The 230,686-nt window shown below is 41.0% G+C and carries 209 protein-coding genes, 1 tRNA gene and 2 pseudogenes (1 of these 212 cut by a window edge); 139 read left to right on the top strand and 73 right to left on the bottom strand.

The window, feature by feature from the left end:
* On the top strand, positions 1 to 755 hold the 3' portion of the coding sequence (locus J4E76_RS12000) for a Gfo/Idh/MocA family protein (protein ID WP_208504486.1). Its footprint begins 343 nt before the window's first position; 755 of the gene's 1,098 nt are visible here — the last part of the coding sequence; its start codon lies beyond the left edge, outside the window; its stop codon occupies positions 753 to 755.
* A gap of 47 nt (positions 756 to 802) precedes the next feature.
* Here the strand turns inward: J4E76_RS12000 and J4E76_RS11995 are convergent, their stop codons facing one another.
* The 6 genes from J4E76_RS11995 to J4E76_RS11970 all read right to left on the bottom strand — a co-directional run bounded on the left by J4E76_RS11995 (position 803) and on the right by J4E76_RS11970 (position 5,354).
* Entirely contained in the window at positions 803 to 1,969 is a 1,167-nt protein-coding gene (locus J4E76_RS11995) for a lactonase family protein (RefSeq protein ID WP_208504484.1), read from the bottom strand.
* A gap of 1 nt (position 1,970) precedes the next feature.
* Positions 1,971 to 2,984: a GntG family PLP-dependent aldolase gene (locus J4E76_RS11990; RefSeq protein ID WP_208504483.1), complete on the bottom strand. Its 1,014-nt coding sequence runs from the start codon at positions 2,982 to 2,984 to the stop codon at positions 1,971 to 1,973.
* Complete coding sequence (locus J4E76_RS11985) at positions 2,981 to 3,925, bottom strand: glycerophosphodiester phosphodiesterase family protein (protein WP_208504482.1); 945 nt, start codon at positions 3,923 to 3,925, stop codon at positions 2,981 to 2,983. Before J4E76_RS11985 ends, J4E76_RS11990 begins: the two co-directional genes overlap by 4 nt.
* 188 nt (positions 3,926 to 4,113) lie before the next feature.
* The gene (locus tag J4E76_RS11980; RefSeq protein WP_208504480.1) at positions 4,114 to 4,572 is read right to left on the bottom strand and encodes a MarR family winged helix-turn-helix transcriptional regulator; all 459 of its coding nucleotides are present in this window, start codon (positions 4,570 to 4,572) and stop codon (positions 4,114 to 4,116) included.
* 162 nt (positions 4,573 to 4,734) lie between these two features.
* A complete protein-coding gene (locus J4E76_RS11975) occupies positions 4,735 to 5,145 on the bottom strand; it encodes a DUF2721 domain-containing protein (RefSeq protein ID WP_208504478.1) in 411 nt (136 codons plus the stop codon).
* 5 nt (positions 5,146 to 5,150) lie between these two features.
* Positions 5,151 to 5,354 (bottom strand): hypothetical protein, encoded by a 204-nt coding sequence (locus tag J4E76_RS11970; protein WP_208504476.1) that lies wholly within the window; start codon positions 5,352 to 5,354, stop codon positions 5,151 to 5,153.
* An 88-nt stretch (positions 5,355 to 5,442) separates the two neighbouring features.
* Here J4E76_RS11970 and J4E76_RS11965 point away from each other — a divergent pair, with 88 nt between their 5' ends.
* The 7 genes from J4E76_RS11965 (at position 5,443) to J4E76_RS11935 (ending at position 13,849) form a co-directional block, all read left to right on the top strand.
* Positions 5,443 to 6,000 carry a fasciclin domain-containing protein gene (locus J4E76_RS11965; protein WP_208504474.1) on the top strand — a complete coding sequence of 186 codons (558 nt, stop codon included), beginning with the start codon at positions 5,443 to 5,445 and terminating at the stop codon, positions 5,998 to 6,000.
* A gap of 94 nt (positions 6,001 to 6,094) precedes the next feature.
* Positions 6,095 to 6,748, top strand: coding sequence for a DUF4331 family protein (locus tag J4E76_RS11960; RefSeq protein WP_208504472.1), 654 nt, complete (start codon positions 6,095 to 6,097; stop codon positions 6,746 to 6,748).
* Positions 6,749 to 6,771: 23 nt separating this feature from the next.
* Entirely contained in the window at positions 6,772 to 7,314 is a 543-nt protein-coding gene (locus tag J4E76_RS11955; RefSeq protein ID WP_208504470.1) for a DUF4331 family protein, read from the top strand.
* Positions 7,315 to 7,391: 77 nt separating this feature from the next.
* Positions 7,392 to 8,678 (top strand): lipopolysaccharide assembly protein LapB, encoded by a 1,287-nt coding sequence (locus J4E76_RS11950; RefSeq protein WP_208504468.1) that lies wholly within the window; start codon positions 7,392 to 7,394, stop codon positions 8,676 to 8,678.
* A 5-nt stretch (positions 8,679 to 8,683) separates the two neighbouring features.
* Complete coding sequence (locus tag J4E76_RS11945; protein WP_208504466.1) at positions 8,684 to 10,933, top strand: TonB-dependent receptor; 2,250 nt, start codon at positions 8,684 to 8,686, stop codon at positions 10,931 to 10,933.
* Positions 10,934 to 11,095: 162 nt separating this feature from the next.
* Complete coding sequence (locus tag J4E76_RS11940) at positions 11,096 to 13,378, top strand: TonB-dependent receptor domain-containing protein (RefSeq protein WP_208504463.1); 2,283 nt, start codon at positions 11,096 to 11,098, stop codon at positions 13,376 to 13,378.
* Between the two features lie 36 nt (positions 13,379 to 13,414).
* Complete coding sequence (locus J4E76_RS11935) at positions 13,415 to 13,849, top strand: thioredoxin fold domain-containing protein (RefSeq protein ID WP_208504461.1); 435 nt, start codon at positions 13,415 to 13,417, stop codon at positions 13,847 to 13,849.
* 274 nt (positions 13,850 to 14,123) lie between these two features.
* On the opposite strand, the gene J4E76_RS11930 is transcribed toward J4E76_RS11935, so the two are convergent.
* The gene (locus tag J4E76_RS11930) at positions 14,124 to 14,285 is read right to left on the bottom strand and encodes a hypothetical protein (RefSeq protein WP_208504460.1); all 162 of its coding nucleotides are present in this window, start codon (positions 14,283 to 14,285) and stop codon (positions 14,124 to 14,126) included.
* Between the two features lie 734 nt (positions 14,286 to 15,019).
* Here J4E76_RS11930 and J4E76_RS11925 point away from each other — a divergent pair.
* Positions 15,020 to 15,310: a hypothetical protein gene (locus J4E76_RS11925; protein WP_208504458.1), complete on the top strand. Its 291-nt coding sequence runs from the start codon at positions 15,020 to 15,022 to the stop codon at positions 15,308 to 15,310.
* Positions 15,303 to 15,947 (top strand): hypothetical protein, encoded by a 645-nt coding sequence (locus J4E76_RS11920; RefSeq protein WP_208504456.1) that lies wholly within the window; start codon positions 15,303 to 15,305, stop codon positions 15,945 to 15,947. Before J4E76_RS11925 ends, J4E76_RS11920 begins: the two co-directional genes overlap by 8 nt.
* A 187-nt stretch (positions 15,948 to 16,134) precedes the next feature.
* Here the strand turns inward: J4E76_RS11920 and J4E76_RS11915 are convergent, their stop codons facing one another.
* The 3 genes from J4E76_RS11915 to lpdA all read right to left on the bottom strand — a co-directional run bounded on the left by J4E76_RS11915 (position 16,135) and on the right by lpdA (position 18,901).
* Complete coding sequence (locus J4E76_RS11915) at positions 16,135 to 16,944, bottom strand: anti-sigma factor domain-containing protein (RefSeq protein WP_208504454.1); 810 nt, start codon at positions 16,942 to 16,944, stop codon at positions 16,135 to 16,137.
* A 1-nt stretch (position 16,945) separates the two neighbouring features.
* Positions 16,946 to 17,422, bottom strand: coding sequence for an RNA polymerase sigma factor (locus J4E76_RS11910; RefSeq protein WP_255552076.1), 477 nt, complete (start codon positions 17,420 to 17,422; stop codon positions 16,946 to 16,948).
* Positions 17,423 to 17,506: 84 nt separating this feature from the next.
* Positions 17,507 to 18,901 carry a dihydrolipoyl dehydrogenase gene (gene lpdA, locus J4E76_RS11905; protein ID WP_208504451.1) on the bottom strand — a complete coding sequence of 465 codons (1,395 nt, stop codon included), beginning with the start codon at positions 18,899 to 18,901 and terminating at the stop codon, positions 17,507 to 17,509.
* Positions 18,902 to 19,065: 164 nt separating this feature from the next.
* On the opposite strand from lpdA, the gene fabG reads away from it, so the two are divergent.
* The 4 genes from fabG (at position 19,066) to J4E76_RS11885 (ending at position 23,328) form a co-directional block, all read left to right on the top strand.
* Positions 19,066 to 19,812 carry a 3-oxoacyl-[acyl-carrier-protein] reductase gene (gene fabG / locus J4E76_RS11900; RefSeq protein WP_208504449.1) on the top strand — a complete coding sequence of 249 codons (747 nt, stop codon included), beginning with the start codon at positions 19,066 to 19,068 and terminating at the stop codon, positions 19,810 to 19,812.
* A gap of 105 nt (positions 19,813 to 19,917) precedes the next feature.
* Entirely contained in the window at positions 19,918 to 22,005 is a 2,088-nt protein-coding gene (locus J4E76_RS11895; protein WP_208504447.1) for a VWA domain-containing protein, read from the top strand.
* A gap of 68 nt (positions 22,006 to 22,073) precedes the next feature.
* Entirely contained in the window at positions 22,074 to 22,883 is an 810-nt protein-coding gene (locus J4E76_RS11890; RefSeq protein ID WP_208504445.1) for a lipopolysaccharide assembly protein LapB, read from the top strand.
* Between the two features lie 37 nt (positions 22,884 to 22,920).
* A complete protein-coding gene (locus tag J4E76_RS11885) occupies positions 22,921 to 23,328 on the top strand; it encodes a DoxX family protein (RefSeq protein ID WP_208504443.1) in 408 nt (135 codons plus the stop codon).
* Here the strand turns inward: J4E76_RS11885 and J4E76_RS11880 are convergent.
* Positions 23,321 to 24,022, bottom strand: coding sequence for a hypothetical protein (locus J4E76_RS11880; RefSeq protein ID WP_208504441.1), 702 nt, complete (start codon positions 24,020 to 24,022; stop codon positions 23,321 to 23,323). The genes J4E76_RS11885 and J4E76_RS11880 overlap by 8 nt on opposite strands.
* Before the next feature lie 98 nt (positions 24,023 to 24,120).
* Here J4E76_RS11880 and J4E76_RS11875 point away from each other — a divergent pair, with 98 nt between their 5' ends.
* Positions 24,121 to 25,443 (top strand): hypothetical protein, encoded by a 1,323-nt coding sequence (locus tag J4E76_RS11875; protein ID WP_208504439.1) that lies wholly within the window; start codon positions 24,121 to 24,123, stop codon positions 25,441 to 25,443.
* Here J4E76_RS11875 and J4E76_RS11870 read toward each other — a convergent pair.
* Complete coding sequence (locus tag J4E76_RS11870) at positions 25,427 to 25,894, bottom strand: Lrp/AsnC family transcriptional regulator (protein WP_208504437.1); 468 nt, start codon at positions 25,892 to 25,894, stop codon at positions 25,427 to 25,429. The two genes, J4E76_RS11875 and J4E76_RS11870, sit on opposite strands and share 17 nt — an antisense overlap.
* A gap of 149 nt (positions 25,895 to 26,043) precedes the next feature.
* Between J4E76_RS11870 and J4E76_RS11865 the strand changes: the two genes are divergently transcribed.
* The 7 genes and pseudogenes from J4E76_RS11865 to J4E76_RS11840 all read left to right on the top strand — a co-directional run bounded on the left by J4E76_RS11865 (position 26,044) and on the right by J4E76_RS11840 (position 31,616).
* Positions 26,044 to 27,306 carry a cystathionine gamma-synthase family protein gene (locus J4E76_RS11865; RefSeq protein WP_208504435.1) on the top strand — a complete coding sequence of 421 codons (1,263 nt, stop codon included), beginning with the start codon at positions 26,044 to 26,046 and terminating at the stop codon, positions 27,304 to 27,306.
* Between the two features lie 101 nt (positions 27,307 to 27,407).
* Positions 27,408 to 27,743 carry a PadR family transcriptional regulator gene (locus J4E76_RS11860; protein WP_208504433.1) on the top strand — a complete coding sequence of 112 codons (336 nt, stop codon included), beginning with the start codon at positions 27,408 to 27,410 and terminating at the stop codon, positions 27,741 to 27,743.
* Positions 27,730 to 27,915: pseudogene (locus J4E76_RS21195) on the top strand (permease prefix domain 2-containing transporter); the annotation flags it as partial. The gene J4E76_RS11860 and the pseudogene J4E76_RS21195, both read left to right, overlap by 14 nt.
* A 33-nt stretch (positions 27,916 to 27,948) precedes the next feature.
* Positions 27,949 to 30,306, top strand: coding sequence for an ABC transporter permease (locus tag J4E76_RS11855; protein WP_208504431.1), 2,358 nt, complete (start codon positions 27,949 to 27,951; stop codon positions 30,304 to 30,306).
* Positions 30,307 to 30,414: 108 nt separating this feature from the next.
* Positions 30,415 to 30,825, top strand: coding sequence for a DUF3052 domain-containing protein (locus tag J4E76_RS11850; protein ID WP_208504429.1), 411 nt, complete (start codon positions 30,415 to 30,417; stop codon positions 30,823 to 30,825).
* A gap of 92 nt (positions 30,826 to 30,917) precedes the next feature.
* A complete protein-coding gene (locus tag J4E76_RS11845) occupies positions 30,918 to 31,283 on the top strand; it encodes a hypothetical protein (protein ID WP_208504427.1) in 366 nt (121 codons plus the stop codon).
* Positions 31,284 to 31,322: 39 nt separating this feature from the next.
* The gene (locus J4E76_RS11840; protein WP_208504424.1) at positions 31,323 to 31,616 is read left to right on the top strand and encodes a hypothetical protein; all 294 of its coding nucleotides are present in this window, start codon (positions 31,323 to 31,325) and stop codon (positions 31,614 to 31,616) included.
* Here J4E76_RS11840 and J4E76_RS11835 read toward each other — a convergent pair.
* Complete coding sequence (locus tag J4E76_RS11835; protein ID WP_208504422.1) at positions 31,613 to 32,461, bottom strand: aminotransferase class IV; 849 nt, start codon at positions 32,459 to 32,461, stop codon at positions 31,613 to 31,615. The two genes, J4E76_RS11840 and J4E76_RS11835, sit on opposite strands and share 4 nt — an antisense overlap.
* Before the next feature lie 43 nt (positions 32,462 to 32,504).
* Between J4E76_RS11835 and J4E76_RS11830 the strand changes: the two genes are divergently transcribed.
* A complete protein-coding gene (locus tag J4E76_RS11830) occupies positions 32,505 to 33,290 on the top strand; it encodes a J domain-containing protein (protein WP_208504420.1) in 786 nt (261 codons plus the stop codon).
* Here the strand turns inward: J4E76_RS11830 and thiL are convergent.
* The gene (thiL, locus tag J4E76_RS11825) at positions 33,276 to 34,313 is read right to left on the bottom strand and encodes a thiamine-phosphate kinase (protein WP_208504418.1); all 1,038 of its coding nucleotides are present in this window, start codon (positions 34,311 to 34,313) and stop codon (positions 33,276 to 33,278) included. The genes J4E76_RS11830 and thiL overlap by 15 nt on opposite strands.
* A gap of 97 nt (positions 34,314 to 34,410) precedes the next feature.
* Here thiL and J4E76_RS11820 point away from each other — a divergent pair, with 97 nt between their 5' ends.
* Together J4E76_RS11820 and J4E76_RS11815 are read left to right on the top strand one after the other, a co-directional pair.
* Complete coding sequence (locus tag J4E76_RS11820) at positions 34,411 to 35,223, top strand: SDR family oxidoreductase (RefSeq protein ID WP_208504416.1); 813 nt, start codon at positions 34,411 to 34,413, stop codon at positions 35,221 to 35,223.
* A gap of 99 nt (positions 35,224 to 35,322) precedes the next feature.
* Positions 35,323 to 39,330, top strand: a complete 4,008-nt coding sequence (locus J4E76_RS11815) for an AAA domain-containing protein (RefSeq protein WP_208504415.1) — start codon at positions 35,323 to 35,325, stop codon at positions 39,328 to 39,330.
* Here J4E76_RS11815 and J4E76_RS11810 read toward each other — a convergent pair.
* Genes J4E76_RS11810 through recQ form a run of 4 tightly spaced genes read right to left on the bottom strand, consistent with a single transcriptional unit; the run spans position 39,321 to position 44,617 of the window.
* Positions 39,321 to 39,794 (bottom strand): gliding motility lipoprotein GldH, encoded by a 474-nt coding sequence (locus J4E76_RS11810; protein WP_208504412.1) that lies wholly within the window; start codon positions 39,792 to 39,794, stop codon positions 39,321 to 39,323. The genes J4E76_RS11815 and J4E76_RS11810 overlap by 10 nt on opposite strands.
* Positions 39,787 to 41,058, bottom strand: a complete 1,272-nt coding sequence (locus tag J4E76_RS11805; protein WP_208504409.1) for a regulatory iron-sulfur-containing complex subunit RicT — start codon at positions 41,056 to 41,058, stop codon at positions 39,787 to 39,789. Before J4E76_RS11805 ends, J4E76_RS11810 begins: the two co-directional genes overlap by 8 nt.
* A gap of 35 nt (positions 41,059 to 41,093) precedes the next feature.
* Positions 41,094 to 42,383 (bottom strand): phosphoribosylamine--glycine ligase, encoded by a 1,290-nt coding sequence (gene purD / locus J4E76_RS11800; protein ID WP_208504407.1) that lies wholly within the window; start codon positions 42,381 to 42,383, stop codon positions 41,094 to 41,096.
* A gap of 29 nt (positions 42,384 to 42,412) precedes the next feature.
* A complete protein-coding gene (gene recQ / locus J4E76_RS11795; protein WP_208504405.1) occupies positions 42,413 to 44,617 on the bottom strand; it encodes a DNA helicase RecQ in 2,205 nt (734 codons plus the stop codon).
* Positions 44,618 to 44,691: 74 nt separating this feature from the next.
* On the opposite strand from recQ, the gene J4E76_RS11790 reads away from it, so the two are divergent.
* Together J4E76_RS11790 and J4E76_RS11785 are read left to right on the top strand one after the other, a co-directional pair.
* Complete coding sequence (locus tag J4E76_RS11790) at positions 44,692 to 45,660, top strand: SIS domain-containing protein (protein ID WP_208504403.1); 969 nt, start codon at positions 44,692 to 44,694, stop codon at positions 45,658 to 45,660.
* Between the two features lies 1 nt (position 45,661).
* Positions 45,662 to 46,732 carry a mannose-1-phosphate guanylyltransferase gene (locus J4E76_RS11785; RefSeq protein WP_208504400.1) on the top strand — a complete coding sequence of 357 codons (1,071 nt, stop codon included), beginning with the start codon at positions 45,662 to 45,664 and terminating at the stop codon, positions 46,730 to 46,732.
* Here J4E76_RS11785 and rlmB read toward each other — a convergent pair.
* The gene (gene rlmB, locus J4E76_RS11780; RefSeq protein WP_208504398.1) at positions 46,725 to 47,471 is read right to left on the bottom strand and encodes a 23S rRNA (guanosine(2251)-2'-O)-methyltransferase RlmB; all 747 of its coding nucleotides are present in this window, start codon (positions 47,469 to 47,471) and stop codon (positions 46,725 to 46,727) included. The two genes, J4E76_RS11785 and rlmB, sit on opposite strands and share 8 nt — an antisense overlap.
* The gene (locus J4E76_RS11775; RefSeq protein ID WP_208504396.1) at positions 47,472 to 48,644 is read right to left on the bottom strand and encodes a GWxTD domain-containing protein; all 1,173 of its coding nucleotides are present in this window, start codon (positions 48,642 to 48,644) and stop codon (positions 47,472 to 47,474) included.
* A gap of 148 nt (positions 48,645 to 48,792) precedes the next feature.
* Here J4E76_RS11775 and J4E76_RS11770 point away from each other — a divergent pair, with 148 nt between their 5' ends.
* The 3 genes from J4E76_RS11770 to J4E76_RS11760 all read left to right on the top strand — a co-directional run bounded on the left by J4E76_RS11770 (position 48,793) and on the right by J4E76_RS11760 (position 51,593).
* Entirely contained in the window at positions 48,793 to 49,566 is a 774-nt protein-coding gene (locus tag J4E76_RS11770) for a bifunctional 2-polyprenyl-6-hydroxyphenol methylase/3-demethylubiquinol 3-O-methyltransferase UbiG (protein ID WP_208504394.1), read from the top strand.
* A gap of 490 nt (positions 49,567 to 50,056) precedes the next feature.
* Entirely contained in the window at positions 50,057 to 50,350 is a 294-nt protein-coding gene (locus tag J4E76_RS11765; RefSeq protein WP_208504393.1) for a hypothetical protein, read from the top strand.
* Positions 50,351 to 50,417: 67 nt separating this feature from the next.
* Positions 50,418 to 51,593, top strand: coding sequence for a DUF4221 family protein (locus J4E76_RS11760; protein ID WP_208504391.1), 1,176 nt, complete (start codon positions 50,418 to 50,420; stop codon positions 51,591 to 51,593).
* Between the two features lie 87 nt (positions 51,594 to 51,680).
* Here J4E76_RS11760 and J4E76_RS11755 read toward each other — a convergent pair whose 3' ends face one another.
* Positions 51,681 to 54,674 (bottom strand): DUF2723 domain-containing protein, encoded by a 2,994-nt coding sequence (locus tag J4E76_RS11755; RefSeq protein WP_208504389.1) that lies wholly within the window; start codon positions 54,672 to 54,674, stop codon positions 51,681 to 51,683.
* A 79-nt stretch (positions 54,675 to 54,753) separates the two neighbouring features.
* A complete protein-coding gene (locus J4E76_RS11750; RefSeq protein ID WP_208504387.1) occupies positions 54,754 to 55,398 on the bottom strand; it encodes a hypothetical protein in 645 nt (214 codons plus the stop codon).
* Between the two features lie 115 nt (positions 55,399 to 55,513).
* On the opposite strand from J4E76_RS11750, the gene J4E76_RS11745 reads away from it, so the two are divergent.
* The 11 genes from J4E76_RS11745 (at position 55,514) to J4E76_RS11695 (ending at position 64,220) form a co-directional block, all read left to right on the top strand.
* On the top strand, positions 55,514 to 56,698 hold the full coding sequence (locus tag J4E76_RS11745) for a tol-pal system protein YbgF (RefSeq protein WP_208504386.1): 1,185 nt from the start codon (positions 55,514 to 55,516) through the stop codon (positions 56,696 to 56,698).
* 88 nt (positions 56,699 to 56,786) lie between these two features.
* Entirely contained in the window at positions 56,787 to 57,263 is a 477-nt protein-coding gene (locus tag J4E76_RS11740; RefSeq protein WP_208504384.1) for an Lrp/AsnC family transcriptional regulator, read from the top strand.
* A 4-nt stretch (positions 57,264 to 57,267) separates the two neighbouring features.
* Positions 57,268 to 57,768, top strand: a complete 501-nt coding sequence (locus J4E76_RS11735) for a phosphoribosyltransferase family protein (RefSeq protein WP_208504383.1) — start codon at positions 57,268 to 57,270, stop codon at positions 57,766 to 57,768.
* Between the two features lie 30 nt (positions 57,769 to 57,798).
* Positions 57,799 to 58,617 carry a mechanosensitive ion channel family protein gene (locus J4E76_RS11730; protein ID WP_208504381.1) on the top strand — a complete coding sequence of 273 codons (819 nt, stop codon included), beginning with the start codon at positions 57,799 to 57,801 and terminating at the stop codon, positions 58,615 to 58,617.
* Positions 58,618 to 58,683: 66 nt separating this feature from the next.
* Positions 58,684 to 59,502, top strand: coding sequence for a 3-methyl-2-oxobutanoate hydroxymethyltransferase (gene panB / locus J4E76_RS11725; RefSeq protein WP_208504378.1), 819 nt, complete (start codon positions 58,684 to 58,686; stop codon positions 59,500 to 59,502).
* Positions 59,503 to 59,625: 123 nt separating this feature from the next.
* Positions 59,626 to 60,852, top strand: coding sequence for an NADP-dependent isocitrate dehydrogenase (gene icd / locus J4E76_RS11720; protein ID WP_208504377.1), 1,227 nt, complete (start codon positions 59,626 to 59,628; stop codon positions 60,850 to 60,852).
* 48 nt (positions 60,853 to 60,900) lie between these two features.
* A complete protein-coding gene (locus J4E76_RS11715) occupies positions 60,901 to 61,533 on the top strand; it encodes an LON peptidase substrate-binding domain-containing protein (protein WP_208504375.1) in 633 nt (210 codons plus the stop codon).
* Positions 61,534 to 61,535: 2 nt separating this feature from the next.
* Positions 61,536 to 62,003 carry an NADH-quinone oxidoreductase subunit A gene (locus J4E76_RS11710; protein ID WP_208504373.1) on the top strand — a complete coding sequence of 156 codons (468 nt, stop codon included), beginning with the start codon at positions 61,536 to 61,538 and terminating at the stop codon, positions 62,001 to 62,003.
* Positions 62,003 to 62,521, top strand: a complete 519-nt coding sequence (nuoB, locus tag J4E76_RS11705; RefSeq protein ID WP_208504371.1) for an NADH-quinone oxidoreductase subunit NuoB — start codon at positions 62,003 to 62,005, stop codon at positions 62,519 to 62,521. Before J4E76_RS11710 ends, nuoB begins: the two co-directional genes overlap by 1 nt.
* Complete coding sequence (locus J4E76_RS11700) at positions 62,518 to 63,003, top strand: NADH-quinone oxidoreductase subunit C (protein ID WP_208504369.1); 486 nt, start codon at positions 62,518 to 62,520, stop codon at positions 63,001 to 63,003. The genes nuoB and J4E76_RS11700 overlap by 4 nt, the downstream gene beginning before the upstream one ends.
* Positions 63,004 to 63,023: 20 nt before the next feature.
* The gene (locus J4E76_RS11695; protein ID WP_370592803.1) at positions 63,024 to 64,220 is read left to right on the top strand and encodes an NADH-quinone oxidoreductase subunit D; all 1,197 of its coding nucleotides are present in this window, start codon (positions 63,024 to 63,026) and stop codon (positions 64,218 to 64,220) included.
* On the opposite strand, the gene J4E76_RS11690 is transcribed toward J4E76_RS11695, so the two are convergent.
* Entirely contained in the window at positions 64,217 to 64,954 is a 738-nt protein-coding gene (locus J4E76_RS11690) for an SH3 domain-containing protein (RefSeq protein WP_208504365.1), read from the bottom strand. The genes J4E76_RS11695 and J4E76_RS11690 overlap by 4 nt on opposite strands.
* 72 nt (positions 64,955 to 65,026) lie before the next feature.
* Between J4E76_RS11690 and J4E76_RS11685 the strand changes: the two genes are divergently transcribed.
* The 16 genes from J4E76_RS11685 to J4E76_RS11610 all read left to right on the top strand — a co-directional run bounded on the left by J4E76_RS11685 (position 65,027) and on the right by J4E76_RS11610 (position 83,054).
* Positions 65,027 to 65,099: transfer RNA gene (locus J4E76_RS11685), tRNA-Lys, on the top strand.
* Positions 65,100 to 65,320: 221 nt separating this feature from the next.
* Positions 65,321 to 66,421 (top strand): tetratricopeptide repeat protein, encoded by a 1,101-nt coding sequence (locus tag J4E76_RS11680; RefSeq protein ID WP_208504363.1) that lies wholly within the window; start codon positions 65,321 to 65,323, stop codon positions 66,419 to 66,421.
* Between the two features lie 109 nt (positions 66,422 to 66,530).
* Positions 66,531 to 66,863, top strand: a complete 333-nt coding sequence (locus J4E76_RS11675; RefSeq protein ID WP_208504362.1) for a PadR family transcriptional regulator — start codon at positions 66,531 to 66,533, stop codon at positions 66,861 to 66,863.
* Complete coding sequence (locus J4E76_RS11670) at positions 66,860 to 69,484, top strand: ABC transporter permease (protein WP_208504360.1); 2,625 nt, start codon at positions 66,860 to 66,862, stop codon at positions 69,482 to 69,484. Before J4E76_RS11675 ends, J4E76_RS11670 begins: the two co-directional genes overlap by 4 nt.
* A 59-nt stretch (positions 69,485 to 69,543) precedes the next feature.
* Positions 69,544 to 70,350, top strand: coding sequence for a glutamate racemase (murI, locus tag J4E76_RS11665; protein WP_208504358.1), 807 nt, complete (start codon positions 69,544 to 69,546; stop codon positions 70,348 to 70,350).
* 130 nt (positions 70,351 to 70,480) lie between these two features.
* A complete protein-coding gene (locus tag J4E76_RS11660) occupies positions 70,481 to 71,578 on the top strand; it encodes a complex I subunit 1 family protein (protein ID WP_208504356.1) in 1,098 nt (365 codons plus the stop codon).
* 47 nt (positions 71,579 to 71,625) lie between these two features.
* Entirely contained in the window at positions 71,626 to 71,979 is a 354-nt protein-coding gene (locus tag J4E76_RS11655; protein ID WP_208504354.1) for a four helix bundle protein, read from the top strand.
* Between the two features lie 22 nt (positions 71,980 to 72,001).
* Positions 72,002 to 72,952 (top strand): 4Fe-4S dicluster domain-containing protein, encoded by a 951-nt coding sequence (locus tag J4E76_RS11650; protein ID WP_236017410.1) that lies wholly within the window; start codon positions 72,002 to 72,004, stop codon positions 72,950 to 72,952.
* A gap of 3 nt (positions 72,953 to 72,955) precedes the next feature.
* The gene (locus J4E76_RS11645) at positions 72,956 to 73,483 is read left to right on the top strand and encodes an NADH-quinone oxidoreductase subunit J (RefSeq protein ID WP_208504352.1); all 528 of its coding nucleotides are present in this window, start codon (positions 72,956 to 72,958) and stop codon (positions 73,481 to 73,483) included.
* Positions 73,473 to 73,775 (top strand): NADH-quinone oxidoreductase subunit NuoK, encoded by a 303-nt coding sequence (nuoK, locus tag J4E76_RS11640; protein WP_208504351.1) that lies wholly within the window; start codon positions 73,473 to 73,475, stop codon positions 73,773 to 73,775. Before J4E76_RS11645 ends, nuoK begins: the two co-directional genes overlap by 11 nt.
* A complete protein-coding gene (gene nuoL / locus J4E76_RS11635) occupies positions 73,772 to 75,907 on the top strand; it encodes an NADH-quinone oxidoreductase subunit L (protein WP_208504349.1) in 2,136 nt (711 codons plus the stop codon). Before nuoK ends, nuoL begins: the two co-directional genes overlap by 4 nt.
* 3 nt (positions 75,908 to 75,910) lie before the next feature.
* Positions 75,911 to 77,590 carry a NuoM family protein gene (locus J4E76_RS11630; RefSeq protein WP_208504347.1) on the top strand — a complete coding sequence of 560 codons (1,680 nt, stop codon included), beginning with the start codon at positions 75,911 to 75,913 and terminating at the stop codon, positions 77,588 to 77,590.
* Positions 77,590 to 79,110 carry an NADH-quinone oxidoreductase subunit N gene (locus tag J4E76_RS11625; protein ID WP_208504345.1) on the top strand — a complete coding sequence of 507 codons (1,521 nt, stop codon included), beginning with the start codon at positions 77,590 to 77,592 and terminating at the stop codon, positions 79,108 to 79,110. The genes J4E76_RS11630 and J4E76_RS11625 overlap by 1 nt, the downstream gene beginning before the upstream one ends.
* Positions 79,111 to 80,997, top strand: a complete 1,887-nt coding sequence (locus J4E76_RS11620) for an amidophosphoribosyltransferase (RefSeq protein ID WP_208504343.1) — start codon at positions 79,111 to 79,113, stop codon at positions 80,995 to 80,997.
* An 88-nt stretch (positions 80,998 to 81,085) separates the two neighbouring features.
* Positions 81,086 to 81,784, top strand: coding sequence for a carbon-nitrogen hydrolase family protein (locus J4E76_RS11615; protein WP_208504341.1), 699 nt, complete (start codon positions 81,086 to 81,088; stop codon positions 81,782 to 81,784).
* Between the two features lie 4 nt (positions 81,785 to 81,788).
* Entirely contained in the window at positions 81,789 to 83,054 is a 1,266-nt protein-coding gene (locus tag J4E76_RS11610; protein ID WP_208504339.1) for a hypothetical protein, read from the top strand.
* Positions 83,055 to 83,103: 49 nt separating this feature from the next.
* Here the strand turns inward: J4E76_RS11610 and J4E76_RS11605 are convergent, their stop codons facing one another.
* Complete coding sequence (locus J4E76_RS11605; RefSeq protein ID WP_208504337.1) at positions 83,104 to 83,430, bottom strand: iron-sulfur cluster assembly accessory protein; 327 nt, start codon at positions 83,428 to 83,430, stop codon at positions 83,104 to 83,106.
* The gene (locus J4E76_RS11600) at positions 83,430 to 83,846 is read right to left on the bottom strand and encodes a hypothetical protein (RefSeq protein ID WP_236017408.1); all 417 of its coding nucleotides are present in this window, start codon (positions 83,844 to 83,846) and stop codon (positions 83,430 to 83,432) included. Before J4E76_RS11600 ends, J4E76_RS11605 begins: the two co-directional genes overlap by 1 nt.
* 213 nt (positions 83,847 to 84,059) lie before the next feature.
* Between J4E76_RS11600 and mce the strand changes: the two genes are divergently transcribed.
* The 3 genes from mce (at position 84,060) to J4E76_RS11585 (ending at position 87,162) form a co-directional block, all read left to right on the top strand.
* Positions 84,060 to 84,461, top strand: coding sequence for a methylmalonyl-CoA epimerase (gene mce / locus J4E76_RS11595; protein ID WP_208504335.1), 402 nt, complete (start codon positions 84,060 to 84,062; stop codon positions 84,459 to 84,461).
* Between the two features lie 246 nt (positions 84,462 to 84,707).
* Positions 84,708 to 86,114, top strand: a complete 1,407-nt coding sequence (rlmD, locus tag J4E76_RS11590) for a 23S rRNA (uracil(1939)-C(5))-methyltransferase RlmD (RefSeq protein WP_208504333.1) — start codon at positions 84,708 to 84,710, stop codon at positions 86,112 to 86,114.
* 190 nt (positions 86,115 to 86,304) lie between these two features.
* Positions 86,305 to 87,162: an NAD(P)-dependent oxidoreductase gene (locus J4E76_RS11585; protein WP_208504332.1), complete on the top strand. Its 858-nt coding sequence runs from the start codon at positions 86,305 to 86,307 to the stop codon at positions 87,160 to 87,162.
* A 469-nt stretch (positions 87,163 to 87,631) separates the two neighbouring features.
* Here the strand turns inward: J4E76_RS11585 and J4E76_RS11580 are convergent, their stop codons facing one another.
* Positions 87,632 to 89,110, bottom strand: coding sequence for a helix-turn-helix transcriptional regulator (locus J4E76_RS11580; RefSeq protein ID WP_208504330.1), 1,479 nt, complete (start codon positions 89,108 to 89,110; stop codon positions 87,632 to 87,634).
* A gap of 581 nt (positions 89,111 to 89,691) precedes the next feature.
* Positions 89,692 to 90,612 (bottom strand): PD40 domain-containing protein, encoded by a 921-nt coding sequence (locus tag J4E76_RS11575; RefSeq protein ID WP_208504328.1) that lies wholly within the window; start codon positions 90,610 to 90,612, stop codon positions 89,692 to 89,694.
* A gap of 617 nt (positions 90,613 to 91,229) precedes the next feature.
* Here J4E76_RS11575 and J4E76_RS11570 point away from each other — a divergent pair.
* The 6 genes from J4E76_RS11570 to J4E76_RS11545 all read left to right on the top strand — a co-directional run bounded on the left by J4E76_RS11570 (position 91,230) and on the right by J4E76_RS11545 (position 100,259).
* Complete coding sequence (locus J4E76_RS11570) at positions 91,230 to 91,877, top strand: TlpA disulfide reductase family protein (protein ID WP_208504326.1); 648 nt, start codon at positions 91,230 to 91,232, stop codon at positions 91,875 to 91,877.
* Positions 91,878 to 92,225: 348 nt separating this feature from the next.
* Positions 92,226 to 92,942: a cysteine hydrolase gene (locus J4E76_RS11565; RefSeq protein WP_208504324.1), complete on the top strand. Its 717-nt coding sequence runs from the start codon at positions 92,226 to 92,228 to the stop codon at positions 92,940 to 92,942.
* A 166-nt stretch (positions 92,943 to 93,108) separates the two neighbouring features.
* Positions 93,109 to 97,305, top strand: coding sequence for a two-component regulator propeller domain-containing protein (locus tag J4E76_RS11560; RefSeq protein ID WP_208504322.1), 4,197 nt, complete (start codon positions 93,109 to 93,111; stop codon positions 97,303 to 97,305).
* Between the two features lie 180 nt (positions 97,306 to 97,485).
* Positions 97,486 to 98,646 (top strand): DUF2652 domain-containing protein, encoded by a 1,161-nt coding sequence (locus J4E76_RS11555; RefSeq protein WP_208504320.1) that lies wholly within the window; start codon positions 97,486 to 97,488, stop codon positions 98,644 to 98,646.
* 30 nt (positions 98,647 to 98,676) lie between these two features.
* Positions 98,677 to 99,585 carry an AraC family transcriptional regulator gene (locus J4E76_RS11550; RefSeq protein ID WP_208504318.1) on the top strand — a complete coding sequence of 303 codons (909 nt, stop codon included), beginning with the start codon at positions 98,677 to 98,679 and terminating at the stop codon, positions 99,583 to 99,585.
* 38 nt (positions 99,586 to 99,623) lie between these two features.
* Positions 99,624 to 100,259 carry a peroxiredoxin gene (locus tag J4E76_RS11545; protein ID WP_208504316.1) on the top strand — a complete coding sequence of 212 codons (636 nt, stop codon included), beginning with the start codon at positions 99,624 to 99,626 and terminating at the stop codon, positions 100,257 to 100,259.
* A 263-nt stretch (positions 100,260 to 100,522) separates the two neighbouring features.
* On the opposite strand, the gene J4E76_RS11540 is transcribed toward J4E76_RS11545, so the two are convergent.
* The 5 genes from J4E76_RS11540 to J4E76_RS11520 all read right to left on the bottom strand — a co-directional run bounded on the left by J4E76_RS11540 (position 100,523) and on the right by J4E76_RS11520 (position 103,713).
* Entirely contained in the window at positions 100,523 to 101,185 is a 663-nt protein-coding gene (locus J4E76_RS11540; RefSeq protein WP_208504314.1) for an MOSC domain-containing protein, read from the bottom strand.
* Between the two features lie 141 nt (positions 101,186 to 101,326).
* Complete coding sequence (locus J4E76_RS11535; RefSeq protein WP_208504312.1) at positions 101,327 to 101,800, bottom strand: YHS domain-containing (seleno)protein; 474 nt, start codon at positions 101,798 to 101,800, stop codon at positions 101,327 to 101,329.
* Between the two features lie 33 nt (positions 101,801 to 101,833).
* A complete protein-coding gene (locus J4E76_RS11530) occupies positions 101,834 to 102,190 on the bottom strand; it encodes a hypothetical protein (protein ID WP_208504310.1) in 357 nt (118 codons plus the stop codon).
* A gap of 16 nt (positions 102,191 to 102,206) precedes the next feature.
* Complete coding sequence (locus J4E76_RS11525) at positions 102,207 to 102,560, bottom strand: hypothetical protein (protein WP_208504308.1); 354 nt, start codon at positions 102,558 to 102,560, stop codon at positions 102,207 to 102,209.
* 106 nt (positions 102,561 to 102,666) lie between these two features.
* On the bottom strand, positions 102,667 to 103,713 hold the full coding sequence (locus J4E76_RS11520) for an AraC family transcriptional regulator (protein WP_208504306.1): 1,047 nt from the start codon (positions 103,711 to 103,713) through the stop codon (positions 102,667 to 102,669).
* Between the two features lie 640 nt (positions 103,714 to 104,353).
* Between J4E76_RS11520 and J4E76_RS11515 the strand changes: the two genes are divergently transcribed.
* The 23 genes from J4E76_RS11515 (at position 104,354) to J4E76_RS11405 (ending at position 134,952) form a co-directional block, all read left to right on the top strand.
* Complete coding sequence (locus J4E76_RS11515) at positions 104,354 to 105,055, top strand: polysaccharide biosynthesis/export family protein (protein ID WP_208504304.1); 702 nt, start codon at positions 104,354 to 104,356, stop codon at positions 105,053 to 105,055.
* A 42-nt stretch (positions 105,056 to 105,097) separates the two neighbouring features.
* Positions 105,098 to 107,497 (top strand): tyrosine-protein kinase family protein, encoded by a 2,400-nt coding sequence (locus J4E76_RS21190; protein ID WP_208504302.1) that lies wholly within the window; start codon positions 105,098 to 105,100, stop codon positions 107,495 to 107,497.
* 246 nt (positions 107,498 to 107,743) lie between these two features.
* Entirely contained in the window at positions 107,744 to 109,204 is a 1,461-nt protein-coding gene (locus tag J4E76_RS11505; protein WP_208504299.1) for an oligosaccharide flippase family protein, read from the top strand.
* Positions 109,201 to 109,953 carry a methyltransferase domain-containing protein gene (locus J4E76_RS11500; protein WP_208504298.1) on the top strand — a complete coding sequence of 251 codons (753 nt, stop codon included), beginning with the start codon at positions 109,201 to 109,203 and terminating at the stop codon, positions 109,951 to 109,953. Before J4E76_RS11505 ends, J4E76_RS11500 begins: the two co-directional genes overlap by 4 nt.
* Positions 109,953 to 111,776, top strand: a complete 1,824-nt coding sequence (asnB, locus tag J4E76_RS11495) for an asparagine synthase (glutamine-hydrolyzing) (RefSeq protein ID WP_208504297.1) — start codon at positions 109,953 to 109,955, stop codon at positions 111,774 to 111,776. Before J4E76_RS11500 ends, asnB (J4E76_RS11495) begins: the two co-directional genes overlap by 1 nt.
* Positions 111,776 to 113,602: an asparagine synthase (glutamine-hydrolyzing) gene (gene asnB / locus J4E76_RS11490; protein WP_208504296.1), complete on the top strand. Its 1,827-nt coding sequence runs from the start codon at positions 111,776 to 111,778 to the stop codon at positions 113,600 to 113,602. The genes asnB (J4E76_RS11495) and asnB (J4E76_RS11490) overlap by 1 nt, the downstream gene beginning before the upstream one ends.
* Positions 113,603 to 113,621: 19 nt before the next feature.
* Positions 113,622 to 114,767: a glycosyltransferase gene (locus tag J4E76_RS11485; RefSeq protein WP_208504295.1), complete on the top strand. Its 1,146-nt coding sequence runs from the start codon at positions 113,622 to 113,624 to the stop codon at positions 114,765 to 114,767.
* A gap of 38 nt (positions 114,768 to 114,805) precedes the next feature.
* Positions 114,806 to 116,158: an asparagine synthase C-terminal domain-containing protein gene (locus tag J4E76_RS11480; RefSeq protein ID WP_208504294.1), complete on the top strand. Its 1,353-nt coding sequence runs from the start codon at positions 114,806 to 114,808 to the stop codon at positions 116,156 to 116,158.
* Positions 116,155 to 117,342: a glycosyltransferase family 4 protein gene (locus tag J4E76_RS21185; protein WP_208504293.1), complete on the top strand. Its 1,188-nt coding sequence runs from the start codon at positions 116,155 to 116,157 to the stop codon at positions 117,340 to 117,342. The genes J4E76_RS11480 and J4E76_RS21185 overlap by 4 nt, the downstream gene beginning before the upstream one ends.
* 12 nt (positions 117,343 to 117,354) lie before the next feature.
* On the top strand, positions 117,355 to 119,211 hold the full coding sequence (asnB, locus tag J4E76_RS11470; protein ID WP_208504292.1) for an asparagine synthase (glutamine-hydrolyzing): 1,857 nt from the start codon (positions 117,355 to 117,357) through the stop codon (positions 119,209 to 119,211).
* Positions 119,212 to 119,214: 3 nt separating this feature from the next.
* Entirely contained in the window at positions 119,215 to 120,411 is a 1,197-nt protein-coding gene (locus tag J4E76_RS11465) for a glycosyltransferase family 4 protein (RefSeq protein WP_208504291.1), read from the top strand.
* A gap of 21 nt (positions 120,412 to 120,432) precedes the next feature.
* Positions 120,433 to 121,773 (top strand): glycosyltransferase family 2 protein, encoded by a 1,341-nt coding sequence (locus J4E76_RS11460; protein WP_208504289.1) that lies wholly within the window; start codon positions 120,433 to 120,435, stop codon positions 121,771 to 121,773.
* Between the two features lie 38 nt (positions 121,774 to 121,811).
* Positions 121,812 to 122,636, top strand: coding sequence for an FkbM family methyltransferase (locus tag J4E76_RS11455; RefSeq protein WP_208504288.1), 825 nt, complete (start codon positions 121,812 to 121,814; stop codon positions 122,634 to 122,636).
* A gap of 59 nt (positions 122,637 to 122,695) precedes the next feature.
* Positions 122,696 to 123,802 (top strand): glycosyltransferase family 4 protein, encoded by a 1,107-nt coding sequence (locus J4E76_RS11450; protein ID WP_208504287.1) that lies wholly within the window; start codon positions 122,696 to 122,698, stop codon positions 123,800 to 123,802.
* Positions 123,799 to 124,929, top strand: a complete 1,131-nt coding sequence (locus J4E76_RS11445; protein WP_208504286.1) for a glycosyltransferase family 4 protein — start codon at positions 123,799 to 123,801, stop codon at positions 124,927 to 124,929. The genes J4E76_RS11450 and J4E76_RS11445 overlap by 4 nt, the downstream gene beginning before the upstream one ends.
* Positions 124,930 to 124,988: 59 nt before the next feature.
* On the top strand, positions 124,989 to 126,389 hold the full coding sequence (locus J4E76_RS11440) for an O-antigen ligase (protein ID WP_208504283.1): 1,401 nt from the start codon (positions 124,989 to 124,991) through the stop codon (positions 126,387 to 126,389).
* A gap of 3 nt (positions 126,390 to 126,392) precedes the next feature.
* Positions 126,393 to 127,427, top strand: a complete 1,035-nt coding sequence (locus J4E76_RS11435; protein WP_208504282.1) for a glycosyltransferase family 4 protein — start codon at positions 126,393 to 126,395, stop codon at positions 127,425 to 127,427.
* Positions 127,424 to 128,710 (top strand): phenylacetate--CoA ligase family protein, encoded by a 1,287-nt coding sequence (locus J4E76_RS11430; RefSeq protein WP_208504281.1) that lies wholly within the window; start codon positions 127,424 to 127,426, stop codon positions 128,708 to 128,710. The genes J4E76_RS11435 and J4E76_RS11430 overlap by 4 nt, the downstream gene beginning before the upstream one ends.
* A 2-nt stretch (positions 128,711 to 128,712) precedes the next feature.
* On the top strand, positions 128,713 to 129,933 hold the full coding sequence (locus J4E76_RS11425; RefSeq protein WP_208504279.1) for a glycosyltransferase family 4 protein: 1,221 nt from the start codon (positions 128,713 to 128,715) through the stop codon (positions 129,931 to 129,933).
* A 2-nt stretch (positions 129,934 to 129,935) separates the two neighbouring features.
* Complete coding sequence (locus tag J4E76_RS11420; protein ID WP_208504278.1) at positions 129,936 to 130,841, top strand: NAD(P)-dependent oxidoreductase; 906 nt, start codon at positions 129,936 to 129,938, stop codon at positions 130,839 to 130,841.
* A gap of 20 nt (positions 130,842 to 130,861) precedes the next feature.
* Positions 130,862 to 131,875 (top strand): glycosyltransferase family 4 protein, encoded by a 1,014-nt coding sequence (locus tag J4E76_RS11415; RefSeq protein WP_208504276.1) that lies wholly within the window; start codon positions 130,862 to 130,864, stop codon positions 131,873 to 131,875.
* Positions 131,876 to 131,913: 38 nt separating this feature from the next.
* Positions 131,914 to 133,692, top strand: a complete 1,779-nt coding sequence (locus J4E76_RS11410) for an ABC transporter ATP-binding protein (RefSeq protein ID WP_208504275.1) — start codon at positions 131,914 to 131,916, stop codon at positions 133,690 to 133,692.
* Between the two features lie 36 nt (positions 133,693 to 133,728).
* Positions 133,729 to 134,952, top strand: a complete 1,224-nt coding sequence (locus J4E76_RS11405) for a nucleotidyltransferase family protein (RefSeq protein ID WP_208504273.1) — start codon at positions 133,729 to 133,731, stop codon at positions 134,950 to 134,952.
* A gap of 46 nt (positions 134,953 to 134,998) precedes the next feature.
* On the opposite strand, the gene J4E76_RS11400 is transcribed toward J4E76_RS11405, so the two are convergent.
* Positions 134,999 to 135,754 carry a trans-aconitate 2-methyltransferase gene (locus tag J4E76_RS11400; RefSeq protein ID WP_208504272.1) on the bottom strand — a complete coding sequence of 252 codons (756 nt, stop codon included), beginning with the start codon at positions 135,752 to 135,754 and terminating at the stop codon, positions 134,999 to 135,001.
* A gap of 138 nt (positions 135,755 to 135,892) precedes the next feature.
* On the opposite strand from J4E76_RS11400, the gene J4E76_RS11395 reads away from it, so the two are divergent.
* Entirely contained in the window at positions 135,893 to 136,597 is a 705-nt protein-coding gene (locus J4E76_RS11395) for a 2OG-Fe(II) oxygenase family protein (protein WP_208504270.1), read from the top strand.
* Between the two features lie 26 nt (positions 136,598 to 136,623).
* On the opposite strand, the gene J4E76_RS11390 is transcribed toward J4E76_RS11395, so the two are convergent.
* The 3 genes from J4E76_RS11390 to J4E76_RS11380 all read right to left on the bottom strand — a co-directional run bounded on the left by J4E76_RS11390 (position 136,624) and on the right by J4E76_RS11380 (position 139,277).
* Positions 136,624 to 137,820, bottom strand: a complete 1,197-nt coding sequence (locus J4E76_RS11390) for a JmjC domain-containing protein (protein ID WP_208504269.1) — start codon at positions 137,818 to 137,820, stop codon at positions 136,624 to 136,626.
* Between the two features lie 94 nt (positions 137,821 to 137,914).
* Entirely contained in the window at positions 137,915 to 138,442 is a 528-nt protein-coding gene (locus J4E76_RS11385; protein ID WP_208504268.1) for a YkgJ family cysteine cluster protein, read from the bottom strand.
* Positions 138,443 to 138,458: 16 nt separating this feature from the next.
* Positions 138,459 to 139,277 carry a phytanoyl-CoA dioxygenase family protein gene (locus J4E76_RS11380; RefSeq protein ID WP_208504267.1) on the bottom strand — a complete coding sequence of 273 codons (819 nt, stop codon included), beginning with the start codon at positions 139,275 to 139,277 and terminating at the stop codon, positions 138,459 to 138,461.
* Between the two features lie 337 nt (positions 139,278 to 139,614).
* Between J4E76_RS11380 and J4E76_RS11375 the strand changes: the two genes are divergently transcribed.
* Entirely contained in the window at positions 139,615 to 139,893 is a 279-nt protein-coding gene (locus J4E76_RS11375; RefSeq protein WP_208504266.1) for a PqqD family protein, read from the top strand.
* A gap of 10 nt (positions 139,894 to 139,903) precedes the next feature.
* Here the strand turns inward: J4E76_RS11375 and J4E76_RS11370 are convergent, their stop codons facing one another.
* The 5 genes from J4E76_RS11370 to J4E76_RS11350 all read right to left on the bottom strand — a co-directional run bounded on the left by J4E76_RS11370 (position 139,904) and on the right by J4E76_RS11350 (position 144,692).
* Positions 139,904 to 140,080, bottom strand: coding sequence for a hypothetical protein (locus J4E76_RS11370; RefSeq protein ID WP_208504265.1), 177 nt, complete (start codon positions 140,078 to 140,080; stop codon positions 139,904 to 139,906).
* A 13-nt stretch (positions 140,081 to 140,093) separates the two neighbouring features.
* The gene (locus J4E76_RS11365; protein ID WP_208504264.1) at positions 140,094 to 141,977 is read right to left on the bottom strand and encodes an asparagine synthetase B family protein; all 1,884 of its coding nucleotides are present in this window, start codon (positions 141,975 to 141,977) and stop codon (positions 140,094 to 140,096) included.
* A gap of 2 nt (positions 141,978 to 141,979) precedes the next feature.
* Positions 141,980 to 142,837, bottom strand: a complete 858-nt coding sequence (locus J4E76_RS11360; protein ID WP_208504263.1) for a sulfotransferase domain-containing protein — start codon at positions 142,835 to 142,837, stop codon at positions 141,980 to 141,982.
* Positions 142,834 to 143,742 (bottom strand): hypothetical protein, encoded by a 909-nt coding sequence (locus J4E76_RS11355; RefSeq protein WP_208504262.1) that lies wholly within the window; start codon positions 143,740 to 143,742, stop codon positions 142,834 to 142,836. Before J4E76_RS11355 ends, J4E76_RS11360 begins: the two co-directional genes overlap by 4 nt.
* Positions 143,743 to 143,855: 113 nt before the next feature.
* Positions 143,856 to 144,692, bottom strand: a complete 837-nt coding sequence (locus J4E76_RS11350; protein ID WP_208504260.1) for a sulfotransferase domain-containing protein — start codon at positions 144,690 to 144,692, stop codon at positions 143,856 to 143,858.
* 226 nt (positions 144,693 to 144,918) lie between these two features.
* Between J4E76_RS11350 and J4E76_RS11345 the strand changes: the two genes are divergently transcribed.
* The 5 genes from J4E76_RS11345 to J4E76_RS11325 all read left to right on the top strand — a co-directional run bounded on the left by J4E76_RS11345 (position 144,919) and on the right by J4E76_RS11325 (position 149,370).
* Positions 144,919 to 146,031 carry an SGNH/GDSL hydrolase family protein gene (locus J4E76_RS11345; RefSeq protein WP_208504259.1) on the top strand — a complete coding sequence of 371 codons (1,113 nt, stop codon included), beginning with the start codon at positions 144,919 to 144,921 and terminating at the stop codon, positions 146,029 to 146,031.
* 115 nt (positions 146,032 to 146,146) lie between these two features.
* On the top strand, positions 146,147 to 147,073 hold the full coding sequence (locus J4E76_RS11340; protein WP_208504257.1) for an aspartyl/asparaginyl beta-hydroxylase domain-containing protein: 927 nt from the start codon (positions 146,147 to 146,149) through the stop codon (positions 147,071 to 147,073).
* Positions 147,063 to 148,052: a hypothetical protein gene (locus J4E76_RS11335; protein WP_208504256.1), complete on the top strand. Its 990-nt coding sequence runs from the start codon at positions 147,063 to 147,065 to the stop codon at positions 148,050 to 148,052. The genes J4E76_RS11340 and J4E76_RS11335 overlap by 11 nt, the downstream gene beginning before the upstream one ends.
* An 86-nt stretch (positions 148,053 to 148,138) precedes the next feature.
* On the top strand, positions 148,139 to 148,555 hold the full coding sequence (locus J4E76_RS11330; protein WP_208504254.1) for a hypothetical protein: 417 nt from the start codon (positions 148,139 to 148,141) through the stop codon (positions 148,553 to 148,555).
* Entirely contained in the window at positions 148,552 to 149,370 is an 819-nt protein-coding gene (locus J4E76_RS11325) for a hypothetical protein (RefSeq protein WP_208504252.1), read from the top strand. Before J4E76_RS11330 ends, J4E76_RS11325 begins: the two co-directional genes overlap by 4 nt.
* Here the strand turns inward: J4E76_RS11325 and J4E76_RS11320 are convergent.
* Positions 149,365 to 150,084, bottom strand: a complete 720-nt coding sequence (locus tag J4E76_RS11320) for a hypothetical protein (RefSeq protein ID WP_208504250.1) — start codon at positions 150,082 to 150,084, stop codon at positions 149,365 to 149,367. The genes J4E76_RS11325 and J4E76_RS11320 overlap by 6 nt on opposite strands.
* A 175-nt stretch (positions 150,085 to 150,259) precedes the next feature.
* On the opposite strand from J4E76_RS11320, the gene J4E76_RS11315 reads away from it, so the two are divergent.
* From J4E76_RS11315 to J4E76_RS11270, 10 genes are all read left to right on the top strand, one after another.
* Entirely contained in the window at positions 150,260 to 153,385 is a 3,126-nt protein-coding gene (locus J4E76_RS11315) for an FG-GAP-like repeat-containing protein (RefSeq protein ID WP_208504248.1), read from the top strand.
* A 61-nt stretch (positions 153,386 to 153,446) separates the two neighbouring features.
* Positions 153,447 to 153,896 carry a lasso peptide biosynthesis B2 protein gene (locus tag J4E76_RS11310; RefSeq protein WP_208504245.1) on the top strand — a complete coding sequence of 150 codons (450 nt, stop codon included), beginning with the start codon at positions 153,447 to 153,449 and terminating at the stop codon, positions 153,894 to 153,896.
* A gap of 200 nt (positions 153,897 to 154,096) precedes the next feature.
* Positions 154,097 to 155,026 (top strand): methionyl-tRNA formyltransferase, encoded by a 930-nt coding sequence (locus J4E76_RS11305; RefSeq protein WP_208504243.1) that lies wholly within the window; start codon positions 154,097 to 154,099, stop codon positions 155,024 to 155,026.
* Between the two features lie 211 nt (positions 155,027 to 155,237).
* Positions 155,238 to 155,753: a phage tail protein gene (locus J4E76_RS11300; protein WP_208504242.1), complete on the top strand. Its 516-nt coding sequence runs from the start codon at positions 155,238 to 155,240 to the stop codon at positions 155,751 to 155,753.
* A 121-nt stretch (positions 155,754 to 155,874) separates the two neighbouring features.
* Positions 155,875 to 157,020 (top strand): ABC transporter substrate-binding protein, encoded by a 1,146-nt coding sequence (locus tag J4E76_RS11295; protein ID WP_208504240.1) that lies wholly within the window; start codon positions 155,875 to 155,877, stop codon positions 157,018 to 157,020.
* Between the two features lie 306 nt (positions 157,021 to 157,326).
* Positions 157,327 to 158,322, top strand: coding sequence for an AraC family transcriptional regulator (locus tag J4E76_RS11290; RefSeq protein ID WP_208504238.1), 996 nt, complete (start codon positions 157,327 to 157,329; stop codon positions 158,320 to 158,322).
* Between the two features lie 58 nt (positions 158,323 to 158,380).
* Complete coding sequence (locus J4E76_RS11285; RefSeq protein WP_208504234.1) at positions 158,381 to 159,187, top strand: type II CAAX prenyl endopeptidase Rce1 family protein; 807 nt, start codon at positions 158,381 to 158,383, stop codon at positions 159,185 to 159,187.
* 225 nt (positions 159,188 to 159,412) lie between these two features.
* Positions 159,413 to 159,742, top strand: coding sequence for a PadR family transcriptional regulator (locus tag J4E76_RS11280; RefSeq protein WP_208504232.1), 330 nt, complete (start codon positions 159,413 to 159,415; stop codon positions 159,740 to 159,742).
* On the top strand, positions 159,742 to 162,399 hold the full coding sequence (locus J4E76_RS11275; RefSeq protein ID WP_208504230.1) for an ABC transporter permease: 2,658 nt from the start codon (positions 159,742 to 159,744) through the stop codon (positions 162,397 to 162,399). The genes J4E76_RS11280 and J4E76_RS11275 overlap by 1 nt, the downstream gene beginning before the upstream one ends.
* A gap of 61 nt (positions 162,400 to 162,460) precedes the next feature.
* Positions 162,461 to 163,414: an aldo/keto reductase gene (locus tag J4E76_RS11270; protein WP_208504229.1), complete on the top strand. Its 954-nt coding sequence runs from the start codon at positions 162,461 to 162,463 to the stop codon at positions 163,412 to 163,414.
* A gap of 67 nt (positions 163,415 to 163,481) precedes the next feature.
* Here the strand turns inward: J4E76_RS11270 and J4E76_RS11265 are convergent, their stop codons facing one another.
* The gene (locus J4E76_RS11265) at positions 163,482 to 163,673 is read right to left on the bottom strand and encodes a cold-shock protein (protein WP_208504227.1); all 192 of its coding nucleotides are present in this window, start codon (positions 163,671 to 163,673) and stop codon (positions 163,482 to 163,484) included.
* 80 nt (positions 163,674 to 163,753) lie between these two features.
* Here J4E76_RS11265 and J4E76_RS11260 point away from each other — a divergent pair, with 80 nt between their 5' ends.
* Positions 163,754 to 164,248, top strand: a complete 495-nt coding sequence (locus J4E76_RS11260) for a histidine phosphatase family protein (protein ID WP_208504225.1) — start codon at positions 163,754 to 163,756, stop codon at positions 164,246 to 164,248.
* On the opposite strand, the gene hslU is transcribed toward J4E76_RS11260, so the two are convergent.
* From hslU to lon, 3 genes are read right to left on the bottom strand one after another with little or no spacing between them, the layout of a single operon-like run.
* Complete coding sequence (gene hslU / locus J4E76_RS11255) at positions 164,238 to 165,629, bottom strand: ATP-dependent protease ATPase subunit HslU (RefSeq protein WP_208504223.1); 1,392 nt, start codon at positions 165,627 to 165,629, stop codon at positions 164,238 to 164,240. The two genes, J4E76_RS11260 and hslU, sit on opposite strands and share 11 nt — an antisense overlap.
* 1 nt (position 165,630) lies before the next feature.
* Positions 165,631 to 166,656 carry a type IX secretion system protein PorQ gene (gene porQ, locus J4E76_RS11250; RefSeq protein WP_208504221.1) on the bottom strand — a complete coding sequence of 342 codons (1,026 nt, stop codon included), beginning with the start codon at positions 166,654 to 166,656 and terminating at the stop codon, positions 165,631 to 165,633.
* Between the two features lie 34 nt (positions 166,657 to 166,690).
* Positions 166,691 to 169,156 (bottom strand): endopeptidase La, encoded by a 2,466-nt coding sequence (gene lon / locus J4E76_RS11245; protein WP_208504219.1) that lies wholly within the window; start codon positions 169,154 to 169,156, stop codon positions 166,691 to 166,693.
* Between the two features lie 159 nt (positions 169,157 to 169,315).
* Here lon and J4E76_RS11240 point away from each other — a divergent pair, with 159 nt between their 5' ends.
* Together J4E76_RS11240 and J4E76_RS11235 are read left to right on the top strand one after the other, a co-directional pair.
* Positions 169,316 to 171,304, top strand: coding sequence for an OmpA family protein (locus tag J4E76_RS11240; protein WP_208504217.1), 1,989 nt, complete (start codon positions 169,316 to 169,318; stop codon positions 171,302 to 171,304).
* Between the two features lie 143 nt (positions 171,305 to 171,447).
* Positions 171,448 to 172,662, top strand: a complete 1,215-nt coding sequence (locus J4E76_RS11235) for a 6-bladed beta-propeller (protein ID WP_208504215.1) — start codon at positions 171,448 to 171,450, stop codon at positions 172,660 to 172,662.
* Between the two features lie 6 nt (positions 172,663 to 172,668).
* On the opposite strand, the gene rseP is transcribed toward J4E76_RS11235, so the two are convergent.
* Positions 172,669 to 174,003, bottom strand: a complete 1,335-nt coding sequence (gene rseP, locus J4E76_RS11230; protein WP_208504213.1) for an RIP metalloprotease RseP — start codon at positions 174,001 to 174,003, stop codon at positions 172,669 to 172,671.
* On the bottom strand, positions 174,003 to 175,160 hold the full coding sequence (locus J4E76_RS11225; protein ID WP_208504211.1) for a 1-deoxy-D-xylulose-5-phosphate reductoisomerase: 1,158 nt from the start codon (positions 175,158 to 175,160) through the stop codon (positions 174,003 to 174,005). The genes rseP and J4E76_RS11225 overlap by 1 nt, the downstream gene beginning before the upstream one ends.
* 317 nt (positions 175,161 to 175,477) lie before the next feature.
* On the opposite strand from J4E76_RS11225, the gene J4E76_RS11220 reads away from it, so the two are divergent.
* Complete coding sequence (locus J4E76_RS11220) at positions 175,478 to 176,959, top strand: S1C family serine protease (RefSeq protein ID WP_208504209.1); 1,482 nt, start codon at positions 175,478 to 175,480, stop codon at positions 176,957 to 176,959.
* A gap of 34 nt (positions 176,960 to 176,993) precedes the next feature.
* Here the strand turns inward: J4E76_RS11220 and J4E76_RS11215 are convergent, their stop codons facing one another.
* Positions 176,994 to 177,884: an AraC family transcriptional regulator gene (locus J4E76_RS11215; RefSeq protein WP_208504207.1), complete on the bottom strand. Its 891-nt coding sequence runs from the start codon at positions 177,882 to 177,884 to the stop codon at positions 176,994 to 176,996.
* Between the two features lie 214 nt (positions 177,885 to 178,098).
* Here J4E76_RS11215 and J4E76_RS11210 point away from each other — a divergent pair, with 214 nt between their 5' ends.
* Positions 178,099 to 178,683 (top strand): hypothetical protein, encoded by a 585-nt coding sequence (locus J4E76_RS11210; protein ID WP_208504205.1) that lies wholly within the window; start codon positions 178,099 to 178,101, stop codon positions 178,681 to 178,683.
* Positions 178,684 to 178,730: 47 nt separating this feature from the next.
* Here J4E76_RS11210 and dnaA read toward each other — a convergent pair whose 3' ends face one another.
* On the bottom strand, positions 178,731 to 180,155 hold the full coding sequence (dnaA, locus tag J4E76_RS11205) for a chromosomal replication initiator protein DnaA (protein WP_208504203.1): 1,425 nt from the start codon (positions 180,153 to 180,155) through the stop codon (positions 178,731 to 178,733).
* 260 nt (positions 180,156 to 180,415) lie between these two features.
* Between dnaA and J4E76_RS20880 the strand changes: the two are divergent.
* The 4 genes and pseudogenes from J4E76_RS20880 to J4E76_RS11190 all read left to right on the top strand — a co-directional run.
* A pseudogene (locus J4E76_RS20880) lies at positions 180,416 to 181,462 on the top strand (methylmalonyl-CoA mutase family protein); the annotation flags it as partial.
* Positions 181,463 to 181,477: 15 nt separating this feature from the next.
* A complete protein-coding gene (gene scpA, locus J4E76_RS11200; RefSeq protein ID WP_370592802.1) occupies positions 181,478 to 183,583 on the top strand; it encodes a methylmalonyl-CoA mutase in 2,106 nt (701 codons plus the stop codon).
* Complete coding sequence (locus J4E76_RS11195; RefSeq protein WP_208504199.1) at positions 183,576 to 183,974, top strand: NUDIX domain-containing protein; 399 nt, start codon at positions 183,576 to 183,578, stop codon at positions 183,972 to 183,974. The genes scpA and J4E76_RS11195 overlap by 8 nt, the downstream gene beginning before the upstream one ends.
* An 89-nt stretch (positions 183,975 to 184,063) precedes the next feature.
* Positions 184,064 to 185,191, top strand: a complete 1,128-nt coding sequence (locus tag J4E76_RS11190; protein WP_208504197.1) for a hypothetical protein — start codon at positions 184,064 to 184,066, stop codon at positions 185,189 to 185,191.
* On the opposite strand, the gene J4E76_RS11185 is transcribed toward J4E76_RS11190, so the two are convergent.
* From J4E76_RS11185 to J4E76_RS11175, 3 genes are read right to left on the bottom strand one after another with little or no spacing between them, the layout of a single operon-like run.
* Positions 185,184 to 186,509 carry a hypothetical protein gene (locus J4E76_RS11185; RefSeq protein WP_208504195.1) on the bottom strand — a complete coding sequence of 442 codons (1,326 nt, stop codon included), beginning with the start codon at positions 186,507 to 186,509 and terminating at the stop codon, positions 185,184 to 185,186. The two genes, J4E76_RS11190 and J4E76_RS11185, sit on opposite strands and share 8 nt — an antisense overlap.
* A complete protein-coding gene (locus J4E76_RS11180; protein WP_208504193.1) occupies positions 186,502 to 187,989 on the bottom strand; it encodes a cellulose synthase family protein in 1,488 nt (495 codons plus the stop codon). The genes J4E76_RS11185 and J4E76_RS11180 overlap by 8 nt, the downstream gene beginning before the upstream one ends.
* Positions 187,989 to 188,702 carry a glycosyltransferase family 2 protein gene (locus tag J4E76_RS11175; protein ID WP_236017406.1) on the bottom strand — a complete coding sequence of 238 codons (714 nt, stop codon included), beginning with the start codon at positions 188,700 to 188,702 and terminating at the stop codon, positions 187,989 to 187,991. Before J4E76_RS11175 ends, J4E76_RS11180 begins: the two co-directional genes overlap by 1 nt.
* 221 nt (positions 188,703 to 188,923) lie before the next feature.
* Here J4E76_RS11175 and J4E76_RS11170 point away from each other — a divergent pair, with 221 nt between their 5' ends.
* The 6 genes from J4E76_RS11170 (at position 188,924) to J4E76_RS11145 (ending at position 193,877) form a co-directional block, all read left to right on the top strand.
* Positions 188,924 to 189,637, top strand: a complete 714-nt coding sequence (locus J4E76_RS11170) for a pirin family protein (RefSeq protein WP_208504191.1) — start codon at positions 188,924 to 188,926, stop codon at positions 189,635 to 189,637.
* 116 nt (positions 189,638 to 189,753) lie between these two features.
* Complete coding sequence (locus tag J4E76_RS11165) at positions 189,754 to 190,425, top strand: hypothetical protein (RefSeq protein ID WP_208504189.1); 672 nt, start codon at positions 189,754 to 189,756, stop codon at positions 190,423 to 190,425.
* Between the two features lie 224 nt (positions 190,426 to 190,649).
* Positions 190,650 to 191,159: a hypothetical protein gene (locus J4E76_RS11160; RefSeq protein ID WP_208504187.1), complete on the top strand. Its 510-nt coding sequence runs from the start codon at positions 190,650 to 190,652 to the stop codon at positions 191,157 to 191,159.
* Positions 191,160 to 191,195: 36 nt separating this feature from the next.
* Positions 191,196 to 192,761, top strand: a complete 1,566-nt coding sequence (locus J4E76_RS11155) for a DUF547 domain-containing protein (protein WP_208504185.1) — start codon at positions 191,196 to 191,198, stop codon at positions 192,759 to 192,761.
* 107 nt (positions 192,762 to 192,868) lie between these two features.
* Complete coding sequence (locus J4E76_RS11150) at positions 192,869 to 193,342, top strand: hypothetical protein (RefSeq protein ID WP_208504182.1); 474 nt, start codon at positions 192,869 to 192,871, stop codon at positions 193,340 to 193,342.
* Between the two features lie 43 nt (positions 193,343 to 193,385).
* Positions 193,386 to 193,877, top strand: a complete 492-nt coding sequence (locus J4E76_RS11145; RefSeq protein WP_208504180.1) for a DinB family protein — start codon at positions 193,386 to 193,388, stop codon at positions 193,875 to 193,877.
* Positions 193,878 to 194,136: 259 nt separating this feature from the next.
* Here J4E76_RS11145 and J4E76_RS11140 read toward each other — a convergent pair whose 3' ends face one another.
* Together J4E76_RS11140 and J4E76_RS11135 are read right to left on the bottom strand one after the other, a co-directional pair.
* Positions 194,137 to 195,561 carry a 4Fe-4S dicluster domain-containing protein gene (locus J4E76_RS11140; RefSeq protein ID WP_208504178.1) on the bottom strand — a complete coding sequence of 475 codons (1,425 nt, stop codon included), beginning with the start codon at positions 195,559 to 195,561 and terminating at the stop codon, positions 194,137 to 194,139.
* A 14-nt stretch (positions 195,562 to 195,575) separates the two neighbouring features.
* Positions 195,576 to 196,913 carry an NAD(P)/FAD-dependent oxidoreductase gene (locus tag J4E76_RS11135; RefSeq protein WP_208504176.1) on the bottom strand — a complete coding sequence of 446 codons (1,338 nt, stop codon included), beginning with the start codon at positions 196,911 to 196,913 and terminating at the stop codon, positions 195,576 to 195,578.
* A gap of 193 nt (positions 196,914 to 197,106) precedes the next feature.
* Here J4E76_RS11135 and J4E76_RS11130 point away from each other — a divergent pair, with 193 nt between their 5' ends.
* Positions 197,107 to 197,814 (top strand): head GIN domain-containing protein, encoded by a 708-nt coding sequence (locus J4E76_RS11130; protein WP_208504174.1) that lies wholly within the window; start codon positions 197,107 to 197,109, stop codon positions 197,812 to 197,814.
* 93 nt (positions 197,815 to 197,907) lie between these two features.
* Here the strand turns inward: J4E76_RS11130 and meaB are convergent, their stop codons facing one another.
* Entirely contained in the window at positions 197,908 to 198,897 is a 990-nt protein-coding gene (gene meaB, locus J4E76_RS11125) for a methylmalonyl Co-A mutase-associated GTPase MeaB (RefSeq protein ID WP_208504172.1), read from the bottom strand.
* Positions 198,898 to 199,024: 127 nt separating this feature from the next.
* On the opposite strand from meaB, the gene J4E76_RS11120 reads away from it, so the two are divergent.
* The 7 genes from J4E76_RS11120 to J4E76_RS11090 all read left to right on the top strand — a co-directional run bounded on the left by J4E76_RS11120 (position 199,025) and on the right by J4E76_RS11090 (position 203,578).
* Positions 199,025 to 199,507 (top strand): rhodanese-like domain-containing protein, encoded by a 483-nt coding sequence (locus J4E76_RS11120; RefSeq protein ID WP_208504170.1) that lies wholly within the window; start codon positions 199,025 to 199,027, stop codon positions 199,505 to 199,507.
* Between the two features lies 1 nt (position 199,508).
* Positions 199,509 to 200,111, top strand: coding sequence for a TIGR04282 family arsenosugar biosynthesis glycosyltransferase (locus J4E76_RS11115; RefSeq protein WP_208504168.1), 603 nt, complete (start codon positions 199,509 to 199,511; stop codon positions 200,109 to 200,111).
* A gap of 17 nt (positions 200,112 to 200,128) precedes the next feature.
* The gene (locus J4E76_RS11110) at positions 200,129 to 200,965 is read left to right on the top strand and encodes a hypothetical protein (RefSeq protein WP_208504166.1); all 837 of its coding nucleotides are present in this window, start codon (positions 200,129 to 200,131) and stop codon (positions 200,963 to 200,965) included.
* Positions 200,966 to 201,006: 41 nt separating this feature from the next.
* Complete coding sequence (locus tag J4E76_RS11105) at positions 201,007 to 201,837, top strand: MOSC domain-containing protein (protein WP_208504165.1); 831 nt, start codon at positions 201,007 to 201,009, stop codon at positions 201,835 to 201,837.
* 109 nt (positions 201,838 to 201,946) lie between these two features.
* The gene (locus J4E76_RS11100) at positions 201,947 to 202,483 is read left to right on the top strand and encodes a CopD family protein (protein WP_208504162.1); all 537 of its coding nucleotides are present in this window, start codon (positions 201,947 to 201,949) and stop codon (positions 202,481 to 202,483) included.
* A gap of 5 nt (positions 202,484 to 202,488) precedes the next feature.
* Positions 202,489 to 203,139 (top strand): SCO family protein, encoded by a 651-nt coding sequence (locus tag J4E76_RS11095; protein WP_208504160.1) that lies wholly within the window; start codon positions 202,489 to 202,491, stop codon positions 203,137 to 203,139.
* Complete coding sequence (locus tag J4E76_RS11090) at positions 203,129 to 203,578, top strand: cytochrome c (protein WP_208504159.1); 450 nt, start codon at positions 203,129 to 203,131, stop codon at positions 203,576 to 203,578. The genes J4E76_RS11095 and J4E76_RS11090 overlap by 11 nt, the downstream gene beginning before the upstream one ends.
* Before the next feature lies 1 nt (position 203,579).
* Here the strand turns inward: J4E76_RS11090 and J4E76_RS11085 are convergent, their stop codons facing one another.
* Genes J4E76_RS11085 through J4E76_RS11070 form a run of 4 tightly spaced genes read right to left on the bottom strand, consistent with a single transcriptional unit; the run spans position 203,580 to position 206,372 of the window.
* Positions 203,580 to 203,999: a hypothetical protein gene (locus tag J4E76_RS11085; protein ID WP_208504157.1), complete on the bottom strand. Its 420-nt coding sequence runs from the start codon at positions 203,997 to 203,999 to the stop codon at positions 203,580 to 203,582.
* A gap of 22 nt (positions 204,000 to 204,021) precedes the next feature.
* On the bottom strand, positions 204,022 to 204,483 hold the full coding sequence (locus J4E76_RS11080; protein WP_208504154.1) for a hypothetical protein: 462 nt from the start codon (positions 204,481 to 204,483) through the stop codon (positions 204,022 to 204,024).
* 12 nt (positions 204,484 to 204,495) lie between these two features.
* The gene (locus J4E76_RS11075) at positions 204,496 to 205,740 is read right to left on the bottom strand and encodes an ABC transporter permease (protein WP_208504152.1); all 1,245 of its coding nucleotides are present in this window, start codon (positions 205,738 to 205,740) and stop codon (positions 204,496 to 204,498) included.
* Positions 205,737 to 206,372, bottom strand: a complete 636-nt coding sequence (locus tag J4E76_RS11070) for an ABC transporter ATP-binding protein (RefSeq protein ID WP_208504151.1) — start codon at positions 206,370 to 206,372, stop codon at positions 205,737 to 205,739. The genes J4E76_RS11075 and J4E76_RS11070 overlap by 4 nt, the downstream gene beginning before the upstream one ends.
* Before the next feature lie 183 nt (positions 206,373 to 206,555).
* Here J4E76_RS11070 and lepB point away from each other — a divergent pair, with 183 nt between their 5' ends.
* The 4 genes from lepB (at position 206,556) to J4E76_RS11050 (ending at position 210,803) form a co-directional block, all read left to right on the top strand.
* The gene (lepB, locus tag J4E76_RS11065; protein ID WP_208504149.1) at positions 206,556 to 207,755 is read left to right on the top strand and encodes a signal peptidase I; all 1,200 of its coding nucleotides are present in this window, start codon (positions 206,556 to 206,558) and stop codon (positions 207,753 to 207,755) included.
* 119 nt (positions 207,756 to 207,874) lie between these two features.
* On the top strand, positions 207,875 to 208,192 hold the full coding sequence (locus J4E76_RS11060) for a hypothetical protein (protein ID WP_236017405.1): 318 nt from the start codon (positions 207,875 to 207,877) through the stop codon (positions 208,190 to 208,192).
* 30 nt (positions 208,193 to 208,222) lie between these two features.
* Complete coding sequence (locus J4E76_RS11055; protein WP_208504147.1) at positions 208,223 to 209,599, top strand: M20/M25/M40 family metallo-hydrolase; 1,377 nt, start codon at positions 208,223 to 208,225, stop codon at positions 209,597 to 209,599.
* Between the two features lie 196 nt (positions 209,600 to 209,795).
* Complete coding sequence (locus J4E76_RS11050) at positions 209,796 to 210,803, top strand: DUF4407 domain-containing protein (RefSeq protein ID WP_208504145.1); 1,008 nt, start codon at positions 209,796 to 209,798, stop codon at positions 210,801 to 210,803.
* A gap of 71 nt (positions 210,804 to 210,874) precedes the next feature.
* On the opposite strand, the gene J4E76_RS11045 is transcribed toward J4E76_RS11050, so the two are convergent.
* From J4E76_RS11045 to J4E76_RS11020, 6 genes are all read right to left on the bottom strand, one after another.
* Positions 210,875 to 211,378 carry a hypothetical protein gene (locus J4E76_RS11045; protein ID WP_208504143.1) on the bottom strand — a complete coding sequence of 168 codons (504 nt, stop codon included), beginning with the start codon at positions 211,376 to 211,378 and terminating at the stop codon, positions 210,875 to 210,877.
* 114 nt (positions 211,379 to 211,492) lie between these two features.
* Positions 211,493 to 211,927, bottom strand: coding sequence for a PaaI family thioesterase (locus J4E76_RS11040; RefSeq protein ID WP_208504141.1), 435 nt, complete (start codon positions 211,925 to 211,927; stop codon positions 211,493 to 211,495).
* Positions 211,920 to 212,402 carry a hypothetical protein gene (locus J4E76_RS11035; RefSeq protein ID WP_208504140.1) on the bottom strand — a complete coding sequence of 161 codons (483 nt, stop codon included), beginning with the start codon at positions 212,400 to 212,402 and terminating at the stop codon, positions 211,920 to 211,922. Before J4E76_RS11035 ends, J4E76_RS11040 begins: the two co-directional genes overlap by 8 nt.
* 42 nt (positions 212,403 to 212,444) lie before the next feature.
* Positions 212,445 to 214,076, bottom strand: a complete 1,632-nt coding sequence (gene pruA / locus J4E76_RS11030; protein ID WP_208504138.1) for an L-glutamate gamma-semialdehyde dehydrogenase — start codon at positions 214,074 to 214,076, stop codon at positions 212,445 to 212,447.
* Positions 214,077 to 214,151: 75 nt separating this feature from the next.
* Entirely contained in the window at positions 214,152 to 214,847 is a 696-nt protein-coding gene (locus tag J4E76_RS11025) for a YjjG family noncanonical pyrimidine nucleotidase (protein ID WP_208504136.1), read from the bottom strand.
* Positions 214,848 to 214,889: 42 nt separating this feature from the next.
* A complete protein-coding gene (locus J4E76_RS11020; protein WP_208504134.1) occupies positions 214,890 to 215,273 on the bottom strand; it encodes a metalloregulator ArsR/SmtB family transcription factor in 384 nt (127 codons plus the stop codon).
* Between the two features lie 146 nt (positions 215,274 to 215,419).
* Between J4E76_RS11020 and J4E76_RS11015 the strand changes: the two genes are divergently transcribed.
* The gene (locus tag J4E76_RS11015; protein WP_208504132.1) at positions 215,420 to 216,070 is read left to right on the top strand and encodes a carboxypeptidase-like regulatory domain-containing protein; all 651 of its coding nucleotides are present in this window, start codon (positions 215,420 to 215,422) and stop codon (positions 216,068 to 216,070) included.
* A gap of 4 nt (positions 216,071 to 216,074) precedes the next feature.
* Here the strand turns inward: J4E76_RS11015 and J4E76_RS11010 are convergent, their stop codons facing one another.
* Positions 216,075 to 216,803: a DUF6503 family protein gene (locus J4E76_RS11010; protein ID WP_208504130.1), complete on the bottom strand. Its 729-nt coding sequence runs from the start codon at positions 216,801 to 216,803 to the stop codon at positions 216,075 to 216,077.
* Between the two features lie 90 nt (positions 216,804 to 216,893).
* On the opposite strand from J4E76_RS11010, the gene J4E76_RS11005 reads away from it, so the two are divergent.
* Genes J4E76_RS11005 through J4E76_RS10995 form a run of 3 tightly spaced genes read left to right on the top strand, consistent with a single transcriptional unit; the run spans position 216,894 to position 219,389 of the window.
* Positions 216,894 to 217,610, top strand: a complete 717-nt coding sequence (locus tag J4E76_RS11005) for a CPBP family intramembrane glutamic endopeptidase (RefSeq protein WP_208504128.1) — start codon at positions 216,894 to 216,896, stop codon at positions 217,608 to 217,610.
* Entirely contained in the window at positions 217,610 to 218,599 is a 990-nt protein-coding gene (locus tag J4E76_RS11000) for an SDR family oxidoreductase (protein WP_208504126.1), read from the top strand. The genes J4E76_RS11005 and J4E76_RS11000 overlap by 1 nt, the downstream gene beginning before the upstream one ends.
* Positions 218,592 to 219,389 carry an SDR family oxidoreductase gene (locus J4E76_RS10995; RefSeq protein WP_208504124.1) on the top strand — a complete coding sequence of 266 codons (798 nt, stop codon included), beginning with the start codon at positions 218,592 to 218,594 and terminating at the stop codon, positions 219,387 to 219,389. The genes J4E76_RS11000 and J4E76_RS10995 overlap by 8 nt, the downstream gene beginning before the upstream one ends.
* Before the next feature lie 68 nt (positions 219,390 to 219,457).
* Here J4E76_RS10995 and J4E76_RS10990 read toward each other — a convergent pair whose 3' ends face one another.
* From J4E76_RS10990 to J4E76_RS10965, 6 genes are all read right to left on the bottom strand, one after another.
* Entirely contained in the window at positions 219,458 to 220,183 is a 726-nt protein-coding gene (locus J4E76_RS10990) for a pentapeptide repeat-containing protein (RefSeq protein ID WP_208504123.1), read from the bottom strand.
* 298 nt (positions 220,184 to 220,481) lie between these two features.
* On the bottom strand, positions 220,482 to 220,994 hold the full coding sequence (locus J4E76_RS10985; protein WP_208504121.1) for a DUF4920 domain-containing protein: 513 nt from the start codon (positions 220,992 to 220,994) through the stop codon (positions 220,482 to 220,484).
* 68 nt (positions 220,995 to 221,062) lie between these two features.
* A complete protein-coding gene (locus J4E76_RS10980) occupies positions 221,063 to 221,386 on the bottom strand; it encodes a hypothetical protein (RefSeq protein ID WP_208504119.1) in 324 nt (107 codons plus the stop codon).
* Positions 221,387 to 222,517 carry a DUF4249 family protein gene (locus tag J4E76_RS10975; protein ID WP_208504117.1) on the bottom strand — a complete coding sequence of 377 codons (1,131 nt, stop codon included), beginning with the start codon at positions 222,515 to 222,517 and terminating at the stop codon, positions 221,387 to 221,389.
* Positions 222,518 to 222,526: 9 nt separating this feature from the next.
* On the bottom strand, positions 222,527 to 223,642 hold the full coding sequence (locus J4E76_RS10970; protein WP_208504115.1) for a DUF4249 family protein: 1,116 nt from the start codon (positions 223,640 to 223,642) through the stop codon (positions 222,527 to 222,529).
* A 5-nt stretch (positions 223,643 to 223,647) separates the two neighbouring features.
* On the bottom strand, positions 223,648 to 226,101 hold the full coding sequence (locus J4E76_RS10965; RefSeq protein ID WP_208504113.1) for a TonB-dependent receptor: 2,454 nt from the start codon (positions 226,099 to 226,101) through the stop codon (positions 223,648 to 223,650).
* Between the two features lie 220 nt (positions 226,102 to 226,321).
* Between J4E76_RS10965 and J4E76_RS10960 the strand changes: the two genes are divergently transcribed.
* On the top strand, positions 226,322 to 228,973 hold the full coding sequence (locus tag J4E76_RS10960) for a WG repeat-containing protein (protein WP_208504111.1): 2,652 nt from the start codon (positions 226,322 to 226,324) through the stop codon (positions 228,971 to 228,973).
* 7 nt (positions 228,974 to 228,980) lie between these two features.
* On the top strand, positions 228,981 to 230,603 hold the full coding sequence (gene pafA / locus J4E76_RS10955; protein WP_208504109.1) for an alkaline phosphatase PafA: 1,623 nt from the start codon (positions 228,981 to 228,983) through the stop codon (positions 230,601 to 230,603).
* Positions 230,604 to 230,686 lie beyond the last annotated feature (83 nt).

Below are 230,686 nucleotides of genomic sequence, written 5' to 3'. Positions count from 1 at the left end.
ATGTAATGGTAGAAAAACCATTGGCCGTGAGTCTTGACCATGCCAAGAAAATGCAGGCACTGGCTCGAAAGCATAATATCCATTTGCTCACTAACTATGAAACCACGTGGTACGGAAGCAATTTCAAAGCCTATGAAATGGTACACGAAACCAAGCAGATCGGTGACATTAGAAAGATTGTTGTTCATGACGGGCATCCTGGGCCGAAAGAGATTGGTGTTAATGAAGAATTTCTGGAGTGGCTGACCGACCCTAAACAGAATGGTGCAGGAGCACTCACAGATTTCGGATGTTATGGGGCCAACCTAGCCACCTGGCTCATGAAGGGCGAAAGACCTGAATCCGTTTTTGCCATGGCCCAAACCAATAAACCAGACCTATATCCTAATGTCGATGACGAGGCGACTATAGTATTGAAGTATCCAAAGACACAAGTCATTATTCAGGCCTCATGGAATTGGCCTGTCAGCCGAAAGGATATGGAGGTATATGGTGTCAAAGGCCAAGTAATTGCAGACAATGGGTCAACCCTTAGGTATCAATTGGGTGATGATCACGAAGAAGTCACACTCACCAACTTGAAGAAAGAAAAGCCGATGGACGACCCCTTCAGTCTGTTAGCCGCGGTAGTTCGTGGCCAAATCAAGCCATTGCCAACTGATCTGTCAGCTCTGGAAAACAATATGGTAGTGATGGAAATCCTGGAAGCCGCAATGAAGAGCGTCAAGACTGGGAAGTTGGTGAAGTTGAAATGACCACCCCTAACCCCTCCTTTCAAGGAGGGGAATGAATCGACTCTAGATTACTTTAGGAATTTCAAGCAAACAGGAGTTGGCACCTCGGCAACATACCCCGTTTCGGACAGCATTCCGGTCTCTTGATCAATCGCAAAGGTGACGATGGTGCCTGAATCTTGATTGGCGACCAAGAGAAATCTACCGGATGGATCGATCTCAAAATCTCTGGGTGTTAAACCCAAAGTCGATTGTCTGCCTACCGGTGTCAAACCACCCTTTTCATCAATTGAGAAGACTACAATTTCATTCAACTCTCCTCTATTAGAGGCATAGAGAAACTTTCCACTCGGGTGTACTTTAATGGCCGCACTGGCCGGATCTCTCGTATCACCTTCCTCCTGAGTCGAGATCATCTGAGTCGTTCGTCTCATCCGAATGGAGTCAGCCGTCAAATTCACTTCTACCGTGCCAATCAATTCATTCAGCATATAAGCAACATCTAAACTTGGATGAAAAGCCAAGTGCCTAGGGCCAGACATTCTTGGTGAGTTAGGGTAGTCGCCCACATAGTTTAGCGTTTGCGAAAGGGTGTCAAGTTCATATTCATAGGTCCTGTCAGCACCCAAGTCAACGGCAATCACCCAATCCTGAGTAGGGTGTTGGATGATCTGATGTGCATGAGGTGCGTCTTGTCGGGGATGGGTTGAACTACCAGAGTGCTTCTTATAAGAGGTATAATCTTCTAGCATTCCATCTTCATTGATCGGAAATAGCACGACACTTCCTCCAACGTAGTTTGCTGCCATTACAAATTTCCCAGTATTGTCAATACTGACGTAACAAGGGTATTGGCCTATACTGCTGACCTCATTCAAATAGTTTAAGCTATGGTCTTCAGGGTTGTATTCAAATGCAGTGACCCCGGCAAACTCATCTGCACCACCATTAAATTCATTGACCGCATAAACCCATTTACCATTCTCATGCACCGCCAAATAGGATGGGCTGATCACTGCATCAGAGGTAGCCAGGTACTTCAAAGCACCTGTTTTCTTATTCATTTCATAGACATAAACACCCTCACCTTTGCCATCCACATGCCCTTCTTTCTGGGTATAGGTTCCAATGAAAAGAATTTCGACATCGTCAGACTTCTTCACCGTTTCTTCTTTAGAGGGTTGGCAACTCGCGAATATGAATAAGCTGACGAGTGCCAGCAAAAACTGCTTCATGTTAGAGGCTTTTTAGAACTTTGATTAACTGATTCATATGGTCATCTGTGAAGTCGAGATGGGTAACAAAACGAATCAGTTGTGGACCAAAACCGAAAGCGTGTACCTTATGATCGGCTAGCTTCTTAATGAAGGTTTGGTTATCGTATTTATCAGTAAGCTTAAAAATCAGGATGTTCGTCTCGCAGGGATAAACCTCTTCTACATAGTCTAGGGCCTCAAGTGTCTTTCCAATCTCTTTAGCCTTTTTATGATCTTCCGAAAGTCTCTTCACATGGTGATCCAAAGCATACAGTCCTGCCGCTGCGATATAACCAGCCTGTCTCCAAGCCCCTCCCATTACTTTGCGGATGCGCTTGGCACGCTTAATATCATCATGGCCACCCAGCAATAGAGAACCCACTGGGGCACCCAATCCTTTAGACAGACAAATCGATATGGTATCGAATACCTCACCGTAAGCTTTGGCCTTTTGACCAGTCGCTACCAAGGCATTAAAAAGTCTTGCACCATCTAAATGCAGGGACAGATTATGTTCATGACAAGTCTCGCGAATTGCCCATATCTCTTCGAGATCATAGCAACTTCCCCCACCCTTATTCATTGTATTTTCTAAGGAGACCACCTTTGAAACGGGAGCATGGATATCGTCTGGCTGAATAGCCGCCTTAACATCATCTGCAGTAATCAATCCCCTCTCTCCTTCCAGCAAGCGAACAGAAACTCCTGAATTGGACATAAGTCCACCACTCTCATACAAATAAATATGTGAGTGCTTATGGCAAATTACTTCGTCCTGCAACGTGGTATGGAGTCGAATACCGATTTGGTTGGTCATAGTACCAGAAGCACAATAAAGCGCTGCATCCATACCAAACATTCGTGCCGCTCTCTGTTCAAGAGCCGCTACTGTTGGGTCTTCACCAAACATGTCATCACCAACTTCCGCAGTCATCATGGCCTCTAGCATACCCGGAGTTGGCTTGGTTAACGTATCGCTTCTTAAATCAATCACTCTCTAAAATATTTAAACTTTGAACTAGTACTAGGCTTCAGCTTTTCCAACACTCTCGCTGCTTCTATAGGTCGGTCCGTGGCCAATATATCAGCACCACGATTGACAAAACCAGCATAGATACTATCTCCTTTCGCTATTGCCATTTTGTCCAGATTGCCCAGAACACCTAAAATAGCATAAATACCCTTGTCATGCAGAAACTTATACAAGGATGGCTCAGGTTCCGAAACCCCGGTGAAGGCAATCATATTTTCATCTGGGATCCCAATGTTCCTATGGGCCTCATAAGCACTCATATTACCAATTCCGACAGAAATCATTAGATCAGGGTTCAGTTCATAAACAGCCTTGGCCGCATTAGCATTGTAAGTAATAATGGCTGCATAGTTTTCTGTGTGCGTAGCCTCAACGAGGTCTGTTACCATCTTTAAGGGCACTCCCCGTTTGACATCAAGGGTTAAAAGAGCTTTCCCATCTGCCCAAAGCAGTACTTCCTCCAAAGTCGGGATACCGTCCTCGGTAATATTCCCCTCATTGTCCTCTAATCGTAAAGATTTAAGGTCTTCCCAACGTATGTCTCCAACCTTACCCGTACCATTAGTTGTTCGGTCAAGTGTATTGTCATGCATCATTACTAAAACAGAGTCAGCCGTCATGGCAATATCACATTCTATGACCGCTGGCGTAAAGCTGAGCACATAATCAAAGGTTCGAAGTGAGTTTTCCGGATAACCAGGATAAGGCCCTCCACGGTGGGCACTTACCATAGGCACGCGATCTTCGGTCCAGGAATAAAAGTCCTTAGCACCATATAAGGTCATGGCCATTGCCTCCATTCCTTGCCCGTCTTCCTCAACAGATTTCTCCGTATTGGAACCACAGCTACAAAGTGTAAAAGCAATAATAAGTGTAAGTGAAAAGTGCTTTAGCGTACGCATCAGACTAGTGAAGAATTAGGAAAAATGCATGAGTATGCAAGTTAGTCTGAAGTGGGAATAAACGAAGACTATTGGTGAGAAAGTCATCCCCGATGCGGTAGACCATATGTCAACCGCACCGGTAATCTCCATTTAACCTAAACAATTGAAGATCAGATGTCAAACATCTAAAATGACCGGACCGTCTGTCACTTTATGGGTGTGTAATCTCCTAAGTGGCTCCTCAAACGTTGGAGCTCATCTCGTATTTCATCATGTAAACCACGCGGCACTTCTTGTAAGTAGCCCGCAAAATGATTATCCAACTTAATGATCATTTCATTCTTGCTCTTCCTTCCTTTCTCTGTGAGCACCACATGAAAGGATCTACCGTCTTCCTCATTCACAACCCTTTCTATCCATCCATTCTTTTCCATTCTCACGATCATTCGCGAGATAGAAGGTAAATCCTGAAGTGTCACCCCACTGATTTGAGTTGGTGTGACACTTCCATGGTTCCACAGAATAATCAAGACCTGCCATTGCTCTGGAGTAACTCCATAGCTCTTTAGCCCTCTAATCAGCTCCCTGTGAAATAACAGGTATGCGCGATATAGATTATAGCCGAGATTATTGTTGAGATGAAAGAGAGCCTTACCGAATTCCATTTTTGGTGGTAAATCAGGTCGAAATGTAGGTCAAAAAACTTGTCTAGACAAGTTTTTTGGTAAAATTTTAACACTTAGAAAACAAAAAATCTTAGGGGCGAATATGCCAATCAGGCATTCATCCTGAAAATGATGCCCAGCGATAAAAAAAGAAGGGAAATATTACTTTTCGGAAGAACTAGATTCTAGATCGCTTAGCTCCAAATTAAGCGCACGAGTAGAAATTTGGGTCTCAATAAAGGACAAAGTGAGAGAACCTAGGAGCAAAAACAGGCTCAGGCCGAAAATATAGTCGGCTACTACTTGTCTGGATAAATACATCAACACCATACTCAGTACACAACAGAAAAAACTACCAATACCGAGGGCCTGCATATTGCGGATCAATAAGAGTCTTGTTTTCAGGTTCTTGATTTGCCCTAAAACTGTCTCGGGCATATCTGGCATATCTTTATACCGTTGTCTTAGCCCCCTAGCCAGGGTAGCCAGTGCCACAAAACGATTGGTGAATGCTAATAATAACAGCGTAATCGCAGGAAAAAGTAGAGCCGGGGTTGAAATATCTATTTCCATATCGCTTATTTCCTTTTGTCTGGAAACTTATGTTCAATCTTTTTCCATCCAAAATAGATGGTGCTTAATCCGGATAGATAAAGGATAATTTTGGTGTAATAGATATCCATCTCTGAGAGGTCCATGTCTAAGACATACAAAGCCATTACCCCTACCGCTGTTAAAAACAGTCCCATCCAAAACAGTGAGTTCACTTGTTTTTCGCTCATTTAGCAAAGATTGAGAAAAAAATTGAACCTACTAAATCCAACCTGCAAACCAGTCCCGTATGTATGCCTGAAATCAAAATTCAGACATATGAAAACAAAAGTCACACAACTCGCACTGATCGCCTTAATGGTAATAGGTCTTCAGTCGGCTCGCGCACAGGGAACTGTGATGGTGGGCGGGGAAACGATGTACCCTAAAAAAAACATTATTGAAAACGCTGTTCAATCTAAGGACCACACCACATTGGTTGCCGCTGTAAAAGCAGCTGGTCTTGTTGAAACGTTACAAGGGGATGGCCCCTTCACTGTCTTTGCTCCTACTAATGCTGCCTTTGACAAATTACCGGCAGGAACAGTAGAGACGTTGATCAAGCCTGAAAACAAACAGATGCTAGCTTCTATCCTTACTTACCATGTGGTAGCAGGAAAAATGGATACAAAGATGTTGATGAAGGCAATCAAAAAAGGTAAAGGAAAAGCCGAACTCAAAACGGTCAGCGGTGGCAAGCTAGTCGCCATGATGAATGGAACAATGAACATCACACTGAAAGATGAGAAAGGAAACATCTCGAATATCTCTCTATATGATGTCTACCAGTCTAACGGTGTCATCCATGTGATCGACACAGTGGTGATGCCAGGCTAACCTGCCCACTTTTTAAATACAAATTATTTAACCCATTGAAAATTAACGCGATACAATTCGCGAACAGAAAAACTATACCCAAAAATCAAATACAATGAAACGAAAAATAACATTTCTGACGGCCCTTTTGGCCATTGCCACCAGCATCTACTTGATTGCTGCCGACCACAATGAAGCCCTCGGGGTACAAGACACCGGGTCTGACATTGCTGACCTCTTTGCCTATCAAAGTCCGCAAAATTCCAATAACCTGGTTTTTGCCGCTACGGTGAAAGGACTACTTAGCCCTAGTGCTACTACCAATGCTCAGTTTGATGAAAACGTGATGATTGAGTTCAATATCGACAATGATGGAGACGCCATCGAAGACCTAGTGATTCAGTGCATTTTTCAGGACGGGCAAGTTTATGCTTATGGCCCCTATGCTCCTATGACTACAGGACTTAACAGTTCGATAGATACCAATGCACCACTAGCACAGGCAGGCATTACGCCTTATGGTAGCAATGCCATTGTTGGATCAAGCAACGGTGTCAGCGTTTTCGCAGGCCCGAGAGATGATCCATTCTTCTTTGACCTTACTCAGTTCGGTGCCATTCTAGGAGGAAGTGCAACATCATTTAACGATCCGGGAACGGATGCCTTTGAGGGAACCAATGTCTTAGCCGTTGTGGTGGAAGTACCAAAATCTATGGTAGGCACTGGCGACTCTATTAACACTTGGATAGAAACTAAACGCAAGCAATAATCTTCACTTCAAAAAGAATCAAAATGAAATTCATAAAAGTAAACAAACTCGCTGCCCTCCTATTTATTGGAGCGCTTACCATTGGTTTCACTTCATGTGACAATGACGATGACAATACACCTGATCAAAATGCGGTTTACGCACAAGAAGATCAAATGGGACGCCCTGCAGTCAATACTGTATTTGTTCAGGGTGCCCGAAAAGATGTCTTTAACGTAACCATCCCATCTCAGATGGGCGCTGCTTTCGGACAGGAAATTCAGGACAGACTATTGGCACTGAACGCTGGTTATACAACCAATGCTTTAGGATTGGATGCCGCCACTTTCTCTGGTGTCTTAGCAACGGATGTATTGACAGTATCTCTGACAGGTACCACGACTTTCTTTGACGGAGTCAATGTCTTAACGGGAAGAACGCTTTCTGATGACGTAATCTCTACTGAGCTATTACTGATTTTTGGTGGCCCTGATGGAACCGCTAATCCCGGCCTGACGGATGACCATGTAGATGGTAATGACAAGGCTTTCTTAAGCACTTTCCCCTATCTGGCGAGCCCTTGGTAGCACCTAATTTTCATTCAATCATATGTGGCTCGGCCTTCCGTCAAAGGAAGTGCTGAGCCGCTAAAAAACTCTCAATCATGAAATCAATTCTCATACTCATATTCACATGCTTGGTCATGGTTTCTTGTCAACAGCAACCGAAGACCGTAGCGCAAAAATCTGATTACAATAACCTGCTGATACCTACAGAAACGGCCAGCAGCGACCTTAATGAAGATATTGAGTTTTGGCAGGAAAGACTCCTTAACTCACCAAAAAATTATATGAACTACTCACAGCTTGCTGGCCTCTATAGTAAGCGGTTCAGAGCAGATGGCTTCATAGATGACATTCACACTTCCGATAGTCTATTCTTAGCATCACTAGCCCTTAACCCATTTAATAAGGCGGCTACATTCCGATCGCTTAGTGCCAATGCGGTAACCAAACATGAATTTGAGCAGGCAAAGTCCTATGCACTCAAGGCACTAGCCGAAGGTGAAGACAAGGCGGCTTCATATTACATACTCTTTGATGCCTTAATGGAATTGGGCGAGTTTGAATCAGCCGAGGGTATTTTGAATATCCAGAAGAGTAAAAACTCATTCGACTACCTCACCAGAGCTTCAAAATTCGCAGATCACCAAGGTGACCTGGACCTGGCGATTGCCTTGATGGAACAAGCCTATGACCGGGTAAAGTTTGACAAGTCGACTATGGGCTGGAGTGTTTCTAATCTCGGAGATATGTACGGGCATGCCGGCCGAATTGAAGACTCTTATCAGGCCTATTTGAAAGTTCTCGAGGCAGATCCACAACACTGGCATTCATGGAAAGGCATGGCCTGGATCAACTTTGCCCACGATAAAAACATCAGCGAAGCCAAGCGCATCCTCCGCCATATTGAAAAGTTAGGTAACGATCCGCAAGTGAAGCTTATGCTAGCAGAAATTGCCGACTATGAAGGCTTGGGGAGTGAGAGCCTGCAACTAAAGCAAGCCTTTTTTGAGCAGGCCTCCTCTCCAAAATATATGGGCATGCACAACAAGTATCTCATCTTACTAGCGGCCGAAGACTTGAGCATGAAGGCTCAGGCGATTGAAGATGCGGAAAGAGAACAAGAGAAGCGACCAACTCCGCAAATGTATGATTTGCTCGCATGGGCTTACCTACAAAATGGTGACATGGAGAAAGCGCTGAAAGTGGCAAGTCTCTTTGTAGAAGGTCAGTCATCAGAACCTGAGGTACTATATCACCTGGGCGTGATTTACAAAATGAATGGACAGGATGGTAAAGGTGACAAGTACCTAAAAGAGGCATTAGAAAGTGCCTATGAATTGGGACCTCTGACCACCAAGCACATCAAGGAGAATCTCAAAAGTTGAAGAAAATGAGAAATGTTGTCTTTACTCTTGGGCTCCTTTTTCTTGGCTTTCAGGCAATTGCCCAAAGTGGCCAAGTCACCGGAACTATAGTCGATGAAACGGGAGAGCCACTGATGGGAGCCAATGTATTGCTAGTAGAGGCATCTCAGGGCAGTGCCACCAACAAGTTGGGAAAGTTCTACCTAGAAAACATCGATAGTGGCAAGTACCAATTGCAGGTAAGCTTCATCGGTTTCGAAAAGTACACGAAAGAAATCATCATCAATGACCAACAGAAAACGGAAATTGATGTGGCATTATCACCAGTTAATCTATCTCTGAAAGATGTAGAGGTGAGGCTTGGTCTGGCAGAAAACCAAAGCCAGATTTCCGCGATTGATGTGAGTTTAAGACCTATTAAGTCCTCACAAGATGTACTTCAAATTGTCCCTGGTTTATTCATTGCCCAACATGCGGGTGGTGGTAAAGCAGAACAGATCTTCTTAAGAGGGTTCGATATTGATCACGGTACTGACATAGCCCTAACGGTAGATGGAATGCCTGTAAACATGGTTTCTCACGCACATGGCCAAGGTTATTCGGACTTACACTTTGTGATACCCGAGACCATCGAAAAAGTCGACTTTGATAAGGGGCCTTACTATGCGGATAAAGGAAATTTAAATACAGCCGGCTTTGCGAGCTTCTCTACCAAAAAACGTCTCAATGAAAGTCTGATCAAAGTTGAAGGCGGTCAGTTCAATACTTTCCGTGGTGTTGGTCTATTCAACTTATTATCTCCATCAAATAGGAAGTACGATCCAAGTCTCTATTTGGCAACAGAATATGCGATCAGTGATGGTTACTTTGAAAGCCCTCAAAATTTCAACCGATTCAATGCACTGCTGAAATATAATCAGCGCCTTGATGACCGAAGCACTTTGGAAATCTCTGCTTCGGCCTTTAGAAGTAGATGGAGTGCCTCAGGACAAATACCACAGAGAGCTATCGACAGTGGAGAGATCACAAGATTTGGCGCCATCGATGATACCGAAGGTGGTCAAACGAGTCGATATAACTTCAATGCTCAGTTAATCTCTGAGTTCAACGATGGCTCATTTATTGAAAATCAATTCTTCCTATCGAAGTACGACTTTAATCTGGTTTCCAACTTCACTTTCTTTCTGAATGACCCAGTTTTCGGAGACCAGATTACACAGTCCGAAAGCAGAACCATGTTTGGTAGCAAACACAGTTATTGGAACAACTGGTCAGTGCTTGGTCTTGATGCCTCCACAGAGATAGGGATCGGCTTTAGGCACGACCTTATCAATGACAACCGACTGTCTAGAACGTTTCAGAAGAACACAATCCTAGAAGACCTCGCATTTGGAGACATCCGAGAGAGTAACATCTACTTGTTTGCGAAAGAGCAAGTAAGCCTAAATTCTAAGCTGGAACTTACCGCTGGCCTGAGGTATGATTGGTTTAGATTTCAGTACATGGATAAGCTAGCTCCGTCACAGCCTCGCGTAAGCCAAGGGGTTTTCAGTCCTAAATTGAAATTGAGTTACGCGGTAAAGCCTAACCTCAACCTATTTCTAAAATCCGGAATTGGTTTTCATTCCAACGACTCACGGGTTGTAGTGGCAAGATCAGGTGAGCAGATTTTACCCAAGGCTTATGGACTAGACATTGGTTCCATATGGAAGCCAAGTGAGAAACTATTAGTGAACCTGGCCTTCTGGAGGTTGAACCTCGATCAAGAATTTGTCTATGTAGGTGACGAGGGCATAGTGGAAGCTGGTGGGAAAACCACCAGACAAGGACTGGAACTGGGTTTACGCTATCAGCTGACACCAACTCTCTATGCCAGTGCAGATGTTAACTACACAGACCCAAAAGCGGTTGAAGAAGCGGAAGGACAGCAATACATTCCTTTAGCACCCACTTTCACGAGCATTGGAAGCCTGATTTACGATACACAAAAAAGATTCAGTGGCAGTCTGAGTTACCGCCTTTTGGGTGACCGATCTGCCAACGAAGACAAGTCACTGATCGCTGATGGTTATTTTTTATTAGACATAAGCATGAACTATCGCTTTGGCCGATTTGAATTCGGACTGACTATTGAAAATTTGTTGAACAGGGAATGGAAAGAAGCTCAGTTTGAAACTGAATCGAGGCTATTTTCCGAAAGTAGCCCTACAAGCGAAATACATTTTACACCAGGCACACCTTTTCAAGCAAGGTTGTCTCTGGGAATTAAGCTATGAGTTGTTGATTAATTGGTTGAGATGGGTCGTTCCGAGGAGTCGGGGCGGCCTTTTTTTGTTCTTCCTTAAGCGTTACTCGATAAAATTCATCTAATTATTTTTTTAGACTAATCTAATTATTTAATTTTGAGTGTCGAAAAAATATAATCGACAACTCTAATTATGAAATTGAGTAAGCTGCTATACAGCATTTGCATTGCCTTATTGTCCCATGCTGCATTGGCACAGGATGGTTCGATCTCAGGTTCCTTGTCTTCCAATGGCTCGCCCATAGTGTCAGCAAATGTGGGTTTACTCAATACGCCTTATGGCGATGTGGCTGACGAAAATGGCGCATTCCGCATCCAAAAAGTGCCTTTTGGCCGTTACACTCTGGTGGTTTCCATGGTAGGTTTTGAAAGGATTAGTCAGTCCATTCAAGTCAGTGCTTCCAACCCAGACTTAACGCTAAACTTTGAGCTTAAGGAAAAAGTTAATGCCCTGGAAGACGTAGTAGTCTCGGGTACTTTAAAGGAAGTGTCTAAATTGGAGAGCCCTGTTCCTGTAGAGGTTTACACTCAAAAATTCTTCAAGGCCAACCCTACTCCTTCTATTTTCGAATCACTGCAAAACGTCAATGGCGTTCGTCCACAGCTGAATTGTAATGTCTGTAATACCGGAGACATCCATATCAATGGTCTTGAAGGCCCATATACCATGGTACTGATTGATGGGATGCCCATTGTCAGTGGTTTATCGACCGTCTATGGCCTAACGGGTATTCCACAGTCTTTGATTGAGCGTGTGGAAATTGTAAAAGGACCGGCTTCAACCCTCTACGGATCAGAAGCAGTAGGTGGACTGATCAATATCATCACCAAAAAACCGGGTAACGCGCCTCAAACTTCTGTAGACATTTTCGCCACGGACTGGGGCGAAGTGAATACTGACATTGGATTAAAATATAACCTAGGTAAAAGAGCACAGTCCTTATTGGGTATTAACTATTTCAACTACCAAAATCCAATAGACAACAACGGTGATAACTTCACTGACCTCACCTTACAGAATAGGATTTCGATCTTCAATAAAATCAACTTTCAGCGTAAGGATAATCGCGTTTTCTCGATTGCCGGAAGGTATGTATACGAAGACCGTTGGGGAGGTGAGATGCAATGGAACTCTGAAAACCGCGGAGGAACAGATGTTTATGGCGAAAGTATATTCACCAGCCGATGGGAAACCTTCGGCATATACCAACTACCAACAAGTGAATTATTGAATTTCCAATTCAGTGCCAATGGCCATGTTCAAGATTCATTCTATGGAGATACTAGTTATGATGCCGATCAATACGTAGCCTTCGGCCAGTTGACCTGGAATAAAACAATGGGCAATCATGATATTGTCGCAGGGACTGTATATCGCTACACCTATTACGATGACAATACACCCGCTACATTTAATACCGACAGCAACGAAAACAATCCCTCTCGAATTCATTTGCCGGGAGCATTTATTCAGGATGAAATCTCTTTGAAACCCAACAACAAGCTTCTGCTTGGCTTACGCTATGACTATAACAGCATCCATGGTAGCATAGTAACCCCGAGGGTAAATTATAAATGGAATTCAGCCAATAAAAGGAATATACTTCGCATCAGTGCAGGTAATGGTTATCGGGTTGCCAATGTCTTTACGGAAGATCACGCGGCACTTTCAGGCGCAAGAACTGTAGAGTTTGCTGGCGAGCTCAGTCCAGAAACCTCATGGAACACCAACATCAACTTTGTGAAGAAATTCTACACGAGTAACAGCACTTTCATTGGCTTAGATGCAACTGCCTTCTATACCTATTTTACCAATCGCATTCTTCCCGATTATGAGACTGATCCCAACAAAATCATCTACAGTAATCTAGACGGCAACTCCATCTCCAGAGGTATTTCTTTAAACGTGGATATGTCTTGGGAAAGTGGTTTAAAGATCAACGGTGGACTTACTGTGATGGACGTAACCGTTGAAGAAAACGGTGAGAGGACAAGACAAATTCTTACCGAATCAGTGCAAGGTGTTTGGAGTGTCGGTTACAAGTTTCGCAATGGGATTCAGGTGGACTATACAGGGAATCTATACGGCCCAATGCGACTGCCTTTATTGGGAGAGCTTGACGATCGGCCTGCGGAATCTCCGTGGTTTAGCATTCAGAACATTCAATTGACCAAAAAATTTGGCAATAAGTGGGAAGTATATGGGGGCGTTAAGAACCTGTTGAATTTCACTCCAGCTGATAACAGCATCGCGAGGGCTTTTGACCCCTTTGATCGAAATGTGACTTTTGGAAATGACGGACAGGTAATCCCAACGCCAAACAATCCTAATGGACTCACTTTTGATCCCACTTATGTATATGCCTCGAATCAGGGCATTAGAGGTTTTCTAGGTTTAAGGTTCACTGTTCAATAAGTTATGGTAAGGATTGTCTCGATTTTTCTGTTGACTATGGCATTTGGACTGAATACTGTCCAAGGACAAGACTATGCTTTGACTTTCGAAAAACTTGAAACCCTGCAAAAGGAAGACCCAAAACCAGTGATTGTCTTTTTGCATGCGCCTTGGTGCAACTTCTGTGAAAACATGAAGCAGACTAGCTTCCAAGACGAGGCGATCAAGCAACTACTGACCAAAGATTTTCACTTTGTTAGTTTTGATGGCGAGTCGAAAGAGGATGTGACTTTTCTGGGCAATACCTTCAAGTACAAACCCACAGGAGCCAATACAGGAACTCATGAATTGGCCGAGCAATTAGGAGGCAAAGACGGAGTAGTCTCCTATCCTACCATTGTCTTTCTCAATAAACAGTATGAGATACTCTATCAAAATGATGGTTTTCTTTCAGCAAAACAATTGAAGAAGGTCTTGAGAAAAATGCTTTGAGCGACCTGACTTTTCTGGTTCGCACTTGCAGTGCGGACCTATATTAATTGGTTAAGATCAGCACTCACTACAAGCCTGCCTGTCCGCAGACAGATGAGCTCTAGGAGAGATACTAATGATAGCCCAAAGAGAGCATAACTATCTCAATTAATCGAGATAGTCTCATTTTCTTCTAGGCATGCATCATCACAAAAGCATAAAATCAAAGAACGTCTTTCTTTACATCGGCTAGATGTAAATAATGCTCCTGAACCTGTAAATGGTTCAAGAGTTTTCATTTGTCTTTTTTGATCTTAAATGGGTTCTTCTTAGAGCCCATTTCGATCTCAACAGGTCCATCTTGTTGAAGGACTTTTGCTATGATTATATACTTCCAGATGAGTTTAATGACTAGCCCGAGTAATCCTGTTACTGTCACCCATATCATGGTTTCCATCTTCTTATTTTATTTTTTATTTCAGTCAACGTCACTCACTAAAAGACAACCCTGTTCGGCAAACTATACATTCCGTTCCACACATCGTAGGACAGCTTCTTAACTACCTGATTATAAGTTAATCAGTCCACTTTTTGATTTCTTAGGACGTGGTCCAAGAGCATAAAAAAACGCGATCAACCCCTATTGGATTAATCGCGTCCGCAAATGCAAGTTAGCGATTAAAACAATACGCGTTTTCAGCCCGAGGCCAACACCTATCAGCAAAGCACAAGACTTGTCCTGTAAATAAACAGGACAGCTTTTTTGCTGCTGTTTAATGACATTCAACTCCGGCCAAAAACCATCAAAAAAGGCCTTCCTACCAGTGTTCGACTGAGTAAGAAGGCCTTTATGGGCATTTCTATAACTATTTAAATGTCGGGAGTCTTTTTTGGCTTGTCAAGTAATTTGAGGAAAAGTTATACCCAACTTTGTAATCAAGTTTTCAACAAGCTTTCATATAACATTCAACCTGGTTCGCACTTGTAGTGCGGACCGATCTTGCAAACGTTTAAAAGATGGACACTCACTGCAAGTGAGGGCTAGGAGAAATAGTTATCCGTCAATTCTATAGAAGGGCAAAAAATAATCTTATTATATTTCATTAAAATTGATTCCAATAAACACACAATTCATTGGTAAAGACAAACTATGAGTAGTTATGACCTTTTTGATGAAGAAATGAATTTCAATTGAGAACAAAAGTAATTTTCTGGAACTTTATGAATTTGCTGTGGAGTCTGATGGTAGGCTTCATTTTACTCTTTGTCCTTTACTACATGAGGGCACTATTTGTTATGGTGACGGGAGAGGAATTCAATGAAGTCAATGACCAAAACTTTAGATCAATTTACAATATCCTTGAATACTCTACTTTAATCGCTGTGGGTCTGTTTGTTGTTTTTGATATTGTTAAACAACTCATTGTCAATGTTCTTGATTTGAGAAAAATAATTAATGAGAGAAAGGAAGACAATGATTAAAAGCGAAATTGCTCCTACTTTCAATTTGGGAAAAAGATTAAGGCAACTTGTTTACCGCCTCGCCTTTGTTATCACAGTATTAGGTACACCTATACTATTATACTTCTTTCAAACTCAACTTACCACTGTAGGATCAGCAATTGTTCTTATCTCATGCATTACCTTGCTTGCTGTCTTTTATATAGACCTGAAATATCGTTTGAATTCTGATAAAGACCTTTTCAGAGCCCCGCCTGTATATCCACTCAAGGATATTCTGCTTCTAGATCATCTACCAAAACTGGGTGGCATAGACTTGGAAAGATTGACGGGTGAATTGATTAAAAGACATGAGAAAGCACCTTTTTGGGAACAAAATAGAATAATCAATTGGGTACTAAAAAATGCCAAGTCTTTTACACCAAAGCTCCTTTTGTTTGCCATTTCAGTAGTACTTTATGAAACAGTTTTTTCAAGTAACACCATCATGGAGGAAACACAAAAAAATAATGAATCCTCTCCTAGCCTCATGTTAGCGATAAGTGTCACTATAATTATAGTGTATGCTATTGCCCTTACAACGGGTTATTTGAACTATTTTATCATAAAGAGACTCAATGAGCGCGAAAAAGAGAGGAATGTAGGGCAAACCAGATAACCATAAACCGACTTCTAGCATTAATAGCCTCCTGACAAAATAAATATAGGTAAGTAGGTCTATAGTACTCTACCCCGCATGCCTCTGGTTCGCACTTGCAGTGCGGACTCACCTTGCGTTAATCGAAGTGCTTTTAAGATCAGCACGCACTACAAGTGCGCGCTAGAGCGTAGGGTTAAAATTGAGACTACCCCACATTCCCGATCACCTGCATGGTTTCCAGGTGTGGTGCTTCGCTACCGCCTTTAGGTTCGATGGTAACGGCAAAGGCCACTGCTTGGGAAGCAGTATTTTTCATTTTGATCAGGCCTTCAGCGCCTAAGTCAAAGACCCCAGCATCTACTGGCTTACCATCTATGATGGCCCAAAGCTGATACTGCTGATCTTCAGACAGGTCTTTCAGGTTTTGTATATTCAAGAAGAGCTCTTCGGTACGCTTGTTCCAGAACACACTGGCAGAGGCTTCGAGGGCATTCTCTGTTCCCGCCATTGGCACCCTTAGGAACTCGGTATTACTCACAACTTCAAAGTCCCTTTCAATACCTTCCAGTCTTTGGTTAACCTTATTGTATTGATCGGCCATCAGCGTATTGTTCCCCACCAACTCGGCATAAGCTTCATTGGTAGACTTCCATTTAGCACGATAGTCAAAGGCCATATAGCCACTGATTAAAGCCAAGGCAATTGAAGCAGCCACCAGATACTTCCAAGTAGTGGAAGGCTGTTCCATGGTCACCACCTTAGTTTCTTGAACAGGGGCTTCCGTAGGCGTACTTTCTTCGACAGCCGATAGAATAGAGTCTTTCAAACCTGCAGGTGGCGTCACAGCTGTTCTCATTGCCACTGCTTCCAATGACAATTCAATAGCTTCTAGTTCGGCTTGCAGCTCAGGGTATTGATTCACCATATCCTCCACTCCTTTCCGCTCTTCAGCAGATAGGGTGTCGAGCACATAGGCTTCTAATATTCCTGACGATATGTACTTTTCTATATCCAAGCTATTCTAGTCGCTTTCTTAAATGTTTTAACGCAGATCTCAGTCTGGTTTTGACAGTTCCCAATGGAATATCAAACTCATCAGCGACCTCTGAATGGGTAAAACCTTCGAAATATACTTTAAGCAAAACAAAACGTTGCTCTTCCGCCAAGTCATTCATCAGTTCTTTTATACCAATGCCATCAATGGAGATTTCGCTTTGATTCTGATTATCAATGGTATATACGTAGTCATCAATGGAATCAGTTTTAGCCGATCGATTGATTTCTTTAGACCTCACCTTATCAATGGCCGCATTGCGGGTCATATTGAGCATCCAGGTAAAGAAACGCCCCTTCTTAGGGTCGTATTGATCTATTTTATTCCAGATTTTCATAAAGATGTCTTGCACCACTTCGGTGGAAACCTCCCCATTCTGGACAATTCTCTCCACAGTACCATACAAAGCGGCCCCGTACTTATCATAGAGATAAGACAGGGCCTCTTTGTCCTGACCTTTAAGCCGGAGAACTAGTTCGTTCTCGTCAATATGGTTGGGTACAGGAGAAATATATAATGTTGTTTACAGGTGAATCACTTCATCGTAAGCCGCAGCTGCAGCTTCCATCACTGCCTCAGACATAGTCGGGTGAGGGTGAACAGTTTTGATGATTTCGTGTCCGGTAGTTTCCAGCTTTCTGGCTGCTACTACTTCAGCAATCATCTCCGTTACATTCGCACCAATCATGTGCGCGCCTAACCACTCGCCATACTTTGCATCGAAAATTACTTTTACAAAACCATCGCTAGCGCCAGCTGCCTTAGCCTTACCTGATGCTGAGAATGGGAACTTACCCACTTTTACATCGTAACCGGCTTCCTTCGCTGCCTTTTCAGTATAACCAACAGAAGCAACTTCTGGGCTACAGTAAGTACAACCTGGGATGTTATTGTAATCTAGCGCCTCGACACTCATTCCTGAGATCTTCTCAACACAGATAATTCCTTCTGCTGAAGCAACGTGGGCCAAAGCCGGGCCATGAACAATATCACCAATCGCGTAAACGCCAGGGATATTTGTTTTGTAGTAATCATCAACGATCACCTTGCCTTTGTCCGTAGCAACGCCAACGTCTTCCAGGCCAATGCCCTCAAGATTGGTAGAAACACCAACTGCAGAAAGCACTACATCTGCTTCCAGTACTTCTTCGCCTTTCTTAGTTTTTACATGAACCTTGCACTTAGCACCTTTAGTATCAACCGAAGTTACTTCAGAGCTAGTCATGATTTTCATCTTAGACTTCTTGTAAGTTCTTTCCAGTTGCTTAGAAACCTCTTCGTCTTCTACAGGAACGATGCGATCCATAAATTCAACGATGGTCACTTTTGTACCAATCGAGTGGTAGAAATAAGCGAACTCAACACCGATAGCACCAGAACCAACGATCACCATTGATTCAGGCTGCTTGTCCAATACCATTGCTTCGCGATAGCCGATAATCTTTTTACCATCGATCGGAAGGTTAGGCAATTGTCTTGAACGACCACCTGTTGCTAAGATGATGTGATCAGCAGAATAGTCTACTTTAGAACCATCCTCAGCAGTCACTTCAACTTTCTTACCCGCTTTAAGCTTACCAAAGCCAGCGATATGGTCGATTTTATTTTTCTTAAATAGAAACTGAATGCCTTTGCTCATACCAGCAGCAACGTCACGGCTTCTTTTCACCATACCATCGAAATCGGCTTCCGCACCTTCTATTTTGATTCCATAATCCTGTGCATGCTGCACATATTCAAATACTTGAGCACTCTTCAAAAGTGCTTTGGTAGGAATACATCCCCAGTTAAGGCAAATTCCGCCTAACTCCGAGCGTTCAACCACTCCTACTTTCATTCCGAGCTGAGAAGCTCGAATCGCTGCCACATATCCTCCAGGGCCACTTCCAATGACTATTAAATCGTATTTCGTTGCCATATTTCTATTTGATTTTTCTCGTTTTGAAGAGCCGCAAAGTTAAGCCAAATCCAATGACAAAAAAATACTGGAATTGTATGAGTTAATCCTTTTGGTTTTATTTGAACATTGATTTCGGTGAGCACAAAACCGAAAGCTTAATTTTTGACTTCAAAACAATTTATATGGGTCTTTTAGATGGAAAAACTGCTTTAGTAACTGGTGCTTCAAAGGGCATTGGCAAAGCAATAGCAACTGCTTATGCACAGCAGGGTGCAAATGTGGCTTTTACTTACCTCTCAAGTGTTGAAAGAGGACAGGCGTTAGAAGCCGAACTTGCTGCCTTTGGTACTAAAGTGAAAGGTTTTCGTTCCAATGCAGCTGAATTTGATGCGGCTGAGCAACTAGTGAATGACGTAGTAGCAGAATTCGGATCGCTTGATGTAATCGTCAACAATGCCGGAATCACACGTGATAATCTCTTGATGAGAATGTCAGAAGAAATGTGGGACGAGGTAATCAATGTGAACCTAAAATCATGCTTCAATACCGTGAAGGCAGCTACAAGAACAATGATGAAGCAGCGTGCCGGATCAATCATCAACATCACTTCTGTGGTAGGTGTTAAAGGAAATGCGGGTCAGGCCAATTATGCGGCTTCTAAAGCAGGAATCATTGGTTTCACCAAATCAGTGGCCCTAGAATTAGGATCACGAGGCATTAGATCAAATGCGATCGCTCCAGGTTTCATTGAAACTGAGATGACCGATCAATTGGATGAAAAGACTGTCCAGGGATGGAGAGATGGTATTCCTTTAAAGCGTGGTGGTTCACCAGAAGATGTGGCTAATGCCTGCGTTTTCTTAGCTTCAGATATGTCGACTTACATGACAGGTCAAACCCTTGTTGTGGATGGCGGAATGATGACTTAAGCACCATTCATAAAATTCATTTACAATTTTCGAATCGGTTAATGGCTTATTTACGTTGTTATGCGTTATACTGTCATTAACCGATTTTACTTAGTCTTCTAAGCATTGTATAACCTTCCAACACTCCTTTCCAAAATTTCGCTTCAGACAGAGTTCTCATCATGGTTTATACCATTATGTCTGTTGATCGGTGCAGGGTATGCTTTGCTGTTATACACGAAGAACTCTCCATGGAGCAAATCGGTCAATAGGTTACTTGGGGGCCTACGTTTTGTGCTCATCAGCTTGATGTGCTTTTTGATTTTAGGACCGCTCCTTAATCAAATCGAGTTTTTTGAGGAAAAACCGATCGTGGTTTTGGCAGTGGACGATTCGGCCTCCTTGCCAGATAGCTATGACTCCCTTGAGTTTATCAATGTCAAAAATCAACTGGCCGCAATTGCCGATCAGTTGGAAGATGCCAATCTGGACGTACGCATCAGAGGAGTTCAAAACTATTATGACGAGGCCTCTGATATCCAGTTTGACCAACAGGCGACCAATTTACACGGCATACTAAAAGGCGTTCGGCAAGACTTCGAACAACAAAATTTAGTGGGCACCATTCTGATAAGTGATGGTATCCACAACTACGGTAGCTCTCCACAGTTTCTTAACTTGAATTATCCTGTTTTTAGTGTTGGTATCGGAGACACCATTCCTGCAAGAGATCTTAGTATCAAGCGAATCAACTACAACAAGGTAGTCTACCAAGGCAATCAATTTCCACTAGTGGTCGACATTTACAACAATGGCTATGTGGGAGAAAATGTCAGTGTTGAAATAAGAAAACAGGGGGCTTTAGTAAGTTCTCAAAACGTAAGCCTGAATGGAGATCAGGAGGTCAATAGTCTGGAGTTTATACTAGATGCTGAGACCATTGGTGTAGAAGCTTATAGCATCGTTATAGTGCCGAAGGACGGTGAAAGTTCGACCATTAACAACACACGCAGGGCATTTATTGAAACGGTAGATAGCAAGCAGAAAATCCTTATTGCGGCCGCATCGCCCCACCCTGACGTAAAAGCCTTGAAGAGCCTCATTGAGTCCAAAGAAGGAACTGAAGTACAAATCTACCTTGATGGCATCACCGAAACTACGCCTGTCGGACCTTTTGATCTGGTGATAATGCACCAGTTACCAGGGGTTACCGATCTTCCTGCCTGGCTGAACAGCTGGCTTGACAAGACCAATACTTGGTTTATTACGGGGACTGGTTCTCTTAATACCATGAACCAAACCAATCCGGTAATCAGCTATCAGAGTTTCGGACAGTCGGACCTGGTGGGCGGCAACTTAAATCCGAACTTCGAGCTGTTTTCAATTGACGAGACTCTCCTCAGCAGAGGCCGGGACTATCCACCTATTAGGGCTCCTTACGGTCAATTCACACTAAAAAATAATGCGAACATATTCCTTTATCAGAAGATAGGCAGTGTTCAAACCAATCGCCCTTTACTAAGTATCTACAATGGCGATGAGCGCAAGTCTGCCGTGCTTTCGGGCAGTGGAATATGGAAATGGAAGCTCCAAGAAAGCGGACTCTATGAAACACCTGAGCTTTTCAATGAGCTTTTCGGCAAGCTGATCCAATACCTAGCTACAAAGGATGACAAGAGAAACTTTAGGGTCAATACTACTGATGAAAGCTATTTTGAAAGCGAACCTGTCGAGTTCAATACCGAGGTCTATAATGAGCTTTTCGAAAAGGTTTATGATTATAACATAGACCTGAAGTTGACCAATAGTGATAATGAAACAGTGGAGTATAATTATGTGAATACGCCAACGGAAAACTACCAGATCAATGGATTGGCGCCAGGGGTATATCGATATACCGCCACTACAAGCCTTGCAGGAAACCGCGAAGTAGCCAGCGGCAGTTTTGCAGTTCAGAAACTGGCCTTAGAAGACATCGATCTGACAGCTAACTTTCAATTACTTAGGAATATCTCCAACAATTCCGGTGGGCAATTCTTCGATTTTAGCCAAGCAGATAGAGCTGTCAATGCTGTAGAGGCACTTAACCCAAAGTCGCTAGCAAGATCCAATGAAAGGCTGAATCCAATCATTCATAACCCTTGGATTCTATTGATCCTTTTGGCCCTCTTGTCTGTGGAGTGGTTTACTCGAAAATACCACGGCAGTTATTAATTGTTAAATCAACTTACTTTTTAGTCGATTAATAACAATATTAAACTAATCTTTTAGTTTATTTGCGTATGCGCACATTCCTCCTTTCCACACTCGCACTCGCAGCGCTACTCTGTTCTTGCGACATGACGGCTGTTCGTGAAGAAGCAGACGAGCACATGAAAAACGGTGACTTTGAAGCAGCTGCGGCAGCTTACGATCGTGTGATCAAGCTAGAACCGGAAGACAAATACGCCTTATTCAACCGCGCCTTGGCCAATGAAAAACTTGAAGAGTTTGACAAGGCCTACGATGACTACAGCACCTTATTGAGAATAAGATTCAATACCAGAAAGGCACTGGTCGGTCGGGCCAGATGTTCTTACGAACTCGAGAATTTCAAAGGAGTGATTTTCGACACTAATGCTGTATTAGGAGCCAATCCGGACAATTTGGAAGCTAGGTCTTTGCGAGGAAGGGCTCATGTAAAGCTGGGCAATGTTAACAATGCCATTGAAGACTTGGGCAAGTACTTAAACGAAAGGCCTGATGATGTTCAGGCGCTGATAAGCCGAGGGGCCGCATGGACAAGAGGGGGTAATGGTGTCTATGGGATCCAGGATTTTGACAAAGCGCTAAAAATCAATCCAGATCTTCCAGTAGCATATTTTAACAAAGGAGCTGTTTTTCTGAATTATGAGAATTATGATGCGGCCATTGAAAATTTTGATCTTGCTATTGAAAAAAATCCCGGTTATGTGGAAGCCATCACCCGAAGGGGAATGGCCAAACTTGCCTCCTCTTGGCATGGTGTGGCCGCAGCTTGTGCAGATTTCAGAAAAGGAGATGCCCTGGATGACGAGCTAGCTACCGCCTATATGGACGAGTATTGCAAATAATCTGATTCCCCGTTTTATTGTAGAAAATTCATCTGATATGAAAAGACTACTGAAAACTGGCAAAAATCCCCTCCCGACAAACTTTGGTCTATTGGTTTTTAGAATAGCAGTGAGCCTTATGATGTTCACACATGGCTATCCAAAGTTCTTAAAGGTTATTAATGGCAACTTCCAATTTGGAGACCCGCTTGGCATTGGACCTGAGGCTTCTCTGATCCTAGCAGCTTTCGCAGAATTTGTCTGCTCAATACTGCTAATTCTAGGCCTGACAACACGCTATGCTCTGGTACCTTTAATGTTTACTATGATAGTAGCACTTGCTACGGTACATATTGACGATCCGTTCAGAGGGCAGGAAAAAGCATTTTTGTTTCTATTGTCTTACCTCTTCTTGTTTATCACAGGCCCAGGTAAGTATTCCTTAGATCAGAAGCTTTTTAACTAGTACCTACTTCGCCATCAATCTTTTGAATGATCGACTTGATATTCGTCAAACCGATGTCAAACTGTGCCTTAGTGCTTACTTTGTAAATCATACCCCATTGCACCAGATGCTTGAACTCATCGGTTTGAATTAAAGTCATGAACTCTCTTTTGCTCGCAGCGTTCATCAGGCTAAAATTAAGGCCTGGTGCAAATGGAAAATGTTCAATGGAATAAGTGATAAGCTTCTCCTTTACGTGATTAGCATCTATTCCCGTCCACTCATGAATATTCTCATAGGAGCGCTCATACAACCCTATGATTTCTTTTGATAAAGTGTCGTTTTGGATAATATGATTAATGCCCAGACTCTTCATTTCCTGATAGGTAATATCCTCTGAATTAAAAGGGATATAGCTTAGCAGTGTTACCACATCTAGTGCGGTGCTATCAGTAAAGGGAGCGCCTTTGCTTAACAGTATTAACCTTTCGGCAGACTCTATCTGACTCGCCATCAACTTGGCACCACCAGAAAGAATGGTGCTGTCATTGATCAGGTTTGCCTTGAAGCTTTGGAGCAATTGTACTTCTTGACTCTCCTCTCTTTTTTGCTGTCGGTACTCGTTCAACACAAAGGATACAGAAATACCAATGATCAAAATCATCAACTCAGCGAGAAAGTATTTGAGGTTTCGTGAGGACTTATTCTTGTTCATAATGAGAAAGCTAAAAAACAATTTTCACACTCCATAATGGTGAACGGTATTAAAAACTTGTCGCAATTCTCTTAAATTCAATCCCAAATATTTTTTCAATGGATACTACCCTAGTCGCACACGAAGAATGGAGCACTCTTAGGAAAATTGGCTTCAGATTCATTTTTATCTTTTTCCTTTTATTCATACTACCCTTTCCATTCAGTACTCCTTTAAATGTCTTCAATGAATTTTGGTTAGATACTCAGTTCGGAAACTTCTGGACTTGGGCAACTGAATTATTTGGCACCAAACTCTTAGGCCTAGAGGAATTTTCTGGCGCTCCTACTGGCAGTGGAGATATGACTTTCAACTGGGTACAATATGGGTTATTCCTTAGTCTAGGCGCTATCGGCACCATCATATGGTCTGCCATTGACAAAAAACGAAAAAACTATTACCGACCTTGGAGATGGTTCGTGTTAATTACGGTCTACTACCTGGTCTTTTATATGCTGCTCTATGGCTTTATCAAAGTCTTTTGGCTGCAAATGCCCGAACTAAGAATCGATAGACTCTTAAGAACTTATGGCCAATCAAGCCCTATGGGGCTACTCTGGACCTTTATGGGAGCCTCCAAAACATATTCGATGTATGCAGGTCTCAGCGAAGTAATTGCAGGTACCCTCCTTATTTTTAGAAGAACCAGAACCCTTGGCGGCCTAGTGACATTTGGTGTAATGTTCAATGTATTTATGTTGAATATGGCCTATGACGTACCTGTAAAGCTCTTCTCAGCCCAGCTCATGTTTATGGGGCTGTATATTGCCATGATTGATAGAAAAGCCATTTTCGGCTTATTGCTATTTCAAAAGCCTGGAAAAATTGCCCCATGGCCACCCATGTTTGAAACGCCCTGGAAGAAATACACGCTATTGGTGATTCAGGTACTCCTAATCTTCTATTTCTTCCAATCACAAATCAGTCGGGATTTGAAAAGCCGCAAACAATACGGAGAGCTCAGGCCAAAATCCGCGCTCTTCGGCCTCTATGATGTGATTGACTTTGTGCAAAACGGAGATACACTCCCCCCACTACTCACCGATGATGACAGGTGGCAACGAGTCATTTTTGATGCCCCTACAAGGGCCATTACCATGTATATGGATGATCGCATGAGGTATTATACAAGCGAGATTGATACGGTCAATATGACCGTCACATACAGCATTGGTCGTGACTCTTTAAGAAAAGACTATCCCTTCTCTTACGAAAAGATAGAAGATGGTCTCAAGCTTAGTGGTATTCTGGAACAGGACACCCTACAAATGAGGTTGAAGACCTATGACCTGAAAAACCTCTACCTCACCAATCGAGGGTTCCACTGGTTGAACGAAGTGCCATGGCATCGCTATGACCCTAACCCTAAACCCAATTGGTAGTTGGCAATTGACTAGAATATTTGATTTCTGACATAACAAAAGAGCTCTGCACATTTCCGATGTTATCTAAACCAGCCAATTGTGTAGAGATGAATGACTGATATTCTTTCATGTCTCTTGACACCACTTTTAGCAAATAATCGAACATTCCTCCAATGTGATAACACTCAACTACGGCTGGGAGCTTCTTAATATCATTTTCAAACTTTTCTATCACGGCTCTTTGATGATTCTTAAGAGAGACCGAACAGAAAACAAGCAAGTCCAGACCGACCTTAGTCCTATTGACAATTGCCGTATAATGATCTATATACCCCGTTCTCTCCAATCGTTTGATCCTTTCATGAACCGGTGTGATAGTCAAACCTAATTTACCACTTATCTCCTTGGTAGTAATTTTACCGTCTTGCTGCAGTAGGGTCAATATTTGTAGGTCAACGTTGTCAATCATCGTAGTATATTTTTCTTTTATCGGTATCACAATAGCCTCCCATTAGAATTTCATTCTACCTATCGACATAATTTAGATATATTTTCTTCTTTTTAATACTTCAAAAGAACTTATTTCTATCCATTGTAACTTTATCGAAATTTTAAGCCATGGATTTGAAAATGTTAAAACCAGAAAGCCTTATGATGTCATACGGCTACAAACCTGAACTCTCAGAAGGGGCTATTAAATGTCCAATCTTTCAAACCTCCACGTTTGTTTTCAAAACTGCGGAAGAAGGAAAAGCATTTTTCGAAGTAGCTTATGGTTTAAGAGAAAAAGAAGAAAGTGAAGAATTAGGCCTCATTTACAGCCGACTGAACAATCCAGATTTAGAAATTCTCGAGAACAGACTAACGCTATGGGATAAAGCTGAAGACTGCGCGGTGTTTGAAAGTGGTATGTCTGCTATCACAACAGTATTTCTACAATTTTTAAATCCTGGCGATTTACTGTTATTCAGCCAGCCAGTATATGGCGGAACAAGCCACTTTATTGAAGAAATTCTAACGCGTTTTGGTATTCACATAATTCCTTTCGATGCGGCTATGAGCAAAGAAGATATTATTGAAAAGGTAGAACGGAGTGGTCTCAGTGCTAAGTTAGCAATGATCTATGCGGAAACACCTGCCAACCCGACCAATGCCTTGATCGATCTTTTAATGTGTAAACAAATAGCAACACAATTTAGTACCCCAAATAAAGAAGTACTCTTTGCTGTAGACAACACATATATGGGCCCTATCTGGCAACATCCATTAGCCCATGGTGCGGATTTGGTACTTTATTCTGCCACAAAATACATTGGTGGCCATAGCGATGTCATTGCAGGTGCATGCCTAGGGTCTAAAAGTCTCATACAACAGGTCAAAGGAATGAGAACTTTTCTTGGAAATATGGCCGGTCCATGGACAGGCTGGTTGTTAATGAGGAGCTTAGAAACGCTCAAAGCAAGAATGAATATTCAAGAATTCAACGCTAAGAGAGTGGCCGAATTTCTAGAGGATCACCCATCGGTTGACAAAGTATTTTACCTCGGAAATATAGAAAATCCTCGTCAGAAAGAAATCTTCAAAAGACAATGTGAAGGTACAGGAGCCATGGTTTCATTCGAAATCAAAGGTCAAGAATCCGAGGCCTTCAAATTTCTCAATAGCCTCAAACTGATCAAGCTAGCCGTGTCTCTAGGTAGCACGGAATCTCTGGCAGAACACCCTGCCTCCATGACGCATGCTGGTGTCCCATTAGAAGAAAGGGTTAAATATGGTATTAGTGAGCAATTGGTACGTCTTTCCATCGGTGTAGAAAACTATGAAGACTTGATCTGGGACATAAAACAGGCACTTGATCAAGTTTCTGTCTCTACAGAATAGCCTTTTTATGTCAATCCAATCAATCTGATTAAGTTTTGAATTTATTTTATTAACAAATGTTAATTATATTCGTCATCATATTATAAACAATTGTTAATTATATGAGTGAGTATTCCCTTGGATCATTAGAAGAGACCATTTTAGTGATTGTACTGATGAAAGAAGAAAGTTATGGTGTTGAGATCGCCAAGGTCTATGAAGCACATCACGAACAGACCATTTCAATTCCCGCCATCCATATTGTATTGAAAAGGTTGGAGAAAAAAGGGCTAGTCAAATCAGCCTTTGGTGAACCGACTCCAGAACGCGGTGGTAAGCGAAAAAAATATTATCAGGGAACCCCTGCAGGTTATCGCATAGCGCGCGCCCTCCAAGAACGCAGGTCAGAAATGTGGTCACTGGTACCAAAAACATCTTTACAATATGGCCTCATTTAAGAGCCCACCACATTGGGCCTTACGCCTCTTACAATATGTCTGCCCCACTGATCTGGTCGAAGAAGTGGAAGGGGACTTGTATGAAGCTTTTCAGTGGCGTACTACAGAAAAAGGCATCTCATACGCCCGAAGAAAGTACATTTTCGAGGTATTCAGGTGCCTCAGATATTTTAGAATCAAAGTTCAGACTCAAAATAATAGTGTCATGTTAATCAAAAATTATTTCAAGATAGGGATGCGATTCCTTTGGAAAACCAGAGGTTACTCAAGTCTCAATATACTAGGCCTTGCCTTAGGGATCGCCATCTGTTGGCTAGCCTACATATTCGTTTCAGATGAGAATTCATTCGATGGCTTCTATGCCAATGGAGATCACATTTACAGACCCACGGCTACCATGTCCAGCGGAGATCGTACAGATCGTTTTGCCGGTTCTTCCTATATCATGGGAGAAGAATTTCCCAGCCAGATTCCTGAGATCATCAAAAGTAGTCGGTTCAAAAATGCATCCACCTTGGTGAAAGTTAAAGATGCCTTCCAACAAGAGTCTTTCCATTATGCCGATCGCGACTTCTTCGAAATGTTCTCTGTTGACTTTATCATAGGCAACCCCGGAGATTTTATTGATCCACTCTCAATAGTTGTTTCAGAAACTACTGCAGATCGCCTTGGTATAGAAAAAGCTAGTGGTCAGCAAGAAATTACCATCTCGTCAGGAGAAGAAGATCAGACTTTAAAAGTAGTCGGCATCTACAAGGATTTTCCACTGAATACCTCTGTCAGGCCACAGATCATCTTTCCTTTTTCTAGTTGGGCCTCTGAAAACGAGCGGAGAACAAAAGTCTGGTTCGACATTAACATGAATTCCTTCTTTCAAATCGACCCAAATTCAAGTGCTGAAGTGGTTGAACAAAAGATGAATGACGTCTTTCCAGAAGATCCAGAATTGGAAGAAGTTGAGGTTCGTTTAGGCCTTCAACCACTGACCGACATGCACCTGAACCCTGAGTTCGGCACTGGGAACGGTATAGCCGCCAGAGGTGACAATCAACTGATTACCATTGTGACTATCATAGGCATATTCTGCCTGCTGATCGCCTGTGTTAACTATGCAAATTTTGCAGTGGGTAACTATATTATTCGATTGAAAGAAGTCGCGCTTCGAAAGGTTTTTGGAGCTGAAAAGACCTCAGTATTCAAACAATTTGTGGCTGAGGCATTTATCTCTGCCTTCCTTGCTTTTGTACTGTCCATCATTTTCATGGCACTTATGTTGCCTGGCTTTGCCGAATATGCTGACAAGACCTATACTCTGGATATCATCTTTAATAGCGAGGTGCTCTTTGGTGGCTTACTTATCCTTGTGGTTGTTACGCTGCTCTCGGGTATCTATCCAGCGCTATTACTCTCTCGTTACAAAACCATTAATGGTTTGAAGGGCAAATCCAAACTAGGTGGTAGAAACTATCTAGCGAAGGGACTGATCACACTTCAGTTTGCTATCTCTGCCTTCCTAATAGCGGGTATGCTCACTATGAATGGTCAGTTGAGTTTCTTGCTAAATCACGACTTGGGTTATTCGGGAGAAAAAGTGGTTCGTGTATTCAGACCCATCACGGATACACAAACTAAAGAGAGCTTCAAAAATGACTTATTAGCCATTTCAGGGGTTGAAGACGTGACCATCGCGTCTGGCTTTAATGGCACTAACTATAAAGATCAGAATGATGTAAGAGTTGATGTCCGTCATGCCAGAATAGATCCTGACTATATTAAAACCATGGGCATCGAACTAGTGGCGGGTAGAAGCTTCGACAAGGAAATATCGACTGATATTACTGGTGCAGTTATAGTGAACGAAGCATTTATAGAGAAGACAAAGCTAGAAAACCCCATAGGCAAGCAGATATACTTTAACTATGGCGAGTTCCAAAAACCAACTATTGTTGGTGTTGTTAAAAACTTCAATTTTGAGTCTTTACGCTCAGGTGTGGACCCTTTGGTGATGTGGATGGGCGATCGTCTGTTAACCTACAACACTTACATCAAGTTTTCTGGCGTCAATCAAGATAAGATAGCAGAAATTGAAGCGATTCATGACCGATATTTTTCTCCCTATCCTTTCAGCTATAGGTTTGTGGAAGATGATATTGCCAATAGATATGCATTAGAGGCGAGTATCAGAAAAATAGCACAAGTAGGTTCAGCAGCAGCAATCTTCCTTTCATGCTTGGGTTTAATGGGATTCGTGGGCAATCAAATTCGTCAACAGATGAAGGATGTAAGCGTCAGAAAAGTTGTAGGTGCCAGTGGTAAACAAATTTTCGGCCTCTACCTAAGTAAGTATATCTGGCTGTTGCTCATTGGCACTGTGGTAGGTTTGGCCATTGCCATCAGCGTGATGACCGATTGGCTCAACAATTATACCTACAAAATTGACTTTGGCTGGACCATAGGTGCCACAGCCGTTATAGCCGTATTGAGTGTGGCCGTCTTAACGGTATTTTCCCAATTATACAGAGCACTTAAGGCTAACCCAATCACTTACCTGAAAGAGGAATAAAAAACCACTTATCAGAAAAAAGGCCTCAATGTGCAGTTCAGCAGCTTGAGGCCTTTTTACTGCCTTAAAAAGTAATTATATTATATGATCACTTTTTAAACTCATTCCATGACAACTGCCGGCTATTCAGGCACTCCTTTAGCTAAAAAACTAGGTATAAAGGACAACTATGCCTGCCACTTTTTACAAGTCCCGGAGTATTACTTCAATCTATTTGAGGCGATGCCAGACATTGAAGCGATCGAGGCCCCTGAACCCGAGAGTATTGACTTTGCCCATGTATTCTTGATGTCGCAAGATGATATGAAGTCGCTTATTCCCCCTGTCAAAGACTATTTAAAAAAGGATGGGACGCTATGGCTTTCTTGGCCTAAAAAGGCTTCCAAACTAAAGACCGATCTGGACGGCAATGTGATTAGAAGTTTTGGACTGGGCATCGGACTAGTCGATGTGAAAGTGGCTGCCGTTGATGATATCTGGTCGGGTTTAAAGTTTATGTATCGAGTGAAGGATAGGTAGCTTCTAGCTGTGAGATACAAGCCCCCAGCAGGAGACAAAAAAACAAACCGATTTATTAGTACCCGAAAATCATTCTATGCTAATTTTGCGCTATGCAAAACGATCCGGAATTAAATGGCAAATACCTCGGCTCCATCACAAAGGATTTTGTGGTAGTGGCCGATACCTTGAAAGAGGCATCTTATCAAGTCAGAAAAAGAGGCTTCTCTGATTTTCCAATATTCCCTATTTCTCAAACCGATATTCCCATTGGACAATTATTGATCGGTCGCAACGAGCTTAGTACTGAGTGGAACTACCACATCACCTATTTAGATGAATTTGTGCAGCGTAAATTGGTTGAAGATGAAGATGCTTTTAAGCAAGCATATAAAAATCCGGACGAATTCTGCTGTCTCTTTGTAGTCGACCAGACCTTTACAAACTTTTTATTCGTACCATTCCCAGAAGACGAATAACCTAATCGGTTTACCAATCGTTGTCATATAAAAGTCAATATGGAGGCGGTAACTCAAGAAAACGAAACATTGGTGCGCAGCTTGCTGGGCAAGCTCGAAGAAGTAGGTAAAAATATTACCTGGAGAATTAATAACACCTACAGCAATGGTATAGATAACACCGTGCTCGAGATTCAAATCTTTGAGAATAAAATACAAACCGGACGCATCGCCTTCCAATTGGAAGATGGTCATGTCATCAACTATCGGTACAAAGATCTTGAAAAACGAATTCCAATTCAGATCATGGATATGCTTTTGGATGTAATTGGATACGAGTTAGACCACGCCTAAGCCCCAGTCCTTTCAGACACGTATTGATCAATGTAGTCTTCAAAGGATTTCATCAAGCCTTTAGTTCTTTCCCCTACTAGTCCATTTCCTATATGCCGATCGTCAAGCTTAACCACTGGCATAATCTTCTTGGTACTGCTGGTGATAAAGACTTCTTCGGCTCCCAACAACTCTTCCAAACCAATCGGTGCAATCTTGATCTTGAAAAGAGACTTAGCGCATTTGAGTACATTTTTTCGTGTAACGCCACTTAAAACACCTACTTGGTTTGTCCTCAGCAAATCACCATCAAAAAAGAAGACATTACTTCTAGACACTTCTGAGACAAGCGCGCCATCATGGTAGAGTACATCCGTATGACCATCAGTCAACCATTGTTTCTGCAATGAAAGCGCTTGGGCATAATAAGTAGACTTCACCTCTGGGAAATCTCTATGGTATTTGTGAAGCATCAGGCTTATGCCATCCTCATAGAGCTTTGGCGCTGGGTCTGCAAATGGATTATTCAAAATAATGATTTGCGATTTACCAGGACTGAAGCCATCAGTCGACTCACCTCCAGTTACAATAATCTTAAAGCTGCTATACTCAAATTGATTTCGAGCAATGAGTTCTTTAATCGTTGACGCTAACTCCCCTCTAGAAATAGGCAATGTCAAATTTAGTTTTGCCGCTGAATTTTCAAGCCTATCTAGGTGGTCTTCGAGAAAGAGTGGAACCTTACCAACAGCCTTAAAAAAATCAAAGACGGCATAACCTCTTAAAATGCCCACGTCATCAATTGACAGATTAATTAGACGCTTTGGCACAAAGTTGCCGTTAAAGTAGTGAACCGTTTCTTTCATCCTAGTATTGGTTTGCCCATGCTCTTATTACCTTGCTAAAGATATGCCTAAAGATTATTACCATATCCTGGGAGTCAAAAAAACTGCAAGCACCAAGCAAATCAAACAGGCATATCGTGAAAAAGCTAAAAGCGCCCATCCCGATGTTAATGGAGACAATGAATCACTGGTTTCTATTCAAGAAATCAATGAGGCCTATGGCGTTCTTTCTAACAATGCGTCTAGAAAAGAATATGATCTAGCCCTACTTGCATTCCATCAGCGTATGACGGCTGAATCAATGAATTCTAGCAGCATGGGTAAAGAGTTCGATTCTTTCTTTCGATTTGAGTCAAGGAATATCTATCCACCCACAGACTATGAGGCGAACGCAAAGCACTCAAAAACATTCAATCTGGTATTTCTGGTGGTAGCATTACTTTTCTTAGCAGACATGACATTCTACAAACCTGTCATGAAAACAGAGATTGTTAGGGTGAATCGCACAAGGTCATTCCACAATGGGGAGTACATCACTGAACTCAACTATGTTAGTTCAGAAGGAATCACCTTCAAAAGTCCTGATGGCAATTATGACCTAGAAGCTGGTGATATCATCGAATATAAAAGAAGTCTTCTATTTGCTAAGATGAGGGGTTTTAAGGGCGGCCAAAAAACTGATTTTCTTTATTTCAGCGATCGATCTTATGTAACGCTCATCAGTATTTTGGCAATAGTCGCAGCTATACTCGGGCTTTCTAAGTTGCTGACTGCAGAGCGTCAGTTTAACGCTGCCATCATTTCAGGCTTTCTGTGCGTCATACTGATCTTGAGTCTATTTTTCGCTTAGATGATTCCAGCCTTGCGCAGAAAGCGCTACTTGGTTACCCTTCTTGGTCGTAATGAAATTCCCTTTGGACAAATCTTGCGCATGTCCTATAAAATGAATGTCGGCATGCTTTTCCAACTTGGCGTGATCCTCTTGCTTTATGGTGAAAAGCAATTCGTAATCTTCACCCCCATTTAGCGCAGAAGTCATTGGATCAAGATTGAATTCCACTGCTGTTTCAAAAGTCTGATTATCGATCGGTAGTTGGTCTTCATAAAGTGTGAACCCCACACCTGAATGCTTAGAGAGGTGTAAAGTTTCAGAAGCCAGACCGTCAGAAATATCAATCATAGATGTTGGCACCACACCGATCTCTCTGAGTTCATGGATAGCATCCATTCTGGCCCTAGGTTTGAGCTGACGTTGCACCACATACTGATATTTATCTAGCTGTGGTTGCATGTTAGGATTGGCTAGAAAAGTCTGTTTTTCCCTCTCTAGCACCTGCAAGCCAATAAATGCTCCACCTAAGTCCCCGGTAGCACATAAAATATCACTATTACCAGCGCCTTTTCTATAGGTCACTAATTCTTTAGAGGTCTTTCCAAAAATAGAGACAGAAATAACGAGTCCGCTTTGAGAAGCCGTGGTATCACCACCTACTAAATCAATATTAAAATCTTCTGCCGCGGCCTTTATACCAGAGTAAATTGCCTCGATGGCTTCTACAGAAAAACGATTACTCATCGCCAGAGAAACCACTACTTGTTGTGGAATGCCATTCATCGCTGCAATGTCAGATACATTGACAGCAATGGACTTATAGCCTAGATGCTGAAGCGGAACATAGGACAGATCAAAGTGAACGCCTTCCACTAACATATCGGTAGAAATTAAGCCGTACTCATCACCTTGATCGATTACAGCTGCATCATCTCCAACGCCCAAGACCGTGCTGGCCTGCTTAGGCGAGAAACTTTCTGTCAACCTATCAATCAGACCAAATTCTCCTAACTCTGATAACTCTGTTCTTTTTTCGGACATGCCCTATTCCTGATTTTGGATGGCAAAGATAATGGATAGTTCTGAGTTGGGCTTCCTACATGTGGTAGTCAATAAAATTCTCACTTAATTTGTTCCAATGAAGGATAAAGTCGTCATCATCACCGGAGCTTCTTCCGGTATAGGCAAAGCCCTTGCTTTGGAGTTCGGTAAGCTGGGTGCTAAGGTGGTTATCACAGGCAGAAATGAGGAAAGACTCAAAGAAGTGAGTAAGGCACTGGATGCGCTAAATACTCCTAATCTCTGCCTGAAGCTTGATGTAGCAAAAGAAAGTGACAATGAAAGTCTGGTGAACCAGACCCTCGAAGCCTTTGGGAAAATCGACATCCTGATCAACAATGCGGGAATTTCAATGCGCGCATTACTGGAAGAAATTGAGATGGATGTCTTCCGAAAGGTCATGGAAATCAATTTTAACGGAACACTATATGCTACAAAGTGTTGTCTTCCTCACATCCTGAAAACCAAGGGAAGCATAGTCGGTATTTCTTCTATCAATGGCTATCGTGGCACACCGGCCAGAACAGCTTACACAGCATCAAAATATGCAATGAATGGCTTCTTTGAATCCCTTCGCACAGAAGTGATGCATCGCGGAGTACATGTATTAGTAGCTTGCCCGGGCTTTACTGGCACCAACATTCGAAATGCAGCCTTAACAGCCGATGGTACTTCACAAGGTGAGTCTCCTCGCGATGAAGGCAAAATGATGACAGCCGAAGAAGTAGCGCAAGGTATTATCAAAGCTATCCGAAAGCGTAAGCGCGATATTGTCTTCACCACCCAAGGCAAACTGGCTGTGTTTTTAAATAAATGGATGCCTGGCAGAATGGATAAGATCGTATTCAACGTCTTCGCCAAAGAACCAGATTCTCCTTTTCAGAAGCAGTAATCAGTGATCGGAAACTAGCAAACAGTAGATTATCACCAGCAAAGCCAATAATCATAATACTGTTTACCATTAACTGATAACTAATCACTATTTTTCTACATGCAGCAGATTCTGAAGACGTATCAAAGACGGTTGACCAACCTATCGGGCAACAACCGTTCCCTGCTACTTCTTCGGCTGAATGCTGAACAGTTCCTAGACCTTCACGATCTAGACCATGTGAATGGCGAACCTTCTTGGAACCTCATTGATCAAATCATCGCTCGTAAGTCGAAAGTAAAACTCATTCCCATCACCGATGCCAGAGATGAGAAGTCCAATAAGCTCTCGGCCAGACTGAAGAAGCTTCAACGCAGAGAGCAGTTCATTTTTCAAGAAAGTGGTGCTCGAGATCTTTATGTCGGTTGGCCGTTTGTAGAGGGGAAATTCAATGATGGCACCTCATTACGGGCACCTCTGTGCTTCTTTCCGGTAGCGCTAGATCAAACTGGCAAAGACTGGGTTTTATGTCCTAAAAAAGATGTTAACATCAGCTTCAACAAAAGTCTTTTACTCGCTTTTGCCCACTACAATCAAATAGACTTAGCTGATGAACTGGTAGAATTTACTTTCGATAGTTATGATAAGGAGAGCACTGCATTTAAAAACATGCTCTATGAGCAACTGAGGGAAAGTGCCATCGACCTCCGGTTTAGTAGAGAGTTTTACGGAAGTCAGTTAGAATCATTTGGGGCAAAAACCAAAGAGGGTTTCGAATCGAGATTAGAAGAGGGAGAAGTCAGCATCAAGATGCAGGCAGTCCTTGGTATTTTTCCGCAAGCAGATTCCTATCTCGTTCCTGACTATGATTTTATGCTTGACCAGGAAAAAGCGGAAAGTCTGGAGCAATTCTTCGAAAGCAAGAGCCTCAATCAACCAGATATTCATTCGGCTGACTTTGATCCTACGAGACACTTTCTCAGCAATGTCAATGAGTATGAGACCTACACTCCTTTTGCGCTTGACGCTTATCAGGAAAACGCATTGAATGCTGTAAAGAAGGGTAATTCTATTGTGGTTCAAGGCCCACCAGGAACGGGCAAATCACAATTGATTTGTAACCTCATTTCGGACTTTATTGCCAGAGGCAAGAAGGTCTTAGTCGTTAGCCAGAAACGTGCTGCCTTAGATGTGGTCTATGAGCGATTAAAATCCATCAAGGCCGAAGACTTTGCCACACTGGTCCACGACTTTAAAGCCGATAGAAAGGCTATCTACGATCAGTTGGCAAATCAAATCGAGCAACTTCAAGACTACAAAAGAAGTAATACGAGTCTCGATGCATTACAGCTCGATCGAGCCTTTAAGCAGTCAAGTCTAAGCATTGAAGACATTACCGAAGCACTGGACGAGTATAAAAAAGCCCTGTTCGATACCAATGAATGTGGGCTTTCGATCAAAGAGCTCTATCTCACATCGAGTCCAGATGAACCTTCTGTTTCCCTTGTTCAGGAATACAGTGATTTTCATTTCGGTGAAATGAAGTCTTTCAAAAAAGACCTATGCCTTTACTTTGATTATGCCAAGGATTTAAACGTTGACGAACACCCATGGTCTGATCGTGTGAGTTTTGCCGACTTTGGTCCCGCTGATCTTCAATTAATCCTCAGCTTCATTGATGAGATTCTCGAAGAAGCTAATCGCCTGAAGAAGGAGGTTGCTGAGGTTATTGGCGAAAAAGTAGATTATGACGACTGTCGTACCATCAGCGAAAACCTAGATCGCTTAGGAGAAATTCAGGACTTGCTTAACGAAGAGGACACCTTTGAGCTTTTTCGCCCTATGGTGGTCTTTGGAAGTGAAGATGCAGGACTCTTATGGCTTCAGAACACACGTAAACTCATCAACACTTGTTTTGCCGATCATGGTGTAGAGAAGAGTATTCCTGCTCCCGAAATCGGGGAGGTTCAAACCATACTCAAGCAGCGAAGTGATGCCAAGAATACTTTTTGGAAATCATTAAAATGGAGGTTTTCGAAAGAAAAACTTCGGCTTGCTCGAATTCTGGTAGCTAATAACCTTAGGGATGACAAGCCTGCGCTGAAAGTACTGACGGCACGCATCGACAATCGACTGAACCTACAGCATCAATTAACCAAACTGAGAGGTGTTGGTTGGATTAATGAGGTTCCTCAATCTCCCGATCAAGACATCATCAATGCCTGGCTCGACCGGATGGAGAAAGCCATCAAGGCAAAAGTCCTCTTCGATTCCTTTGCAAATTTTAAGGAGTTCTTTCCGCTAAAAAATTCATCGGCTAAGATATTCGGCAACAAGTTGAAGGCGATCGGTCGGATTCTTCAGGTACTTCCTGACAAGCGCGCCAACTGGAACAAGTATGTGCTTCCTCGGCAGATTGACACCATGCTGGTGGATGCCAATTATGCTACAGCACTCAAAAAAAGTGTCAGAAAAGACTTTGACGTACTGATCGTTCTGGACAAGATCAGAGCTTCTTTCAATGAATCTCAAACAGCTACCACCGATAAGATCATTGATTTTGGAGTTGCCAAAAAGGAAGAAGCCATTGCCTTGTTCGACAATAGCGTTAGGCTCGCCTGGATCAACCATATCGAAAACAAATACCCCATCCTTGCTGAGGCCTCCACCCTGAAGTTTCAGTCAATGATTGACGAACTCCAGCAAGCGGTATTCGATAAAGCCGAGGCCAGCGCTTCAATTTTGCTGCAAAGAACGAAAGAACGGACCTATGAGGGACTTGAATTCAACCGACTGAATAATCAGGTAACCTATCGAGATTTAAAACATCAAGTGACGAAAAAGAGAAAGGTCTGGCCACTTAGAAGACTGATCTCAAACTTCGAACATGAGCTCTTTAACCTAGTGCCTTGTTGGTTGGCTTCGCCTGAGGCGGTTTCCGCAATCTTCCCAATGGAATCATTCTTTGACTTGGTCATTTTTGATGAGGCGAGTCAGTGTTTTACTGAAAAAGGGGTCCCCTCGATTTATAGAGGAAAGCAGGTTGTAATTGCTGGTGATAGTCAGCAACTAAGACCTAATGATCTCTACCGAGTAAGGTGGGAAGACGAGCAGGAAGAGATGGATTTAGAGGTTGATTCTCTCTTGGAACTCGCAAATAATCATTTGATGCAAGTACACCTTGAAGGACACTATAGAAGTCATTCACTCTCCTTAATAGACTTTTCGAATCAGCACTTCTACAAAGGCAAACTGAAAGTATTGCCAGACTTTAAGGGTGTCAATAATACAGACGCCTCCATAGAGTACGTCAAAGTTGATGGTCTCTGGGAAAAGCAACAAAACCAGGCTGAGGCTGATAGAATTGTAGCGCTTGTGAAGAGATTCACTGCTGAAGATGAGCAGAAATCCATTGGTATTGTGACCTTCAACGCACCACAGCAAGCGCTGATTTTAGACTTATTAGAAGAAGCTGGGCTAGGTCAAACCAATGATCTATTTGTCAAGAATATTGAGAATGTTCAAGGCGATGAAAGGGACATTATCATCTTTTCAACAGCGTATGCACCGAATGCCTCGGGCAAGCTATCAGCACAATTTGGAAGCTTAAATCAAATTGGTGGAGAAAACAGACTGAATGTGGCCGTCACAAGGGCCAAAGAGAAGGTGATTGTGGTAACATCAATTCTACCTGAAGAACTGAAAGTGGATCATGTCAAAAATGATGGCCCTAAGCTACTCAAGTCCTATTTGCAATACGCTTTTGATATCTCAAATGGCAACTTCAAGCCTAATCTGCCTACAAAGACAGACTTTGGGGTAGACTGGTATTTAAAAAAGAAATTACAAGGATGGGAAAATGAATTCCCTGTTGATTTTGAATATGAAGACGTCTTTGCTGACCTCACTATTAAATCGAAAAGCAAATACCTTGGCTTGCTATTTACCGATGACGACTACTTCTATGAAAGCCTTTCTTCAAAGGAAGTGTTTGTTTACAGACCTGCTCATCTGAAATCGAAAAACTGGCCTTCAGACATGATATTATCAAGAGAATACTGGATGCAACAAGATAAGGCTAAAGACAAGCTCAACAGGTTTATTGAGCAGGTCAGTGATCAATCCTGATCGGACTTTTCAATGCGTAAACCAACGGAGTAAGTACCTTCTAGGTCAGTCTTCCTCATGTACTGTGCAACCTTAAGTCTGTACATACCGGGACTTGGAAAATCGTATTGAGACAAAATCGTTTCGCTGTGCTGAAAGACACTGTTACCCTTACCAAACGGCTTGCCTGTGGTCTCATCAAATAACTGGAAGTTTACCAAGTCGGAAGTCAATGTATTGCCAATACTGTCTTCCAAATAGTAAGTCATGTAACAGTTCCTAAACGGAAAATCAAGACTGTTTCTAATCTTAAGGATCAGGTCATTATTTGATATCTCGTCAACTTGAAACTCAAAGCTTGGCATTACATCCATATTCCAGCTCTGATCTTCAAAATCATAATCAGACTCATATACCCTTCCACTATCACAACTGATAACAAAGAGCACCATCAATGCTATGAGAATAACTGAAGACCTATTCATTATTGGGCTTTTTATTTCTAAACGGCCTTTTCTTTCTTCTCTTGTTCTGACCCTTGTTGGCACCTGCCTCTTGAGGCTTTTGCTGGTTACCAGCTTGTGACTGAGGCTGCTGTGCCTTTTTCGCCTGAGGATTGCCAGATTTCTTCTTCCGATTACGGTTTCGGTTATTCCTTCCCTTCTTAGATCCTGAATCTTTCTTCCTGAACTTTTCATCCATCTGCTCAAGATCTCGGTTGATCTTATTATCGGCAATGGTGACTTCAATGGTATCTAATGTCAAGCTCTCTGGAAACTCACCGGCTTTGTTCATCTCGATGATTTCCTTTACTCGGTCGGTAGAGATGGGATGCCAGTTATTGTCTTTTTCAAAACTGAACCACATAAGTCTTCTGAAAATGTCGGTTTTCTGAAGACGAGCTTCTCCGTTCTTAGTCTTTAAGAATTTAACCTCAGGAATATGCTGAAGGGCATCCATATAGGTCTCCAACTCATAATTTAAGCAACACTTCAATCGGCCGCATTGACCAGAAAGTTTGCTTGGATTAAGACTAAGGTTTTGGTAACGCGCAGCTGAAGTGGAAACGCTTTTGAAATCAGTGAGCCAGGTAGAACAGCATAATTCTCTTCCACATGATCCTATCCCTCCTAAACGACTTGCTTCTTGCCTAAGACTAATTTGTCTCATTTCGACCCGAATTCGGAACTCGCCCGCTAAGACCTTGATCAGTTCTCGGAAGTCAACACGTTCTTCTGCCGAGTAATAAAAAGTAGCTTTAGTGTTATCTGCTTGAAACTCGATGTCGGTGAGTTTCATAGCCAATTTCTGCTCTAGAATTATATTTCTGGTTCGGTAAAGTGCTGGGTTCTCCCTTTTTCTTACCTCCTCAAATTTCTCTAGATCATTGAGTGTTGCCTTGCGGTAAATTTTCCGAATCTCATCATTATTGGCAATGCTCTTCTTCTTCATTTGAAGGCGTACCAATTCTCCTTGCATGGAAACATAGCCAATGTGATGTCCTCCTTGAACATCAACTACAATCGCTTCACCAGTAACTAAATCGAGATCGGAAATATTACGATAGAAATCTTTACGCCCATTTTTGAACCGTACCTCAACAATATCGAATTTCTCCTGGACAGGGATGTCCATATTCGAAAGCCAATCAAATACGTTGAGTTTGTTGCAACCACCCGTGGAACATCCACCATTGTTGTTACAACCTGCTGTTTTTCCTTCAGCACTTACGCCACAGCTACAGCTCATAGGTATATATAATGCCCATTAGGGCTTTGAGTCTATTAATCAATCAATTGCAAAATATCCTGTCCGATATCTCTTCTGTGATATACGTCTTGCCAGGAAATATTCGCTATGCCATTATAAGAATTTTCAAGGGCTTTTGCTACCGAAACACCTCTACCGGTAATGGCAAGTACACGCCCACCATTAGTCACTACCTCGCCACTCTCTGACAACTTAGTTCCTGCATGAAATACTGTAGCTCCAGAAACCGTGTCTATCCCTTCAATCGGATGACCTTTCTCATACGCCTCAGGGTAGCCACCGGCCACCATTACAACAGTGGTTGCTGCTTCAGCATCAACTTCAAAATCTGTTGTGCTTAGCTTTCCTTCAGCAGTTGCCTTTAACAGATCAACTAAATCAGATTTGATGCGAGGAAGGACGACTTGAGTTTCGGGGTCACCCATACGTACATTGTACTCGATCACGTAAGGATCTCCACCTACATTCATAAGGCCAATGAAGATAAATCCTTTGTAATCAATGTTGTCTTTCTTCAATCCATCCACAGTCGGTTTTACAACACGTTCCTCAACCTTCTCCATAAAGTCTCCTTTGGCAAAAACTACCGGAGAAACGGCTCCCATTCCGCCTGTGTTAAGACCTTTATCTTGCTCACCAATACGCTTATAGTCCTTGGCCTCTGGAAGAATCTTATAACTCTCACCATCTGTCAATACGAAAACAGAAAGTTCGATGCCTTCCAAAAATTGCTCAATGACTACTCTGCTAGATGCTTCTCCGAACTTCGCATCGACCAACATTTCTTTCAATGTTTCGCGCGCATGTTCATGTGTCTCGGCAATGATAACACCCTTTCCAGCTGCTAAACCATCGGCCTTTAAAACCACTGGAGTCGGATGGCTCGACACATAATTCAAGCCTTCCTCAAGCGTCTCTCTGGTAAAAGTCATTGATCGAGCAGTTGGAACATTATGCCTCTCCATGAATTTCTTGGAGAAGTCTTTACTTCCTTCCAGTTCCGCACCGGCTTTCGAAGGCCCTACCAATCCAATATTTGATAAAGTCGGGTCAGCATTGAAATAATCACTAATCCCGTTTACCAAAGGATCTTCAGGTCCGACTATTACAAGATCTACTTGGTTGTTCTTAACAAAGTCGCCAATGGCATCGAAGTCATTGACACCGATGTTTACGTTTTCGCCAATGGCCGCAGTACCTGCATTTCCAGGCGCTATATATAATTTATCACATTGTGGACTCTGGGCAATCTTCCAGCTGAAAGCATGCTCTCTTCCTCCACTTCCTAAAATCAGGATGTTCATGAAATCAAAAATTTAAGGGATAAAGGTAACTAATTTGCGTATTCAGAAATGAATTTAATACGCATCAATCTCATATCTTCTTCGGCAATGTCTTCATCTTCAAATTCATCTAAGGCCTCATCTATATCGTCTGATTCAGCGTTGAGGAAATAGTCCATTATATCCTCTTGTCTGTCCTCATCTAATATATGTTCCAGATAGTAGTCGATGTTTAATTTGGTGCCTGCAAAACAGATAATTTCCATCTCATCAATCAACTCATTGAGAGACCAGCTTTGACCTTCGGCTACCTCCTCTAAATCAATCTTACGATCAATCTGTTGGATGATATAAATCTTATTTTTTGATTTTGAGCCTGCGGTTTTAATGACAACAACATCTTCAATACCTATGTCATTCTCTTCCACATATTGCTTAATGAGCTCAAGGAAACTCTCGCCAAACTTCTGCACCTTACCCATGCCTATACCATTGACATTGGCCAATGCTTCGGCCGTTGTCGGATAGGTAGTAGCCATTTCTTGCAAAGAAGGGTCCTGAACAATCACGTAGGGAGGTAAATCTCTATCTCTTGCTATTCTCTTTCTTTCAGTCTTCAATAATTCGAAGAGCACTTTATCGTAGGCATTCCCAACATGAATAGGTGAAGAACCTTGAGATTCGTTGTTTTCATCTTCCTTCTTATCGACATCACTGAAGTCAAGGTCTTTTATAATATTAACACTGAAAGGATTTTTGATAAACTCTTCTCCCCTTTTTGTGAGTTTCAATACGCCAATATTCTCAATGTCTTTTTGAAGAAATTCATTCAATAAGGTCTGTCGGACTAGCGATTTCCAATAGTGCTCGTCTTGATCTTTACCTGCTCCATAAACATCCAATTGATCGTGACCATAACTCTTCACATATTGATTTTGAGAGCCTCTGATAACACTGACCAAATGAGTAGTTCCGAACCTTTGTCCTGTTTGTTTTACAGTTTTGATAACCGTGACTATTTCGTCCTTTCCATCAAAGCTTTCCCTTTCGTAGCGACAGTTATCACATAAACCTGATGCTCTGCAGGCGGTATCGTCATATTCTTCCCCAAAGTAATGCAGGAGTTGCTTTCTTCGGCAAACAGCAGATTCTGAATAAGACGACATCTCATCGAGAAGGACTTTGGCATTTTCTCTTTCCGTAACTGGCTTATCCTTGTTGAATTTCTCAAGCTTCAGAATGTCTTCATACTTGTAGAACATAATGCATTGTCCTTCCAATCCATCACGTCCCGCTCTACCGGTTTCTTGATAATAGCCCTCTAGCGACTTCGGCACATCATAGTGAATTACAAATCGCACATCTGGCTTATCTATCCCCATACCGAAGGCAATCGTGGCTACAATAACATCAACCTCCTCATTGAGGAAGTCATCTTGATTCTTCATTCTAACTGAAGGCTCAAAACCTGCGTGGTAAGGAGCTGCCTTAATACCGTTGACTTGTAGGAAGCCCGCTATCTCTTCTACTTTTTTTCTACTTAAGCAGTATATGATTCCTGACTTTCCGCTATTCTCACGAATGAATTTTACAAGTTGCTTTTTAACATTCTTCTTTGGCCTAACCTCGTAATAAAGGTTTTCTCGGTTAAAGGATGATTTGAAAAGATCGGCATCTTCCATATTCAAGTTACGCTGAATATCGAGTTGTACCTTTGGTGTAGCCGTAGCGGTCAAAGCGATGATTGGTATATCGCCTATTTGAGCAATGATGGATTTAATTCTCCTGTACTCTGGCCTAAAGTCATGACCCCACTCAGAAATACAGTGGGCCTCATCGATGGCCACAAAAGAAATATTGGCCTGCTTCAAGAATTCCACATTCTCTTCTTTGGTCAAAGATTCCGGTGCCACATAAAGGAGCTTCACTTCTCCTTCGAGAGTTGCTTTCTTTATTCTGTTTATCTCTGACTTCGAAAGGGTGGAATTTAAAAATCTCGCATTTATACCAAATGCATTAAGTTGATCTACTTGATTTTTCATCAGGGCGATCAGTGGTGAAATAACGATAGCTGTACCTTCTTGAATAATGGCAGGCATCTGATAGCACATAGACTTTCCAGCCCCTGTCGGCATAATGACAAAGGTATTTTTACGCTCTAGTATGTTCTGGATGATTTTTTCTTGGTTTCCTCTGAACTTGTCGTAACCGAAGACTTTCTTGAGAGTTCCTCGGATTTCTTCTACACTTATCATATTAATCTTGCCAACCTAAAAAGGGATCAAGTCCAATGCTTATCTTTGCTCGGACTTTTAAAAAAGTGACTGAATTGAAGTTACAGAAAAATATTCAAACAATAGCCAAAGATACGCTTCTCAAGGAGGCTGAGGCCATTCAGAACATTGTTAAGTTCATTGATGATGATTTCGAGCGAACTGTACTCGAAATTCTGCAAATGAAAGGTCGTTTGGTTGTAACAGGCATAGGTAAGAGTGCCATTATTGCCAACAAAATTGTGGCGACATTAAACTCTACAGGTACTCCATCGATATTCATGCATGCCGCAGACGCTATTCACGGTGATTTGGGCATGATTCAACCAGATGACATTGTTCTTTGTATCTCCAAAAGCGGAAATACAGAAGAAATCAAATTATTGATCCCGCTCTTGAAGCAAACTGGCGCTAAGACAATTGGGCTTGTAAGTAACGAAGACTGCTTTGTCGCGAAGCATGTGGATCATGTTTTAAAAGCTATTGTCAGTGAAGAGGCTGACCCCAACAACTTAGCTCCAACCACTAGTACCACGGTTCACATGGCCATGGGAGATGCCTTAGCGGTAAGCTTACTCCAAGCGAGAGGATTTACCGCTCAGGACTTTGCCAAGTTCCACCCTGGAGGAGCATTAGGCAAGCGCCTTTACTTAAAGGTGGATGATATCTACCCAAAAAACGAGCTCCCCATCGTCAATCAGGATGACCTGGTAAAAGACAGTATTTTGACCATTTCAAAGAAACGTCTTGGCGCTGCAGCCGTTGTTAATGAGAAAGATGAACTGGTTGGTATATTTACCGATGGTGATTTAAGACGCATGCTGGAAAAACATGACAACTTTTCGGCTTTGCGAATTGATCAGGTGATGACAAAAAATCCGAAGACCATTGAAAAAGGAGAATATGCGATTAGGGCTTTAAATGAAATGCGCGAGCATGACATCAACCAATTAATCATTATCGAAAACAAGAAAGTGGTGGGCTTCCTGCACATCAGTGACTTAATCAACGAAGGAATTATTTAGCATGGCAAATAACTATGTAGTCATCATGGCCGGAGGTATCGGCAGTAGGTTTTGGCCTTATAGCCGGGCTGAAAAACCCAAGCAATTTCTGGATGTTTTAGGTACTGGCAGGTCTTTGATTCAAATGACCTATGATCGCTTTTTAAGCATAGCTTCAAGCGATAAAATCTACGTAGTAACCAATTCGCGTTACAAAGATTTGGTAAAAGAACAGTTGCCTGATCTAAGTGAAGATCAGATTTTACTTGAACCTATCGGCAGAAATACATCAGCAGCAGTAGCCTACCCAGCTTTTAAAATCAAGCAGCGAGACCCAGAGGGTGTCATGATTGTTGCACCTTCTGATCACGTAGTCTTCAAAGAGAAAGTCTTTCAGGAAAATATAAAAACAGCCGTTAAGTCAGCCAAAGGATCTGAAAAACTGATCACATTGGGTATTGTTCCTTCAAGACCCGAGACTGGTTATGGTTATATTCAGTATCACTCAAGCCCACTAAAAAAAGTCAAGAAGGTAAAAACCTTCACCGAAAAGCCAGAATTGGAACTAGCAAAAAAGTTTGTCGATAGCGGTGACTTTGTCTGGAATGCAGGCATTTTCATATGGTCAATAGATACGATTACCAAAGCCTTCCATGACTACTTAAAAGACATGGCAGTTATTTTTGAGGAAGGAGCGGATAAGTATTACACTGACGAAGAACAATCCTTCATTGATGAGGCTTATGCGCAATGCAAAAGCGTTTCGATTGACTATGGCATTATGGAGAAAGCCTCCGATGTATATATGGTCAAAGGCAAATTTGACTGGTCGGATTTAGGGAGCTGGGACTCCCTCCATGAGATCAAGGAAAAGGACACCAACAACAATGTAGTTGATGGTAATGCTCTCTTATACGATGCCAAGAATTGCTATGTCAAAGGACCTGAAGACACGCTGATCGTAGCGCAAGACCTAGATGGTTACTTAATCACTAAATCGGATAATGTAATCCTGATCTGCAAAAAAGACGCTGAGAAGAAATTCCGCGAATTTCTGAATGATGCCAAGGGCAAGGGAGAACAGTTTACTTAGAACGTTGCCTAATCACCTCGTATGTTATAATACCTGTCGCCACTGAAACATTCAGTGATTCAATTTTACCCGTGATAGGCAGTTTTGCATGACCATCACATAACTTCAGATATTCTGGAGAGATACCGTCTTCTTCCGAACCCATAAGGATGACCACAGGAACTGAAAAGTCCTTTTCATAGATGGTCTCATTTGCCTTTTCCGAACAAGCAATTACTTGAATACCATTTTCTTGAAGGTCCTTGATTGTCAATTTTAAATTCTCCGCTCGACATACAGGCATATGATTCAATGCTCCTGCTGAGGTCTTCATCGCATCAGATCCTATTTGAGCCGTACCTCGGCTTGGAACAATCAATCCATGAACACCTGCGCACTCTGCCGTCCGGGCTATTGCACCAAAGTTCCTCACGTCAGTTACCCGATCAAGCATTATGAAAAATGGGGGTTCTCCCTTGCTATATGCTTCAGAAATTAAATTATCTAACGATGCGAAAGATACGGCCGACAAGTAGGCGATAGCACCTTGGTGATTTTTCCTGGTGATTCGATTGAGCTTTTCGATAGGCACCCGCTGTACAGGAATAGACAAATCTCTGCATAATTTGAGAAGTTCTGAAGACAACTCGTTCCTCACATCCTTCTGGACAAACAGTTTGTCTAATTCCTTACCTGATTCTATGGCTTCGATAATAGCACGGGTGCCATATATAAAGTCTGAAGATGAGTTTGATTGCATTTATTCAATTATTCTACCGGACCTCCATTGTGTGACAGCACGCATCCAGTTCTCTCGGTATCGGTTTGCCCGGATCAATTTGTACTTGCTGATGCCATCCTCAACCACAATATCGAAAATGTATTTCAACCTACCTCCTGTACTCGAAGGATAGGTCCACATCTCTGTACTTTCGTTCCTAAAGACTTGCGAAGGATTTCCAAAGACTTGATAGATCATCCCTCTATCCGTTTTCCAACCCGCTTGATTCTCCGAGAACAATCGTGCGGACTTCCTTACTCGCCTATAATAATACTTGATGAAATCTTTACCTATCTGCTCATTGGAAGATATTGTATTGCTCACAAACCCTTCAAACGCCTCACGGCTATCTTCTGCAGCTTGCATGCCTTTGAACTCATCATTTGTGCTAACATAAATCAATGGATCAATCATATCTCTATAGTCATCGAAATAGGGATGTACTTCATCAGTCACAATGATGCCTAATTCTTTCTCCGGATTACTAGATGATCTAATCGCATGAAAGCCATTGTTGTAGAATCGAAACTCCTCTCCATTAGTAACACCATAAACTGTGTCAAGTGGAATATTTGAGGCAACCTGCATCTCAGAATCATCAAATGGTGGCATGGCAACATGCTTATTGCTGTTTACACCATTGATCTCAAAACTGTCTGACCCGTCAAAAACGTTCACAATTCTAATTGGAAAGTTCTTATTAATGTATTTATCAAAATAAGGAAGTTCTTTGCCCGCTTGAAAGATTAGATGAGGAGATGGAGTCCATTCCTTTATTTTCAAGGGAATGTCTAAGCTGAAGTGCTTGTCGCGAACAGAATTGTAAAAGTCAATGACGATAAGGTTATCATTTGGCTCTTTATCAATTTCAAAACTATACACGTATTGCCTAAAAGCTACATCTATGACATTAGTCGTATCTAGAACAACAGAAGAATTAATTGTTTTCTCATCAATGTAGCTAGCCCTTATATCGTACGAGATCCGATAGTCCGAAATTTTGACATTGCCGCTGTTCAAAATGAACCTGAGATAAACCTTTACTTGATCATCATTAGATGCGACCCTATGTTGCACCAGAAATTCATGTTCTTGATTATAGAGATAACTAATATCGGCAGAACTCATTCTGTTTTGCGCAACTAACCCCATAGTCAGGGTTAAAAGAAAACATATTAAGCTGAGACGTTTCATAATTTACTATGATCTAAAGGTAGATAGAATTTGATTGGAGCAGAACAAATTTAGTTGAATTCATCGATTCTGAGGCAAATAGCTTATTTTTGGCCAAAATTTAAGGATGGCTACCTATACAACTGAAATCGCTTCTGACAGTATCCCCTCGGATAATCCAATTCATCAACGTCTGTTGAAAGCATATTATTTAGCCAAACCCTATATAAAGGGGGATTTGCTAGAGCTTGGTTGCGGTGAGGGAAGAGGAGTAGACCTTTTAGCGCCATTGTCTGATAGCTATGTAGCTCTCGATAAAATTCAAGAAGTCATTGATGCGTTGAAAAGCAAGCACCCTGAACTTGACTTCAGACAAGCTGTCTTCCCTCCATTCAAAGACATTGCGGATAACAGTTTTGATACTATTGTGAGTTTTCAAGTCATAGAGCATGTAAAAGCAGATGGTGATTTTCTTGCCGAAATCTTTCGTGTCCTGAAACCTGGTGGCAAAGCCATACTGACCACTCCAAATATTAAGAAAACGCTTAGCAGAAACCCATGGCATGTAAGGGAGTACACCGCAGCCGAACTCACTGAGCTAGCCAGCAAGTATTTCGATACCGTGGAGATGAAAGGTGTAGGAGGTAATGACAAGGTGATGGCCTATTATGAGGAGAATAAACGATCTGTTCAACGAATCACTAGATTTGATATCTTCAACCTTCAATACAGGTTACCCGCTCCAATTCTCAGAATTCCTTATGACATTTTGAACAGGATGAATAGGAATAAGTTGAACACGGCCAATACCGGCTTGGTATCTGAAATCAGCCATGAGGACTATCTTCTTATGGACAATGGAGATGAGGCCCTCGATCTTTTCTTGATTCTGAGCAAGTAGAAACAAGAACTCTCCAAATTTTCCTCTACTGATTGGTAAAGTACGCTTCTACTCTGCTACGACAGGCAGGTAAGGTGCCGATTCCCAATGGCATGTACATTCCATTGCCTAACTGATTCAGTTATGATAATTAAGAACTTATAATAATTTTTTATATCATTATTTTTATTTAATAATTATAATAATGATATTCAATAATCATTATTAACCATAATTATGAATAAAGTAATCAAATACCTAGCTATTTCTACACTAGTAATCACTCTTGGTTTAATATTCTCTCACCGAACTAGAGCTGAACAGAGCGAGTGGCGATATACTTCTATAGGCTACATAGACTTTAAAAGAGAAGGCTTTAACTTCTGTTGGTACTTTGTAACTGAATGTTCTAATCAAGAGGGCGACTCTTGTACCCTGCCCGGATCAAAATCAAGAGGTCTACCTTGGTGCATTTTTCCAAAATTGTAACCGTAACTAAACCACCTTCAACATGAACAAGACACATCTATTTTTTATATGCATATTCATCATTGGACTAAGTGTAACTTCTGGGCGAAATGTCAATCTACAGGCAAAAGAAGCGGGTTGGAAATATGCGAAACATGTCTACATAGGTTGGGAACTGGGCAAAGATGATATGATTAGGGTCTACTGGTATGAGGAATGTACCATATATGCAGGAAATCAATGTGCACAATCCGGTGGTAAATTCAGGACACTGATGGCGATTTTTCCAATACCTAAAATTGGTTTGCCCAACTTACCTCCTATTCATAAAACTTGAAGTGATAAAGGTTTAAATGATAGTACATATTTATAGGTGTTAAACCCATATCAAAATCATCCCACCAATGTATAGAAAGCAGAACAAGGCAATATGGGTCATTTGGATTACGGCATTTATCATGACTTCTGGATGTTCAGAGAGTCGAAATGAGGTAAAAAATAAAAATGACAACAAGTTGACGAAGCGGTTAGTGATAACCGACACGCTGAATATACAGTTACCTGATACTATAACTCATCTTAATAATGAGTCTCGACCTTTTTTCTCATCAGACGAAAAGAGTTTTTCTTATCTAACAGAGTCGTTCAGCGATGTCATGTCACTTAATAGATACTCGTTCGAAAAAAATGATTGGACTGTAACACGTCTTCATATTCAAGGACCAAATCAGGTCTATAGTCTAGGTGCTTTCTCAGGCGAACATGATGACGGTTCCTTTTACTATCTCCCAACAATTGCACCTCACATACTCAAAGTCAGTAGTAAAGGAAATGTTTTGGAGAATTATGAATATTCACCAAATAGAGACTTAGCATATAACTCACAGGTTAAATCACCCAACATTTATGATGATGGAGAGTCTATTTATTTCGACTTGGGGGAATATCGAGATTTAAAAAACACATCCACTTTTGAAGAAGCTTATTTGATTGGTGCCTATAACTACAAGACCAATGAACTCAAGAAATTAATTCATTATCCAGATGAATTCAGAAATAAAAAGTGGTCTACCAATGATGTGGGACGCAACTCTGTGATTCTTAAAAATAGAATCTACATGAGCTTTTCAAAGTCTAAGAAAATCTATGTTTACGACCTAGCAGGAGAGTTTATCAAAGAATCTGAAGCAGGTATTGATGCAATAGATGAGTCTCAAGGTCTTGAATCAAACGATCCATTTCAAAATGCCTTAGCACAGATTAATAATGGATATTATCATACTCTGATTTATGATAAGTGGCAAAAACTATTTTATAGGCTGGCAATACATTTCGATATAGAAAATAAAATATCCGACCCACAAGACCTCGGTAGAGCATTTCAGAAAAGAACTTTGACCATTTTGACATTCGATGAAAATCTCAATATTGTGTCAAAAGACTCGTTTCTCACTGCTAAGAGCTTTATATCAGAAGAGTTCTACCTGATGCTAGAAGATGGACTATACCTAAACCTTAATACTCCTAGCCAACCTGAGAATGAATATTCATTCATCAAGCTCACCTTAATAGACCAATAGTGATGATGCCCTCGATCTTTTCTTGATTCTGGAAAAATAAAAGGCCCACTCACTGAGCAGGCCTTGATAATCTTTCACTTATACTTTCTAGAAGTCACTTCTATCCATCCCCAATCTTACGTTTTGAGCATTAAGCATCTGACGAACAGTATCCGCCTCAGCAGTTTTACCATTTCCTGTCAATAATGCTTCTATAAACCTCAAGCCTCTAGATTTTATGGAGAACTCTCTATTATACCTACTCTTGTTTTGTAAATAAGTCACTTCAGAATCAAACTGGTTTGCGATCTCCATCGCCATATTGGTAGCTCTTTCTGTTTCACCAATATCAAAATAGCCCTGAATAAACCCGATAGAAGAAATATCATACGGCACCGCTTCAACTGGCATTTTCTCCATACCAAAGTCAAGCATTTCTTTCGCTCTTACAGTATCTCCCTCTGTGGTAAAAGCATCTGCCAAACTGGTGATCATAGACCTATGGTTTTGAACAAAGCCTCTATAATCTTCATTCAGGTTTGCTTTTGGATTGTCTAGGCCTCTGAATTGCATCTTGCTTTTGATGTTATCATACATCACTTCAGTGTTCACAAGATCACGCACGTCATTAGGCTTTCTAACTGGTAATAACCTATAGGCCATTCCCTCTTGAACCAAATACGGGTTTACATTGAAGTTTATCGAGTTAACTGAGGTATAATTGAAGTAGATTGGCCTTTCCCAATTGTTGTTAGCAATAAGGTCAAGCATCATCATTTGGCCCTTATCTAGAAATCTACTGGAAAGGTTCCCATTCTGGTCACGATTAAACTGGAAGAACATAGATGGCGTCACATATTTTTTCAAATTGTTCGGCACCAAATCCCCATTAAGTACTGCTGTCGTATCAACGTTTAAGTTGAGTCCAACTCCTGTAGGTACTGACATCAAGCGATTACCTGACTGGAAAGTGACCTTAAAACGATCCACATCTCTCCTTACCACATCAATATAGTCTTCAAGGTCAATTACACGTCCCTTGAAATCGCCATTCTCATCGATATATAGCACGTCATTAGTGCCGTCTCGATAATTGTCTTTTGTCAATGAATATGGGAATGCTTCAGAGTCATTCATCTTTGTAGCAGTCTGATCAACATACCAAGACGTTTGATAGTAACTCAGCACCACTACCCTAACGTCAGTTCTAAAACCTTCTACCTCTTGTAGATACCAGAGTGGGAAAGTGTCATTATCTCCTCCGGTAAATAGGATTGCATTCGGAGCACAAGAGGCCAAAAAGTTTCGGGCAGAATCAACTGATAAGTACCTTCCCGATCTATCATGATCATCCCAGTTTTCAGCTGCCATTATGATTGGCGCCAATAGACCCACTGCGATTGCCCCTATCACCATTGATTTCTTTCCTCTAGCGGCAAAGGCATTACCAATCGCCAGAACAGAGAATCCTATCCAGAAGGCAAAAACGTAATAGGACCCCACATATATATAGTCTCTCTCTCGTGGTTCTACTGGTGGCGAATTCAGGTAAACTACTAGTGCCAGTCCTGTCAAAATGAAGAGCATTAGTGTAGCAGAAAAACGCTTTGGATCTTTGTTAAACTGAAAGAAGAAACCAATCAAGCCCAGAAGTAAAGGGATCATGAAGTATTGATTTCGTCCCTTGTTATTTCGAATGGTTTGTGGAACATCCTCATCACTAGCAAATGGGCCCAGCCAGTCTGCATCTTGAATATCACTCTCTCGACCAGAGAAATTAAACATGAAATACCTTAGGTACATATGACCAATCTGGTGGGTAAACATGAAGTATAGATTATCACCAAAACTCGGCTTCTCACCTGGTCTTAGCCCTGTCTTGGCCATATAGGTTTCAGGGTGACCTGGATTAGCACTCCACATCCTTGGCAGGAAGGTCGTATACTCTGGGTCATACTCAACCTCTGTTTTATAGTCGGCAATTTTGTAACTATCCTCCGCCTTGTAATAGATAGGTGCACCTTGGCTCGCACTAATCTGAGGCGCATTATAATACTGCCCATTTAACAATGGCCTACTTCCATACTGCTCCCTTTTTAGGTAGGAAACAAAGGTCATAACATCTTCAGGGTTATTCTGATCAATTGGTGGATCAGCTCTTGATCTAATTAGAATTACCGCATAGCAGGTATAGCCTATCAAGATGAAAGCGACAGAAAGAATTAGTGTATTTAGATTTACCCAGTCTCTTTTTACGGTATAGCGCAATCCGAAAATTATAGCTGCTATAACCGCCAGTGTTAAAAACAGAGCGCCTGAACCAAATGGTAAGCCTAGAGTATTAACAAAAGTAATTTCGAATTTACCTGCCAAAGTTGGCAATCCAGGAATAATAATACTGTTGACTAAAACGATCAGGCCTAAACTTCCAAGGATGGCAAGCAGACCTCCAACCCAAGTCGGATTCTCATATTTTTTGAAGTAATAGATTAAACCTAGTGCTGGTAAGGTGACAAGTCCCAACAAGTGGATACCTGTTGAAAGCCCTAACATATAGGCTATAAATAACAACCAGCGATTGGCTTTGCTTTCGTCTTGAACCAGTTCCCACTTCAGAATAGCCCAGAAGACAACAGCAGTAAAGAAAGATGAAAGTGCATAAACTTCGCCCTCTACAGCAGAGAACCAGAAAGAATCACTGAAAGTAAAAGCCAATGCACCTACTGCCCCAGCTCCTGCCAGAAGCAACTTCTGATAGTCAGTCTCCTCTCCCATTTTCGCATCAATCAACTTTCTACCCAACATCACGATTGACCAATACAAGAAAAGTATGGTAAATGCCGATGCCACAGCACTAGACATATTGATCCAATAGGCCACATCAGTAACGTCTCCAAAGGATAGGAATGAGAACAAACGACCGATCAGCATAAAGAGTGGCGCTCCAGGAGGGTGAGATACCTCAAGCTTATAAGCAATGGCAATGAACTCCCCGCTATCCCAAAAACTGGCAGTTTCCTCAATAGTCAGTATATAGGTGACCAAAGAAACGAGAAAAACTCCCCAGCCGGTAAGATTATTGATCTTCTTAAAATCTGTCATTTATTCCACGTTTGAGGCGTGAAAATAGTAAAAATATGGCTTGCTAGGCGTTAATTTTTATTAATCGAAGGCTCATTTGTTAGTCCGTAATGTTGATGTTGAACCACAGCCAGAATAAAAATAGGGGTATGTAAGTGGTAACCACGATGGCATTGGCTACTGACTTCTTCTTACGCGCTGCAAAATCAACCCCATAGGTCAGCACCACCCAGTAGGCAATTTCGAAAACATTCAAGGCCTGATTCGCATAGATGTACTTCTTTGGCACCTCTTGATAGTCAAAGAAGTTCATGTAAGAAAGTGGATAAAACGCCTGATATTCGAAGTAATTAGGATCAGTACTCACGAACATAAACCAAAAGATTTTCAGTATTGTGGGCACGAAAAAAACGACTTCCGCTATCATGGCAATCTGCCAGCACTTGGTATAAGTGACCTTATAACCCCACATAAAACAACCCGTCCAAAGAATGAAGCCCACTACCGTAAACTTAATTGCGTAAACGATCGGTACTGCCAAGAACTTTAAGCCTGCAAATATTTGGAATAGTAGTGCTTCTGGGCCCTCCAAGAATTTGAATGCCGCTATTTCAGCCACAATAAAAGTCTGCTGTACATAGAGCAAAAGCAATGCAATTAGGCAGACCACCACAAAAAAGAACTTCTTGTTAAAGCTCACCCAATCCCTTGCACGCAATTCTAAGGGGCTAAATTCTCTCGGCATTAAAAACTATTTTGGATAAAAGTACGATTATAGGACGAGGCCCGTAATAAAAATGTGTCAACGCATAGCAAATGACATGAAGGACTCTAATTTTGCATGAACTTTATAAAACTAAGTGAAGCGATCTATTTTATACATATTAATACTGTTTAGCTTCTGTACTCAGCATGCTCTGGCACAAAGTGCAAGTAATCGTAGTGAGTACCTATTACTCAACATGCCTCTGCAAATTGAAATCACAGATGCGGTAGATAATATGTACAACTTCAACTTCCACAAAGCTGAGGTAGACTTCAATTGGTTAAAGTATAGATACCCTGAACATCCGCTGCCCTATTTCCTCTATGGCATTAGTACCTGGTGGCAAATGCTACCCAACCTTGAGGCAGAGACGCCACTGGGAGATGAGTTTCTGGCCTATATGGATTCGGCCATTGTTAAGGCCAAAGTACTGTTGGAGCAGGATGAAAACAATGTGGAAGCTGCATTTTTCTTAGCTGGTTCGTATGGTTTCAAAGGTCGGTACCATTCCGAAAAAAAGAACTGGGGACGAGCTGCCAGTGCAGGCAAATGGGCTTTGCGGTATTTGGAAAAGACCAAGGGTAATGAAGGTTTCAGTCCAGAAATACTATTCGGGGACGCGCTCTTCAATTATTACTCGATATGGATTCGAGAAAACTATCCAATGCTCAAACCCATCTTGATGTTCTTTCCTAAAGGCGAAAAACAATTGGGTATAGAACAAATGGAGCAAGTCTCAAAAAACGCCTTCTATACACGAATTGAAGCCATCTACTTTTTGATGAGGATCAAAGCTTTTGAAGAACAAAAGACATATGATGCCCTTAGGCTCGGAGAACAGATCTATCGGAAGTATCCAAACAACGCCTACTTTCATCGCTTCTATGCTCAAATGCTATATACCACGGGTCAGTATCAGAAAGCTGAAACTGAGTCCCTAGATATATTAAAGCGGATTGAGGCAGGCCAGCAAGGCTATGAGGCAGTAAGTGGTCGCTATGCTAGTTTCTATTTAGGCCATATCAATAAGAAGCGCAATGACCATAAAGTCGCACAGGAGTACTTTAACCAAGTAGTTGATTTTTCAGTGAGTTCTTCATCTGAAGATTCAGGCTACCACCTCAATGCACAACTTTACCTTGCCCAGTACGACAATCAGAGCGCTAATTATGAAAGTGCCTTGGACAGGATATCTATCATCCGTGATAACACTAGAAGAAGAGAAGATATTAATAAAAAAGCGCGAGCGCTGAGAAAGGAAATCAAGAGAAAAATCTAATACCTCTTTTGATTATTTTTAACTAGTTGTAAAATTTTCTTCGAAAATATTACCTTTGAACAGAATTATATTTTGTATCTGATATATTATGAACCTCAATCTAAAATTAGATAAAATCGACCGTAAGATTTTGGACATCCTCCAAGCTAACGCCAAAATCACTAATGCTCAATTATCAAAAGAGATCGGTCTATCTCCAGCACCCACCTTGGAACGTGTTAAAAAGCTAGAAAACTCTGGAATCATTAAGAGTTATCACGCCAAGCTTGACACAGACAAAATCGGTATGGGTGTAAGCACTTTTGTGTATGCTACTTTGAAAGGTCACAATAAGCAAAACATCGAAATCTTTATTGACGCTATCAATGGCATCGAAGAAGTTATCGAATGTCATCACGTGACAGGATCAGGCGATTTTGTACTTAAAGTAATTGCCCAAGACATCTCTTCTTACCAGAAGCTCATGTTGGAAAAAGTGAGTGACATTGCCGTTGTTGACAACTTACAATCGATGGTAATTCTGTCTACTTTTAAAGACAGCAAGGTAATGCCGATACCAGAATAGTGTAATGCACCAAGAAAGAAAACGCATTCTAGAGCACTCTCAAATCCTTCAGATAATCAAAAGGATGGCCTATGAGATTTATGAACAAAATCATAAGACTCAAGAGTTGTTTTTCGCTGGCATAGATACCAATGGTGTCAAAATTTCAGAATTGCTTAAGGCCGAAATTGAAAAAATTTCAGATATTCGCGTCCATCTCATCCGAGTGGATATTGATAAATCCGCAACGAGCCAACCTCAAGTAAGTTTTTCTACTCAACCTGAAGCGTCAGATTTCACACTGATTGTGATCGATGATGTCTTGAACTCGGGAAGTACCATGATTTATGCATTGGACCCTTTCCTGAAGATGAGCGTATCCAAAATTCAAACCGCAGTCTTGGTTAACAGAAGTCATAAAAGATTTCCGATTGCCGTGGATTATAAAGGTTTTGAATTAGGAACCACTATTCAAGAACACATTGATGTACAATTGGATGATGAATATTCGGCCTTTTTGTACTAATTTTTAAGAACAACTTTAAACTAAAGAATTATGGAAACCATTAAAGAATTTTGGGATGACAACATCGACAATGTGATTGACACTGGTGTTGAGGTAATAATTGCCATTCTGATTCTCATTGTTGGGCTTTGGATCATCAAGCGAATCGTTAATAAGCTTGGCAAAGTCCTTACAAAAAATGGCGTTGATGAAACATTGATGCCGACATTAAAAGGATTTACTAAAGGCATGTTAACCATCATGCTTTTGATCTTTGTCGTTGGAAGGCTTGGTGCCGACACCAGTGCCTTTGTAGCAGTTCTGGGAGCATTAGGTTTAGCTGTAGGCTTTGCACTGCAGGGCAGCTTAGCGAATTTCGCTGGCGGTATTCTTATCCTAGTGTTGAAGCCATTTAAGAATGGCGATGTGATTAATGTAAATGGAGAGACGGGATCCGTTCAAGCCATTTCTATTGTAACCACAACCTTAAAGACTCCTGATAACCGAGTAATCTACATGGCCAATGGAGCAGTGGCAGGTGCTACGATCACTAATATCACTCAAGAGCCTACCAGAAGATGGGACTTTGTATGTGGTATTGGCTACGATGATGACTTCGACAAAGCCAAAGAGATTATCCAAGGACTTATTGCTGCGGATAGTAGGTTCCATAAAGACCCTGCTCCATTTGTAAGAGTAGGAAACCTTGGAGATAGTAGTGTTGACATTACCATTAGAGCATGGGTTGATACTTCTGAATACTGGAATGTTCACTTCGATATGATTGAAAATATCAAAAAGGAAATGGACAAAGCAGGAATTTCAATTCCTTATCCACAGAGAGACATTCACGTCTACAACGAAAAATAGGATTCATTTCAACCGAAATACTGGAAGGGGTAAATGTGTATATTTACCCCTTCAATTTTTATAGGCATGTCAATTCACAAGTCTGAAATAAAGAAAGTAACTACCCACCAGCTGCAGGCCATGAAAGATAGAGGTGAAAAAATCTCTATGCTTACGGCCTACGACTTCTCCATGGCCCAATTGATTGATGGAGCAGGTGTAGACATCATATTAGTGGGAGACTCTGCTTCCAATGTAATGGCGGGTCACGAGACCACATTGCCCATTACGCTCGATCAAATGATCTATCATGCAAGTTCTGTCATTCGAGCCGTCAACAGAGCATTCGTAGTAGTTGATATTCCATTTGGTTCTTATCAGGGCAACTCTTCTGAAGCCTTACGTTCTGCCATCAGAATTATGAAGGAATCAGGTGCTCATTCTGTCAAGATGGAGGGTGGTGCCGAAATCAAAGAATCTGTTACTAGAGTGCTCAGCGCTGGCGTTCCAGTGATGGGACACTTAGGCTTGACACCACAGTCAATTTATAAATTTGGCACTTACGCTGTGCGCGCGAAAGAGTCTGAAGAAGCTGAAAAGCTCATTGAAGATGCCAAGCTTTTAGAAGAATGTGGCTGCTATGCCATTGTTCTGGAAAAAATCCCAGCTGACCTAGCTAAAAGGGTTTCAGAAGAAATTAACATTCCTACCATAGGCATAGGTGCTGGACCACATACTGATGGACAAGTTTTGGTAATGCATGACATGCTAGGAATTACAAAAGAATTTAAGCCTAGGTTTCTGAGACAATATGCCGATGTTGGCAGCATCATCACTGAAGCTGTCGGTAACTACATCAAAGACGTGAAGTCAAAAGACTTCCCTAACGATTCGGAAAGCTATTAGCTTTAACACTAATTCCTTGGAAACCCTTTGCACTAAAAACTTGAAGTTTGAAACTTCTTGACCCTTGGAATTTGTTACCTTGCACAGCCTTAAAAAAGAACAACATTTTTAATTCATCAGAGAATGAGTGAACAAAAAATAACCATAAACAACGGAGTACTTAACGTACCAAATAATCCTACTGTCCCTTTCATAGAAGGTGACGGAATCGGTGTCGATATCTGGCCTGCTGCTCAGCATGTTTTTGACAACGCTGTATCCAAAGCTTACGGATCAGATAGAACAATCGAATGGAAAGAAGTTTTAGCAGGCGAAAAAGCCTTCAATGCTACTGGTGAGTGGATGCCAACTGCCACATTAGATGCCTTTAGAGAATATCTAGTGGGTATCAAAGGCCCATTAACAACTCCTGTTGGTGGTGGAATCAGATCTCTGAATGTAGCATTACGTCAGGAATTAGATCTCTATGCATGTGTTAGACCTGTAAGGTGGTTCGAAGGAACTCCTTCTCCAGTAAAACAACCTGGTCTTTGCGATATGGTGATCTTCCGTGAAAATACAGAAGACATTTATGCTGGAATTGAATTTGAGCAAGGCACCGAAGATTGTGACAAGTTTGGGAAGCTATTGGAAGAGAACTTCCCTGATAGATACAAAAAAGTAAGGTTCCCAGGTAGTGCGGGTTATGGCATCAAACCAGTTTCGGAAGAAGGAACACATCGCTTGGTGAAAAGCGCGATTGACTACGCTTTCGCACAAAAAAGAGATTCAGTTACCCTTGTTCACAAAGGTAATATCATGAAGTTCACCGAAGGTGCTTTCAAAGCATGGGGTTATGAACTTTCTAAGAATGCCTATGGTGCAACAGATTACGAAGGTGGCCCTTGGCAAATCATTGAAAAGGACGGTCACAAAGTAATTATCAAAGATGTGATTGCAGATGCTTTCTTGCAGCAAATCTTATTGCGACCTGCCGAGTATTCTGTCATCGCTACATTGAACTTGAATGGCGATTACGTTTCAGACGCATTGGCTGCCATTGTTGGTGGTATTGGTATTGCACCAGGAGCTAACATCAATTACTTAACGGGTAATGCCATCTTTGAAGCTACTCATGGTACAGCACCTAAGTACGCGGGACAAGACAAGGTGAATCCAGGTTCGGTGATCCTTTCAGGCGCTATGATGTTAGAGTATATGGGATGGCAAGAAGCTGCAGACCTGATTTACTCAGGACTGGAAGCAGCCATTGCGTCCAAACGAGTTACCTACGACTTTGAAAGACTAATGGAAGGGGCAACACTCCTTAAGTGTTCCGAGTTCGGAGAAGAAATTGTGAAAAACATGTAAACAAAAAGCCCCTCTTGGGGCTTTTTTATTTTTACAGGTTAAACATTTATGAGCAGGCGGTATCTACCCTTCTTTCCTTTGAAGCTAGCAGCCTTTCCGGGTGAGCAGCTCAATCTGCACGTATTTGAACCAAGGTATAAGCAGCTCATCAATGAGTGTATTGCAGAAGGCAAAACCTTCGGTATACCCGTTTTTGGTGAAAACATGCGAGAGTATGGCTCAGAAATGGAACTCGTAAAAGTGGTAAAGCACTACCCAGATGGAGAGATGGATATCATCACCAGATGCCTGAGTGCTTTTAAAATTTTCACCTTTGACGAAAAGGCTCCAGGTAAACTCTATTCTGCAGGAGAGATTCAAACTATCGAAAACATCCACGATGCTACCGAAGTACAGTGGCATCAGCTCAAGCACTTAGGTAAAGAACTGGTATCGGTGCTTAAAATGGATGAATCCCTTGATGTCGATCTCTTGACAAATTCATTTGAATTGGCTCATAAATTAGGTTTATCTTTAGAACAGGAATACGACATGCTGCAAATGCCGAGTGAGTCTCAAAGGCAAACCTATATGATCAACCATCTGGAAAGAGCCCTACCGCTCATTCGAGAAATGGAAAACGCCAAAGACCGCATAAAAATGAATGGGCATTTTCAGCACCACGATCCGCTGAATTTTTAAGAATGATCGAAACCAATTTATCCGAGTTCGGTACTCTATTGATATTTATCCTGGGAGCACTCGCTTTTGCAGTGGTTGGTTTGACTGCTTCCAAGCTCTTGCGTCCAAGCAGGCCAAATTTCGAAAAGCTCACTACTTACGAGTCGGGGGAAGATACGGTCGGCACAGCATGGGGTCAATTCAATGTTAAGTTCTACATCGTAGCACTCATCTTTCTATTGTTCGAAGTAGAAATCATCTATCTCTTCCCATGGGCAGTGATTTTTGGTGATAAAGAATTAATTGAGGGCACTAACTGGAGCTGGGCTTGGTTTGCCATTACAGAAATGTTCATCTTCATCGCAGTATTGGCCTTAGGACTGGCCTACGCCTGGAGAAAAGGATATTTAAACTGGGTCAAGCCGCAACCGGTAGGCTCGGCATATAAATCAAAAATACCTGAAAGCGCATACGACAAGTATAAAGGATAGTGGGATTACTCGATCAAAAATTAGGACAAGGTGGTATCATCATCACCAAATTTGAAGACCTGATCAATTGGGCTAGGCTATCATCTATGTGGCCAATGGCATTCGGCACAGCTTGCTGCGCCATTGAATTTATGAGTACCCAAGGAACTCCCTACGATTTAGACAGGCTCGGAATTGTACCAAGAGCAAGCCCGAGGCAATCGGATGTTATGATCGTAGCCGGTACTGTTACTTTTAAAATGGCAGACCGGGTAAGAAGACTTTATGAGCAAATGGCCGAGCCACGTTATGTAATTTCCATGGGCTCTTGCTCCAACTGTGGTGGCCCTTATTGGGAGCACGGCTATCATGTGGTTAAAGGTGTGGATAGAATCATACCTGTGGATGTGTATGTGCCTGGTTGCCCTCCAAGACCTGAAGCTTTGATTGGTGGATTGCTAAAGCTGCAAGAAAAGATCAAAGGAGAAAGTATTGTGGCCCCGAAAGCTATTGAAAACTTATTGGCCAAAGAAGCATGACTTTTGAAGAGATCATATCGAAACTGAAAGTCGAATTTGGCGAAGAAATCATATTGTCAACCGATGAAAACGCGAGTCCAAGTTGTATTGAGCTACATGCCGATCACTTGGTCGAAACCATGCAATACCTTCATCAAACAGAAGGTCTGTATTTCGATGCGCTTTCCTGTATTACTGGTCTTGACAATGGCCCTGAGACTGACACGATGGAGGTGATTTACAATTTATACTCCATTCCATGCGACCATCATCTGATGGTGAAAGTCACGCTCTCAAGAAAAGAACCTCTAATAGATTCACTCAATTCTATCTGGAAAACAGCTGACTGGCAAGAGCGCGAAGTGTTTGACCTTTTTGGTATTCAATTCAATAATCATCCAGATTTGAGAAGAATTCTTCTGCCAGCTGATTGGGAGGGCTTTCCCTTAAGAAAGGACTACGAACATCAAACCTATTACAGAGGAGTTAAAGTAGCAGAGTAGTGGCCAACGAAGTTCAGTACATATTTGATAATCAGAATCTGCAAAAGTCAGAGCCTCAAAAATTCAAGCCCGAAGACTTGAAGAGTGAGGAAATGATCGTCAACATTGGTCCTCAACACCCTTCGACTCATGGTGTACTGAGACTTGAAGTCATCACCTCAGGAGAAGAGATTGTAGATGTTGTTCCACACTTAGGTTATCTACATCGTTGCTTCGAAAAACATGCCGAAAGTCTTCCTTACAATCAGACCCTGCCCTTTGTAGATCGAATGGACTATTTGGCTGCAATGAATTCTGAACATGCCTTTGTCATGGGCGTAGAACGAATGCTGGGCATTGAAGGCTCCATTGACAAGCGAGTGGAATATATAAGGGTGCTTGTTGCTGAATTGAATCGACTGGCCTCTCATTTCATAGCACTGGGCACTTATGCTATGGACATTGGTGCAATTACACCCTTCCCCTGGATGCTGCGCGACAGAGAACACATTCTCCGATTGTTAGAATGGGCATCAGGGGCAAGAATGCTCTATAACTACATTTGGGTGGGTGGCTTGTTCTATGACTTGCCTGTAGGTTTTGAAGAACGATGCCTGGAGTTTTGCCAATATATCAAGCCCAAACTCAAAGAGTTTGATGAAGTAGTATTACAAAATAAAATCTTTGTCGATCGAACGGCCAACGTTGGTGTGCTCCCACTTGATTTAGCGATCAACTACGGGATCACAGGACCAATGCTCAGGGGGTCAGGACTGAAGTTTGACCTGAGAAAAGTCGATGCGTATTCTGCCTATCCTGAAATAGATTTTGATGTTCCCATTGGTAAAGGCGAGATGGGCAGTCTTGGCGATTGTTGGGACCGTACCTCGGTCAGGATGTTAGAATGCTATGAGTCGGTAAGAATTATAGAACAATGCCTTACTCAACTTACGGGCGATCATAAGAGAACGCGAGACTTCGACCCAAGAGCCACAGTACCAAAAAAGATTCGTCCCAAGGCACAGGACTTTTACATTCGAGCAGAAAACCCCAAAGGAGAAACAGGATTCTTCTTTAAAGCAGATGGAAGATCCGACATCCCTTTCCGCTGTAAAGCAAGAGGCGCAAGCTTTGTTAATCTTTCCATACTCGGAGAACTATCTAAAGGCGGCCTTATTGCCGATATGGTAGCTATACTGGGCTCTATTGATATTGTACTTGGGGAAGTGGATCGCTAGAGCAACTCCTGCAAATTCGTCTCTCTAACAAAAGCACGTTTGCCTTTCCACATGATCTCGTACCAGATATCGGTTTTGTCTAAAATTTCCACCTTATGCCCCTGACCAACTACTTCGATCAGCTCGGCTGCTGCAGATGGGCCAGACATAACATAAGAGTTACTAGAAGTTACGATTCCTTTTTGCGGTTGATCACTGAAGTTGACAAAGAAGACAGCAAGGGCTAATACGAGCACAAAACCAACCGCCAAACCTGGCGACTTTTCATTATGCTTTTTGATTTTTCTAAAGATCATAGACAAGATCAACAAACAAAGTGCTAGCAGTACTGCAATGATAATAAGCTTAAAATCCTGAATGGTTTTAACAAAACGTTGAAAGTCGTTAGAACCATAACCTTCTAAGCCATTGACCTGAGCCAAGTCACTCATTTTTTTCAAAACACCCTTGTCAGAAGTGACTCTATAGTAATCATGTAAGTAGACTAATGCGTTACTTAAGTTGCCCATGGCCTCTTGACTATAAGCCATCTTTAAAAGCATGGCTGGCGTAGCACGCTGAGTATCAGTATATATACTCTCATATATCTCTAGCGACTGGGTATACATTCTCTCTCTAAAGAGCGAATCCGCCTTAGATAATTCATTTGTAACATCTTGACTATAAGATACTTGAGAGAAAAAAATAACCCCCAGGATAAATAGTAGAATAAATTTAGAACCTCTCTTTTGCATTTTATATTGAACCTCTTACCTTTGCAGTCCGAATTAAGAAAAACGCTCTTAATTCACCAAATAAAACTTCATGATCTGGTAGCTCAGTTGGTAGAGCATCTCCCTTTTAAGGAGAGGGTCCTGGGTTCGAGCCCCAGCCAGATCACACTCTAAAAAGCCTCAGACATCTGAGGCTTTTTTTATGAGCCCACGAATATAGAAAGTTCAACTCCTTTCCCACTTACCTTTTACATCATTTAACAACTGCACCCACATTTAAGAGCCAAGGGGCCGCATCACATATATATGTGAAATACCACAGACTTCGTCTCAATTCGCAACACAGTCCATGCCCTATCACGTTGACCTACATTCAAGTCAACAGCGATGAAAAAACTACGAACTCCCATTATCACACTTATTTCACTATTCACATTTAGTCTGGTTACCAATGCTCAAGAGGTTATTCCAAAGGTCAATGTCATTTCGTTAACAGATACTTTGGATGGTGCCTCTGGCAATACGCTAGACCCTCAAGGGAGTTTATATCAAGCTCAATATTATGGAAACACCATTACCAAGATCAATAGGTATACAAAAGAGGTTTCTGAAGTTGCTCACGAAGGCTTGTTTGGTCCTGTAGGGTTGACTTTTAAAAACAAAGACTTATATATCTGCAACTGTAACAACAATACAATTGCTAAAATGGGAGCAGATCAAAAAGTAGTCGAATTTGCCAAAAGTCCTCTTTTGAACTGTCCCAATGGCATAACGTTGGGATCTGACGGTAACCTCTATGTTGTCAACTACCGAAACCCTAATATTGTCAAAATCAATCCAGAAGGAGAAGCGACCCTTTTCGTGAAACTTCCAGCCAGTTCAGGCGGTCATATCATTCATCACCGGGGTAACTTCTATGTCACGAGCTTCTTTGATCATAAAATATTTAAGGTATCATCAGATGCCAAAGTCACTCACTTTGCAGGTACTGGCACCACGGGTGTCAAAAATGGAGAAGCCCTCAATGCACAGTTCATTAATCCTAACGGTATAGTAGCCGGTACCGGAAAACTCTTTGTTAATGATAAAATTCCTGGCCTCAATGGTCGTCAGCAGACTGTGATCAGACAGATCAACTTTACTGAATATTATGACCTAATTAAAGGAGTAGCCGCCAATGGGGATTTAAAGGCCGTCAAAAAAACACACAATGCCTATAAAAGTCACGAGGCTTACAAGAATGATCATACTGAAGGCACGTTGAACCGTATCGGCTATGAACTCCTAGGCACAAAGCAAGTCACTCTTGCAATTGGTATTTTTCAGATTAACACAGAATCCTACCCTAAATCATTCAATGCTTGGGATAGCTTGGCAGAAGCCTACCTAATCAGCGGTGATAAGAAAAAGGCCAAAATCAACTATCAGAAGTCACTCGAACTGAACCCAAATAATACCAATGCCATAGAAAAACTCAAGTCCCTCTAAGGGATTGGTCTACCTCGAGATCTAACTGTCTCTTAACTCTATTTGTTCTACAATTAGGAAATTAATAAAACGAACTCTACATTTAGGAAACTAATTAATTACCTAGATTATGAAAGGAACATATTTAGGGGAGTTCGAAGAGATTGTTCTACTCACCATTGGGGTACTTCAAGAAGATGCTTATGGGGTAGCAATTAAACTGGAAATAGAGCAGCGAACCAATCGAACACCCAGTATTGGTGCCTTACACTCTGCACTGAGTAGACTAGAAGATAAAGGGTTTATCAAATCACGTGAAGGTGGGGCCACAAAATCTCGAGGTGGCAGAAGAAAAAGGTTTTATACCATAACTGCGGCTGGTGAAAGTACACTCATCAAAGCAAATGAGCTTAGAAATGAGCTCTTTAAACTGATACCAAATTTTCAAGGCTTGAATTCATGAGTAGGAACTGGTCAAATCCTCCTCAGTGGCCACAGCGCCTACTAAAATGGCTCTGTTCAGAAGAACACTTTGAGGTACTTCAAGGTGACCTCTTTGAGCTATACGAATACAGATTATTAAAAAAAGGGAAGACAAAAGCTAAGCTGCATTTCATTAAAGATTCGCTTGATATGCTCAGGCCCTTCGCTCTGAAAAACAGAAAAAGAAAACTCAAAAACAACTCATATACCATGTTCAAAAACTATATAAAAATTGGTTGGCGCAATATCATTCGCTACAAAAGTCACTCGACAATCAACATCTTAGGGCTAGCCTTCGGTCTTGCTTGCTGCATCATCATATTCCGTTATGTCTCAGATGAACTGTCTTATGATAAGTTCCATGAAAAAGCAGATCGAATTTTTAGAATAACCTTCAGCACCAATGACGATCTAAGTCCGTCTAATGCGAATGGTTCGTTTGGCCCTGCACCTGCTATGGTCAATGATTTCCCAGAAGTAGAAACTTACACAAGACTCTACATGATTGGCAGAGGCAAGAAGTTGGTCATGCAATATGGCCAAAAGCAATTCTATGAAGACAAGTTCTTCTTTGCTGACTCTTCATTCTTTGATGTCTTCACATTCCCGATGATTCAGGGGGATCCTAAAACAGCACTAAAAAACCCTAACAGTGTAGTCATTAGTATGTCCACCGCAAAAAAATACTTTGGTGACATAAACCCTATGGGGAAATTCTTAGAATCAGATGTCGAAAGTAATGGACAAAAGAAACAGTATACTGTGACAGGAGTGGTAGCAGACACACCTTCAAATTCACATTTTAAGTTTGATGTGCTGGCTTCAATGTCATCATTAGATGAAAGGCTGAGTACAGCATGGGGCGGTTTTTGGCAAACCTTCAGTTACATAGTCCTTAAATCCAACTCCGATGAAACAAAGTTGATCCAGTCTCTCGAAAACTACTCTGAAAAGTATATGGGAGTAGACCAGAACTGGTACCAGCTAGGATTACAACCCTTGCTAGGCATTCATTTAAGTTCAAACCTCAAGTCCGAAATATTACCCACCAGCAGTTATACCAAAGTCATTGTCTTTTCTGCCGTGGGAGTATTGATATTTGTTATAGCCTGCATCAATTTCCTTACACTTTCCACTGCCAGGTCTGCAAGAAGAGCCCGCGAAATTGGTGTCAGAAAAACCTTTGGTGCCTATCGAAACCAACTGTTTGGACAGTTTATGAGTGAGGCAATGCTCAATGGAGCCATTGCCACAGTGCTGGCTCTCTTTATCAGCAATATGGCATTCCCCTTTATCAATAGCCTTTCGGACAAGCATTTGTCCCTCGTAATGGATAATGACATCATTGAGGTAGCCGTAATTGCTATAGCGGCCGTCCTTCTAGTTACCTTTATGGCAGGCCTTTATCCTGCCATATTTCTCTCTTCTTTTAAGCCGATCACTGCACTTAGAGGTGTTGTTAGCGACCAAGGAAGAATTGGAGGAATAAGAAAAATTCTAGTCGTATTCCAATTCACCATTTCAATAGCCCTGATCATTGGTTCATTAGTCGTTGAGCGGCAAATGGATTTCATGAGAAGCCAAAGTCTCACTCAAAGCGGAGATCAGGTCATCGTGTTGCCAATGAATGAAGCGATTCGAAAAAACCTCAATGCATACGAGGCAACTCTGAGCCAAATTCCAGCAGTAAAAAGCTTCTCAGGTACATCCAAAGTACCTACCAGAGGATCTAGCTCTGACTGTTTTCCATTTGGTGAGAACAAAAATGGCTGCGCCTTCTTCTATCTAGCGGATTTTGACTATCCAAAAACGATGGATTATCAGCTGATAGCGGGTAGGCTATTTGATAAAAATATAGGCACCGATTCAGTCTTTGCCTTTGTAATCAACGAAGCTGCTTTGGAGGAGTTTGAGTTGGGAACTGCCGAAGAGGCTATTGGCAAACCGTTTGCACGTTCTAAGTACAAAACGGGTCGAGTCATAGGGGTAGTTGAAAATTTTCATGTCTACTCTTTGCACAGAACATTCAGTCCCAGCTGGATGCTTGTTACACCGAAAGCTTACTATCAATACTTTGCTGTGAGAATCAGTAGCCAAAATGTATCGGAGACACTAGAGATGATTGGCGACTCATGGGCCGATTTTTCGCCAGAAGCGCCTTTTGACTACTTCTTCCTAGATGAAGCATTCGCAAACCTTCACCTAGAAGATATCCGAACAGGGAAAGTAGTATCAGCAATGACCTTAATTGCCATTCTGATTGCCGCTATCGGACTGTTTGGTTTGGCCTCATTCATGTCAGAGCAGAGGTCAAAGGAAATCGGCATCAGGAAAGTTTTAGGGGCAAGCGTATTCGCCATTCTCAATTTAATGTCAAAAAGCTACATAAAGCTTATCATTATTGCTTCACTGATTGCAGCACCATTGTCCTATTGGTTGCTGAATGAATGGCTGGCAAGCTTCCAATACAGGGTTTCTTTTGGTCCACTAATATTTGTGGCTTCGATTCTGATCGTTGGGCTTGTAGTACTGATATCCATTAGCTACCAATCGATCAAGGCGGCCACGATGAACCCAATAGACTCGCTAAGAAATGAGTAGCTCAATATTTTGAGCATGTTGCGTTAAGTATTTGGTTAGTTTCAAATACCTTCGCAACAATGAGTAAGCAACGTCCTATAGGAATTTTTGATAGCGGCATGGGTGGCCTCACGGTTGCCCATGCTGTTAGTCATCTACTCCCCGAAGAACAACTCATTTACTTTGGTGATTCTGCACACCTCCCTTATGGAGATAAGTCGGCAGCCACCATTCAAGCATACTCCATAAAAATCTGCGACATCCTACTACAGAAAGGATGTAAAGTAATATTGATTGCCTGCAACTCAGCTTCTGCCGCTGCTTATGAACTCATCAAGGCTTATGTTGGAAGTAAGGCCCTTGTCATCAATGTCATAGACCCGGTGGTTCAGTATGTGGTAGCAAAATACGGTCAGAAAAGAATCGGTCTAATCGGAACAAAGCAGACTGTGGGATCGGGTGTATATGAATACCAAGTCAAGGTCCAAGATAGCTCCATTCAAATTGGGTCGCTTGCCACTCCCCTATTGGTTCCAATGATCGAAGAGGGCTTTCATAAAAATGAAATCTCAGAAGCCATTATCGAGAAATATTTGAAAAACGAAACACTTATTGACATTGAAGCACTCATATTAGGCTGTACCCACTACCCTCTAATCAAACCTCAGGTCGTCAAGTATTATACTCAAAAGACTGAAGTGATAGACTCCTCAGAGATAGTTGCCTCCTCTTTGCATCAAATCCTTGAAAAAAATAATCTTCTTGCCGAAAAAAGAATCGAGCCAAACCAGTTTTTAGTATCCGACATTACACCCTCATTTGAAGCCGCTACTGAGCTATTTTTTGGTGTTAGAGTGCCTTTGACACTTCATAAACTCTGGGAGTAAACGCGATTGAGATGCAATGAACTTTTTAATTATCCAATTGTTCCTTAATAGTCTACTGATTTAGTAGGATACTGAATGTTTCTTTGGTAGAAATATGTTTTCTTTGTACTAAACAAGGGCTGATCAAAGCGTGTACGCATTTCTCTTTTTCCTAACATTTTTCTTAGTCTACATGGTGTTTGTAGTTTATGCCGAAAGGAAAATTTCTGCCTTTATACAAGATCGCTATGGCCCTATGGAAGTCGGCTATTATGGAATTCTACAAACTGTCGCTGATCTGCTCAAACTAGTCCAGAAAGAAGACATCGTTCCGCTTGCCGCAGACAAGAAATTATTCAAACCTGGCCCGATCGTTATATTCACTGCAGTCTTCGCTGGCTTTGCGGTATTACCCCTAACCTCTGACTTTGGAGGTTCAGCAGCTGATGTTGGCATCTTCTACCTTCTGGCGATCGTTTCGCTTGACGTTGTTGGTATTCTAATGGCAGGCTGGGGATCCAATAGTAAGTATGCACTTTTTGGTGCCATGCGATCCGTAGCACAAATTATATCGTATGAAATACCATTAGGACTAACCGTAGTCTGTGTGGTGATGGTTTCTCAAACCTTAAACCTCCAAGAAATTGCCTTTCAACAGGGCATTTGGTGGAATACCATTGATCCTGAAGCACACAACTATTTGTTTGGCATTAAAGCACTAGGCATTGACATTACGGAAATAGGCGGCATCCTGACTTGGAATATATTTAGAGCCCCAATCTTCTTTTTTGCCTTTATCATATTCTTTATTGCCTCCTTGGCGGAAAGTAATCGTGGGCCTTTCGATATACCGGAAGCTGAATCTGAGTTAGTTGGTGGATTTCATACAGAATACTCTGGGCTAAGATGGGGCTTGGTGATGATGGGTGAATACGGCATGATGCTTTTAGTTTCATTCTTGGCCGTCATTCTTTTCTTAGGCGGTTGGAACACTCCTCTACCGAACATTGGATCGGTAACGCTGGCAGAATGGACCAGCGGCACCCCGGGCACCATCGCAGGTCATATTTGGGGAGCCTTTTGGATGCTCACAAAAGCCTTCTTACTTGTTGGTCTGCAAATGTGGATCAGATGGACATATCCAAGGTTGAGAATCGATCAACTGATGAACTTAAGCTGGAAGTACCTGACCCCAGCAGCAATACTGTTAGTTTTACTAAGCGCCATGTGGAGGCTTCTTATGGTGTGAGGAAGTTATGAAGGAAAGAAAAGTTATGAAGTGAAAAGCAATTGTTAATGAGGCCGCACAAAAAACTAGAAGCATGGAAAGAAGCTATGAGATTAACCTCGAGTATATATGAGTGTGTTGGTCAGTTTCCAGATTCAGAAAAGTTCGGGTTGATAAGCCAAATGAAAAGAGCAAGCATTTCAATACCATCAAATATAGCAGAAGGAGCAGCAAGACAAACCAAGAAGGAATTCAAGCAGTTTCTTTTCATTGCCAGAGGCTCACTGAGTGAGTTGGATACACAGTTAGAACTAAGTTTAAATTTGAAATTGATAACTAAGGATAGTTTCGATGAAATTCTGGAGAAAATTGATAAAGTAAACGCCATGCTAAATGGCTTACTAAAGTCAATCACTCCTTAACTTTGTCACCTCATCACTACAGATGCCAGAAGGATTAAAATCATATTGGACAAACATTAAGACGGCAACTCGCACCTTAAAAAAAGGTCTCGAGATCACCGGGAAACATATGGTTGATGCTCGCAAGCAGCGTGATCCTATTGGCCCGAACGACCAAAACTATTTTGATCAGCAAAATGGACTTTTCACTGTCCAGTATCCCAAAGAGCAGATTCCTGTGCCGGATCATGGCAGATACAAGCTGCACAATGAAATCGAAGATTGCATAGTATGCGACAAATGTGCTAAAGTCTGCCCTGTCAATTGTATTGAAATAGAGCCAGTCAGAGCTACGGAGGAATTCGGCAAAACTTCAGATGGGACTCCCTTGAGGATTTATGCTGCCAAGTTTGACATTGACATGGCCAAGTGCTGCTTCTGTGGTCTTTGTACAACAGTATGCCCTACCGAATGTTTGACCATGACGAGTGAGTACGACTTCAGTGCTTTTGACTTTGCGGAGCACAACGTACCCTTCGCCAATATGTCGCCTTTGGAGATTCTAGAAAAGAAAAAGGAACTCGAGGAATTCAACAAGAAAAAGGAGGAAGCAAAGGCCAAGGCACAAGCAGCCCCAAAACCTGCATCGAGTACTGGCAGACCCGTGATAAAATCTACAATCAAACCTGTTACAACAGGTACTGCGAAACCAGTAATGAAGCCCAAAGTTCCTGGAACAAGCGGTGCTAAACCCGTAATAAAACCGAAGGTACCAAGCGCTGGTACCGCCAAACCAAAAGTTATTATTAAACCTAAAATTCAAGTCAAGAAAGAAGGAAACGAAGAAGTTAAACCAAAGGTAAGGCCAGTAATTAGGCCGAAAGTACAAAGCAAAAAAGTTGAAGAGCAACCGAAGGAAACTCCTAAACCAAAGATTCCAATGAAACCCATTGTGCCACCTAGAAAAAAAGATGAGTCAGAAGACGATCAATAATTCATGGAGTTAAACGATATCATATTCTATGTCTTTGGTGCCATTACGGCCTTATCAGCACTATATATCATGCTGACCAAGAACATCCTCTATGCGGCATTCGCTTTGATTCTAACTTTCATCGGAGTTGCCGGCATCTATGTCTTTTTAGGTGCAGAATTTATAGCTGTAACACAAGTATTGGTCTATGTGGGAGGAATACTCATCCTTTTGGTATTTGGCATCATGCTTACCAATAGGCTATCTGGCAAGAAAGTGGTCAGTCCTGCTTACAATAAACTCATGGGTCTAATTGTGGCAGCCGGACTCTTCGCAATACTCTTCAAAGGCATACTACAAGCCAACTTCAGTGCAATGAATTGGATTGATAAAGGCGCTAGTGCAGACTCAAGCATTCCAAAGTTTGGCCTGACATTGATGACAGATTATGTATTGGTATTTGAGATTATTGGTGTATTGCTTCTGCTTGCACTCATTGGTGCGATAAGAATTGCTGGCAATGTAAGAAAGGAGGACAAAAGTGCCGTTTGATTACTTACTAATCCTTGGTGCATTCTTGTTTTGCGTTGGACTCTTTGTGGTTGTCACCCGCAAAAACGCGATCTTGGTTTTAATAGGCATCGAACTGATGCTCAATGCGGCCAACATCAACTTGATTGCCTTCAGTAGCTTTGATCCAAATGCATTGCAGGGTCAAATATTCTCACTTTTCATCATTACTGTGGCCGCTGCAGAAGCTGCCGTTGGACTTTCCATAGTGGTCAAAGTCTATAAGCACTTTCAGACAGCAGACCTCGACAAAATCAATGAGTTGAAAGGATGATCGATCTACAAGACATCATATTGCCCAAAAGCGACCCGATCATCTATTGGATTATAGCCCTTTTGGCAATCCCTTTCTTTTCTTTCCTAAGCACGCAGAAATTCAGATCAAAAGCACCTCATTGGTCGACATTCCTTCTGGGCCTGAATACACTAATTGCCATATACCTAACCACTCGATATTGGAATAGCGATTTTATCACAGTAAGAGGACATTGGTTCAAACTAGGAGAAACACAAATCACTTACTCATTCCTTGTCGATCGGTTGACTTTGATCATGTCGGTGATCGTTAATTTTATCTCTCTTCTGGTTCACCTGTTTTCTCAAGAATATATGAGAAAGGACAAGGCAAAACCGAGGTACTTCGCCTTCCTGGGCTTGTTCACCTTTTCCATGATGGGCATCGTTCTCTTCAACGATCTTCTTTTCATCTTCATTTTCTGGGAACTGGTTGGCTTATCGTCCTACTTACTTATTGGCTTCTGGTTCGAGAAGAAGTCGGCCTCTTTGGCAGCTAATAAAGCATTTATCATGAACCGTTTGGGAGATCTAGGCTTTATCACTGGCCTGATGATTCTCTATACACAATTCCATTCTTTTGACTTGGAGGCCATCAAATCATTGATGATTTATAGCGAGATCGAAGGGGGTAACTGGGTGGCTCAATTCACAAATAACGGACATGAGATTATTAACACATTGGATGGCCGATGGCTGAGTGCAGCAGGTATAGCACTCTTCTGTGGAGCAGTAGGCAAGTCAGCCCAATTCCCGTTACAAGTTTGGTTGCCCGATGCAATGGAGGGGCCAACGCCTGTTTCTGCTTTGATTCATGCGGCCACAATGGTAGCTGCTGGCGTTTATATGCTGGCGCGAATATTCGTCATTCTTGATGCTCAGGCACTGGAGGTTGTAGCAATTGTTGGGGCAATTACAGCTTTTATGGCAGCTATTGCCGCCCTGTCTCAATTCGACATTAAAAAAGTATTGGCCTATAGCACCATTTCGCAATTGGGGTATATGGTGATGGCAATGGGTATTGGTGCCTACACTTCTGGTCTTTTCCATCTAGTCACCCACGCCTTCTTTAAAGCAGGTCTGTTCCTCAGTGCTGGTATTATCATTCATCAGCTACATAAGCTCGAATCAAAAGAAGTAATGTTCAATGCACAAGACATGCGAGTCATGGGTGGACTGAGAAAACACATGCCCAAGACCTTCTTCTGTTTTCTCATGTGTGCCTTAGCCCTAGCTGGCCTACCAGGTTTCTCTGGCTTCTTGTCCAAAGATGCCATTTTGTTGGATCTGGCAGTATGGGCAGATATTAAAGGCGGAGGCTTCTACATTCCAGAGGTTTTGGCTTTTGCCACGGTTCTTTTCACCGGCTTCTATACTATTCGAATGATACTATTGGTCTTCTTCGGAAACTTCAGGCTGCCGATCATTATGCAAAAGAATGAGCTTTCCGGCCGACTTAAGGAAGGAAATTGGATAATGCTTGTGCCAGTTGCCATCTTAGCGCTCCTATCGCTAAGTCCAGTTTTTGGTTTTACTCTGAATGCCGAACATACTTGGTTTGTTGAAGCCATGCCAACACCAATCTATCTCGTGCCAATAAGCTATGCCGCCAAAAGCTTGGTAGACGTGACACCTGAAACCTTCGAGGCACTTCACGGTCTTGTCAATGCCGTATCGATCGGTCTGGCCATAGTCGGAATCGTAATTGCGTATTTGGCGTACAAACCAAACGCGAAATTAGAGCAAGAATTTGTTGAGAGAAGGGAGCCTCGAGGCTTCTTCGGACAAGTTTCATTCTATCATTGGTACCAAGATGCCTTCTATCGAAAAGCTATTCTCAAGTTTGTGATGCTAAAGGCACAGGCACTGTCGTGGTTCGACAAGAAGGTCATTGATGGAATTATTGATGGCCTAGCCAAATTCAATGTTGTTTTCGCCCATCTGATCAAATGGTTTGACAGATATTTTGTTGACGGTCTAGTTCATTTAACAGTTTTCACGAGTGGAAGAATTGGTCAGTTGACCCGATCGATTCAGTCCGGTAATGTACAAGCCTACATCTTAGCAAGTTTTGTGTTCTTGATCCTTTTAATGCTTTATTTGGTCTTTTAAACTATGGTGCACCTGTTATCATATATCGTTTTCATCCCCCTTGTAGCAGCATTATTGGTACTACTGACACCGAAAGTGTATCAAAACCTCTATCGGGTACTCACTGTGCTAGGCTTAGGCTTGACATTGGTCCTTATCATCTTTGCTGTTTCAAAGTTTGACGGATCAGTTCAAGGAGCTATAAACAGTGAGGCAAATCTTCAACTAGTTGAAAAAACTGAGTGGTTCTCAATGTCTCTCGGTTCCCTCGGAAAATTCTCTGTAGACTATTTTGTAGGAACAGACGGACTTAATGTAGGTATGCTCCTACTGGCTGGCATTGTTTTATTAATTGGAGCAATCGCTTCTTGGAATATCAAGGAAAAACAGAAAGCTTATTTTGGGCTTTACCTACTCCTATCCTCTTCCATTCTAGGTTGCTTTGTGGCTTTAGACTTCTTCCTCTTTTATCTATTCTTTGAGTTTATGCTCTTACCGATGTACTTCTTAATCGGTATTTGGGGTGGACCAAGAAAAGAGTACGCTGCGATCAAATTCTTCCTCTATACGCTTGTGGGATCTATACTGATTCTCATCGTGATGATTGGCCTTTATAACTCGGTTTACGATCCAGTGAAAACTGCTCTGGAAGCTGGGTATGAAGCGAGCCAAGTTGAGCAGGTTCAACAATTAGTACAAGACGGCACGATAAAGTCAGGTCAAATTGTGAAATCATTCAATATGATCCACATGGCAGATGCTGATAATTACATTCCAGGATCTTTCCTTGAAAAATCTGGACTAGCAAAAATCTTTGGACAGCCTGCTAGGTGGATCGCCTTTCTTGCCTTATTGATTGGTTTTGCCATAAAACTCCCAGCGGTTCCTTTCCACACCTGGCTACCAGATGCTCACGTGGAAGCACCTACTCCCATCTCGGTTGTCTTGGCAGGGATTCTCCTGAAAGTAGGAGGTTACGGACTGATCCGAACGGCTTTCGTTATGTTTCCAGATAGTGCCTATCACTATTCTTGGCTGATAGGCTTCTTCGGAATGTTCGCTATTATCTATGGCGCGTTAAATGCTTTGGCACAGAAAGACTTGAAGAAGCTCATTGCCTACAGTTCAGTATCTCATATGGGTTTCGTGTTGATGGGCCTAGCAGCCATGACTGTCGAAGGCATCAGTGGTGCTATTTATCAAATGTATTCTCATGGCCTCATTTCAGCTATGCTATTCCTAATTGCAGGAGTGATTTATGACCGTACTCACGATCGTATGATCGAAAACTATGGTGGTCTGGCTTCACAAATGCCAAAGTATACCGTCTTCGTGGCCATTGCCTTCTTTGCATCCTTAGGTCTTCCCGGGTTTTCAGGATTCATTGCTGAACTGATGGTCTTCATTGGCTCCTTTAAGTCATCGGCCATTCCAGCCTGGATGCCTGTAGTGGCAACAACTGGCCTAGTGCTTGGTGCTGGTTACTACCTATGGACTTTGCAGCGCATGTTCTTTGGAAAGTTTTGGGTAAAAGATAAAAACTGGGTGAATTCGCTCACCGATTTGAACAGCAGGGAATACCTGATGCTTGTGCCCTTGGTAATTCTCATCCTAGTTTTTGGAATCTACCCATCTCTACTTTTAGATCTTATCAACAATTCAGTAGAGAGTTTTGCTGATCATCTATTCCAGTTTCGCAAGTAATGCTGATAAGTCAACTCCAACATAGTGGACTGAAAGAAAAGCTGGCAAGCACCAGTCAAGACTTATGGGCTTTGCTCCCTGAGATTGTCATTGTCTCAACTATTATTCTACTTGTTGTATTCGATCTAATTTTCAAGAAGAATAAATCAATCGGATTAGCAGCAATTGCCTTCGCAGGCCTTGCTTATTGCTTTGTATTGACCATTCAACAATGGCATAGTGTAGAATCTTCCAAAGCCCTCATGTCGGGTTTGCTCAATCTCAATAGGCTCTCCATTTTTCTCAAAGGCGGGTTTATCATAGGTTTGACAATGGCCCTCATCACTGCCATTCGATCGGGTGATCTGCAAAAAGATTTCTTCAAGAGTAGTGAAATACTAGTGATGCTATTCGGACTGCTTTTAGGTGCATCCTTCATGACATTATCGAGCAACCTCCTCATGATTTATATCTCGATTGAGGTCGTTTCCATTTGTTCCTACATACTCACCGGATTGACTAAAGGCAGGAAAAAAGCCGAAGCAGCCATGAAGTATCTCATCTACGGAGCTGTTGCTTCTGCCATCATGTTGTACGGCATGAGTTGGCTTTACGGTTTTACAGGAACACTCAATTTGACCGATCAGTCTTTTGCTATTGCTATAACTCAGATCCCACAGTTACCGCTTTCTATTGCTTGTGTAATGGTAATGGGTGGCTTTCTTTTCAAGCTAGGAGCATTTCCATTGCACATTTGGTCGCCAGACGTATATGAAGCCACACCAACACCCATTGTGGCTGTGTTCTCAGTATTGCCTAAACTAGCAGCACTCGTCATCATTTTCAAATTCGTTAACCTGATCAATACACCACTCATTGATTGGGAGTTATGGATCGGCATCCTAGCCATTGCTAGTATGACCGTTGGCAACTTCTCTGCTTTATGGCAAAAAGACATCAAACGAATGCTGGCCTATTCGTCCATCGCCCATGCAGGTTTTTTGCTGGTAGGCATTTTAGCCTTTAGCAGTTCTGGTAATCAAGCCATGCTATTCTATGGATCGGTTTACTTGATGATGAATTTTGGCGCTTTCTATTTAGTACAAATTCTTGAGCGACAAACAGGTGATACCTCTTTCCAAAGTATGAAAGGCTTGGGTATAAAACTTCCACTCATTGCTAGCTTAGTATTAGTGGTTATGATTGCCTTAACTGGCCTTCCTCCTACAGCGGGCTTCAACGGAAAACTCTATATTTTTTCAGCGCTTTGGGAAAGCTATCAGGCCGATGGACATGATATTCTAATTTGGGTCTTCGTTTTTGGTTTATTGAATACAGTCGTTGCCTTGTTCTATTACCTCAAACTCCCCTATTTGCTATTTTTCAAAACACCACAGTCGGAAATCAGTTTGGATAATAAGGAAATTTCGGATGCCTTAGTGGGCACTTTATTTGTATTGCCTTTGTTACTCTTGTTCTTTAGGTCGGATTGGTTTGTAGGCCTAATGAATAGTATTAATTTTGAGCTTTGGATACCATAAATGAGTGAGCAGATCAAACACGAATGCGGCATAGCCCACATTCGACTCAGAAAACCGCTTCAATACTATATTGATAAATATGGTTCAGCTTCCTACGCGGTAAATAAGCTTTATATCATGATGCAAAAGCAGTCCAACCGAGGCCAAGATGGTGTCGGAGTGGCCAACATCAAAGTCGATGTTGATCCAGGAACTCGCTTTATCAGTAGGTACCGAACCATAAATCCACAGCCCGTAGCCGAAATCTTCGCCAAAATTGGTCGGAAGTTCGAGAAGGCAAAAAAGAAGTCTGGCTACGATCCGAATGATGCGGAGTGGATGAAAAATAATATGGGTTTTACTGGTGAACTCTGGATGGGTCACCTTCGCTATGGAACTCATGGAAAGAATAGTATAGAAAGCTGTCATCCCTTCTTAAGGCAAAACAACTGGAGGAGTAGAAATCTTGTAATGGCTGGAAATTTCAACATGACAAATGTTGATGAGCTATTTGACCTACTCGTTCAACTTGGCCAGCACCCAAAAGAAAAAACAGATACGGTGACCGTGATGGAAAAAATCGGGCACTTTGTTGATGAAGAGAACCAGCGCATTTTCGATAAGTATCGTAACAAGAAGGAGAATTACGAGATTACGAAGCACATCGAAAATGAAATGAACCTTCAGCGTATACTGAAGCGATCATTCAAAGATTTTGATGGTGGATACGCAATGGTAGGCCTTCTGGGTCACGGAGCCTCATTCATAGTACGAGACCCAAATGGTATTCGTCCTGCATTTAAATACATTGATGACGAAGTGATTGTAGTCGCTTCGGAGAAGCAGGCTATTAAAGCAGCCTTCAACGTCAATTACGAAGAAATTGAAGAGGTCAAGCCTGGTCATGCGCTCATTGTTGAGAAAAATGCCGATTGGGAAGAAGTACCAATCATGGAATCAGGTGAGTTGAAAGCCTGCTCTTTCGAACGCATTTACTTCTCTCGAGGGACTGACCCAGATATCTATAATGAGAGAAAAAACTTGGGGAGACTTGTTATTCCTCAAATTCTTAAGTCCATCAATATGGACTTGAAGCATACGGTCTTTTCTTATATACCCAATACTGCAGAGATCTCATTCTTAGGAATGATGCAAGGTTTGGACGAGTTCATGCTCAAAAGAAGAAAGGAAGTCATCATTGATGGCCAACCTTCTTTGGAGACGCCTGAAGAGTTACTAAGCTTTCAACCTAGAGTTGAAAAGCTAGTAATCAAAGATGCTAAACTGAGAACGTTCATTGCCGATGACAATAGTCGAGATGAATTGGTAGCCAATGTTTACGACACCACTTATGAGGTAATCAATAAGAGCGTGGATACTCTAGTGGTTATTGATGACTCAATTGTTCGTGGTACTACTCTTGAAAAGAGTATCCTAAAAATGCTCGATAGGCTAGAACCTAAGAAGATTGTCATCGTCTCTTCTGCACCTCAAATCCGATACCCTGATTGCTATGGCATTGACATGTCGAAAGTGAAGGAATTCGTGGCATTTAGAGCAATGCTTGCCCTATTGAAGGAAAATTTCAAAGAGAACTTGCTAGAAGAAGCTTATCACAAAGCTTTAGCCAACATCAACAATAAGGATCAGGCTAACTACGTAAAAGAGCTTTACGATCAGTTTACTTATGATGAGGTTTCTAAGAAGATTACTGACATTGTTAGACCGGAAGGGCTAAAAGCTGAATTAGAGGTTGTATACCAAACAGTAGAAAACTTACATCAAGCTTGTCCGAAAAATCTTGGTGACTGGTATTTCACTGGTGAATATCCTACTCCAGGTGGTAATCGCGTTGTCAATAAAGCCTTTATCAATTTTATGGAAGGCAAAGAGGTTAGGGCGTATTAGTAGAGCGTAGGGCGTACCTAGTATTTCGTATTGAGATTGTTCTAAATTCCTCTTTTGTAAGAATTGAGATTTATGGATATTCGATGGCATGAAAATCAGTCTTGCTCAAACACTACCAGTCGCTGGAAATATCGAAGCCAACATTAAGGATCACCTTCACTTTGTTCAACAAGCGGCAGATGAAAATGCAGATTTAATTGTATTCTCTGAGCTCTCACTCACGGGCTATGAGCCTGACTTAGCAAAGGAATTAGCCATTGATCTTGGTGATCAAAGACTTGACCCTTTTCAAGAACTGAGTAATGCTAATGATATCATCATCTGTGTAGGTGCACCTACGAAAGCAGACAATGGTATTTGTATTAGTCTGGTAATATTTCGACCCAACAAGGAAAGAAGCCTGTACTCCAAGCAATACCTACATGAGGATGAAGATCCTTACTTCGTTTCGGGGCCACCCAGCGATGGTATTATCGAAGCAGACAAGAGAGTGGCTCTCGCCATCTGCTATGAGCTGACCATTCCAGAGCATAGCAAAGCGGCAAATCAAAATGGAGCGGAAGTCTATATCGCCAGTGTAGCCAAAACAGTAAATGGTGTAGCGAGAAATAACCCAAGACTCTCTCAAATTGCTAAGCAATACAAGATTCCAGTCTTGATGTGTAACTGTGTGGGAGAATTTGACGGGAATATTGGAGGAGGGCAATCTGGGCTCTGGAACTCGGAAGGTGAACTGGTTGAATCACTAGATGAGAATCAGTCATCACTAGTATTGTTAACCCTATAGTTTTATGACTAAAGAAAATCAATTCTCTCCAAAAATGGAGAGCAAGAGTGTTCGCGAGCTTAAAACGATTCTCAATTCAAAAGGTGACTATACAATTGAGGCACAACAAGCCGCAGCATGGGAGCTTGAGAAAAGAGGAAGCATTTCAGAAGTAGATATAGACATTAAGCCAATTGTGCTGAAAGGTGAGAGGCAATACAGAGATTTTCTTAAGACAGTTAAGCCAAACCATTCGTTTGGGTTTAACTTAAAAAGTGCTGATTCATTTGAAACAAAGACAGAGTACAAGGTTATTAGTAGCATTTTTGCTGAAGCCTTTGAAAAGCTCGGATGGCATATTGTTTATCACCAAGAAGATCAAATTGAGGCTAAGCGAGCCAATTCTTCCGATGTGTTAACTGAGAAAATAAGTGTGATTATTCAAAAATCAGGTAGCGTAAATATTTTGAGTGAGTCATTGAGAGGATCCTTATGGGACATGGGAAATAACTCGAAAAGGATTCAACTCTTGATTCATGTTTTCAAGGAAATTCAATCCTCATATGACGATGAAAAAATCAATTCGCTTCTGTCTGAAATTGAAAAGTCCGAAACACTCGCGGATTATGTTATTCCAGAAACATTACCTCAACCCAATTCAAAAAAAGAACCCTTATTATGGGTTGTAATCTCAATGGGAGTTGTCTCATCACTCGCCTTAGGGTTCATTTTTGCCCTTGCAAGTAAGTACTTCTACATCGTCATATTTTATGAATCACTTATCGCCATCGCCTTAGCTTTCCTATTAGCTGAAGGAGCTAAATGGGGTAATTATTCAAACTACACGATCCTGAGAAGTATCCTTGGGTTCGCTTCATTAGCGATAGTTGTTTTGGGCCAGTATTTTCAACATTTTCTATTACAATTAGAGAATGTCAACTATAGCTTAACCTTCGCTGAGTTTATTCGGCTTCGTTTTGAGGCGGGTTTTGAATTTGACGGATTCAACACAGGTTGGATTGGAATGTCAATCTTGTTAATTGCTCAATTAGTGATTATCTATTCCTTGGGAGTCCTAAATTTTATTCGAAGACTCTCATCATATCTAATAGAAAGAATTCCTAGGGAAGTTCTAGATTTTGCATTTTATCATTGGGTAAAGAGCGAATCTGAAAGTGTTGTAAGAAAAGAATTGAGCCTCAAAGGTTGGGTTAGCAAAGATGATCAAGACAGAGTATTTGAAGCATTTGATGCGATGCACGTTGAGCAAGACTTACTGAGGAGCAAATAAAAAGGCTCCCACCTTTCGATAGAAGCCTTTTGATTTTTTTGTGGTTCTCTTAAACGGAGAAACTCTCTCCGCACCCGCAAGTACGCGATGCGTTTGGATTTACAAACTGAAAACCTTTGCCGTTTAGACCATCAGAAAAGTCAAGCGTTGTCCCCAATAGGTACAAAAGGCTCTTTCTGTCCACTAGAATTTTTACTCCTTTATCTTCAAACACCTCATCCTTTTCTTTGATTTCGGCATCGAACTCCAAGTCGTACATCAGGCCAGAGCATCCTCCACCTTGTACCGCAACTCGTATATTCTGATTGTCGCCTTTTCCCTCTTTACTTCTGAGTTCGACAATTTTATCTTTTGCTGTATCTGTTACTGTAATCATTAGGCTACCGGGTTAAGTACTACACTAAACACTGTAATCGTATTGATGTCTCGACCGTAATATAGTTTATCTAGCGCATCATACATGTTGCTAGCTGTGAAATATGAAGTGTGCAATTCGCTCTCTCCCTTGGCGATCCACTGAATGGTGTAAGAGTTATACTTGTCTTTATAAGACTTTACATACTCCAACATCTTTCTTAGCGCATCCAACTTGTCAATTCCCACTTCAGAATGGAAAAGGAATGATTGGTTATGCCTTGGGTTAATAGTGATCATATCGAGTTTTGTTTTGCCCTCTGTGGCTGAAAATTCAAAACTCAATTCACTTCCTTTAATACCCAAGTGACTCTCAATCTTCTTTTGAAGTTTGACGCTCTCCACATGGATATCCGTACCTGCACCAGTCATATTCATTTTGGCAACATTTTGGGCTCAATTGAATATATTGAGCAATTATTGAAACAGGCTGACTTGAAAATAAGTTTCCTGTTTCGACTACAAAGATAAGTAATGATTACATACTATTACTAATCGTCATTCCCGTATCCCGAAGTTTCGGGACTGGAATCTCCTTGTCAAATTATGAGATCCCCGCCTTCGCGAGGATGACGTCCTAAGAAAGCACAAATGAAAAAAATAGAACACATCGGTATAGCCGTTAAAGACCTAGAGACTTCCAATAATCTATTCGCCAAACTCTTTGGTGAAGCGCATTACAAAGTTGAAAGTGTGGAGTCAGAAGGCGTCAATACTTCATTCTTTCAAGTAGGTCCGAACAAAATAGAATTACTCGAAGCCACAAATCCCGATAGTCCGATCGCTAAGTTTCTGGAAAAACGGGGCGAAGGCATACATCATATCGCCTATGATGTGGAAGACATACGAGCCGAGATGAAGCGTCTCGAAAGTGAAGGTTTCACCCTCCTTAATACCGAACCCAAGAAAGGAGCAGATAACAAACTCGTATGCTTCCTCCATCCTAAAACTACTAATGGGGTTTTGGTAGAATTGTGTCAGGAAATTGCCTGATAGGCATGGACCTCTAGCCACAAGTTTTGAGTAAATGAATTCCTAAAACCCAACGTCATTCCGGAATTTTTCTTGACAAATTCAAAGGTTCAAGAAAAATGTCCGGAATCTAACCTTGTTCTAAGATACCGGACAAAATGGACCTTCTTGAAATGTAAGGTCAGTTTTTCCGGCATGACGACCGAATAACCGATTTCTGATCAACTGATCACTATTTCCTGATTAACTATTTACTAATTTCGCGCCATGGGAAAATTCAGGGGAAAGCAGAAGATTCTAGAGCAAGTATTGGTCGAAGGTATCGCTGCCGAAGGCAAGTGCATAGCACGTGTAGATGATCAAGTGGTCTTTATCGAAAAGGTAGCACCTGGAGACGTGGTCGATGTACGCGTAACACGTAAGAAACCCAGCTTTATGGAGGCCACTCCCGTGAAGTTTCACTCTTACTCAAAAGACCGGGTAGAACCATTCTGTAGCCATTTCGGCACTTGTGGTGGCTGTAAATGGCAGCATATCCCTTATGAGGTTCAGCTTAAGTACAAGCATCAACAGGTAGTTGACAATTTGGAAAGGATAGCGAAAGTTGAATTGCCAGAAATCACCCCAATCCTTGGATCTGAAAACATCCAATTCTATCGGAATAAGTTGGAATACACTTTCTCTAATTGGAGGTGGCTGACACGTGAAGAAATTGATAACAGTGACGACATTGACCGGAGAGGCCTGGGCTTCCATGTACCCGGAAGCTTTGACAAGATTCTCGACATCGATAAATGTTATCATCAACCTGACCCTTCCAATGCCATCCGAAATGCGGTCAAAGAATTTTGTCGAGAGAATGATTTCCCACATTATGACCTTAAGAAAAAGACCGGTTCGCTAAGAAATCTCATCATCCGTAACTCAGTCCGTAATGAGTGGATGGTTATTGTTCAGTTTGCTTTGGATGAAGACAGAAACCAAGACTTACTTGAGTTTATCAAGACAAATTTTCCTCAGATCACTTCGCTGCAATACGTAATTAACAACAAGGCCAACGAGACCTTCCACGACCTAGAAGTAAAAGTCTACAGTGGGCTCGCCTACATTACGGAAGAAATGGAGGGCATTGAGTTCCGAGTTGGCCCAAAATCCTTTTATCAGACCAATGCAACGCAAGCCTATGAGCTATATAAGATAGCTAGAGACTATGCTGGCCTCAGTGGTACTGAAGTAGTTTATGACCTTTATACTGGCACAGGTACCATTGCCAACTTTGTGGCAAAACAAGCGAAAAAAGTCATCGGCATAGAGTATGTCGAGGCAGCCATTAAAGATGCCAAAATCAATTCGGAGATTAACGGCATAGACAACACTGACTTCTATGCAGGCGACATGAAGGACCTGCTCAATGATGAGTTCATGAGCCAACATGAAAGGCCAGATGTCATCATTACTGACCCTCCGAGAGCCGGCATGCATGCAGATGTTGTCGAAATGCTTCTAAAAATTGAAGCTACTAAAATCGTCTATGTGAGCTGTAATCCTGCCACTCAGGCAAGAGATATAGCCTTGCTCAATGCCAAGTACAAGGTCATCAAAGTTCAACCAGTGGATATGTTCCCTCAGACTCATCATGTGGAATGCTCGATTTTACTCCAATTGAGAAAGTAAATTGGAAGTTGAATAGGTAATTTTTAAGAAGAACTAGGAAAATGCCTTTTGAAATCAGCTATACTGATTAAAACCAAATCGACCGTATTAGGCTAAGAAAACACCGCATAACCCTCCATTTCAGGTGGTTAAAAGTAATATCTAGCTAAATTACCTTTATATAGACATTGTGAGGAATTAGAGCAAAGTTATGAAAGTTTTAGTAACAGGATCTTCTGGAAAACTTGGGAAAGAAATCATTGACATGTTTCGGGACAGAAATATCGAATCTGTAGGTGTTGATTTGACCGCTGCCGATACAACAGATAAACAGGTAGACATAAGAGATGAGCTGCAATTGAATAAATTATTTAATGGCGTAAGTCACGTAATTCATACAGCAGCGCTCCATGGAAAGCATACTGATCTAAATGTCCCAAGGGAAGAATTTGTCAATACAAATATCTTGGGAACCCTAAATCTACTGAATTTATCGGTGCAGCATAATGTCGATAGATTCATCTACACTAGTACAACGTCTATTTATGGAAGTGCTATGGTCTCTGAAAAACAAGCAATCTGGGTTGATGAACTTCTAATTCCTGAGCCCAGAGAAATTTATGATATAACCAAACAGACAGCCGAAGAGCTCTGCAAAGATTTTCACAAAATCGAAGGTTTAAAAATTACTGTTCTGAGAGTATCAAGGTTTATGGAAGAATCGAAGAATAACATTGCCAATTATCGCCTGTATCGAGGTTTGGACGAACAAGATGGTGCCATTGCACATTTTCTAGCTGCAACCAACGATTTTCAGGGGTTTGAGATATTTAACATTTCGAATAAATCACCATTTCAAATAGATGATTTAGAACAACTAAAAAATAACCCTAAACAAGTGATATTAAAGTATTACCCAGGTGCAGAAAAAATATATAGAGCTATGAATTGGGACTTCCCAACTTCAATAGATCGGGTATATGATATAAGCAAGGCTCAAAGTAAACTTGGTTATACGCCCAGACAAAATTTTTGGGAACTAATAAACTCCTCACAACAGACGATATAGCACATGCCTCTAAGTAACTACTTGAAAGTGCAGTGCAAAACAGCTAGCTCAGAAGAAATAAACAAAACCCAGAGGCACGTGCCATATCCGGGACGTTACCATACGAATATTCATTGAGTGTATATACACCTTATTTCTCATCCATTTCCTACCTTTTCAAAAGATGAGAAGCATTTCCTATTCATTTCTCATTTGAAATGAGAAAATACTGAGAAGCGCACATGGCTTTGTCTGGTTTTTGTCCGAGGATGACAAGGAATTATCAAAAAACAGCTTACCCGACCAATAGAGGGCGATATTTAGCCAAACAAACACATCACGTGGAAAATGTGGTATTGTTGGGGTTGAGAGTTGAAGATAGGGACAATGAATAATCAGTATTGAGTAATGGTATAAAAGCCGGTCAGAGCAGATTTTGAAAAACCTGAAAGGTCAGGTGAATCTTTAACTACCTTTGATTATTCGTACATTAATCGGCCAAACAGGCCTTGATAGCAAAGCTGAAAAGGTCTGCCGATTTCTCCAATTCTAACTTTCTTTGCATGTTTTTACGAAGGGTTACTACAGTCATAGGAACTAGAAGAAGCTTATCAGCAATCTCTTCGGTAGTCATACCTTGGGCAATCAGTTTCAGTACTTCAATTTCTCTCCTAGACAGACGCTTCATCAAAGTCAATTGATAGTCATCATTCTCAAGGTTCTTACCAACCTCTAGATTCTTAAGCAGTTTGGTCTTATAATAATTCTCACCTTGTAAAAGATGATCCCTACCATTCTGGAAATCTGGATAATAAGCCAAGAATTGCTCCTTGAAGTACTCAAAACTTTCAAGTTCCTTTCCTTCCACTTTAAAAATCGCGTCTATCTCCTTATAGACATTCTCAGGTGCCACTCTACCCTGCTGTTCCTGCATTTTTCTCGCTTTTGAATGAGCAAGCGCTTCTTGCATTCTAGCTCTTGAACCCGGTGCAGTTTGATAAGGAGGGAGTTCTACAAGCTCTAACCTCGATCCAATTGATTCTTTCAATTCCGAAATCTTACCCTTGATTTGTCCATCAACGTACCATATGGTTCTTATAAGAGTATCAAAAAAACACCTACATTCACTATCAATGTCCAACAGAAGATAACCTTCCGTTAAATCCCAATATAGTAACACCTGTGTCGAACCAGTGACACCCTCAATACCCGGTAATACTCCGAAAAGTTCTTTCTGATCGAATGGCATGCTACTAGTATGGCCAACGAAACTTTGAGTTTCAAACTGATCAGGTATTTCAAGGCATGCATCCCAATATTTCAAGAATGATTTGTCCCAGTTGCTATTTTCTTTTTCTAGAAAGATTAATTCTAGCTTGGGATCAGTCGCTTCTATTAAGGAGCCAAAGTCTCGCCTTAAAATTGTACTAAAGGTCTGAGGTTCCTCACTGGTCGAAAGCACTACCCCTTTTAGTCCTACACCTAGTGTGGTATTGGGAAGTTCACTCCTAACAAAACCTGTGTACACTTTACTTCTTGGATTAGGGTTACGTTCTAAGCTAATCTTTAGTCGTCTATTATGGTCAGTTTCTCTATATAGATCTTCATCATATACAAAAACCAATTTGTCCTTATAGTAAAGTTCATCGATTGTCTTGGAAACAGGAACTGGCCAGATGCTCAATTGATGACATAAGAGTTTTCTAACCACTTTATTACCATCTGATTTCTTGAAAACTAATTCGTCTTCTGACTGGTCGACAAGCTCGTCCATGTTCCATACAATTCTCGCCAGTTCTAGAATGGTCTTATTTTTCTCGATTTGAATGCTCGGTAATTCACTTATGAAGTGTAAAGTATTTACACTGAAATCTGATTTTAGCTGGAGAAAAGAACCTTTTGAGTGCTCGTTGATAAACTCTTTATACTCGTTATTACTACATAGTTTTACTTCAACCTTTTCGATCATCTATCAGTGCACTTTCGTTATAGTCTTCAATTTTTGGGCCAAACTCATAACCATTGTTGGGTAAATATATCCTTAAAGAGATGATTACTATAGTCAAACGACCCAAAGAGATTCGCAACCTTACTCTTAGAATTCTAAAATAAAAGCTTTGCATTATCAATGCTGAAAATAGTCTTAATATGAGGAAGGTAAATAGCAACCCTCTATAGGCAATAACATGTGGTTAATTAGTCACATGTACCCTCGAAGCTAGAGTTAGTTGAAGAGGCTTATAAGCAGAAGAAAAAACCTGAAAACATTTTTTCCGTCAAATTATCTGAGTGTTTAGTGCCTTTTCTCATCCATTTCCTATCTTTTTAAAAGTTGGGAAGCATTTCCTATTTATTTCCCTACTGAGATGAGAAAATGCTGAGAAGTGTGCATAGGTTTGTCCGTTCTTTGTCCGAGAAAAACAATAACAATTAAAATCTTCCCTTACAGGCAAATAAGAGAGTTTTTTAGCCAAACAAACATGTCACGTGGAGAATTTGGTTTTGCTGGAATTGAGAAAGGATCCTGGCTAGTCAGGAAATAATGATATATCAATTTTTGCCAATCTTGGCCTTGTCGGTAATCTGAATTGATTTGGAATTTTCAATATCATAGACATAAATTTCTTTCTGTTTCCTGTCAATGACGGTAACAAATTGACCATCATGGCTCCAATTTGGGTGACCTGGATTCTTTGCCTTAACATCAAATTTGGTCATTTTCCTAGTTTCCAAATCAATCCAATAGGTTCCAGGGCCATTTGGTGACCCACTTCCTGCAGTGAAAAAAGCAAGTTTTTTATTAGGCGCATAAATAAATGGGTCTATGCCTCCTCCTGTATTAGAAAAGGTTATTCGTTCTATTTGTGAAGTTGATAAATGATACGAAAAAATATCCGGTTTACTAGAACTATTTGAACCGGCAGTTGACTGGTAAAATATGCGCTGACCATCTGCTGAAAATACAGGAAGGCCGTTTATCTTTTTATTATGAGTCAATCTCTTCTTATTTTTTCCATCAACATCAACAATAAAGATTTCACGGACATTTCTTCCGCTCAATTTAGAACTATAGGCTATCTGTTTTCCATCTGGTGACCAAGATGGGCCATAATCAGAAAATTCTGATGTAATTAGTTGTCTGTGGGTATCGTTATTTAGGTCGTAAATAAATATCTGATATTTATCATTTCTCATTGATGAATATGCAATTTTCTTCCCATCCGGTGACCAAGCAGCAATCCAATCTTCGTAGTCCAAACTCGTTAGCCTTTTTATGTTTTCACCGTTAGACTTAACTGTGTAAAGAGACTTCTTCCCTTCCATGTTAGACTCAAAAAGAATTAAGTCTTCCACCGGAGACCACATTGCACGTGAGTGCTTATAGTTATCATTGGTAATTTTTATACCCCCATCTTGGCCATAGGCATTGACCAATGAAAGTAGGAATATTGCCGAAATTACTTTTTTCATATCTAATGTGCTGAGGTTGGAGACTTCAACGTATTTTAAATAATTGATATTGCGATTTTAGCAAAAAAAGGTGTTCTTTTCATCCATTTCCCATCTTTCGAAAAATTAGGAAGCATTCCCATTCGTTTCAAATAAGAAATGAATGGGAACTGACATATTCTTGTCCGTTTTTTGTCCGAGCACATAAAAGGGCGCTGAAAAAACAACCCACATACCTCAAAAGGAAGGTTTCTTTAGCCAAACAAACATATCACGTGGAGAATGTGGTTTTGTTGGAGTTGAGAAAAAAGTTTGAAAGCTAGGTAAGAATACGCCTTTGTCTGCTTTAAAACATAGCCATGGCATAACCTCCCATAAACATGCGAGCTACAGATTTCCTGAAAGTAAATTCCACACACTGAGAGCAAAAATGCCAAAACTTCGGCCCGAAAAAGAGAGTATAAAATTTTTCAAATGATCATGTTGGTGATCTAATTATAGTTCCTCTTTAACTGCGGTTTCGGACAACAAAAGAAGTATAGAGAAGAGCAGTATAATCTTAAAGCCAGTACTTGGTATAACCAAATACTATTTATAACGTATAACCATTTCAACTTCAACAATAACAACTTTCAAATATGAATAAGAGTCTCTTTCAGTCGAAACTGTTTTACGCGTTAATAGGAATAATTCTGGGCGCAGTTTTTACTTCCGTTCCATGGTACTTTGCTTGGAAAAAAGAGGCCCAGCAGGCAAATGCGAATTTCTTCTCAACACTGATGGATGAGCCTGAAGATGTGGCTGAAATTGAGCTGAGTAATTCAACTGTAAAGCTCACCGAAGCCGATTTAAGTTGGACATTTAAAAACTTGAAAGGCGAAACGAAGACGTTGGAGGATTATAAAGGGAAGGTAGTATTTCTAAATTTTTGGGCTACATGGTGCGCTCCCTGCATTGCCGAACTGCCAAGCTTATCAGAACTGACAGCGAACTATAAGGACAATGATGAAATCAGCTTTTTGTTTCTCACGAATGAAAGCAAAGGAAAAATAGATCGATTCATAAAAAAGCGAGATAATTTGAAGGACCTGTCATATTATAATTATTCTTCAAAAGAAGATGTACCAACTAAACTTGTCTCCGAGGCGCTTCCGACTAGTGTTATCATAAATAAAGATGGCGAAGTGGTATTGAAACACCTTGGAATGGCATACTGGAACTCTGACAATGTCAATACATTGCTCAATGATTTATTAGCTAAGAAATCTTCCGAAGTCTTGCAATGAGTGGTTTTATGTGTGCCTGTCTTCTTGAGATATCTTAAAATCCGCTATTCTTTCTCATCCATTTCCTATCTGGGATGAGAAAAACCTGAGAAGCTAGGCATCAAATCAAGTGGGGATGTTTTATAGTTAAAGTCGGGCAGGTCAGATGATTAGACCAACACTCCAACGACTCATGATTACCAGATTAAGGTATTCATTTGAGTAAAGCCTTTGATGCTAGACTAGCGAAAAGTTCCTACCCTAGTTGGTTGCATTTTAAAAAGGGAAATTTGTCCTAATCGGACGAACCTTTGTCCATTTATAGACTGCTCTTCATGATGCTACTTTGTTTCAACAAAAAAATAACCCATGAAAAGATTTATAACAGCGCTAATATTCACAATTGCTTTTGCCAATGTGGCTTTTGCCCAACTACCAGAACCTGGTTTCGTCATTGATGGTAATACAGCCATCGTAATTACTGATCCTCAGGTTGATTTTCTCAGCCCAAATGGTGTCACCTGGGGCGTTGTGGGAAAGAGCGTCACTGATAACAATACAGTAGCCAATTTGGAGAAGGTTTTCCAAATGGCTCAGCAAAAGAATATAGAAGTATTCGTCTCTCCACATTACTACTACCCACATGACCACCAATGGAAATTTGAGGGAGTTTTGGAAACCTTAATGCACAACATCAAGATGTTTGACAGAAAAGACCCTCTTTCTCTTGATGGTTTTGATAAGTCAGGAGCTGACTTTATGCCTCAGTACAAAAAGTACATTGCGAATGCTGTGGTAACTAGTCCGCATAAGGTATATGGACCAGACACCAATGATTTAATTCTTCAATTGAGAAAAAGAGGTATTGACAAAGTGATCCTTGCCGGCATGTCGGCCAACCTTTGTGTAGAGTCTCATATGAGAGAGCTTTTGGAACAAGGTTTTGAAGTGGCGATTGTATCTGACGCTACAGCCGCTGCAATTCTTCCAGGTATGAATGCATATGACGCAGCCATGGTCAATTTTAAAATGATGGCAAGTAAAGTAATGACTACTGCACAATTAGCTACAGAACTCAACAAGTAGAGTGAGTGAAACACATGGCTTGTGTTATAGGGTGGCATCTTTTAATAAAAGAGCCACCCTTCTCAACTTTATAGCCTACTATAGACTAAGCCCTGTGCCTACTTTGTCTTTATGGTATAAGTTCTAAGCAGTTATCTCTATTTTTATAAGAACAACTGTTTCTACATTGAGTCGATTAACTTCAAAGCATTTCATAGGGCAAATCCTAATATGCACAATCTGCCTGATCGCTTTCGACCGCACATCGGCATTTGCTCAAACATTATCAGAAGATTATATCTCAAAGCATTGGTCAGTAGATGATGGCCTTCCGGTCAATGAAATCGTCAGTATTGCTCAAACAGGTGACGGTTACATTTGGTTAGCCACTTTTGACGGTCTGGTACGTTTTGATGGAGATCAATTTACGGTGTTCAACACTGGCAACACTCCCGAATTTCCTACCAACAGGTTTATTGAGCTTAAAGTGGATCACCATGATAATCTGTGGATAGTTACCGAAACAGTAGGAAATAGTGAAACGCTAATTTCTTACCACGGTGGACAGTTTAAGTTCTTTGATCCAGAACAAGGTATTAAAGGAAACTTGAGTTTGAAACTTGATCCCTATGAAAACATACTCATTGGATCTGACAATGGTGCTTTTTATTATGATGGGAAAAGCCTAAACTCTTTTGGGGATGAGCTCCATAGCATATCGGTAAGAGATATCACCGTTGATGTGGACAGCGCTTTTTGGTTTGCCACAAACCATGGCGTATTCCGACTATCTGATAACGAATGGACCAAGTTTACAGAACAAGATGGTCTGGATTCAAAGAATGCTTACACAGCCTATATGGATTCACAAGAAAAAGTGTGGATTGGTACCGATGCTGGAGTTAATATTCTGGAGCAGAATCGAATCACATCGCTAGACATAAGTTGGCCCCGCAATGCAGACCAGTCAATAGATATTCGTGAGAACCCCAATAACCCAGGTCAATTTTTCCTAATCAATGATCATCACTTTGTCTATACTTTTAAGGAGGGCAAGACCTTTCCTTACCCCAGCACCGGTCTCCAAGGTGAATATCTGGTAGATGTGCAGATTGATAGACTTGGTGTCATTTGGGCTCAAATGTATGACCAACTCTTCCAAAACGAAGAATTAGTATACACTGCCAACGCAACCATCAATGGAATGCTAAAGGATGATATTGGTAATATCTGGGTTGCTCAAAGTGATGGTCTAACTCAACTAAAACCGAAAGTCATCAAATCCTATACTGACAACATCTCAAACGTCTATACACTTACGGAAAGTCCTGTGGGCGAAGTTTGGGCTACTCAAGGTTACAGAAACACCTTTCAACTAAAAAGCGGAACGTTCAATGATGTTAATGCGGAACTTGGTATCCCAAGTCCCAGACCGAGTTATTCCATTTTTTTTTCTGAACAGAATCAGGTACTAATTGGTACTGTGCATGGTGTTTTCCAATGGGATAGAAAAAATCCTGTAACCCTTTTACAAACAACGGCTACTTCGGGCCAAGATCTGCCTCGGATGCACGACATCAAGGCCATCACTGAAGACTTCCAAGGTAATATGTGGTATGGAGGGGCTAATGGTATCTATAGACAGGATGAAGAAGATAGTTGGCAATACTTTGGAAAGATTGACGACAATGACATCCTGGGCGTACGTCTCATTTATCAGACACGTGATTCAACATTATGGTTTGGCACTAATGGCAACGGATTGCTTTACTTAAAAGATGGAGAGTTGAATAGCATTAAAAAGAAGGGAGGGCTTTCGGGTAATATTATTCGATCTATGTATGAAGATGCAGAAGGTATACTATGGATTGGTACAGAAGGTTGGGGATTAAACCGCATTGAGCGCACTTCTTTGGGATTAGAAGGTGCTAAAATCACATCATACGGGAAAAGAAATGGTTTATTCGACAATGTCATTCATCAAATTCTTGAAGATGATCATGGACGCCTCTGGATGAACAGTAACCGAGGCATCTTCTGGGTGAACCGTACTGAGCTCAATGCTTTCGCCACGGAAGAAGTGTCTAGCATTTATTCCTTCTTCTATAGTGAACAAGATGGGCTACCAGGGCGCGAAGGAAATGGAGGCGTCCAACCTGCCGGTTTCAAATCTCAGACGGGAGAATTATGGTTTCCAATGGTTGGAGGGGTGGTTAGCATCGATCCTGACCAGGTTAAAACCGCACCTCTGAACGTATTTATAGAGCAAATCAACACAACAGATAGTACCTGGCATGTGGGAGATCTTCAATCGAAGGTTTTTTCAGTTGGCCTCCGTGCCTTACAAATAAATTATGCTGCATTAGATTTCAGTACCAATCCAAATAACATTCGATATCGATACAAGTTGGAAGGTGTTGATGAAAATTGGATCGAGGCCGGTAACACTAAGGAAGCCGTTTATAACCGCCTCCCGCCAGGCACTTATACTTTTAGAGTCACTGCCAATAATGGAGGAGGTTGGCTGTTAAACGAAACTACCCTACTGCTTACCTTTCCTCATTTCTTTTATGAAACCAACTGGTTCTATGGAATTGTAGCGTTGCTTCTAGCGCTCATCATCTATGGAGGTGTAAACTGGCGTATCCGCATACTAAAACAACAAGGAAAGGCACTTGAAGATGAGGTGGCTTTGCGGACCCACGACCTGATTAGAGAAAAGGAGGCTACAGAGCGTCAAAAAGAAATTGCAACGGAAGCATTACAAACCGTTGAAAAACAAGCTGCTGTTCTTCGCGAATTGGATCAAGCAAAATCCAGATTCTTTACCAATATTTCACACGAATTTCGAACTCCGCTCACCCTGATTATAGGCCCTTTAGAACAACAGGTTCAGAAGTTACGCTCAGGAATCGCGGGAGACGAAGAGGACATGGAGTTAGCACTTCGAAATTCGAAAAGATTATTGCGTTTGGTGAATCAAATTTTAGAAGTGGCCAAGCTTGAATCAGGGCAAACGCGACTTCAGGCCCGACTCGTTGATATCCGTACCGTCATTGAGCCTATTGTTGATGCATTTAGGTCACTAGCAGAACGTAATAGCACCCACTTTCATGCTGAATTGCCTGCCGAACCTGTTATGGTCTACATCGATACCGATTTGATGGAAAAGGCCATCATCAATCTGCTGTCCAATGCCTTCAAATTCACCCCGGAAAATGGAAGTATATCCGTAAGCGTCAGTATGGAAATGGAGAGTATTGGCATCAGTATCAAGGACAATGGCCCTGGTATTTCGAAAGAAGAGCAAGAGCATATCTTTGAACGTTTCTATCAGGTCAACGAATCCACCACGAGTATGCAGGCGGGTACAGGTATTGGCCTTTCCTTAGTTCACGAATTGGTTGCATTGCATAAAGGCAGTATTGAACTTATTAGTGAGCCTCGATTGGGTTCAGAATTTCTTGTCAAATTAAAAACGGGCAAGGCTCATCTGAGCAATGATCAATACACAGATGAGGTAGACACTGAAAGCATGTTATCATTCAATACTGAACTCAATGACACTCCAGAACATGCCAATGCTCAAAGCGTCTCCACTGACCAAAACTCGGATCAACCGACCTTGTTGGTCGTAGAAGACAATGCAGATATCAGAACATACGTACGTAAACATTTGTCTACCGAATACAGAGTGATTGAAGCGGAAAATGGGCAAGAAGGTTTTCAAATTGTCAAAGCAGAACTGCCAGATCTGGTGATCAGCGATGTGATGATGCCCATTAGTGACGGGTATGAGTTATGCCGCAATATCAAACAACATCCTGATCTGGATTTTATCCCTGTCATATTGCTTACCGCCAAAGCCGAAAAATCAATGAAGATTGAGGGGCTTGAACTTGGGGCTGATGACTATGTGGTTAAGCCATTTGAGGTAGATGAATTAAGAGCCAGAATAAAGAACCTTATCAATTCACGGGAAAAACTCAAGGGAATATTGGCTAACACCGACATCACTGCAACCACTCCTGACCGCATGGGTTGGGTAGATACACCATTTGCGAACCGAGTTCGCGCCATCATAGAACAACATCTCAGCGATGAAGATTTTAGTGTTGTGCAACTGGCAGAAGAAGTCAACATAGGTAGAACCACATTGTATTCTCGCATTCTTGAATTGACGGGAAAGACACCGTCAGAAATGATTAAGCTTACGCGCCTTTATCAGGCTTCCCAGCTTTTAAAAGAAGAAGCCGGCAACATTAGTGAAATTGCCTATGCCACCGGATTCAAAAGCATTTCACACTTCTCTAAAACTTTCAAGGCTGAATTTGGAGTTGTACCTACACAGTACGGGAAGTCTCACTTTGAGATGAATTCATAAGCTGCAAGTCAAGTCGGCTCCCTCCTATCATACCTGCTTTAATGAATTTATATGCCATAGTAGGGTCTAAAACCACTTTGAACATAGGAACCAATATTTGAACATAGAGGAAAGTACACTCACCATTCGATCTTCATATTTGTAGGTATCAACTGAGTTTGTCATATCCAACCGATAAATATGAACCCTACAAATCAATCTAGCGCACAACCGACATTACTGTTTATTCCAGACATCAGCGGCTTCACAGAGTTTGTTCATGAAACGGAAATATCGCATAGTGAGCATATCATCGCAGAGTTACTAGAAGCATTAATTGATGCTAACGAAATGGGGTTACAGGTTTCCGAGATTGAGGGTGATGCGATTTTGTTTTATCGAAAGGGCACCAAACCTACTGCAGCAGAAACATTGGCTCAAGTACAAAGGATGTACATTAAGTTTCATGCCACCCTAAAGAAGTATGAGTCGCAGCGAATATGCCAGTGTGGTGCTTGTATCAATGCGAATAATCTAGCACTAAAGTTCATTATCCACTATGGTGACATTTCTACCAATCAGGTAAAATCCATATCCAAACTATTTGGGAAAGATCTGATTGTGGCGCATCGCCTGATGAAAAATGACATCTCCTTGAGGGAATATGTTTTGATCACAAATCAGGTATTAGATGAATGTTCAACCTGGGTTGACATCGAACAAGTGGCTTGGGATAAACCTACCATGGGGAATGAGAATTATGATTTCGGTAATGTGAAATATTGTTACATCGCTCTGCAAGCGTTAAAATCACACGTTCCTGAACCGACTATAGAGGACTTTGCGCTACCAAAAGCCCACAAGGTATTATCAGTAGAATCAGTGATTAATGCTCCGATGGATGTAGTCTTTGATGTGATTTCCGACACCCACTCCAAGCACCTTTGGTTGTTAGACGTCAAAGCAAGTGATAGAACAAACGGTAACATTACTAAAAACGGAAGCACTCATCGATGCGTCATGAATGGAGATGAGAGTGATCCATTTCTTACCTCTCATAGTTTTGAGATCAATAAAGACTTAATTACCTGGACTGACACCAACCACACAGCTAATTTTAACTTGGTAATCAGCCTTCAGCGCATCGGGAATCGTTTGACCAGGACCAATCTCACCGTTCTTCAAAAGCAAAACCCAATAAAACGCATCCTTTACAACATGTTCAAAAAAGACAGGTTCGCTCAGTTCTATGGCGGTTCGCTTAAAAAACTAGATGAGTATTGTCTCGGTCTAGAAAAGAAAGGGGAAAAACATTCCTCAGGTATATTGTTGGAACCGGCTACTCAAGCTTTGGCCTCATAACAAACATCCCTCCAATAAACGAGAAGTCACATGAAACCAGTCAACATTTATAGGATACCTGATCACTCGGGAGAGGGTCATCAGTTTAAACTTTGCTCTGTCAATTTCGATGAAGCTTGCGTGATCAAGGACAAAATCCAAAGCGATCTTTTCAATATCATCTGGATTAAGAATGGCAAAGGCAGATATAAAATCGATTTTAAAAGCTACGAAGCAGAACACGACAACATCTTTTTCCTTGCACCGGGCCAAATATTGGAAGTAGAAGACGAAGCGATCAGACAGGGCTATCGAATCGCTTTTTCGCGGGAGTTTTATTACCTCGAATCAGGGGTTAAAGATATGACTCGCCATGGCTTGCTCTTCAATAATGTCTATGAAACTGCAGCGTGTATAAGGCTTTCTGAATCTGATAAGGTGAGTTTTGAAAGGTCGGTTGAGAATCTTTTCGAGGAATTAGAAAACCCAGGACATTCTCACAAAGAATTAATCATTAGCTACCTGAATGTGTTTTTGATCAGGGCAACTCGTCTTAAAAGAGTGCAATACGGTATTTCTCATCAACCCATTAAGCAAAGTTTAATTGAGAAATTCAACAGCTTGGTTGAGCAACATTTTAAGATAAAACATGCCGTGAGTGACTATGCGGATATATTAAATATTTCTCCAAAAACGTTGGCTAAACAATTACAAAATAAATACGCACAGACTCCTAGTGAGGTAATTCAGGGTAGACTAATGCTGGAAGCAAAACGCTTGCTTCGTTTTGGAGAAAGCAGCGTAAAAGAAATCGCCTATGAATTGGGCTTCGAAGACCCTGGTTATTTCACGCGTTTCTTTAAAAAGCACAGCTCCGTCTGCCCGACCGACTATGCCGAACAGGGACGGTATAATAAAAATCAAGTGGCACAGAATACCAAACAAGCGATCTTTATCTAACCTTACAAACTCATTAAAAACATAAAACCTATAATAAAATGTCATCAATAAGATTAGGGGACGAAGCTCCCAACTTTAGTGCAAACTCCACCGAGGGGGAAATCAATTTTCATGAATGGATTGGTGATGGATGGGGAATTCTCTTTTCACACCCAGCTGATTACACTCCAGTATGTACTACAGAATTGGGAACCGTGGCGAAGTACAAATCTCAATTTGATTCAAGAAATGTAAAAGTAGCAGCACTTAGCGTAGACGGTATTGATTCGCACCATGGATGGGTCAAAGACATCAACGAAACACAGCAAACCACCGTCAACTTTCCCATTATCGCTGATGAAAACCGTGAAGTGGCCACGCTATATGATATGATACACCCCAATGCTGACAATAAGCTCACAGTAAGATCAGTATTTGTCATTGGGCCTGACAAAAAGGTGAAATTGACCATTACATACCCAGCTTCCACAGGTCGTAACTTTGATGAACTCCTACGGGTAATTGATTCTCTTCAGTTAACGACTTACCACAAGGTGGCCACACCAGCTAACTGGAACAATGGTGATGATTGTGTAATTGTACCTGCCGTAGCCAATGAAGATATTCCAAACCTATTTCCAAAAGGACATACAGAAGTAAAACCTTATTTACGGATGACCCCTCAACCCAATTAGGTCATCAAGAGGTCCTTCCCACTAAGGACCTCTTTTAAGATCCTTCATATGAACAAAGAAGAACGAAAACTTGAAATTGAATTACTTGAAGAAAAGGTTATAAATCGGCCTTCTTCGTGAAAAACAACCTAGACGCTCAAATAAGGATTACTTTTTGCCGAACAGACACATCATGAGGAAAATATGGTGTTGCCTGAATTGAGAAGCTAAGCATCAAATCAAGTGGGGATGTTTCTATAGCAAAAGTCAGGCGGTTCAGGTGATTAAACAATCACTCCAACGGGATTATACTTATTAATCAAATTCTGCTTTAGGTCTTTGGCTAAATAGATTGAAGACTCAACCTTTTTCATGGTTTCTGCATTTTTTTGAATAAACAACATGGTTATGTCTAAAACACTAAGTTCTGTGCTAGGAGAAGACACACGTTCCAATTGGTCCCCTTGCCTAATAACTCCTTCTTCCTCCAGTCTAAGATAAAATCCCGTTTCACCAATTATCATGAATTCATTAATAAATGGAATGTCTTTCATTTTGACACCCAATTTGTTGCATGGCAATCGTGGACCCGAAACGGAAAAAAGAGCAGAGCCAATTTTGAAATGGTCACCAATAAATACAGCGCTTTCAGAAATAGCATTTTGGGTTATTAAGTTCTCCCCAAAAACTCCAGGAGCAAATTCCAAGTCTGGTCGTCTCTTTTCCCAATTCCCGTAATACTCTTTTGAGTATATGTAAGCAATACGGTCTAAACCTCCATGCATCTGAGCATCTGCCAGTTGGTTACCATTGATATTCTCAAAATTCACATCAATGGTATTTTGCTCATGTCTACTAAAAAGACTACTCCTTAAGGGTATTCCTTCATGGACTATCGTGGCAGGTTTACCAGTATATATATGTTTAATGGTTTGGGAGATTTTCATTTAGCCTTTTTTCTAAAGAACGCTTGAACAGTTTTTTGCCAATTGAGATCGGGTATTTAATCAATAAAAAGAAGTGGATTCAGTTTTGCTTTTCTTCGCAAAACTAAACCCACTCTCAAATATCAACGAATGGAAACTCTACTAGTTGTAAGTAGATTTTAGCTTACTCCAATTTTCATTAGCTTTTGCCACAAGTTTCTTATGGTTCTTCTCATTTAACCAAAGTCCTTTAGCATCAAGTTCAACATCATTCAGGTAAAGGAAATATTTCCCGTCCTTAACGATAAATTTGTTAGGGTCTACTCTGAATTTAGCTCCGGCATAGGCTCCAAAAGCACAAAATCCACCATACTGAGGAAGATATCTTGAAGGGTTTTTATCAAATGCCGCCTTTTGTTCAGCAGAAGTAAAGTAATAGTTAACCTTCTCATGTGTTGACTTGTATGCCTTATTGCCTCTTTGAGCCAAACCAAGGTCTAAGTAAGAAACAGGACTGTATCCCTGAAGCGCAATATTACTATTATCAATATTGTTGGCTTTTTTATCCTGAGCGTATATTGAGGTACTACCTAGTAGCACGAATAATACTGTGAGAATTTTTATCGAATTTTTCATTATTGTTATTGTTAAATATGTGGTTCTAAAATTTTATGCAACAGTTGGTTCTGGTTTATGAAGACTAACTACGCTTAACACGGTTACTCCATTTACCCAATAGTATATTGAGTCGATTCCTTCAAAGGCGAAGATGAATGGGGCAAGAACGAACACTACCCCAACTAGGAAATCAACAGCCAAATGTGCTTTGTAGGAGATTACACGAATAATTCCCAAATGATGATCTGTCAATACTGTTAGAATAAATGCTGCTACGCCAGTGGCTACAGAAAGCTGTAAAGCCAAGGGGTTAGAGTCTCCTAATCCCAAGAGAAAAGGAAGACCAATGAGTGCTATCGCTACTGGATAATCCAAAAAAGCATGGATTCTTTTTGTTACAAATTTCATAGCTAGGGGGCTTTGATTATTCAGCGTTGAAATACTCTTCTTGAACTACCTGTCCGTTGTCATTCCAAACCCTTCGTATGATTTCATGCCAGAAAATTGAACTCCCATCTTTCATATCGAAGTCGAAAGTGAATTCAGAAGCGGAAGCATCTCCATCTACAATTGTTCTGTGATGCGTGATACCATTTACTTTAGCTATGCTACCTAGGAAACCTTCCATTTTCCCAATCATTTGGTTTTTGTCTGACATCACCGTCTTTCCGTAATCCGAAGAGGTTGCGTCATCGGCAAAAAACTCTTTTACAGCATTCACAATATCACCTTGTGATACCATGCCGTCCATTTTTTGTACTTGTTCTTTAATATTCATTGCTTTGATTTTTAATAATCTTGTGCAACAAAGATGAGGGGCTAAAAGCCGCGTTTTAGTACAAAAAAGGCGCGATAAATGGTACTTTTTGGAAAGATGATTAGTCTTAAGAAGTTAGCCCTTGCTTATACTCTGTGGGGGTAAGGCCTGTATAACGTTTGAAAAAGCTTGAGAAATGATTGGGCTCTTCGAAACGAAGTTTATGAGAGATTTCAACTATAGACTCTGATTCTGCAAGCATTTTCTGTGCAGTCAAAATCATTTCCTGACGAATTAATTGTCCTAAGGAAATATTCATCTTAGCCCTCACTTTATTAGATAGACCCTTTACAGACATATGCATTTTATCGGCATAAAAGTTTAAGGCCTGTTCATCCTCATGATATCTTTTAATCATGCTTAATAGGTCTTGAACAAACAGATCTCGTTGTTGACCGAATAGCTCCTTGAATTCATTTGGGTTTTGGCCTGTGAATTTTTTAAACGCCCTATTGAAGTAGGAAGGATCCTTAAAGCCCATGTCAAAAGAGACTTCCTTGACATTCTTCTGCGTGAATGCCAATTCCTTTTTACTCTCCAGCATAAGCTTATTCGATAATAGGCTTTTGATCGAAAGCCCTACTTTATTCTTAACAAGCTCTTGTGCGGAATATTCATGCGTGTTAATGAGGTCAACTACATCTTTTTGAGTCAGATGGTTTTGAAACTCTTTGTCTATTACCTCCTTGATGTCAAAGATGACATGATACTCTTCTTTATTTGCTTGAAAAGGATTTTGCCAGAACCACTGCTTAGACGAAATATCTATGATGTTAGAGTTGTCCGAATTAAAGACGGTATCAGAAAGATATCTCTTACAATCTTCACACTCCTTAAAATTGATATAACCTAGAGAAACTAAATGTTTGAAGAGTACCCTAACCTCCTTGTCATGAAACAACCTGTCGTCTTCAAACTCAATCTTTCTAATTACAAAATTTGCAGAAAGGAACTTTATGTATTGCCCTTTTTCAAGATATATCAGCTTGTCTTGCCAATCAGTATAATTCTTAAAGTCAACTTGAATACTCCCTGAGCCCTCCAAAACATGGAATAAGGTATTCCTGTCTATGGAGTATACTTTATCGGTTTCCGGTGAGAACTTGACTATCAAATAAGGTTAGTTTAAGTCAAAGTAGTAATGGATATTCATTATCAATTGCTGGTCTAAATATACCTCTTATTAACGAAATAATGCGTTTTCTATCTTTCCTGAACATACGTTAGAAGGATTGATTTTCATATACCCTAAATTTATTCTTCAAACAAAAGTTCATCCAAATGCAACACGAGTCTACCGTATGTATTTCTCAATAGCCAATTAATATCGCATGCCCCATGATCACTCTGAAAAGAGTAATCCCTCAGAGATGCTTTTAATGACGGACAAATACTTCCCCTGTTAAAATTTAAGAATGGTTAAAACTCGGATTCCCCAAGAGAGTAGGAACGAATCATTTACTCTGCATAACCTTGAAGAAAAATATTGAATTAAACTAACTTAAGATGTAGATTGCAGAGACTTGAAATTCTGCTTTCTCAAAAAAAACAGGCATTGTCAATATTCAAACACAAGACCAAATCAGTAAAATCTAGTACTCAAAATCATTTACCACATCTCTCCTCGGCACATGTCCTATTCTAGTAGCAAAATTTGTTTTCAGCCATCTGGTAAAAAAAAACAAAGAGCTCATTTGTTGATTCTTTTGATAGTAGCCCTCAGTTCATGTGTTCCGTATAATCAGACTGTATACATGCAAGAAGATCAGATGGGGGCTTATAATCAAGCAAAAAGGACAGCCGTTTACAAAGTAAGAAAATCGGATTTATTACAAATAAACGTAAAGTCTTTAGACCCAAATACAAGCACTCAGGAGTTCTTCATGGGAGAGACAGGCTCAGGTATTGCACAAGGTGGGGCATCGGGCTCTGGCAGTCCACAGCTATTTATGACCAGCTATCTTGTTGACGAAAAAGGCATGATCGATTTACCCATAATCGGAAAACTGAAGGCCGAAGGCAAGACCCTTGATCAGATCGCCCAAGAAATTGAATCTGAAGTTAAACAACAGGCGAAATACTCAAAAGTGTCAGTAAAGTTGAGCAATTTCAGAGTGAATGTAATTGGGGAAGTTAACATTCCTGGTACTCAATATATATTTGATACAGATTATACTCTTTTTCATGCGCTCGCAAACGCAGGAGACTTAACAGATTTCGCTGATAGAACACGAGTCAGGTTACTCAGAAATATCGAGGGTCAAACAAAGAGTTTTTGGTTTGACCTCACAGACCCAAATGTGTTAAGCTCGGATCACTTATTCTTGTTACCTGGTGATATGATTCTGGTGGATCCTCTCAAAGCAAAGATAAATAGAAACAATGCTCAAAATCTTACCATTGGCATTTCTGTAGTTTCGTTGTTGGTCACTATTATTTCTGTGACTTCCCGATAACAATTGTGTCAATATGATAAAGACATTAATAATTTCAAAAAAGTGAAAAACGAAAGTCCGCAAGAACCATCCGATTATCAAGATTTTGATTTAAAGTACTGGTTTTTTAAGGTTCTGAAACATTGGTATTACTTCATTATCGTTGGAGCTCTTTTTTTATCGGCAGCAAACTTATACCTCAGATATACCCCAAGAAATTACAAGGTTCAAGCTTCGATTTTAATCAATGATGATTCTAATTCAAATGAATTAAGTGCCAATTTTTTTACTGGTATTGGACGCGGTCGTAGCGGGTCTGGTGCAAACGTAATTACAGAGATTGCAGTGCTCACCTCCTTTGATATTGTTAGGAAAACCCTAGATAGCCTTAACTTCAGGGTAGCCTTTTACAAGGAAGGCAAGGTCAAAACACGGGAAATTTATAATGAAGTCCCTATAAAAATCGAACTTGACCCCAATCACTTTCAAACATCACAACGTATATATTTTGATTTTGAAGGCCTAAATAAATTTAAGGTCATTGTTGGGGATATTGAACAGAGAGAAGGAAATACATACGAATGCCAGTTTGGGGTGCCATGTGAAAATCAAAAATTCTCGTTTACAACATTTATCAATGACTCATCTAAGATAACACAATACGAAGAGCCACTGTACGCAAGGTTCCAAGATCTCGATCGCTTAACTGTTGGCTATGTAAACAGAGTACAAGCTGTTGCGCGACAACAAATCAATAGCTTCTTGCCTTCTCAAATCATAGATTTAAGTATGGGAGGGAGATTGATTGAAAAGGACGCAATCTTCTTAAATGCACTTTGTCAAATCTTCATAAATTTTAAACTTGAAGAGAAAAACATTAAGGCCAATAACACAATCAGATTTATAGACAGCCAACTGAATTCAATTGTTGACTCTCTTACCTGGGTTGAACTCGTTTTGGAGAATTATCGTGCCAGCGAGGGCATTATCGATTTGTCTAGTAAGGGTACTCTTGTACTTACTAAACTGACCGAACTGGAAAACCAAAAATCAGTGATTGAATTAAATCAAAAATACTATGATTACTTGGCAGACTATTTAGAGAAAACCAATAACAATACGGAACAGGTTGTAGCACCAAGCTCGGCAGGGATTTCGGACCCCGTACTTGGTGCGCTGATCATCGAGCTTAACCAATTGCTTTCTCAAAAAACGCTGTCAGAAGTTACTTTAGCTGAAGGCAGCTTTGCTCTACAAGGCATTAATGATCAAATCGACAACATTAAGAAACGGCTAGTGGAAAATGTGAAGAATATCATGGCTGGTAGTCAACTTTCCTTGGATCAATTAGATAATAGACTTAGGGAATTGAGACTAGAGATAAACGAATTGCCAAGGAATGAACGTGAGTTACTCACCATTCAACGCAAATTCAATGTAAACAACGAACTTTATACTTTCTTGCTTAAACAAAAAGCAGAATCTGAAATCACAAGAGCCGCCACCGCACCTAATATCCGAATACTGAACAAAGCACGTGATTTTCAAGCCATACTTTTAGGTCCAAGGCGAATGAGAATATACTTAATGGCAGTCCTAATAACAGGCATTCTTGTTTTCGGGATTATACTGACGAAGTTTTTCCTCAATGACAAAATTTCTGATTTAGAACAACTGAAAAATCAAAGTGTCATTCCAATTCTTACTGACATTCCTCATTTAAAGGGTACTGGGGGAAAAGGCGTTACGGTGGCAGACTCCCCAAGGGGTAGACTTGCAGAGGCCTTTAGAAATCTAAGAATAAATCTTGATTTCGTAGTTCCGGCAGTAGGCGATAGAGCTAGGGTGATTGGAATCACCTCAGCCACGAGTGGAGAGGGCAAGACCTTTTGTGCCATTAACCTTGCACATATTCTCGCATTGGCCGGTAAAAAAACTTTACTTATTGGGTTGGATTTAAGAAAGCCCAAAATTCAACAGGAGCTAAACCTTAATGAAAATAAAGGTTTAAGCAGCTTTTTAATAGACGCAGCCCACTTTAATGACGTGGTTCAAAAATCTGATGCTGAAAATTTGGATGTTATTGCCAGTGGGCCTATTCCTCCAAATCCCACTGAACTGATCGAGAATGGAAGACTTGAGAAGTTACTCACAGAAGCCAGTCAAAAATACGACTACATTATAGTTGATGGTCCGCCAATTGGCCTAGTGACAGACTACATTGCAGCAGCAAACCTAATTCAAACAACGCTCTTTGTAGTAAGAATGAATTATTCAAAATTTCAGTCCTACAAGGTGCTTCAGGACCATGTTAATAAGAGTATTTTAAAAAATAGTCACTTAATCGTAAATGATGTGACAAATAGTGCTGGTGGCAAATATGGCTATGGTTATGGATACTATGCTGAGACCGAAGGTAGTAAATCAACTTGGGCAAGGTTGTTCAGGCGTAAGAGAGGTTAAGCAAGCTCCGATAAACTTTTCAACTCTAAAATGGCTCTCCATGGGCCATATGAAATGACCCATCCTGAATAGCCGGTTAACAGCCACTGTACTTTCAAGAGGATTGTCCTCATCCCAGTCCCCACAATTGTGAGTGACGTGGCGAAGCCATACCTATAGGTATTAATCACATCAGCATAATTAAATTACTCGATTGTCCTTTATGCCTTGAGGTATAAGAATTTCGAATAAGAGACGATTTTATAGATGTCATTATCAAAGAAAGCTGGAACAGCGAGCCTCTTACTCTTAATCCGCAGAGTTTGGGGAGCAGGAGTAACCTTCTTGGTTATGGCCTATTTAGCTCGCGAGCTAAGTACTGAAGACTTTGGTATCTTGGCAATATCAACCGTACTGATCGAGTTTATTAGTACCGTGGTTGTGAGTGGTATTTCAGAGTATGCTATTTTCTATAACGGAGATAATAAAAGGGCTGTACTAAATGCCATCTTTTGGTTTAGCCTTGTAGCATCACTTTTGGTGATTTTAATTGTGATACTACTTACCCCATTTTGGGCAGATTACTATGGAAGCGAACAAATAGCCCCTATAGTTTATCTTTTGCTTTTTGCTTTTGTCTTTCAGGTGCTTGGAGAAGTACCAATAGCCATTTTCAAAAAAGAAATCAATTTCAAGCCACTCATCACTATCCAGATGATTTTTAATATACTTACGAATTTGGGTAAAGTTGGGCTTGCCTTTTCAGGTTTTGGCGTCTTTAGTCTGGCCATACCAACGGCAGTCTTCGCCCCACTTATTACTATAACCCTCTTTTGGAAGTCAGGCTTTTTCCCAAAGCGCGATTGGGGTTTTAAGTATTGGAAATCAATTATTGAATACACCAAATTTGTGATAGGCCAGAGAGTATTAAACAGAATTGTTTCACAGGGAGACCAACTCATTTTAGGTACTTTCTGGGGAATAGACTTACTTGGCGTATATGCTCTTGCCTCTCAATTCGCCAACTTAGTTCCCAGCTATTTCATTCCAATAATTCAGAATGTAACAAGTCCTATCCTAGCTAAAAACAATCATGATCTGGAGAAAGTCAAATTCCATTTTAAGAAGGTGTTAAGAAGCATATCTTATGCTTGTATTCCACTGCTAGTACTCATTATCATTAATGCAGAGTACCTTGTGTTAACTATTTATGGACCAAAATGGTCAGGTGCGGTACTGCCTTGTCAACTAATTGCAGCATACCTAATTATTAGATGTGTTACCTCTCCTACTGCTGGACTTTACAACGTTTTAGGTAAACCTAAGGTTGGCTTCTATTTTACATTGGCTTATGTACCAATCTTCCTCATTGCATTGTTTTTAGCATGCTCATATCTTGACTTCAATGAGGCGATTTTTGTCATTTGCTTAGTAAAAGCATTAGGTGGTTTAGCACACTTCATTATTGTTCCACGTATAACTAATGATAAAATTGCCTCTCTGTTCAGAGTCGTTTTACCAATTTTTATGGCTTCAGGCCTTGGAATCTTAGCTACTATACCTCTTACCGACTACTCTGGCATCTTTTATTTCTCTATCAGAAGCTTGATTTTCATGATTGTGACTTTTTTGTCTTTACGACTAATCTGGAAAACAAGCCTTTCTACATTCATTAACGATATAAAACCTATGGTACCCAATAGGCTCGAAAAATTATTTTGGAAGTGAAAAATGAATTGACTGACAAGAAGTATTGGGAATCCTATTATGGAGACAAAAATGTTGATCGTCAAAAAGTAATTAATATCTGTTCTCGGTACGACAAATACTGGGAGATGTTAATTCAGGAGAACAGCTCAAATAATCCTAAAAGTCTGATAGAAATTGGCGGATATCCCGGCAGGTACCTAGCCTATATTGGAGCTAAATATGACCTTAGACCCACCAGCTTAGATTTTAACTCAGACCGCTCAGCAATTGAAAACACTTTCAAGCTTTTCGATATAGCTGATTTTGATGTTATTCAGGCCGACTTTCTGAAAAACAAGACGGATAAACAATACGACATTGTAATTTCCAACGGATTCATTGAGCACTTTGTCAATTATGATGAGGTGATGGACCGACATATCGACTACCTAAAAGAGGGCGGAACCCTATTAATGATGATCCCTAATATGCGTCATTATATTTACTGGTATAAGCTCCTAGTTGATAAACCAAATCTCGATATTCATAATACTTCTTGCATGAATCTAAAGGTATTCGAAGCCTTTGCCGAACGCAATAATCTTAAGATACACCATTTGGATTACTTGGGTGGCTTTCCTTATAGCCCACATCAACCTCTAAATTTGCTGCAAAAAATTATTTACAAGGCCCATAGACTACTTTTTAAATTTATGCTTGATAAGCACTTGGAAAAGAGGCCTAATCGTTTTTTTTCATCCTCAATTATCGGAGTCTTTCAGAAATAATGTGTGGCTTTGTAGGACAATATGGACCTGATCTGAGAACGGAGAGTTTTCTCAGAAAAGTATTGTCTATAAGCAATCATAGAGGGCCTGATCAGTCAGGTGTTTGGAGAGATGGCTACGTGCAACTAGGCTTCAACCGGCTTGCCATACAAGATTTAACCAACGCTGGCGACCAACCCATGATTAGCCCAGCAAATCGGTACGTTCTCGTTTTCAATGGAGAGATATACAACCATTTGAAGCTCCGTAAAAAATTACCTGGCTATAGTTACCGCAGTCACAGTGACACAGAAACTATAGCCCATGCCTTGGACTCATGGGGAGTTAATAAAACAGTAGAGGCACTGGAAGGCATGTTTGCTTTGGTTGCTTACAATCTTGAGGATCATTCACTCAACATGACCCGAGACTTTGCAGGAATTAAGCCCCTTTTTTATGGTCAAAACCAAGGTAGCACGTGGTTTGCATCTCAGTTCGACCAGGTTGTAAGGGGAATAAGTAAGAGTAATCTGGACTTACGTAAGGAAGGGATGAGAGATTTTCTTCAATTGGGCTATATGCAGGCACCAGTTACTATTTATAAGCAAATCTATCAGGTAGAACCGGGTCAGATAATAAAAATTTCTGATGGAATTATTCAAAAAAGGTTTTTCCATCGATGGGGGGCACCTGAAAACACAGAGCTTAAAGAATATAGAGTTGATAATTTTCTTAGCTTATTTGGTGCTGAAATAAAGGATCAATTAATAGGCGATGTTCCCATAGCTTCGTTTTTCAGTAGTGGTATTGATAGTACTCTCGTAACCGCAAAAGCAAGAGAAATGTCTCCTGATATAACGGCATTTACGGTGGGAGTATCAGATGCCGAAATTAATGAGGCAGATAGAGCAAAGAAGTATGCGCATCACCTAGACTTGAATCATGTAATTGGTGATTTCTCTTCGAATGATGTTTTAAGTATTAATGATGACCACTTCAAAAAACTGGGAGAGCCTTTTGCTGACTACAGCTCATTGCCTACCTACATGATTTGTAAAAAGGGAAAAGGAAAGGCCACTGTAATGTTAAGTGGAGATGGTGGAGACGAACTTTTTTGGGGGTACCCGCGATGGAATAAGTTCCTGAAATATTATGGTCTTTTTAAATATCCTAAACTTACTCGTAGGGCCTATTTGAAATTTAGACGTGCTGGAGGCGAATCCTTATCTCATGGACCCAGCTTGTTTAAGAACCTAGATGAGTGGGTTTTAAACGGGCAAAGTCATAATGCTCACACCTTAGTTGATAAATTGATGCCCGAGGTTACTTTATCTGCCGAATTGCGTGAGCTTTACTGCTTTGATGGACAAAGTTTTGAGGACTTTAGGGCATGGCTCCGGTGGAATGAATTTTATGGACATCTCCAAAGAGTGCTTACCAAAGTAGATAGAATGAGCATGGCCCATAGTCTTGAGGTTCGTGTACCTTTTTTAAGCAAGCGCATTATCGATTTTGCATGGTCACAATCAACCTCCTATGGTAAGCAACATTTCGAAAATAAAGTATTTCTCAAACAGGCATTAAAAACCTATCTGCCAGAAAGTCTCATTCAGAATAAGAAATTAGGGTTCTCAATTCCTCTCGATTCCTGGTTGCGTAACCAACTCCGGGAAGAGACACTTGATTTATTAAACAAGGATTCTGTCTATGGAGAGGAATTCTTGGACAGGTCCGTTTGGACAGAAAAGGTGAATGATTTTTATAAGTCTCATGGGGAAGGTGACTGGGGAATCTGGATTATGTATGCCTGGCAAAAATGGGGCGAATTACTAGAAGTAATCTGATGTGTGGATTTTTAGGCCAGTTTAATTGTACTAAGCTACCTCAAGAGCAGTTCGCTTCACTTTTGGCAACGAGTAAAAATCGTGGACCAGACCAGACAGGGTTTTGGAGTAATGAATATGTTCAAATGGGCTTTAATCGACTGTCTATACTCGAGCCAACGTCAGCCGGTGATCAACCAATGCTAAGCCCTAGTGGGAGGTTTGTAGTACTATTTAACGGTGAGGTCTATAATCATAAACGATTACGTGAGAAGCTTCCACAGACAAATTATAAAGGAAATAGTGATACTGAAACCATTTCTGTAGCCCTTGAAAATTGGGGGGTTAAAGACACTATAATCTCCCTCGATGGAATGTTTGCAATTGTCATTTTCGACAGGCAGTCTAAAACCATTTTTCTAGCGCGGGACTTTGCCGGTATTAAGCCTCTGTTTTTTGGGCAATATGCAAATCAAATAGTCTTTGGATCACAATATGATCAAGTACAACAACATCCCCTTTTCAAAAATGCTCCCATTGACCCACAGGTACTGAAACTCTTTCTCAAACAACACTTTATGCCAGCACCCTATGGATTGCATCAGGGCCTTGCTCAGGTTAAGCCTGGTGAAATAATAAAGTTTGCCTTGGGTGGTAAAGTTGAAAACACGCGATATTGGGAGGCCCCATCTTCACCCCAGTTTGAAATTACTAACCCTCTAAAAGCTGAACGGTTGGTTCAAGAGGAACTACAATCTTGTGTACGAGACCAACTATTATCAGATGTACCCTTAGGTGCCTTTTTATCAGGAGGCGTAGATTCTCCACTGATCTGCTCTTTTGCCGCCCAGGAAAAAGCGAATTTGAAAGTGTTTTCAATAGGGTCCGATAGTACAGTTCATGATGAATCAGAGCGTTCCCACTCCTTCGCAAAAGCAATGGATTTAGATCAAGAACTCTGGAAACTTGATAGCAAGGAAGTCATTGAGCACTGGGAAAACGCGATGAACGCATTACATGAACCTCTGGCCGATTTCAGTATTCTACCAACCTACCTGGTTTCAAAGCTGGCCAAAAAACATGTATCGGTAGCCTTAAGCGGTGACGGTGGTGATGAGCTCTTTTTTGGTTACCAACGATTTTGGAGTGTTGGCAAGAATATTCGGTTTCAGCATTGGCCAAAACTCATGAGGATGGGCCTCTATGGCTGGGATAAATACCGATCAGGAAATCGCAACCTAAACAGTGTATTGCTCACCTCGAGTCAGGGAGAGGCCCATGAGCTCTTGCATAGTAGGTTCAAAGATGAATGGTTGTACAAGGTCTTTCCTGACCTTCAATCAGTAAAGCTACCTGAAGATTGGGATCTCTATAATTATTCCAATAGCAGTAATCAATCCGTACTACTCAACAATATGAGAAAAGCTGAGTTCTACGGCATGATGCAGAAGACCTTGCGAAAAGTCGACCTTGCAAGTATGGAGAACAGTCTCGAAGTGAGAGTACCCTTTTTAAATAAAAAACTCATAGAATTATCTTTCAAGATAGATCCTGAGCTGAATAGTGGAAAGAATAAAAAGAAGCAAATACTCAAGAACATAATTGCTCACCGGATTCCACAGGTACCTGACGATAATGTCAAACGCGGTTTTAGCATACCATTGGATAGTTGGATGCGTGAGGACTTGAAGCCAGTTTTCTCTGACGTTCTTTTATCAGGACAAATGGACAGGTTTGGCGTAAATCAGCATGCTGTGGAGTCCATGATGACAGAACACTCATCTGAATTAGCAAGTCATAAATGGCCATTATTTACACTATACGCCTTACAGAGTTCTATTAGCTAACAACATTAAGACCCTTAGATTGAGCAAAGAAAGTAGCTTTATACAAAGGAAAAGAATACTCTTCACCATCCCCAATTTCGATACTGCGGGTTCAGGAGGAGCTATGCTAAAAATTGCTGAAAGATTAAATCCTGAGATATTCGAACCGCAGATTGCCTGTTTTCATAATAAGGGTGACTTTTTTAAAAAAGTAGAAGCCTCGAAAATTCCAGTTCACCTTATAAAATATATTTCAGTTACCCGCCCAATTAGTACTTTACTCAAAGGTGCCTGGGGCGTATCTCGCCAATTCAAAGCACTTAACGCAGATTTAGTTCATAGCTTCCATTATGGCTCAGATTACACTGAGGCCTTAGCTGCAAAACTAGCAGGGATCCCCTGGGTATTTACAAAAAAGAATATGAGTTGGGGAGGTGGTTCAGCCAATAGCTGGAAATTAAGAAGTCGGTTAGCCTCAGGAATTGCCGTTCAAAACACTGATATGCAGAGGGATTTTTATCCTCGCAGTAGTAAGACACACCTTATCCCTAGAGGAGTGGATGCAGTCAATTTTTATTCAGCTATTCCTTCGATGAGCATCCGGAAAAAGATGTGTACACCCTCGGAAAGCAGAATTGTAATTTGTGTAGCCAATATGGTTTCAGTCAAGGGGATAGAATTATTAATAAAAGCCTTCCAGCTAGCCTCCGAGAAATCTGAAGGCTGGGTTCTTTGGCTAGTTGGAGACTACGACAGCGAATACGGAAAAGCTCTTGTGAATCATGTAGAGACAGAAGACCTGACAGGAATCATTCGCTTCTCAGGAAAAGTGGCCAACGTAAGAGAATACCTAGATCATGCTGAAATATTCGTATTGCCAACTAAGAACGAGGGAAGAAGAGAAGGCTCTCCTGTTTCTCTCTTAGAGGCTATGGCAAACGGGAAAGTCGTTCTGGGTTCTTCTATAGCAGGTATAAAAGATCAACTTGCCGATTTTCAGGAAAACATGTTCCAAGCAGGCGATGTTAATCATTTGGAAGAAAGGCTCCACACCTTCATGCAACAAAGTACAGAAGAGAACCAGAATATTGGGCAGCAGTTTCGACAGTTTGTAAAAGAGCAATTCCCAATCGATCTGGAAGTAAAAAGACACGAAAGTTTTTACCGACATCACTTAAAGATTTAATCAAACTAGCAGAATACACTAAGGACTTCATCTTCTTAATGCAAGACGGGAAAAAGAACATAATACCAGTCAAAGGGTTTCCAACCCAAAAAGGCAACCAGTTGGATTTACAATCCATTGCATTTTGGTTGGCAACAGGCTTTTTCTTAGAAAATGATACTTTTTGGAAGGAAGTGAAGTGGAACATGATTGATTTTGATAAGCAACCATGGTCTTATGAACCAAGAGATCTATCATTTGATCAGGCAGTAACCGAATTCGCTGATATATTCCACCGGATTATAGCCAGAGACTTACAGGACAAACAGGTTATTCTGCCATTATCAGGAGGTTTGGACAGCAGAAGCTTGGCGGTAGCTCTTAAACATTTGGGCATTATCCCATATACTTATAGTTATCGTTTTCAAGATGGCTTCAATGAGACGAAATATGGGAAGGAGATCGCTGAAAAACTCGACTGGCCCTTTCAAGAATTTGAGATTCCATTGGGATATCTCTGGAGTATGCTTGAATCTACCGCTAGGCAGAATCATTGCTACACCGAGTTTAGTCATGCTCGGCAAGTAGCTATAATGGATAAGGTAAGCAAAGAGGGCGACATATGGTTATTAGGACATTGGGGAGATGCCCTATTCAATGATTCAGGTGTATCAAATGATTTGCCGTTCAATGAACAACTTGGAGTTATAAAAAAGAAAATTCTCAAGCGGGGCGGCAAAGAGTTAGCTTCTGACCTATGGAATGTGTGGGGGCTTCCCGGGGACTTCATTGAAAATCTCGATATGCGTCTGAACCATATGCACGGACGCGTTTCAATTAATAATGCCAATGCTCGGATAAGAGCTTTTAAGTCACTCTATTGGGCGACCCGCTGGACGAGTACCAACCTTACTTATTTTGACCAGAAGCACTCAATGTCTCTACCCTACTATGATGACGAAATGTGTCGTTTCATTATGACCATACCTGAAAAATACTTGTCGGGCAGACAAATTCAGATTGAATATATTAAGCGGTATGGGAAGGGGTTGGCTAATATAGAGTGGCAAGAAAAAAAACCATACAATCTCTACAATTATCATAAGTTTAGAACCAGCAGTCACCTCCCCTATCGGTTTATTCAGAAAACCAACCGCATATTAAACAAGACCTTCAAAGGACAAAAACTTATTCAACGCAATTGGGAAAATCAATTCTTACAGTTAGACAATCCTGAGAAGCTCAAAAGCTGGTTTTTTGAGAATGAGGAATTTCTAAAGCTTGTCCCAAGGAGCCTAGTTGAAAAATATTATCAGCGTTTTTTAAATGAGAGTCATGTACATTGGAGCCATCCGATAAGTATGTTACTAACCCTGTCCGTTTTTTGTAAGCAACAAAACTTTGAATTGTGAAAGTTGCTGTTTACTCCGGTAAGATACCTTCCACAACATTCATTGAGCGCCTTATTGAGGGGCTCTCTAAAGAAAAAGAGTTGCAGATTTACCTTTTTGGTAGACTCAAAAATGGAGAAATCACTTATAGAAATAGAGTTGTAACAAAAAGCTTTAAGAATACATTAGGGCAGATATTATTGGCACTCTCTTACAGAATTCTCTTTTTTCTTAAACCTAATCTGTGGAGAAAATTCAAAACAGCACGTGCTTATAAAGCAACAAACCTCAAAGAGAAACTCAAAGATTGGGGTAAAGTACTACCAGTTGTTTATTCAGAGCTGGATATTTTTCACTTACAGTGGGCTAAAGACCTTTCCAACTGGATTTTCTTAGAAGAACTAGATGTAAGAGTAATTTGTAGTCTCAGAGGAGCACATATCAACTACTCTCCTTTAGCTGATGATAATCTTGCTAGAAGTTATCAGGAGCTTTTCGTCAAGTGCAGTGGCTTCCATGCTGTTTCAAAAGCCATTATGACAGAAGCTTCTCAGTATGGCGAAATAAAGGCTAGAACTGAAGTGATCTATTCTGGTTTAGACCTTCAGAAATTCACTCTGAAAATTAAGCCAAAGCAAATCAATAAGCTAAAAATTGTTTCCATAGGGCGTGCTCATTGGGTTAAGGGGTATCATTATGCATTGGACGCATGTAAACTATTAAAAGATCGCAATATCAATTTTTCCTATTTGATTGTTGGAGGAGAGACCGAAGAATTGCAGTATCAAGTGCATGATTTAAATTTGGCCTCTCATGTGAACTTCAAAAGCAGATTGTCCATTAGCGAAGTAAAGAAGAACATTGGTGATCATGACCTATTACTCCTGCCCTCTGTAGGAGAAGGAATTGCCAACGTAGTTCTGGAAAGTATGGCCCTAGGTACCTTAGTTGTCAGCACTGATTGTGGCGGAATGAGCGAGGTAATAAGGGATGGGGAGAACGGCTTTTTGGTTCCCATTATGAATTCCGAGGCCATTGCTTCGAGATTAGAAGAGATAACCACAATGTCCGAAGCAAAGCAAAGACAGATATGCACCACCGCTCGTCAATACATAGAACAAAACCATCAGGAGCATTCTATGATAACGGGTATGCTTGACTTATATAAAGACACAACCCGTTTTACTTTTAAATCCCGTGATTAAGAAGAGCTAATAATGTGCGGAATAGCAGGGTATTTTAGTGTTTCACAGAAGATAGAGAGGGGCACACTTGAGCAAATGGGAGCAATGATGCACCATCGCGGACCAGATGCTTTAGGTATCTATCAGGATCAACAGACTGGCTTGGTACATAATAGATTAAGTTTATTGGACTTATCGATTAATGGAAACCAGCCATTTGAAGATGAAGATCATTGCCTTATATACAATGGTGAGATCTATAACTTCCAAGAAATCAGGAAGAAGTTACCTGCATTGGAATATAAATCCGGTACAGACACTGAGGTCTTATTTAAGGCTCTTAAATTCTGGGGATTGCAAAAGACCCTTGTTGAAATCAAGGGAATGTACGCTTTTGCTTGGTACAATAAGCAATCAAGAAAGTTGTACTTAGTTCGTGATCGTTTAGGAATTAAGCCACTTTTCTATGGTTGTGATACAAACGGTACCTTGTGGTTTGCTTCAGAAGTCAAAGCAATTCACAAAGTTGCAGAGTTTGTCCCAGACCCTATCACTATGCTGTATAGCACCTTAGGTGCATTAGAAAAGTCGAGCGAACAAACGGCTTGGCGAAATCTAAAAACACTGAGTCCTGGACACTTTCTAGAAATATCTACTGACAGCACTACAAAACAGAAATACCACAGCGTCATAGACACTGTAGACGAACAGGAGTACAATCGACTAAATCAACTATCATTAGCAGATGTTACCAGCGAATTTGATCATCTAATGAGTAAGTCAGTAACATCAATGCTTGTGAGTGATGCTCCAATGGGCGTTTTTGTCAGTGGCGGTGTTGATTCGAGCCTGATTGCCTCTTATTCTGCAGCGAGTCAGGATCATTTAAAATTTTTCACAGCAGATGTAGTTGGTCAAAACTCAGAGTTTAAGGATGCCAACCTTTTGGCCAAAACGCTGGATGTGGAATTATTTGATGTCAAATATCACCGAGAAGAAGTGCTAGACCGATGGGCAAAAACCACATGGTACTATGAATCTCCAATCACTACTCATTTCAATGCGTTGCCATTTGCCAAGGTCTCTCAGCTGGCCCATGAGCACCAAGTTAAAGCGGTACTTACCGGTGAAGGTTCAGATGAATTGTTTTTGGGGTACCCCAAACTACTCACACGCAGGTATGACAAACTCATCAATTCTCCCTTCACATTACTCAATAAGCTGTATGGTGCCATTCCTAAGCTAAGGTCCTACATCAACAAAGAGGGGTCTGGTGAACTAAAAAGCAAATTCGAACTTGCAGCTCTTGGGTTTGAGCGACAAATGCTAAGAGAGCAAGATATAAGTGCCTATCATTTCCTTAACCCTAAGCAACAACAAGAACACTATTTAACAGCTCAAATGCTGCGTGAGGGTATTGTGTCTCTATTATGGAGAAATGATAGAATGGGTATGATGAACAGTCTGGAGTCTAGATTCCCATTTTTAGATGAAAATATTGTGGCTTTCGGAATGAATTTGCCTGTTAAATTCAAAATTGGAAGAAGTCCTCACTTCCATAACTATAAGCACCCCTTTCTTATTGACAAAAGCATTGTTCGAAGTCTAGCAAAAAAGACTCTACCGAAAGAATTAAGTATGAAGAAAAAGAAAGGGTTCCCTGTTTCGGGGCTTTACGAGGTAACTATTTCTCCCAAGTTTTTTACTGACGGAATTCTAACAGATATACTCAGGTTGAACTCATCACAATTGAAGTATATGCATACCACTTCCTCCAAATACCATATTGCCCTTCTTGCCTCTTTCGAGATTTGGGCTAAACTTTTTGTGAAGAAAGAGTCTATAGAGAATGTTACCAGCCAAATACATAGGCATATTAAGGTCTTGTAATTAATGAAATCAACCAACAAGACAATTGGCCTAGTTATTCCTGCTCCGATCGGTTATTCTGAGACCTTCTTCACCTCCAAAGTAAAGGGATTGGAAGAGGCTGGTTTTAAGGTGATCATTTTTTGTGCTCGTAACAATGATGCAGACGCCTCTTTTAAGTACAGATACCAATGGGTTCTTTCAGCAAAACCTGTTATTAGAGTCCTTCAAGTTTTTTTTGGCTTACCAATGCTTCTGAAATGCCCCTCTAGAGGAAGCCGTTATATTCGGTATGCCCGTCAATCTGGACAATCCATAGGTAGCATCATCCGTGGCTTATATAATAATGGTAACATACTTACCGGACCGCGATTGGACACATTACATTTCGGTTTTACAACAATGGGCCATGGAAGAGAGGTAATTGGCAAAGCCATGAATTGCAAATTGTCCACAAGTTTTCGTGGGTATGATATTGGGGTTTACCCTCTTAAACATGGATTAGGCTGCTATCATAAATTGTGGAAGCATCTAGATAAAGTTCATACTATTTCAGACGATCTTTTAGAGATCGCCTACGAAAGGCTTGCACTACCAACAAACATTAGGGTTAAAAAAATCACTCCAGCGATAGATACAAAAAAATTTGTAGGAAGGGAAAAACGTCAATTTATAAGAACTGACAAACTTAAAATCCTGAGTATTGGTCGACTACATTGGAAAAAAGGTCACGAATACGCTTTAAAAGCACTCAAAGAACTCAAAGAGGCCGGTATCAACTTTCAGTATGATATTGTTGGAAGTGGTAAAGACTTAGAACGTATCATTTTTACCAAAACCAAACTTGGATTGGAAAGTGAAGTAAATGTCTGTGAGGAAGTGTCGCATAGTGATGTGCCAGAGTTGATGAAATCTCATGACATTTTGTTGCACCCCTCCGTTCAAGAAGGTTTCGGCAATACCGTTTTAGAAGCGCAAGCAGCAGGTATGCTTTGTATAGTAAGTGATGCGGAAGGTTTAGCCGAAAATGTTTTACATGAAAAGACTGGCTGGGTAGTTCCAAAACGGAATTCAGCAATGATAGCGAGGCAGCTTTTGGAAATTCTTAATATGCCGCAGGATGAATTATTACAAATTTCTAAGATGGCGCAAAATAGAGTACTTAATCAGTACGATCTTGAGGCTCAGAAAAGCGCATTCACCCAGTTTTTTAATGCATGAGGATAACTATACTTTCTTCAAATGATATTTGATTTTTTAAAATACCTGCACCCAACTTGGTATTTTAATTTATATCCAGAGCACATTCGCAATTATTTTCCGAAATCTGTTGCACGTGATGATGGCTCCATAATGGCGGAGGATTCCGGCTATCATTCCGTTGAGGCAAGAAAAAGGGACCTTGCCTATAGAGCATTTCATCAAGGTTATATTTCAAAAAAAACATCATCTGATAAAGGCCTTAATATATGGGAACCAATCAAAATATCAATCCACGATCAATATCGGTTTCTTCGTAAAAACTTCAATACCTATTGGGTTTGGTACGTATTTGTTTTACGCATATTATCACTTAAAAATCCATTCCTGGAATTACGTGAATTGTTTAGAACACGATCAGTTAGATATCAAAAAAATGCACCCCTGCTTTTTAACCCTCAAGAGTACAATGGATTTGACAGTAAACTACTGTCAGAAAAGCCTTTAGTTTCAATAATTATTCCAACACTTAATCGCTATGCGTATCTAAAAGATATCCTTCAAGACTTAGAGCAACAAACCTACCCTCATTTCGAAGTATTAGTGATTGACCAATCGGAACCTTATGAACCTGAATTTTATGAAGAGTTCAATTTGTCAATTAGGCTTATTCGGCAAAAAGAGAAAGCACTCTGGATGGCTAGGAATCAGGGAGTTCAACAAGCTAAAGGTCAGATTATTGCTTTTTCAGAAGATGATGTACGCATTAAAAGAAACTGGTTAGAGGAGCACTTAAAGTGTTTAGACTTTTGGAAAGCTGATATCTCATGCGGAGTTTTCTTTCCTAAGGGAGCTGAGATTCCTGCCAATCGTAGTTTTTTCAAATATGCAGAGCAGTTTGCTACAGGAAATGCCTGTTTATACCGAAACGTCTTTGAATCCACTGGGCTTTTTGATAGAAACTTTGAAGGTCAGCGGATGGGTGATGGTGAATTTGGATTAAGAGCATATTTGACCGGCTTTCTTTCAATTTCTACTCCCTATGCTTCATGTGAAGATGTAAAAGCCCCAACTGGAGGCCTAAGACAAATGGGCAGCTGGGATGCCTTTAGACCCAAATCATTTTGGTCTCCAAGGCCTATTCCCAGTGTACTATATTTTTACCGAAAATATTTTGGCGACAAGGCGGCTATTCTATCACTACTTAAAAACATTCCGCCTAGCCTTGTACCATATGCTTTCAAGAGAAACAGAGTGCTATTAATCCTTGGAACCGCTTTAAGCCTTTTTTTTATACCTCTTTTGTTTCTACAAGTGTGTCGGTCATGGAAACAGGCATCCAGAAAACTGGGAAATCAGAAAATCGATCAACTCTCCTCATAGGTGTGTAAAGGTTAATCTGTTTGTAAAAGAACAATCACATGAATTTGAAAAAACTAATCGATGGAATCCGACTTAAGCAGCAAAGGGACTGTGATCAAGTAGTCACCAGTGAAATAGTTGGAAGGACAATCAAATGCTTGAAAGGTACCGTCAGAAAAGAAGTTGATCAAGATGATGCATGGTTTTTTCATCTAGCATCTGGCGTTTGTAGTTTTTACGATTTGGGAGCTAATGTAGGCTACACAGCATTGCTGGCATTAGTCGAAACCGAAAAAACAGCCTTACTCGTTGACCCAAACCCTATGGCTCTAGCAAAAGCCTCCAAAAATCTAATATTAAACAATATTGGTAAATCTGTTAATTTTTGGTGTGCCTTTGTAAGCAAAGAAAAGGGAGAAAAACTTAAGTTTTACACAGTGGGTTCAGGAGCCGCAGGCAGTATGTACCAATCACATGCTCAGACAGCAGCCGCTGTTAACAGTTATTACTATGTCGACACTGTATCTGTTGATTATCTTTATGACTATTACAAATACATCCCAGAACTGGTGAAAGTTGACGTTGAAGGGGCTGAAGCATTGGTATTACAAGGTAGTACAGTACTAGCAGCCGAACAGAAAACCATGTTCTTTGTTGAAATGCATTCTTCAGCAGAAATGCCTATGTTGACTAACGCCACTGCCGTTTTGCAATGGAGTGTTGAAAACAACTACACAACTTACTACCTGAAAGATCATCAAGTTATTGAGGATGCCAAAGCAATATCAGACAGAGGTAAATGTCATCTACTTCTATTGCCTCATAAAATGGAATACCCAAAAGGCTTGGCAGATATAGTACAAGGTGCAGAAATAGGTTGTTGAGCTTTACACTGACCTTTAATTAAATTTCTTGTTATTGATTTTAATTTAAAGAGCCACAAATGAAAAGAGCTCTAATAATTACTTCCGAATTTCCTCCAGGACCAGGTGGAATTGGTCAACATGCCGCAAGTTTGGCGTTAACACTTGCAAATGATTATAGTGTTGATGTACTCTGTAATCAAGACTATGCTTCTAAAGATGAAATTGACCGATTCCAACGAAGTACACCAGAGAACATTGTAATAATTAGTTTTGTAAGTAGGAATAAGCCCTTCGCACCTTTTAGACGTGTCTTACAAGCAAGACAGATGACTAAAAAAAGATCCTATGACCTAATTATTGTCTCGGGGCTCTTGCCCTTGTGGATAGGGGCTGTTTTAAAACATACTACAAAATCAACGATTCATGGCTTTATTCATGGTAACGAAGTGAATCTCAAGAAAACCATTAAGTCTTGGGTAACTAAGTGGTCATATCAAAGTTTGGATTACCTCTACCCTGTCTCATCATTCACAAAAAGTTTGCTTTCGCCAAGACTTAATCAAGAAACCAGAGTTATTCCCAATGGATTGGATCAGGCATTGTTATTAAATGCAGAGGACTTCTTAGAAAAGGAGCAACGGATTAAATTAGAAGGTGAGCCGGCCTTCTTAACTGTAGGCAATGTTACACTTCGCAAAGGCCAACAACGAGTTATTCGTGCGCTTCCTAAGGTTTTAGAAAAGTATCCGAACGCTCACTATCATGTTGTTGGTCTTCCAACCAAAGAAGAAGAACTAAAAACCTTGGCTACTGATTTAGGAGTAATGAGATCGGTAACATTTCATGGAAGGCTACCTACTCGCAATGAGTTATACCAAATGTACAGGTCAGCCGACCTGTTCATTATGCTTTCAGAAAACCAATCAAATGGTGACGTAGAAGGTTTTGGAATTGCGATCTTGGAGGCTAATGCCTTTGGTTTGCCTGCCATCGGTGCCTTAGGTTGCGGTATCGAGGATGCCATTTCTAAGGAGAATGGAATATTAGTTGATGGAAATGATACCGTTGAAATTTTAGAGGCCATTAAAACTCTTCTACTCAATAAGGAAGAATACTCAAGGGGATCTAAGGTCTGGGCCAATCGACATGATTGGAGGAAGTTAGTCCAGAAGATTGTAAGATGATCATCTTGGTAATCTCACATACCGAACATTATTTGGACCCTACTGGTAAAGTCTGTGGTTGGGGACCAACAGTAAGAGAGATTGACCATCTAGCCAACACTCATGGAAAAGTTATTCATGTAGCTTGTCTCAGCAAGAAAACACCTCCGCCAAGGAGCTCGAGCCCCTATGAATCTGGCAATGTTGAATTCATAGGTATCCCATCATTTGGTGGGACAGGTCTGCACAATAAACTTCAAGTAATAATAACTGCTCCAATCATAATCAAGACAGTGTTTACACAACTAAAAAGGGCTGATATTTTCCAGTTTAGAGCACCAACCGCCATGGGCATCTATTTGATTCCTGTACTAACCTGGTTCAGTTCTAAATGGGGTTGGTTTAAATATGCGGGCAATTGGATTCAAAAGAAGAAACCAATGTCCTATGCCTTTCAAAAGAAATTTCTGGAACTCTATCAAAAGCGTCCAGTGACAGTTAATGGCAACTGGCAAGGTCAGAAAAGTCATGTTTTCACTTTTGAAAACCCAAGCTTGAGCTTGCTAGACTTGAAAAAAGGTGAAGAATGTTTTCTAATAAAAAAATATGAAGGTCCGTTGACAGCTTGTTTTGTGGGAAGATTAGAAAAACCAAAAGGAGTGGAAAGGATAATAAAAAGCCTACATGTATTAAGTGAAAAAGGGGTCAAAGAGGTTCATTTCGTGGGAGACGGTAACCTTTCAAAAGAATACAAATCTTTGGTCATCAATAGTTCCGTCAAGTGCCACTTTCACGGCTTTCTTAATAAGCTTGAGATTTCAGAAATATATAGATGCTCTCATTTATTACTATTGCCTACCACAGCATCCGAAGGCTTTCCTAAAGTAATAGCAGAAGCAGCAAACTATGGATGTGTGCCAGTTGTTTCAAACGTATCAAGTATTCCTCAATATATTAATGAAACAAATGGGTTTATTTGGGATGTCACAGCGAGTACTTTTGAAAATTTTCTAAGCTCAACTGTTTTTGATTCAGGCCTAAGAAATAAGGCCCAATCAGCGAGGTTAGTCTCAAGGTTATTTACATTTCGGGCGTTCTCCGAAAAATTGGATAAATGGGTTTTCAATCAATCGGATAGAGATTCCTGACTCGAGAGAATATTTAAATAATACTATGAATGTTCAATATTGGTGCCCTACATTGAAGTATGTATAGTAGATTAATTGACTCTGCCGGTAACCATCGCAGGAGCCCTCAATCTTTATGGATGTGGCTCACCCGAGGCAATTACCTTCAATTATCAATGATTCATATAGTTCTGGGACTCAGTGGCCTACTGTTTCCCTATGTCTATATAGCTTGGGTTTACGTATTACTTTTGACCTTCTTTTCAGCTTCAATAAAAAACAAGCACCTCACACTGCCTTATTTATTGATGTATATCATTCCGTTAGAAGTTTTTTCTAGAATGGTAAGTGCGAGTCCATTTTTGCCATGGGAAGTTGCCAAATACCTAGGCATGCTATTGTTGATTGTGGGAATTATTATCAATAGAAGTAAATCAAAGGGTCTTGTAGGCCTATTCATTTTAATTCTAACACTACCTGCCATTTTTATGGCTACGGCTACTTCAGAAAAAATTTTACAGACACTCACTTTCAATGTATTCGGTCTTATAAACCTCTGTCTAGCCGTAATCTACTTTGCAAATCGCACCTTGACTAAGGATGAAATTGCAGGCCTGTTTCGTTTTTTCATTCTCGGTTCAATTCCAATTCTGACATACTCTATTTTTCGCGCACCAACATTTGATGAAATAGATTTTAGCCTTGGTGCAAATTTTGAGCTTACTGGCGGTTTCGGATCAAATCAAGTCTCTACAATTCTTGGTCTTGCAGGTGGTTTGGGTATTTGGTTATGGTTACTACGAATACCACTTTTTAAGAACTCACTACTAAATATTGTAGTCCCAAGCATATTCTTGGCGTGGGCCTTACTATCATTTTCGCGAGGAGGAGTCGTAAGTCCTGCTATAGGCATTCTATTGGTCTTCTTGTTTGTCAAAAAGGGAAATACCTCTTTCTCGGTAAGGAAAATTAACGTTGCCTTGGTTAGTGTTTTATGTGTTCTTATGCCTCTGCTCTTCTATTTTTTAAATAAAGTAACCGATAACTTATTGTTATTGCGCTACCTAGGAGAAACCAATAAGACTTTTGCGGGTACTCAGGAAAAGGACTTCAATCTTTTAACAACGGGTCGATGGGAAATATTCTTGGCAGACATAGAAGTGTGGATGAATAACTTTGTGTTTGGTGTCGGGGTCGGAAGTTCTCCACAAGTCAGAGAACAAATGGGATCATCAAATATAGAAGCACACATAGAAATCTCAAGACTACTGGCAGAGCATGGCTTGTTTGGTTTTATTATTTCCATACTCTTCCTAGTAATACCTTTTTACCTATACTTTTCGAGAAAACGCGCGTTTGACAAAGCAGTGATCATTTTTTGTATGACCATGGCTATACTTACTTCAATGCATTCTGCCATGAGGACCTTTATTACTCCGTTATTCTTTGGTCTTGCTTTTATCAAAATCAGTAGCGATTGACCAATGAAGCCAATAAAGTTACTTTACCTTGGGAACGACTTATCTCATCATGGTCTTGCTCCAACTACCATCGAAACTTTGACGCGCTATCTAAGTACTGAGTTTGAAATAGTAAAAGCTTCGCATGTAAAAAATCAATTCCTTCGAATACTCCATATGTGGTTGACTGTTGTAAAAAACAGGGGATTTGACTACCTAATCATTGATACTTACAGTACTTCGGCCTTTCATTTTGCTTGGACGTCAGCCAGATTGGCAAATTGGTTCAACCTAAAATATATCCCTGTTCTGCATGGTGGCGAGCTACCCAAACGATTAAATAAATCACCAAAATTAATAACCAAATATTTACGAGAAGCCTTCAAAGTCGTCTGCCCTTCTGACTACTTGAAAACAGAAATGAAGAAAGTGCATAGTGGTATTAACTATGAAGTAGTACCAAATCCAATTGATTTATCTGATTACCGATTCAAACGACCCAGCAAATTCGTATTTGTCGATGGAAGGATAAAGTTACTTTGGGTTCGTTCTTTTCATAAGATTTATAATCCAATGCTTGCAGTTAGAGTTTTACATGAACTAGTAGCTGGTGGATACAAACAAGCAGAGCTCTGTATGGTTGGGCCAGACAAGGATGGATCTCAAAGTCAAGTAGAAGAGCTTGCAAAGGAATTGGGAGTTGAAGATCATTTAAGGATCACTGGTAAATTGACTAAGAAAGAATGGGTTCTTTTAGCAAATGAATATGACGTCTTCATCAACACCACCAATGTTGATAACAGTCCAGTTAGTGTAATCGAAGCAATGGCTTTGGGCTTGCCAGTTATTAGTACCAATGTTGGAGGTATTCCACATATACTTGATTCCAATAAGAATGCGATTTTGGTAGAACCTAATAATACACATGCTTTCGTATATGCAATAGAACGTCTGAATGATGACGACTTTGTTCAACAATTATCTGAGAACGCTAGAACTACTGCTGAGGGTTACTCTTGGGACAGGATAAGACCTCAATGGTTAAGTATTCTTAAATGAGTCTGGCAAAAGCTACATATCTGGCAGGTGTTAAACATAGAAACCCTGGGCTCTACGATTGGTACGACTTTCTTAAAGAGACAGAACGTTGGGAACTTGGCAGACTCAAGGAATATCAGCTAAAAGAGGTCAAAAAACTTTTACTCATAGCCGAAAAACATTCCTTGTTTTACAAAAACTACTTTAGAAAACATGGTTTTGACCCAGTGATTCATTCACTGGATGATCTAAAGCAACTCCCTCCAGTAAGTAAGGAACAGCTTATTTCAGAGAATGATAAAATTCATACTCATCTCAATTTTAATAAAAAATTCTATTGTGAAACCTCAGGAAGCTCTGGACAAACACTCACATTTTGGCGGAATGAACAATGGGATTCTGCCAACAGGGCGGCTATTTTAAGAGGTCAAAGCTGGTATAATGTACTTCCCTGGGAAAGTAACATCTACTTCTGGGGGTATAATATTGAAACCAGTAAAAAACTAAAGACCCGAATACTGGATATTCTTCAAAATCGCTATCGAGTCTTCGACTATCGACCCGAAACACTTTCCAGGCTCATAGGAAAACTAAAATCAACGACCTACATGCATGGGTATTCCAGTGTGATTTATGAACTGGCAAAGCTTATAAATCAGCAACAAATCACTATGCATTTGCCTAAACTCAAAATGATAAAAGGTACTTCTGAAAAAATTCACCCGCATTATCAAGAGGAGATAAATAAGGCCTTTGGCAGGAAAATGATCAGTGAATATGGTGCAGCAGAAGCAAGTATAGTGGCCTTTGAATGTGCTGCTGGCAACATGCATGTGACTATGGAAAATGTTCTTTTAGAAGTGGAAGAAGGTGAAATTATTGTCACCAATTTAATAGCACATTCTTTTCCGATTATACGGTATAAACTGGGCGATTATATAAAACTTTCAGAGTCCGACACCTGCGCATGTGGGATGGAACACCTGGTGATAGAAGAAGTGCGTGGAAGAGTCGGAAAAAACATTTATGGAGAACTCCATAAGTACCCAAGTCTTACTCTTTACTATGTCTTCAAGAATCTGTTTTTCAAATATGGTTTAAAGTTCAATTATCAATGCGTCCAAGAGAAAAAAGGAAGTCTGGTTGTTTTAATCAAGGAGCCATTTTCAAACCAAGGCGAGAAACTTATTAGAACAGAATTCGAAAAATACTTCAAAAGTGATATAACAATTTCCGTTATATTCTCTCAAAACTTTCACTCCTACTCAGAAAAGCTGAAGGACTTCATATCCAAGATAGAATAACCTTGAAAATACTACTCTTTTATCAATACTTCGGTACACCCAAGGGTAGTTGGAGCACACGTGCCTATGAGTTGACCAAAAGGTGGGTAACAGAGGGACATGAGGTCACTGTGGTCACTGCACCCTATGATAAGTCAGATATTCGACCGGACGGTTTTATTACTCGTAAGGAGATTGAAGGCATTAAATTGATTGTGGTAAATTCAGGAGATTCAAACAAACTGTCAATTTCCACTCGTGCATTCAGAGCCATACGATTCGCTCTTGTATCTTCTTTCTATGCAATATTCCAATCATATGACGTATTAATCTCTTCCTCGGGTCCGATTACCGTTGGATTGCCCATGATTTTAGCAAAAACTCTTAGAAGCAAACCAACAGTGTTTGAAGTAAGGGACCTCTGGCCATCCGGTGGTATTGAACTGGGTCTAATTAAGACAGGGTGGCAAAGCAGACTAGCTTTATGGTTTGAAGCACTCTGCTATAAAAAAGCCAATTTGATAATACCATGTAGTATTGGAATGGAAGCTTCTATTAACAAAAGGTTCCCTAACAAAAGCACGCTTGTAGTTCCAAATGCTTCTGATCCTGAAGTCTTCCAAATAAGCCCAACAGTACCTATACATATGCCATCAGTCATTGGTGACAACAAGATTTTTCTATATGCCGGCTCTTTGGGTCTGATGGATGATTGCAGTCAAATTATATCTGCCATGGGAGAGCTTAGGAATGAGGCAATAAGTCTCGTATTAGTGGGAGACGGGGCTGAACGAGAAAAGTTAGAAGAACAGGCTGTGATGACAGGTAATCCTAATATCCACTTCATGGGCCTCGTCCCGAAAACAGAAGTAGCCAAATGGTTCTCTATCGCCACGGCAAGCTTTGTCACCTTTAAAGATTTTGAAGTACTGCATACAAGTTCTCCTAATAAAATGTTCGACACTTTTGCTGCGGGAGTGCCCGTAATCCAGTCGACCAAAGGTTGGATAAAGGATCTAGTGGATACCGAGCATTGCGGTATTAATGTAAGTTCAGATCAACCAAAAGAATTTGCCGATGCGATGATACTCTTATCGAAGAATCATACACTGCATAAAGAAATGTCTGCAAATGCCTTGAGGTTGGCCGAGACAGACTTTAACAGAGACAATTTGTCACATGAATACTTAGCGAGTCTCATCGCATTAAACCATCTCAACCGATCACAAAAACGAAGGAATTGATGATGAAATATCTCATAACTGGAGCCAGTGGTTTTTTGGGGAAGGCCATTTCTAAGAACCTCTCTTCAGAAGCAAGTATTCATTCTTTGGGAAGGTCTCACCAAAATCACATCATTTGTGATTTATCCACTGAATCTCCAAAATTCGAATCTTCGTATGATATTGTAATACACTGTGCTGGCAAAGCACATTCGGTTCCAAAAAATAAGAATCAGGCTGATGAGTTTTTCAAGGTCAACTATCAGGGTACACTTAACCTCTTAGAGGGTATTGAACAATCAGAATCTCTACCAAAATCCTTCATTCTGATTAGCTCGGTAGCTGTATATGGTAGAGAAATGGGTCTACTACTTGACGAGAACACCTCACTCAACGCATCTGACCCTTATGGCCAAAGCAAAAAAATGGCGGAAGATGCCGTACAAGAATGGGGTAAATCGCACAATGTTAAAATAGGTATTTTAAGACTCCCTCTTATAGCCGGACCGAACCCACCTGGCAACTTGGGTAAAATGATCAAAGCTCTTCGGGGAAGGTATTTTTTCCATATTGGAGCTGGGGATGCACGTAGATCGATGGTCCCATCGGCCGACATAGCTGGAATCTTACCTAAATTGTCGGAGACGGGTGGTATATTTAATTTGACTGACGGCTATCATCCCAGTTTTGTAGAATTAACCTCTGTAATTTCGAAAAAATTCAACATAACTGAACCATACCATATTCCAATTTCGGTGGCCGAAATCTTGGCTAAGGTTGGAGATATTCTCTATATACTATTGAAGAAACATGCACCCTTTAATAGCTCAGCACTCATTAAAATGACGAATTCTTTGACATTTTCTGATGAAAAAGCTAGAAGAATCTTAACTTGGTCACCTCAAAAGGTCTTAGATTCTTTTGAATAAAGAACCAAAACGCATTATTAATGAACACACAAATGGTGCAATATGCACTATTGTCTATGTTCTTGTTTTTAGGGCTTAGTCTTTATATTAGATTAGCACGAAAATATCACATAATAGACAAGCCGAATGAAAGAAGTAGTCACTCAATCACAACGGTTAGGGGTGGTGGAATTATATTCGTACTGGCCATTCTCATTTTCGCGATAAAACAAGGCTTTGATATTCCCTATTTCCTACTAGGTTTCTTCGCCATTTCTACCATTAGCTTCTTAGACGATATAAAAGAAAAGTCCAAACGTTCAAGGTTAGGGATTCAGTTGATAGCCGTTGTTTTACTAATCACTCAGATTACACAAGGGCAGATTGAATGGTGGCAATGGGGCCTCTTTCTATTTATGGCAATGTCTTCCATCAACTTCTATAATTTTATGGATGGGATCAATGGTATTACCGCCTTCTATAGCCTTGTCTTACTTGGCACCCTCTTTTATCTTTATAGAATAGGACAATTGGTGGTAGCCGAGGAGTTAATCGTCATGCCAATTATTTCGGTCATAATATTTAGCTTTTTCAATGCACGTAAGAAGGCTCGTTGCTTTGCTGGGGATGTTGGTAGCGTATCCCTAGCCTTTATAGTAGTGTTTCTCGTGGGCTTACTATGTTGGCAGCAACAGAGCTTAATTTATATATGGCTATTCGGGGTTTATGGAGTAGATACTGTGCTTACGATTATACAACGAATTTTGATGGGACAGAATATTCTAAAAGGGCATAGATTGCACTTGTATCAGTTTATGGCCAACGAAGGAAGACTCCCACATATATTCGTCTCTACAATCTATGCCACACTTCAAGCTTTATTGAATGTGTTTCTACTAGTTTATGTTATTCCAGCAGAGTTCAACTTGGTTTGGGTAAATATTTCTATGGCCCTTTTTCTTATATTCATTTACGTACCTGTCAAGTACGTATTCATGAGAAGAAAAGAGAGCATGATTACAGAGCATTCTAAGGCACAATCGCTTGCTGCTTAGATCAATTCACTAAACGACTTATTCGAGAATACATCATTTTGACCAAGTTAAAAGACATTCTTAGTCAATACTTCTATGCACTGCGTATTGTATGGATTAGTTCGAGGAAATACACTCTGGCCAGACTGACCGTCATGGGCTTTAAAGCCCTCTTACCTCTTTTACAACTATATTTTTTCAAGTTATTAATCGATTTGGTCTCTTCTGGTATTCAGATGAATGAAGAGGTAAGGACTGAAGTGGTTAATTACCTATTCATTATAGGGTTTACAATGTTACTTAACGCCATTGTACAGTCCATCTCTCAATACATCGAGGGCCTGCAACAACAGAAGGTCAGCGACTATGTCGCAGGCATGTTGCAAAGGAAATCTCTAGAGGTTGATTTGGAGCTATACGATGATCCTGATTTTCATGATTCTTATTTTCTCGCTCAGCGTCATGGTGGACATGCACCAATTCAGCTCGTATTGGGCTTTACACAATTAGCAGAAAACCTAATAACTGTCCTACTCGTGGGCGGTTTCATTTTCATTATGCATCCATTGGTTTCGGGACTTCTCCTCATATCAGTATTGCCATCAACCATAATCAAATACATATTTTCAAGTAAACTCTTTAAATGGGAGAAAAAACGGAGCACCATCGAAAGAGAAGGAGCTTACTTGAACCATATCATAACAGACCATCAGTTTGCCAAGGAGGTTCGGATTTTTAATTCAGGTCTACCATTGAGCAAAAAGTTCATAGAGCTTAAAAGAATTCTCTTCTCAGAAAAAAGAACTCTTTTTAACCTGAGGATACGTATGAGCATTGGCGGCAAACTGATTGAAGTTGTCGCTGAGATTTTCAGTTATGTCTTTTTAACGTTTAGAGCATTTAACGGGCTTATCTCTATAGGAGACTTGGCGATTTTTCTTCCCTTATTTCAGAAAGGTAAATCGAGTCTGTCAGGAGCTTTGCAAGCCACGGTAAATCTATTAGAACATCGGATGTTCCTTTTTCATTTACGGGCATTCATGCTCTTAAAACCAAAAATAATCGATAGTCAAGATGATTTACCAGCAGCAGAGCCTATCCAAGCTGGTATCGAATTAGTGAAAATCTCATTTCAGTACCCGCAAACGGAGTCCAAGGCTATAAACAACATCTCTCTAGACCTATTAAAAGGCCAAGTCACAGCACTTGTAGGTAATAATGGCTCAGGAAAGAGTACATTGGTGAAACTAATTGCTCGGCTCTATGATCCTACTCAAGGAGCTATCTATCTGGATGGGAAAGACTATAAATCACTCAGGCTTTCAGACTTGAGAAGTAAGATGAGTATTACATTCCAAGACTTCGCCAAATTCTATCTTACTATTGAAGAAAATATTCGCCTGAGTGACCTGGAAAACAAAATTCATCGTAAAGCAGAAGATTTTGCTCAACTTACAGGGGCAGATGAGTTTATCCAAAAACTTCCAATGGGTTACCAGCAGCGCCTTGGAAGAGTATTTGGCTCTGGAACAGAATTGAGTATTGGACAGTGGCAGAAAATAGCATTGGCTCGTATGTTTTTTAATCAAGCCGAGATAATTATTGCCGATGAGCCTACGAGTGCTATTGACCCACTGACAGAACACATTATTTTTGAGGCACTGAAAGAAATGGCTAAAGACAAAATTGTGATCCTAGTCACTCACAGGCTGTATAACCTGAAAATTGCTGACAAAATAGTGGTAATGGAAGAAGGTGAAATTGTAGAATCGGGCACCCATGATGAACTTATTTCTCAAGAGGGCAAATATTCAGAAATGATATCCCGACAACTCTAAAACCATCATGGTGTATTTTAGACCACAAAGCTTAATATGAAATTGGCAGTCGGAAAAAGAATCACACAAAACACCGAGTGGCGAGCTCTTCTACATTTCTGTCATATAGCATTACATGCCAAGGATTTTGATCAACCGTGTGATTTTGATATCGACACCATTGACTGGTTGAAATTTGAAAGATTCACGACCTACCATAGTGTAAGACCGCTAGTGTTTCAAGGGATGTACTTGTGGAATGATCGGAGAAAAATCCCCCAAAAATTTTTTAATAAGTTTGAGACCCTCGGCAGACGGCAATCTTACGTCAACATGGATCATGCTCGTGAAATGGTCCAACTAATAGGCCTTATATCGAAAAAAGGTTTAGAAGTGATTCCTTACAAAGGGGTCATATTGGCCAGACAAGCTTATGGAGATATAGGACTGAGAGAGATGTCTGATGTCGACCTGCTTATGAAGCTCGAAGATTTTTCTACAATTCGAGATGTACTACTAAAAAGAGGTTATGTAGCTTCCAAGGACATTCCTGAACACTTTGAAGAGAAATTCTTCAAACAGAATTTTGAATACAATTTTGACCTTTACGAAGCTGGAAAGAGAAAATATCACGTAGAACCACATTGGAAAATAGGCTTTAAGCGATGGCAAACGGATCTAGATTACCTTGACATTTTTCCATTCACTCGAAAACAAGATTTTTTTGGTACAAGTATAAATATGCTTACTCCCGAGGGGCTTCTACTTACAACAAGCTTACACCACGGTGGAGAAGACCGTTGGAATCGACTCAAGTATATATGCGATATAGCCGCTATTCTCTTAAGGTTTAATGATAAAATTGATTGGCAGTTCCTCTTGATAGAGAGCGAAAAACTTAAGGTCCGAAATATTGTACTTCTCGGGGTTAGTCTAGCTCATGAGCTATTCGAAATTGAAATTCCTCAACAGTCAAAAAGAGTCATCCAAAACCGAACCATTCAAAAACATACAAGACAGGTAATTAAACAACTCTGGGTTGGGGAACATTCGGCTAATGTGAATACCTATTTTAAGGATATTCGTTTTCATTTCACCTTGAGGCAATTCCTGAGTACCAGACTAAAGGTATTATACTACCACATAACTCAGGTTTTTGTTCCAACGGTTTATGATATCAATGAGGAAAGTAATAAAGGCAAAAAGTACTGGTGGCTATTTCTTACCAAACCATTTCGGATTTGGAGAACCCATGTAAAGATTAATAAGTTCTCAAAGTAATTCATCGACTTCTCCCGCAGAACAGAAAACACAAGATAAACTCGAGTTAGTTATCACTTATCTTTATGTATACTCTGTTTGTTTCCGTAAAACTCGAGACTCTTTTGTTGTTTGAATCATAATAAGGCCGATTTCGCTTTAATCTATTTCCCTCAGCATCAAGCACTTCATAATTTCTAAATAATGAAGTATCAGTAAATAGAAAATCAGAATGATCAATCACTAGCAAACCACCTTTATTCAATTTTTTGTCTAACTCGGTAATTGCTTTCTCGAATTTAGAAAATAGATACTTCGATTCATGATTACTTTGATCTCTATTATCTGTTTTTTGAAAAACAGCACAACAGAATATCACATTGAAATAAGAAGCGTTTTTAAAATTCATAGATTCGGAGTGTAAAAAACTCACTTTGCTATTCTCATAGTTTTTTCTGGCCTTCCTTAGAGATCTCTTGTTTATATCAACTCCCACAACTTCTGCCTTCGGGAAAACTTGACTTAGTGTTTTAACTTCCTCTCCAGTGGAGCATCCAAACGATAAAATTTTCAACTCTGAACGATAATTAAAATAATTCTGACAAATGCTGAATAGGTCTGGATATCTATTCTCAAGTGTAAAAGACGCTTTCTGATGATAGTCTTTTCCATAACGCACACCATACCATAGTTCGGACCTTTTTTGAGCACTCGCCAAATATTCAGGTATTGAAATAATAAGAAAAGCCGCGGTGTAGACGAGGCGCCCTATTAAAAACCTTGAAGTTTTCAGACTAACTATGGTGGCCTTTAGATTTCTCATTAATCAAACAGGGATCTAGCATATGCTGATGAAAACATTTACTCGCTTCAAATAACTACTTTAGCTGTTCAGCACCCAACTCAAAGTATCAAGGTTTAAAGGTGTCTGAATCTGCATAATGAAAGTTTTACATTTTCTATGTTCAACTCACAACTTGATAAGGAAACACTAAATACTCAATTCGCTGAAAATAAGCTATTGGTGATAGAAAAATTTCTTGAGCCTGAATTTGCTCAACGAGCATTTGACTATTTAAACAATAAGCCCGACAGCGAATGGTATTTAGCATTCTGCCCTGTCTTAAGAGGAACAAGGAAAAGCCTGAACTTATTGAACAATAAGCAAAACAGACCTTCTCTCTCAAAGCTCAATGAATTGGTAAAAGAGCAATATGAGCTTGGCGAATTTTCCTTTAAGTTCAAACGATCTGTCTATGAGGCTAAACTCCCTTTGCACGGTCCTGAAAGAGAATTAGTCGACCTATTTAAGAGTGAGTCCTTATTACGACTCATTAAAACCGTTACAAATAAAGACCTATCAGGTACAGATTCTCTTTTTACGAGTTGCTATGAAACTGGCGATTTTCTGGCAAAGCATGATGATGGTGATAATGGGGAGATTGGCTTCATTTACTATCTCTGTCCAGATTGGAATACAGAATGGGGTGGTCACCTGAAATTCACACAAAAGAAAAACGGAGAAACTTACGCCAACTTTGCTCCTGGATACAATCAACTTTTACTTTTTGCCATTAGGGATTTGAAAAATCTAAATCATGAAGTGACACCAATATCAGAAGGGGCCAAGGCTAAAAGGATTGCGTTTTCAGGGTGGTTTGGATAGAGGGGTGATAAAACACATTTCATGGGTCAAGTTGGAACAGCAACAACTTGAAGAAGACCTTTAATCACGAATTCTTTTATCAACTCTATTTTAACCTTTTCGCTTAAATCAGGGCTTATATCTTTGACGCTAAAAACCTCATCACCTAAAATGACATTCAATACAGATTCTATGGGTTTGGGGATCTTGACTTGTTCATGGCAAAAATAAATCGCAGTGTGCCAGAGTTCGTCATTGACCCTGTACCTTACTCCTTTTTTCTTTTTGACTATGGAATCTATAGTCAATTGGTCTATGGTCAATGTTGCAGAAAGTGTTCCTTGGAGGTCAGGAACTTGCCTTGTGCCAAATTCCTTTTGAATTTCATCAAGTAACACCTCCAGGTCGGCTTCTTCTATCAGCTTATGGCAGGTTTCTTTGAATTCTTTATAAAAAACCTCTTTCACCGAAGGGTCTTTTAGATTTCTGGGTATGGGTTGCCTTAAAAAAGCATGATCACTTGCGTGATCTAATAACGTTTTCAATATTTCTGAACGTCTTCTTTGTAAAAGACCTAGTGTAATGTGAATTGAAGGTGCTTCGTCAGTACTTGCATCATGATACATTCCCTGGGGTACATAGAGCAGATCTCCCGGAACCATTTCTATATCATCCACCAAGGGATGGTCTTTTTCGGTAAATTCCTTTTGTTTTCGAATGAAGCTCTTCGTAGGGTATTCAACTAGGCCCCCGAATAAGTGCCAAATCTTTTTGCCATAGATCTGAAGGACTAATACATCGTGGCTGTCGATATGTACATTGAAACCCCGAGACTTTGGTGGAGTGATATACACATTGGCTTGAAGTTTTACGCCCAGTTCATTTTCTAGTTGTTCACAGTACCTATTAAGTTTAGGAATGTACCTGGCCATATCCGTAAGAATAGCCGTAGTGCCATTACTAAGGAGGCTGAGTAGTTTTCTGATATCAATGATATTGCCAGCGACATAATCGTTATCTATCTTCAGAAACTCCTCTGCCAAGGGTCTCCTTTGATGATTGACCAGCACTATCTGACCATGTTTTAAAGGCACAGTAGCCAGGTAGGTTTCAATATCCGAAAGTTCCAATGCCTCATCAAAGTGATTGGAAGAAGCCGAAGGAATAAACAGATGTTTTCGTTCTCGATAAACGGAAAAAAAATCCCGATATGAACGTCCAAAAAGTTTTTCTAGTTGTTTCATTGCGCTGGTACTTCAGCTAAGGCAATATAGCAGCTTGCTATAAAAATTTTATTGGATGGTGTTCATTTTGGGCAATTTCTCTACAATTATTTGATCAAGTCACGTCTCTCTTTTCAAAAGGTATTCCAAATCTCTCCGTGAGGAGTTTTTGGAGCAATCTGTACTTTATAAGCAATGGTCCATACGCTTTGCGATACTGAGGTTCTGCCATAATGGTAAGTGATCTTTCTTCCAGAATCCTTATCCTTTTATGAACACCCCTTCTCTCTTTTGGAACGTCTGCTTCCAATAAGAGTGTATCAAGTTCTTCCAAAGCTGATTTAAGTTGATCGATAGTTTTAATAGCCTCCTCTTCGCTCACCTCTCCTCTTTTACACTCTTTCAGCAGCTTACATTCGTAGGCTCTACAAACCCAGGGCCTGACCTCATAGATTGTACAACGATTATTCACATGAGCAGTGCAGGGGAGCTTTATTTGAAGTCTTTCTCCTGTCTGTAACATATCCAACTCTCGAGTTACTTCATTTATATCAGATTGTTGAACTCCTGCCAGTTCGAAAAATGAGCCATCACAACAGACCCCGCACTTGGTGCAAAGATCTGGAGAGTTTTCTTCAATCATTTAGGGATACAGTTTCTTAATTGTTAAGTAGCTCGAAGGTGGATGTTAGGTTAATGTTTCTACGGACAAACAATTTACGGTTCTTTGCTGGTATTTTCATAAACTCTTCATCACTAAGATAAAAATGTGCCTGCTCCTGAAAATTCCCCACATCAATATACCAAGCATTGGAATAATTGCAATACAATAGCGGTCTTACCGTATCAGAGTTATTAGCATTACCGCTGTGGCAAAGTCGATAGTCCATCAGAATACAGGAGCCCTGATCAATGTCCGATTCAATAAAATTAGGGCTTTGGGCAGTTTCTTCAATAGTACTTTGGCCAAGATGACTACCTGGCCAAAATCGAGTAGTGCCATTGATTTTGTTAAAGGGAATAAGAGGTACAAGCATACCAATAGCAAAGGGGGGCAGGAGAGATCTCACAGGACTCCCATTGAATATAGTACCATCCCTGTGTACTTTCATTTGTTTTGATCCGGGAAGGGAAAGCACGCATGTCAAATTACAAATGATAAAATCGGGCTCTAAAAGATGGCCCATTAACTCCAAAATTAGAGGATCACAATAAATCTCAGGTGCATTAAACTCATCTTTGACATTCACAGTAATACAAGGCCTTTTATGGCTGAACCTTCTGGCATCTTTGTGTTGCTTGTCTTCGAAGTGATGGGAATAATCTCTTTCGAAACTGGCATTCAATTCTTCCACTTTCTCTTTTGAAAAGTGGTTGTCGATCACAAGGAAGCCATTGGCTCTGAACTCCTTCACAACGGACGCCAATCTCTCTTTGTTAATCTTACCTTTTCGTTTTTCTTCAGGACTAAATTCCATTGCTAGAGGAGTGTGAGTGAGTAATTTAGTTAGTTTGTAGGAGGTCTACGAATGATTAATGCCTTAATTTACCGTTTCGAGGGCACTAGGCAATCTTCATGTACTAGTTTCTTCATTTGGCACTACTGATCCAACGTGCGTATTCTTTTCACTAGCAGGCTTTTCAGACATTGGATATTTTCAAAATTTGGATAAATGAGTTTTACACGAGCGCTCGAAGATGACTAGGTCTTCACTTGTCCGAAAGCGCTAATCTATCAAGGTGTCAAAAACAATTACTCTATTTTTGTATTTGTTTAGGGTTACTCTAATTTTACCTCAAGCTAATTCATAAAACATGGAAATAAAAGGAGATACCTTGCTTAAAAAATCAGACGATCTCATTGAGGCAAGCCTTGGTGAGTCATTGGCGCTGATGAGTATTGAAAGTGGGAAATACTTTGGGATGAATCAGGTGGCCAAATATGTCTGGCAGGCCATGAACGAAGAGGTATCCTTCGATGATCTAATTTCCAAGCTCATAAGTACTTTTGACATAGACACAGCAACCTGTGCGAATGATTGTAGAAATTTTATTCAGGAATTACACCAAAAGAATATGGTGCTGGTGCGATAAGCGTGAGCTATTAACTATTGTAGTCGGTAAAAGGATTGCCACCATCGTTCACGCTAACTCCTGGAACTTTTGTAACGTTCAAAGTAGCTTCGTTAATATCTAACTCTATAAGTTCAGGTAACTGCCAAACCATTTTATCACTTTTTCTGTTCTGGTCCTCTTTGTTTATTCCCTTCTGTGAGTTCATAGTCGTAATAAAGTTATCTCTTCCCATCAAAGAAAAACAAAAATCCCAACATATTCAACAAATAGGTGTTTTGATGCTGTAAATCTACGTTCCCAGTCTTTATATTTTTCTTGTGTTCGGCAATGTGTCTTTTTACCTCAGAGGGGTTGATAAATGCTCTTAATGGGGATTGATCTATGAGGCTCGAGATGTTTATCTGTTCCAACCATTGCTCGTGTATCTTGGCTGAAATAGCCGATTCATTACCCATAAAGCTCCCTTTGGTATTTCTTAACCTGAGCTCATCAGGTAAATAATTTTTCATAGCCCTTCTCATAATACTTCTATCCATACCCCCTTTCGAAAACTCTTCTGCTGGTAATTGTAGGGTGAAGTTGATTATTCTGGGGTCTGACAAGGGAATCATTCTCTTTAAGACTTGTTTGCTGTTAAAAGAGGTGTCTTCATAGAATTGCTGACTTGCCTGACCATCAGGCAAAAACCAACTAAAGTCATGAGTGGTATCGTACAATTTCCATCTGCGGCTTTGTGATTTTTTGTTCGTCAAAACACCTTCTACCCATTCTTTATTCAACAGATTGCGATCCGATCGGTTTCTGACACCAAAGTGGTTCGCATAGACATTTTCTTTGATGATTGCCTTGAACAGTGCTTTTGGACTACGGTTGGTAAAGGCAGCTGTGTCCCTTATTGCGCAGAACAACTGGAAGAACCGACCCTGCTTTAAGAAATCGATATAGTGGGCATACCCCCTCCTAGAAATAAAATGGTCACCTCGCCAGCCAGTAAAAAAAGTGCGACAGCCTTCACTGATGAGTTTACCCTCCATTATTTCTGTTATAAACGTGGTTGGGTATCTGCGCAGTCGAACGGTGGAAAAAAACTCTGCATCTTCCTGACGTAACGGAGGAATATGTTCAAGAGTGCAATAATTAATTTCAGTTTCGGGAAAGTGCTTTTTAAAAATATCGACCCATGGTCTTTCGTCTTCATTTCTGAAACTGGTTCCTTTCGGATGGACTGAAGAAGTGGTGATCAGAGATTTTCCCGACCCTTGTTGTAGTAAGGATTGTAAAATGGCCATCACTGAACTTGAATCTAAGCCCCCACTGAGGAAGCCTCCCACAGGATAATCAGCGTATAGTCTAGTTTCAATGGCATCTGATAAAATTGTAACCAATTCTGATGTATAATCTTCACGTGATACCTTATGGCTTGAAGGTATGATTTGCCAGTGGTGGTACTTTGAGACACTAATTTTGCCCGAATCAATTCTGATAGTGTGTCCAACTGGTATTTGGTTGATGCCTTTGTAAGGTGTGACGAAAAGCGAGCCCTCTGCCCTTAGTAAGCGGTTTGCAAAGAATACTTCGTCAGGACTTCGATCAATTCCCGGTATCCTGGCCAGTCCAGTGGTATGACTGGAAAAAAAACAGGTCTGACCATTGATGGAAAAAAAAAGTGGTTGGAAGCCCATAGGATCTCGGGCACCCCAGAGATATTGCTTTGAGGGGTTCCAGATAAGAAAGGAAAAGTCACCTTCAAGGTAATGTACACAATGCTCATCCCACTTTAAATAAGCGTTCAGGATCAGCTGCGTATCCGTAAGCTTACTCAACTGACTTTGATCGAGGCCTAGTTTTTTTAACAGTAGCGACCTGTAGTCCAGTCGGGTACTGGCAAAAATGATGATGCCTGTCTTCGGATCTTTTAGGGGCGCTTCGGATGGGAATGGTGGTTTTCTCAGGTTTTGATAAAAAAGACCACCGGAAACAACACTTTCAGTAAGTTCAACATGACCGTCCGTAGGATACCGTTGAAGATCCGCTCTTAGAATGGCCAGTGCTTCAGGGTCCACGTTTTCCGGATGACAAACTGTGCCGTAGATATAAGACATCTTTACTTCTGATTAATATCGGTGCTATACCCTAAGTTATCCATTACCTGATGATGATGATGAATCACCATCTCAATTTGTCTTTTGGTAAGTTCTTCTTTCCAGGAATTTGCTTTCCCTTTTCTAAAAAAGGCCCCGGAGGCTACAACTTTCTCACGGAAACCATGCTTTGACTCTTGGCGCGCAAGCTGTCCAAAGCTATGGTTGTCTACCGCACGTTGCAATACCTGGTCAGACATTGGTTGGCCTAACTCCTTCATAACCATGCGCAGCGTTTGAATGGGTTCGCAGAGCAGATCCTCGTATTTAATCAGTATCACAGGAAATCCTTTCGTGTTCAGCCAACTACTAACATGCGTGCTCCAATCCCCTATCATTTCCGGTATGTTGGATGTAATGCCTTTTTCATGTTTGAAAAAAGTGTAGGAACTATCTCCCATAATTTTGATAGCTTCATCTGTACTAACTACATAGTGGTTTGCCAGCGAACACACGATATCAAGTGGGTTTCTCACTATATAAATACACAGTTTACTTACCTCTTTAGGAATTAGCTGTTGCTGATTATCGACTTTTATATTGGCTTCATGTGTTTTTATGAAGGTGTCTTCAGTAGCCTTTAGCCCATAATCCAGATAGTATTTGTGTTTAAAGGAATTGCTCTCCTGCAAGGTGAGTTCACCGGAGCCAAACTCCAAAAAATCGTCAAAACTTTGTCTCTCGATAATCCTGAGGCTGGCTGTTTGTACCTGATTGATATCGACTGCCGCCCCATCATTTAGGAGAATGCTGTCTAAAAGAATTCTGAACCAGGTATTGCCTGATTTAGGGTATGATGCCAGCCAAATGAGGTGTTTCACTGTTTTAAAAACTTTTCCATTTTTTCTGCTACCAAACGCACATCTGTGCGTGAATGGGTTCTGTTTAATAAAGTTCCAAAAGCATTGTTTGCTAGCTGACTAAGCATGAAAAAAGCATCTTTTTGGTTCCCCATGTCTAACAAAAACTTCTTGCGATAGACATTTTGATTCAGGTACCGCAATAATTGCATTGTGTTCAAATGCTTAAAGGCAAATTGACCTTCAGGTAAACGTTTAATATTCAGTATGAAAACATTACCCAACTCATATTTAACCTGATCATGAGTTGTATCAAGCAATAACCTGAACTTGGGTAAACTTTCTCGCACCCTTGCCATATCTTCTTGGGCGGTGCTTAGATGCTCTATGGCATCTTCCCATAACTTTATATGCTTACTGGCCACAAAGAGGTAAGGTTTGTTATTACTATCAAACTTAATCGCACTGATATCATCTGTAAGCAGCTCATAACCTTTTTGATGTAAGGCCATGGCAATAGACGATTTGCCCATGCCAGAAGCGCCCAAAATCAAATGCGCTTTATTATTAAATACGAACGCACTGCCGTGCAGTGTTAGAAAGCCATTTTGCTGCAAAAGTGCACCCATCACAGAACCGAGAAGGTACATTTGCCAAAGTTCTGTTTCCTCGGTTAGAGGGTCGACTATTACTTTGTTCCCATCGGAGAGTAGAAAAGTGGCAAGGTCTTTTATACCATACAGGAAACCTTCAGGGGTTATTTCTTTTATTAAAAACCCCTTTATCAGGCTATAAGGTGTTACGTCCAGCGTACCAATTGTCAGTACCACATCAGGGTTTTCGCAGGCAATCTCACTTGTCAATCCTGCAATGGAAAACTCTGACTGAAATACTAATCCGTAAGCTTTATAATAGTATAAATTCATTATAGTACTGGGAGTATAAGAGGGGAAACATTATTCATATGATGCTTGCTTCTCTCTACCTGCGAACCTATCAATTTTTTCAACGAATCGCATTTTGAGAACAAAATTAAAATTCAATAACCTAATTGAGCTATCACTTTATGATGAGCGTTTATGACCTTATCTACTTGCCTAGTTGATAGCTCCTCCTGCCATGAGCCGGATTGCCCTTTTCTGAAGAAAACATCTGTTTTTCTAGGCCTTTCGAAAAAACCATGGGTAGTTTCCTGATTTGCTAGACGACTGAATTTATGATTGTCTACAGCAGACTCAATCAAGCTTTGATCAACTGGTTGATTCAAGCCTTTCATAATACCACTCAGGATTTCAACAGGCTTATTGAGAAGGTCTTCATATTTAATAAAAATCAACGGTAACTCTTTCGAATTCAGCCAACTGCTAACGTTGAGACTCCAATCACCTACCTGGACAGGAACATTGTATGAAATACCGTCTTCAGGACCAAACAAAGTATAGTTCCTATCACCCAATAGCTGAATAGCCTTATCAATTGCAATTGCGTGATAATTGGCGAGAGAGCAAACGACATCTAGAGGGTTCCGTACGATATAGACACATAGCTTTGTTACCTCCTCAGGTATAAGGCACAGCTTTTCGTTTATCTTCCAGTTAGCCTCATGGGTTTTAATGAAAATATCTTCAGTTGCCTTTAGGCCATAGTCTAAATAGTACTTCTGCTTATAGTAAATGATTTCCGTAGGGGTAAGTCCATCAGATTCAAATTCAAGAAATTCATCAAACGAGTTCCTTTTTATGATTCTTCGACTGGCTATTTCTATTCGATTAATATCAACACTATTTCCATCATGTAGCAGTATACTGTCCAGCAGAATCCTCAGCCAGGTATTTCCTGACTTCGGGTAAGAGCATATCCATATCAGATGTTTCATGCTTTCAAACAATCTTCAATATACTTAGTGAACATGCAAAAATCTATATCTGTTTCCCTTGCATTGATTATACTACAATTAAACCTTCAACAGTCAAATTTATGAATAAGTGTTTACTTTTGAGTTGATGCTAAAACAAACTATCCCTCTTGTAACAGAGGATCTTCTCTTCGACTTATTCTTACGGGGCGACAACATCGGTTTTTTCTGACTTAATTAAGAAATTATGAAAAAACACCTTTTCAATCTAATGATTTCATCTGTCATATTGGTAGCCCTTCTATTTGGTGCAGATTTTTTATTAGGAGCACTGTCTGATCAAATACCCGAAAAACACACTCCTCAAAGACATGTCTTTCTCAAAGAGCATAGTCCCGGAACTTCAAAAACCTATGACCCACCTATAGAGTTTTTAACTGTTGCCCAGACTGACGATAGAACCAGAAAAGTGAAGTTTGAAATTGATATCAAAGGTTATATTAAACCTTCGAATATTCTGAAAGATCCTGATGTAAGCATTGCTTTTTTAGGAGGGTCCACCACAGAATGCTCTGCTATTGATGAATTAAAAAGATTTCCTTATCTGGTAGGCCAACTATTTAATAAGGATGGCCTGAAGCTGAATACAATGAATGCGGCTGTATCAGGTAATAACAGCGCGCATACCCTGAATATTTTGTTGAACAAGGTATTGGCTGAGCAACCAGATATTGCCATAATGATGCATAACATTAACGATCTACACGAACTCCTCAAGAAGAGATCCTACTGGCAAGTCAATGGGCGGCCAACTCAGATTATTACCGAAAAGGTAAGGCTTACCACAGCTCTTGCTGTTAAAGCAAAGTCCGCTTTTCCTTACATCGGAATGTATTTTGAGAATATGGTAAGCAATATTCGGAAAGAGCCCTCCAGAAGTCCTAAGAGGCTCTCTACACTAACGGATGAAGACAGGGCCACAATACTCCATCAGTTCGAAGATAACCTGAGGTTATTCGTATCAATTTGTAGAATAAAGGAAATCAGCCCAGTGCTAATGACCCAAGGAAACAGGATAAAATATGATTTTTTAGGCTTAGATCATGACCTGAGCATTATTCCAGAACGCTTCAACCTATCATTCAATGAGTACAAGAAGATGTATTTCAGAATGAATCAGGTCATACGGGGTGTTTGCGAGGAGGAAAATGTGTTGATGATTGATCTGGATAAGTTGGTATTACCTGAACACATCTATGATGCTGTTCATTATAATGATCAGGGTTCGGAATTTGTCGCAAGACAAATCACCGAGCATCTGACTCCACTTGTGAAGAAGCTTATTACAAATCAATATTAATTTTAATCATTCTCATTCCATGTTAATCTCAAATACCTAAAATTGTAAGGACATTGGTACTGCAGAAGTTATGACCCTAGGTACCGTCTTTTTAATCGAATCTTGAATAAAGTCAATGAATTTAAAACAGCCATTTTTCAAATTACCTATTAAGATGGAGGTTGAATCTGCAGCTTTGGAGGTGGTGCAAAAGCTTAACGAAGCTGACTGGCTTGATCACCCAAGCAATTTTAAAAAAAACTCGTATGTTCCGATCTTAAGCCATCAGGGCACCCTCAATAATCTAAAAAGAACGCCTGTGATGCCGACCTTGCCTTCAAAAAGGCTACCCGCGGTTACCCGTCTTTTGAGATTCTTCAATTTCAGGATAGGGATTGCGAGATTGATGAGGTTGGGAGCCGGCTATGAAGTACCCGTTCATTCAGATACTAATGAATACTGGGACAAACGAGTCCGTATACATATACCACTAGTGACTTCAAAAAGTGTCTTTTTTACATGCGACGGAACGGAGGTTGTCATGGCTCCCGGGGAGGTGTGGACCTTTGACAACTGGCGAAGGCATGGGGTCAGAAATGAGGGAACGGAAAGCCGCATACATCTTGTTTTTGATACTGAGGCGACTAATATCTTTGATGACAATGGAAATCTGAAAACAGTACTCTCTGAGATTAAAGAGCAGCCGGAACTGAAACTTGAAGATGCGGTAAGTCCGGCAATAAAATCAGGAGCTCAACTGGATGAAACGCTTGGGTTAATTGTTAAAGAGCTTGAACTTTGTAACGATAAAGAAGAAGCGGATGCTTGGATAAGGCTGATCCAAACCCATGGGGATCGGTGGAAAACTATTGAGTCCAGTTTTGGAGTCGATGTTCAGGCAATGGCCTACTACAAAAAGGCCATCAATGATGCTTTGCAAGAGGCTGAAAAGCTTGGCGATTCGCTCAGGCTCAAAGTGAATAATGCCAAAGTAATATCTTTATTCAAAGCGAGAGTGGTCAATGGAATGAATCTGCAAATGCTCTTTAATCATGCAAAATAAAAGCATTGCTATTATCATCTGTACTGAGCCTGGCAGTCTCGAGGGTATGTCACAACTACTGGTTAAGAGTATTCGGAAATTCGGAGGCAAGTTAAAAGATGCACCAATTTATAGTATCCAACCTCGTAATCCGGAATTACTCTCTTCAAAAACAATCACTGTTTTTGAGGAATGTAATGTGCAACATGAATACATTCTCCTCAACGAGAAGTATTCTGATTACGGCTTCGCCAATAAAGTGATGGCTTGTGATTATTACGCAAGACACCTTTCAGAAGACTTCCTTTTATTTTTAGATAGTGACCAGATAGTATTAAATGACCTTGATGATCTCAGTAACGAGTCACAGATGGATGTATGCATGAGGGTTGTGAATTTAAAGGGGATTGGTACGGATGGAAATGACCAAAATGCATCGTATTGGAGAGCACTTTATGAACTTCTCGAAGTGAAAAAAAGGACCTATACAACAACGGGTATTGGAAGACAACGAATTTTCAGCTACTTCAATGCAGGGCTGATTTTTGCCCGAAGAACGTCTGAATTATTTCAGCAGTGGAAAACGAATTTTGAGCAATTAATGGCAAGTGACCTCAGACCCAAAGAGGGGCTCTTTTTTGTAGAACAATCTGCACTTTCAGCCACTATAAGCAGTATGGAACTCATTGTCAATGAACTACCGATCACTTATAACTATTCTCCCCAAACACATTTTCATTTGGCAAAATCAAACACACAGCTGGCCCTTGATCAAATCCATACATTTCATTATCATAGACTGTTCAAACCACCTGAAAGGCTTAACCTTCAGAAAGATTTTAAAACTTTTCAAGGGCCTAAATTGGATTGGCTGAAAAGAGAGTTAGTCAGTTGTGGTATAAACTCGCAGCCTTTTTATGAGGAATGGGAACTTGAGCTTTTGACACAGAAGAAACTTATTTTGCAACAGATGAAAAACCAGAAAAGAGGATTTTCATGAAGCTTTTTGAAATAGTCATCTTGATATTTTTTTCACTCTGGCTGCTATGCGCTGTTTGGGTTGCTCTGGCTGGTAAAGGCAGTTTATTGAAGTTTAGGAAATTTCTTTGGTTCAACGGTTGGTTCAGTCGATGGACCATGTTTTTACCTGATAAGGATGGACAAGTTAAGCGTTTTATCATTTCTTATCGTGATAAAACAGAAGATGGCGATACAGGCCCATGGCAACTGGTTGAATTGGAAAAACCCTGGAAATCTACACTCGTATTTATAAACCCTGATTTGCGACTCTATGGTTTTATGTCCAATGCCCTGCAGTCTTTCGCTCATATGAATGACGCAGGCAAACTAGCTATGGAATCTTCCCTTTTTCCTTTCTTTCAAAGCGTTATATTGAGTTACGGTAAGTCAGGACAGGCTGAAAACCGGCAAATCCGAGTAAAAAGGCTCATGGGGGAGCATGAGGAACTTCTTATAGAAAGTGACTTTTTAAAACTACCATGACTCCTTCAGACGTCTATTATTGGACCACCATTCTAGTTTGTATTGGCATTTGTCAATCATCCATGGCCGATCTCATCATTGCGCTAAGGCATAAGCCTCTTATGAATTTCAGGCTATGGCCTCAAGCAATCGTTTCCCGACATATGAGAGCTTTTAGCCCACTGTATAATGGTAAAGCTGCCTGGGCACTCAAAGCAATCAGTTTACTATCGGCCATCACTTCAATAGGAATCGTATTGGCAGGTCAAAATCCTAAACTACCACTGCTGGTTGTTTTCATAACCCAACTCCTGTCTTATCCCCGCTGGCGGTATTTTGTCAGTTCAGATTCCCCTTTACTCAGAGCTATTTTTGTTGCCCTTATGCTCCATTATTTCGTACCCGACAATGGGTTGATAACAGAGGCGGGGCTTTTCTTTTTAGCCACTTACCTTGTACTCATCTATTCAATTACAGGGCTGCAAAAGCTCAAATCTCAGCTCTGGAGAAGTGGTCAGGCTATTCAAAATTTCATGAATCGGTATCCTTTTTGGCGTATGATAAGCCCTGATTCTCAAAAACCAAAATGGCTGATTAAAGTCGGCTCCTGGTTTGTTATTCTGTTCGAATGTCTTTTTTTTATTGGCCTTTTATGGCCAGAGGCTGCTCCGGTGTTTTTAATAGTAGGACTGTTATTTCATGGTATATTATCCATAACCGTAGGTATTAATCACTTTTTCTGGACATTTATCTCAGTGTACCCAGCTTATCTTTACATAAGCACCAAAGCACCCGAAACAGTTTCTCTTTTCACTCATGTTTTCGCAGGCTTATAGTAATTTTTCCTTCCAATGACCTGGTATCGAAAATCCCTGACTCCAGCGGTAGCAGTCGTTTGTTCCTATACAGTGCCAGAGTAGGTCGCTATTGTTGCTATTGATTTTAAAAATGTTAACAGTTCCGGGTTCATCCCAATGGGTTACAAGTTCGCCTGTTTCAGGGTCTATAAACTTGAAGAAGGAACATTTAGGTTTATCTACATCTACGAAGAAAATAAACCAGCTTTCTAGGTCAAACTTATTGGTGTGCCATAATCTGAATCCATCAGGTGGATAAAGAAAATCTCCAGCCTGAAGGCAGTTATGATCAAAATACTCATTGAGAAGGCTTTTTAACTTATCCAGTCGCCCAAATTCAGGATTAAAGGCAATATGACCTGGTCTGAAACTCCATTTCTCTTCAGGCTTGTGATTTGCACTTTCGGATTCCGGTTTTACACTGGACAACACCTTGTTAAAGTGACCTTTGGCTTCGAACTCCATGGCCTCCTTTCTGTCTGGTAATGCATCAAGACTGGCACGCAGATCTTTATATCGATCAGAACCAGTTTTCTTTTGTAACTCGATCCTATCAAAATTGGAAGGTATTTCAGAAAGAGCCTTAGCGGCTTCACCTATTTTATCAAACCCCGGTATCTCACTGCAATGGAATGAATAAAAGAGATTTTTGTATTGAATCATATTGTTCTGGCCGGTGCTAAGTGCTTTCAATTTATCAATTCCGTTTTGATTTACTGCCCTATAACCATATCAATTTTATGTAAAATAAACCTTGCCAACCAACTCATTAGTTTGTTTTTTTAAACTTTGGTTATCAGGTAGTGAACACTTTTTCCGAAGGGCCTAATTCTGAAAAGACATTGATAGAACATATTCTTAAGTCCCAATGAAAGTCAATCAGAAGAGAATTCTCGTGAGCTCTGTGTTCATGCTCATAATTGCCATATTTTTCTGGACTGGCTCTAGGTATCCGCAGCTTAACGAAAAAGCCTTACTCGGTGCGGATAATGAGTCGATGGGAATAAGTTTCGATATTTTTCGCACCATACAGTTCAGGGATTCCTGGCTGGTTCAGGTTCTGTCTAATACAGCCAATTGGATAGAGACCAACAAAAAGGGCATGGCCTTTGGGTTGTTCTTTGGAGCCATTTTGATGGTTTTGTTCTCCCTTCTAAAGGATTATAAGTCTAACAACCGATGGGTCAATGCCATTATAGGTACTTTAATTGGTGCTCCCCTGGGGGTTTGCGTTAATTGTGCAGCTCCCATTGCTATGGGGATGAAAGATGCAGGAGCTAAAACGGAAACAGCAATGGCTGCCATGGTCAGCTCACCAACTCTGAATGTGATTGTTCTTTCCATGCTTTTCTCTCTTCTACCTCCTTATATGGTTTGGTTTAAGCTAGGCTCAACAATTGTCTTATTACTCTTTATTATTCCCTTGCTTTCAAGGTATATCAAAACCAGACAGGAAAACTCAACCTCTATTAACGAAAGAAAATTACCAAGTTTTTTTAAGCTACCACCAGCGAATATTGATGTGGATGTGATTCAAGATAAAAGTTGGCTTGGCGCTGTAAAATGGACAATTAAGGGATTTTTTACAGGGCTCTGGTATTTGATTAGGACTGCTGTACCTCTTATGTTACTGGCGGGCTTTCTGGGTAATATACTCATCACATTTTTACCTCTGGAAGGATTCATTCAGCTCACAGAAGCTGCTAGCACCACAGAATCAGTGCTCCTAATGGTCGGCCTCGCTGCGTTAGGCACTTTTTTGCCGGTACCTATGGCTTTTGATGTTTTAATAACCGCCATTTTATGGGCCGGGGGTTTACCCGCCAAATACGCAATGACCTTACTCTTTACGCTGGGATCATTCAGTATATACTCCGCATTCATAGTCGATAAGTCCTTTTCCAGAAAACTGGCAGTTGCAATGTTTGCTATTGTTACCACAATCGGTATGATCAACGGTACTCTGGGCCATTTTCTTGAGAAACAACTAACGGTTAATTACATATATGATCATTATCAGATTGTCAAAGATTCTGATGGTCCTCCTGAAGATTATGTAGTAAAGGCTAAGGACACAATACTACTTACCTCCTCGCAACTAAACACGATGACCTCAGATAGAGTCAAACGTGGCGATTTGTTATGGAGCGAGCGGAATGTACAGGTTTCGGGAACACCTTTTAAATCTAAAATTTCTGAGTCTCAGGACTGGTTTTTGCCCATTGAAGGACAAGAGATTGGCATGGATGTACCTTATATTTTTTCTCCCATATATACTCAGGATGGGCTTGCCAATCAAAGGAGTATGTCGGCCGGTGATATTCACGGAGATGGATACCCTGACTTACTGATGGCATCGGCCAATAATTTATTCCTTTATGCAAACATAAGCGGAAAGACTTTCCAACGGCAGTCACTGAATGTGCCTGATAGCCTGGATATATTTGGGGGAACGTTGATAGACTTAGATAATGACGGGTGGTTGGATGTATTTTTCACTACCTACAGAGGTGGTAATTATGTTAAGTACAGCAATAAGGGCAGTTTTGATGATGACACACTTTCTAGGTTACCTCAGACTGATGATATGGTCCTAAGTGTATCAGCTGCATTCGGTGACAGAAATGATGATGGCTTACTCGATATATTTGTAGGTAACTGGACCATGGGCGTAAACGGAGGTTCTATATATTCTATTCCTGCATCACAAAATTTCTGGCTCACAAATAAGGGGGGGAGACGCTTTGAGTTGCAGTTGGCCTCTGCACCTCCGGGGGAAACACTGTCAACCCTCTTGAGCGATGTAATCGGAGATGACTCACAAGACTTGGTAGTGGGCAATGATTTCGTGATGCCGGACTATTTTTATAAGGGTGATCGATCAACTGGAGAACACGAGCTGGTATTGAACCCAAGAGACCTAGTACAAAAGACCACAATGACAACTATGAGTATCACCACCGTGGATGTCGACAACGATTTGGAGTTTGAGATTTATGAAGCACAAACAGACAACCGGAATTCAGATTTTCGTACCACCAACATTGAAAAAATTTGTGGGGCGATAAAAAACGATGAGCAGCGTGGCTCTTGCCAGGCATTATTTAAAAAACACCAGGCTTATTTAGGGACTCTTGTTCATAAGAAGTTTGAACATTGTGAAGAGGAGGATTTACTTGACTGCATAGCATTTCAACTACTTCGACAAAAAATGATAAACGAAAAGCTGGGGAAACCGGAAGATTACTTTACCCCAGCATGGCCCAAATACGACTTCATAGCCAATTTTAAGACAGATCAATACGAAAGAGCTGAGAAATATCTTGAAACGGCCCCTGATGCCAAAAGGCCTGGAGGTGTACTTCTTAAGAAAGATGAATCTGGAAAGTATATAGGGCAAACAGATAAATATGGACTTCGAGTTACTGGGTGGGCGTGGAACAGTAGGTTTGCTGACCTGGATAATGATGAGTGGCAAGACCTCTACATAACCAACGGCTACCTCTTCAAACCTGTACAGGAATCTAATATGTTTTATAAAAACCTAAAAGGGCAGACATTTGAGGAACAAACAGATACCTCAGGCCTAGTGAACTACCTTCCCAGTTCTTCTAACAGCTATGTAGACTTTGATCTTGATGGCGATTTAGATATAGTACTGGCTACTTCTGTAGGCCCTGTTTATTTGTATGAAAACAACAATCACCAAAATAACTCAATAATGTTCAAGTTGGTGGACGAGCTTGGAAATCGTTTCGGTATAGGTTCAAAAGTCACAATCTATTATGGTGATGGAAAGCATCAGGTGAGAGAACTGCTAGCCAGCGGTGGCTATAAATCCTACGATGATCTAACATTACATTTTGGGTTGAGTGAATATGAACAGGTGGACAAATTAATTGTTAAATGGTCTACAGGTGAACAAACAGTTATAGACACTCCACTAAAATCAGGATTCCTTTATAGCATCAAAAGAGCTGATCATGTTAAATAAAGCCTATGGAGATATCTTATTTATTATTTCAGGAGCTCTTTTTATCTAACTTCTTGATTCCTTGACTGCCTTAAAAGCTTTTTCCAAGGCAGACTGGCATTTCCGGTTATTGCTACTCAGAGTAATTATACTAATTGGTTTCGGCAGGTTAACAGTCCTTATGTTTCCTTTTAAAAGAATTGCAAGGTGGATAGGGGAAGAAGGAAAAGAAAGCTCCTCGGACATTTCGGAAAAAGAATCGGAGCGGCTTGTTCGTCTAGCGAGTGCAATTTTTGCTGTATCAAAGTATACTTCATGGCAAAGCAATTGCTTTGCCCAGGCTCTATGTGCACATTGGATTTTGAAGGGGATGAAAGTAGATCATACAACGTACTTTGGAGTCAAAAAGGAAGGCACTCTCAGTATGAAAGCTCATGCCTGGCTAAGAGTTGGTCAAGTAATAATTACAGGTAAGAAAGGTCATAAACAGTTCACCATATTGGGAAGGTTTGCTTTTCTAACAAATTCATAGGTAAATAATAAAGGGGAGTGACAAAATGAAATTGTTAGAAACGGATTTAAGTTTTTAAGTACAAATTCAATCCATAATATTTTGGAATATCTTCTCCACTCAAATGTTAACAACCCATACTCTTTTAGTCGACTATACAACTCCGACTTTCACCAAAGTCGGATCAGCAGGTATGTGTTCCACTCACTAAATTCACACAAATGAAAATTTTCGCACTATGTAACTCAAATCAACTTGGCTTGTCTGCGGTAGCCAAACTCAAAACACTAGGTGTGCTTTCTGGAGTAGGGTACCTAGATAAATATGCCAATGCTATGGAGCAAGGTTTTGAAGCAATAGACATTGGGAAGGACCTGTGGTATATGCTTGATCAAGAGAGTTGGCGTAATTCCTTGCAAAAGATAATTACCGAGCTACAGGTAGATTGTGTGTTTGTACTCACGTTTCCCTGGAAGATTCCTAGTGAACTATTGACGCTTCCTTCAAAGGGCTTTTTCAATTTCCACTATGCCCTGTTACCCAAATACAAGGGGGCCGATCCAATATTCTGGCAGATTAAAAATGATGAACAAGAAGGTGGCTTAACAGTTCATCTCATGACCGAGGAATTCGATGAAGGACCTGTGATTCTACAAGAAAAAATTCCTTTTCCGGGCGGATTCAACTACGGTATCTACTGTGGTCAGTTATCTCAAAGTAATGAAACTTGGGTGAGCAAAGTAGTAACCAAATTGATGTCAGACAAACCTGATTTTATTACTCTAGAACCTGAAAAAGATCCAGCTCCTTTAACTAAGCCAATGGCTAACGATCTCAGAATAGACTGGAGCAATCAAACAGCTTTGGAAATAGAAGCACTTACTAACGCTGCAAATCCTCGCTATGGAGGAGCGGACACGTCATTTTCGGGCCAACTTATAAATATCCTAGAGGTAACCCCTATTGATGGCAATGACACAATGAAAGGTGATCCGGGAGAAATTGTCCACTCTGACCTCACCTATGGTCCAATAGTTGCTTGTATCAATAATGAATTTCTGCGTGTTACCGTGGCACATGTAGCGGGCGCCTATATTTCCGGTGTCAAACTGACGACTCTAGGTTTTTTTAAGGGCACAAAATTCATGTAACCCGTAAGCTTAGGCTTTGTCTATAGGTCAGTCAAATGAGATCTATAACTCATTTAAACCACCTTGATTCACGCTGTACGAAGTACTAATGTGCGTACTACCACTTAAATGCAAAAAAGAACTAGCAACAAAGAATCATTCGATAATTCGAAGAAAAGTATTACATTGATAATTATCAGTAACTATTAACAATTTAAACACATTCAGAACTATGACTCCTTTTATTGCTCAAATTCAACCTTTCGCTTTTAATTTTGCTCCACGTGGCTGGCAGCTATGCAATGGACAACTTATGCCTATCTCATCATATTCGGCAGTATTTTCCCTTGTTGGAACCACTTTCGGTGGTGATGGCCGTACTACTTTCGGTATCCCTGATTTGCGTGGCAGGTCTATGGTAGGTGTAGGAACCGGCCCCGGATTGGAAACCAGAACTTGGGGTATGCGAGGCGGACGCAACACTGTAACTTTGACTGCTAGCAATCTACCAAGCCATACACATACACTAAGATGCGCTAATGCAGCTGGTACGGAAAGAATACCTGTTGGGGCAACAATAGCAGGCCACACTGGGGGAGCAGGCTTTGTTACTACTAACCCTGACTCAAACATGAATTCGCAATCCATAACAAACACAGGGAGCAATATTCCTTTTGATATTGACAACCCATTCCTTGGATTGTACATTGGTTTCGCAATGGAAGGTATTTATCCTTCTAGAAGCTAAGTAATCAAAACATAAAAAAAGCCGGCACTGCCGGCTTTTTTTATGTCCATACTTCTTATTTTGCCTGAATAAGGACCCTGAAAATAAGGGTTCGTTGCACTTTAAAAGAACAAGCACATACATGAAATATAAAATTGGTTTGATCCTTCCGGATTCAAATTATTTCAAACGATTCGGAAAAGACTACAAAACAGTCGTAGAGGCAGGGTTGCAAAAATCTGGGTTTGATAATTACGAAATAGTCATTGAGCCAGGAGGCTACAATAATCAAATGAAGATTATGGCTGAGAAAGTGCAGTCTCTGATTGTGAAAGAACAGGTTGATGCCATCATTGCACCTTTTAATCCAGCCTTTCTCATTGATATTGCTCCGTTACTTGTCTCAAATGATGTGATTCTATTGCTTACCTACATGGGTGAGGATATAATTCATGAAGATTGTCAGTCTGAATTTGCCTTCGTTAATACCTTTGATCTTGTGAAGTCGGCTTGGCTACAAGGGCAAGAAGCGGGTCTTGTTTATGGCAAGGCTGGTGTACACCTTGGCTCTGTACATGATGTAGGTTATGGAACCTCTAAGGCATTCACGCAAGGATTTGAGAGTAGGGGCGGGCAAATTACTTTTGCCACTTTGACTCATAAGGATAGCAGAACCGAATCACCTGCTAGTCAGATCAATGAAGCCCTGCAGGAAAAAGCTGATTTTATCTTCGGCTTTTATTCAGGAAAGGAAGGAATCTCCTTTGCGGAAACTTGGTATGAAACCAAGGGCGATAAAACTCCTTTTATACCCAGCTATATGATGCAGGGGGATGATATAATGGAGGCCTGTGGTAGCAAAATGATCGGACAGAAAACAATTGGTTGTTGGGACCGAGATGGGGAAAGTGAAGCAAATTTGGAACTCAAAACCTTTTTTGAGAAAAACCTCGGTAAGCGGCCTCACCCCTACGGTTTATTGGCCTATGAAACGGCTGAATTATTGGGGAAAGCACTCCTGAAAGCCGATAGCTCATTACCTGAAGTTGTAAAAAGTGCATTGACCAAAGTATCTATTTCTGGTCCCCGTGGTGAAGTAAGCTTCGACCCTGAAACTCGTTTGACAACCACAACGGATTACGAGTTTGAAATTGTCGAAGAGGGCGGTAAAATTATTAGAAAAAAATTGAGAGAGGTTGAGGTACCGGAAAAGTACTACGAAGACCTTGCCTGGGGTATAAAAAATCTAATTAAAACAGGCTGGACAAACCCTTATCTAATTGGTTAGATAGAATCTGCCTAATCAATCGTTTTTGTTAAGTGGGTCAATCAAAGTAAGAGGCCTAGCATTGCTACAAGCTAAGCACAAAGTTACTTGGGTCCAGTCAGTAGATATATTTCTGCAAACTCATAATGTGGAATGCATGGTTTTACTGGAGTTGAAGACATGAGAGAGTGACACTGCGGTTTTTCCAGTCTTAATTAAAATCGCATAACTTACAGCTAAGTCATTTTTCTTTCGTTGATGCTCAATTGGGACATAATTCCGGCTTCAGTAGGTATTATACAGGCAATTATCTTTTCTTTTCTGATTTTGTCCAAGAAATCCATTGCTACCAAAGACATCATTCTTTTGTTTTGGTTCTTTATTTTCTCTATTCACCTAAGCCTTATCATCCTTACTGGCTTTAACAATACAACCGCTATACTGGTCCTAGCAAAGTCACTGACTTTGTTGCATGGCCCTTTTTTCTTGCTCTACACCTATACGGTCTTCGGACAATTTAAGAGGCAACTCCTTATTCACTTTATCACCTTCCTGCTTTTTTTCATAGTAGGGCTTTTTGTCAGTAACAGTCTTGTGGCTCAACGCTTAGAGTCTGTAATGACCATCACCAAAGTACTTACACTTATTGGTTACCCTCTCTTCATTCTTTTTTGGACAAAGGGAAACCTACAAGGTGTAAAGAATAAAAGGGCAGACAATTTCATATTGGATCTAAGGTGGATCAATTCTCTGGCCTTGTTAATGATGACATATGCTCTCTTAGGAATTCTACATGTTTTAGCAGAGCTCTTATTCATGATGCAATTCTCCAATACGCTAGATCTTGGAATTTATACACTGATGATCTCGGTGATAGGTTTCCTTGGACTCAAATTCGGCAGGCTTTATACCCCCGAGGTTCAAACAATGCCTCCTCCGTCAAAGCCTTACAAGAATAGCCCCTTGAGCAAAGTTCAAATTCGTGAGATTAGAAGGAAGATTGATGTCTATTTCGAAGAATCGGATGACTTCTTGAATCCCGACTTCAAACTATCCGAACTGTCGAAAAAGGTAGATGCTCCAAAGCATCATCTTTCCGAAGTAATTAACCTTGAAATGGGCACGACTTTTTATGACATTATCAACGCCAAAAGGATTCAATTTGCTACTCAGAGAATGCTTGATAAAAGCGATACACATATCTCCTTAGAGGGATTGGGCTATGAATGTGGTTTCAACACCAAATCGGCTTTTTACCATCACTTTAAGAATTTCACTGGCAAAACCCCTGGTCAATTTAAATCAGAAATTCGTCCTGATTAATTAAGAGATTCTATTTGACCCCCCGAACAGTATTGATTTGTAAAAAACAAGTCAATAAATGAAAGCAATTAACCTAACTAAACTTGTTATCACAGTCTTCCTTATTTCGTGGTTAGGCGTGATACCTTCTTTACTCATTGCCTATAATATTCAAATTCCATCAGCACTCAAATCGTTGGATATCCTCATGACATTAGGTCCCCTCTTGGGTGCCTCTATCTTCATTTACCGATCCGGTGGCAAAACAGGTCTTAAGTCTTTCTTTAAGAGACTCTTGTTAGTAAGAGTGAACATCAAAACTATTGCTGTTGCCGTTATGGCTCCTCTGATCATCACCATATTGGCATCATTTGTTGGGTTTAAGCTATCAACTACATCCTGGCCCGAGTCTTTTAATATTGGGTCTATAGTATCAAATGCCCTTGCATTTTTTGTCATGTATCTAATCGTCAATACGGAGGAATTAGCCTGGCGAGGAGTCGTTTTTGATAAGTTATTTGATGAACATGGTTACTTCAAGGCCTGTCTGATCATCATTCCGATTTGGTGGTTGTTTCACATGCCATTATTTCTTTTCCCCAATGGACATCAAGCTGGCTATGGTCTTATAGAGTTCACTATCATTGTGATTTCCCAGAGCTTCATCTTAGGATGGATATATATTCAAGGAAAAAGGAGCTTACTCTATGTTCACTTACATCACCAGCTAATCAATGGTTTAGGTCAGGCATTTCCAATTTTTCCGGTATTAATTGGAGGCAACATGCTTCCTTTTTGGTCCTTTTGCACACTTATGGCCCTACTCGCACTTTTAGTGATATTCAATGCGAAAACACAGCCCAACAAGTTTAAGAAGCTCAAATAAAGCTTAAAACCTACCGACAAATTTGATGCTCGCACTCATATCATGTCTATTTAGAATTAAACCGAAATTCTACTTTCACAGTCTACAAACACGGATCTGACCTCAATTAGATCCAAAGTAGAGCGCATGACATTTTTATTAAAAGGTATAGTATCGAAACCTTCTCTTTGCCATTCTCGTGAATATTGACATTATTTGTTTTGTATACAGAAAACAAATCAGTTGATGACCCAAGAAACTATTAGCAGCCAGGAAGAGATTGTGCTCTTAAGTGTCGGAAGCCTTGAACCAGAGGCCTATGCCTACGGCATTCAAAAGGAAATTAAAGACCAAGCAAACCTAAATTGGTCACTCGGCACGATTCACACAATACTCTATCGCCTTGAAAACAAGGGATTGTTAAAATCTGCTATGGGAGGAGCCTCTGAAAAACGAGGAGGTCGAAGCAAACGGCTCTACAGCCTCACGGCAAAAGGCTATGGCAACATTCAACAGATTCAAGAAACTCGACAGGCCATGTGGAACAGGTTAGCGACAAACAAACCTTCCTTCTAATGGAAAAGAATCCGAGTCATTCACCACCAAAAAGGGCACAAAGACTCCTTGAGCGGTTTATTGATGACCAATGGTGGAATGAATTGGCAGGAGATCTTGAAGAGCAATTTGAAGATAACATTGATCAAAAAGGCTTAACAAAGGCAAAACTCATCTATTGGATAGAGGTCATCCGGTTATTTCGACCTCACCTTTTTAAACGAACCAAACAGCACGCTAGGATCATGATGACAGGGAATCACCTCAAAATATCGTATAGAAACCTTAAGAAGAATAAGGTATATGCTTCTATCAATATTCTAGGCCTATCTATAGGCATAGCCAGTGTCATGCTGATCGCCATCTACGTAAACTATGAGACTTCATATGACAAATTCTTTCAAGATAGTGACCGGGTATATAGAGCTGCACTAGAAAGGGTCTATCCTGGAAGAGTAAAGACTTTCGGAACCTCATCCATTATGTTGGCACCTACTTTAAGGGAGAACTACCCACAAGTGGAAGCGGTCACTAGGCTTCATCGGCTATTCTTTACCAATGAAGTTCCGATAGGTTTTCCAGATAACGATCGAACCTTTTTAGAGACGAAATTCCTTTTCGGTGACTCACTCTTCTTCAAAGTATTCTCACATGAGTTCATTGTTGGCGATGGTGACAATGCCCTGAACAATCCAACGGATGTGGTTCTGACAGAGTCCACCGCCATGAGGTACTTTGGTACAACCGATGCAGTAGATAAAATCCTGAACGTTAATAATGGCACGCGAAGGGTTACAGGAGTGATTAAGGACATTCCAGCCAATTCGCATATCCATTTTGACCTATTGGGCTCCACTAGATCTGTACCGCAACTGAACAATGCTATTGACATACAAAGCTGGGTTAACCCATGGGTATATACCTACCTTAAACTGAAAGAGGGGGTCGACCCAGTGTCCTTCGAAAAAGAATTTTCTTCGCTAGTAGACACTTATGGTGGGGCCAGTATAGCTCAAACCTCTGGTTCAGACTGGAAAGAAAAAGGGCATCAATACAACTATTTTCTACAACCCATTGAGTCTATCCATCTGGAGTCGCAGCTCGATGTCGAGGTAGAGCCCAATAGCGATATTGTATATGTCTATATTATCTCAGTCGTAGCACTCATCATCCTGACTATTTCGAGTATCAATTTTGTAAACCTATCCATAGCTCGATCTACCGAAAGGGCCAAAGAAGTAGGTATACGCAAAGTGATGGGTTCGCAACGATCGGCATTGATTTCTCAGTTTCTTACAGAGTCTATATTCATCTGTTTGATCGCCTCGGTAATTTCCATTGGTTTGGTATTTATCGGCATACCTCAGTTCAATCGAATCCTTGGCACCTCACTAGACTTCGGCACCATCATTCAACCCATCGCTTTGGTAATGCTCATCGCATTTATCTTAATTATTGGGATTGTTTCGGGGTTTTACCCCGCCCTTGTCATTTCGGCTTTACAGCCTTCCAAAGTGTTAAAAGGGAGTTATAAAAACAGTAGTAAAGGAATCTGGCTCCGGAACGGACTTATCACCTTGCAGTTCGTCATTTCCATTTTTATGATCTCTGGGTCAATAATCGTGAGTCAGCAAATGAAATATTTGACTAACAAAGACCTAGGTTTCAACAAAGACAATCTGATGGTGATCCATCAAACGGGAGGTTTAGGCACCAATTACAACGCTTTTTACAATGAGGTTTCTCAACTCAGTACCGTGCAGAAAGCTGGTGGCTCTACTTTCATTCCCGGTGAATTCATGGGCAGTGGCGTCTTTTACGTAGATGATTCCGATGTCGGGGCAGTTCGCGGCAACACCTTAAGTGCTAATCAGGAGTACATTGAAACCATGGAATTCGATATTGTTATGGGTCGAAATTTCGACCGACAGTACAATGACTCCCTAAAGGTTATTGTAAACGAAGCCACGGTCAAGGCCATGGGTGTTGAAGACCCCATCGGTATGAAGTTTCTGAGTAATAATAACCCCAATGCACCTACTTTCGAGTTCACAATCATTGGCGTTGTGAAAGACTATAATTTCTACTCTCTCCACTCTGAAATAGGCCCCATTTTTATGTTTTATGGGCTCAGTAATTTCACCCCTAGTGTGACCGTACTTCGGTTGAATCAAGGCGACATCACAGCAACTGTTGATCAAGTTCAAGCCAAGTGGGAAGGGCTTACCGAGCAGCCTTTCAAATACTCCTTTTTAGATGACAATCTTGAACGACAATACGAGGCAGATCAGGCGTCAACTTCTGTTTTTGATATCTTCACGTTGATTGCCATTATCATGTCTTGTACAGGTCTCTTCGGCTTGGCAACTTATGTAGTCAATCAGAGAAGTAAAGAAATGAGCATACGCAAGGTGCTTGGCGCCTCGTTACCGAGCATCATTACGGTTTTTGCGAAAGACTTTTTGCTGCTGATCATGCTCGCCTTTGTAATAGGCTCCCCTATCGCTTATTTCGCATTGAGAGCTTGGCTCAGCAACTTTGCCTATCATATTGACATTGGTATTTTGGCCTTCTTACTTGCAGGATCTATTACCGTTTTACTGGTTTTCATTACAGTCAGTTACCAAGGTATCAAAGTCGCTTTGGTCAATCCGACAAAAGTGCTCCGAAGCGAGTAAACATGATTGTATGAACTCATAATTCTTAGTAGCTTGACGTTATCACAAAAGTCAATTAAGAATGAATAGACTCACCTTCAGAAACGGAGATAAAATAGATGCAATAGGGCTTGGAACGTGGAAATCGGAGCCTGGAGAAGTAGGTCAAGCTGTAAGAGACGCCATTAAGATTGGCTATCGACATATTGATTGTGCTTGGATTTATCAAAACGAAAATGAAATTGGACAGGCTTTTCAGGAAGCATTTGCTGATGGGGACGTGAGTCGTGAGGATTTATTCATCACCTCCAAGCTTTGGAATTCGTTTCATGCACCACAAGATGTTGAAAAAGCAGTTAGAGAGTCATTAGACGCTTTGCAGCTCGACTATCTTGACCTCTACCTAATTCATTGGCCGATCGCCCATCAGCCTGGAGTTGTTTTTTCAGAAGATGCCAGTGGTTTCGCACCTATAGAGGACTATCCTATAGCTGATACATGGAAAGCCATGGAAGCACTAGTAGACAAAGGCTTGGTGAAACATATTGGTGTCTCCAACTTCAATATTCCTAAGCTGCAAAAGCTGATAGAAACGGCCAAGATAATTCCTGAAATGAATCAGGTAGAATCACATCCTTTACTAGCGCAGAATGACTTAGTTCAATTCTGCAATGACAATCAAGTCCTTTATACCGCTTATTCCCCCCTAGGGTCTAGGGATAGATCTGCCGGTATGAAAGGCAGCGATGAGCCAGATATGTTTGAAAATGAGGTACTCAAATCAGTAGCAAACAATCATGGCGTTCACCCTGCACAAATCTTGATCAAGTGGGCTGAGGCTAGAGGCACCTGCGTTATTCCGAAATCGGTTAATCCTTCTCGGTTGAAACAGAATTTAGCTTCCGCTGAAATTGAATTAAGTGAGGATGAAATGAACCAGGTTAATGGCTTAGACAAAGGTTATCGCTTCTTAGACGGAAAATTCTGGGAAAGAGATGGTGGTTATTATACTGCTGAGAGTCTCTGGAACAACTAGAAGTCGTCTAAATAAAAAACCCCGACTAAAGCCGGGGTTGGTAATCAAAAATCTATAACTCTTGTAATTATATTTTTCTGACGTCTACTGCATTAGGTCCTTTCTTACCGTCAGCAATCTCGAAAGACACTGAATCACCTTTGGTGATTTCGTCAATTGTACCTGAAACGTGAACGAATACGTCAGCTCCATTTTCGTCATCAACGATGAAGCCGAAGCCTTTCTCATCATTGAAGAATTTTACGGTACCTGTTTTCATTGTAATTTGTATTAAAAGATTATAAAATAAATAAAGTCCCAAAACTAATAATTAGTTTGGGACTTACCATAACTAGAGCTATGAAAAGGCTATTTATCGTACGTCACGCCAAATCGAGCTGGGATTCTCCCTACCTCTCAGACTTTGATCGCCCCCTCAACAATAGGGGCAAAAGAGACTTACCCGATATGGCAAAACGATTTCTAGAAACAGGTTATCAAGTAGACTTGATCATTGCATCACCGGCAGAAAGAGCCTGGACAACCGCCAAGGGTTTTGCCGAAACGCTAAGCATTGCCGATGAAAAGTTTCTCGATGATGAGCGATTCTACCATGCTGGTACTTCAACCCTCAAAGAGGTTATTTCAGTTGTTGATGATAGCGTTGACAACCTTATGATTTTTGGTCATAATCCAGGGCTGACATCATTGATTGGTGACCTTTCAGACTTTAACCTCTATAATCTACCTACCTGTGCGGCATGTGGTATAGCGTTTAACATAGGCTCATGGCAACAGATTTTAAATACTCAGGGAGAAAAGTTTTACTACGACTTCCCTAAGTCTAGAGCATAAATTCGCTCAAATCTTTGTCTTCAATCAATCCGCTTAAGCGATCATTGACCATCTCTTTAGTAATTGACACCTTCGCGTTAGGCGGAATCTGCTCTGGGATATCGAACAAAATATCGTTCAACAGCTTACTCATCACTGTATGAAGTCTCCTCGCCCCAATATTCTCAACTTCAGCATTGATTTGAAATGCCAATCTGGCCAGTTCATGTAATGCTTCATCCGTAAAGTCTAATGATACCCCCTCTGAATCGATCAAAGCCTCATATTGCTTGGTCAATGCGTTTTTTGGTTCTTTCAATATGCGATAGAAATCATCTTCTGTCAGGCTATTGAGTTCCACGCGAATTGGGAATCTACCCTGCAGTTCAGGGATTAAATCTGACGGTTTAGCTACATGAAATGCTCCGGCCGCAACAAAGAGGATATGGTCTGTCTTTATAACTCCATGTTTGGTATTTACAGCACTTCCTTCAACAATAGGAAGAAGGTCTCTCTGAACCCCTTGACGGCTCACGTCAGGTCCGCTGCTACCTCCTTTACCTGAACCTGCGGCTATCTTATCAATCTCATCGATAAAGATAATTCCGGTATTTTCTGCTTTAGTAATGGCTTCTTCTTTTACCTCATCCATATCGATGAGCTTTGCACTCTCCTCTTCAATAAGCAGCTTCTTGGCTTCGGCAATAGTAACCTTACGTTTCTTTTGCTTCTTGGGCATTACGTTGCTGATCATGTCTTGCAGGTTGATCATGGACATTTCGTCCATGCCTCCTCCTACCATGCCCAAGCCATTTGATGAGGCTTGAATTGAAATCTCAATCTTGCGATCATCAATTTCACCAGACCTGATCTTAGCTCTAAAACGCTCACGTGTCTTCTCATTCAACTCGCTGTCGCTCATCTGAGAAGCTTCTTTGTCATCAGTTTGGAAACCTGCATTAGGCTTCACTGAACGCACTGGAGGAATCAGTGCATCTAGAATGATGTCTTCTACGGCCTGTTCTGCCTTCTCCTTTACTTCTTCCTTTTTAGAATGTTTTACTAGGTTCACAGACTGCTCAACTAAGTCGCGAACCATACTCTCCACATCTCGTCCAACATAACCCACTTCGGTAAACTTTGAAGCTTCCACTTTGGTGAAAGGTGCATCGGCTATGTTCGCCAGCCTTCTGGCAATCTCAGTCTTACCTACACCTGTTGCACCAATCATAAGGATGTTGTTCGGCACTATTTCTTTCTGGATTTCTGATTGCACATGCATTCGTCTCCAACGATTTCTCAATGCAATGGCTACATTCTTTTTAGCATCAGCTTGTCCAATGATGTATTTATCAAGTTCGGCAACAATCTGCCTTGGGGTCAAATAACTCTTATCAATCATTTCAATTCTTGTTTATAATACCATTCAGATTCAAATTCATCTGAAGTGTATTGCTGCCACCAGCGGTATGGTACAATGCCCTACTGTAGGCAAATTCAAATCTTTTTACTTTGAACATAAAGCCGAACGAGAAGCCGGCTCCTCCACTGGCATTTCCAAGCTTAAGTTCTTGTCTGAGTAAATGGTTATAACCAAACCTCAATTGAAAATTTGGTGAGGCGATTAATTCGGCACCAAATACCAACCTTCTAAATATCTCTTCTCCAAAACCAGGTTCTTCACTTTGACCAAACAACGCGTTAGTCGATGGATCGAAAAAAGTAACGTCTGAACGCACCAAATTCCTTGCAGTTACTGAAAACCTAAAGGGCATAAACTCAGGTTTATAAGAAATACCCAATTGAATATCTGTTGGTAGCTGACTTTGGTTTTCTTCGGTATAGTCGGAAATCAAAAAACCAATATTCTTAATTACAAAGCCCACTGTAAGGTCCCTTTCCGGATGTAGAAATGTTCCTCCGATATCAAGAAGTAATGCCGATGCTTGGAAAGAGGCCAGGTCAGATACTGCAATCTTTAAGTTAGCCCCGACTCTAAACGGACCGAATTCCTGACTATTTGTAACCGAAAAAGCATACTCATTGACACTGAAATCACCATTGAGAAAGCCCGCCTCATCGAAACTCTGAATATCTCCATAGTTGAGATAGTCGAGATGAAATGCCCATGTGCCATATTTCTTAATCGGTGTAACATAAGTCAGGGAGGTATTAGAGATATCAGCAAAGTAACCCAGTCTTGAAATCACCAGTTGATGTTGCATGGTGTCGTTCAAGATCGCGGGGTTAGAAGTTATCTGACTAGGGTCGTACCAACCAGATGTGATATTATACCCTCCCAAGGCAGCTATTCTTGCATTATTGGGCAAGTTCAGATACTCAAAGGCACGACTACCACCAAGCTGTGCATTGGCAAATTGCCAACATAAAAAAAGAAGTGCACACAGCAGTAGACGGGTTTTCCTCATTCAAAATGGATATCTAATGAAAATACGCTGAATTTTAGTCCTCAACTACAAATTTGATCGGATTATCTACTTTTTGATTGGTCAGCGCAATATCCAAGACTTCATTGGCCTTCTCTACAAAATGAAAACTCAATCCTTTCGTGTACTGCTGATCGATTTCGTTGATATCTTTTTCGTTTCTCTTACTGAGAATAATTTCCTTGATACCTGCTCTTCTAGCCGCCAAGATTTTTTCCTTAATGCCACCCACCGGCAGCACATTTCCTTTTAAGGTAATCTCACCAGTCATGGCTAGTTTATTCTTTACCTTCCTTTGTGTAAAAAGCGAAGCCAAAGCGGTTAGCATAGTTATACCTGCTGAAGGGCCATCTTTTGGTACTGCCCCAGCAGGAACGTGCATGTGCAGATCATACTTATCAAAAGCCTTATAATTAATGCCATAGACATCCGAATTAGACTTGAGGTAAGAAATAGCGGCCATTGCCGATTCTTTCATCACATCTCCCAGTTGACCCGAAAGTGTAAGCTTGCCTTTACCTCTACTTAAGCTCGACTCAATAAAAAGAATTTCTCCACCGACAGCCGTCCAAGCCAAACCTGTAACCACGCCAGCGTACTTATTGTCGTTATAAATCTCTTTATCGAACCTTTGACCACCCAATACTTTTTCGATGAATTCGGTTGTAATCTTTTTAGGGAACTCCTCTTCAAGTGCGATTGACTTCGCTACGCTTCTAATCACTGAACCGACAACTCTTTCGAGACTTCTCACTCCAGATTCACGCGTGTATCCCTCCACTATAAATTGAATAGCTTTCTTGTCAAAAGAGACATCTCTTGGTTTTAAGCCATGCTCAGCCTTTTGTTTAGGGATTAGGTGCCTCTTGGCTATTTCGATCTTTTCTTCAATAGTATAGCCTGAAACTTCAATGATCTCCATTCTATCTCTAAGCGCAGGCTGAATGGTATCTAAAGAGTTTGCAGTAGCTATGAAAAGTACTTTTGACAGATCATAGCCCACCTCAAGGTAGTTATCTGTAAACTCATGGTTCTGCTCAGGATCTAAGACCTCCAACAAAGCGGAAGATGGGTCCCCTCTAAAGTTTGAGTTCACTTTATCGATTTCATCTAACACAAAAACAGGATTCGAAGAATTCGACTTCTTAATATTTTGAATGACCTTACCCGGCATCGCCCCGATATAGGTTTTCCTGTGACCTCGAATCTCGGCCTCGTCATGAACACCACCAAGTGACATTCTGACATACTGGCGATCAAGGGCTTTGGCGATCGAACGCCCCAGAGAGGTTTTACCAACACCCGGAGGTCCATAAAGACAGAGGATGGGTCCCTTCAGATCATTCTTAAGTTTTAGTACCGCCAAGTATTCTAAAATCCGATCCTTAACTTTTTCTAGGCCATAGTGATCGTCCTCCAATATCTTCTTCGCTCTCTTAAGGTCTAAGTTGTCTTCAGAATATTCGCCCCATGGTAAATCGACCATAAGCTCTGCATAATTCATTGCCACGGGATACTCTGCAGCCATTTGATTCATGCGAAGGATTTTGTCTAATTCCTTATCGAAATGCTTGGCTACTTTTTCTGGCCAATTCTTGTCTTTTGCTTTTCTTCTTAATGCTTCAACTTCCTGCTCAGGGCCGCCATCACCCAGTTCGGTTTGGAGCACTTTCATTTGTTGACGAAGGAAATAATCACGCTGCTGCTGATCGATATCAGAATGAACCTTGTTCTGAATCTCATGCTTCAATTCGAGCATTTGCACTTCTTTCATCAAGTGTTGCAGAAGGCTGGTTGCGCGCTCAACACCGTCATTGATTTCAAGCAATTCTTGCTTTTCTTTTAGTTCCGCATTGATGTTAGATGACAAGAAATGAACCAAGAAACTTGGTTTTTCGATGTTCTCAAGTGCCACCTGAGCTTCTTTAGGAATTTCAGGGTTCAATGTCATGATGCGATTTGCAGTATCGCGAATTGACTGAATAATAGCCTTTACTTCTTTTGACAGACGCTTCGGAAAGTTCTCTTCAAGGTATTTGACCTTAGCCTTTAGGTAGGGAGTTGTGGTTGTAAATTCCGTCACCTCAAAGCGCTGTTTCCCCTGTACGATTATTGTTGTATTGCCATCAGGCAGGACGAGCATCTTTACAATCTTCGCAACCGTTCCGACTTTGAAAAGGTCATCCGAAGTAGGGTCGTCTACTTGAGGGTTTTCTTGGGTGAGCACCCCGATGGTCTTGTCGCCCTTATAGGCTTGCTTTACGACTTTTATAGACTTCTGTCTTCCAACGGTAATTGGAATCAAAACACCTGGGAATAATACCGTATTTCGAACTGCCAATATGGGTAGTTCTTCAGGCAGATCTGCTAACTGAGTACTGTCGTCTTCATCTGGAGCGATCATCTGAATGAACTCTCCACTCTCCTCTTCGCTTAGCTCAGCGGCCAAAATCGATCCTATTGTGTTCTTATCAATCTTCATAATGGGGTGTCAATCTGACACACGATGTCAGAAAAATTAAGTCTACCCCATATTGCAAGCGCTATGCCAATCGTTTTCTTGTCATGAACTCCTTTTTCATAGTTCCGTAAAACGGATAACTTTGTTTTCATAAATTCACCTATCAACAGCAATTAATCCATGCTAAGAAGAAGCATTGTCTTGACACTCCTTCTACTCTGCTACTCACTTGTAGCACATGGACAACTATTCAAAAAAAGGACAAAAAAAGTAGCCCTGACTTCTGATTCAGTAACTGTTGACATCTCTGATCTAAGCTTTCCTAACATTAATAAGACACCCGTCTACATCAACAAAAAGCTAGAAAAGAAGATTGATAAACTAGACAAAGAGCGCAACTGGAGAGAGCTCTATCCTGAGCTCAAAAAGTACGTATCCAACTTCGGCACACAGAATTTTGCCCACCAAACTTATTATATCTGGCGACTGGCTAAGCTTACTGAAATCTACGGATCACCCGAAGAAGCCAAACCCTTGTACGCTTTGGTACTCAAACACTATAGACAAGGACTCGACATACCAGCCATCATGGCAAGGTATGATTCACTAGACAAGAACAAGAAGTCTTACTACGTTCCACTGGAATACTATTACGACTTGGTAGATTATAGGAGAAAGGTAGACACATTAATACCTCCACGTAGCGTTTTGACTAGTATGGGACCAAGGGTCAATTCTACTAATGAAGATTATGCGCCAATGGTTTCAAGCAATGATTCCATTCTAATCTTTACCTCAAAAAGGAATTCTGTAAACACGGGCATCAACAAGTACGTCAATGAGGATTTGTTCTATACCCTAAATACTGGAACCGGTTGGAGCACTGCGGAAATGATTCCAAACATCAACTCGCGCTACAATGATGGTTCTGGATACTTATCGCAAAGCGGAAAGTCTCTATTCTTTTCCCGATGTGAGGCGCCAGACGGCTATGGCAACTGCGATTTATATGTTTCCAATTTCCAAGGAGATACACTCTGGACACAGCCAGAAAATCTTGGAGAAAAGGTTAATTCAGATCAATGGGATTCGCACCCAAGCCTTAATGCTACCGAGGACACACTGTATTTCTCATCCGACCGCAGAGGTGGGTTCGGTCTTGCCGACTTATACTTCAGTGTCAAAGACAAGAGAGGAAGATGGGGTGAAGCCCAAAATCTTGGCCCTACAATAAACACAAGAAACAACGAGGTAAGCCCATTTTATCACCGTGAATTCGATGTCCTCTACTTCAGTAGTAATGGCCATTTACTCAACTTTGGTGACTACGATATCTACAAAGCTTATAGGGCATCCGGTCAATGGTCTGAGCCGATTAACATTGGCCCATTGGTAAATGGAATCGGCACTGAATTCTACTTCAGTATCGATCAGAGTTCTGATTTTATTTTCTACTCTAGGTCCAAGGAAGAGAGCATGAAGAACCTTGACCTTTACTCATTTCCATTACCCATGGCGGGACAACCACTGGCCACCACTAGGTTCAATGGCAGAATCAGCGAGGTCACAGGTAAAATTCCTAAGAATGCTATTGTTTCAATTATTGATTTAGACGAAGGAGTTGAAGTCGCCCCAAAGTTCGCCAGAGATGATGGCACCTTCGAATTCGACTTGATCAACCAAAGAAACTACCTCCTCATTGTTCAGGGAGATGATTTCTTCAGGTTAGAAAAATTGTTCTTCTTAGATGGTGACACTGACTATGAGGGAGTAGTCGAACAGGTTGGCAGTAAGATCGAGTTTTCCACCATTGAATTTGAAAACGCGAGTTCAAAGATATTGCCTGTAATGGAGCCTGACCTTAATAAGGTCATTGACTTCCTAATTGACAACCCAACTTTTAACCTTAACATATCTGGTCATACGGATTCAAGTGGCAACCCCCTTTCCAACCTCAAGCTATCGCAGCAACGCGCTGACGCTATTAAGAGATACATTTTGGGCAAAGCGTCAATCAATCCACAACGCATCTTCGCTATGGGCTATGGTAGCGAGCTTCCGATCATCAAGGAAGAGAAAACTGAAGAGGACAAAAGGTTGAATAGGCGAGTCGAATTCGAAATCTATCGTGACCCGCCTAAGAACCAATTCAATAATGAAAATGAGTGAGCTAGGCCACTCACCTACTTCTAATAATTCGACATTCCTAAGGACATCATTTATTAAATGAATTATTAACGTTTTATCAATTGCCTGTTATTTCTGTACCCATTATATTATTAGTAAATATAAATTAATATAATACTGGAATATTGAAAAAATTGACTGCTGCTTCTATAGTGCTAGCCTCTTTATTTATTGGTTGTTCCACAGGTTCCATTAAAACCAAAGTAGAAATCCGTTCTATAGAGATTGATTTAGATAGAACTGAGGAAGTCATACGCTTATCTGAAGTTGTAGAAGGCATTGAATACATATTTCTTGAGAAGGGTAATTTCATAGGCAGTTTAGACAAAATCTATTCGCATGGTGATAAGTACTACCTGCTTGATAAGAAGGGACAGAAAGTGCACGTCTATGACAGATATGGTCGGTTCATAGGACAATTGTTTGCTCAAGGGCCAGGCCCTGAAGAGTATTCGAGTATTGATTTTGCCGAAATCAATAGACAAGACGGGACTATTGACATCTTCGATATTGTAGGTAAAAAAATTGTATCCTACGATGATGAAGGAGCTTTCGTAAGAAGCATCAAAGCTCCCTTAATAAGTCGTGACTTTACAACAACCGATGACGGAGGATACTTATTCTATTGTCCAGATGAACAGAACCTTGCTTTCGGCAAAGAATTACAGACGGGGGTTTATTATCTCTCAAAAGACGGTAGAAAACTCAACTTGGTAAATCCAATTGGAGGGCTAAATTTTAGTCCAATTCTCACCCCTTATTCTTTCGTTAGAAATGGACCTAACGTTGACCTATTTTCATGTTATTCCGACACCATTTTCACATTTGACAATAACAGCGTATCGAGCAGACTATTAATGATGTATTCAGAACCTACGAATTTTAGACTACTCGAAGATCCTAGGTTCACCCAAAAACTTGCATCCGACAATACGGCTTTACTCAAGATTTATCCATTTAGCTCAAATGGTTTCCTTTCGTATGTCTTCAGCAAAAATGGAAAATCATACATCCTAGTTAAAAAGGAATCTGAAGTCTCTATTGTGGAAAAGGTGATAAATGATTTAGACGGAGGGCATCCACTAATTCTGAATTCATTTCCAAAAGGTGATGACTCTCTAGTTGCGTTTATAGCAGAAAACAACATTCTGACCATAGATGAAATGACAGGAGACAATCTCAAGTATTTAGATAAGAATAACATCATACTCGATTCCGCAAAGCTAGATCGAAGACAGAAGGCTATTGATCATGTTTTAGGGCCGGATCGAAATGGTGACGGTCACCCAGTACTAATTGTTGCCAAATTAAAAGCGCCTGTTAGTCTTGATAGAAATTAAATTCGATCATATCCCGAATAGCTTCAGAATGTCATTACCAAAGACAAAGACCATTAAGGCCAATAGAATGATCATACCTACTTTCTGAGCGCCTTCCAAGAATTTATCTGAAGGTGCCTTTCCAGAAATCATTTCGAAAAGCAAGAACATCACATGTCCTCCATCTAATGCAGGTATTGGCAACAAGTTCATAAAGGCAAGAATCATTGAGATAAAACCTGTGGTAAACCAGAAAGCATTCCAATCCCAAGTTTTAGGGAACATTTCAACTATGCCGATTGGGCCACTCAAACTTCTGGCAGAAAGTCCACCAGTAAACATTTTACCCATAGCTCGGGCATTGAGAATGACCATACCAAATGCCTCTGAAGTACCCTTTGTGATTGACTCTCCAAAAGTGTAATCCTTCACTGCAGTTTCCAATGTAGAGCCAACCATAATACCAATTGTAGTATCTGGATTAACAGCTACATTGAACTCAAGAGGGCTACCCTCTCGTTCTACTTTTATAGTCACTGACTCACCTGCGTAATTGGCTAAAGTACCTCGCATCTGATCCCAGTAGTCGATTTTAGTATCCTCTATATAAGTGATTTTATCTCCCATTTGAATCCCAGCATTCTTGGCATTCGAATTGGCTTGATATTCCTTATCCTTCGGATAGGCTACCAAAAATGGAAGTCTTGGATTAAGATAATTGCTTCTAAAACCTTTGTCTTTAGACATAATGTCGAGCGCATCACTCGGCACATCTATTCTTATTTGTTGTCCATCTCTTAAAACAGTATAGTAGGCGTCAGATTCAAGAAAAACAGATGGATTGGTCACCTCGCTAAAACGCTCGTAAGATTCCCCATTAACATTAAGAATGATGTCACCTGTTTTAAAACCAAACTCTTCACCATAGTCGAAAGCTTGGATACCGCTCTTCATTACCACTTCACTAGGCACATACTCGTCACCTGTGTTATAAGTCAGAATGATCATGGCAATTACACCTGCCACTACATTGACGAAAATGCCACCAAGCATTACGATCAGTCTTTGCCAGGCCGGTTTAGAACGAAACTCCCAAGGCTGTGCTGGTTTAGCCATTTGCTCCTTGTCCATCGACTCATCGATCATACCGGAGATTTTTACGAATCCACCCAAGGGAATGGCTCCAAGACCATACTCCGTTTCTCCTTTCTTGAATGAAAATATGGTGGGAGGAAAACCAATGAAGAATTTCTCGACCTTCATTCCAAACATTTTGGCTGTCAGCATATGACCTGCCTCATGTATCCCTACTAAAATTGAAAGCGCCAGCAGTAGCTGGGCTATTTGAACAATGGTTTCCATTAAATTTTATATGCGTTTGCTAATTCTCTAGTTTCTGTGTCGGACATGACATAGTCCTCATACGTTGGCTTCTTAATAAAAGATGTCTTTGCCAAACAATGCTCAATTAGGTCAGACATTTCCAAAAAGCCTATTTCATCTTTTAAAAACTTGGCTACCGCAACTTCGTTAGCCGCATTTAATATACAAGGCATGTTACCGCCTTGTTTCATTGACTCAAAAGCTAAACTGAGATTTCTGAAAGTTTCGACATCTGGTTGCTCAAAAGTAAGCTCAGGATAATCGATAAAGTTAAATCTCGGAAAGTCAGATTTCATTCTGTCAGGATAGCTCAATGCAAATTGAATTGGAAGCTTCATATCCGGTAATCCCATTTGAGCCTTGATACTTCCATCTTCGAACTGCACCATCGAGTGAATGATGGATTGAGGGTGAACAATCACCTCTATTTGATCCATTCGAAGGTTAAAAAGCCATTTGGCTTCAATTACCTCAAGCCCCTTATTCATCAGGCTGGCTGAATCAATTGTAATCTTTGCCCCCATATCCCAGTTCGGGTGTTTGAGCGCCTGTTCTTTCTTTACTCCAATCAGCGACTCACGATCACGACATCTAAACGGTCCGCCAGAGGCAGTAAGAATAATCTTCTCGATCGGGTTGTGAAACTCACCGACTAAGCACTGGAATATGGCCGAGTGCTCTGAATCTACTGGGTAAATATTAACTGCCTTTTGCTGGGCTAGAGTTGTGATCAACTCCCCGGCTACAACCAAGGTTTCTTTGTTGGCCAGCGCAATGGATTTGCCACTTTCTATAGCCGAAATTGTTGGTTTCAATCCCGCATAGCCTACTAGCGCTGTAAGAACAATATCGATGTCCTCCATTTGGACAACAGAGTTCAGAGCATTTGCACCAGCGTATACTTTGATATCATGACCATCCAATTCATTAAAAACCTCATCATAAAGGCTCTCATTAGTGATCACCACAGTATTAGGCTTAAACTCAATAGCCTGCTTAATCAACAACTCGCTATTATTCATAGCGGTCAACACCTCAACCTCGAATTTATCTGTGTTAGCCCTGATCACATCAAGTGCCTGGGTACCAATAGAACCTGTTGAGCCAAGAATGGCAATATGCTTTTTTGCTGACAAATGGATTTATTTATTGAATCTAATTCAGCCTAATTCATTGAACCTGAATCTGCTGACAGCGGTGCAAATTTAGGCCTTTTTAAAAGGTCACCAAACGCTTCGGAAGATCAGTGTTTCCGAATACCCTTATTCTTCAAACCGCCTTTTAACATGGTTTCGCATTTACACTGGCGATTTAACTATAATTAACACACCAGATAAACCCAATTAACTCCCTAAGCGTAAGTTTGAATAAGAAAACTGACAACACACCGCGCTCCGTAATGGTCAGTTAAATCTCAAGAGCGCATTTTGTATTGCTTATTAAAGAATTGAATATGAAAAGTAAGATTGTCATTGTCCTGATCGCTTTTATTGGCGGAATTGCTGGGGCATTTACTTATCAAAAACTATCTAATACCACTACGATCACCGAGGTTGTACGTGAGATACCAACTAATTTCCAGCAGGCTAATTATGAGCCAGCAGAAAGATACGAAGGAGCATCCGCTGCACTACCCGTTGACTTCAGATTGGCCGCAGAAAAGTCCGTGAGCAGTGTGGTATATATAAAGAATATTCAGCGTAGCCGCAGAAGCATGAGCTTTATGGAATACTTCAACAGAGGCAGAAGTGGCTCTAACAGTGGTATTGCGATCGGCTCCGGTTCTGGAGTTATCTATTCAAAGGATGGCTATATCATCACCAATCATCATGTAATTGAAGGCGCTGATGCGATTGAGGTTCAGCATGAAAAAAGAACCTATACGGCCAAATTGGTTGGTACTGACCCAAGTATGGACATTGCAGTCCTAAAAATTGATGCAGATAACCTACCTGCCATTGACCTTGCACCAAGTCGTGATGTAAGAGTGGGCGACTGGGTATTGGCAGTTGGTAACCCGTTCAATTTAACCTCTACGGTTACTGCAGGTATTGTCAGTGCCATCGGAAGCGATTCCAAAGCCATTCGAGAAAACTTCCCTATCAAGTTATACATTCAAACGGACGCGGCTATTAATCCTGGAAACAGTGGAGGAGCCTTAGTCAATACTGAAGGTGAACTTATCGGCATCAATACCTCAATTATTTCCAGAACCGGATCCTATGCGGGTTATGGCTTCGCAGTTCCTTCCGATGTAGTGGAAAAAATTGTTGAGGACCTTAAGAAGTATAAGGTGGTTCAAAAAGCCTATACAGGTGCTGAGGTAATAGAGATTGATGAAAAAGTTGCCCAAGAAGAGAAGCTAAGGAACTTAGACGGGGTCTTAATTCAGTCCATCAGAAGAAATGGCGCTGCGGATAAAGCTGGTTTAGAGTCTGGTGATGTAATTAGAAAAATAGGTAGTGAACCAATTTCAAGTAAGTCGAGCTTTGAGGAAGTCATTAACGCAATGTCGCCTGGAGATGACATCCGAGTTCAGTACGAAAGAAATAGAAGGCTTTATGAGACTAATTTGACACTGGAAAATATTCTGGGTAATACCGATATTCTGAGCAGTGACAACTCTCTGGATGAAGATGACATCTATTTCTCAGGTTATCTGGGTGCTGAATTCCGAGCCCTCACTGAATCTGAAAGAGAGAGCTTAAGGTTACGCTATGGCGTTAAGGTTAGTAAAATCGACAAGGAGAAGGGTTTCTTCAGAAAACTAGACGACATTGAAGAAGGAGACATCATTGTAGCGGTAAACAGAAAGTACGCGAATAACCCAGAGGCATTAGCCAACTATATAGAACAGTACTATGGGAGAATCTACTTTGAAATAGTAGACAAAAACGGAAGACAACGAACCGAGACTTACAGGTTCAGCAGATAACAAAAAGCCCGATTCGATGGATCGGGCTTCTTTTTTACGCCTGATCTATGATATTCTCAAACTCCTTGCGATAGGCCGAGGGGCTCTTACCCGTAAACTCCTTAAAGGACTTATTAAAGTGGGAGAAGTTATTAAAGCCACTTTCAAAGCTCACTTCGGTAATTGACATTGAAGTTTCAGCCAAGAGCTTTGAGGCATGGACTACCCTAAATTCATTCACGAATTTGGTAAAAGTCTTGCGCGATATCTTCTTAAAGTATCGACAGAAGGCCGGCACCGTCATGCTCACTTCATCCGCAATCTCTTCTAAAGAAATATGTTCTTTGAAATGAGTGCGGATGTGATTGTAGACCAGGTTCATCCGATCGTTCTCTTTCGAATTGACTGCCACCGCCACACCATCAGCATTGAGCACAGTATACTCTTTTGACTCGGCCAGCTCTTTAAGGATAGATAGCAGGCCTATCAATCTACCATATTGATCTGTCCATGCCAATGCCTCAATTTTCTTCCCTACATTGGTCTTGGTCTCACCGTTAAAAGCCAATCCTTTTTTCGAAAGCTCTAGTAACCTTTTAACCAATCCCATTTCGGGTATGTTGAAAAAGTCAGGACCCAAGAAATCTTGTTTGAATTGTATTACGGTTTCAGATTTATTCCCGCTATGCCGATCGGTAAAACCATAGTGAGGCAGGTTCGCACCCATTAAGATCAGTTCACCATCATTAAAATAGGACATGTGTTTACCGATATGTCGTTTCCCGCTACCTCCATTAACATAAACCAGTTCTAACTCAGGATGAAAGTGCCAATTGGCCAGATTATGCTCACATGAGCTATTGTATCTTCTCACAAGAAAACTACTGCCAAAAGCTGGTAATATCTGTTCTAAAGATGGTTTCGTATTCACTGTCTGTTTGCTCATGATTCAATAACCAATTTAGAATGAGTAAGTTCCATAAACCACCACAAAATTAACACTTACATACTCTATATTATCAGTTCAACAATTAATAAATATATATTGGGTTAATATAGAACATATATTGACCAATTTTGGAGTAGTACACAGACTCCCGACCCCATACCTTTGTTGTCATAATTGGTTTAAAACTTAAACGATTAGTAAAATGAAAACGATGAGAAAAGTATTGTTGACAGCTGTAATGGTTATGGCATCAACGTTCGTAATTGCTAATGACACCAAGCCAAGTGTTAGTGTAGAGAAAGTAGGGATGAAGTCAGTGGTAGTATCTACCAAAGGACTAGGTGAAGCAACAGCTCATATTCAACTTAAAGATGAAAACGGATCAGTATTATATAGTGCAGAAACAAACAAGGGACAAAAATTTGCAAAAAGGTTTGACCTCACTGCACTAGAAGCTGGTAACTATACCATCGAGGTTGAAAACGAAGTAAGCTTTACTGCTACTCCTTTATCGATCAATGCAGATTCAGCATGGATTAATGCGGATGATCAAGTGACGATCATCAAACCAGTCATTCGTCAGAACGGTGAAAAACTAGATATCATCTTACCTACTGACAATAATGATAAGGTGTCAATTACCATTTTCGACAGCAAATTCAGAAAATTGACTTCTGAAAGCTTCGGTGGTGAGGCATTGAAAAGGTTTGACCTTTCAAAACTTGAGCAGGGTTCATACACAGTTAAAATGAGAACGAAGGGTAGAAACTTTGTGCAATCAGTTTCTATTAAATAACTAGGATTAGTTAGATGATAAAAGGGGCCATTGGCCCCTTTTCTTTTTTATACGAGTTTCATTTTCATCTTCTTCCTGAGTTCATCCATAGAATTGGAAAACTTGGAATCGATATCCATCATATCACTAACCGACTGGACTGCATGAATTACAGTGCTATGGTCTCTACCACCAAAGTGGTAACCGATAGATTTAAGTGAATGGTTAGTGTATTCCTTACACAGGTGCATTGCAACTTGACGTGCAATAACGATTTCTTTCTTACGGGTTTTGTCTTTGAGATCTTCCACACTTATTTGGAAAAATTCGCCAACCGTCTTCTGGATATAGTCAACACCAACCTCAGACTCAATATCATGAACAATATTCTTTAACGTCTGCTTGGCCAACTCCAGGTTAATATCTGTTTTATTCAGCGTAGCATGTGCGATTAGAGAAATCAAAACGCCCTCTAACTCTCGTACATTGGTATCTACACTATATGCCAGGTATTCCACCACATCATCCGGTATATAAATACCATCCGATTGCATCTTACGCATGATAATGGCCATCCTCGTTTCGAAGTCTGGCATTTGAAGATCTGCCGTAAGACCCCACTTGAATCTAGAAAGGAGCCTGTCTTGTAAACCTTTTAAATCTCGTGGCGCACGATCACTTGACATGATAATCTGCTTACCATTTTGGTGCAAGTGATTGAAAATATGGAAGAACATCTCCTGAGTTTTCTCTTTACCAGCAAAAAACTGCACATCATCGATGATCAAAGTATCTACCTGTAGGTAGAAGTTGGTAAAGCTCTGGATGTTATTATTCTTAATTGCATCGGTGAATTGCGTAGTAAACTTCTCTGAAGAAACGTACAGCACAAAATTGTCACTCGACTGCTGACTAACCGTATTGCCTATGGCCTGAACCAAGTGCGTTTTACCTAAGCCAACACCGCCATAAATCATTAAGGGGTTAAAGGAAGTAATACCCGGCTTCTCAGCAACTGCGATACCTGCAGACCTTGCCAACCTGTTACAGTCTCCCTCTATATAGTTCTCGAAATTATAGCCCGGATTAAGATTTGAATACCTAGAGTCCTTATCCAATGATTGCATCTTGAAAGGATTAATCATCTCAGGCTCGGTAGGCTGTCGGCCCCAACTTTTCTTCTGATTCTGGTTTTGGTTTGGCAAAGTCACCATATAAGGCTGATTTTGCACGCTACCGCTATCCACAATTACCGAATACTCGAGCTTTCCCTCAGGGCCTAACTCGTTTTGCACGCATTCTCTCAATAAGTGAACATAGTGCTCTTCCAGATATTCATAGAAGAATTGACTCGGAACCTGAATTGTAATGGTAGATTCATTTAACCCTAGTGGTTTTATCGGCTCGAACCAAGTCTTGAAACTCTGCTCTCCTACCTGATTCTTAATGAATCCAAGGCAATCCTCCCAAACCGACACTTCACTTTTTACCATCTAATCATTTTGCAATAAGGGCTTCACATTTTCTTTTAGGCGGGGAACAAAAATGATAAAAATTAAATGAACATGAAAGGTGAATCGAGCTCTGAGCCTAAAATAGTTTTCCCCCTTAAAAGCTCTTATCCACATGTATTTTGTGGATAACTATTCTTCACTTGTGATAATGACATTCAAACAAGGTATATACCAATTGACTTAAATTATATCATAAGCCTTAAGAAAAGGCTTAATTTCGCAACAGAAAATTCGAGTGAATGAAGGAAAAATTGTTTGCTGATTTCGAGCCTCAGACAGCTGAGGCATGGAAGTCAAAACTGGTTGCAGATTTAAAGGGGAAAGCATTCGAAGACTTGCTTTGGGAAAGTCAAGGATTCAATGGAAAACCGTTTTATACAAAGTCTGACCTACCATCACCTTTGCCCTCATCGGCAAACCTGCATAGACAACCGGAGTCCTTTGGTCATCGCTATTGGACCAATTATCAACTCATAAAAGTCACTGATTCTAAAACGGCTAATCACAAGGCTTTAGATGCCCTCAACCAAGGAGCCAATGGGCTTCTATTCGACATTAGCGAGCTACCTGATTTCAATGTACTTCTGAATGACATCAAACCGGAATACTGTCAGGTTTCATTCCGTTCAGCAACGCTTGAGACTCCTTATATATATAAGGAGTACTATTCCTACTTAGAGGAGACTCCAGTTGACCTTTCAAAGGTGACTGGGTTTGTAAAAGGTCAAGGAATATTATTCCAAGATTCCATCCCTGGCTTGAAGACCTGCGTTCTTTCGATTTCACCTGGTCATGATCTAATTGATCAGTTAAGCAAGCTCGTAGAATCAGCAGTTGATCATATCAATGACTCAGATTTATCAAAGACGGCTTCCTTAGGGTCTCTTGCTTTTGAAAAATTGATTGGTAAAGACTACTTCCTTGAAATTTCAGCGCTGAGAGCACTTCGGTCATCAGTAAAAGACATTGCTGAGGCTATGGGAGTTAGTGACTACCAACCAACAGTCATTAGTACTTCTCCAAATTGGGATGAACAGATCGAGGATAAACATGATTTCATGCTACAAGCAACCACCATGGCCATGTCGGCCATAGCCGGTGCCACTGATGGTTTATTGATCAATCCATTCTATTCCGTATTTCCAGAAAACCCCATTCTGGCAGAGCGCATAGCGCGTAATATTTCAACTGTCCTGAATGATGAGTCTTATTTAGGTAAGAATGTAGATCCTGCTGCAGGTGCTTACTATATAGAATCGGTGACCAATGATCTGGCTGATGCCATTTTAAAGCACTTAGGAATATCAAAGGCTCCTAAGTCAGACAATGGCACTCATCAGCGTTCGGTAAACTGGGAAACTGCTGAGGGCATTTCAGTACCTCCAACCGTCTCCGCTTTAGACCTAAAAGATGCCGAGCACCTGGAATTCATTGCAGGTAAGCCACCATATCTACGTGGTCCTTATAGTTCTATGTATACCATTAGACCTTGGACTATACGTCAGTATGCTGGGTTTTCTACAGCCGAAGCATCAAATGCCTTTTATAGAAGAAACCTAGCCGCAGGCCAAAAAGGGCTTTCCGTAGCCTTCGATTTAGCTACGCACAGAGGCTACGATTCGGATCACCCCAGAGTAGTTGGTGATGTTGGAAAAGCAGGTGTAGCCATCGACTCTATTCTTGATATGGAGGTATTGTTCGATCAGATTCCACTGGACAAAATGTCGGTATCCATGACAATGAATGGAGCGGTTATTCCTATCATGGCCTTTTATATTGTTGCTGCTGAAGAACAAGGCGTTGACAAATCTCAACTTACCGGAACGATTCAAAACGACATTTTGAAAGAGTTCATGGTACGGAACACTTACATCTACCCCCCTGCTCCGTCCATGAAGATTATCGGTGATATTTTCGAATACACCTCCCAGCATATGCCAAAGTTTAACTCGATCAGTATATCGGGATATCATATGCAGGAAGCTGGGGCTACGGCCGATATCGAATTGGCCTACACCTTAGCCGATGGTTTGGAGTATCTCCGCACTGGTGTGGCCTCAGGTCTCGATATTGACACCTTCGCTCCACGCCTGTCTTTCTTTTGGGCAATAGGCATGAATCATTTCATGGAGATTGCGAAAATGAGAGCTGGCAGACTCATTTGGGCAAAACTGGTGAAGCAATTCAACCCAAAGAATCCAAAGTCGATGGCATTAAGAACCCATTGCCAAACTTCGGGATGGAGTCTTACCGAGCAAGATCCATTTAACAATGTGACCAGAACTTGTGTCGAAGCACTGGCAGCAGCACTAGGGCATACCCAGTCTTTGCACACCAATGCCTTGGATGAAGCCATTGCCCTACCGACCGACTTTTCTGCAAAGATTGCTCGTAATACACAGAAGTATTTGCAGTCAGAAACTGGAATCAATCGTGTAATCGATCCTTGGGGTGGATCATACTATGTCGAGTATTTGACCGATCAATTGGTAGAAAAAGCCTGGGCATTAATTCAAGAAGTTGAAGAAATGGGTGGTATGGCGAAAGCCATTGAAGCAGGTCTTCCAAAGATGAAAATCGAAGAAGCCGCTGCCAGAAAACAAGCTCGAATCGACTCAGGAAAAGATGTAATTGTTGGTGTTAATCGCTACCAAGTCGATGAAGAAACGGACATCGACCTTTTAGAGGTTGACAATACTGCAGTGAGAAAGGCTCAACTAGAAAGGCTAGCAAAGTTAAAAGCCGAGCGGGACAACGCTGCGGTGGAAAAAGCATTAGATACATTGACTAATTGTGCTGAGTCTGGCGAAGGCAATCTGCTTGAACTCGCAGTGGATGCAGCTAGAAAAAGAGCCTCTCTAGGAGAAATCTCTATGGCCATGGAGAAAGTCTTCGGTAGGCACAAGGCTGTGACACAAACCATTTCTGGTGTATATTCGAGTGAAGTGAAGGACAATACAGACTTTAAGGAGGCCAGGGCTATGGCCGATCAGTTTGCCGAATTAGATGGCCGAAGACCTCGGATTATGATTGCAAAAATGGGGCAAGATGGTCACGATCGTGGTGCAAAGGTCATTGCAACCAGTTTTGCGGATTTGGGCTTCGATGTTGACATAGGACCTCTATTTCAAACGCCAGAAGAAACTGCATTACAGGCAGCCGAAAACGATGTGCATATGATAGGTGCATCAAGTCTGGCCGCTGGTCACAAGACCTTGATCCCTCAATTAATCGATGAATTGAAAAGATTGGGTCGAGAAGATATTATGGTGATCGCGGGAGGAGTCATTCCACCAAAAGATTATGACTTCCTATATGATGCTGGTGTATCAGCCGTCTTTGGTCCAGGAACAGTGATCGCCAAGGCAGCTCAAGAGATCTTAAGGCAAATGATGGAAGATGAGTAAAATCATAGACAAACTCGCTTGGATCGAAATCATTGATAAAAAGATTCTGGTGGCCAGAAGCAAGGGCAAAGAGGCTTTTTACATTCCGGGAGGGAAAAGAGAATCTGGTGAAAATGATCAGCAAGCTCTCATCCGTGAGATCGAGGAAGAACTCAGTGTCACCCTTAAAGAGGAATCTCTAAAATATTACGGTACTTTTTCGGCTCAGGCCCATGGCCATGCGGAAGGCATAGTTGTTCAAATGACCTGTTATCAAGGTAATCACGATGGAGAACTACAAGCTGCCGCAGAAATAGAAGAGATGGCTTGGTTACCATTCGAAGAAATGGATAAAACCTCCCATGTGGACAAGATTATTTTCCATGATTTAAGAAAAAAAGGCCTCCTCTAACGATCGTTAGGAAAAAAAACATTCATCCATTTCTGAGATTCGAAATAAACAGATTTCTTTGTTAAACATTTCTAGAGCACAAGGTCAAAATGCAAGTCTTTGAAGTAGTAGATAAAAAGAGTGCCAACGAATTTCTAGACGTTGCGCGAATTATTTATGCTCAAGACTCTGAATGGGTTTGCCCTCTAGACAATGATATCCGTGCGGTATTCAATCCCAAAACGAATACCTTTTACAGCCATGGTGAGGCAATACGCTGGGTGTTGAAAGATGCTCAAGGCCAATTAATAGGTCGGATTGCTGCCTTCATCAATGAAAAAAAGGCCGACTATGGCGACAAACGTATTGGAGGCGTTGGCTTTTTTGAATCAATTGATAACTATGATGCGGCAAAAATCCTTTTCGATACGGCCACTACTTGGCTTAAGGAGAGAAAAGTAAACACGGTTGATGGTCCCATTAATTTCGGTGAAAACGATCAATATTGGGGACTGCTTGTTGAAGGTTTTACCTCTCCATCTTACGGAATGGCCTATAATGCATCTTATTATCAGAAGTTTTTCGAAGACTATGGTTTTAAGGTTAAAATGGAGCAAATGACCAATAAGTTCTACTTGAAAGAAGGACTTAGCCCACGCTTCGTGAAAATTGCCAACTACATTGTTGAGAGGAAACCGAGTATTACTACGGAACGCTTCGACCCGAAAAGGATCGATAAGTATGCTGAAGATTTTATGGCCATTTATAACGCGGCCTGGGCAGAGTTTGAAAATTTCACTCCGATCAAGAAAGACTACGTGTTAGAGACTTTCAAGAAGATGAAGCCTGTCCTCGATCCTAATCTTGTTCAGTTTGCCTATGTCAATGGAGAGCCAGCAAGTTTTGTGCTCTCGCTGCCAGATGTCAATCAGATCTTCAAGCGATTTAAAGGCAAATTGAATTTGGTTAACAAGATTAGGTTTCTAATGCTTAGGCGTAAGAATATCATTGATCGAGTTCGTGTAGTTGTTATGGGTACGCATCCGAAGTTTCAAGGCATTGGCCTCGAATCAGTGATTACCTATAAGTCCTTTGAATACTGTTTTAAAGAAACTCCTCTGAACGAAGTAGAGTTAAGCTGGGTAGGTGATTTTAATGATAAGATGATCGCAATTCATAAGGGCTTGGGGGCTGTTCCGTCTAAAAAACACATCACCTACCGACTAGATCTCAACTAGTCCCCTTCCTTAAGAAAAGCTTGTCGGCTCTACCACCGAACACTTCCCATAAAGCCATTATTCCAACCAAGGAGTACTCAATAATCACCACTTCTATCCTGTCCATATAGTCACCACCTAAGTAGTTGGCATATGTAAAAAAGATCAAGAAAGACCATAGGAAAGGAAAACGAACATTTGAGAAAACTGCAATGGCCAACAATGGAATGACATACCATGGATGAACTGTTGTGGCAAAAAGCAAATACAACGTCCAAACCCAAACCATTTGTCTTGGCCAGTCCTTCTTTTTGCCCAGTAGAGAATAGATCATAATCGACACAAGGGTCGCATACATCATCCACTTGCCGGACTTTGCTATGATATTATGCCCTTCCGTTTCAAATCCATACCAACGAGCCAAATAGTAGATACTTCCATTGAACTCGAATTTTTGGAAATACAGTTCCATGCTCTCTTTAATAGCCCAGATATGGGCAGTATTAATTAATGGCAAGAAGGTAACTGCCAAGGTACCACCGACAATTAGTCCGTAAATAAATGTCTTCTTCAGACCAATTTTGCGAAGTAAAAATGGCAGAAAAATGAGTGGCAAAAACTTAGTAGCAACCGACAAACCGAAGAAGATGGCAGACTTATGGAGTTTGCCCTGCTCATATTGCCAAATGGCAAGCAATAAGAAATAGACCATGATGCCTTCAAAATGAAGGTTGCCAGTGACTTCAAATATCACAAGTGGGTTCAAAACATAGATTAGCCCATAAGCTTGCGGCAGTTTATAATGCCTTAAGAGCTTTCTGATCAAACCGATATTACCTAGCTCAAAGGCAATCATAATCACCCGCATGATCACCACCGACCAAACGATGGAACCGGGTGAGAAAAGTGTCGAGATAAAGAAAACGACCTGGTTTAATGGTGGATAAATTGTGAAGTACTCGGGCGAATTGAGCTGGTTGTAAAGCGTTTTGGTAATACCCGTTAACCCTTGATCGAGATGATGGGCCGGGAGGTATTTGTATGGGTCTTCAAAATTGAGGAGTAGTCTTCCGTCCCAAATGAACCGATAAAAGTCATCAGACAATTTGGGTAGGGAAGCGATCAAGAGCACACGAAGCAGTATTCCCCAGTAATATCCTAAGTCAACATCCTCTGATTTTGCCTGACGAATGATAAACGCTACTGAGGCAAATAGCAAGGTATATAAGCTTAGTAGCAGCCATGTATCTTCACGAGCAACGAAATAGCCAATATAAACCGTCAGCCCTCCAGTAAGAATGTAGGCTAGATTTACCCAAGAAGAGTTTTTGTTAAGCATGTCGGGTATGCTGGACGGTGTAATAGAACACCAGCAAAAATCCTAAACTCAGCAATAAGTGAAAAGGAAGTAGGGCAAAATCATTGAAATAAAAGGCCAAACCTAGCCCTCCTACAAAATACAGCCCTAAAAAGCCCTCTAAGGCAGTCAATGGATTGACTTTCTTTTTGAAGTACTTGTTGCCTTTCCAAGTGTCTTTTTTACCCGTAATATTAAACTTAGGTGTTCTTACAAATGGAGTTTTCTTGCCGATTAGTCCTTCAAACACGGCCACGGCATTGTGTACACTTAGGCCAAGAAACACTGATAATAGCATGAACATTTGCGGCACAAAATCCTTGGCAGTTTTCCAAAAGCCATCCCGTTTTTCTTTGAAACCATTCCAGTAGAAAACGATCAGAAAGGCATAGCCCATCAGAAAGATCATGGAAATGTTCATCAAGATTTCCCAGCTATCAGACAAGTTTCTGATCAACAACACCGGTACACTGAGAAAGGCAGTAACCACAATACAGATAAAGACGGCAGAGTTCAGCAAGTGAAAAGTGGCATGAAACTTAGTACCCAGTGACAAAGGTGCCTTCAATACTTTCGGCAATAGTTTGATACTTGTTTCGGCTGCGCCTTTTGTCCAGCGATATTGCTGAGACTTAATAGCACTCATAGCCGCTGGCAACTCGGCAGGAGCCACCACGTCTGGGGTATAAAATATTTGCCAGCCTTTAAGTTGGGCTCTATAGCTAAGATCTAAATCTTCAGTTAAGGTATCGGCCTTCCACCCCCCAGCGTCTTGAATACACTCTTTTCTCCATACACCACCAGTACCATTAAAGTTAAGGAAGTGACCTCCCTGAGAACGACCATTCTGTTCGACAAAGAAATGGGTATTGAGACCAAAAGCCTGCAGCTTGGTCAGCATAGAATACTCTTCATTGATGTGGCCCCAACGGGTTTGAACTACGCCAATCTTATCGTCAAGTTGAAAATGAGGGACGCTATTCTTTAGAAAGTCTTTTTCTGGCACAAAATCAGCATCGAAAATGGCAATGAATTCGCCTTTAGCGATTGACATACCGTATTGGAGAGCACCCGCTTTGAATCCCTTTCGTTCAGGTCTCTGTATCTGTTGTACATCAATTCCTTTCGCCTGCCATTCGGCAACTTTTTTGGCGATTAGCTCTATGGTTTCATCGTTAGAATCATCAAGCACCTGAACTTCCAGCCTATCTTTCGGCCAATCGAAAGATGCCACCGCATCAATCAGCCTTTCCACCACATAAAGCTCATTGTACACTGGCAACTGAACAGTTACCATGGGGTATTCATAGCCATCACCTATTACAGCTGCCTTGGCAATTAGGTTCTTTCTTCTAGCCTTGCGATATATGTAAACAAGGTTTAGCTGTGATAAACTATATATAAAGATGAACGACAGCGCGCCTGTATATAAGGTTAATACTATTAGCTCAAGCCAGTACATTACAAATACTTAAAAATCGTATATAAAATTTTGTAGCCTGCCAAAAAAGTACCCTTTACTGTGCCAGACACCTTGCTAACACCTATGCGCCTTTTATAGTTTACAGGAACTTCTGCTGTTTTGAATTTATGTCTTGCAGCTTTCACTTGCATCTCTACAGTCCAGCCATAGGTGCGATCTTCCATCTGCAATTCAATGAGCTTATCAAACTTGATGGCCCGAAATGGTCCCAAGTCTGTGAATTTGACCTTATAGAATAACTTCATTAAAGAAGTAGCTAACCAATTTCCGAAAACTTGAGGAAAAGTCATTGAACCTCCCTCTCTATTTCCTAAGGCCCTTGATCCGATAACCAAATCCACATCCTCTTCGATGATGGGTCGAATCAACTCGGGTAGTTGCTCAGGGTAATCCGAATAGTCACCATCAATGAAAACAAGTATCTCGGGCCTTCTATTAATATCAGTTAAGTAGTTAATGCCTTTCAAACATGCATTACCATAACCAGGCTTTTGCTCTGTCAAGACAGTAGCACCTGCGGCTTCTGCCACTGCCACCGTATTGTCATTAGAAGCATTGTTGACTACAATAACCTCCTGTACCCAATCTTCCGGGATATCATTAACTACATGAGCTATGGACTGTTCCTCGTTAAAGGCCGGTATTATTACCTTAACATGTGGTCTTGTAGGGCTATTCAAAATGCGCTGCAAAGCTAATTATAATGAAGCAGTTATAAGGCAGAAGGTCCAGTTATAGTTCCAATCACTTCTTCATTAATCCATGGATGTCGTTTATCTTACAGAGGCTAAAGTTGAGTGGCTCAGACATTAGCACAGCCTTATAATTCAATAACGTCTATGAGGAACTATCAAGGCCATATTCAAGTTATATGTATGTACATGTATTTTTAACATAAACGAAAGGAATCAAAATGAATACGGTCGTACACAAATCAGATAGTAGAGGCTTTGCCGATCATGGTTGGTTAAAAAGTCGCCACAGTTTCAGTTTCGCAGGTTACTACAACCCAGACCGAGTACACTTCGGTGCATTGAGGGTCTTGAATGATGATATAGTTGCTGGGGGCCAAGGTTTTGGCACTCATCCACATGATAATATGGAGATTGTATCTATACCATTGTATGGAAATCTCGAGCACAAGGACAGTACAGGTACTGGTGAAGTGATAAAAACTGGTGATGTGCAGATTATGTCTGCCGGCTCAGGACTGAGACACTCAGAATTCAATCACAGTAAGGAAGATGAAGTTCAATTCTTGCAGATATGGGTATTTCCAAAGGAAAGAGATATCACACCTAGGTACGAACAAAAGTCATTTGACATTGAAGACAGAATCAACACATTTCAGACAGTTGTTTCTCCAGAAGGTGGAGACGCCCTTTGGATCAATCAGGATGCATATTTCAGTCTGGCTAACCTTGATGCAGGAACCAGCCTGACTTATGAAGTCAAGAAACCTGGAAATGGTGTTTATTTCTTTGTACTGAATGGTGACATTGAAATTGCTGGTCAAAGTTTGTCGAGTCGAGATGCAGTTGGCGTAACGGAGGCAGCTAGCATTAATATTAAAGCAAAATCATATGCTGAAATCTTGGCCATTGAAATACCGATGGAAGTGACTTGAGGTTATCAGTAGTCCCAAATCAAGCCATTATAACCTAAGAGGGGTTGTAATGGCTTTTTTTTGACCTGACATCAAATCTTGTTATCTTCTAACATCTTCAACCTTAAACTTTTCTAATGGTAATTTATGGATGGAACACAAAAGTTCTAAAGGAGGCTCCTTTTGCTGGTCACCAATGCACCAATTGCGGGCATGAAAATACTCACATCGTTGTCAGCGGATCATATGCCCATATTTTTTGGATCCCTCTTTTCCCCTATAAAAAGGTACTACATGTCATCTGTGATAATTGTAAGCATGCCAATAAACCCAAAGAGGTCTCCGAAGAGGTACGTTCGCTGGCAAAGCAATTGAAGTCTAAGGTTCGTTTTCCTGCTTATATGTTTTCGGGTTTGGCCATCGTGATGGTCCTTATAGGTTATTTTGCAGTAGCTACCTATATGGATGGCCAGCGTTTCGAAAAGTATTTGAGTGAGCCAGAGGTTAATGATATTTACTACCTCTACGATAAAGATGAACCCTCGGAGTTTAAATATTCACTCTTAAAGGTTATAGACATTCGACAAGATACCATTGATGTATCACCCAATGGCTTTAGTTATAATTATGAGCCCACTCAGTTGCTAGAGGATGACGGGTTCTATGATGTCTTTTTGAGCTATCACAAGAGTGAAATAATGGAAATGTTTACGAATGATGAGCTTAGAACTGTAAAACGATTAGGTTCAGCTGTGTCAGGAATGGATAAAGTGATTATTTATAACCCTGAAGAATTCCAAGAGAAATAGGATCTACCCCGATGCTTAATCTCAGCCACTCCGATATTTCGAGGTGGCTTTTTTTATCACCAAACTATCAATTTCGGCTAAAGTATCACGAAAGTGTCACGGTCATGTCACCTAGACCTAACACTTTGATTCTTAGGGAGTTTTTTTCAAAAAACTTCGAACTATTCTTAGCATCTTCTGATTAATGTCCTGAATCCAGAGAACGGATTCGAAAATTTTAAACTATGAAAACAACAAAACCTACAACAAAACTAATCGCCATGCTACTGAGCATTTTTATGCTTAGTGGATGCAGCTTAGTTGATTTAGAGTCGCCTGCACCTCAGGTAGAAATTGACTCGCCCATCGGACTACCCGCTTCGGAAGCTGCATTTATGACCGCACTCACTAATGATGATATGCGCGAGTGGGAAGCCATAACCTTCGAACTTGAAGGCCTGCAAGGTTTTCAAAACTGCAGGTTAGATGACACCTTCTTATTCTTAAATGATGGCACCTATCGGTATGATGGTGGCGAAGTGCTCTGTGGTGGTGCAGACGACCAACGCGTTAAAACTGGCGTATGGGAGGTAGACTTTGACAACCTTATGGTGGTTTTCGATAGAGGAACCTCTTTAGAAACGCGAGCTACATTATCTGGCCTACAAGACAATAGAATGGAGCTTCTCGGCCAAGTGGAAATCTTCGGACAAATGCTCGACATACAGGGCATCTACGAATACGCATTGCAATAGCATCAAAACATAATCAGGACATTATCAAAATGAAAAATGAAAAAGTTAATACTATCAGCATTTGGTCTACTCATCGGAATGGTAGCCAGTGCGCAAACACTAAATAGCTTTTTGGATGAGGCAGATGCCTTTTTCCAGAAGCGAGTCTCTCAAGGACAGGTAGACTATCAGGGCATAGTAAAAGACGGACAGGACCTCAAAAGTCTAGTCAATCAGGTTGGCTCATTTAATACAAATAGCCTTAGTGATATCGAAAGAAAAGCATTCTTTATCAACGCCTATAACATCTCGGTTATTAATGGCATTATCAAGGGCTATCCAACGAAATCACCACTTGAAATTGGTGGATTCTTTGACAGCAAAAAGCATCAAGTTGCCGGACAGCAGATGACATTAAATGAGTTGGAAAAAGACAACTTATTGAAAGTGACAGGAGATGAGAAGTTGCACTTTGTACTCGTATGTGCTGCAGTGAGCTGCCCTCCTATTGCGAGTTTCGCCTATAGACCTGAAAAGCTTGAAGCACAGATCTTAGAGCGAACTAAAATGGCGCTTTCAAATGATGAGTTCATTCAAGTAGATAACAGCAAGAAGACTGTTGGCATCTCGGAGATTTTCAAGTGGTATCCTGGAGATTTCAAAGACAAGGCGGCCAATATTGTAGCCTACATTAATAAGTATAGAGATAACAAAATCCCTACGAACTACAAGACCACCTATTATACTTATAACTGGACTCTCAACGGTCAAAATAAAAGCGCTGCAGCGTCAAAAAAGGCAAATGAGCCTACTTCAAACCTTCAAGTGTTCACGCCTTCAGTACTCTTGGCAAAAGGACAAGTAGAGCTCAGATCTTTTTACAACATCTATACACAAAGAAATATCAGAAACCGTGAAGGCAACAGAGTATCCATTGATGGGCGTCAAAGCTTTTTCAATGCGCAGTATACACTGAATTATGGAGCATCAAAATCCGCAAGGATTAATGTTGGTTTTGATGTAATCGTGAGTTCCTTTTCCGATGGGAACTCACCTTTTTCTCCAGTTTTTCAGTCTGGTAATGTAAATGAAGTAGCTCTAGCTGCCTTCGGTCCTGCTGTTCGATTTACCCCTTTTAACAAACTGCCAAATTTGTCGGTGAGAACTGCATTTTGGTTTCCTGGGGCGTCCAACTTGGAAGACAGAAATGGAACATTTGTCAACCATGACCGATACACATCATTCACACAGGTATTCTACGATATGGAGATTAATACCAGATGGAGACTATTTGCCGAGGCTGATTTGATCTATCGCTTTTCGCGCAGAGATGACCAAGTAGATTTCTTCAGAACACCAGTGACAGGTATTGTGTCTTACTTCTTGCCAAGTGGCAAAGCGTCACTATTCGCATTGTATCAATACTCTCCAAGATTCGAACGGGTGTCAAACGGTTTTGACGATCAGTTCGGTCTTTCACAATGGTTTCAGCAAGCTGGTCTTGGTTTTAAATACCAGTTGAACAGTAAGCTGGAAATGGAGTTGTCATATAGTAACTTCTTCGCTTCAAGAAATGATGGCGGAGGACAAACCTTTAACCTTGGCTTTCGCTGGTTGAAGTAATAAAATAATTAGTTTTAGTTTAGTTGTTAAAATGCTCCCCTTTATTGGGCGAGCATTTTTTTATTTTAAAACCGTATTTTTAAACGATCAACCAAAACGCTAGATCAATGATCAGACTATGCTTTACGCTGCTCTTTTTAGGTTCAGCCTTAGTGGCTCATGCTCAATTCGATGTTAAGCAACAGCTTGAAAAGAAAATCATCCAAGACAAGTATGTAAGTTTTTTAACAGATAAGGATTACTCTCCAGAGGTTGATGAAGATGGAGATGTCAAATTCAAGTATAAGGAGCGCACCTTCTATATTACCATTGATATGGAAGACAAGAATTTCTTTCGACTTGCCAGGCTGGCCAACCTCAAACTAGACTCAGAGTCAGAAATCACCAAGGCCAAAAACCTCTGCCATGAAGTGACTAAAGACGCTAAAGTGGCCAAAGTCTACTGGATTAATGGCGTGATATGGACATCATCTGAAATAGTGCTCCAAGAGTTTGATGACTTTACGAGCATATTTGATCGCGTACTGACTCTGACGGACAAGGCTTATCTCAAGTTTGTGAAACTTTGGAAAGAGTCTTAGCCATTAAGAATAGAATTGTATTGAACTCCATTACCTTTGTGGCATGAATGGAGATTATAACCTGAAAGAAGTCGTTCTCGCGGCTTTTGAACAATTGATTACCGTAGAGGAAAGTGATGCAGAAAAGCGCCCTGCCCCGGGCAAGTGGTCTGCAAAAGAGATCATTGGCCACCTGATTGACTCTGCCTCTAATAACCATGGTCGTTTTGTTCGGGCGCAGGATTCAGATGAGTTAATCGGCACGGGTTACAAGCAAGATGAATGGGTTACTTCGCAAAACTATCAGGCTGTCAATTGGCATGATTTACTTATTCTTTGGCGTCAGTTTAATCTCCACATTGCTCATGTGATGAATCAAACACCTGATAGTGTAAGGAACAAAGAGCGCACAGCTCATAACCTTCATCAAATCGCTTTCTACACAATTCAAGAAAATGAAGCTACTACCCTTGACTACTTTATGCAGGACTATGTGGTACACCTGAAGCATCACTTGGGCCAGGTGAGAGAGGTTTTGGCGATGGATGAGGAGTAAGGCGTAATTCGTAGTACGTAGTACGTATCGAGTATTGCGTAGTTAGGCTTGAAGGTTAGTATCAAGCGTTTACCAGTCCTTTCTTTTGCTGAGCTTTCCGAAGCATCTTATACAAAAGAGCATACTTAATTTACTATACAGATTCCTCGGTAAACTCGGAATAAAAAAGAGGTTACCCTTGAAGTGGCAACCTCCTCTAAAATCTATTGTCTAAATACTAGGTACTAGGTACCCAATACGTACTACGCAATACTCGGCACTAGTTACTCACCTTGATGCTTTCGTTACCGATAATGATTGGTGGTAAATCTGTTCTTCCTTCTTCAGGACCGTTCTCTAATTTAAGTACACCTCTTGGGCAAACTGCAGAACAAATACCACAGCCAACACAACTTGCACGAACGATGTTCTGGCCTTTTTGAGCATAGGCTCTAACATCAATTCCTTGCTCGCAGTAAGTAGAACAATTACCGCATGAGATACATTGGCCTCCATTAGTGGTAATTCTGAACCTTGACTTGAAACGCTGAATGATACCCATATAGCCTGCCATTGGGCAACCAAAACGACACCAAACACGATTTCCAAGCATTGGATAAAAGCCTACTCCGATGACACCTGAGAACGTTGCTCCAATTAGGAAGCCATAAGGTTTTTGGAAGTTATTGTAGATGTTTAACCCGAAGACCTCTCCTGTATTCCAGAAGTAGCCATAAATGGTCGCAGCGGTCATCACGAAAACGAAAACCATTACACCATGGATCAACCATCTTTCTAGCTTCCAAGCACTCAATTTTTTAGAAGACAAGTGACGGAAAGGATCGCCAGCAGTTTCTGCCAAACCTCCACAACCACAAACCCATGAGCAATACCATCTCTTACCTACGTAGTAAGTAATGATTGGTGTCACGACTAAAAACATTGCTATTCCAACGATTAGGTATAGAGTACCCACAGGTTGATATGCCTCTTGTTGAAAGGCATTCAATTGCCAATCGTAAAAGAAATCATAATCTAAAGGCCAGGTGTTTTTCAAGTCTGTATTGAAATAGCCCAAGTATTCACCACTTGAGGTAGTAACATCATTGTAGTTAAGACCTGCTAAGATCTCTGGTATCAGGTAGGCTAAGAACAACTGACTGGCGATTACCACTAGTGTTCTGATAAACTGATAGCGGTTATGTCGGTATTTAAATAAGAATTTAATCCCTAGAGCCGTGATACAAAGTGTGTAGAGCGTTCCATAAACAAACCATTGACTTGCTGGCGTTCCTTTGAAAAACATGCTCAAGGGGTCAAACAAGGCTACCATACCTTCGTTTCCGCCTGCTTTGAAACCGATATATTCTGGATACCAATAGAGGATCACATAAAAACCAGTGAGTATGATGCCGGCTACCCAGCCCAAAACACCGCGACTCGTTAAACTTTTAAACCAAACGCCATTGTTTTTAATCCCTTCTGGCTGATTGAGGTACAAGCGTGCGGAGTAAATGACTGTTCCTACCAAAATACCCAATAGGGCAACTGGAAGTCCAATTGAGGCTGGAATCGCAACATTTCCCCATGAGAGAAAAAGAACTAATACTCCCAAACCAGCAAGTGCCAAACCTGCCTTCTGGATCACATCGGTGTCCTTCGGCTCTGGGTTAGCGATAGATAAACTTGGATCTACTGATGACATAATTTATTGATATTCTAATTTGAGACTAATTGTAAAATACGCTTCCAGCTCTTCTTTTTTAAGCTGATGTTGCTACCATTCTCGGCATTGAACTGATTGATGATATCCTGCTCATGCGTTTTATAGAGTTCAGGATCAAAGTTGGCATCTCTGAGGTGCTCTAGTACATATTGTACAGTCCTACCTTCTTTGAACCACTTGTCAAAAGCATGATGTCTCAGGCGGAAGCCAAAGTTATTCACGCCCAAAAGTTTGTCGTTAGATTTATCCCAACGCAACCTCAGGCATATTTTACCTCCCTCATGTTCCCAATAGAAGTCATTTTCATTATCCTTCGGCTTAGCCCAAACCCATCCATAGGTCTGGTATTCTATATCGAAGAACTTTGCTGAATTAAACCAATGCCCTGGGTCATATTTAGTCGGTGTATTGCAAATGGTCTCTGCCAAAGCCTCTCCCATCATTCTTCCAGTGTACCAAACTTGCTCAAGGTTTCTACGCTCACCATTCGTTTCTCTGAATTCAGCACAGTCGCCAGCAGCGTAAACATCTTTGACATTGGTTTCCAAATATGGGTCAACCATTATACCACGGTTGGTTTCGATACCAGAACCCTCCAGAAAGCCTATGTTCGGAGAAACTCCGGCAGTAAGCCCTACGAATTGACAGGCAATCTCTTCACCTTGATCGGTTATTACTGCTCTAGCTCGTCCATTTTCATCAGAGAGTATCTCCTTCAGGCCTGTACCAAGTCTCAGATCTACATGATGCTCTTTGATATGGCGGTTGATCATTTCAGATTCGCCATCGGGCAGCACGTTATTCCAGAAACTGTTTTCTCTTACTAGGAAAGTCACAGGGATATTTCTGCTTAATAGCATCTCAGCCATTTCTATACCTATCAGTCCACCCCCTACAATCACGGCTCTGGAAATACTCTTTGTATATTCCTCCATTGATTCAAGGTCTTGATAGTTATAAAGCCCTTGAACGGCCTTTAAGTCTTGACCTGGCCAACCAAATTTATTGGACTTAGAACCTGCGGCTAATACAAGTTTATCGTAGTCCATAGTACAACCATCGGCAAAGGTGAGTGCCTTCTTATCAGTATCTACCTTTTCAACATAAGCTCTTTTCAGATCGATTCGGTTTTTTTCCCAAAACCAATCTTCATATGGCTTAGTATGTTCATATTTCATATGCCCCATATAAATATACATGAGGGCTGTTCGCGAGTAAAAATGATCAGTTTCAGCAGAGATGACCGTTATTCTATGGTCGCTCTTCTTTCTGATATGTCTCGCGGTAGTGATTCCGGAAATTCCATTTCCTATGATTACAATGTGTTGCATGACGAATCTAATAATACATAAAATGTAACTTTTGGTTCTCTGCCGATGTCGTATCAGAGACAGAAAGAAATATTAGCCTTTTTAATTTACTGAAAGCTGAGTCGAATGTGACTCCAATAGGCAAAAGAATTTGTATCTGACATGCAACCTTTAAGGATCGACATTATCTTTAAAGCAAATAATCATTAGAGTAATGAAGAATTTAAAAATGAAGTCTTTACGTTTTGGCCTTTTAGCATTTGCGATGTTGACATTTTCAACCTTCGCTTTTGCTCAGGATCGTGAGAAAATCAATGTAAGAGACTTTAGTGGACTAAGTGTTAGCTCGGCCTTTGCTGTAGAAATCAGCGTAGGTAATGAGGTATCATTGGAGATTGAAATCGAAGATCAGTTTAGAAGTGATTTGATCGCGGAAGTAAGAGGCAGTATGTTGATCATTGGCTTAGAAAACAGCCGAAAGAATCGCAGAATGCGTGAGTCTCCTAAGGCATATATCACGGTAAAGTCATTGAACAAAATACATGTAAGTGGTGCTGTAAGCCTGCGTACTTTGGATGTTATTAAGACTGACGACATGGAACTTCATTTGTCAGGTGCATCGGTAGTAAAGTTAGAGCTTGAAGCTGATGACTTGTCTTTCGAAGCCTCAGGAGCAAGCGTTGTTAACATAGAAGGTTCTGCTAAGACGCAGAATATCAGAATGAGCGGGTCATCTATTTATAGAGCTTATGATTTTGAAACAACCGATACCGACATCCGTGTGGGTGGTGCATGTTCAGTAAATGTATATGTTAGTGGTGATCTTGATGTACGAGCATCGGGCGCTTCTAGTGTGAGATACAAAGGTGGCGCTTCAGTGAACAGCGACACATCAGGCGCTTCGAGCGTGAGAAAAGGTTAATCAATTTATCTGAATATAATCATGACCGATTATATCCCTTGCTTCGAGAGGTCTATACCTTGAAGGGCAGGGGAACTTTATTTAAAGCCACTTCTATTTATCCAAAAACTTTTGAATCAGGTTGTAAGCTGCGCTCATCGCAGGTAGTTCACCGCTTTCAACTTGCTTGAGAATTGTAGGTAGTACCTTAGCGATTTTTGCATCATGATAGAAAGCTTGTCCAAGCATTTCATTCACACTTTCCTTGAACCAATCTACCTGCTGTCGCTTCCTGTTTTCAGTCCAGAAGCCATTGGTTTGCATGGATATTTGATGTTTAACAATCATTTCCCAAATCTCATCAAGGCCAATGTTCTCCAATGCTGAGCAGGTCTTAACTTGTGGTAGCCAACCTGACTCGTCTATTGGAAAAAGGTGAAGTGCACTTTGGTATTCAGCCTTTGCTCGGTTTGCTGCCTTTTGATTTTCACCGTCCGCCTTATTGATCACCACAGCATCGGCCATTTCCATAATTCCCTTCTTGATTCCTTGAAGCTCATCGCCAGCTCCGGCCAGCATCAGCAACAAAAAGAAATCTACCATGCCATGCACCAGCGTCTCAGACTGTCCAACTCCTACCGTTTCGATGAAAATGATATCAAAGCCTGCCGCTTCACAGAGTAACATTGCCTCTCTTGTCTTACTACTCACACCACCTAAAGCACTGCCTGAGGCCGAAGGTCGAATAAAGGCCATCGGATTTCGCGCCAGCTCCTCCATCCGTGTTTTGTCGCCTAAAATGCTACCCTTCGTTTTCTGACTACTGGGGTCAACGGTGAGTACGGCCAGCTTTTTACCTTGTGTGGTCAAAAGTGTTCCGAACGATTCAATGAAAGTACTTTTACCCACACCTGGAACGCCCGTAATGCCTATCCGCATGGAGTTCCCCGTTTTTGGTAGTATGGCTTTCAACAGCTTCTCCGAAGCGATAATATCTTCTGCCTTTTGGCTTTCACAGAGGGTTATTGCCCTACTTAGCACAAGGCGATCGCCTACCAAAACACCTGCTATAAGCTCTTCTATTGTGAGTTTTTTACGCTTCATCTCAAGTTGGCAAGGTAATAATAAAATCAAATGTCATTTAAGCTTCATTTCAAGAGAATAGATGGAATTCTAAGATTCGGAAAACAATTGAATGAAAAAGAAGTAGTTTATTTGAATCCTTAAACTAATGTCACACTTAAAGTTCATCGTCCCCGGAGTCATAGTTCTCCTATCGCTTGTATGCTATCAGGTATACCAAAGGGGTGCTTTTACATTTTTCAGTAGTTCAAATGTAGAACGTGTGGATGCCGAGGAAGCCTTTCGAATGATTTCAACAACCGATTTTACAATTTTGGATGTTAGAGATGAAAGCGAATACGATGTAAGTCATTTGGAGGGAGCCATTCGCTATGAAGAAGGACTGCTTGAAGGTTTGAATGCAAATGAGCCTGTGATGGTATATTGTACAGTAGGATTGAGAAGCAACCAACTCGCGAAGATTCTTGAAGAGGAAGGCTTTAATCAAGTCGTAGAATTGCAAGATGGCCTCATTGGGTGGTCAAATGCGGAGTTGCCATTGGTAAACTCAAGAGATAATCTAACCGACAGCGTTCACGTATACGCACAGTACTTCAGTGCTCTGCTGCGAGGAGGAACACCAGTCTATTAAAATGAAAGCTGACTTACTTATCATTTTTGTTAAGAACCCTATTCTTGGCAAAGCCAAAACCAGATTGGCAGCCACTATAGGCGATGTCAAGGCTTTGGAAGTATACAAATTGCTTTTAGAAAAGACGCGATTAGAGACAGCGGATCTTGATGTCGATAAGGTGGTGTATTATTCGGATTATGTAGATGAATCTGATCTTTGGGACAACACCACATATGCGAAAGCCGTGCAAAGTACTGGAGACTTAGGTATCAAGATAACCACAGCATTCAATAAGGCCTTTCAAGACGGATACCAGAGGGTCTGCATTATTGGAAGTGACTGTTATGACATGACCCAGAACCATCTGGAACAAGCCTTTGAATCGCTCAAGTTCAGAGATACTATTATCGGCCCCGCGGCTGATGGTGGGTATTACACCATAGGCATGTCTCGGTATTTTCCTGAGTTATTTGAACAAAAGGTGTGGAGTACCGAAACTGTTGGTTCCGATACTATAAAAGACTTTGAGGCACTAGACCTAAACTATCAGGTGTTAGAAACCCTCAATGACGTGGATACAGAAGACGATCTGGGCCCCTGGGCAAAGACAGTCATGCATTGACTCATAAATACAAGCTTATGAAAAAGCACATCATTACCACATTGCTAATTCTCATAGTTGCCCTTTATGGCTGTGAACAACCAACAGAGGATTCAATAGACTACCCTGCCAGTGATGTCTTCAATCATGACTGGGCTATGAACAAAATATGGGAAGATGGTCAAGCCGAAGTGGCACATTATGATGCCGAAATGATCGTGTATGGTAAAGTCAGACGGTTTGATAATGCCTATATAACCGTCAAAGAAGAGTTTAATAAAGACTTTAATGTAAAGACGAATGACTATCAGCGTGATGATCTATTCAGTGTTATGAAAGTTAATAAGTTCGGCAGGTTTGAGACCGAAAACTACCCTTACCATTACCTGACAAGTCTTTTCTTTAAAAGGGAGCAACCAGAACAGTTGCATAAAATGACCCACACTGGTCAAGAATGGTGTGGCAATACTTTCAAGCAGTTCGAATTGATTTCAGGTGGCTATGCGTATGATTACAATAGCTATTTTGATGGTTACGGGGATGGGCAAATGAGTATTGAGGGCACGGATCTAATTTGGGAAGACCAACTCTCCTACCTTCTCAGAGCCACAAAATTTGAGGATGGGCTAGAATTCACAAAAAAGGTAGTCGATAGCCAAATCAACACAAAAACCCGTCAACCGAAAATCTACAATGCCCAATTCTCTGTCAGCGATCGGGATAGTGTGTGGCAGGTGAAAACAACTTTGGAGGAAGGTAAGGTCAATACCTATACCTTCAATAAAGAGTATCCTAATCTACTTCAAACCCAAACTACCTGGTACGGCTACAATCTCAAGCTGAATCGCGTAAGTAGATATCAATATTGGAGATAAGTGATTAGTACTTCTTATTTTAGAGTACTAAATCATCAGGAATGTCAACACTCAAGATTACCGATCTCTGGATATATCCCATCAAGTCTATTGCTGGAATTCAGCTAGACCAATCCAAAGTAGAAACACGTGGCCTACAATACGATCGAAGGTGGGTCTTGGCTGATGAAAATGGAATGTTTGTGCATCAACGTGATTATCCTGAAATGGCGCTGCTTCAACCTGAAATCAATGGAGACATCATGACGATTCGCCATAAGACGAAGCCCATTGAAGCCGTAAGTTTCAACATGTCAGAGCCCGACAGTACTCCAGTTTCAGTTACCGTTTGGGATGATACGTGCCCGGCCAAACCAGTAGATGCTAAAGTTGACGCCTGGTTTAGTGAAATTATTGACAAAAAAGTACGCCTCCTATATATGCATGATGACAGCGTTCGACAGGCTGATCAACGCTATGCGATTGAGGAAACTGATAAGGTGAGTTTTGCCGATGGCTACCCTGTGCTCATTATCAGTGAGGAATCCTTGGCTTTTCTTAATAGTAAGAGCACTGAGCATGTTCCCATGAATAGGTTTAGGGCCAATGTGATAGTCTCGGGGGGCGAGGTACATGAAGAAGACAGACTCAGGAAGATTACTGTTGGTGATGTTGAAATGTATGGTGTAAAGCCTTGTGTACGATGTGTGATGACCACCATTGATGTAGATACTGCTCAAAAAGGGAAAGAACCATTAAAAACTCTTTCTACCTATCGAAAAACTGGTAATAAGATCTTATTCGGAGAGAACTTCATCCCGAGTAATGAAGGAGTGATCAGAGTTGGAGATACCTTGAACGTACTAGAGAAAAAGTCGGGGCCTTTTGATTAGTTAATCGGTTATCCGTGGATCGGAAATCAGTCATCAGTAGTTCTAACAGAAATACTGGTTTCTAGTTAACTGATAACTGATTCATGATTACCTTTGCTTTAGCAAAGCCATGGCTGATCTTTATATCAAATCTCTCCATATCATCTTTATTGTTACCTGGTTTGCTGGGCTTTTCTACATTGTCAGACTATTCATTTATCAAAGAGAGGCGCTAGACAAACCTGAACCGGACAGGACCATTCTTGGTGATCAATTAAAAATTATGTCCAAGCGCCTGTGGTACATTATTACTTGGCCATCGGCAATCATTACCCTCATTTTGGGAAGTATCATGGTCTACCAATATCCCGCGATGCTTGAGCTCCCATTTATGCACATCAAACTGACTTTTGTCGCCCTGCTGTACATCTACCACTTCCTGTGTCAAAAACTGTATTCACAGCTTCAAAATGATGAACAACGATATAGCTCAACCCAACTGCGGATTTGGAATGAAATATCCACATTAATACTCATCTCTGTCGTCTTCATTATCGTATTAAAAAATGAGATTAACTGGATCAAAGGCACACTCGGTTTTATGCTTGTGGCTATCGCCCTGATGATCGGAATTCGTACTTATAAAAGGCTTAGAACAAAGGCTTAAAAGCAATGCAAAAAAAAGGAATCACACTTCTATGTGTTACACTGATACTCGCTGTAACCTGGTCTTGCAACGGTAATAAAGGAGCACAAAAACTTCCAATTCTAGGAAGACAAGAGTTCAAAGAGGTTGATGGAAAATTGGACACCATTTACCATACCATTCCGGAGTTTTCATTTTATGACCAAGACAGTCTTGAAGTAACGCTCGCATCCTTTGAAGGGAAAGTTTATGTTGCCGATTTCTTTTTCGGCACCTGCCCCACCATTTGCCCTATTATGAAGCAGCAAATGCTGAGGGTTTATGACAAGTTTAAAGACAATTCGGAATTTGGAATTCTTTCCCATACCATAGACCCGGCACATGATACTGTCGCTTACTTGAAAGATTTCTCAATGCGCCTCGGGGTTTCGGATAGTAAGGTTTGGAAATTTGTAACCGGAGATCAGGATGAAATCTATCGCATTGGAAGTGCCGAGGGCTACCTTGTACCTGTTGGGGAAGATGCCGATGCACCGGGTGGTTTTATCCATAGTGGGGCCTTTATCCTAATAGATAAGGAAAAGCGGATTAGGGGACTATATGATGGCACAAAGCCCTTTGAAGTGGACGCATTGATGAACGACATTCCTAAGCTTTTGGCAGAATATGAAGATTAAAAAATGGGAGTCATTGGTCTTGCTTATCACATTCATTTTTATGGGTTGTGGATCTGGCACAAAGAGTGATAATGAAGATGTTCACTCAAGGTTAGACACCAAAGGCTTGCAACAGTTCTCTAATGGCAAACAACTTTACACCAGATATTGTCAAAACTGCCATATGGAAAATGGTGAAGGCTTGGGCACTTTGATCCCCCCCTTGAAAGATTCTGATTACCTTCTAAATGATGTTGCAGGATCCGCTCGCACTATCAAATATGGCCTCAAAGGCCCTATAAAAGTGAATAGCATTGACTATAATCAACCTATGCCTGCCAATCCGGATTTGACTTCACTGGAAATTCAGGAGCTTCTTATTTATATTTCAAATGCTTGGGGAAACAAAGCAGAGCCAATAACGCTTGAAGCGGTAGAGAACGTTGTTCCTAACCAATAGGCTATTTCAACATTGCTTTTGCTGCTGCGATAGATGAATTGATATCATCCTTGACCTTTGTAACACGATCCATTTCAGTCTGAAAGAAGGCTTTCTGCTCTTCTTCAGTAGATTGACCAGACGTATGAGGCGTTTTGGTTTTCGCCCAATCATTCATCCAGGTCATCATGCCTTTTCTGGCCTCATCCAGCTCTTCCGCAAGACTTCTTAAACCTTCTAGTGCCTCATCTTCGGGATTGCTCTCGGCTAGATCGGTTGCCTTAGCCAGCACTTGCCTTTTAAGGTTCATCACCTCCCCTAGTTTGGGCATTACTTCATCATGGACATCCAAGATTTTTCCCTCTTCCACTTTTGCATCAAAGCCTCCTCCACAAGAGAGTGTAAAAAATGCGACTAACAAGAATCCAAAAAACTTCTTCATTTCACCTCAATTTTCGGCAAATCTAATAGCTATCATCTGCTAAGCCAACAAAAACTCCCTCTACTAATTGGTACATTAGTTTGTCTGGGTTTTTGGCGTTCAGCTTAAGCTTACCACGGATTTTGACACGCTTGGTTGTGTATTTGATCTTTTCTTTCATCGAGATTTCCATGACCGTTTCTGGTCCGCCTGAACCACAGAAAAAACACTCACTGATCGGTAGTGAGGAAAGAATTAATTCGGTTGGTTTGAACATACCATCAAAGGGAATGATAAAGCCATCGACTTCAACGATTTGGTCAGCAATACCTTTAATATCCTTCCCAAAGACAGGGACAAAAACATCACCATACTCATCTTTTTGAATGTCATAACTGACATCTGCCAGGGTTTTCCAGAGTTTAGCTCCTTTCATTTTGACATCTTGTGCCAAAGCTGAAAAGCCAAATCCCAATACAACGATCAATACAAATAGTTTCCTCATCATTTTTTCAATTTACTCTTCGGCCAAAACCTTCGATATATCAGTCTTATACGCATTAAACGCAGGAATGAGCGAAGCGATCAATCCAACAGCTAAACTAATCAACAATACATACAGTTCTTGGTTCACAAAAACCAATCCAGTCACTCCCACTTCTTCTGACTTTTCGTAAGAACGGGCTAGCATTTCCATGAGGCCATGCCCCAAAATAATTCCCAATATTCCACCTAAAGTGGTAATAATAACTCCTTCAATAATCACATGTACAAATAATTTACCCCTCGATGCACCAAGAGACCTCATAATGGCCAGGTCGTACTTTCTGTCCTTTAGGGCATTGTACATAGATATGAATACACTCAGCCCAGCAATGATTATGATTATGTAAGCAAAACTTCTCAGCATGTCTACACCTATACCCAGCAATGAAAAAAGTCTCTGAGTTTCAAAAGCGGGTGAAGCAGCCTGCATATTGGTATTGGCGTTGATCATCCTTGGCATTTGCACAGCCCCCATCGGAGAGCGGTATTGAATAAGCATTGAGGTTATTTCATCCTCCTCGTCACCCTCAGGAAAACCAGTCTCGAATGCCGACCCTAATTCTTTTGCTTCATGTTCCTCTCCTTCATGCTCTTCTTCGTCATGATCATGCACAGCCCAAACGCTCTCGATATTGGTTAAAATGAGGTTATCTAAGACACTCCCATTTTGCTCGAGTATTCCAATAACATGATACTTTCTTTCGTCATGTTCAAGGTCTGTCACAGACAATCCATGTGCCCCAAAAAACTCATCACCAACACTCAGCTGCAGTCGCGCAGCTGCATTGGCACCGAGAACAACATCCAGGTTATAACTCCAGAGTTCTCCTGAGCTAATCTCACCCTGATAAAGTTTAATGTAATCATGATTGGTACCGACAATTCGAAACCCTCCATAGTTATCTCCCAAAGCCAGAGGAATGGCCGACTTGACCAGTCGATTCCGCGTAATCGCTTTGGCTTCGTCCAGCTTTACATTTCCGGTGGGAAAATCAATATGGTAAACATTGGCTAGAATGAGTTGCAAGGGACTGCCCTTGGCGCCAACTACCAAATCGATACCTCTTTTATTCTTTGCAAGATTCTCTTCCAATTGCGAGCTCAGCAGAATGAGTACCAAAATGATCGCCACACCTAAGCTCATCAAAAGCACATTTAGTGCAGTGTTGAGTGGCTTGCTCTTTATGTAATTCCAACTTAAGGATATCAGATTCATGATGCGCTGAGGTTAAGTTGAAGTTCGAATTGTTCTTTTACACGTTGGTCGTGTGTAGCAATCAAGAGTGATGCCTGATACTTTTCTGCCTGACATTTCAGAAGCTCAATTACTTTCTTTGCATTATCATCATCCAGACTTGCCGTTGGTTCATCGGCTAAAATTAGTCTTGGTCTATTAAGCAATGCACGAGCTATCGTCACCCGTTGCTGTTCTCCCTGACTCAATGACCTGACCTTCTTTTCAGCTTTGTGACCTAAATTAAGTTCTTCCAGTACTTCGTAAACCCTTCCCTTGTCTTGAGCTGTTCCAGAAAAGTACTGGGCTAGTAGTAAGTTATCTCCCACGGACAAAGCACTGATCAGGTGAGCTTTTTGAAATACGAGTCCGATATTCTGTCCGCGGTACTTATCTCTTTGATGACCAGAAAGGCTATATAAATCTGTATTTCCTATTACCACTTTCCCTTCCTTAGGTTGAAGTAGCCCTCCAAGAATATGGAGCAAGGTGGTTTTTCCGCTTCCGGAATTACCTAGAATCAGCAGGTGTTCAGCCTCCTTTACCTCCATCTGCGGGATTGAAAGCACTTTTTGATCGGAATACCCGAAACTTAAACCATCAATACTGATCATGAGATTGCGATTGAAAATCTAATTAACGGAAGGTATCCTAATTAATAAAACCGATCGTATAGAATTCCGAAAACCTGTGAAATGTTTTATCCGTTATCAAATCATCTATAAAGCTTTTACACATCAGTTTTTTGACAAATTAATAATACCTTTACTGCTTACGTAAAGCCTAAAAATCTATTTATGCTCGACTTCTTAAAGCGAAAAAAGAAAGCCGAAAAACAACCGAAAGTCAAGAGGAGTTTCTTCAGAGAGTTAGCTAATGATATTCTATTTGCGCTGATCGCTGTAACCATTATCCGCGGTTTGTTCATTGAAGCTTATGCTATACCTACAGGTTCAATGGAAAACTCCATGCTGATCGGTGATCACCTCTTTGTGAGTAAAGTACATTTTGGACCTAGGACTCCAACCACTTTGATTCAATTTCCACTAGCACATCAAAAGTTCTGGGGTACCGATATTCCTTCTTATAGCGATATTATTCAAGCACCGAGTTTTAGGCTTCCTGGTTTAAGAGACCCTCGCGTAGGTGAACCTGTTGTTTTTAATTATCCACCGGACACTCAATACCCCTTAGACATAAAAACTTTTTATGTAAAGAGATGTATGGCGACACCAGGTGATGTTTTCGAAGTAAGAAATAAACAGGTTTATGTTAATGGAGAGCCTGCCGAAAATACCCCTGGTATGTTGACAAGTTATTTGGCTGAGACTCCTAAAGGTGTGCATCAAAGGTATTTAAGAGAGATTGGAATTACTGATTACACAGATAAGAATCCTTTTGATACTTACGCAACTAACGCTTTACCAAATAACAGCTATAATGGTAAAATCGGTTTTGAATTTCACACCACCCGAGAAAAGGCGGATAAGCTGGCGGAGTATAATTTTATAGAAAGTGTAGAAGAGATATTTCATCCTAAAGGCTCTGGACCTCCCGTCTATCCAATTTCCACTAACTATGACGGGAGTAGTAACTTCTCTAATTCAATCAATACAAGGTTTGACTGGACGATTGACAATTTTGGCCCTCTAAAAATGCCTTCGAAAGGCATGGAAATAGAATTAACACCAAGAAACATAGATTTATATGGGCGTGCGATTCAATTCTATGAACACAATGATGATGTAGAAATTAGAGGGGAAGAAGTATTTATTGAGGGAGAAAAAATTGAGACTTATACTTTCAAGCAGGGTTACTATTTCATGATTGGTGACAATCGCCATAACTCGGCTGATTCTAGAACATGGGGCCTTGTTCCTTATGATCATATTGTAGGCAAGCCATTGTTTATTTTCTGGTCGATGGATCGAACTGACCCTAATACTGGCTTCTTCCAAAATATCAGGTTCAACAGGATTTTAGATTTGATCAAATAGCTCTGAAACACTTTCTGACCATAATCATTATTCTATCAGCAAGCGCTGCCTCTTTTGCTCAAAACAAAAGCACATGGAATGTCCTGTCCAAGGTTCAAATTGAAAAACGATTTGACGAAGTGCTGAACTATGAAATAGACTTCCCGACCTTCAGCGATGATGTAAAAGCCTTAAATGGCAAGGAAATTACCTTAGAGGGATGGATGATTCCATTAGACGAGCTTCGTGGTGAAAACTACTTTGTGCTCTCGGCACTTCCCTTTGCCAACTGTTTCTTCTGTGGTGGTGCAGGCCCAGAAACTGTGGTAGAAGTCTTCTCAGAAAAGAATATCAAATTCACCGAAAAAAGAATTAAGGTCAAAGGCACTTTGAACATCAACCCTGATGACCCAATGAAATTGATGTACATTCTGCAGAAAGCAGAATTGATCGATTAGTCGGTCTTTGACGGTATAAAATATAAAGTCATGAAGTATTTACTCTCCTTTCTTCTTGTCGCTGTGACAGCATTTTCATCTTTGGCTCAAACCGATCAGGATGAAATTCAAATTCGAAAAATCTTTGATGAAGCTTTAGAAAAGGGTGAGAGTTATGAAATGCTGAGGCACCTCACCAAAAACATTGGCGGACGTTTGAGCGGATCGCCTCAGGCTGCTGCCGCTGTGGAGTGGAGCAGACAGCAAATGATTGCTTATGGCTTTGATACCGTTTACTTACAGCCGGTTATGGTGCCTCATTGGGTTAGGGGTAAAAAGGAAGTTGGTCGCATAGTCAACTCAAAGAAACTTGGAGCTGTCAATGTAAATGTAGTGGCCTTAGGAAATTCAGTCGGTTCTGGTGCTGCCGGTGTATTGGGAAACATCATTGAGGTGCAGGACTTTCAGGAGCTAGCCAAACTCGGAAAAGCTCAAATACAAGGAAAGATTGTCTTCTTTAACCGTCCAATGGATGCTAAATTGATGGACACCTTCTCAGCTTATAGTGGAGCTTCCAACCAAAGAGGAGCCGGCCCTTCAGAAGCCGCCAAGTATGGAGCTATTGGAGTTTTAGTAAGGTCGCTTAGCTCTTTTAGCGATGACGTGCCCCATACTGGAGGCACGAGATATGGACTTAATATCCCGAAAATACCCGCTGTTGCCATTAGCACCAATGATGCGGACATGCTTAGTGGACTACTCAAAGACGATACAGACCTAAAATTCTATTTTGAGACGCATTGCGAGATGTTACCCGATGTACTCTCTTATAATGTAGTGGGTGAAATCAGAGGTTCTGAAAAGCCAGAAGAAATAATAGCAGTTGGAGGACATCTCGATTCATGGGACTTGGCTGAAGGAGCTCATGACGATGGTGCAGGCTGTGTACAATCGATAGAGGTGCTTCGTATTATGAAAGCCATGAATTACCAACCTAAAAGGACCATTCGAGCAGTGATGTTCATGAACGAAGAGAATGGCTTGATGGGAGGACGCAAGTATGCAGCCATTGCTGCTGAAAAGAATGAGCATCACATTGCGGCCATGGAGTCTGACAGAGGAGGTTTTCTACCTATCGGCTTTGGCATTTCTGGCACAAAAGCCCAACAGGATAAGCTATTAAGCTGGAAACCTCTCTTTGAGCCATACAACATTCATCAATTCAAAAGAGGCGGTGGCGGTGCCGATATCAGCCCCTTAAGAACACAAGATGTCCCGACAATAGGCTACCTACCAGATAGTCAACGCTATTTCAAATACCACCACACAGGCATCGATAACTTCGAAGTTGTGAACCAACGAGAGCTGGAATTAGGCGCTGCAGCCATGGCATCAATTATCTATCTCATCGATCAGTACGGATTGTAATTTCCTAACCGGTTAGAGCCCGTTTAAGGCCAGATATTGGTACTATGTATAAAAAGGTACTATCCTACACAACATATTGATATTGGTCTCGTTCTACCCACTACCACAACCTTTGTAACATATTCCACCTGGCTTCTGTCATATGGGGTATCGCCCAAAGGCTCAACCCGCCAAGGGCGGATAAACTCAAAATGTCATGCAGTCACTCAAAGAATTTTTCTGGTTCTGTTCTGGAGCCAACATCTCACTACTAAAACGCTGCCCTACGGATGCTTCAAAGTATACCGGTATGGGTGCGGCAGTTTTTTTTACAGGAATACTGGCCGCCCTTTCCGGTGGCTATGCCTTCTTCACAGTCTTTGAAAATCCTTATTGGGCAGCCGTCTTCGGTTTAGTATGGGGAACAATCATTTTCAACCTAGATCGCTTTATTGTGTCAACCATGCGAAAGAAGCAAGGTGGCTGGTTCAAGGAAATCATTATCGCATCACCTAGAATGCTGTTGGCCGTTATGCTAGCCATTGTCATTTCTAAGCCCCTTGAATTGCGCATATTCTCTAAAGAAATTGATCGTAAGCTTGTAGTACTGGAAGAACAGATTTATCAGAATGAAATCTCCGAAATAGAGAAGCGATACACTACAGAGAGCAATGCCTTACAGAACCAAATAAGCACTCTCAAAGGGGAGATTGCCGATAAAACAATTACTCGAAACCAATTGGCAGCTGCGGCCAGAGCCGAAGCTGATGGAACTGGTGGCTCCATGAGACGCAGTGCTGGCCCGATCTACCAACTCAAGAAAGCCGATGCTGATCAAGCACAAAAGGAACTAGACCTTGTATCAAATGAAAACCGATCAATCATAGCTGCAAAAGAAGTTGAGTACAATGCGCTCATGTCTCAGAAGACTACCGAACTGGAACAAATCAAAAGGAACCCATGGAATGGAATGGCAGCTCAACTAGAAGCCCTCAGAGTATTGGGCGAAGAAAACCGAGCTATTTATCTAGCCAATATCTTCATACTCCTGTTGTTTGTGATGTTGGAATGTACGCCTATCATTGTGAAGCTAATCGCACCACGGGGGCCATATGACGAACTGCTAGAAATCAGGGAGCACTTCTTTAAAAACCACAACTTAGAGAAGATCGCAGAGATGAATCATTCGACACATGAAAAACTCAAATACTTGATTAATGGATAAACAAAAAACCCCGATGAATCGGGGCTTTTTGTTTCAAGCTCTGAAATTGAATCAGGGCTATGTGAATTTAGCTATCTCCTCTTTAGATAAACTTCTTGTCGCTCAAGTCTTCCTCTTCGATCCTTGTCGTATGATTGTAGCTTATCATCATCGAGAAGCCAGACATCGTGATCGTTAGAGTATCCCATTGAAAATCTGCGACCTCTTCTGCGTCTGTCATCGTCTTCATCTTCGATGACTAGCTCTCCATCGTCATTGATATACCATTCTGCCCATTCAGTTTCTCTTTCTCCGAAGACCTTAACGCTGATTTTCACCTCGCCATCTTCTCTGAAATCGAAACGGACATCAATGCTTTCGACAATATCCAATGCAAAGTTGCTCACGCTTTTTGCGAAGCTTCTGGCTAACCAGAACTCTTCCTCTTCTAGTTCTTCCTCAACTTCGTCTTTGACATGATCAATGTCTATAACAAGATCCCATTCTCCAAGAATGTCTTTTTCTTTCACCTTTTTTTGCGCCTGCACAGATATGCAGACCGCTACTAACAGTAATGCTGTGATGAGTTTTTTCATTTTGACCGTGGTTTGATTTGATAAGTGTTCTTATTAAAGACTTATTCCCGAGCAAAAAGTTACACCCCACACCTGAGAGGTTGACATGAAAGTCTAAATGGAAAATTAGAAGGTTTAGCGATAGCCAACCTGATCCACTAGTAATTTCCTGCTCCTTACAAACAGGCCCTCTCCTTCAGCGACAATCTTTCCAGCACTATTCACAATCCTTGACATCGAGACAATCTCCTTCTCATTTTCTGACACTACCTCCCCTGTCGCAGTCAGTTGATCTACTTCTACTGGTCTTTTGAAGTGAATAGTATATGATTTGGTCAATAGAAAGTAGGTGGACTCAATAGAGGCAGCAGCAAAGTAAGCAGCATCGTCAAGGAGTTTGAAATAGATGGCCCCATGCAGGGCCTCAGCAGCATGAAAGTAGTCTTTTGAGATATTTAAAGAGTAGATCGCTTTCCTTTCTTCAACACTCATTTCGGCTCCAATCAACATATTCTGAATGGGGGCAGAATGAAACATCTGTTCTAAGCGATCATAATGGGCCTTACTCATAATCGGGAATCAGACCAAACTGGATAAAATGATGCTTGAAATGCTTACGATGAAAGCAAAGCCATTCATTGGCCGTCATCGGCCCACCGTAAGGGTGATTGGCTACAGCATTCGGATTAGCTTTCATATAACTCAAAAAGCTCTCCGTTTCTGTGATCAATTTGGCCCTTGCCTCATCCAAACTGGCCGACCTTAAAGGCTGCAATTCATTCTTGCCTGTCGGAGAAGGAACTGAGCGCCTCATTGGGCTGTCTTTCATCAAGTAGGCCTTCAGTCGAAGGAAGTCCTCTTCTTTGGAAACCACCGGAATCTTAATTCTTCCGATAGACATCTTATAAGTGACTATAAGGTGCTCTAGCATATGTTGAGGGGTCATCAAACCCCACACTGGTTGCTTGTCTTCCGTCAGCTTCTCGAGTATTAATGGTACTTCTTCCAGAAAGAAAGATTCTATGGCTGCTAAGTTTTCTTCCATATTTTCAAATATAAAAAAAGCCCCGACTAGCGGGGCTTTCAATTAATCTTCTCCTAAGAAAGGATATCTATAGTCTGTTGGTGGAACGAAGGTCTCCTTGATCGTTCTTGGTGACACCCAACGCAAAAGGTTAATCATTGATCCTGCCTTATCATTAGTTCCAGAACCTCTGGCACCACCAAATGGCTGCTGACCAACTACCGCACCTGTCGGTTTATCATTGATATAGAAGTTACCCGCAGACTGCTCTAATCTCTTAGTCGCCAATTCTACAGCGTAACGATCTCTACCGAAAATCGAACCCGTCAATGCATACGGAGAGGTATCGTCAAGCAATGCTAAAGTTGACTCGAACTCATTCTCATCATACACATAGATTGTAATTACAGGACCGAAGATCTCTTCGCACATTGTTGTGTATTTAGGATCCTTTGTCAACAAAACAGTCGGCTCAACGAAGTAGCCCTTAGATTTGTCATAATTGCCTCCCGCAATAACCTCCACATCAGAGCTTGCCTTAGCATTATCAATGTACCTGGCAATGTTGTCAAATGACTTTTCATCAATCACCGCATTGACAAAGTTTGTAAAATCTTCGGTTGGACCCATTTTGAAAGTAGCCAGATCAGCCTGAACGTAAGTCTTTACATCTTCCCAAAGATTAGACGGGATGTAAGCCCTAGAGGCTGCCGAACATTTCTGTCCTTGGTACTCAAATGCACCTCTCGAAATTGCTGTCGCAACTTCCTTGGCATCCGAAGACCTGTGGACCATGATAAAGTCCTTACCTCCAGTTTCGCCTACAATTCGAGGATAAGATCTGTACTTATAAATGTTCTCACCGATAGTCTTCCAAATGTGTTGGAATACACCTGTGCTACCTGTAAAGTGGATACCACCGAAATCCTTGTGGTTGAAGATCACATCACCGGCAACTGGTCCTGAAACATAAACCAAGTTAATTACACCATCAGGAACACCCGCTTCTTTGAAAACTTGCATCAACACATTAGCAGAATAGATCTGAGTGTTTGAAGGTTTCCAAACAATGGTGTTACCCATCATAGCAGCAGAAGTTGGCAGGTTACCCGCGATGGCAGTAAAGTTGAAAGGAGTCAATGCAAAGACGAATCCCTCCAGTGGTCTTTGCTCAACGCGATTCCAAATACCTTTTGAAGAGTTAGGCTGCTGAGCATAAATCTCAGTCATATACTGCACATTGAATCTTAAGAAATCAATAAACTCACAAGCCGCGTCTATTTCGGCTTGATAAGCATTTTTTGATTGACCCAACATTGTTGCAGCATTAATCTTTGCCCTATATGGCCCTGCAAGCAATTCGGCTGCTTTCAAAAAGATTGAAGCTCTATGTTCCCAGCTTAAGTCAGCCCATGCGGATTTAGCTGCCATGGCTGCATCAATAGCACTTTCAACATGCGAAGCATCTCCCTCATTAAAATGTCCTAAAATATGCTGATGATCATGTGGAGGAGACATTGCAACTTTATTGCTAGTTGTCACTTCTTGATCACCGATGTACATAGGTACATCAATTTGTTGTGCTCTGGCCTCGGCCAAAGCAGCTTGTAATTCCTTCCTTTCCCTTGACCCTGGAGCATAGTCCAATACAGGCTCATTGGTAGGGGTAGGCACGTTGAAAAATCCGGTTGCCATAGTTTACTTATTTATGGTTTTATCAAATGAGTTTGCGCAAATATACAGTTTCAAAACACTGTTATGAAACTGAATTTATAGAATGCTTTTTAGCTCAATTAAGTTCTGAATTTCATGCTGAACTGAACGATCGGTAGATATTTTGTTTGGGTTAAACCATACATGGTCCATTCCAACATTAACTGCCCCTGCAATGTCTGCGTTTAGGTTATCACCGATCATAATACTTTCTTCCAAAGCGGCATCTGTTTTGTCCAGTGCAAGTTCAAATATCCTAGGGTCAGGCTTTCGCATTTTTGAAGACTCTGAGGTGATCACTACATCAAAGTACTGGTCTAACTGAGACGACTGCAACTTGGTTGCTTGAATGTCATCAAAGCCATTGGTGATGATGTGAAGCATGTATTTTTCATTGAGGTAATCTAAAACCTCATGTGCTGCTTCGAAAGTTCTGTTTTTTGTTGGAGCCAACGCTATATACTCCTCTTCGATTCTATAGGGCATGTGCTCTAATGAAGCATCGAGTTTTTGAAAAATCGCTGGAAACCTTCTTTCTCGAATATCTCTTCTCTGAATCTCACTCCGATTATAAAGGTCCCACAGGCCTTCATTTACCTCGAAGAAGGTATCCGCCAATAGCTCTTTTTCGAAAAGCCCCAACTGACCAAATCCATAGCGTTCATAAAGTTCATAAAGCGCCTCTCGAGCATTAGCATCATAGTCCCAAAGGGTATGATCAAGGTCAAAGAAAATGTGCTTATAGTTCCTCAAGGAAGTAGGGTTTTTGAATTATCCCAAAAGCGGTAACCAAGTTTACCGCAATAGGTTTTTATTATGAAGTCTGCTTTTGGCCAGCTCTCGGTTCGAATTCAGTACTTCAAAGGTCTCCTGGTCTTTTTGAAGCGTGGCATCTTTCACCAAAAACTCGAAGATCCTATTGGTCAAATCTTCCACTTCTTCACGAATGCTATAAAACACCCACTGATCAACTTTTCTAGCGCTGACAATGCCTGAATTCTTTAAGTATGTAATGTGTCTTGAAGTCTTGGTTTGCGTGAATTCAAGAATATGTTCGATATCAGAGATGGTCAACTCATCATTACGATAGAGCAAATGGAGTATTCTTACCCTAGACTCATCAGAGACGGATTTAAAGATTTGACTGCCAAAACTGAGGCTAAAATTCTTGAGACGCATGGGTTAAGAATTGTTAATTTGAAAAGAATAAATCTATTTCACCAATCAATAAATGGTTTTTGCATGTTATCATTGTAACGTAAAGCAAATCGTTAATCTAATCCATTTGATTTCCTTTCCGTAAAAGATTACTACATATTCAATTGGTGCAGCATCTTACGAAAAAATATTATCTGATTTTATCGCTGGCAATAGTGTTTACAGCATGCTTGCCAAAAGCTGCTAATGCTCAAGATCGTGAAGACTTAAAGATTGTTCAGGTATCTGGTCTTGTGATGAATATGGATAGTACGCAGACCATTCCTGGCGTACACGTCTTCAATAAGAAAAGTGGTCGTGGAGATATCACAGATTATAAAGGCTGGATTAGTAAGGCATTTCTTGCCGGAGATACGCTTATAATTAGTGCTGTTGGTTTCAAGAATAGAGAAGTGGTTGTTCCTGACAATGTTGGCGATCGCTGGACAGTGATTTTTGCAATGGAGGAAGACTTTGTAGATCTCGGTGAAGTTGAGGTAAATCCCTTTCCTTCCGAAGAATTGTTTAAGGAAGCCATACTGGCAATGAACCTTAATGAGGATCAACAGAATGTAATCAATAGTTTTGCTCCTGAGGTGATTCAAGAGTTAATTCGATCTACACCTTTGCAAGCTAGCCCAAGTGCCAACTACAGGTTTATGCAAAATCAGCAGTTTGTCAACCTTCAAAATAGTGCAGGACCACGCGCAAACCCGCTCTTGAATCCTTTTGCTTGGTCTCAGTTTATCAATTCTTTGAAGCGTAAGAAGAAGAAATAGCTTTTTACCAGCCTCTATCAACTTTAAACTCCTTGAGGTAATCTGTTCCTAACAGTTTGTCTTCAGCATTCGTAAACCAACTCCTATTCTTGGGTATTCTCATCCCTTGCTCGATGATCATGTCATCCAAGACAATGTATTCCCCATCGTTTTTTGCTTCATCATGATAGAACCTGTAACCAACCATGGCATAGGTATTCGGGTTGAAATAGAAATACCATATGTCCTTTCCCACTGACTCATCATAAGTCACTCTTAAGGAAAGTACTGATTTACCCATAAAGGTCGTTTCAATTACCTTATCATCGATATTCGTCCCTTCATCCTTAAGCTTCATAGGCAAGCCATAGAGGTAAGTATAGTAGTCGCGCCACCTTCTCGCACGGTCTGGAGTCAGACTCAGAGAGTCTGCTTGTTCTGCAGTTGGCCTAGCAAAGTTTACTTTAAAGTCACAAGAGTCTTTGCCATCAACCATCCATTCTAATAGTCTTTCATTACTCAGCACAGAAATATGAAACCCTCCTTTGATGTTATCAACAACAACATTACTCAGTCTGGGAGATCTGTTGGGTGTTTCCATTTCAATCACCATGTCCATTTTCACCCTACTCCACCAGCCATCTGGATCATGAAAAGCAATAGTCCGGTTGACCAGTTGATCGGCAGTTACGGACTGGCCATACAACGCGGTTGTCAGCAAACAGATAGATAGACTCAATAATAACTTCTTCATAACATTGGATTGAACTGTAATTTATAAAGCCTTGCGTCCTTATTCCAGCAGATGTTTTTATTTTTGCCAATTCATAGCACAATTGCCTGCATGGACATCCCCATTTGGAAATCTGATTTTTTAGAACCTATACTTGCCATTGCCCTGGTCACAGTAGGCTTTAGCATTTATCATTTTTACTCGATATCTGAGAAGGTAAAGCAAAGCTTTCTTCAAAAATTTGGCGAAGCAAAGGGCAACACCAGAGCCATTTGGTCTCATCGCTATGTAGGTGCCATGACGATAGGCATTATCCCTGCTGTGATTATGATTTTAGTCTTAGGAAAGGACATATCAGACTATGGTGTGGCTTTCAAAAACCACGACATCTCATTGTATTGGATTTTCGGTTTGGCACTGATCATCATTCCCATGAACTTCTTCAATTCCAAGAAGGCTAAAAATCTCGCGTTTTACCCCAACGTTAGAGAAAAGGAATGGACAAAACCTATGGTAGCAACTAATGCATTTACCTGGTGTGCTTACCTATTTGGTTACGAACTCATGTTCAGAGGCTTGTTGCTCTTTGCTACAGTGCCGTTATTGGGAGAATGGCCCGCAATAATTCTTAATGCGGCCTTGTATGCCTTGGTACATGTACCAAAAAATTTAGAAGAAACCATTGGAGCTGTACCCTTGGGTATAATTCTTTGCTTAGTCACGCTTACGACAGGAACCATTTGGGTGGCTTTCTTCGTCCACATTACATTAGCCTTATCTAATTTCTTTTTCTCTTTAAGGCATCACCCAGATATGAAAGTGATTTAATGTCGAAACGAATATTCATAACAGGCAGTACCGGATTTATTGGCAGAAAGTTGGCCATGAAATTGGCAAATGAAGGCAATGAGGTTGTGGCTCTAGTTCGCTCCATGAGCAAGGCTACCGACCTGAAGCATGAAAGAATTTCCTTTATAGAAGGTGACCTATTCGCTATAGAGGCGTTGGAAAATGGCATGAAAGCCTGTCATGAAGTTTATCACTTAGCAGCTTTTGCAAGTGTATGGGCTAAAGATGATACATTCAAAACAGTGAATATTGACGGTACATTGAATGTACTTGATGCCGCTAAGAAGCAAGGAGTGTCTAAAGTAGTGGTCACCTCAACTGCAGGTGTAATCGGACCCGCCATTGATGGGCCCGTCAATGAAGACACACCGAGACAGGTAGACTTCTTTACCGATTACGAGAGCACCAAATATGAGTCGGAACTCAAAATTAAAGAGTACGTATCCAAAGGCCAGCATGTAGTAATTGTAAACCCCACAAGAGTATATGGGCCAGGGCCGCTGAACGTGAGTAACTCGGTAACCAAACTGGTGAAGCAATACATTGAAGGCAAATGGAAATTTATTCCTGGTGATGGACTAAGCACAGGCAACTATGTTTACGTTGATGACGTCATCAATGGACACATCTTGGCGATGCAAAACGGTCGTGCTGGAGAACGTTACTTACTGGGAGGTGATGACGCTACCTACTTTGAGTTGTTCGATACGATTGCAGAGATTGGCGGCAAGAAGTATAAACTCTATAAAATGCCATTGGGAGTATTATTGACTTTCGGAAAGCTACAGTTATTTATGGCAGAGAAGTTTGGAAGGCAACCAATGATCACCCCAGGATGGGTAAGAAAATATCTCTATAAATGGAGTGTATCTAGTGCGAAGGCTCAAAACGAACTTGGCTATCAGGTAACTCCGTTAAAACAAGGAATTGAGAATACAGTCGAATGGCTGAAAGCAAATAATGTCTGATCAAAACACTTATACCTTAGTCACCGGTGCCAGCAATGGTATTGGTAAAGCGATAGCCGAAAACTGCGCTGCCCGTGGACAGAATGTCCTATTGGTAGCACTTCCCGAACCAAAACTTGAGGAAGTGGCCGCAGCCTTAAAGGAGCAATATCCGACTCAGTCATTTGATGCACTCGGCACCGACATGATGCAGAAGGAAAGCCCTCAAGAGATTTACGATTGGTGTAAGCAGAATGGCTACATAGTAGACATACTGGTCAATAATGCAGGCTTGGGTAATTCAGGCGCTTTCCTTAGCAGAGAGGCTAGCTTCTATTATGGGCAGATGCAATTAAATATGGTTTCTTTGGTAATGCTCACTCATCTCTTCCTGGAAGATATGAAGCGACTGCCGAAGACATATGTCTTGAATGTAGCGAGTATGGCTTCTTTCTATGACATACCATACAAAGGTATTTATTCAGCCAGTAAGCGCTTTGTACATTCCTTTTCTCGGTCTTTGAGAAAGGAATTGGAAGCCACGAATATTGGTGTGACGATTCTTTGCCCTGCGGCTGTTTTGACCAACCCTGATGTAATTCAGCGTGACAAGGAAATGGGTAAAGCTTCCAAAATGACCCAACAAACGCCTGAAGAGGTCGCTGAGTATGCACTGGCACGTATGTATCAGGGTAAGGCCATTGCGATACCTGGCTTTATGCCAAAGGTTTACAAGGCTCTGGGAAGGATAATCCCCTACAGCATTCAGATGCGCATGTTGGCCAATGCCTTCATAAAGCAATCCAAATAGTCTTAAATAGAAAAAGCTCCGTCCCGAAGCTTCGGGATCAGAGCTCCCTCGATCTATTTATGGGTAGTTTAATTATCCATTAAGTAGCGCGTAAAGCTTCTGCCATTTACTTCAGCGTATTTGGTAATGATGTCCCATCGTACGTCCAAACCTTTGATATCCAAATCGCCTCTCACCTTAGTATACTTCATATCTAAAGATCGATCGAATTTGGCTGCATTGAAGTTGGCACCATCCCTGAACTTGGTATACTTGAAAATGGCATCTTCATCGAAGAAGGTTTTAGAAAAGTCAGCCTTATCTTCAAATTCAGCATACTTGAAAGTAGTTTCTTCATTGAAAGAAGATTCTTTAAAATTGGCTGAACGCTCAAAGACAGAATATTTGAACATAGCGTTTCTTTCGAACTTGCAGTTTTCAAAAGTGACATCTCTCTCAAAATCTGCAGTGAAAGTGTATTCCGATCTTTCATCGTGAAAATAAGCCAGCACATCATCCTCGAAGGTGACATTCACAAATGAAATTTTAGATGTAATCGTTTCTTTGACTTCATTGTCAGAACCATCTCTCCACCAACGTCTTCTTCTAGGCAAATCTGGTTTCTTCTCATCCATAAAGGTGAAATCCAGTACACCCGTTATGGTAACATCTTTGTAAGTAATCTCATCTCCCTTCTTCAAGGCATCCATTATATCGGAAGCCTTTACTTTTTGCTGGGCGAATGCCGAAACTGAAAGAAGCATTAAAAATGCGCATGTGATCATTGCGCGTGTAGTGAGTTTTTGAGTTTTCATGACCTTTGGGTTTTTTATGTAGACTGATAAAAGTGAATTTGGTTACAGTCCTATAAAGAGTAGATGTAAAAAACTTCAAAAGGTTGCATAAAAGGGAGTGCCCAGACCTTCTGTCTGGGCACCATAGACCAAAACTTACTATTTAGAAACAAATAGTAGGACCGCTGTTCGTATGCTATGGAAAAACCCGGCGCACGACATACGCTGACAATAAATACTGGTTCATGTAAAATACCCTACCTCAAAAAAAAAGCCACCCCGATGTATCGGAGTGGCTTTTACTAAGGTTTTATCACTCTTATTCCGTGGTGCTGGTTTGTTCTTCGACTTGAGTCTTGTAAATAATAACTCCACTAGCCTCAAAAGCCAACTCTTCTTTGGCTTCAGTAATCGCGTCAATGATAGACTGCGGCTTTCCTGCATCTTCAGCATAATGTCTTAGTGTTTCAACATCGGTGACTGTTCTTGTCACTACGCCTTCGATTAGGGCTTCATTACCTTCCATGCCTTCCTTCGGTACAAAGAATGCATAGTCTTTGAAAGTAACTCTCATTTCTTCTCCATTTGGCATCACCAAATTCATCCAACAGCCCTTCATGGCACAAGTAGCTGTGATCTCGCCTTTCACTTTTACCATTATAGAATCTGACTCTGATAACTTGGCTACCATATCATCGACTGAGATCATTCCCGTCTCAGAGATTTCAGCTCCGTACTTACCGACAATCTCTGCGGTATTCTCTTCTGATTTTTGTTGCGGGCTGCAGGCAAATGCTAGCAGGGCAAAACTCAAAAACATAAATTTCTTCATAGCTATAACTTATAGGGCAAAGATATCAAGTATAAACTTGTCAGCCCAATGACTTTTATCAGTTTCTCTTATTTATCACCTTGACGTAAACGAATGAACTCCTTTCTCAAGTATTCGAGTGCCTCCTCAGGGTTGGTAAATTTAGAGCTTTCCGCACTCTGATACATTTCCCCATCGCCTCTCATCAGCCACTCTGCTGAAACTCTCTTCCCTTCTTTCTGTAAGTCCAGAATTTTCTCTAATACAGGGCCACTCGGATAACTCTTTCGCCCTTTGGGATTCACAATATTGAACATAACCGAACTCGAAACTTCAATGCGCTTTGCAAAGCCGCTTTCGGAATCTCTAAAGTCCTTGATCAGGACAGCAATACGTTGGTTAATAGTGGACATTTAAAAATAACTAGGTCTGGGTCCATTATTGGGTACTTCAGAACAAAATGCACAGGCCGGGTCAATCAATTTTTGATCTATAAGACACTGAAAACAACCAAAAGGCACTGTCAGTAGAGGAACAATATTATCACCTTGAAAATTACATGGATCATGAAAAAAGACCGGAATGTCGTTGTTAGTCATCAACAGTCTTGTGGTATCAATACCGACCACCTCAAAGAAACCAAAGACTTCTTCACCAGGATCTTCACTTTTAATATTCCCTGTAAGTGGCCCCACAATTGGATCAAATATAGACCCATTCGTAATGGTCAAAGTCCTTACATTTTCCCAATAATCGAAGTTCTCTTCACTTACCCGTGATTGAATGAGATTAAAGTAATGCTTGTTTTGGAATGATCTATCGATTCTTCGGGTAATGAGTTCTCGGTTTCTTAAGTCGCTTCGTCTAATGTTTCTACCGTCTAGCAGAAATATCTCTTCTGCACCCAACTTATGCGTTACAAAGCATTGGCCTTGATCTGGGGCAATGGGAAACCAAAAAGCCGGAAAATTTCCTGTTAACACGGAGTACACCTCCTCCATCTCCCACCTCACAAAGAATCTATCAGGCAAATCGTCAGGCAAGTCAGAATTTACAAATAAGCGGACCACATCCTCTTCCACTGCTGCACCTGAAGAAGTAATATCTTTCTCAACTCCAATTTCATATCGCATTTCATCCTGAGAGATCACTGGCATGAGTTCTTGAAAGTCTGTGGAATAGATAGCCCCATTGATGTTAGCCTCCAAACGGTAGGACTTTCCGGGCTCTCCAGAAATAATCCTACGTTCCAGGGTGTAATGACCTGGTTCACCTTCCACCAAAACCTCTTCCAGACCATTATCATCTATGATTTTTACACTTGCTCCTTCAATTGGCGTTGGGGCTGTGCTCGCTCGACCAGCTCTAGAAATAACTACTTCGTTGGCTTGGGTGCTGTTGCTTATGCGACCATAGATAATTACCTGCCCACCTACTGTTTCATCCTTCAGCTCTATGACCTCAGAACATCCTAAGACTGTACCTATTATAAGCACAACACCGACTGCCTTTTTGAGTGCTCTATGATAGATGGAAGCGTGCATTACATAAATTTAGAAATAGCTTGGTCTCGCCAATGTACTATTAGGCAATAGAGAACAATAGATACATTCGGCTTCTACAATTTCTCTCTCAATCAAACAACTGATACATTCAAATGGCACCCTGATGATTCTGAGAAAAGTCTCCTGATCAACCTGACAAGGGTCCAAAAAGAAAAGTGGAATGTCATTATTAGTCATCAATAACCTAGTGGTATCAGCACTTGAGGCTTCAAAGAAACCGAATACTTGTTCAGATGGGTCTGAACTTTGGAAGTTACCCGGTACAGCGGCAGGAGGGGTATCGAAAATTGAACCTTGTCGTACAGTAAGTGATTGAAGCTTACTCCAGTACTCATGTGACTCCCTGTTCAAACCCAGTTGTATGATATTAAAATAGTGCTTGGTACTGAAGCTACGATCAACTGGTCTTACTGCGACTTCTCGATTATTCAGATTTACATTCCTTATCTCTGTTCCATCTACCAAAAAAATCTCCTGAGCGCTTAACTCATTAATGATGTAACATACCTGTGGAGAGTATCTAGGAAAAGTACGCAAGGGTAAATTCATACCTGTGATGGTATAAGATTCTTCCATGGTCCAGCGGATGTAAAATTCTTCAGGCAGGCTGTTCAGAGTACTATTGGCAAAAATTCTGACAACATCAGTACTTGTCGCTGTGCCCGAACCGGTAGTATTGTCCTGAATATCCAACTCAAACCGTAACTCATCTTCGGCCAAAATAGGCATCATCTCTTGCAATGATGATGTATAGGTTTTTCCATCCACTTGGACTTCCAGCTGGTATACTCCTCCAACTTGACCTTGCACTACATCCCTACATAGTTCGTATTGTCCGGGTGCTGTTTCGACATACGCCTCCTCTAAACCATCTTGATCAATAACTTTTACCAATGCTCCACTGATTAGCTCAGGGGCTTGCTCTTCTGGCAATGCCCTTGAAATATTAACCACATTGCCCATGGTACCATTTGTGATTCGGCCAGCAATCACTAACTGCCCACCACTCGTTTGATTATTTAATTCTATTACTTCAGCACATTGGGTGAAGAGCATTGAGATGAGCACCAAACTCAGTAAATACAGAACATGTGTTTTACGCATCTTCATCAGAATCTAAAGTTGTAGGTGATGTTCGGAAATGCAGCTCCTAATACGGTCAGCCTGTGAGGTCTTGGGATTAAACCCAAATCTTCAGGTCTTTTGAAAAACACTGAAAACGCGTTCTTTCTGGAAAGAATATTATAGATACCGATCGTCAAAGTACCCAGGTAGTTTCTGCCCTCGAGCTTATCTCTTAATTCTTTCTTTAAGATGTCTCTGCCGAATGTAAAACTCAGGTCTATTCTGAAATAGTCCGGAATACGAAACTCGTTGCGTTCGGAGAAATGAGGAACCACCGTACTCCCGATTCTATAGTTAGTGACGATACCGTTGATCGGTCGGCCTGTGCTGTAAACAACATTCCAGTTAAATGAGCTGGTTCCTCTTAATTGTACAGTAGACACCCATGAGAAGTTATGCGTCCGGTCGAAGTTGGCAGGATACCACTCACCATTGTTGATTACTTCATCCGGGTTTTCACCTTCAATCTGTACTTCCGTTCTCGATAGCGTATAAGAAAGCCAGCCTGTCATGGGCCCCTTGTTCTTCTTAATGTACAGCTCCATACCATAAGCACGCCCCTTACCAGCAATGAGATCTGTTTCTAAATGATTGTTCAACAGTAAGTCCACGAAGTCCTTATAGTCTAACAAATTGTCAATATCTCTTAGGTAAACTTCGAGTGAGGTTTCCCATTTGTTATCACTAAAGTTTTTGAAATAACCGATTGACGCATTATTCGAAATAAGTGGCTTCAAATAGGTATTACTCAGTTGCAGGATATCCGTTGGTGTGGCCGCGGTGCTGTTAGAAAGCGTATGAATGTATTGACGCGTTCGGTTTAAACTCAACTTCAAGGAAGTTCGGTCATCAATGGTATATCGAAGTCCAATCCGTGGCTCAAACCCTGAGTAGTTCGCAATTACATCTCCTTTTTGGTAAGAGACTGTATCGACAATATTTTCTACCAAGCGCTGTGTACCATCTGCGTACTGAAAGACATCGTACGGTCCTCTATTTTGAAAAGTAGAGTAGCGTAAACCCAGTGAAATGGCTAAATCCTTGGTAATGGTGATATCATCATTGACAAAAAAACCTATTTCATTTCCTTGTTCTTTCTCCACCCGTTCAGCTAAAATTCCAGAATCTGGACCTATGGGTGTAGCGATCTCTGGTCGGCCATCATATCTCACTAAATCAGCACCGAATGTGATGTTGTGCCTATCACTTGGGGTATAAAAAAAGTTTTGTTGTGCCTGATAGTACTTCATGCCGTTGTCTATCTCTGCGGCATCGATTCCCGAAGGGTCAAAAAGCTTACTCTTATAAACTCCAGAAACAAAACGTGTAGTAGAAATGAGGTTATCCGTAATACTAGAGTTCCAACTGAAATTGAGAATGTCAGTATCCCACTCAAAACCGAAATCTTGTGCGAACCTGAAGAAATCACCACTGCGGTAATAACTCAAATTCACTTTGTTCTTTGTCCCAAACCGATGGCTTAATTTCAGATTGACATCGTGAAATCGTGCAGCACTGTTCTGCACATCAATATTTCTTGCACGGCCTAAAACCCAATCTGAGTATGACGATCGCCCTGCCACAAGGAATCTTGTTTTACCTCCATTTATAGGACCATCTACAACCAATCGGCTAGCTACAAGGCCAAGTCCTCCTCTTACTTTCACTTTCTCGCTATTGCCTTCCTTCATCCGCACGTCCAATACAGAAGAAATACGACCTCCATATTGAGCAGGCATATTTCCCTTGAAAAGCGTAAAAGCTTCAGTGGCATCAGGATTAAAAGTTGAAAAGAAACCCAAAACGTGAGAGGCATTGAATAAGATGGCGCCATCCTGTAAAATCAGGTTCTGATCGGTACGACCTCCTCTTACATTGAAACCGCTAGCTCCTTCACCTACGGTAGATACACCTGGCAATGATTGAAGGCTCTTGACAATATCTACCTCTCCCATAAATGCAGGAAGGCTTTCAATTTCTTTAATATTCAATCGGTTTACGCCAGCACTAATTCTTTGGATGTTTTTGTCCTCTCCTTCTGCTTCGATTAATATCTGATCTAAGGTTACCACCTGGTCTTCCAAAGCGACATTCAAAACTCCATTCCCAATCACCCGTAGGTCGTAGACCTTATTCACTTTGCCCACGTACTGCACTACTAGTTCAAACTCACCAGTAGCAATGGTAAATTCATAATTTCCTTTCTCATCACAGACGGCTCCAATATTGGTTCCTCTTATGGCTACGGTAGCGCCAAAAAGTCCTTTGCCATCTTCTTTGCCAGTCACCTGGCCCTGTATTCTGACTCTTCCTGTGGAGGTCTTGGAAGGATCACCCACAACCACCCGCTCTTTATTCTGAGCCCAGAGGCTCACAGAAATGAGCAGCAGAAAGAGCATCAAGACACTCCTCAGCGTTCGTTGTAAGAATGGATCCATTAGGTGGTAATCAGGTTTAAACGTGCAATGCAATAATATAAGTCTTTTTTGTACGAATTTGAGTCATGTCTTTTATGCAAACGTTTTCTTATTCAGTGAACGAAGTGTTTAAGGTGATGAACGCATATGCACATATAAGAAACGTTTTAAGCTTATTGTTTCACAACACAGGTTTTGGTCAAGCGTTTATTATTTTTGGCCTTCAGAAACAGTCTGTCATTTGATAAGGAAGATATATTTCATATCCGGTTTAATAACCCTGCTCGCCTTTTGGAACATTGAAATTCCAAAGCGCGCCTTTAGATTCTATCAACGTGGTGATCTGGTAAAAACCGTTGAGGCTTTGGACCGATCTATAGCAAAAGACACCCTTAATCCGGCCGCCTACTATTTGTATGCCAGGCTGTTCACCGACACGGCTTTCGACAGGTATGATGTCGACACAGCCTACCTTTATACAAATCAGGCCTTTGATCAGTTGCAGTTCGTTACGGAACCAAAGGACATTGAAGACCTCCAAGAACTATCCGTAGACTCCGTTTCACTAGAGCGCCTAAAAGACAAGGTCGATAGTCTCAAGTTTATCGACATCAAGGCTATTCACACCATTGAAGCCTATAATTGGTTTATGCAAAGCCATAATGATGCGAATCAGATAGAGGAAGCCATTCGATTAAGGAATCACATTGCCTTCCAAAAATCAGAAGCCATTAACACTTGGCAAGGCTATCAACAATACATGGGTGAGTATCCCGTCTCGGAAGATTTTGCAGAAGCAGAAAAACGTTACAAAAGACTCATCTATGAAGAACGAACGGCTGATGGCAGTTATCAAAGCCTGACTTCTTTTTTAGAAGAATTTCCGAATACCCCTTATCGAAAAAACGTAGTGGCGGAGATTTTTCAATATGCCACAGCAGAAAACACACTAGACTCCTTTAGAAAGTTCTTGATTGACTACGCCAGCACTGATTTCAATTCCATCCTTGCCGATCGTGCCTACCATATTTACAAAACTAAATACCCAGATGGTGACTTTTTTGAAGATTTTGACTTTGCACTAAGTATGGACTCACTTCGAAATGCCCAATCACTTGAAGGCGAGTTTTGGATGCCAAAACTGGAGAATGGTAAGGTAAACTATGTGAGCAAATCAGGGGAGAATCGACTTCAAACTAGCTTTGAAACCTTGACTGAAGACTGCCTCTGTAACCCTTCGTTCAATGACATTCTTTATGGAACAACAGGCAACAAAAAACAAGTCATTGGCAGAAATGGTCATGCCATCTATGAAGGCATATTTGAGGAAGTAATCGATGGTGGTCATGGACTTCTCGTTATTCGCAATGTTGAGGGAGATCGACTGATTCATAAATCCGGTCAGGTGATTATCGATAGTCCGAAGGAAGAAATTAAGGTTCTGACCAACAGCTTGATTAGAACTAAAGAAAATGGGCTTTTCGGACTTGAAAGTATCCATGGACTGCCCTATCTGCCCAATGAATTTACAGCCATTGATACTTTTAAAACTAAGCTTTGGCTCGAAAAAGAAAACGGTATTCAGCTTATTGATGGAACATCTTTACTACCCGTATTACTTGGTGCAAAGCCTCCGGCATTTATCCCCCAATACGATGAATTGGAAGAACTACCAAATGGTAGAATTTGGGCGATCAGGGATGACAAAGAATCCATTCTAAATCAAAACTTCGAAACAATCATTCCTTTTGGAGCTTATGAGATTTATGAACGAGCTTATGGCTGGAAACTCGAAACTCAAGGTAAAATTCAGCTTGTGCACGATCGATATAATGATCTGCTGCGTGGAAAAAACTACGATCGTATCTTAGAAAACGATCGATGGCTCGCATTAGAGCAAGACAGTACTTGGACACTCCTTGACCAAGTCGGAAACGCTAGGCCAAGCTTTGGCTATGACTCTCTGTCATTTTGGGGAGAAAACATGGTGATGAAGTTCAGAGGCGACTCTACCTGGGCACAGTTTAAAACGGGGAAAGAACTCCTTATGAGAGATGATTGGGAGCCGCAACTGCTAATTCCACAACAGTATATTACGACAGGAGAGAAAGCATTGAGTGACTACTTTATGCTAACCAATGAGAAAAAGTTTAGGAAGATTTACAATACCTATGGACGAGAAATTCTGGCCTCTACCTACAATGATGTGACTGCGTTAAGCCCTAATATGATTAGGCTACAAAAACGCAATGCTGCCCTTGCCGATAGCACAGGTCACTTCTTACTCAACTTTATTTATGATGGCATCGGGTCGAATAAAGACGGTTATGTAAGCATTTTAGATAAGGGAAAGGTGGGCGTAATCAACCCTGAAAAGAACATAAACATCCCCCCTACTTTCGATAAATTAATTGAGCCTTATGGTGATACCGTTCTGATAGCCTCTGACGGAAAGTACAAAGGTTTCATCAACGCTAAAGCTGAGTCTTTAACGAGTTTTGAGTTTGACGAGGTGGTGTATTATAATGACACGCTTGCGCTGACCCGAATTGAAAATGAATGGTTGATGTATGACATTGCCAGCGATGAGGCCTTGTATGAAGGCATCCTTACCTATGAGTATATCCTAGAAGACGATTTGGACAAAACACTCTTGATTAACACAGAAGATGGGGAAGGAATTTACAGCCTTACCAAAGGAGAACTCATAGAACCGACCTATACCGAAATCAAAGTGTTGGGTAGTAGTGACGAACCCATTTACTTTGCGATGAAACTTGTGCCTGAGGCAGATATCTATATTGTTATCTATTTTGACAAAACGGCTAACAAAATTTTTACACAGAGCTTTCCGAGAGAAGCGTATTTTAGAATAGCTTGCCCTTCAAAATGATCATATTATGAAAAAGACCATCTTCATTCTATCACTTTTTATCTTGACCATTGGCTTAAAAGCCCAAACCGAAAGCCCCAAACTCGTTGTTGGGATTATGGTCGATCAGATGAAACAAGAATATATCTGGCGCTTTGAAAATCACTTTGGAGAAGGTGGACTAAAACGCTTAATGAATGATGGTTTTGCTGCCAAAAATGGGCATTTCAACTATTCTTCAACAAGTACTGGTCCTGGTCATGCTTCTGTTTACACAGGTGCTACTCCCTCCGTTCATGGTATTGTTGACAACACTTGGTACAGTAGGTTATTGAATAGAACCGTCTATTGTGCAGAAGATACTGCCGTTGTGGCTGTCGGTGGATCTGCAAGAAGTGGTAAAATCTCTCCGATGAACTTGTACAGTTCTACGATCACAGACGAGCTTAAGATCTCGACAATGCAAAAAGGCAAAGTGATTGCTATGTCTATCAAGGACAGAGGTTCTGCGCTACCAGGAGGACACTACTCTGATGGTTCTTATTGGTATGATGCCAGCACAGGAGAGTTTATGACTTCTTCTTATTACATGGCTGACCTTCCGGATTGGGTCAAAGCTTTTAACAATAGAAAACTGGCTGATAAGTACCTTGGTGGGACTTGGAATACGCTTAAACCTATCAGCCAATACAATGAAAGTGGTATAGATAACTCTCCATATGAAGGTGGCTTCAGAGGCAAGGACACGCCAACTTTTCCATATGATCTTTCTAAACTTAGGACTTCTAATGGCGATTTAGGACTGATAAGAAGCACACCTTTCGGCAATACACTTCTGAATGATTTAGCACTAGCGGCAATTGACGCTGAAGGCCTTGGTGCCGATGCTACCACTGACTTTTTAGCAGTGAGTTTTTCGAGCCCCGATTACATTGGACACAATTTTGGACCTCAATCTAAGGAGGTTCAAGACACGTACATTCGATTAGACAAGGAAATTGAAAGACTACTCGATGCACTAGACAACAAAGTAGGTAAAGGAAATTATGTAGTTTTCTTAACTGCCGATCATGCGGTGGCTGAGAACTCTCTTCGTATGAAGAATGATAAATTCAGAGTAGACAATTTCAATAGAGGAGCTTATGCTGAGTCGCTCAAGTCAGCTGTCAATGCAAAGTATGGTGACGCTGAATGGTTTGAAGGACCAATGGGCTATGATACTTTTTTAGACCACGATGTAGTGGCCGAAAAAGGAGTAGACCTCTATGAAATACAGCTTTTTGTTGCGCAACAAGCTATGAAGTTCGAAGGTGTGCATTTGGCACTGACCGCCACTGACATGGCCAGAAACAGCTACAGTGAACAACTGAGATCTCTAATGCAAAACTCCTATCATGCTAAAGAGTCGGGCGACATTAAAATGATTCTTAATCCTGCATGGCAAGCTGGCAGAGCAAAGGGAACAGGTCATGGCAACGCCTGGAATTACGATACACACGTTCCGATTATCTTTTATGGCTGGGGAATTAAGAAAGGTACATCTGTGAGAAAGATGCACATCACTGACATTGCTCCTACCATTAGCATGTTGCTCAAAATTAGGCTTCCTAATGGCGCTACAGGACAACCAATATTCGAAGCGTTTAAATAAGCATATAAATCTCTGCTCGTCATTCCGAGCTTGACCCGGAACCTCGTAATTGAGGGGGGAGAGGCCGAAGGAATCTCCTTATT

The organism is Roseivirga sp. E12, from assembly GCF_017592825.1.
Classification (GTDB): Bacteria; Bacteroidota; Bacteroidia; order Cytophagales; family Cyclobacteriaceae; genus Roseivirga.
This window is presented reverse-complemented; position numbering and strand designations above follow the sequence as displayed.

Bases quoted from the DNA above. Each gene is read 5' to 3' on its own strand.
- J4E76_RS11860 (WP_208504433.1), top strand. From the start codon at position 27,408: ATGAGTGAGTATTCCCTTGGATCATTAGAAGAGACCATTTTAGTGATT.
- asnB (WP_208504296.1), top strand. From the start codon at position 111,776: ATGTGTGGATTTTTAGGCCAGTTTAATTGTACTAAGCTACCTCAAGAG.
- J4E76_RS11280 (WP_208504232.1), top strand. From the start codon at position 159,413: ATGACCCAAGAAACTATTAGCAGCCAGGAAGAGATTGTGCTCTTAAGT.
- rlmB (WP_208504398.1), bottom strand. From the start codon at position 47,471: ATGCAATCAAACTCATCTTCAGACTTTATATATGGCACCCGTGCTATT.
- J4E76_RS11620 (WP_208504343.1), top strand. From the start codon at position 79,111: ATGAGTGAGCAGATCAAACACGAATGCGGCATAGCCCACATTCGACTC.
- J4E76_RS11710 (WP_208504373.1), top strand. From the start codon at position 61,536: ATGATCGAAACCAATTTATCCGAGTTCGGTACTCTATTGATATTTATC.
- J4E76_RS11735 (WP_208504383.1), top strand. From the start codon at position 57,268: ATGCACCAAGAAAGAAAACGCATTCTAGAGCACTCTCAAATCCTTCAG.
- J4E76_RS11115 (WP_208504168.1), top strand. From the start codon at position 199,509: ATGAAAGCTGACTTACTTATCATTTTTGTTAAGAACCCTATTCTTGGC.
- J4E76_RS11155 (WP_208504185.1), top strand. From the start codon at position 191,196: ATGAAAAAGTTAATACTATCAGCATTTGGTCTACTCATCGGAATGGTA.
- J4E76_RS11940 (WP_208504463.1), top strand. From the start codon at position 11,096: ATGAAATTGAGTAAGCTGCTATACAGCATTTGCATTGCCTTATTGTCC.
- J4E76_RS11445 (WP_208504286.1), top strand. From the start codon at position 123,799: ATGATCATCTTGGTAATCTCACATACCGAACATTATTTGGACCCTACT.
- J4E76_RS11855 (WP_208504431.1), top strand. From the start codon at position 27,949: ATGTTAATCAAAAATTATTTCAAGATAGGGATGCGATTCCTTTGGAAA.
- J4E76_RS10995 (WP_208504124.1), top strand. From the start codon at position 218,592: ATGTCTGATCAAAACACTTATACCTTAGTCACCGGTGCCAGCAATGGT.
- J4E76_RS11450 (WP_208504287.1), top strand. From the start codon at position 122,696: ATGAAAAGAGCTCTAATAATTACTTCCGAATTTCCTCCAGGACCAGGT.
- J4E76_RS11605 (WP_208504337.1), bottom strand. From the start codon at position 83,430: ATGATTACAGTAACAGATACAGCAAAAGATAAAATTGTCGAACTCAGA.
- J4E76_RS11005 (WP_208504128.1), top strand. From the start codon at position 216,894: ATGGACATCCCCATTTGGAAATCTGATTTTTTAGAACCTATACTTGCC.
- J4E76_RS11180 (WP_208504193.1), bottom strand. From the start codon at position 187,989: ATGTACTGGCTTGAGCTAATAGTATTAACCTTATATACAGGCGCGCTG.
- J4E76_RS11700 (WP_208504369.1), top strand. From the start codon at position 62,518: ATGACTTTTGAAGAGATCATATCGAAACTGAAAGTCGAATTTGGCGAA.
- recQ (WP_208504405.1), bottom strand. From the start codon at position 44,617: ATGATAAGTGTAGAAGAAATCCGAGGAACTCTCAAGAAAGTCTTCGGT.
- pafA (WP_208504109.1), top strand. From the start codon at position 228,981: ATGAAAAAGACCATCTTCATTCTATCACTTTTTATCTTGACCATTGGC.
- J4E76_RS11285 (WP_208504234.1), top strand. From the start codon at position 158,381: ATGAAAGCAATTAACCTAACTAAACTTGTTATCACAGTCTTCCTTATT.
- J4E76_RS11985 (WP_208504482.1), bottom strand. From the start codon at position 3,925: ATGCGTACGCTAAAGCACTTTTCACTTACACTTATTATTGCTTTTACA.
- J4E76_RS11170 (WP_208504191.1), top strand. From the start codon at position 188,924: ATGAATACGGTCGTACACAAATCAGATAGTAGAGGCTTTGCCGATCAT.
- J4E76_RS11315 (WP_208504248.1), top strand. From the start codon at position 150,260: ATGAAAGTCAATCAGAAGAGAATTCTCGTGAGCTCTGTGTTCATGCTC.
- porQ (WP_208504221.1), bottom strand. From the start codon at position 166,656: ATGAGGAAAACCCGTCTACTGCTGTGTGCACTTCTTTTTTTATGTTGG.
- J4E76_RS11575 (WP_208504328.1), bottom strand. From the start codon at position 90,612: ATGAAAAAAGTAATTTCGGCAATATTCCTACTTTCATTGGTCAATGCC.
- J4E76_RS11830 (WP_208504420.1), top strand. From the start codon at position 32,505: ATGCCTAAAGATTATTACCATATCCTGGGAGTCAAAAAAACTGCAAGC.
- lon (WP_208504219.1), bottom strand. From the start codon at position 169,156: ATGAAGATTGATAAGAACACAATAGGATCGATTTTGGCCGCTGAGCTA.
- J4E76_RS11080 (WP_208504154.1), bottom strand. From the start codon at position 204,483: ATGAGGAAACTATTTGTATTGATCGTTGTATTGGGATTTGGCTTTTCA.
- rseP (WP_208504213.1), bottom strand. From the start codon at position 174,003: ATGGAAACCATTGTTCAAATAGCCCAGCTACTGCTGGCGCTTTCAATT.
- nuoL (WP_208504349.1), top strand. From the start codon at position 73,772: ATGATCGATCTACAAGACATCATATTGCCCAAAAGCGACCCGATCATC.
- J4E76_RS11670 (WP_208504360.1), top strand. From the start codon at position 66,860: ATGAGTAGGAACTGGTCAAATCCTCCTCAGTGGCCACAGCGCCTACTA.
- J4E76_RS11930 (WP_208504460.1), bottom strand. From the start codon at position 14,285: ATGGAAACCATGATATGGGTGACAGTAACAGGATTACTCGGGCTAGTC.
- J4E76_RS11845 (WP_208504427.1), top strand. From the start codon at position 30,918: ATGCAAAACGATCCGGAATTAAATGGCAAATACCTCGGCTCCATCACA.
- J4E76_RS11085 (WP_208504157.1), bottom strand. From the start codon at position 203,999: ATGAAGAAGTTTTTTGGATTCTTGTTAGTCGCATTTTTTACACTCTCT.
- J4E76_RS11415 (WP_208504276.1), top strand. From the start codon at position 130,862: ATGAACACACAAATGGTGCAATATGCACTATTGTCTATGTTCTTGTTT.
- mce (WP_208504335.1), top strand. From the start codon at position 84,060: ATGAAAAAAATAGAACACATCGGTATAGCCGTTAAAGACCTAGAGACT.
- J4E76_RS11805 (WP_208504409.1), bottom strand. From the start codon at position 41,058: ATGAGCTGTAGCTGTGGCGTAAGTGCTGAAGGAAAAACAGCAGGTTGT.
- J4E76_RS11420 (WP_208504278.1), top strand. From the start codon at position 129,936: ATGAAATATCTCATAACTGGAGCCAGTGGTTTTTTGGGGAAGGCCATT.
- J4E76_RS11550 (WP_208504318.1), top strand. From the start codon at position 98,677: ATGAAACCAGTCAACATTTATAGGATACCTGATCACTCGGGAGAGGGT.
- J4E76_RS11885 (WP_208504443.1), top strand. From the start codon at position 22,921: ATGAAAAGACTACTGAAAACTGGCAAAAATCCCCTCCCGACAAACTTT.
- J4E76_RS11540 (WP_208504314.1), bottom strand. From the start codon at position 101,185: ATGAAAATCTCCCAAACCATTAAACATATATATACTGGTAAACCTGCC.
- lpdA (WP_208504451.1), bottom strand. From the start codon at position 18,901: ATGGCAACGAAATACGATTTAATAGTCATTGGAAGTGGCCCTGGAGGA.
- J4E76_RS11395 (WP_208504270.1), top strand. From the start codon at position 135,893: ATGTTCAACTCACAACTTGATAAGGAAACACTAAATACTCAATTCGCT.
- J4E76_RS11165 (WP_208504189.1), top strand. From the start codon at position 189,754: ATGGTAATTTATGGATGGAACACAAAAGTTCTAAAGGAGGCTCCTTTT.
- thiL (WP_208504418.1), bottom strand. From the start codon at position 34,313: ATGTCCGAAAAAAGAACAGAGTTATCAGAGTTAGGAGAATTTGGTCTG.
- J4E76_RS11050 (WP_208504145.1), top strand. From the start codon at position 209,796: ATGCAGTCACTCAAAGAATTTTTCTGGTTCTGTTCTGGAGCCAACATC.
- J4E76_RS11325 (WP_208504252.1), top strand. From the start codon at position 148,552: ATGACTCCTTCAGACGTCTATTATTGGACCACCATTCTAGTTTGTATT.
- J4E76_RS11850 (WP_208504429.1), top strand. From the start codon at position 30,415: ATGACAACTGCCGGCTATTCAGGCACTCCTTTAGCTAAAAAACTAGGT.
- J4E76_RS11730 (WP_208504381.1), top strand. From the start codon at position 57,799: ATGGAAACCATTAAAGAATTTTGGGATGACAACATCGACAATGTGATT.
- J4E76_RS11920 (WP_208504456.1), top strand. From the start codon at position 15,303: ATGATTAAAAGCGAAATTGCTCCTACTTTCAATTTGGGAAAAAGATTA.
- J4E76_RS11345 (WP_208504259.1), top strand. From the start codon at position 144,919: ATGAAAAAACACCTTTTCAATCTAATGATTTCATCTGTCATATTGGTA.
- J4E76_RS11140 (WP_208504178.1), bottom strand. From the start codon at position 195,561: ATGTCATCAGTAGATCCAAGTTTATCTATCGCTAACCCAGAGCCGAAG.
- J4E76_RS11970 (WP_208504476.1), bottom strand. From the start codon at position 5,354: ATGAGCGAAAAACAAGTGAACTCACTGTTTTGGATGGGACTGTTTTTA.
- J4E76_RS11270 (WP_208504229.1), top strand. From the start codon at position 162,461: ATGAATAGACTCACCTTCAGAAACGGAGATAAAATAGATGCAATAGGG.
- J4E76_RS11775 (WP_208504396.1), bottom strand. From the start codon at position 48,644: ATGGGGTTAGTTGCGCAAAACAGAATGAGTTCTGCCGATATTAGTTAT.
- J4E76_RS11690 (WP_208504365.1), bottom strand. From the start codon at position 64,954: ATGCAAAAGAGAGGTTCTAAATTTATTCTACTATTTATCCTGGGGGTT.
- J4E76_RS11580 (WP_208504330.1), bottom strand. From the start codon at position 89,110: ATGATCGAAAAGGTTGAAGTAAAACTATGTAGTAATAACGAGTATAAA.
- J4E76_RS11680 (WP_208504363.1), top strand. From the start codon at position 65,321: ATGAAAAAACTACGAACTCCCATTATCACACTTATTTCACTATTCACA.
- J4E76_RS11380 (WP_208504267.1), bottom strand. From the start codon at position 139,277: ATGGAATTTAGTCCTGAAGAAAAACGAAAAGGTAAGATTAACAAAGAG.
- J4E76_RS11945 (WP_208504466.1), top strand. From the start codon at position 8,684: ATGAGAAATGTTGTCTTTACTCTTGGGCTCCTTTTTCTTGGCTTTCAG.
- J4E76_RS11375 (WP_208504266.1), top strand. From the start codon at position 139,615: ATGGAAATAAAAGGAGATACCTTGCTTAAAAAATCAGACGATCTCATT.
- J4E76_RS11960 (WP_208504472.1), top strand. From the start codon at position 6,095: ATGAAACGAAAAATAACATTTCTGACGGCCCTTTTGGCCATTGCCACC.
- J4E76_RS11095 (WP_208504160.1), top strand. From the start codon at position 202,489: ATGCAAAAAAAAGGAATCACACTTCTATGTGTTACACTGATACTCGCT.
- J4E76_RS11260 (WP_208504225.1), top strand. From the start codon at position 163,754: ATGAAAAGGCTATTTATCGTACGTCACGCCAAATCGAGCTGGGATTCT.
- J4E76_RS11675 (WP_208504362.1), top strand. From the start codon at position 66,531: ATGAAAGGAACATATTTAGGGGAGTTCGAAGAGATTGTTCTACTCACC.
- J4E76_RS11755 (WP_208504389.1), bottom strand. From the start codon at position 54,674: ATGACAGATTTTAAGAAGATCAATAATCTTACCGGCTGGGGAGTTTTT.
- J4E76_RS11600 (WP_236017408.1), bottom strand. From the start codon at position 83,846: ATGAATATGACTGGTGCAGGTACGGATATCCATGTGGAGAGCGTCAAA.
- asnB (WP_208504292.1), top strand. From the start codon at position 117,355: ATGTGCGGAATAGCAGGGTATTTTAGTGTTTCACAGAAGATAGAGAGG.
- J4E76_RS11035 (WP_208504140.1), bottom strand. From the start codon at position 212,402: ATGGAAGAAAACTTAGCAGCCATAGAATCTTTCTTTCTGGAAGAAGTA.
- J4E76_RS11440 (WP_208504283.1), top strand. From the start codon at position 124,989: ATGTATAGTAGATTAATTGACTCTGCCGGTAACCATCGCAGGAGCCCT.
- J4E76_RS11715 (WP_208504375.1), top strand. From the start codon at position 60,901: ATGAGCAGGCGGTATCTACCCTTCTTTCCTTTGAAGCTAGCAGCCTTT.
- asnB (WP_208504297.1), top strand. From the start codon at position 109,953: ATGTGTGGCTTTGTAGGACAATATGGACCTGATCTGAGAACGGAGAGT.
- rlmD (WP_208504333.1), top strand. From the start codon at position 84,708: ATGGGAAAATTCAGGGGAAAGCAGAAGATTCTAGAGCAAGTATTGGTC.
- J4E76_RS11040 (WP_208504141.1), bottom strand. From the start codon at position 211,927: ATGAGTAAGGCCCATTATGATCGCTTAGAACAGATGTTTCATTCTGCC.
- J4E76_RS11525 (WP_208504308.1), bottom strand. From the start codon at position 102,560: ATGAATATTAAAGAACAAGTACAAAAAATGGACGGCATGGTATCACAA.
- J4E76_RS11950 (WP_208504468.1), top strand. From the start codon at position 7,392: ATGAAATCAATTCTCATACTCATATTCACATGCTTGGTCATGGTTTCT.
- J4E76_RS11340 (WP_208504257.1), top strand. From the start codon at position 146,147: ATGAATTTAAAACAGCCATTTTTCAAATTACCTATTAAGATGGAGGTT.
- J4E76_RS11455 (WP_208504288.1), top strand. From the start codon at position 121,812: ATGAATTTGAAAAAACTAATCGATGGAATCCGACTTAAGCAGCAAAGG.
- J4E76_RS11220 (WP_208504209.1), top strand. From the start codon at position 175,478: ATGAAAAGTAAGATTGTCATTGTCCTGATCGCTTTTATTGGCGGAATT.
- pruA (WP_208504138.1), bottom strand. From the start codon at position 214,076: ATGGCAACCGGATTTTTCAACGTGCCTACCCCTACCAATGAGCCTGTA.
- hslU (WP_208504223.1), bottom strand. From the start codon at position 165,629: ATGATTGATAAGAGTTATTTGACCCCAAGGCAGATTGTTGCCGAACTT.
- J4E76_RS11305 (WP_208504243.1), top strand. From the start codon at position 154,097: ATGAAAATTTTCGCACTATGTAACTCAAATCAACTTGGCTTGTCTGCG.
- J4E76_RS11980 (WP_208504480.1), bottom strand. From the start codon at position 4,572: ATGGAATTCGGTAAGGCTCTCTTTCATCTCAACAATAATCTCGGCTAT.
- J4E76_RS11740 (WP_208504384.1), top strand. From the start codon at position 56,787: ATGAACCTCAATCTAAAATTAGATAAAATCGACCGTAAGATTTTGGAC.
- J4E76_RS11300 (WP_208504242.1), top strand. From the start codon at position 155,238: ATGACTCCTTTTATTGCTCAAATTCAACCTTTCGCTTTTAATTTTGCT.
- J4E76_RS11160 (WP_208504187.1), top strand. From the start codon at position 190,650: ATGAAAACAACAAAACCTACAACAAAACTAATCGCCATGCTACTGAGC.
- J4E76_RS11875 (WP_208504439.1), top strand. From the start codon at position 24,121: ATGGATACTACCCTAGTCGCACACGAAGAATGGAGCACTCTTAGGAAA.
- dnaA (WP_208504203.1), bottom strand. From the start codon at position 180,155: ATGGTAAAAAGTGAAGTGTCGGTTTGGGAGGATTGCCTTGGATTCATT.
- J4E76_RS11530 (WP_208504310.1), bottom strand. From the start codon at position 102,190: ATGAAATTTGTAACAAAAAGAATCCATGCTTTTTTGGATTATCCAGTA.
- J4E76_RS11055 (WP_208504147.1), top strand. From the start codon at position 208,223: ATGAAGTATTTACTCTCCTTTCTTCTTGTCGCTGTGACAGCATTTTCA.
- J4E76_RS11935 (WP_208504461.1), top strand. From the start codon at position 13,415: ATGGCATTTGGACTGAATACTGTCCAAGGACAAGACTATGCTTTGACT.
- J4E76_RS11350 (WP_208504260.1), bottom strand. From the start codon at position 144,692: ATGAAACATCTGATATGGATATGCTCTTACCCGAAGTCAGGAAATACC.
- J4E76_RS11545 (WP_208504316.1), top strand. From the start codon at position 99,624: ATGTCATCAATAAGATTAGGGGACGAAGCTCCCAACTTTAGTGCAAAC.
- J4E76_RS11295 (WP_208504240.1), top strand. From the start codon at position 155,875: ATGAAATATAAAATTGGTTTGATCCTTCCGGATTCAAATTATTTCAAA.
- J4E76_RS11105 (WP_208504165.1), top strand. From the start codon at position 201,007: ATGTCAACACTCAAGATTACCGATCTCTGGATATATCCCATCAAGTCT.
- J4E76_RS11370 (WP_208504265.1), bottom strand. From the start codon at position 140,080: ATGAACTCACAGAAGGGAATAAACAAAGAGGACCAGAACAGAAAAAGT.
- J4E76_RS10975 (WP_208504117.1), bottom strand. From the start codon at position 222,517: ATGCACGCTTCCATCTATCATAGAGCACTCAAAAAGGCAGTCGGTGTT.
- J4E76_RS11820 (WP_208504416.1), top strand. From the start codon at position 34,411: ATGAAGGATAAAGTCGTCATCATCACCGGAGCTTCTTCCGGTATAGGC.
- J4E76_RS11555 (WP_208504320.1), top strand. From the start codon at position 97,486: ATGAACCCTACAAATCAATCTAGCGCACAACCGACATTACTGTTTATT.
- J4E76_RS11965 (WP_208504474.1), top strand. From the start codon at position 5,443: ATGAAAACAAAAGTCACACAACTCGCACTGATCGCCTTAATGGTAATA.
- J4E76_RS11000 (WP_208504126.1), top strand. From the start codon at position 217,610: ATGTCGAAACGAATATTCATAACAGGCAGTACCGGATTTATTGGCAGA.
- J4E76_RS11460 (WP_208504289.1), top strand. From the start codon at position 120,433: ATGATATTTGATTTTTTAAAATACCTGCACCCAACTTGGTATTTTAAT.
- J4E76_RS11020 (WP_208504134.1), bottom strand. From the start codon at position 215,273: ATGCGTCTCAAGAATTTTAGCCTCAGTTTTGGCAGTCAAATCTTTAAA.
- J4E76_RS11835 (WP_208504422.1), bottom strand. From the start codon at position 32,461: ATGAAAGAAACGGTTCACTACTTTAACGGCAACTTTGTGCCAAAGCGT.
- J4E76_RS11995 (WP_208504484.1), bottom strand. From the start codon at position 1,969: ATGAAGCAGTTTTTGCTGGCACTCGTCAGCTTATTCATATTCGCGAGT.
- J4E76_RS11275 (WP_208504230.1), top strand. From the start codon at position 159,742: ATGGAAAAGAATCCGAGTCATTCACCACCAAAAAGGGCACAAAGACTC.
- J4E76_RS11110 (WP_208504166.1), top strand. From the start codon at position 200,129: ATGAAAAAGCACATCATTACCACATTGCTAATTCTCATAGTTGCCCTT.
- meaB (WP_208504172.1), bottom strand. From the start codon at position 198,897: ATGAAGCGTAAAAAACTCACAATAGAAGAGCTTATAGCAGGTGTTTTG.
- J4E76_RS11615 (WP_208504341.1), top strand. From the start codon at position 81,086: ATGAAAATCAGTCTTGCTCAAACACTACCAGTCGCTGGAAATATCGAA.
- J4E76_RS11890 (WP_208504445.1), top strand. From the start codon at position 22,074: ATGCGCACATTCCTCCTTTCCACACTCGCACTCGCAGCGCTACTCTGT.
- J4E76_RS11870 (WP_208504437.1), bottom strand. From the start codon at position 25,894: ATGATTGACAACGTTGACCTACAAATATTGACCCTACTGCAGCAAGAC.
- J4E76_RS11650 (WP_236017410.1), top strand. From the start codon at position 72,002: ATGCCAGAAGGATTAAAATCATATTGGACAAACATTAAGACGGCAACT.
- J4E76_RS11075 (WP_208504152.1), bottom strand. From the start codon at position 205,740: ATGAATCTGATATCCTTAAGTTGGAATTACATAAAGAGCAAGCCACTC.
- J4E76_RS11100 (WP_208504162.1), top strand. From the start codon at position 201,947: ATGGCTGATCTTTATATCAAATCTCTCCATATCATCTTTATTGTTACC.
- J4E76_RS11045 (WP_208504143.1), bottom strand. From the start codon at position 211,378: ATGAAAAAACTCATCACAGCATTACTGTTAGTAGCGGTCTGCATATCT.
- J4E76_RS11585 (WP_208504332.1), top strand. From the start codon at position 86,305: ATGAAAGTTTTAGTAACAGGATCTTCTGGAAAACTTGGGAAAGAAATC.
- J4E76_RS11010 (WP_208504130.1), bottom strand. From the start codon at position 216,803: ATGAAGAAGTTATTATTGAGTCTATCTATCTGTTTGCTGACAACCGCG.
- lepB (WP_208504149.1), top strand. From the start codon at position 206,556: ATGCTCGACTTCTTAAAGCGAAAAAAGAAAGCCGAAAAACAACCGAAA.
- J4E76_RS11145 (WP_208504180.1), top strand. From the start codon at position 193,386: ATGAATGGAGATTATAACCTGAAAGAAGTCGTTCTCGCGGCTTTTGAA.
- J4E76_RS11150 (WP_208504182.1), top strand. From the start codon at position 192,869: ATGATCAGACTATGCTTTACGCTGCTCTTTTTAGGTTCAGCCTTAGTG.
- J4E76_RS11365 (WP_208504264.1), bottom strand. From the start codon at position 141,977: ATGTCTTATATCTACGGCACAGTTTGTCATCCGGAAAACGTGGACCCT.
- J4E76_RS10985 (WP_208504121.1), bottom strand. From the start codon at position 220,994: ATGAAGAAATTTATGTTTTTGAGTTTTGCCCTGCTAGCATTTGCCTGC.
- J4E76_RS11090 (WP_208504159.1), top strand. From the start codon at position 203,129: ATGAAGATTAAAAAATGGGAGTCATTGGTCTTGCTTATCACATTCATT.
- J4E76_RS11355 (WP_208504262.1), bottom strand. From the start codon at position 143,742: ATGAATTTATACTATTATAAAGCTTACGGATTAGTATTTCAGTCAGAG.
- J4E76_RS11070 (WP_208504151.1), bottom strand. From the start codon at position 206,372: ATGATCAGTATTGATGGTTTAAGTTTCGGGTATTCCGATCAAAAAGTG.
- J4E76_RS11625 (WP_208504345.1), top strand. From the start codon at position 77,590: ATGCTGATAAGTCAACTCCAACATAGTGGACTGAAAGAAAAGCTGGCA.
- J4E76_RS11210 (WP_208504205.1), top strand. From the start codon at position 178,099: ATGAGAAAAGTATTGTTGACAGCTGTAATGGTTATGGCATCAACGTTC.
- J4E76_RS11570 (WP_208504326.1), top strand. From the start codon at position 91,230: ATGAATAAGAGTCTCTTTCAGTCGAAACTGTTTTACGCGTTAATAGGA.
- J4E76_RS11610 (WP_208504339.1), top strand. From the start codon at position 81,789: ATGACTAAAGAAAATCAATTCTCTCCAAAAATGGAGAGCAAGAGTGTT.
- J4E76_RS11190 (WP_208504197.1), top strand. From the start codon at position 184,064: ATGCAAGTCTTTGAAGTAGTAGATAAAAAGAGTGCCAACGAATTTCTA.
- J4E76_RS11135 (WP_208504176.1), bottom strand. From the start codon at position 196,913: ATGCAACACATTGTAATCATAGGAAATGGAATTTCCGGAATCACTACC.
- J4E76_RS11810 (WP_208504412.1), bottom strand. From the start codon at position 39,794: ATGAATAGGTCTTCAGTTATTCTCATAGCATTGATGGTGCTCTTTGTT.
- J4E76_RS11215 (WP_208504207.1), bottom strand. From the start codon at position 177,884: ATGAGCAAACAGACAGTGAATACGAAACCATCTTTAGAACAGATATTA.
- J4E76_RS11645 (WP_208504352.1), top strand. From the start codon at position 72,956: ATGGAGTTAAACGATATCATATTCTATGTCTTTGGTGCCATTACGGCC.
- fabG (WP_208504449.1), top strand. From the start codon at position 19,066: ATGGGTCTTTTAGATGGAAAAACTGCTTTAGTAACTGGTGCTTCAAAG.
- J4E76_RS11770 (WP_208504394.1), top strand. From the start codon at position 48,793: ATGGCTACCTATACAACTGAAATCGCTTCTGACAGTATCCCCTCGGAT.
- J4E76_RS11565 (WP_208504324.1), top strand. From the start codon at position 92,226: ATGAAAAGATTTATAACAGCGCTAATATTCACAATTGCTTTTGCCAAT.
- J4E76_RS11480 (WP_208504294.1), top strand. From the start codon at position 114,806: ATGCAAGACGGGAAAAAGAACATAATACCAGTCAAAGGGTTTCCAACC.
- panB (WP_208504378.1), top strand. From the start codon at position 58,684: ATGTCAATTCACAAGTCTGAAATAAAGAAAGTAACTACCCACCAGCTG.
- J4E76_RS11760 (WP_208504391.1), top strand. From the start codon at position 50,418: ATGTATAGAAAGCAGAACAAGGCAATATGGGTCATTTGGATTACGGCA.
- J4E76_RS11515 (WP_208504304.1), top strand. From the start codon at position 104,354: ATGCAAGAAGATCAGATGGGGGCTTATAATCAAGCAAAAAGGACAGCC.
- J4E76_RS11535 (WP_208504312.1), bottom strand. From the start codon at position 101,800: ATGAAAAATTCGATAAAAATTCTCACAGTATTATTCGTGCTACTAGGT.
- J4E76_RS11430 (WP_208504281.1), top strand. From the start codon at position 127,424: ATGAGTCTGGCAAAAGCTACATATCTGGCAGGTGTTAAACATAGAAAC.
- J4E76_RS11840 (WP_208504424.1), top strand. From the start codon at position 31,323: ATGGAGGCGGTAACTCAAGAAAACGAAACATTGGTGCGCAGCTTGCTG.
- J4E76_RS11880 (WP_208504441.1), bottom strand. From the start codon at position 24,022: ATGAACAAGAATAAGTCCTCACGAAACCTCAAATACTTTCTCGCTGAG.
- J4E76_RS11785 (WP_208504400.1), top strand. From the start codon at position 45,662: ATGGCAAATAACTATGTAGTCATCATGGCCGGAGGTATCGGCAGTAGG.
- J4E76_RS11390 (WP_208504269.1), bottom strand. From the start codon at position 137,820: ATGAAACAACTAGAAAAACTTTTTGGACGTTCATATCGGGATTTTTTT.
- purD (WP_208504407.1), bottom strand. From the start codon at position 42,383: ATGAACATCCTGATTTTAGGAAGTGGAGGAAGAGAGCATGCTTTCAGC.
- J4E76_RS10965 (WP_208504113.1), bottom strand. From the start codon at position 226,101: ATGGATCCATTCTTACAACGAACGCTGAGGAGTGTCTTGATGCTCTTT.
- J4E76_RS11130 (WP_208504174.1), top strand. From the start codon at position 197,107: ATGAAGAATTTAAAAATGAAGTCTTTACGTTTTGGCCTTTTAGCATTT.
- J4E76_RS11435 (WP_208504282.1), top strand. From the start codon at position 126,393: ATGAAGCCAATAAAGTTACTTTACCTTGGGAACGACTTATCTCATCAT.
- J4E76_RS11265 (WP_208504227.1), bottom strand. From the start codon at position 163,673: ATGAAAACAGGTACCGTAAAATTCTTCAATGATGAGAAAGGCTTCGGC.
- J4E76_RS11955 (WP_208504470.1), top strand. From the start codon at position 6,772: ATGAAATTCATAAAAGTAAACAAACTCGCTGCCCTCCTATTTATTGGA.
- J4E76_RS11975 (WP_208504478.1), bottom strand. From the start codon at position 5,145: ATGGAAATAGATATTTCAACCCCGGCTCTACTTTTTCCTGCGATTACG.
- J4E76_RS11120 (WP_208504170.1), top strand. From the start codon at position 199,025: ATGTCACACTTAAAGTTCATCGTCCCCGGAGTCATAGTTCTCCTATCG.
- J4E76_RS11335 (WP_208504256.1), top strand. From the start codon at position 147,063: ATGCAAAATAAAAGCATTGCTATTATCATCTGTACTGAGCCTGGCAGT.
- J4E76_RS10970 (WP_208504115.1), bottom strand. From the start codon at position 223,642: ATGCGTAAAACACATGTTCTGTATTTACTGAGTTTGGTGCTCATCTCA.
- J4E76_RS11505 (WP_208504299.1), top strand. From the start codon at position 107,744: ATGTCATTATCAAAGAAAGCTGGAACAGCGAGCCTCTTACTCTTAATC.
- J4E76_RS11655 (WP_208504354.1), top strand. From the start codon at position 71,626: ATGAGGCCGCACAAAAAACTAGAAGCATGGAAAGAAGCTATGAGATTA.
- J4E76_RS11465 (WP_208504291.1), top strand. From the start codon at position 119,215: ATGAAATCAACCAACAAGACAATTGGCCTAGTTATTCCTGCTCCGATC.
- J4E76_RS11385 (WP_208504268.1), bottom strand. From the start codon at position 138,442: ATGATTGAAGAAAACTCTCCAGATCTTTGCACCAAGTGCGGGGTCTGT.
- J4E76_RS10980 (WP_208504119.1), bottom strand. From the start codon at position 221,386: ATGTCCACTATTAACCAACGTATTGCTGTCCTGATCAAGGACTTTAGA.
- J4E76_RS11865 (WP_208504435.1), top strand. From the start codon at position 26,044: ATGGATTTGAAAATGTTAAAACCAGAAAGCCTTATGATGTCATACGGC.
- J4E76_RS11630 (WP_208504347.1), top strand. From the start codon at position 75,911: ATGGTGCACCTGTTATCATATATCGTTTTCATCCCCCTTGTAGCAGCA.
- icd (WP_208504377.1), top strand. From the start codon at position 59,626: ATGAGTGAACAAAAAATAACCATAAACAACGGAGTACTTAACGTACCA.
- J4E76_RS11765 (WP_208504393.1), top strand. From the start codon at position 50,057: ATGAACAAGACACATCTATTTTTTATATGCATATTCATCATTGGACTA.
- J4E76_RS11815 (WP_208504415.1), top strand. From the start codon at position 35,323: ATGCAGCAGATTCTGAAGACGTATCAAAGACGGTTGACCAACCTATCG.
- J4E76_RS11405 (WP_208504273.1), top strand. From the start codon at position 133,729: ATGAAATTGGCAGTCGGAAAAAGAATCACACAAAACACCGAGTGGCGA.
- J4E76_RS11195 (WP_208504199.1), top strand. From the start codon at position 183,576: ATGAGTAAAATCATAGACAAACTCGCTTGGATCGAAATCATTGATAAA.
- J4E76_RS10990 (WP_208504123.1), bottom strand. From the start codon at position 220,183: ATGAAAACTCAAAAACTCACTACACGCGCAATGATCACATGCGCATTT.
- J4E76_RS11750 (WP_208504387.1), bottom strand. From the start codon at position 55,398: ATGCCGAGAGAATTTAGCCCCTTAGAATTGCGTGCAAGGGATTGGGTG.
- J4E76_RS11400 (WP_208504272.1), bottom strand. From the start codon at position 135,754: ATGAGAAATCTAAAGGCCACCATAGTTAGTCTGAAAACTTCAAGGTTT.
- murI (WP_208504358.1), top strand. From the start codon at position 69,544: ATGAGTAAGCAACGTCCTATAGGAATTTTTGATAGCGGCATGGGTGGC.
- J4E76_RS11240 (WP_208504217.1), top strand. From the start codon at position 169,316: ATGCTAAGAAGAAGCATTGTCTTGACACTCCTTCTACTCTGCTACTCA.
- J4E76_RS11185 (WP_208504195.1), bottom strand. From the start codon at position 186,509: ATGCTTAACAAAAACTCTTCTTGGGTAAATCTAGCCTACATTCTTACT.